Source organism: Zhongshania sp. (assembly GCF_029212375.1).
In the GTDB taxonomy this organism is placed as follows: domain Bacteria; phylum Pseudomonadota; class Gammaproteobacteria; order Pseudomonadales; family Spongiibacteraceae; genus Spongiibacter.
In genome coordinates, this window is sequence record NZ_JARGNU010000003.1 from 57,672 (window position 1) to 283,921 (window position 226,250).

At 50.6% G+C, this 226,250-nt stretch carries 236 protein-coding genes and 6 tRNA genes (2 of these 242 cut by a window edge); 174 read left to right on the forward strand and 68 right to left on the reverse strand.

The annotated features are described in order from the left end of the window. From P1U47_RS04320 to P1U47_RS04345, 6 genes are all read left to right on the forward strand, one after another. A protein-coding gene (locus tag P1U47_RS04320; protein WP_301027354.1) for a hypothetical protein crosses the window boundary here: on the forward strand, nt 1-1,890 show its 3' portion. 297 nt of this gene lie to the left of the window's left edge; 1,890 of the gene's 2,187 nt are visible here — the last part of the coding sequence; its start codon lies off the left edge, out of view; its stop codon occupies nt 1,888-1,890. Between the two features lie 58 nt (nt 1,891-1,948). Continuing rightward, on the forward strand, nt 1,949-2,602 hold the full coding sequence (locus P1U47_RS04325; protein ID WP_301027355.1) for a pseudouridine synthase: 654 nt from the start codon (nt 1,949-1,951) through the stop codon (nt 2,600-2,602). A gap of 69 nt (nt 2,603-2,671) precedes the next feature. Next, a complete protein-coding gene (locus P1U47_RS04330) occupies nt 2,672-2,986 on the forward strand; it encodes a DUF2288 family protein (protein ID WP_301027356.1) in 315 nt (104 codons plus the stop codon). Then, nucleotides 2,983-3,279, forward strand: coding sequence for a hypothetical protein (locus P1U47_RS04335; protein WP_301027357.1), 297 nt, complete (start codon nt 2,983-2,985; stop codon nt 3,277-3,279). Before P1U47_RS04330 ends, P1U47_RS04335 begins: the two co-directional genes overlap by 4 nt. A gap of 11 nt (nt 3,280-3,290) precedes the next feature. After that, complete coding sequence (locus tag P1U47_RS04340) at nt 3,291-5,390, forward strand: GNAT family N-acetyltransferase (protein WP_301027358.1); 2,100 nt, start codon at nt 3,291-3,293, stop codon at nt 5,388-5,390. A 2-nt stretch (nt 5,391-5,392) separates the two neighbouring features. After that, nucleotides 5,393-5,791, forward strand: a complete 399-nt coding sequence (locus P1U47_RS04345) for an HIT family protein (protein ID WP_301027359.1) — start codon at nt 5,393-5,395, stop codon at nt 5,789-5,791. A 29-nt stretch (nt 5,792-5,820) separates the two neighbouring features. Here the strand turns inward: P1U47_RS04345 and P1U47_RS04350 are convergent, their stop codons facing one another. Then, nucleotides 5,821-7,761 (reverse strand): cobalamin-dependent protein, encoded by a 1,941-nt coding sequence (locus tag P1U47_RS04350; RefSeq protein WP_301027360.1) that lies wholly within the window; start codon nt 7,759-7,761, stop codon nt 5,821-5,823. A gap of 205 nt (nt 7,762-7,966) precedes the next feature. Beyond that, the gene (locus P1U47_RS04355; RefSeq protein WP_301027361.1) at nt 7,967-9,235 is read right to left on the reverse strand and encodes a CinA family nicotinamide mononucleotide deamidase-related protein; all 1,269 of its coding nucleotides are present in this window, start codon (nt 9,233-9,235) and stop codon (nt 7,967-7,969) included. Nucleotides 9,236-9,376: 141 nt separating this feature from the next. On the opposite strand from P1U47_RS04355, the gene P1U47_RS04360 reads away from it, so the two are divergent. Beyond that, nucleotides 9,377-9,775, forward strand: coding sequence for a hypothetical protein (locus P1U47_RS04360; RefSeq protein ID WP_301027362.1), 399 nt, complete (start codon nt 9,377-9,379; stop codon nt 9,773-9,775). A gap of 19 nt (nt 9,776-9,794) precedes the next feature. Beyond that, nucleotides 9,795-10,004 (forward strand): type II citrate synthase, encoded by a 210-nt coding sequence (locus tag P1U47_RS04365; RefSeq protein ID WP_301027363.1) that lies wholly within the window; start codon nt 9,795-9,797, stop codon nt 10,002-10,004. 34 nt (nt 10,005-10,038) lie between these two features. Here P1U47_RS04365 and P1U47_RS04370 read toward each other — a convergent pair whose 3' ends face one another. After that, on the reverse strand, nt 10,039-10,272 hold the full coding sequence (locus P1U47_RS04370; protein ID WP_301027364.1) for a DUF2789 domain-containing protein: 234 nt from the start codon (nt 10,270-10,272) through the stop codon (nt 10,039-10,041). 224 nt (nt 10,273-10,496) lie between these two features. Here P1U47_RS04370 and P1U47_RS04375 point away from each other — a divergent pair, with 224 nt between their 5' ends. Further along, entirely contained in the window at nt 10,497-10,904 is a 408-nt protein-coding gene (locus tag P1U47_RS04375) for a hypothetical protein (RefSeq protein ID WP_301027366.1), read from the forward strand. Nucleotides 10,905-10,987: 83 nt separating this feature from the next. Here P1U47_RS04375 and gltA read toward each other — a convergent pair whose 3' ends face one another. Next, nucleotides 10,988-12,271, reverse strand: coding sequence for a citrate synthase (gltA, locus tag P1U47_RS04380; protein WP_301027367.1), 1,284 nt, complete (start codon nt 12,269-12,271; stop codon nt 10,988-10,990). 519 nt (nt 12,272-12,790) lie between these two features. Between gltA and sdhC the strand changes: the two genes are divergently transcribed. From sdhC to P1U47_RS04455, 15 genes are all read left to right on the forward strand, one after another. Next, a complete protein-coding gene (gene sdhC / locus P1U47_RS04385) occupies nt 12,791-13,165 on the forward strand; it encodes a succinate dehydrogenase, cytochrome b556 subunit (RefSeq protein ID WP_301027368.1) in 375 nt (124 codons plus the stop codon). Further along, nucleotides 13,159-13,527: a succinate dehydrogenase, hydrophobic membrane anchor protein gene (gene sdhD / locus P1U47_RS04390; protein ID WP_008249933.1), complete on the forward strand. Its 369-nt coding sequence runs from the start codon at nt 13,159-13,161 to the stop codon at nt 13,525-13,527. Before sdhC ends, sdhD begins: the two co-directional genes overlap by 7 nt. 3 nt (nt 13,528-13,530) lie before the next feature. Further along, complete coding sequence (gene sdhA / locus P1U47_RS04395) at nt 13,531-15,303, forward strand: succinate dehydrogenase flavoprotein subunit (protein ID WP_301027370.1); 1,773 nt, start codon at nt 13,531-13,533, stop codon at nt 15,301-15,303. Nucleotides 15,304-15,320: 17 nt separating this feature from the next. Next, nucleotides 15,321-16,037, forward strand: coding sequence for a succinate dehydrogenase iron-sulfur subunit (locus P1U47_RS04400; RefSeq protein ID WP_008249937.1), 717 nt, complete (start codon nt 15,321-15,323; stop codon nt 16,035-16,037). Between the two features lie 269 nt (nt 16,038-16,306). After that, nucleotides 16,307-19,141 (forward strand): 2-oxoglutarate dehydrogenase E1 component, encoded by a 2,835-nt coding sequence (locus tag P1U47_RS04405; RefSeq protein ID WP_301027371.1) that lies wholly within the window; start codon nt 16,307-16,309, stop codon nt 19,139-19,141. A gap of 57 nt (nt 19,142-19,198) precedes the next feature. Then, entirely contained in the window at nt 19,199-20,386 is a 1,188-nt protein-coding gene (gene odhB / locus P1U47_RS04410) for a 2-oxoglutarate dehydrogenase complex dihydrolipoyllysine-residue succinyltransferase (protein WP_301027372.1), read from the forward strand. 149 nt (nt 20,387-20,535) lie between these two features. Then, nucleotides 20,536-21,972, forward strand: a complete 1,437-nt coding sequence (gene lpdA, locus P1U47_RS04415; RefSeq protein ID WP_301027373.1) for a dihydrolipoyl dehydrogenase — start codon at nt 20,536-20,538, stop codon at nt 21,970-21,972. A 140-nt stretch (nt 21,973-22,112) separates the two neighbouring features. Continuing rightward, nucleotides 22,113-23,279, forward strand: coding sequence for an ADP-forming succinate--CoA ligase subunit beta (gene sucC, locus P1U47_RS04420; protein WP_301027374.1), 1,167 nt, complete (start codon nt 22,113-22,115; stop codon nt 23,277-23,279). Further along, complete coding sequence (gene sucD / locus P1U47_RS04425) at nt 23,279-24,151, forward strand: succinate--CoA ligase subunit alpha (RefSeq protein ID WP_301027375.1); 873 nt, start codon at nt 23,279-23,281, stop codon at nt 24,149-24,151. Before sucC ends, sucD begins: the two co-directional genes overlap by 1 nt. 151 nt (nt 24,152-24,302) lie before the next feature. Then, a complete protein-coding gene (locus P1U47_RS04430) occupies nt 24,303-24,902 on the forward strand; it encodes a TetR/AcrR family transcriptional regulator (protein WP_301027376.1) in 600 nt (199 codons plus the stop codon). 19 nt (nt 24,903-24,921) lie between these two features. Next, entirely contained in the window at nt 24,922-26,601 is a 1,680-nt protein-coding gene (locus tag P1U47_RS04435; protein WP_301027377.1) for an acyl-CoA dehydrogenase family protein, read from the forward strand. Nucleotides 26,602-26,702: 101 nt separating this feature from the next. After that, nucleotides 26,703-28,607, forward strand: a complete 1,905-nt coding sequence (htpG, locus tag P1U47_RS04440; protein WP_301027378.1) for a molecular chaperone HtpG — start codon at nt 26,703-26,705, stop codon at nt 28,605-28,607. An 89-nt stretch (nt 28,608-28,696) separates the two neighbouring features. Continuing rightward, nucleotides 28,697-29,713, forward strand: a complete 1,017-nt coding sequence (locus P1U47_RS04445) for an NAD(P)H-dependent glycerol-3-phosphate dehydrogenase (RefSeq protein ID WP_301027379.1) — start codon at nt 28,697-28,699, stop codon at nt 29,711-29,713. A gap of 57 nt (nt 29,714-29,770) precedes the next feature. Then, nucleotides 29,771-30,250 (forward strand): histidine phosphatase family protein, encoded by a 480-nt coding sequence (locus P1U47_RS04450; RefSeq protein WP_301027380.1) that lies wholly within the window; start codon nt 29,771-29,773, stop codon nt 30,248-30,250. A 48-nt stretch (nt 30,251-30,298) separates the two neighbouring features. Next, nucleotides 30,299-31,165, forward strand: a complete 867-nt coding sequence (locus P1U47_RS04455; RefSeq protein ID WP_301027381.1) for an alpha/beta hydrolase — start codon at nt 30,299-30,301, stop codon at nt 31,163-31,165. Between the two features lie 77 nt (nt 31,166-31,242). Here the strand turns inward: P1U47_RS04455 and folE are convergent, their stop codons facing one another. Further along, nucleotides 31,243-31,791: a GTP cyclohydrolase I FolE gene (gene folE, locus P1U47_RS04460; RefSeq protein ID WP_301027382.1), complete on the reverse strand. Its 549-nt coding sequence runs from the start codon at nt 31,789-31,791 to the stop codon at nt 31,243-31,245. Nucleotides 31,792-31,938: 147 nt separating this feature from the next. Between folE and prmB the strand changes: the two genes are divergently transcribed. The 5 genes from prmB (at nt 31,939) to P1U47_RS04485 (ending at nt 36,003) form a co-directional block, all read left to right on the forward strand. Next, complete coding sequence (gene prmB, locus P1U47_RS04465; RefSeq protein WP_301027383.1) at nt 31,939-32,856, forward strand: 50S ribosomal protein L3 N(5)-glutamine methyltransferase; 918 nt, start codon at nt 31,939-31,941, stop codon at nt 32,854-32,856. A 106-nt stretch (nt 32,857-32,962) separates the two neighbouring features. Further along, entirely contained in the window at nt 32,963-34,063 is a 1,101-nt protein-coding gene (aroC, locus tag P1U47_RS04470; protein WP_301027384.1) for a chorismate synthase, read from the forward strand. A gap of 7 nt (nt 34,064-34,070) precedes the next feature. Next, complete coding sequence (locus P1U47_RS04475; protein WP_301027385.1) at nt 34,071-35,237, forward strand: MFS transporter; 1,167 nt, start codon at nt 34,071-34,073, stop codon at nt 35,235-35,237. 63 nt (nt 35,238-35,300) lie between these two features. Beyond that, nucleotides 35,301-35,732: a hypothetical protein gene (locus P1U47_RS04480; RefSeq protein WP_301027386.1), complete on the forward strand. Its 432-nt coding sequence runs from the start codon at nt 35,301-35,303 to the stop codon at nt 35,730-35,732. Between the two features lie 46 nt (nt 35,733-35,778). Further along, a complete protein-coding gene (locus tag P1U47_RS04485) occupies nt 35,779-36,003 on the forward strand; it encodes a hypothetical protein (RefSeq protein WP_301027387.1) in 225 nt (74 codons plus the stop codon). A gap of 9 nt (nt 36,004-36,012) precedes the next feature. On the opposite strand, the gene P1U47_RS04490 is transcribed toward P1U47_RS04485, so the two are convergent. After that, nucleotides 36,013-36,531: an ACT domain-containing protein gene (locus P1U47_RS04490; protein ID WP_301027388.1), complete on the reverse strand. Its 519-nt coding sequence runs from the start codon at nt 36,529-36,531 to the stop codon at nt 36,013-36,015. 76 nt (nt 36,532-36,607) lie between these two features. Here P1U47_RS04490 and P1U47_RS04495 point away from each other — a divergent pair, with 76 nt between their 5' ends. The 4 genes from P1U47_RS04495 to tusA all read left to right on the forward strand — a co-directional run bounded on the left by P1U47_RS04495 (nt 36,608) and on the right by tusA (nt 38,323). After that, entirely contained in the window at nt 36,608-36,934 is a 327-nt protein-coding gene (locus tag P1U47_RS04495) for an MTH1187 family thiamine-binding protein (RefSeq protein ID WP_301027389.1), read from the forward strand. A 10-nt stretch (nt 36,935-36,944) separates the two neighbouring features. Next, complete coding sequence (locus P1U47_RS04500; protein WP_301027390.1) at nt 36,945-37,796, forward strand: methyltransferase; 852 nt, start codon at nt 36,945-36,947, stop codon at nt 37,794-37,796. After that, entirely contained in the window at nt 37,789-38,013 is a 225-nt protein-coding gene (locus P1U47_RS04505; protein WP_301027392.1) for a YheU family protein, read from the forward strand. Before P1U47_RS04500 ends, P1U47_RS04505 begins: the two co-directional genes overlap by 8 nt. Before the next feature lie 76 nt (nt 38,014-38,089). Continuing rightward, entirely contained in the window at nt 38,090-38,323 is a 234-nt protein-coding gene (gene tusA, locus P1U47_RS04510; RefSeq protein WP_301027393.1) for a sulfurtransferase TusA, read from the forward strand. Nucleotides 38,324-38,351: 28 nt separating this feature from the next. On the opposite strand, the gene P1U47_RS04515 is transcribed toward tusA, so the two are convergent. After that, nucleotides 38,352-39,032, reverse strand: a complete 681-nt coding sequence (locus tag P1U47_RS04515) for a hypothetical protein (RefSeq protein ID WP_301027394.1) — start codon at nt 39,030-39,032, stop codon at nt 38,352-38,354. 166 nt (nt 39,033-39,198) lie between these two features. Between P1U47_RS04515 and P1U47_RS04520 the strand changes: the two genes are divergently transcribed. From P1U47_RS04520 to P1U47_RS04530, 3 genes are read left to right on the forward strand one after another with little or no spacing between them, the layout of a single operon-like run. Then, nucleotides 39,199-39,693: a gamma-glutamylcyclotransferase family protein gene (locus P1U47_RS04520; protein WP_301027395.1), complete on the forward strand. Its 495-nt coding sequence runs from the start codon at nt 39,199-39,201 to the stop codon at nt 39,691-39,693. Further along, the gene (locus P1U47_RS04525; protein ID WP_301027396.1) at nt 39,686-40,285 is read left to right on the forward strand and encodes an elongation factor P hydroxylase; all 600 of its coding nucleotides are present in this window, start codon (nt 39,686-39,688) and stop codon (nt 40,283-40,285) included. The genes P1U47_RS04520 and P1U47_RS04525 overlap by 8 nt, the downstream gene beginning before the upstream one ends. Nucleotides 40,286-40,331: 46 nt before the next feature. After that, nucleotides 40,332-41,441, forward strand: coding sequence for a 4-phosphoerythronate dehydrogenase (locus tag P1U47_RS04530; RefSeq protein WP_301027617.1), 1,110 nt, complete (start codon nt 40,332-40,334; stop codon nt 41,439-41,441). On the opposite strand, the gene P1U47_RS04535 is transcribed toward P1U47_RS04530, so the two are convergent. After that, nucleotides 41,407-41,592, reverse strand: coding sequence for a PA1571 family protein (locus P1U47_RS04535; RefSeq protein WP_301027397.1), 186 nt, complete (start codon nt 41,590-41,592; stop codon nt 41,407-41,409). The two genes, P1U47_RS04530 and P1U47_RS04535, sit on opposite strands and share 35 nt — an antisense overlap. A 178-nt stretch (nt 41,593-41,770) precedes the next feature. On the opposite strand from P1U47_RS04535, the gene P1U47_RS04540 reads away from it, so the two are divergent. After that, nucleotides 41,771-42,904: an ATP-NAD kinase family protein gene (locus P1U47_RS04540; protein WP_301027398.1), complete on the forward strand. Its 1,134-nt coding sequence runs from the start codon at nt 41,771-41,773 to the stop codon at nt 42,902-42,904. Continuing rightward, a complete protein-coding gene (locus P1U47_RS04545) occupies nt 42,897-43,862 on the forward strand; it encodes a class I SAM-dependent methyltransferase (protein WP_301027403.1) in 966 nt (321 codons plus the stop codon). The genes P1U47_RS04540 and P1U47_RS04545 overlap by 8 nt, the downstream gene beginning before the upstream one ends. 23 nt (nt 43,863-43,885) lie before the next feature. On the opposite strand, the gene P1U47_RS04550 is transcribed toward P1U47_RS04545, so the two are convergent. Beyond that, nucleotides 43,886-45,118: a pyridoxal phosphate-dependent aminotransferase gene (locus P1U47_RS04550; RefSeq protein ID WP_301027404.1), complete on the reverse strand. Its 1,233-nt coding sequence runs from the start codon at nt 45,116-45,118 to the stop codon at nt 43,886-43,888. Nucleotides 45,119-45,316: 198 nt separating this feature from the next. Here P1U47_RS04550 and msrB point away from each other — a divergent pair, with 198 nt between their 5' ends. The 4 genes from msrB (at nt 45,317) to P1U47_RS04570 (ending at nt 46,462) form a co-directional block, all read left to right on the forward strand. After that, nucleotides 45,317-45,718, forward strand: coding sequence for a peptide-methionine (R)-S-oxide reductase MsrB (msrB, locus tag P1U47_RS04555; protein ID WP_301027405.1), 402 nt, complete (start codon nt 45,317-45,319; stop codon nt 45,716-45,718). A 156-nt stretch (nt 45,719-45,874) separates the two neighbouring features. Next, nucleotides 45,875-45,950, forward strand: a tRNA-Glu gene (locus P1U47_RS04560). A gap of 175 nt (nt 45,951-46,125) precedes the next feature. Next, nucleotides 46,126-46,201: transfer RNA gene (locus tag P1U47_RS04565), tRNA-Glu, on the forward strand. 185 nt (nt 46,202-46,386) lie between these two features. Further along, nucleotides 46,387-46,462, forward strand: a tRNA-Gly gene (locus P1U47_RS04570). A 126-nt stretch (nt 46,463-46,588) separates the two neighbouring features. Here the strand turns inward: P1U47_RS04570 and P1U47_RS04575 are convergent. Next, nucleotides 46,589-46,981, reverse strand: coding sequence for a PA2817 family protein (locus tag P1U47_RS04575; RefSeq protein WP_301027406.1), 393 nt, complete (start codon nt 46,979-46,981; stop codon nt 46,589-46,591). A 128-nt stretch (nt 46,982-47,109) separates the two neighbouring features. Here P1U47_RS04575 and P1U47_RS04580 point away from each other — a divergent pair, with 128 nt between their 5' ends. The 3 genes from P1U47_RS04580 (at nt 47,110) to queF (ending at nt 49,732) form a co-directional block, all read left to right on the forward strand. Continuing rightward, nucleotides 47,110-48,024, forward strand: coding sequence for an ABC transporter ATP-binding protein (locus P1U47_RS04580; RefSeq protein WP_301027407.1), 915 nt, complete (start codon nt 47,110-47,112; stop codon nt 48,022-48,024). 69 nt (nt 48,025-48,093) lie between these two features. Beyond that, nucleotides 48,094-48,867: an ABC transporter permease gene (locus tag P1U47_RS04585; RefSeq protein ID WP_301027408.1), complete on the forward strand. Its 774-nt coding sequence runs from the start codon at nt 48,094-48,096 to the stop codon at nt 48,865-48,867. A gap of 34 nt (nt 48,868-48,901) precedes the next feature. Then, on the forward strand, nt 48,902-49,732 hold the full coding sequence (queF, locus tag P1U47_RS04590) for an NADPH-dependent 7-cyano-7-deazaguanine reductase QueF (protein WP_301027409.1): 831 nt from the start codon (nt 48,902-48,904) through the stop codon (nt 49,730-49,732). Between the two features lie 10 nt (nt 49,733-49,742). Here the strand turns inward: queF and P1U47_RS04595 are convergent, their stop codons facing one another. After that, nucleotides 49,743-50,150, reverse strand: a complete 408-nt coding sequence (locus P1U47_RS04595) for a response regulator (RefSeq protein ID WP_301027410.1) — start codon at nt 50,148-50,150, stop codon at nt 49,743-49,745. Between the two features lie 195 nt (nt 50,151-50,345). Here P1U47_RS04595 and P1U47_RS04600 point away from each other — a divergent pair, with 195 nt between their 5' ends. From P1U47_RS04600 to P1U47_RS04615, 4 genes are all read left to right on the forward strand, one after another. Further along, nucleotides 50,346-50,672, forward strand: a complete 327-nt coding sequence (locus P1U47_RS04600; protein WP_301027412.1) for a hypothetical protein — start codon at nt 50,346-50,348, stop codon at nt 50,670-50,672. A gap of 104 nt (nt 50,673-50,776) precedes the next feature. Continuing rightward, nucleotides 50,777-50,923: a hypothetical protein gene (locus tag P1U47_RS04605; protein WP_301027413.1), complete on the forward strand. Its 147-nt coding sequence runs from the start codon at nt 50,777-50,779 to the stop codon at nt 50,921-50,923. A gap of 103 nt (nt 50,924-51,026) precedes the next feature. Next, a complete protein-coding gene (locus tag P1U47_RS04610; protein ID WP_301027618.1) occupies nt 51,027-51,623 on the forward strand; it encodes a dUTP diphosphatase in 597 nt (198 codons plus the stop codon). A gap of 11 nt (nt 51,624-51,634) precedes the next feature. After that, nucleotides 51,635-52,501, forward strand: a complete 867-nt coding sequence (locus P1U47_RS04615; RefSeq protein WP_301027414.1) for a hypothetical protein — start codon at nt 51,635-51,637, stop codon at nt 52,499-52,501. Here P1U47_RS04615 and P1U47_RS04620 read toward each other — a convergent pair. From P1U47_RS04620 to rne, 11 genes are all read right to left on the reverse strand, one after another. Further along, nucleotides 52,498-52,785, reverse strand: a complete 288-nt coding sequence (locus P1U47_RS04620; protein ID WP_301027415.1) for a 4a-hydroxytetrahydrobiopterin dehydratase — start codon at nt 52,783-52,785, stop codon at nt 52,498-52,500. The genes P1U47_RS04615 and P1U47_RS04620 overlap by 4 nt on opposite strands. Before the next feature lie 11 nt (nt 52,786-52,796). Further along, the gene (gene trmA / locus P1U47_RS04625; protein WP_301027416.1) at nt 52,797-53,891 is read right to left on the reverse strand and encodes a tRNA (uridine(54)-C5)-methyltransferase TrmA; all 1,095 of its coding nucleotides are present in this window, start codon (nt 53,889-53,891) and stop codon (nt 52,797-52,799) included. After that, a complete protein-coding gene (locus P1U47_RS04630; protein WP_301027417.1) occupies nt 53,888-54,895 on the reverse strand; it encodes a glycosyl transferase family protein in 1,008 nt (335 codons plus the stop codon). Before P1U47_RS04630 ends, trmA begins: the two co-directional genes overlap by 4 nt. A gap of 19 nt (nt 54,896-54,914) precedes the next feature. After that, nucleotides 54,915-55,250 (reverse strand): TusE/DsrC/DsvC family sulfur relay protein, encoded by a 336-nt coding sequence (locus P1U47_RS04635; RefSeq protein WP_301027418.1) that lies wholly within the window; start codon nt 55,248-55,250, stop codon nt 54,915-54,917. Further along, nucleotides 55,250-55,513 (reverse strand): sulfurtransferase complex subunit TusB, encoded by a 264-nt coding sequence (tusB, locus tag P1U47_RS04640; protein WP_301027419.1) that lies wholly within the window; start codon nt 55,511-55,513, stop codon nt 55,250-55,252. The genes P1U47_RS04635 and tusB overlap by 1 nt, the downstream gene beginning before the upstream one ends. Beyond that, nucleotides 55,514-55,867, reverse strand: a complete 354-nt coding sequence (locus P1U47_RS04645) for a DsrE family protein (protein WP_301027420.1) — start codon at nt 55,865-55,867, stop codon at nt 55,514-55,516. Continuing rightward, nucleotides 55,864-56,271 (reverse strand): sulfurtransferase complex subunit TusD, encoded by a 408-nt coding sequence (gene tusD / locus P1U47_RS04650; protein WP_301027421.1) that lies wholly within the window; start codon nt 56,269-56,271, stop codon nt 55,864-55,866. The genes P1U47_RS04645 and tusD overlap by 4 nt, the downstream gene beginning before the upstream one ends. 42 nt (nt 56,272-56,313) lie before the next feature. Beyond that, nucleotides 56,314-56,985 carry a Bax inhibitor-1/YccA family protein gene (locus P1U47_RS04655; RefSeq protein WP_301027422.1) on the reverse strand — a complete coding sequence of 224 codons (672 nt, stop codon included), beginning with the start codon at nt 56,983-56,985 and terminating at the stop codon, nt 56,314-56,316. A 98-nt stretch (nt 56,986-57,083) separates the two neighbouring features. Then, complete coding sequence (locus P1U47_RS04660; protein WP_301027423.1) at nt 57,084-58,310, reverse strand: EAL and HDOD domain-containing protein; 1,227 nt, start codon at nt 58,308-58,310, stop codon at nt 57,084-57,086. Between the two features lie 217 nt (nt 58,311-58,527). Beyond that, nucleotides 58,528-58,617 (reverse strand) — tRNA-Ser (locus tag P1U47_RS04665). Between the two features lie 170 nt (nt 58,618-58,787). Then, the gene (gene rne, locus P1U47_RS04670) at nt 58,788-61,697 is read right to left on the reverse strand and encodes a ribonuclease E (RefSeq protein ID WP_301027424.1); all 2,910 of its coding nucleotides are present in this window, start codon (nt 61,695-61,697) and stop codon (nt 58,788-58,790) included. A gap of 534 nt (nt 61,698-62,231) precedes the next feature. Here rne and rluC point away from each other — a divergent pair. Beyond that, nucleotides 62,232-63,191 (forward strand): 23S rRNA pseudouridine(955/2504/2580) synthase RluC, encoded by a 960-nt coding sequence (gene rluC / locus P1U47_RS04675; protein ID WP_301027425.1) that lies wholly within the window; start codon nt 62,232-62,234, stop codon nt 63,189-63,191. Next, on the forward strand, nt 63,185-63,835 hold the full coding sequence (locus P1U47_RS04680) for an HAD-IA family hydrolase (protein WP_301027426.1): 651 nt from the start codon (nt 63,185-63,187) through the stop codon (nt 63,833-63,835). Before rluC ends, P1U47_RS04680 begins: the two co-directional genes overlap by 7 nt. 15 nt (nt 63,836-63,850) lie before the next feature. On the opposite strand, the gene P1U47_RS04685 is transcribed toward P1U47_RS04680, so the two are convergent. Then, on the reverse strand, nt 63,851-64,462 hold the full coding sequence (locus tag P1U47_RS04685) for a nucleoside triphosphate pyrophosphatase (protein ID WP_301027427.1): 612 nt from the start codon (nt 64,460-64,462) through the stop codon (nt 63,851-63,853). Nucleotides 64,463-64,621: 159 nt separating this feature from the next. Here P1U47_RS04685 and P1U47_RS04690 point away from each other — a divergent pair, with 159 nt between their 5' ends. The 27 genes from P1U47_RS04690 to P1U47_RS04820 all read left to right on the forward strand — a co-directional run bounded on the left by P1U47_RS04690 (nt 64,622) and on the right by P1U47_RS04820 (nt 92,001). Then, complete coding sequence (locus P1U47_RS04690; protein WP_301027428.1) at nt 64,622-65,155, forward strand: YceD family protein; 534 nt, start codon at nt 64,622-64,624, stop codon at nt 65,153-65,155. A gap of 23 nt (nt 65,156-65,178) precedes the next feature. Further along, the gene (gene rpmF, locus P1U47_RS04695; RefSeq protein WP_008250024.1) at nt 65,179-65,358 is read left to right on the forward strand and encodes a 50S ribosomal protein L32; all 180 of its coding nucleotides are present in this window, start codon (nt 65,179-65,181) and stop codon (nt 65,356-65,358) included. A gap of 8 nt (nt 65,359-65,366) precedes the next feature. Then, a complete protein-coding gene (gene plsX / locus P1U47_RS04700) occupies nt 65,367-66,371 on the forward strand; it encodes a phosphate acyltransferase PlsX (protein ID WP_301027429.1) in 1,005 nt (334 codons plus the stop codon). Nucleotides 66,372-66,407: 36 nt separating this feature from the next. Then, a complete protein-coding gene (gene fabD / locus P1U47_RS04705; RefSeq protein ID WP_301027430.1) occupies nt 66,408-67,352 on the forward strand; it encodes an ACP S-malonyltransferase in 945 nt (314 codons plus the stop codon). A 29-nt stretch (nt 67,353-67,381) separates the two neighbouring features. Then, nucleotides 67,382-68,119, forward strand: coding sequence for a 3-oxoacyl-ACP reductase FabG (fabG, locus tag P1U47_RS04710; RefSeq protein ID WP_301027432.1), 738 nt, complete (start codon nt 67,382-67,384; stop codon nt 68,117-68,119). A 211-nt stretch (nt 68,120-68,330) separates the two neighbouring features. Next, nucleotides 68,331-68,567: an acyl carrier protein gene (acpP, locus tag P1U47_RS04715; RefSeq protein ID WP_008250062.1), complete on the forward strand. Its 237-nt coding sequence runs from the start codon at nt 68,331-68,333 to the stop codon at nt 68,565-68,567. A 133-nt stretch (nt 68,568-68,700) separates the two neighbouring features. Beyond that, nucleotides 68,701-69,945 carry a beta-ketoacyl-ACP synthase II gene (fabF, locus tag P1U47_RS04720; RefSeq protein WP_301027434.1) on the forward strand — a complete coding sequence of 415 codons (1,245 nt, stop codon included), beginning with the start codon at nt 68,701-68,703 and terminating at the stop codon, nt 69,943-69,945. An 11-nt stretch (nt 69,946-69,956) separates the two neighbouring features. Then, entirely contained in the window at nt 69,957-70,778 is an 822-nt protein-coding gene (gene pabC, locus P1U47_RS04725; RefSeq protein WP_301027435.1) for an aminodeoxychorismate lyase, read from the forward strand. Beyond that, nucleotides 70,771-71,826, forward strand: coding sequence for an endolytic transglycosylase MltG (mltG, locus tag P1U47_RS04730; protein ID WP_301027436.1), 1,056 nt, complete (start codon nt 70,771-70,773; stop codon nt 71,824-71,826). Before pabC ends, mltG begins: the two co-directional genes overlap by 8 nt. Next, nucleotides 71,827-72,483 carry a dTMP kinase gene (tmk, locus tag P1U47_RS04735; RefSeq protein ID WP_301027437.1) on the forward strand — a complete coding sequence of 219 codons (657 nt, stop codon included), beginning with the start codon at nt 71,827-71,829 and terminating at the stop codon, nt 72,481-72,483. It abuts the gene before it with no gap. Further along, on the forward strand, nt 72,476-73,465 hold the full coding sequence (locus tag P1U47_RS04740) for a DNA polymerase III subunit delta' (RefSeq protein WP_301027439.1): 990 nt from the start codon (nt 72,476-72,478) through the stop codon (nt 73,463-73,465). The genes tmk and P1U47_RS04740 overlap by 8 nt, the downstream gene beginning before the upstream one ends. A 66-nt stretch (nt 73,466-73,531) precedes the next feature. After that, complete coding sequence (locus tag P1U47_RS04745; protein WP_301027440.1) at nt 73,532-73,882, forward strand: PilZ domain-containing protein; 351 nt, start codon at nt 73,532-73,534, stop codon at nt 73,880-73,882. Between the two features lie 98 nt (nt 73,883-73,980). Continuing rightward, nucleotides 73,981-74,757, forward strand: a complete 777-nt coding sequence (locus P1U47_RS04750; protein WP_301027441.1) for a TatD family hydrolase — start codon at nt 73,981-73,983, stop codon at nt 74,755-74,757. A 99-nt stretch (nt 74,758-74,856) separates the two neighbouring features. Next, nucleotides 74,857-75,975, forward strand: a complete 1,119-nt coding sequence (gene gcvT, locus P1U47_RS04755; RefSeq protein WP_301027442.1) for a glycine cleavage system aminomethyltransferase GcvT — start codon at nt 74,857-74,859, stop codon at nt 75,973-75,975. Between the two features lie 11 nt (nt 75,976-75,986). Further along, nucleotides 75,987-77,048 carry a beta-N-acetylglucosaminidase domain-containing protein gene (locus P1U47_RS04760; protein ID WP_301027443.1) on the forward strand — a complete coding sequence of 354 codons (1,062 nt, stop codon included), beginning with the start codon at nt 75,987-75,989 and terminating at the stop codon, nt 77,046-77,048. A 120-nt stretch (nt 77,049-77,168) separates the two neighbouring features. Beyond that, on the forward strand, nt 77,169-79,316 hold the full coding sequence (fadB, locus tag P1U47_RS04765; RefSeq protein WP_301027444.1) for a fatty acid oxidation complex subunit alpha FadB: 2,148 nt from the start codon (nt 77,169-77,171) through the stop codon (nt 79,314-79,316). An 18-nt stretch (nt 79,317-79,334) separates the two neighbouring features. Further along, nucleotides 79,335-80,510: an acetyl-CoA C-acyltransferase FadA gene (fadA, locus tag P1U47_RS04770; RefSeq protein ID WP_301027445.1), complete on the forward strand. Its 1,176-nt coding sequence runs from the start codon at nt 79,335-79,337 to the stop codon at nt 80,508-80,510. A 175-nt stretch (nt 80,511-80,685) separates the two neighbouring features. Next, nucleotides 80,686-80,770, forward strand: a tRNA-Leu gene (locus tag P1U47_RS04775). Nucleotides 80,771-80,850: 80 nt separating this feature from the next. Next, nucleotides 80,851-82,179, forward strand: a complete 1,329-nt coding sequence (gene tig / locus P1U47_RS04780; protein WP_301027447.1) for a trigger factor — start codon at nt 80,851-80,853, stop codon at nt 82,177-82,179. Between the two features lie 120 nt (nt 82,180-82,299). Continuing rightward, nucleotides 82,300-82,932 carry an ATP-dependent Clp endopeptidase proteolytic subunit ClpP gene (gene clpP, locus P1U47_RS04785; protein WP_301027448.1) on the forward strand — a complete coding sequence of 211 codons (633 nt, stop codon included), beginning with the start codon at nt 82,300-82,302 and terminating at the stop codon, nt 82,930-82,932. Nucleotides 82,933-83,053: 121 nt separating this feature from the next. Next, entirely contained in the window at nt 83,054-84,328 is a 1,275-nt protein-coding gene (gene clpX / locus P1U47_RS04790; RefSeq protein ID WP_301027449.1) for an ATP-dependent Clp protease ATP-binding subunit ClpX, read from the forward strand. A gap of 180 nt (nt 84,329-84,508) precedes the next feature. Further along, on the forward strand, nt 84,509-86,935 hold the full coding sequence (lon, locus tag P1U47_RS04795; protein WP_301027450.1) for an endopeptidase La: 2,427 nt from the start codon (nt 84,509-84,511) through the stop codon (nt 86,933-86,935). 145 nt (nt 86,936-87,080) lie between these two features. Then, nucleotides 87,081-87,353: an HU family DNA-binding protein gene (locus P1U47_RS04800; RefSeq protein WP_008250078.1), complete on the forward strand. Its 273-nt coding sequence runs from the start codon at nt 87,081-87,083 to the stop codon at nt 87,351-87,353. 113 nt (nt 87,354-87,466) lie between these two features. Further along, complete coding sequence (locus P1U47_RS04805) at nt 87,467-89,344, forward strand: SurA N-terminal domain-containing protein (protein WP_301027451.1); 1,878 nt, start codon at nt 87,467-87,469, stop codon at nt 89,342-89,344. A gap of 57 nt (nt 89,345-89,401) precedes the next feature. After that, nucleotides 89,402-90,208 carry a 4'-phosphopantetheinyl transferase superfamily protein gene (locus tag P1U47_RS04810; RefSeq protein WP_301027452.1) on the forward strand — a complete coding sequence of 269 codons (807 nt, stop codon included), beginning with the start codon at nt 89,402-89,404 and terminating at the stop codon, nt 90,206-90,208. Nucleotides 90,209-90,229: 21 nt separating this feature from the next. Further along, entirely contained in the window at nt 90,230-91,405 is a 1,176-nt protein-coding gene (locus tag P1U47_RS04815; protein WP_301027453.1) for a phosphoglycerate dehydrogenase, read from the forward strand. 41 nt (nt 91,406-91,446) lie between these two features. Continuing rightward, on the forward strand, nt 91,447-92,001 hold the full coding sequence (locus P1U47_RS04820; protein ID WP_301027454.1) for a DUF1285 domain-containing protein: 555 nt from the start codon (nt 91,447-91,449) through the stop codon (nt 91,999-92,001). A gap of 208 nt (nt 92,002-92,209) precedes the next feature. Here the strand turns inward: P1U47_RS04820 and P1U47_RS04825 are convergent, their stop codons facing one another. Continuing rightward, nucleotides 92,210-93,229 carry a hypothetical protein gene (locus P1U47_RS04825; protein ID WP_301027455.1) on the reverse strand — a complete coding sequence of 340 codons (1,020 nt, stop codon included), beginning with the start codon at nt 93,227-93,229 and terminating at the stop codon, nt 92,210-92,212. A 64-nt stretch (nt 93,230-93,293) separates the two neighbouring features. On the opposite strand from P1U47_RS04825, the gene P1U47_RS04830 reads away from it, so the two are divergent. The 4 genes from P1U47_RS04830 to P1U47_RS04845 all read left to right on the forward strand — a co-directional run bounded on the left by P1U47_RS04830 (nt 93,294) and on the right by P1U47_RS04845 (nt 97,679). Then, a complete protein-coding gene (locus tag P1U47_RS04830; protein ID WP_301027456.1) occupies nt 93,294-93,944 on the forward strand; it encodes a TetR/AcrR family transcriptional regulator in 651 nt (216 codons plus the stop codon). 459 nt (nt 93,945-94,403) lie between these two features. After that, the gene (locus P1U47_RS04835; protein ID WP_301027457.1) at nt 94,404-95,597 is read left to right on the forward strand and encodes a sulfotransferase; all 1,194 of its coding nucleotides are present in this window, start codon (nt 94,404-94,406) and stop codon (nt 95,595-95,597) included. A 28-nt stretch (nt 95,598-95,625) separates the two neighbouring features. After that, the gene (locus tag P1U47_RS04840) at nt 95,626-96,822 is read left to right on the forward strand and encodes a DUF1214 domain-containing protein (RefSeq protein WP_301027458.1); all 1,197 of its coding nucleotides are present in this window, start codon (nt 95,626-95,628) and stop codon (nt 96,820-96,822) included. An 80-nt stretch (nt 96,823-96,902) separates the two neighbouring features. After that, nucleotides 96,903-97,679, forward strand: a complete 777-nt coding sequence (locus tag P1U47_RS04845) for an SDR family oxidoreductase (RefSeq protein WP_301027459.1) — start codon at nt 96,903-96,905, stop codon at nt 97,677-97,679. Between the two features lie 60 nt (nt 97,680-97,739). On the opposite strand, the gene P1U47_RS04850 is transcribed toward P1U47_RS04845, so the two are convergent. Beyond that, on the reverse strand, nt 97,740-99,395 hold the full coding sequence (locus tag P1U47_RS04850) for an electron transfer flavoprotein-ubiquinone oxidoreductase (protein WP_301027460.1): 1,656 nt from the start codon (nt 99,393-99,395) through the stop codon (nt 97,740-97,742). Between the two features lie 385 nt (nt 99,396-99,780). Between P1U47_RS04850 and P1U47_RS04855 the strand changes: the two genes are divergently transcribed. The 3 genes from P1U47_RS04855 to P1U47_RS04865 all read left to right on the forward strand — a co-directional run bounded on the left by P1U47_RS04855 (nt 99,781) and on the right by P1U47_RS04865 (nt 102,211). Further along, nucleotides 99,781-100,530, forward strand: a complete 750-nt coding sequence (locus P1U47_RS04855) for an electron transfer flavoprotein subunit beta/FixA family protein (RefSeq protein ID WP_301027461.1) — start codon at nt 99,781-99,783, stop codon at nt 100,528-100,530. Continuing rightward, the gene (locus tag P1U47_RS04860) at nt 100,530-101,459 is read left to right on the forward strand and encodes an FAD-binding protein (RefSeq protein WP_301027462.1); all 930 of its coding nucleotides are present in this window, start codon (nt 100,530-100,532) and stop codon (nt 101,457-101,459) included. The genes P1U47_RS04855 and P1U47_RS04860 overlap by 1 nt, the downstream gene beginning before the upstream one ends. A 182-nt stretch (nt 101,460-101,641) precedes the next feature. Further along, nucleotides 101,642-102,211, forward strand: a complete 570-nt coding sequence (locus P1U47_RS04865; protein WP_301027463.1) for a YceI family protein — start codon at nt 101,642-101,644, stop codon at nt 102,209-102,211. A 33-nt stretch (nt 102,212-102,244) separates the two neighbouring features. Here the strand turns inward: P1U47_RS04865 and P1U47_RS04870 are convergent, their stop codons facing one another. The 3 genes from P1U47_RS04870 to P1U47_RS04880 all read right to left on the reverse strand — a co-directional run bounded on the left by P1U47_RS04870 (nt 102,245) and on the right by P1U47_RS04880 (nt 105,684). Beyond that, nucleotides 102,245-103,411, reverse strand: coding sequence for a cation:proton antiporter (locus P1U47_RS04870; protein WP_301027464.1), 1,167 nt, complete (start codon nt 103,409-103,411; stop codon nt 102,245-102,247). A 157-nt stretch (nt 103,412-103,568) separates the two neighbouring features. Continuing rightward, entirely contained in the window at nt 103,569-104,048 is a 480-nt protein-coding gene (locus P1U47_RS04875) for a DUF934 domain-containing protein (protein WP_301027465.1), read from the reverse strand. Continuing rightward, nucleotides 104,041-105,684 carry a nitrite/sulfite reductase gene (locus tag P1U47_RS04880; protein ID WP_301027466.1) on the reverse strand — a complete coding sequence of 548 codons (1,644 nt, stop codon included), beginning with the start codon at nt 105,682-105,684 and terminating at the stop codon, nt 104,041-104,043. Before P1U47_RS04880 ends, P1U47_RS04875 begins: the two co-directional genes overlap by 8 nt. A 269-nt stretch (nt 105,685-105,953) precedes the next feature. Here P1U47_RS04880 and P1U47_RS04885 point away from each other — a divergent pair, with 269 nt between their 5' ends. Further along, nucleotides 105,954-106,085, forward strand: a complete 132-nt coding sequence (locus P1U47_RS04885; protein ID WP_301027467.1) for a hypothetical protein — start codon at nt 105,954-105,956, stop codon at nt 106,083-106,085. 501 nt (nt 106,086-106,586) lie between these two features. Here P1U47_RS04885 and P1U47_RS04890 read toward each other — a convergent pair. The 4 genes from P1U47_RS04890 to metH form a co-directional block, all read right to left on the reverse strand. Then, nucleotides 106,587-107,315 (reverse strand): SIMPL domain-containing protein, encoded by a 729-nt coding sequence (locus tag P1U47_RS04890; RefSeq protein WP_301027468.1) that lies wholly within the window; start codon nt 107,313-107,315, stop codon nt 106,587-106,589. Nucleotides 107,316-107,368: 53 nt separating this feature from the next. Further along, entirely contained in the window at nt 107,369-107,836 is a 468-nt protein-coding gene (locus P1U47_RS04895; RefSeq protein WP_301027469.1) for a hypothetical protein, read from the reverse strand. 311 nt (nt 107,837-108,147) lie between these two features. Next, nucleotides 108,148-108,378 carry a DUF2970 domain-containing protein gene (locus tag P1U47_RS04900; RefSeq protein ID WP_301027470.1) on the reverse strand — a complete coding sequence of 77 codons (231 nt, stop codon included), beginning with the start codon at nt 108,376-108,378 and terminating at the stop codon, nt 108,148-108,150. Between the two features lie 100 nt (nt 108,379-108,478). Beyond that, nucleotides 108,479-112,177 carry a methionine synthase gene (gene metH, locus P1U47_RS04905; RefSeq protein ID WP_301027471.1) on the reverse strand — a complete coding sequence of 1,233 codons (3,699 nt, stop codon included), beginning with the start codon at nt 112,175-112,177 and terminating at the stop codon, nt 108,479-108,481. 149 nt (nt 112,178-112,326) lie between these two features. Between metH and nfuA the strand changes: the two genes are divergently transcribed. The 4 genes from nfuA to P1U47_RS04925 all read left to right on the forward strand — a co-directional run bounded on the left by nfuA (nt 112,327) and on the right by P1U47_RS04925 (nt 114,707). After that, the gene (nfuA, locus tag P1U47_RS04910) at nt 112,327-112,929 is read left to right on the forward strand and encodes a Fe-S biogenesis protein NfuA (RefSeq protein ID WP_301027472.1); all 603 of its coding nucleotides are present in this window, start codon (nt 112,327-112,329) and stop codon (nt 112,927-112,929) included. Nucleotides 112,930-113,043: 114 nt separating this feature from the next. Continuing rightward, the gene (locus P1U47_RS04915; protein WP_366943115.1) at nt 113,044-113,460 is read left to right on the forward strand and encodes a thioesterase family protein; all 417 of its coding nucleotides are present in this window, start codon (nt 113,044-113,046) and stop codon (nt 113,458-113,460) included. A gap of 3 nt (nt 113,461-113,463) precedes the next feature. Beyond that, nucleotides 113,464-113,928: a YchJ family protein gene (locus P1U47_RS04920; RefSeq protein ID WP_301027473.1), complete on the forward strand. Its 465-nt coding sequence runs from the start codon at nt 113,464-113,466 to the stop codon at nt 113,926-113,928. A 35-nt stretch (nt 113,929-113,963) separates the two neighbouring features. Further along, complete coding sequence (locus tag P1U47_RS04925; RefSeq protein WP_301027474.1) at nt 113,964-114,707, forward strand: endonuclease/exonuclease/phosphatase family protein; 744 nt, start codon at nt 113,964-113,966, stop codon at nt 114,705-114,707. 191 nt (nt 114,708-114,898) lie between these two features. On the opposite strand, the gene P1U47_RS04930 is transcribed toward P1U47_RS04925, so the two are convergent. After that, a complete protein-coding gene (locus P1U47_RS04930; protein ID WP_301027475.1) occupies nt 114,899-115,978 on the reverse strand; it encodes a 3-deoxy-7-phosphoheptulonate synthase in 1,080 nt (359 codons plus the stop codon). A gap of 132 nt (nt 115,979-116,110) precedes the next feature. Here P1U47_RS04930 and P1U47_RS04935 point away from each other — a divergent pair, with 132 nt between their 5' ends. The 5 genes from P1U47_RS04935 (at nt 116,111) to P1U47_RS04955 (ending at nt 120,947) form a co-directional block, all read left to right on the forward strand. Further along, nucleotides 116,111-116,395, forward strand: coding sequence for a hypothetical protein (locus P1U47_RS04935; protein ID WP_301027476.1), 285 nt, complete (start codon nt 116,111-116,113; stop codon nt 116,393-116,395). Further along, nucleotides 116,395-117,726, forward strand: a complete 1,332-nt coding sequence (gene rlmD / locus P1U47_RS04940; protein WP_301027477.1) for a 23S rRNA (uracil(1939)-C(5))-methyltransferase RlmD — start codon at nt 116,395-116,397, stop codon at nt 117,724-117,726. Before P1U47_RS04935 ends, rlmD begins: the two co-directional genes overlap by 1 nt. A 728-nt stretch (nt 117,727-118,454) precedes the next feature. After that, nucleotides 118,455-118,742 carry a hypothetical protein gene (locus tag P1U47_RS04945; protein WP_301027478.1) on the forward strand — a complete coding sequence of 96 codons (288 nt, stop codon included), beginning with the start codon at nt 118,455-118,457 and terminating at the stop codon, nt 118,740-118,742. Between the two features lie 130 nt (nt 118,743-118,872). Continuing rightward, nucleotides 118,873-120,162 (forward strand): hypothetical protein, encoded by a 1,290-nt coding sequence (locus P1U47_RS04950; RefSeq protein ID WP_301027479.1) that lies wholly within the window; start codon nt 118,873-118,875, stop codon nt 120,160-120,162. Nucleotides 120,163-120,257: 95 nt separating this feature from the next. After that, nucleotides 120,258-120,947 carry a hypothetical protein gene (locus P1U47_RS04955; protein WP_301027480.1) on the forward strand — a complete coding sequence of 230 codons (690 nt, stop codon included), beginning with the start codon at nt 120,258-120,260 and terminating at the stop codon, nt 120,945-120,947. Between the two features lie 211 nt (nt 120,948-121,158). On the opposite strand, the gene P1U47_RS04960 is transcribed toward P1U47_RS04955, so the two are convergent. The 13 genes from P1U47_RS04960 to P1U47_RS05020 all read right to left on the reverse strand — a co-directional run bounded on the left by P1U47_RS04960 (nt 121,159) and on the right by P1U47_RS05020 (nt 133,595). Next, nucleotides 121,159-122,004, reverse strand: a complete 846-nt coding sequence (locus P1U47_RS04960) for a sulfite exporter TauE/SafE family protein (RefSeq protein ID WP_301027481.1) — start codon at nt 122,002-122,004, stop codon at nt 121,159-121,161. Further along, nucleotides 121,994-122,188 (reverse strand): cbb3-type cytochrome oxidase assembly protein CcoS, encoded by a 195-nt coding sequence (gene ccoS, locus P1U47_RS04965; RefSeq protein ID WP_301027482.1) that lies wholly within the window; start codon nt 122,186-122,188, stop codon nt 121,994-121,996. Before ccoS ends, P1U47_RS04960 begins: the two co-directional genes overlap by 11 nt. Beyond that, nucleotides 122,181-124,631 (reverse strand): heavy metal translocating P-type ATPase, encoded by a 2,451-nt coding sequence (locus P1U47_RS04970; protein WP_301027483.1) that lies wholly within the window; start codon nt 124,629-124,631, stop codon nt 122,181-122,183. Before P1U47_RS04970 ends, ccoS begins: the two co-directional genes overlap by 8 nt. Further along, entirely contained in the window at nt 124,628-125,248 is a 621-nt protein-coding gene (locus P1U47_RS04975; protein ID WP_301027484.1) for a FixH family protein, read from the reverse strand. Before P1U47_RS04975 ends, P1U47_RS04970 begins: the two co-directional genes overlap by 4 nt. Beyond that, complete coding sequence (gene ccoG, locus P1U47_RS04980; protein ID WP_301027485.1) at nt 125,193-126,650, reverse strand: cytochrome c oxidase accessory protein CcoG; 1,458 nt, start codon at nt 126,648-126,650, stop codon at nt 125,193-125,195. Before ccoG ends, P1U47_RS04975 begins: the two co-directional genes overlap by 56 nt. A gap of 60 nt (nt 126,651-126,710) precedes the next feature. Then, nucleotides 126,711-127,604, reverse strand: a complete 894-nt coding sequence (gene ccoP / locus P1U47_RS04985) for a cytochrome-c oxidase, cbb3-type subunit III (protein ID WP_301027486.1) — start codon at nt 127,602-127,604, stop codon at nt 126,711-126,713. Continuing rightward, a complete protein-coding gene (locus tag P1U47_RS04990; protein WP_301027487.1) occupies nt 127,597-127,788 on the reverse strand; it encodes a CcoQ/FixQ family Cbb3-type cytochrome c oxidase assembly chaperone in 192 nt (63 codons plus the stop codon). The genes ccoP and P1U47_RS04990 overlap by 8 nt, the downstream gene beginning before the upstream one ends. 16 nt (nt 127,789-127,804) lie before the next feature. Beyond that, nucleotides 127,805-128,413 (reverse strand): cytochrome-c oxidase, cbb3-type subunit II, encoded by a 609-nt coding sequence (gene ccoO, locus P1U47_RS04995; RefSeq protein ID WP_301027488.1) that lies wholly within the window; start codon nt 128,411-128,413, stop codon nt 127,805-127,807. Further along, complete coding sequence (gene ccoN, locus P1U47_RS05000; RefSeq protein WP_301027489.1) at nt 128,410-129,843, reverse strand: cytochrome-c oxidase, cbb3-type subunit I; 1,434 nt, start codon at nt 129,841-129,843, stop codon at nt 128,410-128,412. The genes ccoO and ccoN overlap by 4 nt, the downstream gene beginning before the upstream one ends. A 107-nt stretch (nt 129,844-129,950) precedes the next feature. Further along, nucleotides 129,951-130,562, reverse strand: coding sequence for a Yip1 family protein (locus P1U47_RS05005; RefSeq protein ID WP_301027490.1), 612 nt, complete (start codon nt 130,560-130,562; stop codon nt 129,951-129,953). A gap of 151 nt (nt 130,563-130,713) precedes the next feature. Continuing rightward, entirely contained in the window at nt 130,714-131,466 is a 753-nt protein-coding gene (gene fnr, locus P1U47_RS05010) for a fumarate/nitrate reduction transcriptional regulator Fnr (RefSeq protein WP_301027491.1), read from the reverse strand. A gap of 145 nt (nt 131,467-131,611) precedes the next feature. Continuing rightward, the gene (gene hemN, locus P1U47_RS05015; RefSeq protein WP_301027492.1) at nt 131,612-133,024 is read right to left on the reverse strand and encodes an oxygen-independent coproporphyrinogen III oxidase; all 1,413 of its coding nucleotides are present in this window, start codon (nt 133,022-133,024) and stop codon (nt 131,612-131,614) included. Between the two features lies 1 nt (nt 133,025). Beyond that, on the reverse strand, nt 133,026-133,595 hold the full coding sequence (locus P1U47_RS05020; RefSeq protein WP_301027493.1) for a hemerythrin domain-containing protein: 570 nt from the start codon (nt 133,593-133,595) through the stop codon (nt 133,026-133,028). Between the two features lie 185 nt (nt 133,596-133,780). Here P1U47_RS05020 and ppk2 point away from each other — a divergent pair, with 185 nt between their 5' ends. Then, nucleotides 133,781-134,533, forward strand: a complete 753-nt coding sequence (ppk2, locus tag P1U47_RS05025) for a polyphosphate kinase 2 (RefSeq protein ID WP_301027494.1) — start codon at nt 133,781-133,783, stop codon at nt 134,531-134,533. A 40-nt stretch (nt 134,534-134,573) separates the two neighbouring features. Here the strand turns inward: ppk2 and P1U47_RS05030 are convergent, their stop codons facing one another. From P1U47_RS05030 to gloB, 9 genes are all read right to left on the reverse strand, one after another. Further along, a complete protein-coding gene (locus P1U47_RS05030; RefSeq protein ID WP_301027495.1) occupies nt 134,574-135,713 on the reverse strand; it encodes a class I SAM-dependent methyltransferase in 1,140 nt (379 codons plus the stop codon). Continuing rightward, nucleotides 135,714-136,607: a tyrosine-protein phosphatase gene (locus P1U47_RS05035; protein WP_301027497.1), complete on the reverse strand. Its 894-nt coding sequence runs from the start codon at nt 136,605-136,607 to the stop codon at nt 135,714-135,716. 154 nt (nt 136,608-136,761) lie between these two features. Continuing rightward, nucleotides 136,762-137,814 (reverse strand): oligopeptide/dipeptide ABC transporter ATP-binding protein, encoded by a 1,053-nt coding sequence (locus P1U47_RS05040; protein ID WP_301027498.1) that lies wholly within the window; start codon nt 137,812-137,814, stop codon nt 136,762-136,764. Then, nucleotides 137,811-138,812 carry an ABC transporter ATP-binding protein gene (locus P1U47_RS05045; RefSeq protein WP_301027499.1) on the reverse strand — a complete coding sequence of 334 codons (1,002 nt, stop codon included), beginning with the start codon at nt 138,810-138,812 and terminating at the stop codon, nt 137,811-137,813. The genes P1U47_RS05040 and P1U47_RS05045 overlap by 4 nt, the downstream gene beginning before the upstream one ends. Continuing rightward, the gene (locus tag P1U47_RS05050) at nt 138,809-140,611 is read right to left on the reverse strand and encodes an extracellular solute-binding protein (protein ID WP_301027500.1); all 1,803 of its coding nucleotides are present in this window, start codon (nt 140,609-140,611) and stop codon (nt 138,809-138,811) included. Before P1U47_RS05050 ends, P1U47_RS05045 begins: the two co-directional genes overlap by 4 nt. Further along, nucleotides 140,604-141,656 carry an ABC transporter permease gene (locus P1U47_RS05055; protein ID WP_301027501.1) on the reverse strand — a complete coding sequence of 351 codons (1,053 nt, stop codon included), beginning with the start codon at nt 141,654-141,656 and terminating at the stop codon, nt 140,604-140,606. Before P1U47_RS05055 ends, P1U47_RS05050 begins: the two co-directional genes overlap by 8 nt. Beyond that, nucleotides 141,653-142,684, reverse strand: coding sequence for an ABC transporter permease subunit (locus P1U47_RS05060; protein WP_301027502.1), 1,032 nt, complete (start codon nt 142,682-142,684; stop codon nt 141,653-141,655). Before P1U47_RS05060 ends, P1U47_RS05055 begins: the two co-directional genes overlap by 4 nt. 53 nt (nt 142,685-142,737) lie before the next feature. Further along, nucleotides 142,738-144,477, reverse strand: a complete 1,740-nt coding sequence (locus P1U47_RS05065) for a LysM peptidoglycan-binding domain-containing protein (protein ID WP_301027503.1) — start codon at nt 144,475-144,477, stop codon at nt 142,738-142,740. A gap of 27 nt (nt 144,478-144,504) precedes the next feature. Next, on the reverse strand, nt 144,505-145,278 hold the full coding sequence (gloB, locus tag P1U47_RS05070; RefSeq protein ID WP_301027504.1) for a hydroxyacylglutathione hydrolase: 774 nt from the start codon (nt 145,276-145,278) through the stop codon (nt 144,505-144,507). Between the two features lie 88 nt (nt 145,279-145,366). On the opposite strand from gloB, the gene P1U47_RS05075 reads away from it, so the two are divergent. The 7 genes from P1U47_RS05075 (at nt 145,367) to gspG (ending at nt 151,455) form a co-directional block, all read left to right on the forward strand. Next, complete coding sequence (locus P1U47_RS05075; RefSeq protein ID WP_301027505.1) at nt 145,367-146,146, forward strand: class I SAM-dependent methyltransferase; 780 nt, start codon at nt 145,367-145,369, stop codon at nt 146,144-146,146. Next, nucleotides 146,139-146,591, forward strand: a complete 453-nt coding sequence (gene rnhA, locus P1U47_RS05080) for a ribonuclease HI (protein WP_301027506.1) — start codon at nt 146,139-146,141, stop codon at nt 146,589-146,591. Before P1U47_RS05075 ends, rnhA begins: the two co-directional genes overlap by 8 nt. Before the next feature lies 1 nt (nt 146,592). After that, nucleotides 146,593-147,324 (forward strand): DNA polymerase III subunit epsilon, encoded by a 732-nt coding sequence (gene dnaQ, locus P1U47_RS05085; protein WP_301027507.1) that lies wholly within the window; start codon nt 146,593-146,595, stop codon nt 147,322-147,324. A 149-nt stretch (nt 147,325-147,473) separates the two neighbouring features. Continuing rightward, nucleotides 147,474-149,177 (forward strand): hypothetical protein, encoded by a 1,704-nt coding sequence (locus tag P1U47_RS05090; protein ID WP_301027508.1) that lies wholly within the window; start codon nt 147,474-147,476, stop codon nt 149,175-149,177. Nucleotides 149,178-149,205: 28 nt separating this feature from the next. Continuing rightward, entirely contained in the window at nt 149,206-149,853 is a 648-nt protein-coding gene (locus P1U47_RS05095) for a cation/multidrug efflux pump (protein WP_301027509.1), read from the forward strand. 60 nt (nt 149,854-149,913) lie between these two features. Further along, nucleotides 149,914-150,942, forward strand: coding sequence for a protease SohB (sohB, locus tag P1U47_RS05100; RefSeq protein WP_301027510.1), 1,029 nt, complete (start codon nt 149,914-149,916; stop codon nt 150,940-150,942). A gap of 9 nt (nt 150,943-150,951) precedes the next feature. After that, entirely contained in the window at nt 150,952-151,455 is a 504-nt protein-coding gene (gene gspG, locus P1U47_RS05105; RefSeq protein ID WP_301027511.1) for a type II secretion system major pseudopilin GspG, read from the forward strand. Between the two features lie 89 nt (nt 151,456-151,544). Here the strand turns inward: gspG and P1U47_RS05110 are convergent, their stop codons facing one another. From P1U47_RS05110 to P1U47_RS05120, 3 genes are all read right to left on the reverse strand, one after another. Beyond that, nucleotides 151,545-152,030: an AP2/ERF family transcription factor gene (locus tag P1U47_RS05110; RefSeq protein WP_301027512.1), complete on the reverse strand. Its 486-nt coding sequence runs from the start codon at nt 152,028-152,030 to the stop codon at nt 151,545-151,547. Nucleotides 152,031-152,510: 480 nt separating this feature from the next. Then, nucleotides 152,511-153,722, reverse strand: a complete 1,212-nt coding sequence (locus tag P1U47_RS05115; RefSeq protein ID WP_301027513.1) for a patatin-like phospholipase family protein — start codon at nt 153,720-153,722, stop codon at nt 152,511-152,513. After that, the gene (locus tag P1U47_RS05120) at nt 153,722-154,540 is read right to left on the reverse strand and encodes a pyruvate, water dikinase regulatory protein (RefSeq protein ID WP_301027514.1); all 819 of its coding nucleotides are present in this window, start codon (nt 154,538-154,540) and stop codon (nt 153,722-153,724) included. Before P1U47_RS05120 ends, P1U47_RS05115 begins: the two co-directional genes overlap by 1 nt. A 129-nt stretch (nt 154,541-154,669) precedes the next feature. Here P1U47_RS05120 and ppsA point away from each other — a divergent pair, with 129 nt between their 5' ends. Beyond that, complete coding sequence (gene ppsA / locus P1U47_RS05125) at nt 154,670-157,042, forward strand: phosphoenolpyruvate synthase (RefSeq protein WP_301027515.1); 2,373 nt, start codon at nt 154,670-154,672, stop codon at nt 157,040-157,042. A gap of 99 nt (nt 157,043-157,141) precedes the next feature. Here ppsA and lpxD read toward each other — a convergent pair whose 3' ends face one another. Next, nucleotides 157,142-158,191, reverse strand: a complete 1,050-nt coding sequence (gene lpxD, locus P1U47_RS05130; protein ID WP_301027516.1) for a UDP-3-O-(3-hydroxymyristoyl)glucosamine N-acyltransferase — start codon at nt 158,189-158,191, stop codon at nt 157,142-157,144. Between the two features lie 429 nt (nt 158,192-158,620). On the opposite strand from lpxD, the gene P1U47_RS05135 reads away from it, so the two are divergent. The 3 genes from P1U47_RS05135 (at nt 158,621) to P1U47_RS05145 (ending at nt 160,500) form a co-directional block, all read left to right on the forward strand. Beyond that, nucleotides 158,621-159,001, forward strand: a complete 381-nt coding sequence (locus P1U47_RS05135; RefSeq protein WP_301027518.1) for an STAS/SEC14 domain-containing protein — start codon at nt 158,621-158,623, stop codon at nt 158,999-159,001. 240 nt (nt 159,002-159,241) lie between these two features. Then, on the forward strand, nt 159,242-160,195 hold the full coding sequence (locus P1U47_RS05140) for a DnaJ C-terminal domain-containing protein (protein WP_301027519.1): 954 nt from the start codon (nt 159,242-159,244) through the stop codon (nt 160,193-160,195). Then, nucleotides 160,195-160,500, forward strand: a complete 306-nt coding sequence (locus tag P1U47_RS05145) for a chaperone modulator CbpM (RefSeq protein ID WP_301027520.1) — start codon at nt 160,195-160,197, stop codon at nt 160,498-160,500. The genes P1U47_RS05140 and P1U47_RS05145 overlap by 1 nt, the downstream gene beginning before the upstream one ends. A gap of 39 nt (nt 160,501-160,539) precedes the next feature. On the opposite strand, the gene P1U47_RS05150 is transcribed toward P1U47_RS05145, so the two are convergent. The 4 genes from P1U47_RS05150 to P1U47_RS05165 form a co-directional block, all read right to left on the reverse strand. After that, nucleotides 160,540-161,448 carry a DUF808 domain-containing protein gene (locus tag P1U47_RS05150; RefSeq protein WP_301027521.1) on the reverse strand — a complete coding sequence of 303 codons (909 nt, stop codon included), beginning with the start codon at nt 161,446-161,448 and terminating at the stop codon, nt 160,540-160,542. A gap of 279 nt (nt 161,449-161,727) precedes the next feature. Beyond that, nucleotides 161,728-162,447, reverse strand: coding sequence for a hypothetical protein (locus tag P1U47_RS05155; RefSeq protein WP_301027522.1), 720 nt, complete (start codon nt 162,445-162,447; stop codon nt 161,728-161,730). Continuing rightward, nucleotides 162,447-163,559 (reverse strand): ATP/GTP-binding protein, encoded by a 1,113-nt coding sequence (locus tag P1U47_RS05160; RefSeq protein WP_301027523.1) that lies wholly within the window; start codon nt 163,557-163,559, stop codon nt 162,447-162,449. The genes P1U47_RS05155 and P1U47_RS05160 overlap by 1 nt, the downstream gene beginning before the upstream one ends. A gap of 368 nt (nt 163,560-163,927) precedes the next feature. Then, nucleotides 163,928-164,404 (reverse strand): S24 family peptidase, encoded by a 477-nt coding sequence (locus P1U47_RS05165; protein ID WP_301027524.1) that lies wholly within the window; start codon nt 164,402-164,404, stop codon nt 163,928-163,930. A 375-nt stretch (nt 164,405-164,779) separates the two neighbouring features. Between P1U47_RS05165 and P1U47_RS05170 the strand changes: the two genes are divergently transcribed. From P1U47_RS05170 to P1U47_RS05390, 45 genes are all read left to right on the forward strand, one after another. Continuing rightward, the gene (locus P1U47_RS05170; RefSeq protein WP_301027525.1) at nt 164,780-165,142 is read left to right on the forward strand and encodes a helix-turn-helix domain-containing protein; all 363 of its coding nucleotides are present in this window, start codon (nt 164,780-164,782) and stop codon (nt 165,140-165,142) included. A 2-nt stretch (nt 165,143-165,144) separates the two neighbouring features. Beyond that, nucleotides 165,145-165,585 (forward strand): hypothetical protein, encoded by a 441-nt coding sequence (locus P1U47_RS05175; protein WP_301027526.1) that lies wholly within the window; start codon nt 165,145-165,147, stop codon nt 165,583-165,585. Continuing rightward, the gene (locus tag P1U47_RS05180) at nt 165,582-167,711 is read left to right on the forward strand and encodes a transposase domain-containing protein (protein WP_301027527.1); all 2,130 of its coding nucleotides are present in this window, start codon (nt 165,582-165,584) and stop codon (nt 167,709-167,711) included. The genes P1U47_RS05175 and P1U47_RS05180 overlap by 4 nt, the downstream gene beginning before the upstream one ends. A 52-nt stretch (nt 167,712-167,763) precedes the next feature. Next, entirely contained in the window at nt 167,764-168,504 is a 741-nt protein-coding gene (locus P1U47_RS05185) for an ATP-binding protein (protein ID WP_301027528.1), read from the forward strand. Further along, nucleotides 168,501-169,148 carry a hypothetical protein gene (locus P1U47_RS05190; RefSeq protein ID WP_301027529.1) on the forward strand — a complete coding sequence of 216 codons (648 nt, stop codon included), beginning with the start codon at nt 168,501-168,503 and terminating at the stop codon, nt 169,146-169,148. Before P1U47_RS05185 ends, P1U47_RS05190 begins: the two co-directional genes overlap by 4 nt. Beyond that, nucleotides 169,145-169,492, forward strand: a complete 348-nt coding sequence (locus tag P1U47_RS05195) for a hypothetical protein (protein WP_301027530.1) — start codon at nt 169,145-169,147, stop codon at nt 169,490-169,492. The genes P1U47_RS05190 and P1U47_RS05195 overlap by 4 nt, the downstream gene beginning before the upstream one ends. Beyond that, nucleotides 169,489-169,818 carry a hypothetical protein gene (locus tag P1U47_RS05200; protein ID WP_301027532.1) on the forward strand — a complete coding sequence of 110 codons (330 nt, stop codon included), beginning with the start codon at nt 169,489-169,491 and terminating at the stop codon, nt 169,816-169,818. Before P1U47_RS05195 ends, P1U47_RS05200 begins: the two co-directional genes overlap by 4 nt. Beyond that, nucleotides 169,812-170,036 carry a hypothetical protein gene (locus tag P1U47_RS05205; RefSeq protein ID WP_301027533.1) on the forward strand — a complete coding sequence of 75 codons (225 nt, stop codon included), beginning with the start codon at nt 169,812-169,814 and terminating at the stop codon, nt 170,034-170,036. The genes P1U47_RS05200 and P1U47_RS05205 overlap by 7 nt, the downstream gene beginning before the upstream one ends. Then, nucleotides 170,033-170,272: a hypothetical protein gene (locus P1U47_RS05210; RefSeq protein WP_301027534.1), complete on the forward strand. Its 240-nt coding sequence runs from the start codon at nt 170,033-170,035 to the stop codon at nt 170,270-170,272. The genes P1U47_RS05205 and P1U47_RS05210 overlap by 4 nt, the downstream gene beginning before the upstream one ends. A gap of 1 nt (nt 170,273) precedes the next feature. Then, the gene (locus P1U47_RS05215) at nt 170,274-170,618 is read left to right on the forward strand and encodes a hypothetical protein (RefSeq protein WP_301027535.1); all 345 of its coding nucleotides are present in this window, start codon (nt 170,274-170,276) and stop codon (nt 170,616-170,618) included. A 267-nt stretch (nt 170,619-170,885) separates the two neighbouring features. Beyond that, nucleotides 170,886-171,503 (forward strand): DUF3164 family protein, encoded by a 618-nt coding sequence (locus tag P1U47_RS05220; RefSeq protein WP_301027536.1) that lies wholly within the window; start codon nt 170,886-170,888, stop codon nt 171,501-171,503. Then, entirely contained in the window at nt 171,500-171,769 is a 270-nt protein-coding gene (locus tag P1U47_RS05225) for a hypothetical protein (protein WP_301027537.1), read from the forward strand. The genes P1U47_RS05220 and P1U47_RS05225 overlap by 4 nt, the downstream gene beginning before the upstream one ends. Beyond that, nucleotides 171,759-172,193, forward strand: a complete 435-nt coding sequence (locus P1U47_RS05230) for a hypothetical protein (protein ID WP_301027538.1) — start codon at nt 171,759-171,761, stop codon at nt 172,191-172,193. Before P1U47_RS05225 ends, P1U47_RS05230 begins: the two co-directional genes overlap by 11 nt. After that, nucleotides 172,186-172,626 (forward strand): regulatory protein GemA, encoded by a 441-nt coding sequence (locus P1U47_RS05235; protein ID WP_301027539.1) that lies wholly within the window; start codon nt 172,186-172,188, stop codon nt 172,624-172,626. The genes P1U47_RS05230 and P1U47_RS05235 overlap by 8 nt, the downstream gene beginning before the upstream one ends. Continuing rightward, nucleotides 172,616-173,002: a Mor transcription activator family protein gene (locus P1U47_RS05240; RefSeq protein WP_301027541.1), complete on the forward strand. Its 387-nt coding sequence runs from the start codon at nt 172,616-172,618 to the stop codon at nt 173,000-173,002. Before P1U47_RS05235 ends, P1U47_RS05240 begins: the two co-directional genes overlap by 11 nt. Before the next feature lie 72 nt (nt 173,003-173,074). Next, nucleotides 173,075-173,602: a heavy metal-binding domain-containing protein gene (locus tag P1U47_RS05245; protein ID WP_301027542.1), complete on the forward strand. Its 528-nt coding sequence runs from the start codon at nt 173,075-173,077 to the stop codon at nt 173,600-173,602. Between the two features lie 505 nt (nt 173,603-174,107). Continuing rightward, on the forward strand, nt 174,108-174,410 hold the full coding sequence (locus tag P1U47_RS05250) for a putative holin (protein ID WP_301027543.1): 303 nt from the start codon (nt 174,108-174,110) through the stop codon (nt 174,408-174,410). Next, nucleotides 174,407-175,045 carry a transglycosylase SLT domain-containing protein gene (locus tag P1U47_RS05255; RefSeq protein ID WP_301027544.1) on the forward strand — a complete coding sequence of 213 codons (639 nt, stop codon included), beginning with the start codon at nt 174,407-174,409 and terminating at the stop codon, nt 175,043-175,045. The genes P1U47_RS05250 and P1U47_RS05255 overlap by 4 nt, the downstream gene beginning before the upstream one ends. Further along, nucleotides 175,039-175,425, forward strand: a complete 387-nt coding sequence (locus P1U47_RS05260) for a hypothetical protein (protein ID WP_301027545.1) — start codon at nt 175,039-175,041, stop codon at nt 175,423-175,425. The genes P1U47_RS05255 and P1U47_RS05260 overlap by 7 nt, the downstream gene beginning before the upstream one ends. After that, on the forward strand, nt 175,425-175,688 hold the full coding sequence (locus P1U47_RS05265) for a hypothetical protein (protein WP_301027546.1): 264 nt from the start codon (nt 175,425-175,427) through the stop codon (nt 175,686-175,688). Before P1U47_RS05260 ends, P1U47_RS05265 begins: the two co-directional genes overlap by 1 nt. Next, the gene (locus P1U47_RS05270) at nt 175,681-175,890 is read left to right on the forward strand and encodes a TraR/DksA C4-type zinc finger protein (RefSeq protein ID WP_301027547.1); all 210 of its coding nucleotides are present in this window, start codon (nt 175,681-175,683) and stop codon (nt 175,888-175,890) included. Before P1U47_RS05265 ends, P1U47_RS05270 begins: the two co-directional genes overlap by 8 nt. Nucleotides 175,891-175,892: 2 nt before the next feature. Continuing rightward, on the forward strand, nt 175,893-176,270 hold the full coding sequence (locus tag P1U47_RS05275; RefSeq protein ID WP_301027548.1) for a DUF2730 family protein: 378 nt from the start codon (nt 175,893-175,895) through the stop codon (nt 176,268-176,270). Further along, nucleotides 176,271-176,564, forward strand: a complete 294-nt coding sequence (locus P1U47_RS05280; protein WP_301027549.1) for an ArsR family transcriptional regulator — start codon at nt 176,271-176,273, stop codon at nt 176,562-176,564. Continuing rightward, complete coding sequence (locus P1U47_RS05285; protein WP_301027550.1) at nt 176,564-177,139, forward strand: DUF3486 family protein; 576 nt, start codon at nt 176,564-176,566, stop codon at nt 177,137-177,139. Before P1U47_RS05280 ends, P1U47_RS05285 begins: the two co-directional genes overlap by 1 nt. After that, complete coding sequence (locus P1U47_RS05290) at nt 177,136-178,725, forward strand: terminase family protein (RefSeq protein ID WP_301027551.1); 1,590 nt, start codon at nt 177,136-177,138, stop codon at nt 178,723-178,725. Before P1U47_RS05285 ends, P1U47_RS05290 begins: the two co-directional genes overlap by 4 nt. Nucleotides 178,726-178,738: 13 nt before the next feature. Next, on the forward strand, nt 178,739-180,325 hold the full coding sequence (locus P1U47_RS05295) for a DUF935 domain-containing protein (RefSeq protein WP_301027552.1): 1,587 nt from the start codon (nt 178,739-178,741) through the stop codon (nt 180,323-180,325). A gap of 230 nt (nt 180,326-180,555) precedes the next feature. After that, complete coding sequence (locus P1U47_RS05300; RefSeq protein ID WP_301027553.1) at nt 180,556-180,732, forward strand: hypothetical protein; 177 nt, start codon at nt 180,556-180,558, stop codon at nt 180,730-180,732. Then, nucleotides 180,716-180,988 (forward strand): hypothetical protein, encoded by a 273-nt coding sequence (locus tag P1U47_RS05305; RefSeq protein WP_301027554.1) that lies wholly within the window; start codon nt 180,716-180,718, stop codon nt 180,986-180,988. The genes P1U47_RS05300 and P1U47_RS05305 overlap by 17 nt, the downstream gene beginning before the upstream one ends. 923 nt (nt 180,989-181,911) lie before the next feature. Then, nucleotides 181,912-182,082, forward strand: a complete 171-nt coding sequence (locus tag P1U47_RS05310; protein WP_301027555.1) for a hypothetical protein — start codon at nt 181,912-181,914, stop codon at nt 182,080-182,082. A gap of 28 nt (nt 182,083-182,110) precedes the next feature. Continuing rightward, nucleotides 182,111-183,400, forward strand: a complete 1,290-nt coding sequence (locus P1U47_RS05315; RefSeq protein ID WP_301027556.1) for a phage minor head protein — start codon at nt 182,111-182,113, stop codon at nt 183,398-183,400. A 205-nt stretch (nt 183,401-183,605) separates the two neighbouring features. Beyond that, on the forward strand, nt 183,606-184,067 hold the full coding sequence (locus tag P1U47_RS05320) for a phage virion morphogenesis protein (RefSeq protein WP_301027557.1): 462 nt from the start codon (nt 183,606-183,608) through the stop codon (nt 184,065-184,067). Nucleotides 184,068-184,385: 318 nt separating this feature from the next. Beyond that, entirely contained in the window at nt 184,386-185,480 is a 1,095-nt protein-coding gene (locus P1U47_RS05325) for a phage protease (RefSeq protein ID WP_301027558.1), read from the forward strand. 40 nt (nt 185,481-185,520) lie between these two features. Further along, nucleotides 185,521-185,952, forward strand: a complete 432-nt coding sequence (locus P1U47_RS05330) for a hypothetical protein (RefSeq protein WP_301027559.1) — start codon at nt 185,521-185,523, stop codon at nt 185,950-185,952. A gap of 38 nt (nt 185,953-185,990) precedes the next feature. Continuing rightward, nucleotides 185,991-186,893: a Mu-like prophage major head subunit gpT family protein gene (locus P1U47_RS05335; RefSeq protein WP_301027560.1), complete on the forward strand. Its 903-nt coding sequence runs from the start codon at nt 185,991-185,993 to the stop codon at nt 186,891-186,893. Nucleotides 186,894-186,979: 86 nt separating this feature from the next. Beyond that, nucleotides 186,980-187,561: a hypothetical protein gene (locus P1U47_RS05340; protein ID WP_301027561.1), complete on the forward strand. Its 582-nt coding sequence runs from the start codon at nt 186,980-186,982 to the stop codon at nt 187,559-187,561. Beyond that, nucleotides 187,558-187,980, forward strand: coding sequence for a DUF1320 domain-containing protein (locus P1U47_RS05345; RefSeq protein ID WP_301027563.1), 423 nt, complete (start codon nt 187,558-187,560; stop codon nt 187,978-187,980). Before P1U47_RS05340 ends, P1U47_RS05345 begins: the two co-directional genes overlap by 4 nt. Before the next feature lies 1 nt (nt 187,981). Then, complete coding sequence (locus P1U47_RS05350; RefSeq protein ID WP_301027564.1) at nt 187,982-188,401, forward strand: Gp37 family protein; 420 nt, start codon at nt 187,982-187,984, stop codon at nt 188,399-188,401. Between the two features lie 2 nt (nt 188,402-188,403). Further along, complete coding sequence (locus tag P1U47_RS05355; protein WP_301027565.1) at nt 188,404-189,171, forward strand: hypothetical protein; 768 nt, start codon at nt 188,404-188,406, stop codon at nt 189,169-189,171. A gap of 297 nt (nt 189,172-189,468) precedes the next feature. Beyond that, nucleotides 189,469-193,347, forward strand: coding sequence for a tape measure protein (locus P1U47_RS05360; protein WP_301027566.1), 3,879 nt, complete (start codon nt 189,469-189,471; stop codon nt 193,345-193,347). After that, complete coding sequence (locus tag P1U47_RS05365) at nt 193,347-193,739, forward strand: hypothetical protein (RefSeq protein ID WP_301027567.1); 393 nt, start codon at nt 193,347-193,349, stop codon at nt 193,737-193,739. Before P1U47_RS05360 ends, P1U47_RS05365 begins: the two co-directional genes overlap by 1 nt. Continuing rightward, nucleotides 193,736-195,208, forward strand: coding sequence for a hypothetical protein (locus tag P1U47_RS05370; protein ID WP_301027568.1), 1,473 nt, complete (start codon nt 193,736-193,738; stop codon nt 195,206-195,208). Before P1U47_RS05365 ends, P1U47_RS05370 begins: the two co-directional genes overlap by 4 nt. Nucleotides 195,209-195,229: 21 nt before the next feature. After that, nucleotides 195,230-197,335: a hypothetical protein gene (locus P1U47_RS05375; protein WP_301027570.1), complete on the forward strand. Its 2,106-nt coding sequence runs from the start codon at nt 195,230-195,232 to the stop codon at nt 197,333-197,335. After that, on the forward strand, nt 197,335-199,218 hold the full coding sequence (locus P1U47_RS05380; RefSeq protein ID WP_301027571.1) for an SPRY domain-containing protein: 1,884 nt from the start codon (nt 197,335-197,337) through the stop codon (nt 199,216-199,218). The genes P1U47_RS05375 and P1U47_RS05380 overlap by 1 nt, the downstream gene beginning before the upstream one ends. Continuing rightward, entirely contained in the window at nt 199,215-201,143 is a 1,929-nt protein-coding gene (locus tag P1U47_RS05385) for a hypothetical protein (protein ID WP_301027572.1), read from the forward strand. Before P1U47_RS05380 ends, P1U47_RS05385 begins: the two co-directional genes overlap by 4 nt. An 8-nt stretch (nt 201,144-201,151) precedes the next feature. Next, nucleotides 201,152-201,385, forward strand: a complete 234-nt coding sequence (locus P1U47_RS05390) for a hypothetical protein (protein ID WP_301027573.1) — start codon at nt 201,152-201,154, stop codon at nt 201,383-201,385. On the opposite strand, the gene P1U47_RS05395 is transcribed toward P1U47_RS05390, so the two are convergent. Continuing rightward, nucleotides 201,382-201,549, reverse strand: a complete 168-nt coding sequence (locus P1U47_RS05395) for a carbon storage regulator (RefSeq protein WP_301027574.1) — start codon at nt 201,547-201,549, stop codon at nt 201,382-201,384. The two genes, P1U47_RS05390 and P1U47_RS05395, sit on opposite strands and share 4 nt — an antisense overlap. Before the next feature lie 154 nt (nt 201,550-201,703). On the opposite strand from P1U47_RS05395, the gene P1U47_RS17575 reads away from it, so the two are divergent. Together P1U47_RS17575 and P1U47_RS05400 are read left to right on the forward strand one after the other, a co-directional pair. After that, nucleotides 201,704-201,910, forward strand: a complete 207-nt coding sequence (locus tag P1U47_RS17575; RefSeq protein ID WP_366943118.1) for a Com family DNA-binding transcriptional regulator — start codon at nt 201,704-201,706, stop codon at nt 201,908-201,910. Continuing rightward, nucleotides 201,855-202,805, forward strand: coding sequence for a site-specific DNA-methyltransferase (locus P1U47_RS05400; protein WP_301027575.1), 951 nt, complete (start codon nt 201,855-201,857; stop codon nt 202,803-202,805). The genes P1U47_RS17575 and P1U47_RS05400 overlap by 56 nt, the downstream gene beginning before the upstream one ends. 199 nt (nt 202,806-203,004) lie before the next feature. Here P1U47_RS05400 and P1U47_RS05405 read toward each other — a convergent pair. Then, nucleotides 203,005-203,094 (reverse strand) — tRNA-Ser (locus P1U47_RS05405). 556 nt (nt 203,095-203,650) lie between these two features. Between P1U47_RS05405 and P1U47_RS05410 the strand changes: the two genes are divergently transcribed. The 10 genes from P1U47_RS05410 to bcp all read left to right on the forward strand — a co-directional run bounded on the left by P1U47_RS05410 (nt 203,651) and on the right by bcp (nt 210,540). After that, on the forward strand, nt 203,651-204,019 hold the full coding sequence (locus tag P1U47_RS05410) for a hypothetical protein (RefSeq protein WP_301027577.1): 369 nt from the start codon (nt 203,651-203,653) through the stop codon (nt 204,017-204,019). Nucleotides 204,020-204,275: 256 nt separating this feature from the next. Further along, nucleotides 204,276-204,926 (forward strand): MBL fold metallo-hydrolase, encoded by a 651-nt coding sequence (locus tag P1U47_RS05415; RefSeq protein ID WP_301027578.1) that lies wholly within the window; start codon nt 204,276-204,278, stop codon nt 204,924-204,926. A gap of 50 nt (nt 204,927-204,976) precedes the next feature. Beyond that, nucleotides 204,977-205,471 (forward strand): cyclic pyranopterin monophosphate synthase MoaC, encoded by a 495-nt coding sequence (moaC, locus tag P1U47_RS05420; RefSeq protein ID WP_301027579.1) that lies wholly within the window; start codon nt 204,977-204,979, stop codon nt 205,469-205,471. Beyond that, the gene (gene moaD / locus P1U47_RS05425) at nt 205,468-205,728 is read left to right on the forward strand and encodes a molybdopterin converting factor subunit 1 (protein ID WP_301027580.1); all 261 of its coding nucleotides are present in this window, start codon (nt 205,468-205,470) and stop codon (nt 205,726-205,728) included. Before moaC ends, moaD begins: the two co-directional genes overlap by 4 nt. Nucleotide 205,729: 1 nt before the next feature. After that, entirely contained in the window at nt 205,730-206,197 is a 468-nt protein-coding gene (moaE, locus tag P1U47_RS05430) for a molybdopterin synthase catalytic subunit MoaE (RefSeq protein WP_301027581.1), read from the forward strand. Nucleotides 206,198-206,333: 136 nt separating this feature from the next. Next, nucleotides 206,334-206,810, forward strand: coding sequence for a flavin reductase family protein (locus tag P1U47_RS05435; RefSeq protein WP_301027582.1), 477 nt, complete (start codon nt 206,334-206,336; stop codon nt 206,808-206,810). A gap of 22 nt (nt 206,811-206,832) precedes the next feature. Next, entirely contained in the window at nt 206,833-207,408 is a 576-nt protein-coding gene (locus P1U47_RS05440) for an NUDIX hydrolase (protein ID WP_301027583.1), read from the forward strand. 164 nt (nt 207,409-207,572) lie between these two features. After that, nucleotides 207,573-208,493 (forward strand): PhzF family phenazine biosynthesis isomerase, encoded by a 921-nt coding sequence (locus tag P1U47_RS05445; RefSeq protein ID WP_301027584.1) that lies wholly within the window; start codon nt 207,573-207,575, stop codon nt 208,491-208,493. Between the two features lie 72 nt (nt 208,494-208,565). Further along, the gene (gene rmuC, locus P1U47_RS05450; RefSeq protein WP_301027586.1) at nt 208,566-210,029 is read left to right on the forward strand and encodes a DNA recombination protein RmuC; all 1,464 of its coding nucleotides are present in this window, start codon (nt 208,566-208,568) and stop codon (nt 210,027-210,029) included. A gap of 34 nt (nt 210,030-210,063) precedes the next feature. Continuing rightward, a complete protein-coding gene (gene bcp / locus P1U47_RS05455; RefSeq protein ID WP_301027587.1) occupies nt 210,064-210,540 on the forward strand; it encodes a thioredoxin-dependent thiol peroxidase in 477 nt (158 codons plus the stop codon). Nucleotides 210,541-210,622: 82 nt separating this feature from the next. Here bcp and P1U47_RS05460 read toward each other — a convergent pair whose 3' ends face one another. After that, nucleotides 210,623-211,054: a YkvA family protein gene (locus tag P1U47_RS05460; protein WP_301027588.1), complete on the reverse strand. Its 432-nt coding sequence runs from the start codon at nt 211,052-211,054 to the stop codon at nt 210,623-210,625. A gap of 171 nt (nt 211,055-211,225) precedes the next feature. Between P1U47_RS05460 and P1U47_RS05465 the strand changes: the two genes are divergently transcribed. From P1U47_RS05465 to P1U47_RS05480, 4 genes are all read left to right on the forward strand, one after another. After that, entirely contained in the window at nt 211,226-211,996 is a 771-nt protein-coding gene (locus tag P1U47_RS05465) for an exodeoxyribonuclease III (protein ID WP_301027589.1), read from the forward strand. A 101-nt stretch (nt 211,997-212,097) separates the two neighbouring features. Further along, complete coding sequence (gene yajC, locus P1U47_RS05470) at nt 212,098-212,436, forward strand: preprotein translocase subunit YajC (RefSeq protein ID WP_301027591.1); 339 nt, start codon at nt 212,098-212,100, stop codon at nt 212,434-212,436. A gap of 50 nt (nt 212,437-212,486) precedes the next feature. Then, on the forward strand, nt 212,487-213,530 hold the full coding sequence (locus P1U47_RS05475) for a D-cysteine desulfhydrase family protein (RefSeq protein WP_301027592.1): 1,044 nt from the start codon (nt 212,487-212,489) through the stop codon (nt 213,528-213,530). A 47-nt stretch (nt 213,531-213,577) separates the two neighbouring features. Next, nucleotides 213,578-214,936 (forward strand): sodium:alanine symporter family protein, encoded by a 1,359-nt coding sequence (locus P1U47_RS05480; protein ID WP_301027621.1) that lies wholly within the window; start codon nt 213,578-213,580, stop codon nt 214,934-214,936. Between the two features lie 137 nt (nt 214,937-215,073). Here P1U47_RS05480 and alr read toward each other — a convergent pair whose 3' ends face one another. Further along, nucleotides 215,074-216,171, reverse strand: a complete 1,098-nt coding sequence (gene alr, locus P1U47_RS05485) for an alanine racemase (RefSeq protein ID WP_301027594.1) — start codon at nt 216,169-216,171, stop codon at nt 215,074-215,076. On the opposite strand from alr, the gene P1U47_RS05490 reads away from it, so the two are divergent. The 4 genes from P1U47_RS05490 to thrH all read left to right on the forward strand — a co-directional run bounded on the left by P1U47_RS05490 (nt 216,166) and on the right by thrH (nt 220,544). Next, a complete protein-coding gene (locus P1U47_RS05490; protein ID WP_301027595.1) occupies nt 216,166-217,704 on the forward strand; it encodes a trypsin-like serine protease in 1,539 nt (512 codons plus the stop codon). The two genes, alr and P1U47_RS05490, sit on opposite strands and share 6 nt — an antisense overlap. A gap of 61 nt (nt 217,705-217,765) precedes the next feature. Continuing rightward, nucleotides 217,766-218,680, forward strand: a complete 915-nt coding sequence (locus P1U47_RS05495; RefSeq protein WP_301027596.1) for a 5'-nucleotidase — start codon at nt 217,766-217,768, stop codon at nt 218,678-218,680. 83 nt (nt 218,681-218,763) lie between these two features. Then, a complete protein-coding gene (gene cysB / locus P1U47_RS05500) occupies nt 218,764-219,738 on the forward strand; it encodes an HTH-type transcriptional regulator CysB (protein WP_301027597.1) in 975 nt (324 codons plus the stop codon). Between the two features lie 188 nt (nt 219,739-219,926). Next, on the forward strand, nt 219,927-220,544 hold the full coding sequence (thrH, locus tag P1U47_RS05505) for a bifunctional phosphoserine phosphatase/homoserine phosphotransferase ThrH (protein WP_301027598.1): 618 nt from the start codon (nt 219,927-219,929) through the stop codon (nt 220,542-220,544). A 27-nt stretch (nt 220,545-220,571) separates the two neighbouring features. On the opposite strand, the gene pabB is transcribed toward thrH, so the two are convergent. After that, the gene (pabB, locus tag P1U47_RS05510; protein ID WP_301027599.1) at nt 220,572-221,912 is read right to left on the reverse strand and encodes an aminodeoxychorismate synthase component I; all 1,341 of its coding nucleotides are present in this window, start codon (nt 221,910-221,912) and stop codon (nt 220,572-220,574) included. A gap of 335 nt (nt 221,913-222,247) precedes the next feature. Between pabB and P1U47_RS05515 the strand changes: the two genes are divergently transcribed. Continuing rightward, on the forward strand, nt 222,248-223,981 hold the full coding sequence (locus P1U47_RS05515; RefSeq protein ID WP_301027601.1) for a carboxyl transferase domain-containing protein: 1,734 nt from the start codon (nt 222,248-222,250) through the stop codon (nt 223,979-223,981). Nucleotides 223,982-224,047: 66 nt separating this feature from the next. Continuing rightward, nucleotides 224,048-226,250, forward strand: partial view of a biotin/lipoyl-containing protein gene (locus tag P1U47_RS05520; protein ID WP_301027602.1) — the 5' portion only. 641 nt of this gene lie beyond the right edge of the window; 2,203 of the gene's 2,844 nt are visible here — the first part of the coding sequence; its start codon is at nt 224,048-224,050; its stop codon lies off the right edge, out of view.

Genomic DNA, 226,250 nt, shown 5'->3' on the forward strand with positions numbered 1-226,250 from the left:
GACCGGCCACTGCGTGAACCATTCCTACATTTCATGCTCAATGTTCGTTGGCCAAATGGCAGTTTAAGCCGTGCCTATACCCTGTTATTTGATCCGCCAACCGATGCTGTAGCCAAAAATACTGCGGGGGTGACATTACTCCAAAATATTGATCGCACCGCGCCGGCAAGTATTGTGAGTAAGCTTGGCAATGGTCCGCGCCGCACCGCGCCTGAGGCTGCAGAGTCGATTGTTAGTGATTCTGCTTTTTATACTACGGTGCGTGGCGACAGTTTGTGGAGCATAGCCCTGCGGCTTGCCAAAGTGAAAAGTGGATCGGCGGCTCTGTGGATGGATCGCTTATACGCGAACAACCCAAAGGCATTTATTCGCGGCAACCGCAATCTATTGAAAGAACGGATGACCCTAGACCTATTTGAAAGCCTGCCGCAGCCGCTGGATACCGATCCTGTTGCGGCAGCACCTGCCAAGCCAACTAAAAACACTAAGGTCGTTGCTACCGGCGCACTCGGTCGACCAAACGGCAGCCTAGGCCTTGATCCGGCTATTGTTAATCGTCGCGAAGATGAAGCAGAGCTTGCTGGAAGTAGTGGCGTTGCCGAAGGCGATGGCGTATTGAGTGAAAAGCAGTTTTTACAGCAAAACCTCGGAGAGGTAGAGGGTGAGGTTGCACGGGTTTCGGAAAATATTGCGCAGATGAGTCAACGACTCGTGGCGTTGCAGGCGCAGTTGGACAATTTAAATAGTCAGTATCAACAAATACGCAATGCCGAAGTGCCCTCTGCGGAGCTCGCAGTAGCCGACCCCGAGCCTGTTGCGGGCACGACTAACATTGAACTGGCCGCCAGTGATGTTGCAATTGACCCTAGTCTTAGTGAGGCTGATTTAACTCTTCCCGCCGAGGCGGCCTCTGAACAGGTTTCAGCAGCTGATTCTGGTACTGCTGCGGTCGGCAGTAATGCAAACCGGGTAAATAATGCGGTTGCACCATCTGGTACTAGTGGCGCTTGGCAGTGGTTGCTACCTTTGGTGGCGCTGGGTTTGGCGGTTTTGCTGTGGCTTCGCCGCTGGACGGTTAGTCGCGATCATGTGGCCAGCAGTGTCGATGTTGATTTAAGCGATGTAAATGCCGCTGTTGCGGCGCGAAAAGATACCTTTAACGATGTGTTTAGCTCTTTAGACTCGCAAGCGAGTGTTATACGTAAGCCGACGACGGATGGCCCTGCCGCACCACTGGGCAATAGTGGTAAAGATGATTTCGACGTTTTCGATACGGCTAGTGTAAAACCGGAAAAAACAGCGTTTGAGATGGCGCCACTGGCTTTGGACGATGAGCTTATTTCTGCCTTAAATAATCCCGCATTCGACGACAGTAAAGAAGACGAACTCGCCGAGGTGCAGACCGATGATTTATTTGCTGAGGTTGAGGCTAATACGGTGGATAACGCTGACGATATTGCCGAGATTGAACTGGACGACTCAATCTTCGCGGCGATCAATAGCGAGACAAGCACAGAATCAGAATTTGATGATTTTGAATTCTCGGAAATCGACGACGATTGGTTGTCCGGAAGTGGCGATGACACCGCTGCATCCGGTGTTGTGGCCAGTGACGATGCAAGGCATCGCGCCGCGGCGGCCATAGAACTCGGCGATTATTTCAGCGCTAAAGGTATTTTGGAAGCTGAAATAATGGTGAGTGACGACGTAGAATTTAAAATGCAACTACTGGATGTCTACGCTCATTGTGGTGATTGCGAGGAGTTTGATGCCCTAGCGCTACAGCTTGAGTTTTCAAACGGCGATGATGAAAAAATGCGTGAAATAGATATTTTGCGCAGCATCCTACTTAATAGCCAAGATGGAGCAGGGAAGCGTCGCGCTGAATAGTATGAATGGGTTGGTAAAACAGGCATACACGCTAATTGAGGATGCCGGAGACTATATCGTGATTGATAAAGGCCCCGGCGTAAATCTGCATCGCAATCAGTCTGCGCAAAGTTTGGTGGATATCCTTAATAATGACTTTCCTGGCCAAGCCATGCATTTGGTGCATCGCCTAGATGATGCGACGTCAGGTTTATTGCTTTTGGCAAAAAATCCTGCCGCAGCCGCGGAGTTGGGGGCGTTATTTGCCAATCGTGAGATTGCGAAATTCTACCTCGCCATTGCCGATGGCAAACCCAGTAAAAAGCAGGGCACGGTCATTGGCGATATTAAAAAAAGCCGCAGTGGCAGCTATCTTTTGAGCCGTACACGCAGCAACCCCTCGGCCACCCAGTTTTTTAGTTATAGCCTCGGCGCCGGGCGCCGCGCTTACCTGCTAAAACCGCACACCGGAAAAACCCATCAATTGCGGGTTGTGATGAAAAGTCTGGGGGTCGCCATATTAGGGGATCGGCGCTATGGTCCGTCAACACAAGACTGCGATCGAATGTACCTCCATGCCACAGCGTTGCGATTTACATTTCGCGGAGAAGTGCGTGAATACGTGTCACTTCCCCAGCGTGGTGAGCTATTTGTAGATCGCGATGGAGGCCTCGCAGCGGCTTTGTTAGACTGCGAGGCGCCGTGGGCACTTGAGTGGCCACGCTTAAATTAGTATCTACCGAACAGCGATTTACAGTGTTTTGCGCTGGGCGGTGTGTAGTCGGAAACGGATAATGAAGAAATGACTGATTTGCCCTCTGAATTAATGATTAAACTAAATCGCGAAACTGCCAAAATTGATTGGCAGGCCTTGCAGCGTTTTTATGCACAAGGTGCGGTGTTGGTGGTTGCACCAGAGCTTGATTTGGTCGCGTCCGCGGTGGCGGTCGCCGAAGATAATAGCCAATATATCGCCGAGCTACTGGCGAAGGGCCTGTTGCAAAAAGCCGACGAAAATCACGCGCAACAGTGGCTGGCAGAGCAAACCGAGGTTTGGGCGGTGGTCGTGGCGCCTTGGGTTTTGGTCCAGCGTGAGCGTAAGCCCTCGCCGCAATGAGTATTCGCACCGATTACCGCGAGGAACTGGCTTGTAAATTAACGCAGTTTTTTAGTGATCAGCAGCAGGGCTTAGACATACCCCCAGCGCAGCTCTACCGGCTTGAAGGGTATATTGAGGCGGGAATCCTCGTTGGATTTATTACTGAGCCAGAAATTAAGCAAAACCTTATCGATCATGCTAAGCAGTATTTAAATAGCGATGTGGCAGAATTTTACCGCCAAGATTACCGCTTGATTCTGCACCTGCGTATGGCAACTGCGCCGGTGTATCCCGGCAATAAATCTCCGTGAGTTTAGGTTTTATGAACGCACCTACGGTGAATGTACCCAGTTTGCTCATGCCGGAATTCTACACGCAATTACGCGCTCAAGGCCTGCATAGCGGCCACCGCTACCTACTGTTTATTTCCGGTGCTGAGGACTGGTGCAAGGACCAGTTGGCTGAGCTGCCAACGGCCCTAGATAATTGTCTGCTACTGGCCAAGCAGCCGCTGTACGGCGTTGAACCTCAGCAAACTAAAAGTCTTTTAGGCCGCGAATACTCCTCGTTGCTAATTAATGCCCATGAACACCAAGACATCAATGCGTGGCTGGCGGCGGCTGGTAGTTTACGCGCCGGTGGCGTGTTGGTGATGCTGTGCCCAACTTTAGATGTTTGGCCGCAGCAGTTTAGTGCTCGCGCGCACTACAGTGCCGTGACAGAATCAGCTTTTATGCAGCGAATATTACACGCTGCGCCCAGTCTGCCAGGGGTGTTCTGTTGGACGCAGGAGCATGGGCTGAGCGGCAACGTGCCGGTGGCTGGAGATGCTTGGCAGCAGCACTTGCCTACGCCAGATCAGCACGGCGTGATTGCGGCAATCCAGCAGGTGGCTTGTGGCCGAGCTAAGCGGCCGCTGCTTATTCGGTCTGATCGGGGCCGCGGTAAAACCAGTGCCCTCGGCTTGGCAGTGGCGCAATTATTCGGCGCGCAGCACTGCCGGCGGGTGTTAATAACCGCGCCAAGTCCGGAGGCGGTGGCAGGGGCATTTGAGCATTTAGCTGGGGCTGCGCCCAATGCGCAAATAACGCCAACACACTGTATTGTGGGCGATTGCATACTGCAGTTTTTGCCCCTCGACGCTGCACTAAAAAGTCGAGAGCATTGGGATTTATTATTGGTCGATGAGGCTGCCGCCCTGCCCGTGGCGAGTTTGCAGCAATTATTGCGTCGCTACTCGCGCCTCGTATTTTCAACCACGGTTCACGGTTATGAGGGCAGTGGTCGCGGTTTCGATATTCGATTTAAGGCCATTTTAGATCGCGAGCGACCGCAGTGGCGGCGTCAGGCAATGCGTGAGCCTATTCGCTGGGCGGCCGATGACCCTCTGGAACAAGCGTTAAATAGCTTATTTCTTCTAAATGCCGAACCCCTCGACAACGATGGTAGCGAGTTACTGCCACGTATTCGCGTGCTAGATCGCTCGGAGCTCAGTGACGAGGGTCTGCTTAGGCAGATTTTTGGTTTACTGGTGCAAGCTCATTATCAAACCACCCCACAAGACTTGCAGTATTTACTAGATGGCGACGCCGAACTGATTGTTGCGACGAGCGGGAGCCGAGTTGTTGGGGTTTGTCAGCTGCTGCCTGAAGGCGGTTTTAGTCTTGAACTGGCGATAGAGATTGTCGCAGGTCGGCGGCGGCCTCGCGGCCATTTAGTTGCCCAACGCTTAGCCCATTTAAATGAGGAATCACGTTATACCACCGCCTGCAGCTTGCGTGTAAACCGTATCGCGGTGGTGGCTGATATGCGCCGTAACGGACTTGGTAAAGCGATGCTGGCAGCGGCAGAAGCGCAAGGGCGCCGCAGGGGCGCGGCGTATTTGTCATCGAGTTTCGCAGCTGATCCTAGCGTTATTGATTTTTGGCTGAGCGAACAGTTTTTACCGGTGTGTTTAGGTAGCCGCCGTGATACCGCCAGTGGTTTGTATTCGCTGATTGTTATTAAGGGCTTGGAGGAGGAATTTGCGGCGGGCGCAGCTAATTTATGTGGCCAGCTACATCGTGATTTGGCGTTGACTTTAAATAGCGTGTACAGCGATATCAGCCCAGCGCTGTTACTAACTTTGCTTGCCGCGAGTAGGAGCGCGACATTGGCGCCACCGGCAGGTGCCCTGCGTGCAGTGCAACGTTACTGTGCGGGTGAATTGATGTTTGAACAGGCGGCGGCAGGCATGTCATGCTTATGTCTACACGGCGATTTAAGGTCGGTTGTCGGCGCTGAATTAGCGGTAGGGCGCGTTATTTTGGGGCAGGGCTGGGCGCTTCTTGCCGAGCAGTACGAACTCTCTGGCCGAAAAGAAATTGAGCAGTGTTTGCGTGATGTTTTTTTAAAAATTATAGCAATAGCGGGTGAGGATTAATTATGTCGACCATATTTACTAAAATTATCGAACGCGAATTACCGGGGCATTTCGTCTGGGAAGATGAAAATGCGGTGGCGATTATGACGATTGCGCCAATACAAGCTGGCCACATCCTCGTTATTCCCCGCGATGAAATAGATCACTGGGACGATCTGCCTGCGCCATTGGCAGCCCATCTGATGAGTGTGGCGCAAACTCTTGCTAAGGCGTTAAAGCAGGCCTTCGTCTGTGAGCGAGTAAGTATGATGATTGTCGGTTTAGAGGTTCCTCATACCCATTTACACTTAGTGCCTATCAATACCATGGAAGACGCGAATTTTGGCAATGCTAAAATGGCTGAAGGAGATGATTTAGCACAGGCTGCGCAAAAGGTTCGCGAGGCATTGGCATCACTTTAAATTCTACGATTTATTAGGAATATTTTTCTTTAGTTTTCTGAACCAAATTGGGTGATTGCTTGAGGTTTGACATTGGGGTGTATGATTCGTACAGGCTGAATCTCATTTTCAATATTAATGATTTCGCCGCGTAACCAGCCGCCACCGTCTGGGTCTTTTAAGATGACACCGACGCCGCCAGGACTTTTAATTTTTAAGGTTTGTCGGTTGGGTAAAAGATTTTCGGCGCAGGGTAGGCTTAGGCAGTCTAGAGCCGTTTTACTGCTTGCCGCATCGAAGTTGAAGTGGTACTCGGTCTCATTCGGTTCACCAACACGCGGGCTAAGCGCTTCATCAAGGTCTAATATGTTGGTGATGGCTGATTGCAGCTCGACGCAGTGTTCCGAGGATAGGTAAGTGAGGACTAAGCGTTTCAATATGGCATACAGTCGCTTGGGGTTTTGTAATATGGCGGAGTATAAACGCGCTCGATTTTCATATACGACCATGCGATCGCCTAAGTCGATATCACTTAATTCACTTTGGTATTCCGTGCACACTGCCCGCAGTAAACCGCGTAGTAGCGGCGCGGTAGTGATATTGCCTTGCAGCGCTAAATAGCGAATGGAAAACGGGAGTAGGTGGCCGTGGGCAAAGAGAATGTGCGCGGTGATAAGGAAATAGCCTTCTATTCCTTGGTCGCGGTTAAAGGTGTGGCAGGCGACCACGTATTCGCCTTTGGCTTTGCCGTAACCTGCTACGGGAATGGTTTCGATTTTATATTCATTGCGCTTTTCGTAAAACTCGGTGCCTGGCAGCAGAGTGTAGGCAAAAATATTTAAATTTGGGAAAGTGCGCAGTAATTGGTCTAGATTTGTTTCAAATTCGGGCAGATTGTCACCAGGTAAACCCCAAATAAGTTCGGCGGCGATCGGTACGCCGGCACTGGCCATTTGTTTGGCAATAGGCTCATATTTGTTGGCGTCCATATTTTTGCGATTGCTTAACTCCAGCGCCAGTGGCGTGAGTGTTTGCAGGGCAAGTTGGTAGTGGGGGAGTAAGCCATTGCGGTGTAATAGCAGTACAATTTCTTGAACCCTAGGGCTGTGCTTTTTAGACCACGAGGTGGCAAAGCTATTGGGTAAGCCGGTCTCAGCTTTGAGCTTGCAAATTAACTGGGCTTTTTCTAAGTCTTCCTTTAAGGCGCCAAAATTTGAATCGGCAAGCCAGATATCTTTAATTCCGGCATCGACGATTCGCCGCCAGTCACTGCGTATCCGCGTCATTGAGAATTGATACATCTTGGTGCCAATTGCGCCGGTACCCCACTCGCAAAAGGCGCATTTAAACGGGCAGCCGCGGCTGGTTTCGTAGGATATTGAGTCGTATAGCGGCTTGCCGTCGGAATCACTCAAGTCGATAGCATCTAGGGCCGATGGCAGTTCATCAAGTTGCGTGCGGCGCTGGCGCTCAGCCGTTTTGATGAGTTTGCCATTGCGTAAGAATGCGAGGCCTTTGACGCTTTCCCAGCTGCCATTTAACGGTGCGTCGAGGATTTCTTGAAAGCTTGATTCACCTTCACCCAAAATAATTAGATCGATTGGATCGTCAAAAAGGTAGTCTTCCGCCTGTTGAACATGGGGGCCGCCGGCAATACATAATACCTCTGGACAGGCTGATTTGATTGAGTGGATTAAACTTAAAAATTCGGCAGCGTTCCACGTGTACATGCTAAAGCCAACGACGGGCCGATGGCCTGCGTTTAATGCCGCGCGTATTTGAGTTAATGCCTTAGCTTGCGCGGTGTGTTGCCACTTGTTAATGGCCTCGCTGTCGCGAAAATGCAGCAATTCAAGGTGGTAGTGTTCGGTGTTGTTACCATAGCGGTGGTAATAGGCTTTTAGTCCGCCGGTGGTGGTCGGCGCCGCCCAAAATTGATCTGAGTCCATGCTGAATAAAAACACTGGGCAGGGTGGCGGCGCTTGAATCATTATTATTGGCTTCCGGTGGGCTAATTACTTGAAGACGGGGCTAAGCGCGCAGTATTTTGCGTGCATATTTATTAGAAGAGTAGCAGTGTTTAGGGTGAGCGCCCATTACTGAAATGTCATGTAAAAAGCAGGGTGGTTTTGGCGTAGCTGTCGTAGCAGTACAGGGTAAGTAAGACTGCTACAACAGGGCTACTAGTAGAGTATATTAGCGCTGGAAACGCTTCATGAGTTGCGGCAGTTCTGGTAAACCCAAAATCTGCCGCCTAACTAGATCGAGGCTCAGTGCGGCTACCCAGCTTTGGAACGCCGTGCGATCAAAGGGCAACTGAAGTTTGATTGCCTTAAGATTTTGTGCCGAACCCCAGGCAATCCAAACGGTGCCCACCGGCTTGTCGGCGCTGCCACCATCGGGGCCGGCAATGCCGGTAACGGCGATTGCTACGTCGGCGCCGGTTGCCTCGAGCGCACCGAGTGCCATTTGCCGAGCAACGTTTTCACTTACTGCGCCATCGCTGGCCAAGCTTTCCTCGGAGACCTGAAGTAGCTGCGCTTTGACGTGGTTAGAGTAGCTAACGATACCCCCCGGAAATACTTGGGAGGCGCCGGCTACGCTGGTCAGCTGGGAGGCAATTAGGCCGCCAGTGCAGGATTCTGCAGTGCACAGCTGCAAATTATTGGCTTTAAGCGCATTTATTGTTGCGGCGGGCAAGCTTATGGGCAATTCACCCAGTAAGTGGTCGGCTAAAAGCTCTGTAACCCTTGGGCTCCACTGCCGCAGTCTGGCGTCGGGATTGCTGCCGCGGGTGGTGAGTTTCACTTCGAGCACGGGCATAGAGGCGCGAAAGCCCAGCTCAATGTCGTCTGGCCAGTCGCGCAAATGACTGTTTACCATCTCTTGAATGCCTGATTCTCCAAGTCCAAAGACGCCAAGGCGCAGAGTTTGAATATGGTCTGAGGGAAACAGTTTATCTAGTGCGGGAATAATTTCTTTGCTAAGCATGGGCCGCAATTCGCTGGGTACCCCAGGGCTTGCGAAAATGAGGCAGTTTTTGTGCGTTAGCTTAATGCCGACGGCGCTACCGCGCTCGTTCGCGATAATGTCGCAGCCCTTGGGTAGCATCGCTTGTTTGTGGTTGGAGGCATTAAGGGGAAAGCCCCGCGCCGTGCACCATTGAGTGAGGTGAGCAAGGGCCTGTGGGTGCTCGCAAATTTCTGTGCCGCTCACGCGCGCAAGCGCGACTGCGGTCAGGTCGTCAACGGTTGGGCCGAGACCGCCATTAATGATCAATACGTCGGCGTCTTCACAGAGTTGGTCAATCTCTGTGCAAAGCAGTGCTAGTTCATCGCCAACGGTGATCTTTTTGCTGATTCGCCAACCGTAGTCTTTTATTTGCTCGGCAATCATGGCTGAGTTGGAGTCAATAATATCGCCAGCCATAAGTTCATTGCCGGTGAGCAGTAGGTGTAGCTTCATTCAGAATTATCCATTATTGGCGTTGTTGAGGGCTGTCGCTAAGTTGTATATTGAACGGGGCTGTCAGCGTAGTCATTCTTTACATAGTAATAGCTTTGCAGGCCAAGCTCTAATTTTTGTCAATTTTGTCGGAGTTTAGCAATGAAGTTGTCGTCTGGTGTTGTTTTGGCGGGTGTAATTGTGGTGGTGTTGGCGGTTTTTGAGTTGTGGCAGTATCTTGATGCTAAAGCGTATCGCGAAACCGTGAATGCTCAACTTATGCAGCTGTCGGCGCGAGTTGATAGTATTGATGAGACGGTGCAGCTTGCACGTAAAGAATTGGAGCAAATGGAGCAATCTTCGCTGGGCGGTTTGATTGAAAATGCCAATGATGCCTTAATTCAGGGGTGGTCGGCGATGATGGATACCGTTGAAAAAGAACTGCAACGAGCGAAGGAGAGTTTAGATAAGCCGGCGCCAAAAATGGACCCTAATAGCGCACCGTCCCAAGGGAAGCAGCCCAGCGCTGGGCCAGACAATGCTGGTGCCGGTGTATTATAAGTTTTGATTTGGAGTTTTTATGCCGGAAATTACACGTCCTGTTAAAGCAATAGAAGTGAACTATGTCTGTGACAAATGCAGCCATGGCATGATGAAACACTGCGGCGATATGGATGCGGCAACTGGTTTGGTGCCTCATCGGTGTATGATCTGTAGCCACGAGCAAAATTTTAAATGGGTGTCTTATCCCAAAATTCGCTATGTTGGTCTAGACGAACACAGTGATTAAAGCCTTGCTTCGTGGCAGGGTCTACGCCTTGGTGTTAGTAGCGCAATCGCGCGTCGAGTTCGTCCACTAACTCAGCCCACTCGGCATCTAAATCGATAGATTCTTTTAGCAACTTCGCCTGCGCGGGTTTCCAAAAACTGGCCTCATGAATTAATAACCCTCTGGGCAAGGGGCGGTGGCGTACAATGAATCGTTCAACTTCTTCGTCGCTGGCGGGTAAGCCGAGCTGCTGAAAAAGTGTATTCATTGTGTGTAATTCGGTTTCCATTGTGTCCTCCGTAGATGAATAGCCGTAGCTAGTGTCCAATATAGAAGACCCCGCGCCGCCTTGCCAGTTTTTGTGTAAATCACAGTGCTTGCTGGTGGTGGGTAGGCTAATAAAATGTGTTGTCTAGTGAATGTTTTCGCTGCTTTATCATCTAAGCTCGATTGAGGTTTTATTGTAGGCTGGCTGGATCTTTCTGTTGGTCGTTGAATATATGTGAGGGTTAAATGGGGAAGTTTGGGCTGATATTGGTTTTTGCAATTGCCTTAATAGCTTGTCAGCCTAAGGAGCCGCGGGCCAGTAAAGTAGTCGGGCCTTCGACCACTAAACTTGCGAACCTTGCTGAGTCTGTGGTTCCAGTGTCGGAGCCGGTGAGTGCGCCCAAGCAAGCTAAATTGGATTTGCGGCTGCCGCAAGACGTAGTCGTGATAACGGCAGAGGCATGGAGTGATGATAGTCGCGGTCGTTACGGGATTAAAGATTGGTTTAGCTCGGACGAGGGGCGAGAGGCGTCGCGATTAAAGTTTAAGTCGAAATTATTACTAAAAGAAAATGCGATGAAGGAAAAGACTATGAGCAGCTACGCTGATAGGGTTGCTGGTGCAGAGCTAGGTTTTGAATATAAAACGCGCTGAAATGGTTTTCGTTGCAGTTAAATTTTAACAATAAAAAAGGCCGCTATTGCGGCCTTTTTTATTGCTGAGCCTAGGCTCCGCGCTTAGCGTTTGTCGAGGCTAACAAAGTCACGTTGCACTGGGCCAGTATACAGCTGGCGTGGACGACCAATGCGGTAGCTACCGCTGATCATTTCATTCCAGTGTGCGATCCAGCCTGGGGTGCGGCCCAAGGCGAAGATAACGGTAAACATGCTAGTTGGAATGCCAATCGCTTTCAGGATAATACCTGAATAGAAATCGACGTTTGGATAGAGCTTGCGGTCGATAAAGTATTCATCTTCCAGCGCAATTTGTTCTAAGCGTTTGGCAATTTTTAGTAGCGGGTCGTTTTCTAAACCAAGTTCAGCCAACACTTCGTCTGCTGCTTGTTTCATCACTTTGGCGCGGGGGTCGAAGTTTTTGTAAACCCGATGGCCAAAACCCATTAAGCGGAATGGGTCGTCTTTGTCTTTTGCTTTAGCGACGAATTCGTCAATGCGCGATGCATCACCAATTTCGTTGAGCATCTCTAATACTGCTTCATTGGCGCCGCCGTGAGAGGGCCCCCACAGTGCTGCGATACCAGCAGAAATACAGGCGAAAGGATTGGCGCCAGTTGAACCGGCGAGGCGCACGGTGGAGGTAGAGGCGTTTTGCTCGTGGTCGGCGTGCAGCAGGAATATTTTATCCATTGCCTTGGCTAATACTGGGTTTACATTGCTTGGCTCACAGGGATTGCCGAACATCATGTGCAGGAAGTTTTCGGCATAGCTCAGGTGGTTCTGCGGGTACATGAAGGGCTGGCCGATGGTGTATTTGTAGGTCATGGCCGCCAAGGTTGGCATTTTTGCTATCAAGCGGATCGCAGAGATTTCGCGATGCTTTTCGTCAGTGATATCCAGCGAATCGTGGTAGAAAGCAGACAGGGCGCCAACGACGCCACACATAATGGCCATGGGGTGGGCGTCGCGACGGAAGCCTTTAAAGAAGGTGCTCATCTGGTCGTTGACCATGGTGTGCATGCGGACTTTATTGACAAATGCTTCTTTCTGATCGGCATTGGGAAGTTCGCCGTAAAGTAACAGGAAGCAGGTTTCAAGGTAGTCAGACTGTTCGGCGAGTTGCTCAATGGGGTAGCCGCCGTGAAGCAGAATGCCTTTATCACCGTCGATATAAGTGATTTTTGACTCGCAGGCTGCGGTAGAAACGAATCCTGGGTCATAGGTAAAGTAACCATTACCCGTCAGGGCGCTGACTTCGATGACGTCGGGGCCGATAGTGCCAGAGTGGACTTTTAGGTCCAGTGTTTTTCCATCGATACTCAGACTTGCTTTCTTATCGCTCATTGTGACGGGCTCCTGTAACTTTTAACTTAGCTTGTGGCGTTAACTCCCTGTGTCTAGCATTCTGCACGGTATTGCGGAAATGTAACACTGGAAGGTCCGCTTGCGCGGGAGTGACAAATATAGAGAGATGAAATGTTTTGTCAACGGTGAGAACATTTTAACGTGCAATTGCGATGGAGGGAATTCTAAATGTTATATCCGGTAGAGTTTTTCTAACAAGCGGGAATTATTGCGCTGAAATTACGCGCTTGAGGCGCGGCTTTTGTTTTTCTATGGCGCCATAATGGTGCGAAATGGTTGCTTAAGCCTTTGATATTGGAGTTTTTTGCAAGCAATTCTTGGTGTAGGTAGGGGTTTGTAATTACGCGGCCTTGGCCCTATAATGCCCGGCGTTTCTTGTCGGGTTTGCAAAGGCCCAACCAACAGAGGCACAGTCGGACGAATAAGTCCGCAGATTGATTGATCCACTCCCTTTAAACCGCTCGAGTTTCGGGCCAGAAATTAAAAGTGTGGCAAACCGTGAACGATAAACGACCTGTAAATCTGGATATCGGGACAATCGCGCTGCCGATTACCGCATATACCTCTATTTTGCACCGCGTAAGTGGTGTGTTTCTTGTAGCTGGCGTCGCCCTGCTATTTTGGTTGCTTGGTACCAGTCTTGATGGTCCAGAGGGCTTTGGGCAGGCTAAAGCGTGCTTGGCGTCATTCTGGGGTAAGTTGAGTCTATGGGCCGTGTTAATCGGTTTGAGCTATCACTCTGCTGCCGGTGTTAAGCACTTGGTAATGGACGCCGGTATCGGTGAGTCTATGGAAGGCGGTGAAACTGGCGCGAAATTAGTGCTGGCTGTCACAGCGGTGTTGGTTGTACTTGCGGGGTTGTGGATATGGTAAATTCAGTAACGAATTTGGGTCGCAACGGCTTAGCGGATTGGCTGGTGCAGCGTGTCAGTGGTGTTGTACTGCTGGCTTATATGTTAGTAGTTGGTTTTTACCTGCTTTGTAGTGGTTCAGATTTAAGCTACGAGCAGTGGAGCGGCTATTTCGATAGCACTTTTATGCGTGTGTTTAGTACCGCAGCAGTATTGTCCATTGTGTCTCATGCATGGATTGGTTTGTGGTCGGTATCGACTGACTATTTAACAGAGCGACTAATGGGTGGCCGAGCGACGGTTTTACGCTTGGCATTTCAGGCAGCTTCGGCTGTTGTGTTGTTCACCTACCTCGTTTGGGGCATCCAGATTCTTTGGAGTTAAGCAATGGCTAATATTCGTACAATTTCTTTTGATGGTGTGATTGTTGGTGGTGGCGGTGCGGGTATGCGCGCGGCACTGCAGTTGGCGCAGTCAGGCTATAAAACAGCAGTAATCTCTAAAGTATTCCCAACGCGTTCACACACGGTGTCTGCTCAGGGTGGTATTACCTGTGCAATTGCCAGCTCGGATCCACAGGATCAGTGGCAGTGGCATATGTATGACACCGTTAAGGGTTCTGATTACATTGGTGATCAAGAAGCCATTGAATATATGTGTCAAGTTGGTCCAGAAGCGGTTTACGAGCTGGATCACATGGGTATGCCTTTCTCGCGCACCGAAGAAGGCCGTATTTATCAGCGTCCTTTTGGTGGTCAGTCTAAGAATTTTGGTGAGGGCGGTCAGGCTGCTCGTACCTGTGCTGCTGCCGACCGTACCGGTCACGCGCTTCTGCACACTCTTTATCAGGGCAACCTGAAAAACAATACTGTGTTTTTCAACGAGTGGTACGCCACTGACTTGGTGAAAAACGAAGACGGCGAAGTCGTTGGCGTTATTGCGATTTGCATCGAAACTGGCGAAGTGGTTTACGTTAAGTCTAAGGCGACCGTATTTGCTACCGGTGGTGCTGGCCGTATTTACGCCTCTACTACCAATGCCCATATCAACACTGGCGACGGCGTTGGTATGGCTTTGCGCGCTGGCTTCCCAGTGCAAGATATTGAAATGTGGCAGTTCCACCCCACCGGTATTGCCGGCGCGGGTGTACTTGTTACTGAAGGCTGTCGTGGTGAGGGTGGTTACCTCGTCAATAAAGACGGCGAGCGTTTCATGGAGCGCTACGCGCCAAACGCCAAAGATTTGGCCGGTCGCGACGTTGTTGCCCGCTCTATGACCCTAGAAATTCTTGAGGGTCGCGGTTGCGGTCCCAATGGCGATCACGTTTACCTAAAGTTGGATCACCTTGGTGAAGAGGTTCTTGAGAGCCGCCTGCCAGGTATCTGTGAGCTGTCTCGTACCTTTGCTCACGCCGATCCGGTAAAAGAGCCAGTGCCAGTAGTTCCTACTTGTCACTATATGATGGGTGGTATTCCCACCAATGTTAACGGTCAAGCTTTGACGGTTGATGCAGATGGCAATGACACTGTTATTCCTGGTTTGTTTGCCTGTGGTGAAGTGGCCTGTGTATCAGTACACGGCGCTAACCGTTTGGGCGGTAACTCACTGCTGGATCTCGTGGTGTTTGGTCGCTCTGCGGGTTTATATATCGAGAAGAGTCTGCGTGAAGGCATCGAAATGCGCGATGCTTCCGAGGCCGATATTGAACGCGCAATGAGCCGTTTGAACAAAATCAACAACACTACCGGCGGCGAAAGTGTTTCGGCGCTGCGCACCGAGTTGCAAACCATTATGCAGAATCACTTCGGCGTATTCCGTCGCGGTGACTTTATGCAAGAAGGCATCAAAAAGCTGGCCGAGCTGCGGGTTCGTATTGATAACGCGCACTTGGAAGACAAGAGCAATGCCTACAATACTGCGCGTATTGAAGCCCTTGAATTACACAATTTGTTTGAAGTGGCAGAGGCTACGGCGATTGCTGCTGAAGCACGTACTGAGAGCCGCGGCGCTCACGCTCGTGAAGACTTCACTGATCGCGATGACGAAAACTGGTTGTGCCACTCTGTCTACTTCCCAGCCGACAAGCGGGTAGGTAAGCGGGCGGTTAACTTCACGCCGAAAACTCGTGAAGCGTTTGCACCAAAAATTCGTACGTACTGATTCAGGGGAAAACGAACATGTTGAAAGTCAGTCTCTATCGTTACAATCCTGAAGTTGATCAGGAACCGTACATGCAAGAAGTGGAACTGGATACCGGTGGCAAAGACCTCATGGTATTGGATGTTCTTGAACTGTTAAAAGGCAGCGATCCGTCGTTGGCTTACCGCCGTTCGTGCCGTGAAGGTGTGTGTGGTTCCGACGGTATGAATATCAACGGCAAAAACGGTTTGGCCTGCGTTACGCCAATTTCCGAAGCTCTGAAAAACGGCAAAGGTGGCAATAAGCTGGTTTTGCGTCCGCTGCCAGGCTTGCCAGTTATTCGCGACCTCGTTATCGACATGAGTCTTTTCTATAAACAGTATGAAAAGATTAAGCCTTTCTTGCTGAATGACACGCCAGCGCCAGCCATTGAGCGTCTGCAGTCACCGGAAGAGCGCGCTAAGCTGGACGGCTTGTACGAGTGCATTCTGTGCGCGTGCTGCTCAACTGCTTGCCCATCTTTTTGGTGGAATCCAGATCGCTTTATTGGCCCAAGCGGCTTGCTGCAGGCTTACCGCTTTTTGGCGGACAGCCGTGATACCGCAACAGAAGAGCGCTTGAGTGATCTAGATGATCCATTCAGTGTGTTCCGTTGCCATGGCATTCAGAACTGTGTGAACGTTTGTCCTAAGGGCTTGAACCCAACAAAGGCAATCGGTCATATTCGGAATATGTTGCTAAGCAGAGCAACCTAAGTATTCCCCCAGCTTCGGCTGGGCTATAACACTCTGCGGAAAGTTAGTCCTCGGGCGCTGTTTACGAGCAGCGCCAGAAAAAATACAACTCGGTGCTTACCGGCACTTTACGAGCTAAAAAGCGTATTAAGAGGGAAGGAACGTTCCCTGTGGTGCGAGTCGGTTCTGCGGCGTACACTGAATGCCGCGGGGCTACACAGGATGAGAAAGGCCTTATCGGGCAATTCATCATTCGGACTGCCACTTCCCTTGTTACTAGGTGGACAGGAATGCAGAAAAATTCAATGGAGCTACTGTGGAAAAGCTCCCATATATCAGGCGGAAATGCGACTTACGTAGAAGAGTTGTATGAGGCCTTCCTCACAGATCCAAACGCCGTTTCTGACGAATGGCGCAGCTATTTTCAACAATTACCCCGCGTTAGTGAAAACACAACTCACGATATTCCCCATTCGCCGATCCGCGAACATTTTGCACAGTTAGCAAAAGCACCAGTTCGCTACAACGGCGCAGTTAATAACGAAGTCAGCGATCACGAGCGCAAGCAAGTCCGAGTGATTCAACTGGTTAGCGCCTATCGTCAGCGCGGTCATCAGGAAGCCCAATTAGACCCATTAGGTCTGTGGCAGCGGTCCCGCGTGCCAGATCTTGAGTTGCAATACCACCAATTAAGCGAAGCCGATTTTGATACTGTGTTTCAAACCGGTAGTCTTTACATAGGTAAAGACCAAGCGACTTTGCGCGAAATATACGACGCCTTGCGCGCCACCTACTGCCGCTCGGTTGGCCCTGAATTCATGCATATTGTCGACACGCGCGAGCGCACGTGGATTCAGCAGCGCATGGAGAGTGTTCGCTCTCAGCCCCAGTATGGTTTGGAAACTCGCACCCATCTACTTGAGCGTTTAACCGCCGCAGAGGGCTTGGAAAAGTCGCTGGGTTCAAAATACCCAGGTACTAAGCGCTTTGGTTTGGAGGGCGGCGAAAGCCTGATTCCAATGATGGACGCGATGATTCAGCGCGCCGGCGCTTATGGCGCCAAAGAGATGGTTATTGGTATGGCCCACCGTGGCCGCCTTAACCTCTTAGTGAATATCTTGGGTAAAAACCCAGCAGAATTGTTTGATGAATTTGAAGGCAAGGTTAAATACCAAGGCTCTGCCGACGTTAAATACCACCAGGGTTTTTCGTCGAATGTGATGACCCCAGGTGGTGAGGTGCATTTGGCACTGGCCTTTAACCCGTCTCACTTGGAAATTGTTTCGCCAGTGGTAGAGGGTTCGGTGCGAGCGCGTCAAGACCGACGTAAAGATCCTATTGGCGACAAGGTAGTGCCAATTGTACTGCACGGTGATGCGGCTTTTGCCGGTCAGGGTGTGGTTATGGAAACCTTCCAGATGTCGCAAACCCGCGCCTATAAAACTGGCGGCACGGTGCACATTGTTATTAACAACCAAGTTGGTTTTACCACCAGCCTGCAAGAAGATGCGCGCTCTACGGAATACTGTACTGATGTTGCAAAAATGGTACAGGCGCCAATCTTCCACGTGAATGCCGATGATCCAGAAGCGGTGCTGTTTGTCAGCCAAATGGCTGCTGACTATCGCCAAGAGTTCAAGAAAGACGTTGTTGTCGATCTGATTTGCTATCGCCGTCGTGGTCATAACGAAGCGGATGAGCCATCCGGCACGCAGCCCTTGATGTACAGCAAAATTAACAAGCAGAAAACCACACGCGAACTTTACGTGAATAAATTGCTTGAAGAGGGCGCTATCGATCAGGCTCTTGCAGACAAAATGGCTGATGATTACCGTCAGGCGCTAGACAACGGTGAACACGTTGCTAAGAGTCTGGTGTTACAGCCTAACTCTGGACTGTTTGTTGATTGGACCCCTTATCTTGGTCACGCTTGGGATGTCGCCGGCGATACCACCATTGATAGCAAGGTTTTAAAAGAGGTTTCAGATGCAGTGAACGCGGTGCCTGAGGGTGTTGTGGTTCAGCGTCAAGTAGCAAAAATATACGAAGATCGCCGTAAAATGGCCGCGGGTGCAATGCCGATCAACTGGGGCTTTGCTGAAGTCGTAGCGTATGGTTCACTCTTAAAACAAGGGCATAAGGTTCGCTTGACGGGCCAAGACGTTGGTCGTGGCACCTTCTCTCACCGCCACGCGGTATTGCACAGCCAAAGTGATGGTCGTCGCTATGTTCCATTGCAGAACATGAGTGAAGATCAGCCAAGCTTTGATATTTTTGACTCCTTGCTGTCAGAAGAAGCGGTATTGGCCTTCGAGTATGGTTATTCCACTACGCAGCCAGATGCATTGGTTATTTGGGAGGCGCAGTTTGGTGACTTCGCCAACGGTGCTCAAGTTGTGGTTGACCAATTTATTAGTAGTGGCGAGTTGAAGTGGGGCCGCTTATGCGGTTTGACGATGCTCTTGCCACACGGTTATGAAGGTCAGGGCCCCGAGCATTCATCTGCGCGTTTGGAGCGTTTCCTGCAATTGTGTGCAGAGCACAATATTCAGGTGTGCATACCGTCAACCCCCGCGCAGGTTTTCCATATGCTGCGCCGCCAAGCAATTCGTCCGCTACGGCGGCCGCTGGTGGTTATGTCGCCGAAGAGTTTGTTGCGTCACAAAGAGGCGGTGTCGACCCTTGAAGAATTGACTACCGGTCATTTCCAAAACGTGATTGATGAAACCGATGACATCGATAAGTCTAAGGTTACGCGGATGATAGTGTGCAGCGGAAAGGTCTACTACGATCTGCGCGCCGCCCGCCGTGAACACGGTAAAGACTCGATTGCTATTGTGCGTTTAGAGCAGGTTTATCCCTTCCCGTACGATGATTTACGCAATGCGATTGCCCAGTATCCCAATCTGAAAAAAGTCGTTTGGTGTCAGGAAGAACCTCGCAACCAAGGTGCGTGGTATAACAGCCGGCACCGTATGGCGCGGGTTATTCGCAGCTTTAAGCCTGAGAAAAATCTGCTGTTGGGTTATGTAGGCCGTGAACCTTCAGCATCGCCAGCTGCGGGTTATATGGCGTTGCACTTGGCACAGCAAGAGAAATTTATCACGCAGGCCCTTAAGCTTTAAGGGCCGTAACCTTATACAGACTGTCTCGTACAGCGATATTAATTGACAGGAATAATGATGAGCATTGAAATAAAAGCGCCGACCTTTCCAGAATCCGTCGCCGATGGTTCTATCGCAACATGGCATAAGCAAGTTGGTGAAGCGGTAAAACGTGATGAGCCGCTGGTAGACATCGAAACAGACAAAGTGGTGCTTGAGGTTGTTGCACCCGCTGACGGCGTACTCAAAGAAATTTTAAAGCCTGAAGGCGAGACCGTGCTGAGTGATGAAGTGGTTGCGGTTTTTGAGGAGGGCGCTGCTGCAGCGCCTAGCGCAGCACCCGCGGCAGCTGCTGCCGAGCCGGCAGCAGCAAGCCAAGAGCTAAAAGTTAGCCCCGCTGCTCGCAAAATGCTCGAAGAAAAAGGCATAGATGCCAGCGCAGTTACTGGCACCGGCAAAGGCGGCGTAATTACCAAAGAAGATGTTGCCAACTTTAAACCTGCAGCGCCTGTCGCGGCGCCAGCGGTTAAGCCTGCTGCCGTTGTTGATGTGCCGGCTGGCGAGCGTGTTGAAAAACGCGTGCCGATGACCCGTTTACGCAAGCGTATTGCCGAGCGTTTGTTGGAAGCTACCCACACTACCGCCATGCTGACGACCTTTAACGAGGTTAATATGAAGCCGGTAATGGACTTGCGCAGTCAGTATAAAGACCTGTTTGAAAAGTCACATAACGGCACGCGTCTAGGTTTTATGGGCTTCTTTGTTAAAGCAGCCTGCGAAGCATTGAAGCGCTTCCCAGAAGTGAACGCGTCCATTGACGGCGATGACGTTGTTTACCACGGTTATCAAGACGTTGGTGTAGCCGTTTCTACCGAGAAAGGCTTGGTTGTTCCAGTGTTGCGCGACGCTGAAAATATGAGCATGGCCCGAATCGAAGAAAAGATTCGTGAATACGGTCTGCGTGCTAAAGACGGCAAACTCAGCATGGAAGACATGACTGGCGGTACCTTTACAATCACCAACGGTGGTGTGTTTGGTTCGCTATTGTCTACGCCCATTTTGAACCCGCCGCAAACCGCTATTTTGGGTATGCACAAAATCCAAGATCGGCCAATGGCGGTGAATGGCGAAGTCGTTATTTTACCGATGATGTACTTGGCGCTGTCCTACGATCATCGTTTGGTTGACGGTAAAGACGCGGTGAAATTCTTGGTGGCGATCAAAGATTTAATCGAAGACCCGGCTCGAATTTTGCTCGAAGTGTAAGGTTTAAGTAAAAGCGAATATACCGATGTCAGTGTAAATGCCATTTAGGCGGTTTGAATTGCTTGTATAGTTCATCCGCCTTGTAATTCTTGCCGGCCTTTAAGGTTTTTTACAAACCTTAAAGGCCGGCAAAAGAACGGGAAGTGACAATGTCAAAATTTGATGTGGTAGTGATTGGTTCTGGCCCAGCGGGTTATGTAGCGGCAATTCGTGCGGCGCAGCTGGGTATGAAAACAGCCTGTATAGAAAAGGCCCGCAATAAATCCGATAAGCTGGCCCTAGGTGGTACCTGCTTAAACGTTGGTTGTATCCCGTCTAAGGCGCTGTTGGATAGCAGCTATAAATACCATGAAGTAAAAGACAATTTTGCGGTGCACGGGATTACTACCGGCGACGTAAGCATGGATGTGCCAGCAATGATCAAGCGCAAAGATGCGGTTGTTGCCCAAATGATTGGCGGTATTGGTGGCTTGTTCCAGGCGAATGGCGTTACCGCAATTGAGGGTACTGGCAAGGTACTTGCTGGTAAAAAAGTTGAAGTGACTGCCGCCGATGGCAGTGTTTCGGTACTAGAAGCGGTCAATATAATTATTGCCACGGGTTCAGTGCCAGTGGCGATACCGCCAGCTCCAGTGGATCAAGATATTATTGTAGATTCAACCGGCGCTTTAGAATTTCAGAGCGTGCCAGGTAAGCTTGGCGTGATCGGTGCGGGTGTTATTGGTCTGGAGTTGGGCAGTGTTTGGTCGCGCTTAGGCAGCGAAGTAGTGGTTCTTGAAGCCTTAGATACTTTCTTGCCAGCAGTAGATGGTCAAATTGCCAAGGAAGCTGCCAAAGTCTTTAAAAAGCAGGGCTTGGATATTCGTTTGGGCGCACGGGTTACTGGCACTAAAACGAATAAAGGTAAAGTTGAGGTTAATTACACTTACAAAGACGAAGAAAAATCTGAAACCTTCGACAAGCTAATTGTTTGCGTAGGCCGCAAACCGTTAAGTACAGGCTTATTGGCGGCGGATTGTGGAGTAAACCTCGACGAGCGCGGCTTTATTTTTGTTAACGATTATTGTGAAACCGATGCGGCAGGTATTTACGCCGTGGGTGATATTGTCCGCGGTCCAATGCTTGCCCATAAAGGATCTGAGGAAGGCGTAATGGTTGTCGAGCGTATCGCTGGGCACAAAATTGCGATGAATTACGACTGTATTCCTTCAGTAATTTACACTCATCCCGAAATTGCAGGTGTTGGTAAGACTGAAGAGCAGCTTAAAGCAGACGGTATTCCCTATAAAGTGGGTACTTTCCCGTTTGCGGCCATTGGTCGCGCGGTGGCGGCGGATGATGCCACGGGCATGGTTAAAATGATTGCTCACGAAGAGACCGACCGTATTTTGGGCTGCCATATCATTGGTGCCAGCGCCGCAGATTTGGTGCAACAGATTGTAATCGCTATGGAATTTGGCTCATCTGCAGAAGATATTGGCCTGACCGTATTTGGTCATCCAACACTTTCTGAGGCCGTCCACGAGGCCGCGTTAGCGGTAAATGGACAGGCTATTCATATGCCAAATCGCAAGAAGCGTAAATAGATTTGCGGTAGTGCGCGAAATTCGGGAAAATACGCATCCCGAATTCGCGTTGTTATTGCAATGTGCAGAGGGAGCGGGCCAAGTCACTGACAGGATCTAACTCGCTTAACACTTCCACAGACCGAGATGGTAATTCCAACATGAACCTTCACGAGTACCAGGGCAAACAGTTGTTTGCTGAATACGGGCTACCTGTTTCTATAGGTTACGCCTGTGATACCCCGGAAGAAGCTGCAGCAGCGGCTGATAAAATTGGCGGTGATAAATGGGTTGTTAAAGCCCAGGTTCACGCCGGTGGCCGAGGCAAAGCTGGCGGCGTTAAGCTGGTTAGCAGCAAAGAAGAGATCGCGGCATTTGCTGAAAAGTGGCTGGGCAAAAACCTAGTAACCTATCAGACCGATGAGCATGGTCAGCCAGTGTCTAAAATCCTAGTTGAATCTTGCACTGATATCGATCAAGAATTGTACTTAGGTGCAGTAGTAGACCGTTCATCACGTCGTATCGTTTTCATGGCATCTACCGAAGGTGGTGTTGAAATCGAGAAAGTTGCTGAAGAGACTCCAGAAAAGATTCTTAAAGCAATTATCGATCCGATGACTGGTGCGCAGCCTTACCAAGGGCGTGAATTGGCTTTCCAGTTGGGTTTAAACCCAACTCAGGTTAAACAGTTTGTTAAGATCTTCTTGGGCTTGGCGCAATTATTCCAAGACAAAGATTTAGCCCTGATGGAAATCAACCCATTGGTTATCACCAGCGAAGGCAATCTGCACTGCTTGGATGCCAAGTTGGTTGTTGATGGCAACGCTATGTACCGTCACCCTGAGCTGAAGGCAATGCATGATCCTTCTCAGGAAGACGAGCGCGAAGCGCGTGCGGCAGAGTGGGATCTTAACTATGTTGCCCTTACTGGTAACATCGGTTGCATGGTAAACGGCGCTGGTCTGGCCATGGGTACCATGGATATCGTTTCTCTGCACGGCGGTTTCCCTGCTAACTTCCTTGACGTTGGTGGTGGTGCAACTAAAGAACGTGTTACTGAAGCTTTCAAAATTATCCTCGAAGACACCAATGTTAAAGCGGTATTGGTTAACATCTTTGGCGGTATCGTACGCTGCGACCTGATTGCCGAAGGTATTATTGGTGCAGTGAAAGAAGTGGGCGTTACCGTACCGGTTGTGGTTCGCTTAGAAGGTAACAATGCAGAGCTGGGTTCTAAACTGCTGTCTGATTCTGGCCTCGATATCATCGCGGCAACCAGTCTAACTGACGCGGCTGAGCAAGCTGTTAAAGCAGCAGGGGGCAAATAATGTCTATTCTTATCGACAAAAACACCAAGGTAATCTGTCAAGGTTTCACTGGCGGTCAGGGCACGTTCCACTCTGAGCAAGCAATTGCTTATGGCACGCAGATGGTTGGCGGTGTAACGCCAGGTAAAGGCGGCACTGAGCACCTTGGTCTGCCCGTGTTTAACACAGTTAAAGAAGCTGTTGACGCAACTGGCGCAGACGCATCAGTAATTTACGTACCTGCTGCTTTCTGTAAGGATTCTATCCTTGAAGCAGCTAATTCAGGCATCAAGCTGATTGTATGTATTACTGAGCACATCCCAGTAATGGATATGCTTGAGTGTAAAGTGAAGTGTGACGAAATGGGCGTTCGCCTGATCGGACCTAACTGCCCAGGTGTTATCACCCCAGGTCAGTGCAAGATCGGTATTATGCCTGGTCACATTCATTTGCCAGGTAAAGTCGGTATTGTTTCGCGTTCAGGTACCCTGACGTACGAAGCAGTTAAGCAGACTACTGACTATGGCTTTGGCCAGTCTACCTGTGTTGGTATCGGTGGTGATCCGATTCCTGGCTCTAACTTCATTGATATTCTCGCCTTATTCGAGAAAGATCCTGCGACCGAAGCGATTGTTATGATCGGTGAGATTGGCGGTTCTGCTGAAGAAGAAGCGGCTGCATATATTAAAGCTCACGTAACCAAGCCTGTTGTGTCTTACATTGCCGGTGTTACTGCACCTGCTGGTAAGCGCATGGGTCACGCTGGCGCCATTATTTCTGGTGGTAAAGGTACTGCAGACGAGAAGTTTGCGGCACTAGAAGATGCTGGTGTTAAAACTGTTCGCTCGCTTGCGGACATCGGCAAAGCACTGAAAGAAATTACCGGCTGGTAAGTTCGGCATGCTTTGTTAGAAAAGGCGGCTTCGGCCGCCTTTTTGCATTCTGGCAACTCACTTTGGGTGATGTCTTTTGTACGGAGAGATGCTTCTTGTTTAAAGGTGTGAATCATGGCTCACTTGTTTGCGTTGAAGGTAGGTAAACAGCATGGCATATCGTGAGACGGATTTAGTGAGGCAGCGCAAAGTGGCGCAAAAATCCGGTTTGCTGCACACCGCCGAAGCTTTGGTACGGGAGGGCGGCTTCGCTGCACTCACCATTCAAGCGGTAGCGGAAGGCGCGGGCATTGGTGTGGGCACGGTTTACCGCTATTTCAGCGGTAAGGATGAGCTGGCGACGGAGGTGTTTAAACGCGCGACAAGTCGCGAAGTCAGTGCCGTGCGCGAGGCGCTGAACGGCGGTGGCGGTCCCGCTGCGTGTTTGGCCACGGCCGTGGAAGTTTTTGCGGTGCGTGCGTTTGCGGCGCCTAAACTAGCCTGGGCGCTCATAGCTGAGCCGGTCGACCCAGCGGTAGATATAGCTAGATTACAGTATCGAAAAACCTATACCGCGCTGTTCGAAACAGTGGTTCAGAATGGAATAGTAAGTGGCGAGTTTGCTCCGCAGAGTGCGGCGCTTTCGGCCGCGGCCTTGGTTGGCGCAATGGCAGAAAGCTTACTAGGGCCTCTTGATAGCCCAGTCTGCGATGCGGATACGATTGCCGCGTTGCGATTATTTTGTCTGCGTGCCGTTGGAGCGCGATGTTGATTTTATAGAGGAATACATAATGCCAGTGATTAACTCAGGTGTAGATGCCGATACCCTAAACCTCCCAGATACCCATGAGGTATTTAATCAGCCGCTGGCCTTAGAAAATTACAATCTTTTCAGTAGCGATCTCGCTTTACAGCAAGCCCTTAAGGCGAATGGCAGTGTCGATGAGGGCGTGCTTACGGCCTACGGGGAGCGCTGCGGTCGCGCTGAGGTGATTAACTGGGGTTATGAAGCCAACGACAATAAGCCCCAGCTCGATACCCACGATCGTTTCGGCCATCGCGTGGATTCAGTCCGGTTTCATCCCGCCTATCATCAGTTAATGGATATGGCCTTAAGCGCTGGGATTCACTCTGGGCCATGGCGGGCAGAGGCTAAACACGCCCATGTTCAACGCGCCGCTCTTAGTTATATGCAATCGCAAATAGATGCCGGTCACGGCTGTCCCTTAACCATGACCTTTGCCTCAGTGCCGACCCTGCAATTAACACCGAGCCTTGCCGATGCGTGGCTGCCTAAAATTCTAGAAAACGCCTACCAGCCAGACAATATTCCCTATTTTGAAAAACGCGCCGTGACCATTGGCATGGGCATGACCGAAAAGCAGGGCGGCTCTGATGTTCAAGCTAATACCACCAACGCAACTCCGCTAAGTGGTCGTGGTGGCGGGGCGTTGTATGCCCTAAATGGCCATAAGTGGTTCTTGTCGGCGCCAATGTGCGACGCGTTTCTGATGTTGGCTAAAACCGAGGGGGGCTTAAGTTGCTTTTTGGTGCCGCGTTGGCGTGAAGACGGTCAGAAAAATGGCCTGTATTTGCAGCGGCTAAAGAACAAAATGGGCAATGTGTCGAACGCCTCATCAGAGGTCGAATTGCGGCAGGCGCATGGCTGGCTGGTTGGTGAGGAGGGACGGGGGGTTCCCGCTATTATAGAGATGGTCGCACTGACCCGCTTCGATTGCATGGTTGGCTCTAGCGCTGGTCAACGTCAGGCGGTGGTGCAGGCGGTCCATCACGCGCGCAATCGCCAAGCGTTTGGCGCGCGACTAATTGATCAGCCGCTAATGCAGAATGTATTGGCCGATTTGCAACTAGAAGTCGAGGGCTCCTTGGCGCTGACCATGCGCATGGCAAGGGCCTTAGATAATGCCGGTGATCCGGCCGAACAATTATTGATGCGCCTCGGCACTGCAGTTGGTAAGTTCTGGATCTGTAAACGCACGCCAGCTCACGCCTATGAGGCCATGGAGTGCTTGGGCGGCAATGGCGTGATAGAAAACTGCATCATGCCGCGGCTGTATCGCGAAGCACCGATCAATGCTATTTGGGAGGGTTCGGGCAATATTCAAGCCTTGGATGTATTGCGTGCCATTACTAAAACGCCGGCGGTGTTAGATCAGTGGTTTAAGGAGTTAGGCGGCTCGGCTGGCATGTTTGTGGAATTGGACGCCGCGGTAAGCCAATTGCGGGATGCCTTTAAAACTATGCGCGATCCCGCTTATCAAGCTCGGCAGTTGCTTGAACAGCTCGCCTTGACGATGCAGGCCTCGCTGCTAGCGCGCTATGCGCCCAATGCGGTTGCTGATGCTTTTGTGCGTTCACGCCTAAGCGGGCGTAACGCGATTTATGGCTGCCTGCCGGAGGGTGTCGATTTGTCGGCGATATTGAATCGAGTGCTGCCTGAGCAATATTAACGTCACGGAACTCTTGAAAACCGTCTAAAAGTCCCCATCTTTCAAATACTGTCCGTCTCAAGCGGCGGACATACTTAATTCAGTATTAAAAGGTGGAAATAATGTCAACAGCAGAAAAAGAAACGCTGGGTTTTCAAACCGAAGCTAAGCAAATGCTTCAGTTAATGATTCACTCAATGTATAGCAATAAAGAAATTTTTCTTCGCGAGCTGGTTTCTAATGCGTCCGATGCCGCAGACAAACTTCGTTACGAAGCGCTGGCCGATGGCGCGCTCTACGAAAATGATCCAGATTTACGCATCCGTATTACCCTCGATAAAGACGCCAATACCCTGACCCTCAGCGACAACGGTATTGGTATGTCTCGTGAGGAAGTGATTAATAATTTGGGTACCATCGCTCGCTCGGGCACCGCCGAATTTTTGAAAAATCTCAGTGGTGACGGAAAAAAAGATTCTCAGTTAATTGGTCAGTTCGGTGTTGGTTTCTATTCGGCCTTTATTGTTGCTGAGCGGGTTGAAGTATTTACTCGTCGCGCGGGCTTAACGGCGACAGATGCTGTGCATTGGGAGTCCACCGGCGAAGCCGATTTCTCAATTGAATCGTGTGAAAAAGCCGATCGCGGTACCACCGTAGTTCTACATTTACGCAAAGAAGACACTGAATTTACCGATGATTGGCGGGTGCGCTCAATTATCAAGAAATACTCCGATCACATCAGTATTCCAGTGCAAATGCTGGAAAACGTGCCGGCCGCCAAAGAAGGCGAAGAGCAGAAAGTAGCCGAATTTGAAGCAGTAAACAGTGCAACAGCCCTGTGGACGCGCTCGCGCAGCGAGGTTACTGACGAAGAGTATCAGGCCTTTTATAAGCATGTTAGTCACGACTTTAGTCCGGCCCTGCACTGGAGCCACAATAAAGTAGAAGGTAAGTTGGAATACACCAGCCTGCTGTATCTTCCTGGCCAAGCGCCGATGGATCTGTGGAATCGTGACGCGGCGCGGGGTTTGAAACTCTATGTGCAGCGCACGTTCATCATGGATGACGCTGATCAGTTTCTGCCGCTTTATTTGCGTTTTGTGAAAGGGGTCATCGACTCCAACGATTTGTCTTTGAATGTGTCCCGCGAAATTCTTCAGCAAGACCCCGCTGTCGACGCCATGAAGAGTGCGTTAACTAAGCGCGTATTGGATATGTTGAGCAAACTCGCTAAGAGTGATGTTGAGAAGTACCAGCAATTCTGGAAAACCTTTGGCCAGACCATGAAAGAAGGCCCGGCTGAAGATTTTAGCAACAAAGAAAAAATCGCCAAGCTGCTCCGTTTTGCTACTACCCACGACAACAAGGCCGAGCAAACCCATTCGCTGGAAGACTATATTGCGCGAATGAAAGAAGGCCAGACCAAAATTTATTACGTGGTTGGCGAGAGTCACAAAACCGCTTCTAGCAGCCCGCATCTTGAAGTATTCCGCAAAAAAGGTATCGAAGTCTTGTTGCTGTCTGAGCGTGTCGACGACTGGCTGATGAATCATCTTGCAGAGTTTGATGGCAAAGCGTTCTTGGATGTTGGACGCGGTGACTTGGATCTTGGCGCCCTTGAGAACGAAGAGGAGAAAAAGGCGCATGAGGAATTAGCTGAGTCGCATAAAGACTTGGTTGAACGCGTAAATGCGGTTTTGACTGACAAGGTTGAAACCGTGCGGGTGACTAGCCGTTTAACTGAATCGCCGGCGTGTTTGGTGGTTACCGAAGACGATATGGGTGCGCAAATGCGCAGAATGCTCGAGGCCGCTGGCCAAGCTCTGCCGCCAAGCAAGCCTGTCTTCGAATTAAACCCCGAACATCCCTTGGTGCTTAAGCTTGATAAAGAAGCTGATGAAGATCGCTTTGCTGATCTGGTGGGTATTCTCTTTGATCAAGCCCACTTAGCGGAGGGCGCGCAGCTAGACGATCCGGCGAGCTATGTGCACAAACTGAATAAATTACTTTTAGAGTTGAGTGCATAATTAATAAAAAGGCGGCGAAAGCCGCCTTTTTTGTTTCAGTCTCCAGCAGCAATGATAAACTCATAGCAAATAAAGAATGGGTGTGAACTATGGGTAATAAGTATAAGGTTGCCATCATTGGCGGCGGTAGTTTTGGTACCGCAATAGCAAATATCATGGCTGATAATGGTCATGATACTTGCCAGTGGATGAGAACTGCTGAGCGAGTGGATGAGGTAAATACCAAGCACAGCAATGAAGTTTATCTTCCTGGGATTCAATTAAATCCAGCCCTGCGCGCCAGCACGGATTTGCGGGAAACCGTAGCCGGCTGTAATGCAGTATTTTTCTCTATTCCCAGTAAGTCCAGTCGTGACGTTGCAAGGCAGCTTGCCGACTGTATTGCCCCTGGCACAATCTTGGTAAGTACGACCAAGGGCATCGAGTTTGAATCCAATAAGTTGATGAGCCAAGTGTTAAAAGAAGAATTACCCCAGGTGCGCCTTGGGGTAATGAGTGGTCCCAATCTTGCCAAAGAGTTGGCGGCCCGCATGATTACCGGCACCGTTATTGCCAGTGAAGACGAAGGTGTGACCACGACCATTCAAGAACTGTTGCAGTGCTCGTATTTTCGGGTGTATGCAGGTAGTGATATGTATGGTGTGGAATTAGCGGGGGCCCTGAAAAATGTTTACGCAATTACGGCTGGTATGGCGGCGGCACTGGGCTGTGGCCACAACACCATCAGTATGCTAATTACCCGCAGCTTGGCAGAGATGAGTCGCTATGCGGTGATTAAGGGTGCAGACCCGCTGACCTTTTTGGGTTTGGCTGGGGTAGGGGATTTATTTGTTACCTGTACTTCGCCGCTGAGTCGCAATTACCGCGTTGGCTATGAACTGGGCCAGGGCCGCGATCTTAATGAGGTGGTTGAAAGCCTCGGTCAGGTCGCCGAAGGGGTCAACACCCTCCGTTTGATGAAGGAGCAATCTGAGCTTCTCGATATCTATATGCCCTTGGTGCATGGTCTCTACGACATTATTTACAATGGTCGCAAGGTCAGCGAGGTCATCGGCACCATGATGTGCGCAGAACAAAATCGCGATGTTGAGTTTACCCTACAATAATTAGGTAAATAGATAATTAACAGAGGCGCGAAAATAGGTAAGGTTAAATAGGGATTTATGGAGATTTTGCTAGTTCGTCACGGCGCCGCGTCGTGGGATACCAAGACTGATATTGAGCGGACCCTAACTGAAGTAGGCGAGACTGAGGTGAATGCCGCCGCAGGGTGGCTGGCTACTACGGATTGGACGCCGGACGAAGTATGGGTGAGTCCCTATAAGCGCGCCGGCGAAACTGCGGCAATATTCAACCGCAGCTGGCAGTTGCGCTTACGCATTAAATCATCACTAAGCCCCGATACTCCGCTGTCTGAGCTGGAAACAATGCTAAGCACCTTTCGTGGTGAACGTTTGCTTCTAGTTGCCCACAATCCCTTGCTGAGTAATGCTATTAACCATTGGCATGGCGCTGAGGCTCAGAGCTATTGGGGAATGCAAACCGCCAGTATGGCCATGTTGACGGCGGAGGTTTTTTCGCAAGGGTGCGCCACTTTACAGTGGCTGCGTCACTACCCAAATTACAGTCACAATGGCTGCTAAGTAGATATGAGTGAATATTACTGCTGATTGAACTGCGGAGTTAATGGAATGCCTGAATCCCAAGAGCGCCGGTTTTTAGTCGACGGACTCAACATCTGTGCAAAGCAATGGCGCAGCACTGGCATTCCAGCGATTGCATTGCACGGTTGGCTAGATAATGCCGCCAGCTTTGACGCCTTGGCGAGTGCGCTACCCGAATTGCAGTTACTGGCCTTGGATATGCCGGGACACGGCTTAAGTGATCACAAGCCGGCATCTGGAAATTACGCCATATGGGATGATTTGCGCTTTGTTTTGGCGATTGCCGAGCAAATGGGGTGGCCGCAATTTTTGCTACTCGGTCATTCGCGCGGGGCAATAATGGCTAGCTTGCTGGCTGCAGCTGCACCTGAGCGAATATCCCATTTGATTTGTGTGGATGGACTACTCCCTGAACCCCAAGACCCTACTGATTTTACCGTTCAGCTCGGCCGTTATTTGAAAGATTTTGGCCAGGCAAGTCGCGGTGATAAAGGTCATGGGAGTTTTGCGGAAGCGGTAGCTGTTCGCCGTGCGGTAACGCCGATGTCTGACGTGGCTGCCCGTCTTATTGTTGCTCGTGGCAGTTATCGCGACGCTGCAGGCCGGGTGTTTTGGCGCAGTGATCGCCGGCTTAAGCTGGCTTCGCCAGTGAAGCTAAGTGTGGCGCAGTTGCAGGCAACGATGTCCGCCATTACGGCGCCCAGTTTATTAATTGTTGCTGATCAAGGCTTTGGTCGCTGGCAGTCTAAATTGCCATTAGGGTTAATGGCTAAGTTTGAAGTGCATACTATTGTTGGCGAGCACCACTGCCACATGGATGCGCAGGCGCTGGAAATGGCGGAGTGGATCCGATCGTTTTTGAGCCGCAATGGCGTGGAGGAGGATGAGGATTAAGGCTTTAGCGTGATGATCAGCCAGATACAAAAAAGCCCCTTAATTAAGGGGCTTTTTTGTATCTGGCTTGTTAATAATTAACTAGGGCGGTTAATCAGCGCCAAAAATTCAGTGCGAGTCGCGTTATTGTCTTTAAACACGCCAAGCATCGCGCTAGTGCGCATAATAGAGTTTTGCTTTTCCACGCCACGCATCATCATGCACATATGCCGAGCTTCAATAATGACACCAACCCCTTCAGAGCCGGTGACTTCCATTATTGTTTTGGCGATCTGGGTAGTAAGGCCTTCCTGGATCTGCAGGCGACGGGCATATAAATCCACAATACGCGCTACTTTCGAGAGACCAAGCACTTTGCCGCTGGGAATGTATGCTACGTGGCATTTGCCAATAAAGGGCAATAAATGGTGTTCACACAGTGAGTAAAGCTCAATGTCTGATACCACTACCATTTCATTGCAATCAGATTCGAAAAGCGCGCCATTAACAACGTCGTCTACGTTGCGGCGATAACCTTCGGTCAAAAATTCAAAGGCTTTGGCGGCGCGAGCGGGCGTGTCGATCAAGCCGTCTCTGCTGGGATCTTCGCCAATTTTTTTTATGATATCTGCAAACGCTTTTTCCACAGGACTTCCTTAGCGCGTTGTCGGGGGGCGAATAGTAACAAACGGGCCATCTGCTGCCAAACATTGTGATACAGCGCATTGCCCTAAGAGCAGGATTATTCCCGCGAGGCAGTGTAAAATTGTACTTTTATGTAACGGGCGGCCCCAGTGAGCAATAGTAGTGAGATCAGTAGCGAACTCCATACGCTTCGCGATTATTTGCGTTGGGGCATTAGTGAGTTTGGTCGGGCGGGGCTATTTTTTGGCCATGGTACTGATAATGCCCTAGATGAGGCGCGGGTACTGGTCTTGCACGGATTGAACTTGCCCCTTGATCTCGATCCGGCGCTACTTGATGCGCGCTTAACGATGTTTGAGCGAGAGCAGGTATTACAACTTATTAAGCGCCGAGTAGAGGAGCGCCTGCCTGCCGCTTATCTCACTCATGAAGCGTGGTTTGCTGGTTTGTCCTTTTATGTGGATGAGCGGGTGTTAGTGCCGCGCTCACCGATTGCCGAACTTATTGGTCAAGGCTTTGAACCGTGGCTCGGAGGCGAATATCCGCTGCGCATTCTTGATTTATGCACCGGCAGCGGTTGCATCGGGATAGCTTGCGCTTATCAGTTTGAAGACGCCAGCGTCGACTTAGTGGATATTTCCCTTGATGCCCTGAATGTTGCCGACATTAATATTGCGCGCCACGAGCTGGGTGATAGGGTGCGTGCGGTCCAGTCGGACGTTTTTGATCTGCTGAGTGGGGAAAAATACGATCTGATTGTGAGTAACCCTCCGTATGTCGATGCAGGGGATCTTGCGACGATGCCAGCGGAGTATCAGCGCGAGCCAGCCCTAGGCTTGGCCTCTGGCCCAGATGGTCTCGATATTACGCGCCGAATTCTGCGCGAGGCAGCTGACTATCTAAACGATAACGGAGTATTGATTGTTGAAGTGGGCAATAGCTGTATTGCCTTAGACGCGGCGTTTCCGCTGGTGCCCTTTATGTGGCTGGAGTTTGAACACGGTGGTCATGGGGTGTTTGTGATAACCCGCGAGCAATTACTTGAAAATGCGGCGAGTTTTGCGTGAGTTTCTGACCTTGTCTGCGCTTTATCGTATAATTCTTTATTAATGATCTTTGGCCCGCAACGAACCTTGCACAATTGGCCGCACATAAACAGTTTTGGGATAATCAATGTCAGGTAATAGCATCGGTAAATTATTCTCTGTCACCACCTTTGGTGAGAGTCACGGCTTGGCGCTGGGTGCCATAATTGATGGCTGCCCACCGGGGCTGGAACTGAGCGAAGCCGATTTGCAGCTTGACCTCGATCGTCGCAAGCCGGGCACCTCACGTTACACCACTCAGCGTCGTGAAGATGATGTGGTTAAAATTCTATCTGGGGTGTTTGAAGGTAAAACCACCGGCACCTCGATTGGCCTGTTAATTGAAAACACCGATCAGCGCTCAAAAGATTACGGCAAGATCAAAGACCGTTTCCGGCCCATGCACGCCGACTACACCTATCAGCAAAAATACGGCAGCCGTGATTACCGCGGTGGCGGTCGCTCATCGGCGCGTGAAACCGCAATGCGAGTGGCGGCTGGTGCGGTTGCCAAAAAATATTTAGCCAGCCATTGCGGTATAGAAGTGCGCGGTTATCTGTCGCAACTTGGTCCAATCGCAATTGATAGCGTGGATTGGAGGGTGGTTGAAACCAATCCCTTCTTTTGTCCAGATGCCGATAAAATTCCGCAGATGGAAGAGTATATGCAGAAGCTGCGTAAAGCTGGCGATTCGGTGGGCGCAAAACTCACCGTGGTGGCGAGTGGTATGCCGGTGGGTTTGGGCGAGCCAGTATTCGATAGGTTAGATGCCGATATCGCCCATGCGCTAATGGGCATAAACGCGGTGAAAGGGGTTGAGATTGGCGCTGGCTTTGACTGCGTGGATGCGCTGGGTAGTGAGCATCGCGACGAACTGACGCCGCAAGGTTTTACCTCGAATAATGCCGGCGGTATTTTAGGCGGTATTTCCAGTGGCCAAGATTTAGTGGCCCATTTAGCTTTAAAACCTACCTCTAGTATTTTGGTGCCCGGCAAAACGGTTGATATTGATGGCAACGCGGTTGAGGTAATTACTACCGGTCGCCACGATCCCTGCGTGGGAATTCGGGCAGTGCCGATTGCCGAAGCCATGGTGGCCATTGTGCTAATGGATCATTTGCTGCGCAATCGCGGCCAAAATGGTGGCGTACAGTCCAGCACCCCTGTGATTCCAGCATCCGCCACTTAAAACCAGTATGAGCGCAGCGCTGCCGTATTGGCGTTTGTCTGGTTTTTATTTCTTTTATTTTGCGCTGTTAGGCACATGGGTGCCTTACTGGTCGCTGTATCTGAAATCATTGGGTTTTAGCTCCGAAGAAATCGGCATTCTGTCGTCCCTCGTGATGGTCACCAAAATAGTGGCGCCCAGCTTATGGGGCTGGCTTGCCGATAATTTTGGCTACCGTAGTCGGATTATTCGGTTGGGTGCCTTTATGGCGACCTTGGCCTTTGTCGGTGTGTATGTGCGCTCTGATTTTTGGTGGCTGGCGGGAGTGATTGTTAGCTACAGTTTCTTCTGGAATGCTGTGCTTGCGCAATTTGATGTATTAACGCTATCGCATCTCAGTGGCCAGTATGGGCGTTATAGCCTGATACGGGTGTGGGGGTCTATTGGCTTTATCTGCGCGGTATTTGCGGTGGGCTGGTGGTTAGATCATCATCCCATTGTGCATTTATTGTATCTCATCACCTTATTGCTGAGCGGTATTTGGCTAGCGAGCTTACTGGTAAACGAGAAGCCCAATGGCCTGCGCCGAGACGCCCAACGGCAATCCTTAAAAGGTATTTTGCGAAAGCCGGCAGTGATCGCCTTTTTCGTGGTGAGTTTTTTCCTGCAATTGTCCCACGGCCCTTACTACACCTTTTTTAGTATATACCTTGAAGCGCAGAGCTATTCCAAAACTGCGATCGGGGGCTTGTGGTCGCTGGGCGTGATTGCCGAAGTGCTGCTGTTTTTGTTTATGCATCGGCTGCTGGCCCGCTACAGTTTGCGGGGTATTGTGCTGTGGAGCTTGGGGCTGTCTTGCCTGCGTTGGCTGCTAATTGCCTATTTTGTGCAGAATCCCGTAGTGTTGGTGTTTGCTCAATGTTTACATGCAGCCAGTTTTGGCAGCTACCATGCGGCGGGGATTGAGATAATTCGCCATTGGTTTACTGGGCATCACGGCCAGGGCATGGCCATGTACAGTGGTTTAAGCTTTGGTTTGGGCGGCGCCTGCGGTGCAGTATTGAGCGGCTGGACTTGGGATCTGAGTGCCCAGCTGTGTTTTACCGCCGCTGGGGTTGCGGCGGCAATTGCGTTTTTTGTGGCCTGGGTCTGGTTTGACTTAAAAACTGAAGCCGAGCCGGTTTCCAGTACATAATCTGCTGGCTCGGTGGGCTGTGCTTTTGTAGACTCGCAGTGGGTATTTTACACAGGTAGCAGTATGGCTCAGGAATCAGTTGTTTACGGTTGTATTACCGATATATTGTTTGCTGGAAATATCGCCGATGTTGCCGACCGACGCGATAATAACCAGCTGGTGACCGCTTTATTACCTGCCGCCGAAGATTGGCCCTTGCTATGTCGCGAGATGTTTTCGGCGCCGCGGCCAGCTTTTGCGTTTGGCGACTGCCAGACCGACGTGATTCACTTTGGCAGCTCTTATAAAGCCATAGAACACGAGTGGGATGAATGGTTGCGGCAGTTCGAAAATATGCTGCATAAAATGTACTGGGTTAGCGCCACTGTGCATTTGCAAACCGCTTACAATGGCAGTCACACCTTTGTTTGGCAGGCAGAAGACGATTTTCACGCGCCGGGCCAAGGCGCGGGTAAATTGCGCTGCGAGTGGGTGCGCGAAGATTTATTGGGTTAAGAAGGGTGCCGACACCCAGAATTTTTCATTTAGCAAAAGGTTTAGCGTGGATAACACTGTCATTCAAGATTATGTAAAGACCTTTAAGCGTTACCGCACCCCAGTGTTGGCGGTATTGGCAACGCTGATGCTGGTGTGTTCTGCGGTGTGGACCTTCGATGTGCCGTGGCAGGACATTGCCAGTTATTTTTTTCTCTGTGTTGCCGGCGTCAGCGTTGTCGCGCTGCTCTCGGCAGCGCTGGTTTTTGCCTTAAAGCGTTTGCGGGGCTAGCCCCGTAACTTAGCTTATAACAATATCAACATCGAGTTGCTCGGCAATAGCGTCGAGACTGTCTTCTAGTTCATCAAAGTTACAGCCGGCGGGCATTTCGGCGCACACATTGGCTTCGAATAAGGCGTCGCCACTCATGGCGGCGCTGGTGACATTCGAACTCATTTCAACCACATTAATCTGCTGCTGTTTAAGCGCGCGGCTTACTTCACGAACAATGCCTGGTCGGTCATTGCCCAGAATATGTAGTTTACATAACTTGCCGCTTCCGCCAGGCGCGGGAGCACTTGCGCCAGGCTGAATATGAATTGTTAAGCCTTCGATGTTTAGGCTAGACAAAGCCTTGCTGAGTTCGTCGAGTTCGGCCTGAGCAACGGCGACCCTAACAATGCCGGCAAATTGGCCGGCGAGCTGGGTCATGCGGCTTTCTAGCCAGTTACCGTGGTGGTCGGCAACAATGTCGGCAAGGCGTTCTACAAGACCAGGGCGATCTTGACCAAGAAAAGTAAAAACCAAAGAGCTGTTCACGGCGTACCCTTATTCGGTAATGATGGTAGTGGTAGAGTATAGTCTGGGCTGAAATAGAGTGTAAGGGAGTAGAGGCATGAAGGTGATTGTCGATTTTTGTTTAACGCCTTTAGAAGCAGAGACTTCACTGACACCGTATAGTGCCGAATGCCAAAAAATTATCGCCAGCTTGGGTTTGTCTCATCAATTGCATGCCTACGGCACCAATATTGAGGGTGAGTGGGAGGTGGTGATGGACGCGGTTAAACGCTGCCATATGCGAGTACATGAAATGGGCGCACCGCGAATATCCACCCAGCTTAAGATTGGCACGCGCAGTGATCGCGAACAAAGTATGGCTGATAAAGTCTCACATGTGCGGGACTATTTAGCGCAGTCTTTAAAGCGCAAGCAAACTCAATAAGGAACAGTTTATGAGAGTTAAAATATTGCCACGGGCTTTGCACAGCGCCTTACTGTTTGGTGTGCTTAGTTTGTTTTTAATCGATGGGGTAAGAGCAGATGTGCCGAGTGCTGCGCCGAATTGGTCGGGTGTTGTTGATGCCAGCCATCGCAGCGCCGAGAACAAATCCCGAGATAAATTTCGTCACCCCGTAGAGACCTTACTGTTTTTTGGAATTCAGCCCTGCGACACAGTGGTAGAACTTTGGCCGGGGGCTGGTGGTTGGTATAGCGAAGTGCTGGCGCCATTGGTGCGTGACTGTGGCAAACTGTATGCTGCGCAATTTGCTGCCGATAGCGACGTGTCTTTCTACAAGAATGCGCGGCTTGCCTACGAGCAGAAATTGGCGGCTAGCCCCGCCGTTTACGATAAAGTTGCAGTAACGACTTTGCAGGCCCCCGATTTTCTCGACATTGCGCCAGCGGCGAGTGCCGATAAGCTGCTAACTTTTCGCAATGTTCACAATTGGCTAAAAGCGGGTGTGGCCGATCAGGTGTTTGCGGCTGCATTTAAGGCCCTAAAGCCCGGCGGCATTTTCGGTGTGGTTGAACACCGCGCAGATGCCGATGCGACCATGGCAGAGATGGTGGAGAGCGGCTATGTGAGTGAGCAAACGGTGATTGCACTGGCCGAAGCGGCGGGTTTTTTACTGCTCGATAGTAGCGAGATAAATGCTAATGCCAAAGATGACCACCATCATCCCAAGGGCGTGTGGACCTTGCCGCCGAGCTTGCGGCTTGGTGATCGCGAGCGGGGAAAATATTTGGCGATTGGTGAAAGTGATCGAATGACGCTTAAATTTGGTAAACCTGTACATGAATGATACTGATTATGTTGAAATCCCGTGGCAAAAACTCAGTCCAGAGGCTTTGCAGGGCATGCTTGAAGAGTTAGTGAGTCGCGACGGCACTGACTACGGTGAGCAGGAATTGAGCACCGAGACTAAAATAAGCCAATTGCGCAATGCCTTAGCGCAAAAGCGCGCGGCCATCGCCTTTTGTCCCGACAGCGAAAGCTGGACGGTAATATCGAAAACCTAACGATGTTGAATACTTGCAATTGCGGCGGCGACATTGACAATAGACGGCCTTAATAGCCCTAAAATTGGATAGACGAATGACAATAGCGGTAGATCACACCTTGGATACCTGCGGTTTATACTGCCCAGAGCCAGTGATGATGTTACACAATAAAATTCGCGATATTGCCTCGGGTGACATTTTGGAAGTGATTGCCACTGATCCGGCTACCACCAGAGACATCCCTAAGTTTTGTCAGTTTCTTGGCCACAGCTTGCTGGGCCAAGAAGAGAGCGATAAGGTATACCGCTATTTTGTGCAAAAGGCCTGATTGGCTTTTTAACTGTGATTGTTTACCGCTACTGCAATAGCTGGGTTAATGCCCTTGTGGCGATCTCGCCCCCCGCCTTAATTTGATTTGCGATGTGGTACTGGAAAAAATAGCGGAACGTCGGATTTCTCTGCACCACAAATAAGCAGGGGTCACCAACCAAGATTGGAAAGTGGGTGGCTTGGCTCATGTCGGCAACCATCGCTAGCATGTCGCCGTTGGAATCTAGTCGCCAACTAATGACCGGTTGCAGTTCAAACTCCATGCTGTCGCCAAGCAGGGCGGCATGACTGCCTATTAAATCGGGAAACTCCTGAATAAAACTGCCTTCGCTGGGGGCGGGATAGTTACGCATGGCACTAAGTGCGGCAAGGTGATGTTCAGGTATTTCACTAAAGCGGCGCTCGCGGGCGGGGTCGTAGTAGCCCTGCGATTGCCCTGTATTAGCGTTGTCCAAGTCGATGCAGCGGGCGATGCCGGTTAGCCATGGCAGCAGTGCGACGTATTTACCGCTGGCTAACTGTGCCCAAGCGAGTATTTTTACCGCATAGAGTTTGTCGCGACTGAGTGCGTGATGAGCGTAAAGCAGGCATAGTCCCTCATACTCGGGGGATATGCGGAGAATTCTATTTTGCTCAGCCGCACGGGGGCGCTGGGGAAATGGAATAATCTTCGCCGTGGAAGATTTGCCGAGGTTACGTGGAGCCATAATACATTCCTCACGTAGCGGGCGGTACATTTCGCTGCCGAGCTGAGGCATGTGGCTTGGGGCTTAAATCCACCCATTGCTACCATGCTCATTCGCAAAGTCGGTGCGCGAAAGTCCCTTTCTGTTAAAATTACTCCCTGTTTCTGATTTTGCCAAGTGCTTGTTGATGAGTTTTTGTTATTTTTCTTATGGTTCTAATATGAATTCCGCGCGGATGGAAGCGAGAGGGTTGGCTTTCACCCGCGCGGAAAGCGCCCGTTTGTGCGGCTATCGGCTCGTGTTTAATAAGCGTTCACACTGCACGGTTGGTGTTGCTTATGCGAACGTAGTGCATAGCAGTCAGTGTGCGGTAGAAGGCGTGTTGTATACCTTAGCCGACCCCAGTGCCCTAAACATTATGGACCGCTTTGAGGGCACACCGGTACGCTACAGCCGCGAATGCTTGGCTGTGCAAACCGCTGTTGGCGTAAAGAATGCCTGGATTTACCTCGCGAATCCGGCCTATGTTGAGGCTGGTTTGTTACCCGAAAGTGGTTATCTAGCGCATTTATTGGCGGGTGCAGAATTTCTGTCGGCTGAGTATATGGCGATGTTGCGAGCGCAAGAGTGCCGTCCGTCTGCCCAAATTCAAGGTTTAAATGGTCTGCTCCACAATGCGTGAGGCGCGGACTGTTGCAAAATCCCTTGGTCAACTTGCTAGCAGCGAGTTGATTTGCGAGGTGTTTGCCCGTTGTTTTGCACAAAGCCACCGCAGTCTGTTGGTCGCGGGCGGAGACGAACCTTTTTATCAGCCCGCGATTGTGTCCGATGACTACCATCAAATTGTGTTTCGGGCAGATTACGCGGCCAGTGCCCTTCATGAGGCGGCTCATTGGTGTATAGCAGGCGAAGCCCGTCGTCAGCTGCCAGATTACGGTTATTGGTATGAACCTGATGGTCGCGACGCGGCACGCCAAAGCGTCTTTGAATCAGTAGAGATCTGCCCTCAAGCCCTAGAGTGTTTGTTTAGTTATGCAGCGGGCCGTCGTTTTCGGGTTAGCATTGATAATCTCGGCGGTGTGGAGATTGATCCATTTCCTTTTCAATTAGCGGTTTGGCAGCAGTGTCAGCGTTATCTTCGCAACGGCCTACCGCCGCGAGGCGAGCTGTTTCGGCAAGCACTGGCGCAGGAGTTTGGCACGAGCGTAGCCCTTGAGTCTATCAATATCCCCTTAAGTTATGTTGTAGATAAATGTTTAATATCAAATAGATAGGCTGTATATCTCGAATTAAAAATAGGATTAGAACGCATTGAAAATAGTGGTGGATGAAAATATTCCCGGTGCTAAGCAGTGTCTCGCTCAATTTGGTGAGGTAGTCCTGCGCAGTGGTCGGGAGATTTGCGCGGCAGATGTGCAGGACGCGGATGCCTTAATTGTACGCTCTGTCACCAAGGTCAATCCCGCTTTGTTGGCGGGCTCGAGTGTGCGGTTTGTTGGCTCAACCACAATTGGCAGTGATCATCTCGATATTGATTATTTGTGTGGGCAGGGAATTTATTTTTGCACCGCGCCGGGCTCCAATGCCGAGTCGGTGGTGGATTATGTGCTCAGTGTACTTTGCCGAGTTGATGGGTCGCTGGCGACTTTACTGACTGGTGGTAGTAGGGTCGGAATTGTCGGTTACGGTAATGTCGGCAAGCGCTTGGGGCAGCGTTTAACTGCTATTGGTATCGATTGGATTGCCTACGACCCATTGCTGAACCTCGCAGACTATCCCAATTTGCGTTCGCTAGCCGAGGTCATCAACAGTGCGGTGCTGAGTTTGCATGCGCCCTTGACCGTGGCAGGGCCTTTTCCAAGTTTTCATATGCTGAATGCAGTGCAACTGCAGAGCTTGCCGGAAAATGCCCTGCTGTTAAATGCTGGGCGCGGCGAGGTGGTGGCGACAGAGGAATTACACGCTCTGCTAGACAGTCGGCCGGATATTCGCTTGGCCTTGGATGTGTGGGAGGGCGAGCCCGACTTTCCCGCTGCCTTGGCTGAGCGCTGTACGATTGCAACCCCGCATATTGCTGGTTATAGCGTCGATGGTAAAAAAACCGGATTGCAGATGATCGCCGCCGAACTGGCGAACTTTTTGGATAAACCTTTAAAAGTAGAAGACGATAGTGCTGATACTGAGTCGCCGGCAATTCACTGCCCGGGGGGCGACGCGTTTAGTTTAATTCCCGCGGCGGTGCTGGCGGTGTACGACGTGGCCGGTGATAGTCAGCGTTTTAAGGCGATTATTGCAGATGCTGAGCGCGGAAAACGCTTTGATTTACTGCGTAAACACTACCCGCCGCGCCGCGAATTAGCTTACAGCAATCTTGTTGCAGTTGAGCCTGAAATGGCTAGTTTGCTGCGCGCTGTGCAAGGCGGCAAATGAACTCTGCAGAGGTGTCTTGCAAGGCTTGCAGGCTATTTTCAATCATGGCGTCGCTAATCGGTATCTCGCGACCATCTTGGTCGATGATGGCGCCGAGATAATTGTTTTGTTCAGTATTCCGCTGGAATTTTGCGCTGGTGTGTTGGCTCACCGTGTTCTCCATTGCGTGTTGGCTGGCATGGCCTTGTAGTCTGGTTTGGTTAATTTGGCCACGATTTACAGCGCATGTACCTAGGCAATTTACGTAATAGTCTGGGATTGGTTTGGGTTTGAACAAATTACAGCTTCTATTAGTGGGCAGGCCTAAGCCTTAGCCTGAAAGGAATATCATGTTTAAGTTGGGCTTAATCGTAAACCCCATCGCTGGCGCTGGCGGTCCACTTGGTCTGAAGGGCAGTGATGACTTACGCAGCAGCGATGGCCGGTCGCAGGCGAGGGTCCTGCGCTGTTTGGCGCATCTGGCCAAGGCCGCGAGTGGACGCTTAGCGGTTTATGGCTTTAACGGCGCGATGTCGGCGCACAACAGTGGCAATGACGTTAATGATGCCGAATTGGCAGGTTTTCCCTTTGTGTCGGTTGGTCGGCCGCTGAGCGACGAGCAAACCACGCCAGCAGATACCCAAGCCGCTGCGCAGGCATTGCTAAGCGCAGGGGTGGATTTACTGCTGTTTGTAGGCGGTGATGGCACCGCGCGGGACGTGTTTGCCGCTATTGGTGCAGCACTGCCCGCGTTGGGGGTTCCCGCTGGGGTGAAGATGCACTCTGGGGTCTATGCGGTTAGCCCCGAGAGTGCGGCAGATATTGTGTTGGCGCTATTGGATGGCGGCTTGGTCGATGTTGAGCTTGCCGAGGTGCGCGACATCGACGAGGTGGCTTTTCGAGAGGGAAAAGTGCGCTCCCAACACTTCGGTGAATTATTAGTGCCCCGCATTGGCGGCTTTTTACAGCACGTTAAGTCTGGGGGGCGTGAGGTTGAAGAGCTAGTGCTGGCCGATATTGCCGATGAACTCATCGCTGACATGGATGCCGAGACCCTCTACGTTGTTGGTCCAGGTAGTACGACCCAAGCGGTGATGATTCAGCTAGGCTTGGAAAATACCCTATTGGGTTTCGATCTGATCTGCGATCAGCAGTTAGTGGCGCGGGACCTGAGTGGCCAAGGTATTGCTGATGCTGTGGCGAGTCATAAGGGCCCTGTAAAGGTGTTGATAACGGCGATTGGCGGGCAGGGGCATATATTGGGGAGAGGTAATCAACAACTTGGCCCAGAGCTGATTCGCAGGATTGGCCGGGATAATTTTATTGTGATTGCAACTAAAACAAAAATTCGTGAGTTGGCGGGGCGGCCTCTGTTGGTCGACAGTAATGATTTGGTTTTGGATAAAGAGTGGGAAGGGTATATTCGAGTGGTAACAGGGTATCGGGATGCGATTATGTATCGAGTGAGTGCGTCTGGTGAGTGATTTTGCACGCTTTGCGGCGTTAAGTGATTTTGCCTCCTGGCCGGAAAAAATGGCGGGTAGCTCTGCTGCCCAGCGCCTTTTCCATGGTCGTGGCCAGTGCTTTGCTGGATTTGAATATTTTACGGTTGACTACTTCGCGCCGGTTTTGTGGCTGGTCTTATACCGCGCGCCGGAGCCTGAATTTTGGGCGCAGTTCTGCACGGAGCTAAAGCTCTGTTGTGAGGGAAGTAGTGGTGCGGCTATTGTTCAGAGCCGGTATCAAGATTCGCCTGCAACTTATTGTTTATGGGGAAGTATACCAATTAATTTTACTGCCAAAGAAGGGGCGGCAGAATACTTGCTTGATCTCGGCGCAAAGCAGAATATTGGCTATTTTATGGACATGCAGCCGGCGCGGCAGTGGTTGGCTGAGCGGGCCGAGGGCAAGCGAATTTTAAATTTATTTGCCTATACCTGCGCCTTCTCGGTGGCGGCAGAATTGGCCGGCGCAGCGCGCCTAGTGAACGTGGATATGAGTAAAGGCGCTCTGCAGGGTGGTCGTGAAAATCACCGCCGCAATGGCGCGCGGCTAACAACGAGTGGAGAGGCGGCGGAGCTTAAATTTTTGAGCCACGATATTCTCAAGTCCTGGGGGCGTTTGCGTAAATTAGGACCCTACGACGTGGTTGTTTGTGATCCGCCCTCGCTGCAGAGAGGTAGTTTTGATGCGGTTAAGGATTATCCTAAATTGGCGAGGCGCTTTAGTGAGCTAATGCCCTTAGGTGGGGACGTGTTGGCTTGTTTAAATGCGCCGTATTTAGACGAGCAGTTTCTGCGTGAGACCGTTGAACGCCACTGTACTGAGGCGGTGTTTGTTGAGCGCTTAGCGGGTCGGCGAGATTTTCCGGAGCAGAGTGCAGATCGGGCCCTGAAGGTTTTGCATTTTCAGATCAAGCCGCGCGAAGCTGACTTGATCTGAGTGGGCATAAGCCGGTAAATCGGCTATTTCAAGGCCTTGAGCTGCTTGCGGTAGCCAGCGAGGAAGTGGGCAAAGCGTTCAATGGCATCGGCCAAATCGAGCTTATTGGGCAGGAATACAATCCGCAAATGGTCGGGCTGTGGCCAATTAAAGCCAGAGCCCTGCACCAATAGAATACGCTCTTGGTTTAATAAGTCTAAAACCAGCTTCTCGTCGTCTAGAACGGGGTATACCTCGGGATCGAGTTTTGGGAACATGTAAATGGCCCCAGCCGGCTTGGTACAGCTCACACCAGGTATTTCATTGAGCATTTTGTGGGCTAAATCACGCTGCTCGAGCAGGCGGCCGCCGGGCAGGATAAGTTCATTGATGCTCTGATAGCCGCCAAGTGCCGTTTGGATGGCGTGCTGAGCGGGCACATTGGCGCATAGCCGCATCGACGACAATATATTTAGGCCTTCAATATAATCGCTAGCGCGGTCTTTGGCGCCAGACACAATTAGCCAGCCGCTGCGGAAACCAGCAAGACGATAGGCTTTTGACAGGCCGTTAAAGGTCAGGCACAAAATATCGGCCTTTAAGCTGCCAATCGGAATGTGCACGGCATCGTCATAAAGAATTTTGCTGTAAATTTCGTCGGCAAACACCACAAGATTGTGCTCTTCGGCAATCGCGACCAACTGCTCCAACATTTCACGGCTGTATACGGCGCCAGTGGGGTTGTTGGGGTTGATAATAACGATCGCCTTGGTATTGGCGGTGATCTTGCTGAGAATGTCGTCTATTGACGGCTGCCAGCCATTATCTTCTTCGCATAGGTAATGTACTGGCGTGGCGCCAGACAGAGACACCACGGCGGTCCAAAGCGGGTAGTCGGGGGCGGGTATGAGAACCTCGTCACCTTGGTTTAGTAAGGCCTGAGTGGCCATGCTAATTAATTCGCTGGCGCCATTGCCCAAATAGATGTCGCCAACTTCAACGCCAGGTATGCCGATTTTTTGGCACTCTTGCATAACCGCTTTGCGGGCGCTGTATAGGCCTTTGGAGTCGCTGTAGCCTTCGCTGTCGGGCAGCATGCGGATGACATCTTGAATGATCTCATCAGGGGCGTTAAAACCGAAGGGGGCGGGGTTGCCGATATTCAGCTTGAGTATGCGGTAGCCTTCTTCTTCAAGCTCATTGGCGCGCTGCAGCACTGGGCCACGAATATCGTAGCAAACATTGCTCAGTTTTTTCGACTTGTAATAGGGGCCCATGTTCTGCCTTCTTAATCCGTAGTAAGTTCAGAGTGTTAGTCTGTAGTGGCTTGGCTGACTGATCAGCTGTGCTGGTAGTGGGTAAATCGGGGTGCTAAATTTGTGTGAGCGGCATCGCTATTGTCTTAGTATGCCCTGCGCCAAGAATTACTTGGTGTGATTATACGGCGTTGATGGCCACAAGGTGGAGAGCTTTTCGTGGAAAAAATAGTGAAATCTGAGAGTGAATGGCGGGAACTTCTCTCTGAAGAGGAGTTTCAGGTGTGTCGCCAAAAGGGGACTGAGCGCGCGTTTACTGGTGAGTATAACGCTGAAAAGGCCGATGGCATTTACCGCTGCCGCTGCTGTGGGCAGCCCTTGTTTAGCTCGGAGACAAAATACGACTCCGGCTCGGGATGGCCGAGCTTTTATCAACCCAGCGAAGAAGAGGTTGTTGCTATAAATAGAGATGCAAGTCATGGCATGGTTAGGGAGGAGGTGGTATGTGCCCGCTGTGAGGCACATTTAGGCCATGTTTTTCCAGACGGCCCTGCGCCGACCGGTTTGCGCTATTGTATTAATTCGCTATCGCTTAAGCTCGACACCGATGGTGATGAGTAATTACTAGCCAGATTGTTTATTAAACAAACAGTATTGCCCTTTAATTTGATTTATTTCACTTTAATGGCAAAAGCGACTTGACGGCGGGCGCTAAGGTTTCTAGAATTCGCGCCACTTTCAGACAACAAGTGACTCGGAGTCTGGAAGGTTTGCGGCGTCCCCTTCGTCTAGTGGCCTAGGACACTGCCCTTTCACGGCAGTAACAGGGGTTCGAGTCCCCTAGGGGACGCCATTATTCAGTCGTGCTGATGCGTCGGCAGGGCGGAAAAGAGAAGCAGAAATGCTTCTCTTTTTTTTTTGCAAAAAATTTAATATTGGCATGAAAATATCCTTGACGGGCAGGGTTTGGCGCTCTAGAATGCGCGCTCTTTCAAGGACAGCAGCTTTGTTCTGAAAGAGCTCGCGGCGTCCCCTTCGTCTAGTGGCCTAGGACACTGCCCTTTCACGGCAGTAACAGGGGTTCGAGTCCCCTAGGGGACGCCAATTAATTTGCGTCACAGCACGTAAATTTGTCAGTAACTTGCTTAGGCAGTTTGTTGACACATTGATGAAAACGACTTAGTATGCGCACCGTTAATTGCTGGTGAACAAAAAAGTCAGTTTAATCAAGGCTGTACGGCATATGTGAAATTGATTTAGAATGGCTTCTAAATCTAATGTCGTGATTTGCGGGAATAGCTCAGTTGGTAGAGCGCAACCTTGCCAAGGTTGAGGTCGGGAGTTCGAGCCTCCTTTCCCGCTCCAAATTCTAAAAAAGCGAAGCGACTGCTTCGCTTTTTTTTTCGCCTGTACTTTATCCGAAAAATGTTTTTCTTGGTTAGTCGCGCCACCTCGCGCAAGTGTGGGGTGGCGCTATAGTTTTAATTCACGCTAGTGCATGCCAAATACTTGGGCGCGGAGATTCCGGTAGCAGGTGTCAGGTTTGCTGCTGCACTGTTCGTAGTATTGTTCTTCAACTTTTTGGTAGCGCTCCATTTCATCGTCGCCAAGATAATGCATGCAGTCGCCACCAAAAAACCACAGTAGGTCGCGGTGCACCTGTGGGGTGATGTCAGGGTAATGGCCAATGATGTGGGTTATGATACGCTGACCAAGCGCGACGTAAGCCTCATTGGTAGCGAATTCTTCTTTTAGTTGCGCAAGCATTGCTAATAGCTCGGCATTGCTCTCTTCGCTGTGTGCGGGGTGCTGTGGCAGTACCACTGCGCAGTGCGTGTGAAGCTCTGTGCACAGTTGTAGGTAGTATTCAATTCGTGTCGTCACGTATTCTCCATTGCGCATTTTTGCAGATTGTTTCTGAGCTGGGGCTAATTGGCTCTAGTGTATTCCATCGCGCTAGCGTGGCAAAATACGCGGCTTACAAAATGATGTAATCGATTTAGGTAATTATTATGGCGCTTGCCCTAGAAATTAAGGGATTACGCAAGGTTTATGGCAATGGTTTTGAGGCCCTGAAGGGCATCGATCTTGAGGTTAAGCAGGGTGATTTTTTCGCTTTGCTCGGTCCGAATGGTGCGGGTAAATCCACTACCATTGGTATTGTGTCGTCGCTAGTGAAGAAAACCGCTGGCGAGGTGCGAATTTTTGGCCATTCCCTCGACAGTGATATCGCGGCGGCCAAGCGTCAAATTGGCTTAGTGCCCCAAGAGTTCAACTTTTCTAATTTTGAGTCGGTTTGGGATATTGTAGTGAATCAGGCGGGCTATTATGGCCTGAGTCGTGGGGTTGCCGCTGAACGAGCTGAGAAATACCTGAAGAAGCTGGGTTTGTGGGACAAGCGCCACGGCGCCTCGCGCATGCTGTCGGGGGGGATGAAGCGCCGTTTGATGATTGCTCGGGCGCTTGTGCATGAACCGCGCCTATTGATTTTAGACGAGCCTACCGCTGGTGTGGATATCGAGCTGCGCCGCTCAATGTGGGCGTTTCTCACTGAAATTAATCGCAGCGGCACAACGATTATTCTCACCACTCACTACCTCGAAGAAGCAGAGAGCCTGTGCCGTAATATTGCGATTATCGACGCGGGCAATATCGTTGAAAACACCAGTATGAAAGCCTTGCTGCGCCAGTTGCAAAAAGAAGTGTTTATCCTCGATGTGCGGGACAGCTTGAGTGCTGATATTAGTATTCCAGGTTTTGACACCCGCTTTGTAGATGAACACACCTTGGAGTTGGTGCTTAAAAAGGGCACCTCTCTCAATGAGGTGTTTGCCGCGCTAAATAGTAGCGAGCTGGTGGTTAGCAGTATGCGCAACAAGGCTAATCGCCTCGAAGAATTGTTTGTGTCGCTACTGAACCCAAAATAAAGCGAATATTCGTGTAGTCAGGTGTTATTGCGAAATCCTGGTTCTTAGATTTAAAAGGTGGAATTGTTAATGACAGCAGCAGAGCAGTGGATTGCGTTTTACACCATTGTCCGCAAAGAGATTCGTCGCTTTATGCGGATCTGGATGCAAACCTTATTGCCGCCGGCGATTACCATGTCGCTGTATTTTGTTATTTTTGGCGCCTTGATCGGCTCGCGGATAGGGCAGATGGGTGGCTTTACTTATATGGAATTTGTGGTGCCGGGTTTAATTATGATGTCGGTAATCACCAACGCTTATTCCAATGTGGTGTCGTCTTTTTTTGGTGCTAAGTTTCAGCGCTTTGTGGAGGAGATATTGGTGTCGCCAATGTCGAATAACACGGTGTTGTGGGGATTTGTGATTGGCGGCGTAGCGCGTGGCTTATTGGTTGGCTTAATCGTAACCATGTTGTCGCTGTTTTTTACCACGCTACATATTCAGCACATCGGCATAACCATCGCGATCGTGTTGATGACCTCGATAATGTTCTCGCTGGCGGGGTTTATCAACGCGGTATTTGCCAATAATTTTGACGATGTTTCGATTGTGCCGGTGTTTGTACTAACGCCGCTGACCTATTTGGGTGGTGTCTTTTACTCAATCGACTTATTGCCGGAGTTTTGGGCTGGAGTGTCGCGCTTAAACCCCATGCTCTACATCGTTAATGCGTTTCGCTATGGGGTGCTAGGTACCTCAGACGTCAATGTGGTAACCGCCTTTATTATGGTCGGTGTGTTTACCTTGGCAGCCTATGCCTACTGTATGTATTTATTGCGCAGTGGAACCAGGCTGCGCCAGTGAATGCTTGGTTTGGAATGAGCGAGAGTTATCTAAAATGAGTGAGCACCACGGTCACGGTCCTTTAGGCGCGAAGGTTGATTATCCCGCTCAGTACGACGCGAGTTGTTTATACCCAATACCTCGCGCCGCAGGGCGCGCAGCTTTGGGTATTGCGGCAGATCTGCCTTTTGCTGGGGTCGATATTTGGAATGCCTATGAATTGTCGTGGCTAAATCTAAATGGTAAACCGATGGTGGCTTGTGCGGAGTTTCGGGTCCCCGCCGACTCGGAAAATATTATCGAATCGAAATCCTTTAAGCTCTATCTTAATTCCTTTAATCAAACTCGGTTGGGCGGTATTGCCGAGCTAAGGGCTGTGCTCACTAAGGATTTGAGCGCGGCGGCGGGAGCGCCAGTACAGGTCGATATAGCTTCCCCTGATGACTGGGGGCTGAGCTACGGTATTCAGAATCCTGCTGGCGAGTGTCTTGATAGCTTGGATATTAGTCCCGACAGCTACCAGCCAAATAGCATGTTATTGAAAGCGAGTGCGGGAGAGTCGGTAACAGAAGAGCTGTTTAGCCATTTATTGCGTTCGCGCTGCCCAGTGACCTCTCAGCCCGACTGGGCGAGTGTTGAAATTGCCTATAGCGGGCCGCGTATTGACCGCGAAGGCTTATTGGCTTACTTGATCTCTTTTCGCGAGCACGACGATTTTCACGAGCAGTGTGTTGAGCAAATTTTTAGTGATATTAATCGCTTTTGCCAACCCAATCGTTTGCGGGTTTACGCGCGGTATTTGCGGCGTGGCGGTTTGGATATCAACCCTTGGCGCAGTAATTTTGTTGGCGATACAGCTCAGAACAGCCGCGGTTCGCGGCAGTGATTGAGAAAGCTTAGACTGCGGCTTGCCACGTGGATAATGTCTGCGCCAATTTGGCGAGGCAGGCGTTAAAGTCGGTAGACTTACTGATGAAGGCGTCTGCGCCGAGCGCCTTGCATTCGCCTTGCTCTCGATACGTCACGGTGTGCATCACAATATAAATAGGGTCGTAACGCTTATTTTGGCGAATAATCTCAAGTGCTGCTTTGCCATTCATTCGCCGCATATTAATGTCCAGAAAAATAATATCGGGAAGTTCGTTGCTGCATTGAGCGTCGAGTTCAGCGAGCAGTAGCTCGCCATCTTCAATTTCTTTAAGTCGCGGTTTTTCACCTAACCGCGCGAGGCTTTCTTTAAATATAATTCTGTCAGCCATAGAATCATCGACAATCCAAAATGTCGGGCTTCTGCTCGCAGTCATCTTGCCATATATAATCCGGTGGTTTTAATAGTTGCTAGGGTAGGGCGCCAGTGCGTGTTGTTCTGTAAGTATTTGTTCGTATCAAGCTAGCGCTACTGCCGCCGATAATAGAATCAGTAAGTAAATTAACGGATATCCCGAACCCCTGCATAGCGGCATAATTGCTGCCATATACGAGATGTTTGGGAGTTTAATATGCTAATTGCAAGCTACTTGCTAGGCTGCGACGGAGATGGCGGCGTGCGCCATTTGGCCGTTGACAATGTTATACCCGAAGCAAATCAAACATTGGAGTACACTCTCTATCCTCGTGAAGCGCTAGGCGGTGCAGAAATCATCGATTTGGTTTTGCAGTTTGCCGATGCAGAAGAACCCCGCAATATTATCTGTCTGCCAGCGCTACCTTCGGTGGTGGTGAATCATATCCTTGCTGGCTTGCCGCTACAAATTGTTGATTTTGCCTACGGTAGAGTGGTGCGTTTGGCTAGTCAATTTCAGCCCTATCAGCAGCGTTGTGCTTAAATATGAGTTATTGGCGTAGAAGCAAGACCAGCGCTCTTGAAGCTAAATATTATTCTATGCATGGGCCTCAATCTACGATCAGCTTGTGCCCATCGACACAGCGGATGAGCTATGCAGCAAATTTTTCTGCAAAAATGCCGCAGACCATTGATGGCCGAATTCAATCAGATCAACGTCTATCTCCTGATGCCGATACCTTGAATTACTTTGTGAAATTGGCTGAGCGACTGTCTAAATCCCCCAAAGCGTAAATTTCCGCTGCGCTAGCTAGCAAGCTTGTTTATCATGGCCTCTTGAGTATTGATTTTAGAGGTCATTGTGTCTGAATTAAATCATCGCCACGCGTTTGTTACGATGCTGGATTTGCAAAATCGCATGAATGCCAAAGTTCACCCCGACTGGATGAGTCAGGGCTTTGCTTGGTATCGCGCTGCGTGGATAGAATGCGCCGAGCTGATGGACCACTACGGCTATAAGTGGTGGAAAAAGCAACAAGCCGATATTGAGCAAGTACAGCTGGAAGTGGTCGATATTTGGCATTTTGGTTTGAGTGCGATGTTTACGCCCGGCGCGGATATCGAGAAGCTGGCTGATGCTATTGTGAGCGAATTGGCAAGCTATCAGGCCTCGGGCAAGGGCGTATTAGCAGCGACGGAAGCACTGGCGGGCCACTGCCTGGCCGAGAAAGGCTTTTCGGTGAGCTTATTTTGGGATCTGATGGCGGCGTCGGAGCTTAGTTTCGACCAACTTTATAAACAGTATGTTGGCAAGAACGTGCTCAATTTTTTCCGCCAAGATCACGGTTATAAAGATGGCAGCTATATTAAAATTTGGCAGGGCAGCGAGGATAATGTCCATCTCGTCGAGATACTCGCTAGCGCCGATATGCGCTCACCCCAATTTGCCGATGACGTTTACAAGAGCCTTGTGGCTCGTTATCCGTCGGCCTAGGGGCGTTGCTAATGTCTTCGGATAAGATCTCTACCTCAGCTCTGGCTAAACTTGGTGAAATTCCTGTTCAGCAGCTGTTTTCGGTGCTGAAGGATTACGGTTGGATCCGTAAAACCGATGACGGCTGGGCGCTGACGGGCAAGGGCGAATTCGAAGGCGGTAGCTATATCACCAGCAAACGCTACGGGCGCTATATTGTGTGGCCAAACTCCTTATTAGAGCACCCCCTTTTTCAGGCGCTAGAAAGCAATAAATTGTTGTCTGCGTCGGCATTGGGGCGTATCGAAGGGTTTAGCGGGCGGGAAATTAATCGCATGCTGGTTGAAATCGCCTGGCTGCGCCCTAGCTCTCGTGGCTGGGAGTTAACGGAGCGAGGTATTGCTGAGGGCGGACAGCTTTTTGAAAATCAGCAAAGCAGTCTTAGCTACGTATTGTGGCCAGAAGATGTTCGTCATCGGCCGGCGTTAAAGCGAATTTTACAGCAGTGCCGAAATTCAGAACCTGAAGTTGATGATTTATTTGCGGCCAGTCAATCGCCAGGTCGCGAGTGGCGTAGTCTTGATGGTGTGGTCTATAAAAATCACGCCCACTGGGCTATAGCTCAGTGGCTGTATTTAGCTGGCCTGCGCTATGCTATCTACCGAAGTTTACCGGTGGCGGAGAATTTGGTTGGCGATTTTTATTTGCCTCAGTCTGGCGTTTATATTGAGTATTGGGGAGGCGATGATCACTCCGACGCCATCTCAGCGCGTATGCGGCGCGCTGAGTTGTGCAAGAAATTAGGTTTTGCTGTTCTTGATGTTCATCCAGATGATTTGCCTAATCTAGATGACTACCTCAGTCGGCACCTGCAAGCGCTTGGCGTGGATTTTTACTAGCGTTCCAGTTCTTGCTTAATCGCTTCAGCCAAGGCTAAGTCTTTGGCTGTTAAGCCTCCCGAGTCGTGGGTAGTGAGGGCGATGCTGACCGTTTTATAAACATTGCTCCACTCTGGATGGTGGTCTATTTTTTCGGCACGCATCGCAACGCGGGTCATAAATCCAAAAGCGCTGATAAAGTTTTCGAACTCCAACTCGGTGCACAGCTTACCTTCGCGCAACTCCCAGCCTTTCAAGTTTTTCAGCGCATCGCTAACTTCTTGCTCAGTTAATTTTACGGTCATCAGATTTCCTTTTAGCCTCGTTTTGTCAAAAATACGCCGCACTCCATATGGTGAGTGTACGGGAACTGGTCGAAAAGGGCGAAGTCCTTGACGTGGTGGGATTTTGTTAATATTTCCAAATCGCGGTGCAGGGTTTCTGGGTTGCAGGAGATGTAAATAATATTATTAAAGCCTGCAATAAACTCACGGCTGGCGGCGTCTAAGCCGGCTCTGGGCGGGTCTACTAATACTGTGCTTATGGCGTAGCTGTCGAGGTCGACGCCGTGTAGGCGACGGAAGCTGCGTTCCTTATTTAGCGCTGAGGTCAGTTCCTCGCTAGACATGCGCAGTACCAGCGCATTGCTGACCGTATTCATGGCAAAATTTTCGTGGGCGGCTTTCACCGAGGTTTTCGAGATTTCGGTGGCGAGTACGCGGCGGAAATGGCTGGCCAGTGGTATGGTGAAATTGCCGTTACCACAATACAGCTCTAGCAAATCGGTATCGGGATTCTGGCCACAGCGCGCCTTGGCCCAGCTCACCATTTTGGCATTTACTTTGCCGTTGGGCTGGGTAAATCCACCCTCATACTGGTGGTACGCGTAGTGCTTGCCGTCTACGGGTAATTGCTCTAGCACATAGTCTCGATTGAGTACGATTTTTTGTTTTTTACTGCGGCCAATAATTTGAATATTGAATTGCTCGGCAATGGCTTGGGCGGCTAGCTGCCACTCGTCGTCGAGCCGACGGTGGTATATCAAGGTGACCAGCATGTCGCCACTGAGGGTGCTCAAAAACTCAATTTGAAATAAGCGCTTATTTAACGCCGAGTGTTCGCCGAGCGCCAGCCGCAGTGGCGTCATTAATGTGCAAATGGTTTCTGAGGCGGTAGGGAAATGATCAATCCTGATCGGTACTTTAGGGTCGCTGGGATCGAACATCGCGTAGAAAAAGCTGCCATCTTCGTGCCAAATACGAAACTCGGCGCGCAGGCGATAGTGCTCTGGTGCTGAGGGGTAGATTTCGGGCGTTGGTAGTGAGAGATCAGCGAAGCTCGCAACAACGGTGTTCACTTTCTCAGCGAGAAGTTGCGGGTATTCTGCGGTATTTAGGGGTTTGAAACTCATAGGTTTTCCGTAGCTGTGGCGCTCAGTCGTTGGCGATTGCGCTGGTTCCAGATTGCGCTGGCCTGAGCGAGGCATTCTTCTTGATTAAGTTCGGGGCTTCGCAACTGTAGGGCAATCGCAATGGTACCTTGAATGGCGAGTCGGCCGTATTCACTTATGTGTTCGTCACGCCACGCGTTAAGTAACTCGGTGGTGGGTAGTTCGCTAAGCTTTTCTTGCCTGCCGTCGAGCATGCGCGGCCATTCGGCCTCGCTTAAGTGGCCGTTGTGGACGCTTTTGACGCGGCAGTCGGCTTCAGGTTTGCGTTCCGCTTCGCCTGCTTCACCTTTAAATACCACGGCGTGAGCTTGGCCCAATAGCGCGGCCGCCTGCTGATGATTGTCGGCATAAGCGGGGTGGAAAATACTCTGTATAGAATAGTCTGCTGCAAGGGGGTTGAGTAGCCGCGACAGCGTGTGTACCGGCGAGCGCAGGCCAAATTGAGCGCGTAGATCAATCATGCGCTGCAGTGGCGGTGAAAATTGCGCAAGTGGCAGGTATGCGAAATTACCTTGCTCTAGTTTACTACTGACATCTTGCCAGTCGCGGGCGGTGGCTTCGCCGAGTTCTGCCAGCACGTGCTCGCTGTAGATACGTTCGGCGGTGTGTCCGGCAGCACCGTGCATAAACACGCGTAAACCACTGTCTGCCAGCGCTAGGGCGGCAAGTAGATACCATGGCTGCTGCCGGCGCTTACCGGCGTAGCTCGCCCAGTCTAGGTCAACGGCAATACTTGGTGCCTGGAGGGTTTCACGCACCGCGCGAACAAAGCCGGCAAGCTCTTCAAAGCTTTCTTCCTTGACCCGCAGCAGCATAAGAAAGGCGCCGAGCTGCACGTCTTCTACTTCGCTGCGCATAATCATGCCCATCGCCGCATAGGCTTCGTCGGCGTTAAGTGAGCGCGACCCAGTTTTGCCCTTGCCAAGAATACGAACATATTGTGCGAAAGGGTGTTCGGCTATCATAGATACACTCGGAGTGGGTTTAAAGGCAGTTGTCAGGGCGGGGCAGGCCAGCAATTTTACTGAGCGACTTTGCTGGGCTATCGGGAAAGTGTTTCAGAAAATACAGACTGGTGCCCTTGTCCGCGCCAAGTTCTAATTTGGCGTATTTTATCAGGGGCCGCATCGCTGGGGACAGGCCAAACTGCTGGTAATAACGCTGCACCAGTTCAATTAGCTGCCAGTGGCTATCGCACAGGGTGATGCCGGAGCTGGTGGCGAGTTGTTCAGCGACAGCCGGCGACCAATCAGTGAGGTCTTTAAGGAAACCGTCGGGATCGGTGGCGATGCTCGCGCCATTAACCACTAGTGCATTCATTACCAGCTCAAACAGTGGCGGTGTTGCGCGCAGAGCTCGACAAATCCACTGTAATCTACCAGTGTTACGGCGCCGACGGGGTTAACGCCGCGGCGATCAATATCATCGCTGAGGGCGTAGATTGAAGCATCGCCACTCGTTATCTCAATATTGCTGGCTGCTAGCAATACCGCATCTTCGATTAAAATGACGGCATCGCCATCTGTCAAGCTGAATTGGCAGCGGCTTAAACTACTCGTGCTATTTAATATATGTAAGCTCACCTAAAAACTCTGAATGCGGTCAGCTGAGGACATTAAGCTGGAAAATTGCTCTGCTGACAGGGCTTTTGCCTGCGGGACCAGTGCCGCTGGCGGGAGATTATACGTGCTGCTGTCTTCGGCGAGATAATATATATCGTCAATGTCATAGAGTGGCAGGGCATTAATTACGCCGAGGTGCGGTTTTTTCTCGGTGTTCGCGCTATTTTGTTGCATCACTAATTGATAAATAGCCTCTTGCGCAAACACTAGGCTCACTTCTTGATCGAAGGCGGCGCTAGCTAGGGCCATGTCGAGAGCTTCCCGGGCAATGCTGTTGCCGTAGGCGGAACGTGTAAAGATATAGAGGAATTTCACTGGGTGTTACTGCCAAATCTTACTACGCGGTCTGCCTGTATGCAGGCGTCAACCCACTGACCAAGGCCGCCTATAGTAAAGCCGTCGGCCATGTTATGGCCGCCAAGTTCGTAGCGTTCGGCTTCTTTAGCATCAACGATGCCGCGACGCAGGGCGCTAGATACACATACCACCAAGTCTATGGCAAATTCTTGCTGTAGAGCCTGCCATTGCTTGGGCACGCTAATTTCGTCTTGGGGTGGGGTGATGAAACGACTGGCGCAGTGCACGCCGTCGTTAAAGAAAAACACGCGATAAACGCTATGACCACTGTCTAGCGCTGCTTTACAAAAACGCAGGGCACTTAAGCTGGCTTGGTCGGTACAGGGTTGGCCGCTGACGAGTAGAGCGAAACTGAGGCTCATTTGAGCCTCAGTAGATTGGTTTGCTGAGTAATACGGAGGTGATTAATCATCGCTGCCGAAAATGCCGAGCAAATGCAGCAGGTGAACAAACAAATTGTAAATATCGAGGTAAAGCGCAACGGTGGCACGAATATAGTTGGTTTCGCCGCCGTGGATGATTCTGCTGGTATCAAACAGGATCAGTCCAGACATGATAAATACCGCTGCTGCAGAGATTGCTAGCGATGCGGCGGGTACTTGAAAAAACATATTCGCGATGCTGGCCACGACCATCACCAACAGTCCGATCATTAAGAATCCGCCCAGAAAGGAGAAATCTTTGCGGGTAGTTAGCACGTAGGCAGAAAGGCCAAAGAACACCAATGCGGTGCCGCCGAGCGCCTGCATTACCAATTCTCCGCCATTAGGTAGGGCGAGGTACATTTTGAGCATTGGTCCTAGGGCTGCACCCAATAGACCGGTGAATATAAAAATGGCAACAATGCCTTTACTTGAATCTGCAGTTTTATGGACGACAAACAGCATGACAAAGCCGAGTATGGACAAAACTAGGCCAGTGCCATGGCCGATGTTGAGGGCCATTGCCAACCCAGCGCAGAGGGCGCTAGTGACAAGGGTCATGCCTAACAACATATAGGTATTGCGCAGCACCTTGTTGGTTTCGAGAACGGGCTGGGCGTGCGCGCCTGGCTGAAAGACCGATTTGTCTTGCATGGATGACTCCGTAGTGAAAAAGGTAGGTTCTAGCTAGGCTAATGATACGTTGGTGGGTATTGCGACTGCAAGCGCGATGGTGGCTTTGCAGAACCTAATTAGCTTAACCCAGATAGGCTTAATTGGTCGCTAACCTCAGCAAAGGCATGGGTTTGGATGTCGGCAAGGTCGGCAAGGGTGATTTCGTTTGGGAGTGCGGTAATTTCTGCCCAGTTGCCTTTGCTGATGGCAATAGCAAGTTGCAAGATTTGACCGTATTTGCCCTCATGATTCAGCAGGGCATCCGTCATGGTGGGTGATAGCTCGAGTTTTGTGCAGACCTCGGCGAGGGGAATGTCAATAAAAGCATCAAGTAGCGAGAACATGCCGGTGGTATAGGCGGTGTGCTGATCGACGCCATTTTGTTGAAGGGCGATCATTTGGCATAAATAGGCGCGAGATAATGCTTGCTCGAGCAGGGCGCGGGGTTTGTGATCTAGGCGACCTAGCGCCAGCATATTGGCCCAGCTTTTAATGCGGTTTACGCCGGCCATGGTGGTAGCGTGATGCACAGAAGTAATCTCGGCAACTTTGGCAACGCTAGCCGAGTTCATGAATTGCAGTATGCGGTAGCTTAGTTGGGGGTCGCTCTGAATAGCGTTGCTTATATCCTCCATGGTGTTGTCTTCATTATTTAACGTTTTTAGCAGTCGCATTACCGCAAATTGGCTGTCGTTATGACGCGTGCCAAAGAGCGGCGAGGGCTGGCTGAAGAAAAAACCTTGGAAGAGCTGGTAGCCCTCTGCCTTGCAGCGCTCAAATTCTTCAAGCGTCTCCACTTTCTCGGCCAACCAAATCAGGTTGTCACGCTGGTGTTGCGTGTAAAGCGATGCGCTGCTATGTCCCGGTAAAATATCGCTGATATCGACTTTCACGATGTCGACGTGCGGTAGCCATTTACTTTGCTCGACATCACCTGTGTAGTCGTCAAGTGCCACTTTAAAGCCTAGGGAGCGCAAATTTTTCACGGCTTCGATATTGGCAGGTGTTGGCGAAATATATTCAAGCACTTCGGCCACTAGTTTCTTGGTTTGAACCGCAGGCGGGGTATGCAGCCAAGACTCGGTGAGGTTTACGAAAGCGGGCAGGCCGTTTGTTATATTTTCAATGCCTAGGTCATGAAAGGCGCCGATGAGTACCTCACCAGTCGCCATATTGCCATTGTCAGTTTGCGACTCTAATGAGCCGACATCTACAGTGCGGCAGAGCAATTCGTAGGCGACGGTTTTTCCATTTTTATTCAGTATTGGTTGGCGGGCCATTAGTGGGGTGTTGTTGTCGCTCATTAATGATCCTTGTGCCGCTGTTTTACTGTTAGGAGCGGGCGTAAGCGATGTAGTTATCATTACCTACAAAGTATTAATCGTGCTGCTTTCAATAGAGCTTAGCTGTAATGAGGGACTTAGCGAGGATCAGGCTAAAATAATTAAGTTGTTACTTGGGGCTTAATGCGGGAAACGATGAGGTAGGAGCTTTAAGAGATATTGTTGCGAGGACTAAAAGTGGCGGAGGGGCAGGGATTTGAACCCTGGGTTGGGATAAACCAACGCCGGTTTTCAAGACCGGTGCAATCGACCACTCTGCCACCCCTCCGCAGCAGTTGCGAATTATACATAGCTTGTTAGACGAAACAAGCAGTATTAAGAAAAAGACTTATAAATCAGTTTGATGAGTTTGAAATTGGATGAAATTTAAACAATAAAAAGCCCAGCACTGGGCTGGGCTCAATATTTAAGACCACTTACTGCATTGCGATCTTAGTTTTAGGCTTGATTGCGAGGGTCATTTGCTGCGCGTGGCATGCTTGGCCGGTCGGGATTGGGCTGAGCAAGAATGCTCGAATCCAATGCCGGCGCCTCAAGTTGTGCAGTGATAATAGCTAGGTTTTGTACAGGCTTTGGCGCGATCCTTGGATCGTTACTGGCCCGCCCTACTGGGCGTGGTTTGACAACTGCGGGCGCTGCTTCCTTAGTGGTGGCCTTGTTGACTGGTTTTGGTGCCACCTTAATGTCGGCTTTTGCTTTAATAGGCGCTGGGCTGTCGGCAACGGGTTCGGCAGTGACATTAGTCGCGCTGTCTGCGGGGCTTTCAGTAGCTGCCGCTTCAGGCTTGGCTGCTTCGCTTGCGCTTGGTTCAGCAGAATCCTTCGTGGCTTGGCTGATTTTCACTGGCGCGGGGGCGCTTGGAATATTGCTAGCCGTTTCTGCTGGTGTTGCGCTGGCATCTGCGGTAACAGTTTCGGCTTGGCTCTCAACTTTTGCTTCTGTGCTAATGCTTGCCACTGGGCTGACTGCTGGCGCTTCAACGGCAGGGGTCGCTGGAGGTGTGCTTTCTATTTCACTGCTGGCGTGAGGTATCGCAGGAGCAGCTTCAGCAGGGGCTTCTTGGGCCGTAGGTGCATTGCTAGTACTTTCAGGTACAAAGCTAGAAACGGTCGTTGGCGTAATTGCAGTGAACTCGGCCTCTTCAGCGGTAGGCTTTTTGGCGGCCGGAGCGGCAGGTGCGGACTCGGCAGGCTTAGCTGTTGAGGTGTCGCTTGGCGCGGCGCTAGCGGCAGTGCCGCGCTCAGGGCTTATTGCGGCTGCCAAGGGCTCGTTGCTGTCTGCTATACCTGCGTCCTCATTTGGCGCTGGGGTGCGGCGACGCTCCTGCTGATTGCGGGGCTTGCGGTTGCCGGGTCGACGCTTTGGCCTAGCGTTTTCAGTTTCAGTACTTGGTGTCGCTTCAATGACTTCGGCGGGCAGCTCTTTTTTCGCGGGCTCGCTGTCGGTGCGATTGCTGCGATTATCTGTTACACGGTTGTCGTCGCGGCCTTGGCGCTGATCTGGGTTGCGGCGGTTGCGGCCACCGCGATTGTTGCGGTTGCCTTGGCGTGGATTGTTGCCGTTGCGATTGCCTTCGTTGCGACGCTTAGGCGCTGGCGTGGGCTCCGGTTCGGGCTCTGGCTCGGCAGATTTAAATAAACCGCTAAGGCTCTTGCCGAGTTTGCTGAAAAAGCCTTCGCCAGTAACAGCGGCTGCGGGGGCTTTGGCGGCAACTGGCTCGGCGGCAGCTGCAGGTGCTGGCGCTTTGGGTGCAAGGGTGCGAACTACTGCGGCAGCTGGTGCCGGAGTGGAGACCACTTCGTCAGAAATTTCTTTTTCGGCTTCAAGGTCGGCTACGATTTTGTAGCTAATTTCCTGCTCGTCGCCTAAATCGCTTTCGCGCAGACGAACAACCTCAAAGTGCGGTGTATCGAGTGCAGGGGTAGGGATGACCATTACCCGTACGCCGCTACGCTGCTCAATATCGTAAATGGCGGTGCGTTTTTCGTTTAGCAAATAAGAGGCGACATTTACTGGCACGATGGCGCGAATTTCAGCGCTTTTCTCTTTATTGGCTTCTTCTTCAACTAGGCGGAGAATCGATAGTGCCAGCGAGTTAGTGTCGCGGATAGTGCCTTGACCGCTGCAGCGTGGGCAAACTTTAGCGCTGGTTTCACCTAGGGATGGGCGCAGACGCTGGCGAGACATTTCGAGCAGGCCAAAGCGCGAGATGCGGCCAATTTGGATGCGGGCGCGATCAGGTTCCATGGCGTCGCGAACGCGATTTTCGACTTCGCGCTGATTTTTAGCCGCCATCATGTCGATAAAGTCGACCACAATTAGGCCGCCGATGTCACGCAGGCGCAGTTGGCGAGCAATCTCGTCAGCTGCTTCTAGGTTGGTTTGCAGGGCGGTTTCTTCGATGTCGCCGCCCTTGGTGGCGCGCGCCGAGTTAATGTCGATAGATACCAGTGCTTCTGTAGGGTCGATAACAATCGATCCGCCGGAGGGTAGTTGTACTTCGCGCTGGAATGCCGATTCGATCTGGCTTTCAATTTGATAGCGATTGAAAAGGGGAACTTGATCTTTGTATAGGCGAATTTTGCTCTTAAAGTGCGGCATCACCTGTTCAACGAAGTGCATGGCTTCGTTGTAAGATTCTTCAGAATCGATCAATACTTGGTCGATATCATCGCGAAGATAGTCGCGAATAGCGCGAATAATGACGTTGCTTTCCTGCAAAATCAGAATTGGTGCTTTGCGTTCTTCAGAGGCTTGTTTAATCGCTGACCAGAGGTGCAGTAAATAATCCAAGTCCCACTGCAGTTCTTCTGAGCTGCGGCCAACCCCAGCGGTGCGAACAATAACGCCCATGGCGTCAGGGATGTTGATTGCATTCAGCGCGTCGCGCAGTTCGGTGCGCTCGTCACCCTCGATGCGGCGTGAAATTCCGCCAGCTCGTGGGTTGTTGGGCATAAGCACCATATAGCGACCAGCAAGGCTGATAAAGGTAGTTAGGGCAGCGCCTTTATTGCCGCGCTCTTCCTTTTCTACCTGAACAATAACCTGAGTGCCTTCTTTAACAAGATCCTTAATTTTTGCGCGACCGCCACTGCCGTCGGCAGGGTTGCGGTAAAAATACTCTTTAGAGATTTCTTTGAGAGGAAGGAAGCCGTGACGCTCAGCGCCAAAGTCGACAAAAGCCGCTTCGAGGCTGGGTTCTACGCGGGTGATGGTGCCTTTATAGACGTTGGCTTTCTTTTGTACGCGGGTGCGGTTTTCAATATCCAGATCAAATAATCGCTGGCCATCAACTAGGGCAACGCGCAACTCTTCTGGCTGAGTCGCGTTAATAAGCATTCTTTTCATGAGCTAAAAATCCCAAAGGCCGGGATTTGTCGCGCCGCTCATGCGATTGAGCATCTTTAAGCGTTCTGATGTAGGCTGCATTAGCGGTGAGTGCTGCTGCTGATTTATTGCGGCGAGCACTTGTACATCAGTGGGGCCGGGTTGCCTGGCCGTTATAATCCAGTTCGCTTAGTCTGGCCATGGGCCGTCTGCGCTGGGCGTCTTTCATCTATTACTGTTGGGCGCTTAAGTGGTGCGCCAGTATTGGTAACGTTCTTTACGTCGCTTTCTCAGAGTTCTATCGCACTTGCGGTGCTAACAAATATCGGCAGTACTATTAATTAATGTACCGACACTACGGTAGAATGCCCGCCGGTACACTGCTATTCACTTATGTAAATAAGGCTATGCGAATGTGTCGCAATCTTTGCCTCAGTAGTTTGCCGGCGGTCTTCCCTCTCGTCACAGCCATGCTGTGGTGGGAACCGGACCCAGTTGCTACGGAGCGACTATATCAGTATTCAATAACTAACTCAATGAGTTACGGGAGTGTACGTGGAAGCAGAAAAAGTCATCAATCCAGTGGTGCGTTTGGTGGCGGTCGAAGCTGATTATGTCGGGCAGCGCATTGACAACTTCTTAATGAGAGAGTTAAAAGGCGTCCCTAAGTCTCGGATTTATAACCTTTTGCGCCGCGGCGAGGTCCGCGTGAATAAGTCTAGGGCAAAGCCCGACTACAAGCTGGTGGAGGGCGATATTGTTCGGGTGCCGCCAGTGCGTGTGGCGGTGCGTGACGAGGCGGCCGTGCCGGTGGGTTTGGATGCTGGATTGCGCTCAGCAATTCTTTATGAAGACGAGGGTTTGATTATCATTAATAAGCCCTCTGGCTTGGCAGTTCATGGTGGTAGCGGCATTTCTTTGGGTTTGATTGAGGCCTTGCGGCAAATGTACCCCGAGCAGCGCCATTTAGAGTTAGTGCATCGTTTGGATCGCGATACGTCTGGTTGCGTAATGGTAGCTAAGCGACGCAGCGTACTTAAACAATTGCACGAGCTGCTAAGGGCTCGCAAAGGCGTGGATAAGCGTTATTTAGCCTTGGTTGCCGGTAAGTGGCCTGCTCGCAAGCAGCAAGTGAATGCGCCACTGCAAAAAAATGTGCTGTCTTCTGGTGAGCGCATGGTGAGAGTGGAGCTGGAAGGTAAAAAGTCGGTGACGGAATTTACCTTGTTGCGCAGGGTTGCCGGTGCAAGCCTGATTGAGGCGCGGCCGGTTACGGGGCGTACTCATCAAATTCGGGTGCATTGCCAATACGCCGGTTACCCCATTCTGGGTGACGACAAATATGGCGACGATGCGGCCGACGCCCATTTTCGCAAGCTGGGCTTAAAACGCCTGTTTTTACATGCGCACTCATTGGTATTTACTTTGGATGGTCGTCGGATTTCCGTGACTGCGCCGCTGGCGCCTGAGCTGGAGAAGGTTTTGGAAGTGGCGGGGAGCGATTTGTCATGCTGATTATTTTTGACTGGGATGGCACCATCTTGGACTCCAGCAATAAAATTGTGGCCTGCATGCAGGCGGGGGCGCGGGAATTTGGTGTTGAAGAGCGCTCTGGCGAGGACATTCGCAATATTATTGGTTTAGAGTTGAGTGTTGCGATCGCGTCTTTGTATCCGGCGCTGAATGCGCGGGAGGTTGAGGAGCTGCGGACGGCTTATGTGCGCAGCTTTATATTGGCCGATCGTGAGCCATGTCAGATGTTTGTTGGTGTGGAGGAGGGGTTGCGCAGCTTGAAGGCGGCGGGGCACGATTTGTGTGTGGCTACCGGAAAGAGTCGGCGCGGATTGGATGGGGTGTTTGCGGGTCTTGAGATTAGCGCACTGTTCAGTGCCAGCCGCTGCGCCGATGAGACTGCTTCTAAGCCCCATCCACTGATGCTGGAACAGTTGTGCGCGGAGCGGAGCTGCGCGCCAGAATCGGCGCTAATGGTTGGCGATACTGAGTACGACTTGGAAATGGCGAGCCGCTTAGCGATGCCCAGTGTTGGTGTGTCGTATGGTGTGCACAGTGTGGAGCGATTGCAGCGCTGGCAGCCGGTGGCGGTGATTGATCAATTTGCGGCGCTTATGCCATTGGTTGAGGGCTTGGTCGCCGATTAATGCGGGTTTGTGATATTAGTTGCGCTGTAAAACCTCGTAACCTTCGCGCGCTAAAAAATCGATTAAACGTATTAAAGGTAGGCCGATTAAAGTATTGGGGTCGTCGCTGCGAACTTGGCGGAACAGGCTGATGCCAAGTCCTTCTATTTTAAAGCTGCCCGCGCAGTCGAGGGCGGATTCGCGTTGAATGTAATTACTGATGTCGCTGCTGCTGAGGTCTCGAAACTGGGTGGACACGGTTTCTATTGCAACGTGTTGCTGGCCGGTGCGGCTATTAAGGACACAAAGTCCGGTGTGAAAGAGTACTTCGCTGCCCGAGCATTGGCTTAATTGCTGTTGGGCGCGCTCGATTGTACCTGGTTTGCCGAGTATTTTGCCGTCGAGTTCAGCGCATTGGTCGCTGGCGATAATGATCGCATTTGGGTGTTTTGTGGCAATTGCCTGGGCCTTGGTAATGCTTAGGCGGCGGGCCAATTCGGTAGCGCCTTCGTTAGTTTGCGCTGATTCATCGATGTTGGGCGCTTCGCAGAGCAGCTTTAGGCCGATTTTTTCCAGTAGTGCGCGCCGGTATGCGGAGCTGGATGCGAGAATGAGTTGCTGGGTGTTGCTTGTACTTGCGTGGTTCATGTGCGGCTTCATTGCAGGGCGGTTGGCGGCTTATTTTAACTTTTGGTGGTCGGCGGTGCTAGCGAGAGTGCAAATCCCCTAGCTTGCGCCTTGATCTGGGCTTATTAGCTGTGTTTTTGCTTTGACAATAGGGGGTGAAGTCCCTATTATTGCGCGCCTATGCAAAGACAGCCCCTACCTAAGTTCGTTGATGCTCGGAAATTTGTTGCCGGTGGTATGGAAATTCATGCTACTAAACAAGTTGCTGAACTCAGTCGGTTCACTGCCGGACTCGCTAACACTAGCGGTTCAGTAGATGTCGACTTGCGCTTTTTTCGGAGTGAGCAGGGGTTTAAGTGCATAACAGGTACGGCGCTCAGCCGCGTTGAAGTTTTGTGTCAACGTTGCATGACCGCAATGCCGATATGCATTGAGGCTGAATTTAATTTAGCCATTGTGTGGACGGATGAGCAGGCCAAAGCGCTGCCAAAATCATTGGATCCATTGATTTTAGGTGAAGACGAAGATTTGGTTTTGGCTGATCTGCTGCAGGATGAGCTGATCATTAACACTCCTTTCGTCAGCTATCACGATGACACTGTTTGTCAGGTGTTTGTACCGGAGCAAGAAGTACTTCCGGTAGAAGTGGTAAGCGATGTTGAGGAAGGCGATACGCCGTTTGCGATATTGGGGCAATTAAAGCCCCGCGATTAATCTCTACGAGGAATTGGTAAGCCATGGCTGTTCAGAAAAGTAAAGTCACACGTTCACGTCGGGGTCAGCGTCGCTCGCATGACGCATTGACTGGTCCAACTCTGTCTGTTGATCAGACTAGCGGCGAGAAGCACCTTCGTCACAATATCACTGCGGATGGTTTTTTCCGTGGTCGTAAAGTTGTTGCTGGTAAAGACGACTAAGTATTTGCGTGGCATCGCTGCGATTAGCCGTTGATGCAATGAGCGGAGACCACGGTCTCCGCTCTTCTATTCCTGCCTCTGTAAATGCGCTGAACCTTAATTCAGCTCTTCATATTGTGTTAGTTGGCGATGAGCCTACTATCGAACTTTCGCTCGTCGGTAAAAAATACGACCCCCAGCGTTTGTCGATCCACCATGCCCCCGATGTGGTGACTATGGACGATAAGCCCAGTCGTGCACTTCGCAACAAAAAAAACTCTTCTATGTACTGCGCTTTAGAGCTGCTGCGCGATGGCAAGGTGGCTGCCGTTGTTAGCGCTGGTAATACTGGCGCGCTCGTTGCAATGAGCTGTGTAGTGCTTGAGCGTTTGCCTGGTATTAAGCGGCCAGCGATTTGCGCTCCTGTGCCGGCGCATGGCGGGCATACCTATTTACTTGATCTTGGTGCGAGTGTTGAGTGCGATGCCGCCCAGCTCTATCAATTTGCTGTGATGGGTTCAGCGTTGTGTCGCGTTTTGGATCGTCGCGAAGCGCCCCGAGTAGCGTTATTGAATATTGGCTCGGAACTCATAAAAGGAACGGTCGCCATTCGCGAGGCCGCCGATCTTATTGCCGCCGACAGCGGCTTGAATTATCAGGGCTTTGCAGAGGGTGGAGATATTTTTTCGGCAGATGTAGATGTTGTAGTCTGCGACGGATTTGCCGGTAATGTCGCTCTGAAGGTGTGTGAAGGTACGGCCAAATTTATTGCTAGCACGCTGCGAGCGCGCTTTAAAAAGACCTTGTACGGCATATTGATTGGTCTTTTATCGCGACCCATCATGGCGGCGTTTCAGCGCGATATAAACCCAGAGCGCTATAATGGCGCCGCCTTATTGGGTTTGCGCGGCGTAGTGATTAAAAGCCACGGCGGCTCAGGTGTCGAGAGTTTTGAGTCAGCAATAAAGCAGGCGGCACGAGCATTGAGCTTGGATCTTCAGTCCCAAATTGAACAACAATTAAAACCGAATTAAACCTCACTATAATCACTCTGATTAAGGATAGATAAAATGAATACGCAGCAGCTTGCCTTGGTTTTCCCCGGTCAGGGGTCGCAAAAAGTCGGTATGCTGGCCGAGTTGGGCGAGGCCTTCCCTATTATAAAAACTACCTTTGCCGAGGCCTCTTCGGCACTGGATTACGATATGTGGGCGCTGGTTCAAAATGGTGAGCAGGCCCAACTTAATCTTACTGAAACTACTCAGCCGGTATTGTTGACCGCCAGCGTTGCTGTGTGGCGTTTGTGGTGCGAGCAGGGCGGCTTGCAGCCTTCGTTAATGGCTGGTCATAGTCTTGGTGAGTTTTCGGCTTTGGTGTGTGCGGGTGCGCTAGATTTTGCAGACGCTGTGCGTTTGGTGCGCGCGCGCGGGCAGTTTATGCAAACTGCTGTGCCGGTAGGCGAGGGCGCGATGGCTGCGGTGCTGGGTCTAGACGATGCCCAAATTATTGAAATTTGTGGTCAAGCGTCCGCGACGGGTATTGTTGAGGCGGTGAATTTTAATTCTCCGGGCCAAGTGGTTATTGCTGGCCAGGTTGCTGGTGTTGATAAAGCTATTGAGTTACTCAAAGCGGCGGGCGCTAAGCGCGCGCTGCCACTGCCGGTAAGCGCGCCTTTCCATACATCTTTGATGCGACCTGCGGGTGAAAAGCTGGCTGAAGCCCTAGCGGCGCTGAGTTTAAAGTCGCCTACTATACCCGTGGTTCACAATGTTCATGGTTTGACTGAGGCTGATCCACAGGCGATTAAAACCTTGTTGGTTGAGCAGATTTACAGCGCGGTTAAGTGGGTGTCCTGTGTCGAGGCGATGACCGCCGCCGGTATCACCACTACCCTGGAAGCTGGTCCCGGTAAGGTTTTAAGCGGCTTAAATAAGCGTATTGATAAATCCTTGAACTGCTTAAACATTGAGACACCAGAAACCTTGGCAGCGGCCCTTGAGGCTGTTGCTCAATAAAGAATTTATAATATTTTAGGAGCGGGACTATGACAGCAAAAGTAGCATTGGTAACTGGGGCGAGCCGAGGTATTGGTCAAGCAATCGCCATTGCCATTGGTAAAATGGGTTATCAAATTGTGGGTACTGCAACTACCGAAGCTGGTGCGGCGGCGATTACCGCACATTTTCAGGCGAGCGGTGTCGATGGTGTCGGCATGGTAATGAATGTATCAAACACAGAGTCAGTTGATGCAACATTAAAAGCCATTACTGAGCAGTTTGGTGCGCCAGCAGTGTTGGTTAATAACGCCGGTATCACCAAAGATAATTTAATGCTGCGCATGAAAGACGATGAGTGGTATGACGTAATCGATACCAACCTTAACTCGCTTTACCGTTTGAGTAAGGCTTGTTTGCGCGGTATGACCAAGGCTCGCTGGGGGCGTATTATCAATATTAGCTCGGTGGTTGGCGCTATGGGTAATGCAGGGCAAACCAATTACGCGGCAGCCAAAGCCGGTATGGACGGTTTTACTCGCGCTCTAGCGCGGGAAATTGGCTCGCGGGGAATCACCGTAAATGGCGTTGCGCCTGGTTTTATCGACACCGATATGACCAAAAAGCTGGGTGACGAGCAGCGCGAGGCCCTAAAAACTCAAATACCATTGCAGCGTTTGGGTAGCCCTGAAGAGATCGCCGGCGTTGTCGCTTTCTTGGTAAGTGACGTTGCTGGCTATGTAACGGGTGAAACAATCCATGTAAATGGCGGCATGTATATGGCGTAAACATCTGTTCATGAAGGATTTTTCCCTTCTGGACGTGAATTTTTCATATTTTGCTATGCACAAGCGGCATCAGTCGCGGTAGAATGAGCGCCGAAGTGCTGGCGATATGAAACACAATTTCGGTGGTCATGCTTTTGGCTGGTGGCCAAGCTTATTGACCACCGAGAAGCAGGCCCAAAATTTTAATATCAATTAGGAGTCACCAACGACCATGAGTAGCATTGAAGAACGCGTCAAGAAGATTGTTGCAGAGCAACTGGGTGTTAAAGAAGAAGATGTGTCTGAGTCTGCATCATTCGTAGAAGACCTCGGCGCAGATTCGCTGGACACGGTTGAACTGGTAATGGCTCTGGAAGAGGAATTTGAAACTGAGATTCCTGATGAAGAAGCTGAAAAAATTACCACTGTTAGATTGGCCATTGATTACATCAAAGCTAATCTTCAGTAAGTAATATAGCGGCCTAGCCGTTTAAAAAGCCGTCTCTATGTAATGTAGAACGGCTTTTTTTATGCCTGTACGTGTGGCATCCGTATCTGAAATAGAACGTATAAAAACACGTACTTAGAGTCGGGAGAGTATTATGGGTAAGAGAAGAGTTGTCGTCACAGGAATGGGTGTAATCAGTCCATTGGGAAATTCGGTTGCTGAAACCTGGCGCAATATTCTAGCAGGGAAGAGTGGCATCACCGCAATAGATCGCTTTGATGTTAGCGAGTTTGCCACCCGCATTGGGGGTGCCATAAAAAATTTCGACATTAATGATTATATGTCTGCCAAGGAAGCCAAGCGCTTCGATCCGTTTATTCACTACGGTGTGGCAGCAGCAGAACAAGCCTTGCAAGATGCTGGTATTGAGGTCACCGAGAGTAATGCGCACCGCATTGGTACCGCAATTGGCTCGGGAATTGGTGGCATTGGTCTAATAGAAAATAGCCGACAAATTTTGAACGCGGGTGGGCCGCGCAAAATTTCGCCGTTTACCGTGCCTGGCGCCATCATTAATATGATCGCGGGGGTGTTGGCGATAAAGCATAATTTGCAGGGGCCGAGTATTGCGATCGCAACAGCTTGCTCTACTGGTACCCATAATATCGGTATGGCAGCGCGAATGATTGCCTACGGAGACGCCGACGCAATGCTAGCCGGTGGTTCTGAAATGGCGACCACGCCAGTGGGCTTGGGCGCCTTTGCCGCTGCGCGCGCCATGTCTACTCGCAATGATGAACCGGAGCGCGCCAGTCGCCCTTGGGATAAGAATCGCGACGGCTTTGTACTTGGTGATGGCGCGGGTATGTTGGTGCTGGAAGAGTATGAATTTGCCAAGCGTCGCGGCGCTCATATACACGCGGAGCTATTGGGTTTTGGCATGAGCTGCGATGCCTTTCACATGACCTCGCCACCGGCTGATGGTCACGGTGCGCGGGCGGCGATGCAAAGTGCTTTAGATGATGCGGGCGTAAATGCCGATCAAATTGACTATATCAATGCCCACGGCACGTCTACGCCGGCAGGTGATATTGCAGAAAGCCGTGCTATTGAATCGCTGCTAGGGTCTGCTGCGGCAAAAATTGCGGTGAGTTCGACTAAGTCGATGGTTGGTCATTTGCTGGGCGCCTCCGGCGCAGTTGAAGCAATATTTTCGATTCTCGCGCTGCGCGATCAGGTGGCGCCACCAACGATTAACCTTGATGAGGTAGATGATGGCTGTAATTTAAATTACGTGCCACACACTGCCCAGCAACGCAAAATTGAACGGGTTTTGTCCAACTCCTTTGGTTTTGGCGGCACCAATGGCAGTTTATTATTTGGTCAAGTCAGTCATTGATTGGCTCGCTGATGTCATTGAGTTTGGTTAATGGTCGCTTGGCTAGCAGCATTGATATTGATAGCCGCGGTTTAGCTTATGGCGACGGTCTGTTTGAAACAGTGCTACTTAGCCAGGGTCGAGCGCTTTGGCTAGATGAGCATCTACAGCGTTTATGCCATGGCGCTCGTCGTTTACAAATTCCCTGTGATCTCGCGGCTATCACGGCAGATTGCGCGCGCCTGTTAGTTGGTTTTAGCGCTGGGGATGCCATCTTAAAAATTGTTCTCTGTCGCGGTGTTGTTGCGCGGGGTTATAACCCGCTGCCTGCAGAGACGCAGCGTATAATTAGCTTATTGCCGGCACCAGCTTCGTCTCGACAGCACTGGCAGCAGGGCGTCGGGCTAGGTGTTTGCCAGACTAAGCTCGCGCGCCAGCCGCTGTTGGCCGGAATCAAACACCTCAATCGCTTGGAGCAGGTTTTGGCGGCTGGGGAAATGCAGCGTCGCGGCTATATTGATGGTTTGGTTTTCGATGAGGCGGGCAAGCTGATTGAGACTACCCGCAGCAATGTGTTTATTGCTACGGCGGGTCGCTTGCTTACTCCCGCCTTGGATGAATGCGGGGTCAGCGGCATCATGCGCCAGCAGATTATGGTCGCGGCCGAGAAGTTGGGCTTATTAGTAAAGGAAGCCAACATTGAAATATCCGCTTTGTACGGCGCGGATGAAGTGTTTATTTGCAATAGCGTTATCGGTATTTGGCCGGTAACTAAAATAGAATGTATGCATAAAGCTGCTGGGCCATTATGTCGACGATTGCAGCGGGAGTTTGAGTCTCATTTCTATGCTTAAAGTATTTAAGGCCTTATTGGCACTTATATTTCCTCTTATTCTGACGATACTCGCTGCAGTTTGGTATCTTAATTCGTATCTCAATAAGCCGTTGCCCTTGCTTGAAAGTACCGAAGTATTCGTCTTGCCAGTAGGTACTGGGTATTCAAGTATGGTCAATTTACTGGCCGAGCGCGGCTGGGTAGAAAATCCTCAGTTATTGAAAATATACGGTCGTATTAATCCTAGCGTGGCGGAAATTAAGGCCGGTGAATATCGTTTTGAAGAGGGCATGACTATTGCCGAAAGCTTGGCGATGATGCGCTTGGGCGATGTGGTTCGGCATCAGTTAACACTGCTAGAGGGCTGGACTCTAGTCCAATTGCTGCGCTATTTAGACGCCCAAGATTTGCTCGAGAAGCAAGAGCTTAGCTTAGACGCTGGGCTGTGGTTGCAGCTCGGTATTAGCGAGCCACTGGCAGAAGTGCCAGAGGGTTTATTTTTCCCCGATACCTACGATTATTATCGCGGCGATAAGGCGAGCTTGATTCTGATTCGGGCCTACCAGCGGATGCAGCGCGTGCTGCAAGAAGAGTGGGAGGCCAGAGCCGAAGATTTACCCTATGCTAATGCCTACGAGGCGCTGATTATGGCCTCGATTATCGAAAAGGAAACCGGTGTTGCCGAGGAGCGCGCCGAAATAGCGGGGGTGTTTGTTCGCCGTTTGCAAACTGGGATGCGCCTGCAAACCGACCCCACTGTTATTTATGGTTTGGGCGATAGCTACCAAGGCAATTTGCGGGGCTCGCATTTGCGCGATGATACCAACACTTACAATACCTATCGCCAAAATGGTCTGCCGCCAAGCCCAATTGCCTTAGCGGGGCGAGAGGCTATTCATGCCGCACTACATCCCGCGCCGGGTAAGTCTGTATTTTTTGTCGCGAAAGGGGACGGCACCCACTATTTTTCTCAGACCTTGAAAGAACATGAAGCCGCGGTGAAACGCTATCAAGTGCAAAAACGCCGAGCAGATTATCGTTCGGCGCCACCGCTTAAGGAGAAATAAATGACCTTGCCAACCAAAGGGCGATTTATCACCGTGGAAGGCACCGAGGGCGTTGGTAAATCGACTAATATTGATTTTATTCGCGAGCTTCTCGACGCTGCCAATATTCCGCACATTGTGAGTCGCGAGCCTGGCGGCACGCCACTGGCCGAGGAAATTCGCAATGTACTGGTGGTACCTCGCGAAGAAAAAATGTGCGAGCTGAGTGAATTGCTATTGGTGTTTGCGGCGCGCGCCCAGCACCTTGATCAACTTATTAAACCTGCGTTAGCGCGCGGGGAATGGGTGTTGTGCGACCGCTTTACTGACGCCACATTTGCCTATCAAGGTGGCGGTCGCGGCTTGTCGCCTGATTTAATTGCGAGCCTACAAACAATGGTGCAAGGCGACTTGCGGCCAGATTGTACCTTACTGCTCGATGCACCGGTGGATGTAGGTATGAGTCGGGCGGGCGCGCGCGGCGCGCTTGATCGTTTTGAGCGCGAAAAACTGGCTTTTTTTGAAAAGGTACGGGCCGCCTATCTGGCTCAAGTAGCGGCTGAGCCAGCGCGCTTCAGGGTTATTGATGCCAGCGCCGACCTCGCTTCGGTGCAAAGTGAAATAGCCGCGGCGCTAAAGGCGCAAATCGCCGCTTGCCACGTGGCTAAACATGTCTGAGCCATTACACGCCTATGCGTGGCAAATGTCTCAGTGGCAAGATTTGCAGCGCCTAATCAACGCCGAGCGTCTGCCTCACGCCCTTTTGCTAAGTGGCCCTAGCGCAATTGGCAAACTGCGTTTTGCCCAAGCACTCGTTGGCTATTTACTTTGTGAATCGCCGAGTGCGTTGGCGGCCTGTGGGCAGTGTCGAAGCTGTCATTTTCAAAGTGACGGCGCGCATCCAGATTGCCGCGAAATCTGCCCAGAGGAGGGCAAGCGCCAGATCGGTATTGATCAAGTGCGGAGCTTGCAGCAGTTTTCGGCCCAACACGCCCACCGTAGTGGTGGTAAAAAGCTCGTTCTGATTCATCCCGCAGAAGCCATGAATGTGCATACCGCCAATGCCCTTTTAAAGACCTTAGAAGAGCCTGCAAGCGGCACCTTGTTGATCTTGGTCAGTCACAGCAGTAGCCAGCTGTTGCCAACCATTCGCTCACGCTGCTTGCAATTGAGCTTTGGTGTTCCCACAACTGAACTCACCGAACCGTGGCTGCGGGACTATGTTGGTGATCTGGCGACTGCTCAGCGGCTATTGGCAGAGACGGGTGGCCGCCCCCTCGCCGCGCGCCAAGTTTTTGAAGAAGATGGCTTGGCGACACGCGAACGCTTTGATAAGGGGTTGATGGCTTTGGTTGATGGTCAGCGCAGCCCGCTGCAATTTGCCGAGGAGCTACTCGACGCAGATATATTGCAGGTTCTCGACTGGTGGGTAGCCCGCTTGTTATCGCTGTCGCGTTATCAATTGGCCGATCAGGTGCTTACGGTGAGTAGTTGGCAGCGCTTTAAGCCACTGCCAATGGTGGCTGTGATTGGCGGATTAGAACGGGCCTTAAAACTGCGAGGCAGTTTTAATCGGGGGGTGGCCTTAAACAAGCGTTTGATATTAGAGAGCTTGTTCTTAGAGTGGGCGCAATTGTGCCAAAATCGTGCGGTGCGTTAAACATATTGCTATGATGCCCTTGTTATTAGCCAACACGGTTATATTCCGCAGGGTGGGGTTACGTTTATGAGTGGTGCGCAGGGTGCACGCAACGGTATTTTGTCGCTAACTATTCGCGATAAGGCCGTACTGTATGCGGCGTATATGCCCTTTATTAAAGATGGCGGCCTTTTTGTGCCCACAACCAAACCCTATAAGGTGGGCGACGAAGTTTTTATGCTGCTGACCTTAATGGACGAGCCAGAAAAATTGCCGATTGCTGGAAAAGTGGTGTGGATTACCCCACGTGGTGCACAGAGTAACCGCGCGGCTGGTGTTGGTGTGCAATTTGTGGGCGGCGATGGTATTGCCAACAAAAAAATTGAATCCTATCTTGCTGGCATCTTAGAATCAGACAAACCTACCCACACCATGTGAAGCCGCGTGTCGGGCTGGCTTCTCTTAAGTGAGAAGTCTGAATCTCAAACAAAAACGTCAAATCAGAGCCTTAAACCGAAACCCCAAACGAGAAGCTCATGCTTGTAGACAGCCATTGTCATCTCGATCGTATTGATCTTAGCCCCTACCAAGGCAGCCTTGAAGCGGCGGTTACGGCCGCTACTGAGCGCGGTGTTGAGCGTATGCTGTGTATTGGGATTGACCTTAATAATGCGCCGGCCGTTGTCGCTATAGCTGAAAAATTTTCCAATATTTACGCCTCTGTTGGGGTTCACCCCCTCGATATCAGTGACAGCGTCTGCTCTAAACAAACCTTGCTGGCGTTGGCCGATCATCCCAAAGTTGTCGCGATTGGTGAGACGGGTTTAGATTATTACTACAGCGCCGAACGCAAAGAAGACCAGCAGCAAAGTTTTGCCCAGCATCTACAGGTGTCGGCAAGTTGTGGCAAACCGACAATCGTTCATACCCGCGAGGCTCGCGCCGACACCCTAAAGCTTATCGCTGAACACGGTTCGGCGGATGTGGGTGGGGTATTGCATTGCTTTACTGAATCGTGGGAAATGGCAGAAGCGGCACTGGATATGGGCTATTACATCTCATTTTCTGGGATCATCACCTTTAAAAATGCCGCTGAATTGCGGGAAGTGGTGCGCCGCGTACCAATGTCGCGCCTCCTCGTAGAAACTGATTCGCCTTATCTAGCACCGGTGCCATATCGCGGCAAAAAAAATGAGCCTAAATATGTGGTTGAAGTCGCTGAGTGCGTTGCCGAATTAAAGGGGCTGTCGTTCGACGACGTTGCCAAACAAACCACGGCGAATTTTGATCAGCTGTTTTCCTTGGGGCGCTAATCGCCTTTAATCCCATTTAATAAATTAAGTGCAACTAAATTGTGGGCTGAGTTAATTGCTGTTCAACATAAGCAGCCTCAAATTTCGTCGGAGATGTAAATGACCACAGAAGTATTGAAAACCACTGCTTTAAACGCATTGCACCGTGAACTCGGTGCCAAGATGGTGCCCTTTGCGGGCTACGATATGCCAGTGCAATACCCGCTGGGTGTAATGAAAGAACATTTGCATGTACGTGAGGCGGCAGGGCTGTTTGATGTGTCGCATATGGGCCAAATTCGTTTGCGCGGCGAAAATATTGCACAAGCACTAGAGGCGCTAATGCCGCAAGACGTGATGGGCTTGCCGGTTGACCGTCAGCGCTACGGCTTGTTAACGAACGAGCAGGGCGGTATTCGCGACGACTTAATGTTCGCCAATTGCGGCGACAGTTTCATGTTAGTGGTGAACGCTGCATGTAAAGACCAAGATTACCTGTGGTTGCGACAAAATTTGCCGGAATCCATCAGCATGGAAATGCTGAATGATCAAGGCTTGTTGGCACTGCAGGGGCCGGCGGCACGACAGGTGATGGCGCGCTTGGCGCCAGAGACCGAGACTATGGTGTTTATGGATACCCGATCTTGCCAAATAGCTGGAATGGATTGCTGGCTGAGCTGCTCCGGTTATACCGGCGAAGATGGCTTTGAAATCTCGGTGGCGGCTGCCGATACTGAGGCGCTAGCGCGCTTATTATTGGCTCAAGACGAAGTTGAGTTTATTGGCCTGGGCGCGCGCGACTCATTGCGTTTAGAGGCGGGCCTATGTCTATATGGCCACGATATGGACGAGACCATTTCGCCAATATCGGCCAATCTGCTGTGGGCAATTTCAAAAGTTCGCCGGCCAGGCGAGGCTCGCGCCGGTAATTACCCTGGCGCGGCTGTCATTGCGCAGCAGCTGGCAGAGGGTACTGATCAAAAACGGGTATTACTCGATGTAGAGGGCCGCGCGCCGGTGCGAGAGGGCGCGGAGATTGTCACCGCCGATGGCAGTGTCGTTGGTCGGGTGAGTAGCGGTGGCTTTGGGCCTAGTATTGCCCGTCCACTGGTGATGGCTTATGTGGCCAATACCGTGCTCTCTGCGGGCGATGCCCTTTTTGCCAGTGTGCGGGGTAAATTGTTACCCGTAGCACTTAGGCAGGCTCCCTTTGTAGCGCAGCGTTATTATCGCGGTTAGAGGTTGTTACGATGGCTTTTACGCTCGGTGTTATTGAAGGCTTTTATGGTCGGCAATGGAGCTGGGCCCAGCGCTTTGCCTTGCCGGCGCTGCTGCGGCAATGGTCTTACGGCAGTTATATTTATGCTCCCAAAGGCGATGTGAGTTTACGCAGTGGCTGGCAGCACAATTTTGATCCCAGTCACCGCCACAATTTGCTGACCTTGGCCGAGCGCTGTCGGCGTGCTGGTATCTTGTGGGGGGTAGGTTTGTCGCCAGCTGGCTTGCAGGCTAATTATAGCGCCACCGATAAGGCGTTGTTGCGCGCTAAAATAGCAGCTATTGCCGAGCTGAAACCCGATATATTATGGGTGTTATTTGATGATCTTCCCGCGGGGAATCAATATTTGGCAGCCAACCAATTGGCTGTGGTGGCGGATATCCGCGCGCAACTTCCCAGTATCAAAATTGCTGTCTGTCCCAGTTATTACAGCTTTGACCCAATCTTGGAAACGCTTTTTGGGGCTTGCCCACCGGATTATTTTACTGAATTAAACGATGGATTAGACCCGAACGTCGACATTTTATGGACGGGTAATCGAGTCATTAGCGAGTCTTACACTGAGACAGATATTGAGCGGGCGACGGTATTATTGGGCCGAAAGCCCTTGCTGTGGGACAACTACCCCGTAAACGATGGTCGAAAAACCAGTCGTTTTCTACACCTTGCGCCCTTTGCTGGTCGACCATGGCAGCTGGCACAACAATGTGCGGGTCATATGGTTAATCCGATGAACCAATATCATTTATCCACTTTGGTCTTGCCAACTCTGGCAGACGTCTATACTCGACAGGCTGATTATCAGCCTGAACACGCTTTTGAGTCGCTTTTAAAGACCTTGCCAAGCGGGCTTGCTACATTATTATTGCGCGATAAGGCGCAGTTCCAGTTTGTGGGACTCGATGGCATGAGTTTGGAGCTGAAACAAAGTCTGGTGGCGGAGTATGCAACGCACCAACACCCCATTTCTTGTGAAATAGTCGATTGGCTTAACGAAGTGTATTGTTTTGATCCGGCGTGTTTAACCGATTAATTCGTTGCGGTAGCTTGCCAAGGATTTCGTAATACGGTAGTTTTAGCACCCGATGTTTACATAGTAAACATGGAGTATATGGCAAATGCCGCCGCCACCAACTCAATTTGAGGAATAGTAATGATTTATAAAGGCAAGGCGTTAACTGCAAAATACCTGGAAGATGGCATTGCAGAGCTCTGTTTCGACCTCGAAGGCGATTCAGTAAATAAATTTAATCGTCTGACGTTACAAGAGTTGGGCGAAGCCACTTCTGCGCTCGCAGCAGAGGCAGGTTTAAAAGGAGTGTTAGTTACCAGCGGCAAGTCGGTGTTTATTGTTGGCGCTGACATTACCGAGTTTACCGAGTTATTTAAGTTGCCAGATGCTGACCTCCGCAGCTGGGCTGTACAGGCCAATGACGTGTTTAATGGCTTTGAAGATTTACCGGTGCCGACTGTTGTTGCGATTAATGGTGTGGCACTCGGTGGCGGTTTTGAAATGTGCTTGGCCTGCGACTTTCGCGTAATGTCGTCCGCTGCCATTGTCGGTCTTCCTGAAGTTAAGTTGGGTATCAATCCCGGTTTTGGTGGCACAGTGCGTCTGCCAAGACTGATTGGCTGTGATAATGCCATGATGTGGGTCGCTACTGGCAATCATCAGAAGCCGGATGCGGCATTAAAAGACGGTGGTGTTGATGCTGTCGTTGCGCCAGAGCAGGTGAAAGACGCAGCCCTTGATCTGCTTAAAAGTACGATTGCCGGCGATTTTGATTATAAAGCCCGCCGCGCAGAAAAAACCTCGCCAGTTAAGCTTAATGACATAGAGCGCATGATGTCGTTCACCACCGGTAAGGCGATGGTTGCCCAGCAGGCCGGCCGCCATATGCCAGCGCCGTTGACGGCTGCTAAGTCTATGGAGCGCAATGCTGGTCTGAGTCGCGCCGAAGCGATTGAAGTTGAGATCGATCACTTCATTAAGTTGGTGCGCACCCCGCAATCTGCTGCATTAGTTGGTTTGTTCCTAAGCGAGCAGGCGGTGAGCAAGGCCGCTCGCGGTTTTGCTAAAACCGGCGGCGATGTTAAGTACGCTGCGGTATTGGGTGCTGGGATTATGGGTGGCGGTATTGCTTATCAGTCTGCCTATAAGGGCACGCCGATATTGATGAAAGATATTGCCGAAGCGGGTATTGAACTGGGCATGAAAGAGGCTGGTAAATTACTGGCTAAGCGTGTGGCGCGGGGCCGAATGACCCCCGATAAAATGTCTGCTGTTTTGAACAGTATTCGTCCTTCGCTGACTTATGACGGATTTGATAAGCCAGACGTTATCGTTGAAGCTGTTGTTGAAAATGCCAAGGTTAAGCGAGCGGTGCTGGCAGAAACTGAAAAGCACATCCGCGAGGACGCAGTATTAGCATCTAATACTTCTACAATTTCCATTACATATCTCGCCGAAGCTCTTGAAAGGCCAGAGAATTTCTGTGGTATGCACTTCTTTAATCCAGTGCACGCTATGCCTTTAGTTGAGGTGATTCGCGGCGCTAAAACCAGCGATAGCACTGTGGCAAAAGTGGTGAAGTACGCCTTGCAGATGGGTAAAACGCCGATCGTTGTGAACGACTGTCCAGGCTTTTATGTGAACAGAGTGTTGTTTCCTTACTTTGCCGGTTTCGACATGTTGATTCGCGACGGCGCGGATTTCCGCAAGGTCGATAAAGTGATGGAAGGTTTTGGTATGCCAATGGGGCCGGCCTATTTGATGGACGTAGTTGGTATTGATACTGGTTATCACGCGGCTGAGGTAATGGCCGAAGGCTTTCCAGATCGCATGCGTCACGATTTCACTGGTATTTCGCAAATGATGTTTGAGGCCAAGCGCTACGGTCAGAAAAATGGCATTGGCTTTTACCGTTATGAAGAAGACAAGAAGGGTAAGCCTAAGAAGTGTGAAGATGACACCGCGTTGGCAATGGCCGCTAAAGCCAAGCAGGCCAGTGTTGAGTTGAGCGACGAGGATATTCAAGCGCGAATGATGATACCGATGTGTATTGAAACCGTGCGTTGCATAGACGAAGGCATTTTGCGTGATCCCGCCGATGCTGATATGGGCTTGGTGATGGGGATTGGTTTCCCTGTGTTCCGCGGTGGCGCGTTGCGCTATATCGATCAGATGGGCGCTAAAGCCTTCTGTGAAATGGCCGATCGCTACGCCGACCTCGGTGCGCTGTATCAGCCAACTGAGAGCCTGCGCAAAATGGCAGCCAACGGCGAAACTTTCTTTAAATAATCGGGCGGAGATACAACAATGACTTTTAAAGCAAATGATGTAGTAATTGTCGATTGCGCCCGTACTCCTATGGGACGCTCAAAAAACGGTGTTTTTAGAAATGTGCGGGCCGAGAATATGTCTGCGGCACTGATAGACGCATTACTGGCGCGTAACCCTGGTGTTGACCCTGCCAGCTTTGAAGATGTGATTTGGGGATGTGTAAACCAAACCAATGAGCAGGGCTGGAACATTGCGCGGATGATATCGGTGATGACCAAACTTCCCCATGAAGTGGCTGGCCAGACTGTAAGCCGTTTATGCGGTTCGTCAATGTCTGCTTTACACACTGCAGCCACCGCGATCATGAGCGGCTACGGCGATACCTTTATGGTTGGTGGTGTGGAGCATATGGGCCATTTGGCGATGAATCACGGTGTTGATCCAAATCCGCAGGCGAGTAAATACGTTGCCCGCGCCGCTGGGATGATGGGCATGACCGCTGAAGCGCTGGCCATGATGCATGGCATTGGCCGCGAACAGCAGGACGCCTTTGGTATGCGCTCGCATTTGCGCGCCGCTGATGCGCAGGCTAACGGCCGCTTCAACAGCGAAATTATTGCGCTGGAAGGGCACGCAGAAGATGGTCGTAGAATTTTGGTGAAGGCCGACACCACGATTCGACCAGAAACGACACTTGAAAGCTTGGCGCAGCTGCGGCCAGCATTTGATCCGCGCAATGGCACGGTAACCGCAGGCACTAGCTCGCAGATTGCCGATGGTGCCTCGGCCATGATTCTTATGTCTGGTCAGCGGGCTATGGATTTGGGTTTGACGCCCCGCGCCAAGGTGGTTGGTATGGCGGTGGCCGGTGTTGATCCGTCTATTATGGGCTATGGCCCAGTGCCCTCTACGCAAAAAGCCTTAAAGCGCTTGGGTATGAGCATGGACGATATTGACACTGTGGAGCTAAATGAGGCCTTTGCAGCTCAGGCCTTGCCCGTGCTCAAAGATCTTAACTTGCTCGATAAAATGGATGACAAGGTAAACCTCAATGGCGGCGCTATCGCCTTGGGTCACCCCTTTGGCTGCTCAGGTACGCGTATCGTGAGCACGTTGCTCAATGTTATGGAACAGCGTGATACCTCGGTCGGTTTGGCAACCATGTGTATCGGCATGGGGCAGGGTATTAGTACAATTATTGAGCGGGTATAAGCCCGGCTTAGTCGCATTCTTAGTGAATAATTAAGAATGCGACTAAAATTGTGCTGCAACGCCGCTTGATCGCGATCATAGGCTGTGGCACAATCTCGTTCCTCGCGGGACTGAGCTCCTGCGATTTTGTTTGTAAACCGAGATAATTCAATATCTTAAGTCGGTTTACGGGTGTGCGGATGTGGTGAAATTGGTATACACGCCAGATTTAGGTTCTGGTGTCGCAAGACGTGAGAGTTCGAGTCTCTCCATCCGCACCATTTCAAAGAATTCTTATGAATGGCCGCTTCGATGCCGAAGTGGCCATTTGTGCTTATCAGATCTGTTTTGAGGACCATCGATGCAAGTTTCCGTTGAAACGACTTCCGGCCTAGAGCGCCGCCTGATTGTAGGTGTTCCTGCCGCCCGTGTAGATGGCGCAGTTGATACCCGTCTCCAAAAAGCTGCCAAAACTGTAAAGCTTGATGGCTTTCGTCCTGGCAAAGTGCCAATGAGCGTAGTTCGTCAGCGTTTTGGTGAGTCAGTACGCATGGAAGTACTTGGTGAAGTGATGAATGAGTGCTTCTACGAAGCCATTCAGCAGCAAGAGCTAAAACCTGCGGGCCGCCCAGAAATTGAACCAAAAAGCTTAGAAGCCGGTAAAGATATCGAATTCGTAGCCACTTTTGAAGTTTTTCCTGAGATTGAAGCTAAAGATTACAGCGCTATTGAAGTGAAAAAGCCTTCTGCTGAAATCACTTCTGCTGATATCGACAAAATGATTGAAAACCTACGCACTCAGCGTGCTAGCTGGGACGTAGTAGAGCGTGCGGCAGCGGACGGTGACAAGGTTAATATTGATTACCTAGGCACTAAAGACGGCGTTGAGTTTGACGGCGGCAAGGCCGAGGGCTCAGATTTAGAGCTGGGCTCTGGTCGCATGATCCCTGGTTTTGAAGCTGGCGTGGTCGGAATGACTGCTGGTGAAGAAAAAGTTGTCGCTTTGTCTTTCCCTGATGATTACCACAGCGAAGATCTTAAAGGCGCTGCTGTTGAGTTCAAAATTACGCTTAACTCAGTTAGTGCTCAGCAGTTGCCCGAGTTGGATGAAGAATTATTCACAGCATTCGGTGTTAAAGAAGGCGGTTTAGACGCTTTTCGCACTGAAGTAGAAAAAAATATGGCTCGTGAGTTGAAAAATGCAATTAAGTCCCGCATTAAGAATCAAGTCATGGAAGGTGTTTTGAAAGTGCATGCAGATTTGCAAGTACCAAAAGCCTTGGTAAGTCAGGAAATTGACGCGCTGCGCGGTCAGCAAATGCAGCAGTTTGGCGCAATGGCTGAAAAGCTTAACGCTGCGGATATCCTCCCTGATGAACTGTTTCGTGACAATGCTGAGCGCCGCGTAAAGTTGGGCTTGGTATTGAATCAACTGATTAGCGCTGAAGGCATTAAAGCCGACTCTGATAAAGTGCGCGCTGCATTAGAAGAAATGTCTGCTAGCTTCGAAGACAAAGATGAGATTATCAGCTACTACATGAACAACCCTCAGCAGCTCCAGCAGATTGAAGGTATGGTCATTGAAGAGGAAGTTGTTGAGAAATTACTTGAAAAATCGAAGGTTAGCGAAGAAACTTTAAGCTACGAAGAAGTAATGTCGCCACCGGCGGAAGAGGCTGAAGCGTCTTAATTTGCAAGACTGCTCTGGTAATCTGCGATCAAGCGACTGAACCTTAGGTTCCGTCGCTTGTTTTTTTTCTGGTAGGTGATAAATCTGTCTACCCATTTACGATACGGAAGAGTGTTTACTATGTCTCGCAACTCGATTGACGGTATCAATAATAACTCAATTACTAGTTTAGGCTTGGTACCGATGGTCGTCGAACAGACGGCGCGGGGCGAGCGTTCCTACGATATTTACTCGCGCCTGCTTAAAGAGCGCGTAATTTTTTGTGTTGGCCAAGTTGAAGATCATATGGCTAACCTGATTGTGGCGCAGCTGCTGTTTCTTGAATCTGAAAACCCCGATAAAGATATCCACTTGTATATTAACTCGCCAGGCGGCTCGGTAACGGCAGGCTTGTCTATTTACGACACCATGAAGTTTATCAAGCCCAATGTAAGCACCATGTGTATTGGTCAAGCGGCCAGCATGGGCGCATTCTTGTTGAGCGGTGGTGAGAAGGGCAAGCGTTTTATACTGCCTAATGCGCGCACCATGATCCACCAGCCCAGCGGTGGCGCACAGGGTCAGGCCACAGATATTGATATTCAAGCGCGGGAAATTTTGATTATCCGTGAGCGTCTGAACCATCTTATGGCTGAACATACTGGCCAAACCTATGAAACCATTGCTAAAGATACTGAGCGCGATAACTTTATGAATGCTCAGCAATCTTGCGATTACGGCTTGGTAGATCAGGTTATGACCGACCGTAAATAGATTTATTCGAGAGGTGCCGGCAAGTTTGCCAGTGTGGGCAAACTTGCAAAAACGGCTAAAAGGCGTCATCTTTACCCTAAGGTGCATAAATCGCCACGCAAATAGAACAAGGTGGGTATGAATGAGTAGTAAAGACGGCACAGATGACAACGGCAAACTGCTGTACTGTTCTTTCTGTGGTAAAAGTCAGCACGAAGTCCGCAAATTAATTGCTGGGCCGTCTGTCTTTATCTGTGACGAATGTGTCGATTTATGTAATGACATTATTCGCGAAGAAGTTCAGGAAGCGGCTAGCGAAGCCGGTCGCGATAAGCTACCGACTCCCCAAGAGATAAATCACACCTTAGATCAGTATGTTATTGGTCAGGTGCGGGCTAAAAAAGTCCTTGCGGTAGCGGTGTATAACCACTACAAGCGCTTGCGCTACGGCGACAAGAATAAAGACGATATCGAATTAGGTAAAAGCAATATTTTGCTGATCGGCCCTACGGGTAGCGGTAAAACCTTGCTTGCCGAGACCTTGGCTCGTCTATTGGACGTGCCATTCACTATTGCAGATGCCACTACCTTAACTGAAGCCGGTTATGTGGGTGAAGACGTTGAGAACATCATTCAAAAGCTGCTTCAGAAATGCGATTACGATGTAGAGAAGGCCCAGATGGGTATTGTCTATATTGATGAAATCGATAAGATTTCGCGCAAGTCTGACAACCCGTCAATTACCCGCGATGTATCGGGTGAAGGCGTGCAGCAGGCCTTGCTGAAGCTAATTGAAGGCACGGTTGCCTCGGTGCCGCCACAAGGTGGTCGCAAGCATCCTCAGCAAGAATTTTTGCAGGTAGATACCTCGAATATTCTGTTTATCTGTGGCGGTGCGTTTGCCGGCCTAGATCGGGTTATTCGCGATCGCTCTGAGAAGGGCGGAATCGGTTTTGGCGCTGAAGTGAAGAGCAAGAGCGAAGCCCGCAATGTTGGCGAGATTCTGGCCGATGTTGAACCCGATGACTTGGTGCGCTACGGCTTGATTCCTGAGTTTGTTGGTCGTTTACCTGTTATTGCGACCCTAGAAGAGCTCGATGTTGATGCCTTGGTAAGTATTCTTACTGAACCTAAAAACGCCCTGACCAAACAGTATTCTAAATTGTTTGATATGGAGGGCGTTGAAGTCGATTTCCGCGAAGATGGGTTGCGCTCAGTTGCCGAAAAGGCAATGACTCGCAAAACCGGTGCTCGTGGTCTGCGCTCGATCTTAGAGTCAGTCTTGCTCGATACCATGTACGATTTGCCGTCGATGGAAAATGTCAGCAAAGTGGTTATCGATGGCTCGGTAATTAAGGGCGACTCAGCACCAATATTGGTTTATAGCGAGCAACGCAAGGTTGCTCCAGAAGAATAAGCCTCGCTCTAAATCCACTGCGAAAGCCTTTTTCGCAGTGGAACTCTTTTTTGTCATAATCTTTGCTAATCAAGTCTTGTTTTTAACGCGCTAAGTCCCCATCTTAAGGTTAAGCTGTCTGTATTGCAGGCGAAATATCCACTCACTGTGGATTGTTGAAATTACATGCGAGGCATTTAAATGGCCGAAAAGCGAGAAATACAGGAGCTGCCACTGCTTCCTTTACGCGATGTGGTGGTTTATCCCCACATGGTGATTCCCTTATTTGTAGGGCGCGACAAGTCAATTCGTGCGCTCGAGCTGGCTATGGCCAGCAACAAAGAGATTGTGTTGGCTGCCCAGCGCAACCCTGACCTCGATGAGCCGGGTACCGATGATCTTTACGATATCGGTACCGTGGCCAATATCTTGCAGCTGTTAAAGCTTCCCGATGGCACCGTAAAAGTGTTGGTCGAGGGCAGCTATCGCGCTGTGCTCAATGCCGTCACTGCTGAAGAAGATTATTTCAGCGCCGAAATTGATGTGCTGGAAGAGAGCAAAATTGGTGAAGAAGAAGCCGACGTCATGTTGCGCTCTGCGATCTCCCAGTTTGAAAAATACATTAATCTGAGCAAGAAAATTCCCGCCGAAGTGCTAACCTCGCTGTCTGGTATTGACGATCCAGGTCGGCTTGGCGATACCATTGCTGCCCACATGAATATGGCGCTGGAGCAGAAGCAAGCGGTGCTAGAGATGGTCGATGAACGCGAGCGTCTCGAGCATTTGATGGGGCTAATGGAATCAGAAATCGACTTGTTTCAAGTTGAAAAGCGGATCCGTGGCCGTGTTAAAAAACAAATGGAAAAGAGTCAGCGCGAGTACTACCTCAACGAACAGATGAAGGCTATTCAGCGTGAGCTGGGCGAATCTGAAGAGGGCGTAAACGAGCTTGAAGAGCTTGAAAGCCGCGTAGACAAAGCTGGCATGAGCAAAGAGGCGTTAGACAAGGCTAAGGCCGAGTTAGCCAAGCTTAAAATGATGTCACCGATGTCAGCGGAAGCCTCGGTAGTACGTGGTTATATCGATTGGCTGGTTAGTATTCCTTGGCAAAAGCGCTCTCGGGTAAAGCATGATTTGGCTCGGGCAGCAGAAATTCTCAATGAAGATCACTACGGTTTGGACGAGGTCAAAGACCGAATTCTTGAATACCTCGCCGTTCAGAAACGCGTGAAAAAAGTCAAAGGCCCAGTGTTGTGTTTGGTCGGTCCGCCAGGGGTGGGTAAAACTTCTTTGGGCGAGTCTATCGCCCGCGCCACCAACCGCAAGTTTGTGCGTATGGCCTTGGGTGGGGTGCGTGACGAGGCTGAAATTCGCGGTCACCGCCGTACTTATATCGGCTCTATGCCCGGTAAAGTTGTTCAGAAAATGTCTAAATCAGCAGTCCGCAACCCGCTGTTTTTGTTAGACGAGATCGATAAAATGGGTATGGATCATCGCGGTGATCCGGCATCGGCCTTGTTGGAAGTGCTAGACCCCGAGCAAAACCATGCCTTTAACGATCATTATCTAGAGGTCGACTACGACCTTTCAGATGTTATGTTTATCTGTACCTCGAACTCATTGAATATTCCGCCAGCATTGATGGATCGCATGGAGGTTATTCGGATTCCGGGTTACACCGAAGACGAAAAAATCAATATAGCGCGTCGCTACTTGATTCCTAAGCAGCTGAAGAATAACGGTCTCAAAGAAACCGAGGCTAGTATTGATGAAGACGCGCTGCAAGACATTGTTCGTTATTACACCCGCGAAGCCGGTGTGCGCGGGCTTGAACGGCAGGTTGCCAAAGTCTGTCGTAAAGTGGTTAAAAACCTCGCTCTGAATGGCGAGAGCGGCGCCATTGAAGTTGGATCTAGCAACTTAGAAGATTTTCTTGGTGTGCGTCGTTATAACTACGGTAAAGCCGAAGAAGAAAATAAAGTCGGTCAAGTAACTGGCTTGGCTTGGACGCAAGTTGGCGGTGAACTGCTCACCATTGAGGCGGTCTCAGTGGTCGGTAAAGGGCGCCATATAAAAACTGGCTCACTTGGCGATGTAATGCAGGAGTCTATCCAAGCAGCGACAACAGTGGTGAGAAGTCGTTCTAAACGGCTGGGTATACCGGCTCGTTACCACGATCGCCACGATATCCATATTCATATGCCTGAAGGTGCAACACCCAAGGATGGTCCTTCCGCTGGTGTTGGCATGTGTACCGCGTTGGTATCGGTCATAACCGGCATTCCGGTGCGCTCAGATGTGGCGATGACTGGTGAGATTACGTTACGTGGTCAGGTCCTCGCAATTGGTGGTTTAAAAGAAAAACTTCTCGCGGCGCACCGTGGCGGTATAAAAACCGTTATAATCCCGTCGGAAAACGAGAGGGATCTCAAAGAAATACCTGAAAACATCAAAGCTGACTTGGAAATTCGTCCAGTAAAATGGATTGATGAGGTGCTTAATATTGCGCTTGAACGAATTCCTAAAGAAATTTCTGAAGAGGCTTATTTGGCAGGTATTGACTACAACCACAAAAGTGTGGACGGTAATGACGATATCCTCGGTGAATCGCGCGCAAACGCGCACTAGCCGCAGAGATTCCTTGACCACATCCTGCGCAGTTGGTATAAATCTCACTCTTTGCGCAGGCGGCCGTCACTGTTCGTGTGCAGGCTTTTAATGCCAGCAGTGATTCGTAAAAAATTTTTTATAACAATTTAAAGGGGAAGAATAAGTGAATAAATCTGAGCTAATCGACGCAATTGCGGAATCTGCAGATCTGTCCAAAGCAGCGGCTGGTCGCGCGCTGGATGCAACGGTAGAAGCTATTACCAATGCATTGAAATCAGATGATTCTGTATCTCTTGTCGGTTTTGGTACATTCAGTGTAAAAGACCGTGCAGCTCGCACCGGCCGCAATCCACAGACTGGCGCGCCGATCGAGATTTCTGCTGCTAAAATCCCAAGCTTTAAAGCAGGTAAAGCGTTGAAAGACGCCTGTAACTAAGGGATATAGCCATTCCCGCGGTGTTGGGAAGTCGCTATAGGGGTTAAAACCTCTTACAGAAGGCGCATCGAGAGGTGCGCTTTTTTTTATGATTCAGAGTCGGATTCGCGTCAATGCTGCAAAATATTCGCAATAACATCCAGGGAGCCGCGGCCAAATTTATTATCGCGCTCATCATCGTGCCCTTTGCACTTTTTGGTATCGATAGTTTGTTTGGTGGTTCAGGGCAGGTACCCGCTGCCGTGGTTAATGGAGAGAAAATTTCCCAAGGCGAATTACAGCAGGCAATTGGGCTGCAAAAACGCCGCCTAATTGGCATGATGGGTGATCAAATTGATCCCGCCATGCTCGATGACGCGATTTTGCGTAAGCCAGCTTTGAATACCTTAATCAAACAGCAATTGCTCTTGCAGGCGGCAGATGATGTGGGCATTGAAATTTCGACAGCCCAGTTACACTCAACCATTGCAGGTATGCCGCAGTTTCAGGAAGACGGTCGATTCTCCCAAGCTCGCTACGAGCAAGTGCTGCGCTTGCAGGGCTATAGCAGCAGTTTTTTTAAAGAGTTGCTTAAATCCGATTTAACGATTCAACAGCTTTCAAATGCAGTGGCTGGCTCAGCGTTTGTTGCCGGCCCTGAATTGTCTAGAGCAATTGGTTTGCTGTATGAGGCGCGGGATTACCATTTTATTAAGGTTCCGCAGGCACCATATCGCGAGGCTATAAAGCTTAGCGATGAAGAAATAAGCGCGTACTACCAAGAGCACGCCAAGGAGTTTCTGAGCGAAGCAGCGGTTCGCTACTCTTATTTAGAGCTGGCCGAAGATGACTTTTTTGAACCAGTTTCAGAAGATCAAATACTTGCTGAATATCAGCGCCTCGTTGAGGCCAGCAGTGCGCAAATTGAACGTGAAGCCGCGCACATTCTTATTGAAATTAATGACGATACCAGCCGCGAAGACGCTCTGAAAAAATTACAAAGCATTCGTGACGCGATTGTCGCTGGCGCTGATTTTGGCGACCAAGCACGGGCGAATTCTGCCGATGCGGGCTCTGCCGCTGAAGGCGGAACCTTGGGCTATACCAGTGGTGACAGTTTTCCTGCGGAGTTTGAAGAGGCATTAGCAGCTTTGCAGGTCGGTGAGTTTTCTCCTGTAGTTGAAACTGAAGCCGGTTTACACTTAATTAAGCTGTTAGATGTTCGCCAGCCAGAAGTGGCAAGTCTTGATAGTGCTCGGGTAGAGATTACAGAGCGACTTCGTCGTCAGGAGGCGATGCCTCGTTTAATCGCCGCAGTAGAAGACTTAAAGGACCTCGTTTTTAATGCGGAAAGCCTTGCCATGCCAGCTAAGGAAATGGGTTTAACGGTTAAACAAAGCGAGTGGCAGAAAAAGTCGGACAGCAGTGGTTTGTTCGCTTTCGCCACGGTTAAAGCCGCCGCCTTTAATGCTGATCTGCGCAGTCAGGGCTTGAATAGCGAAGTCTTTGAGTTAACGCCGGAACACTTTGCGGTACTGCATGTCGAAGAGTACAAGAAGCCCGAGACGCTGCCTTTGGCGGATGTTCGGGATCAAATCGTAATGACACTTTCGCAAAGTAAAGCCGAAGTTGCTGCCCAAGCCAAGGCCGAAGAAATTCGTACAGAATTGCTTGCTGGCAAACGCGCTGAAACTATCGCGAAAGCCGAATCGTTAACTTGGAATGCGATTGCAGCAGGTAAACGCGGTGATTTGGCCGTCGATACCGCTATTCGCAAGCGGGCGTTTGCTATGCCTCGGCCAGGCGCTCAGCCGAGCGTTAGTGTGCTGAATTTGGCAAATGGTGATCGCGTTGTATTGCAATTGTTAGGCGTTAATTATGGCAGTCAAACCAATCTTGAGCTTGCACTGGCTACGGAAGCTGAGAAAAATGCTTATCGCAATCGATCTTCTCAGGATTTTTCGGCCTATTTTAACGGTTTGTGGAAAAGCGCCAAGATCAAAATTAATTGATGTAATGCCCTGCCTTTTTATAGGCAGGGCCGTTTCTAATATGGATATATAAAAATAATGACTTCCGCTTTGCACAAACGGGCGCTGAGTACAGGTTTTGTTGATGCTTGGTTTTGTTTTACCCGTGACCCGCGACTCACTTCCGCTCAGCAACAATACGAGGCCATACTCTCTTCTTCAGAATTGGCTCAATATCAGCAGCTTAAGCATGCTGATAACGGGTGGGACTATCTGGTTAGTCGCGCCTTATTACGCACAGTGCTTGCAGAATATTGTGAACTTGGTCCCGAAGAACTGGAATTTCAGGTAAATGATTTTGGTAAGCCAAAGCTAAGTAATTCGAGTTTAGCACCAGTAATTCAATTTAATACTGCGCATACCAGTGGTTTAACGGTATGCGTTGTTACCCGCGATCACGCTATCGGTGTCGATATTGAATGCCGAGCGGAGAACCCCGGTATTTTAAACGTGGCTGACGACTATTTTTCACCTTTAGAACTACAGGCCTTAAAAAGTCGCGAGGAAGGCGAACAGCTCGATTATTTTTATCGTTACTGGACTTTAAAAGAAGCTTATATAAAAGCGCGTGGTGAAGGTTTGTCGGTGCCCTTGCACGATTTTTCGGTGGTGTTAGGCGCTGATGGTGAGTTTGTGGAGTTCGTTGGACCGCAGGCGGAAAGCTGGGACTTTCGCATCCTTTGCCAAAATAGTGCCTATACCGCGGCCTTGAGTATGAATTCGCAAATCAGCGGCCTAAATTACTTTAATAGCGTACCGCTAGGTCCTCAGTCAGAGCATTCAGCCGCAGACGCATTTAATAATCTGTCAGTAGTAGACAGCGCTCGTCGGCGTAGACTCGGCTAAAACAACAATAAGGAGTAGATCTTGCACAAAATATTAACGCTGAACCAAATTTCACCAAAAGGTTTGAGTCGGCTACCAAGTAGTGATTATGAGCTGGCAGGGGAGTTCTCTGCCCCAGATGCCATTTTATTGCGCAGCCATAAGCTTCAAGCTGAAGAAATTGCGCCTAGCGTTAAAGCGATTGCAAGAGCGGGTGCCGGTACCAATAACATTCCCTTAGCGCTGTGTACTGAACGCGGAATTCCCGTTTTTAATAGCCCTGGCGCCAACGCCAATGCAGTTAAAGAGCTGGTTATTGCCGGTTTGGCTCTCGGCTCGCGGGGTATTTTGGAAGGCATTTCTTACGTAAACACCCTTGGTCATATGGCTGATGCTGGTGAAATGGCGAAGCTGTTAGAAAAAGAAAAAAAGCAGTTTAAAGGCAATGAATTAGCCGGTCGCACCCTTGGCGTTGTCGGCCTTGGCGCAATTGGTTCTATGATAGCCAATGCTGCACTGAGTTTGGGTATGGAAGTGATTGGCTACGATCCGGCGCTGTCAGTTGACGCGGCGTGGCGCTTGCCGAGCTCGGTTAAGAAAATGGATAATTTAAATAGCCTGTTTGCCCGTGCAGACTTTATTACCTTACATTTACCGGTTTTTGATTCAACGCGTGGCTTAGTTAACACTGATTTGCTCGCGTCCTGTAAACCAGGTTGCTGCCTGTTAAACTTTGCTCGCGAAGAAATTGTTGATATTAGTGCTGTCATCCGTGCGCTTGATAATGGTGGCTTGCGGAAATTTATCACTGATTTTCCCGTTCCTGCGTTAATCGGTCGCGCCGATGTTATTTTAATGCCGCATATCGGCGCCAGCACCGACGAAGCCGAAGAAAACTGCGCGATTATGGTTGCTGATCAACTTAATGATTTTCTAAGTAGCGGCAATATTAAAAACTCGGTGAATTTCCCCAATTTGCAATTAGATCCTAGTGGCAAATGCCGTCTCGCCATAGCCAATCATAATGTGCCTAAAATTCTGGGCAGTGTTTTGGGTTTGCTGGCCGATGCCGATATAAATGTGGTTGACATGCTAAACAAAAGTCGCGACGAAATTGCCTATAATTTAATTGATCTCGGCAGTGTAGTAGATAGTGATTTACTTGCAAAACTGCGCGCGTTGGATGGCGTTATTAATGTGCGTTTGATTCAGTGGTAACAGCGTACATTTAGGCAGGAGAAACTCATCAGGAGAGCAACATGGCGTCGCTAGACAGTATTCAAGCATTGCTTAAAGGTCAGCGCGGGCTTCCTCCTATTGAGCGTTGGCACCCTGAACTCAGTGGTGACATCGATATTATTATAAAAGCAGATGGTCGCTGGATTCACGAAGGTGGCGAAATAAAACGCCATGAGTTGGTTAAACTCTTTGCCTCGATACTGCGCAGAGAAGATGACGGCGACTACTACCTAGTTACTCCAGTAGAAAAATGGCGTGTTCAGGTAGAAGATCTGCCCTTATTGATTGTCGACTTTGAGCTTGCTGATAATGGACTAGTGGCTGGAGACACGCCTAAAATAATCGTAAAAACCAATGTGGATAGTTGGTTTGAATTATGCGCAAACCATCCGCTCTCAGTAGAAACTGCGCCAGACACGGGTGAGCCTAGCCCCTCGGTACTCACTTTTCATGGCTTAGCTGCAAGAGTGAACCGCGCGTGTTTTTATCGCTTGGTAGAGCTTGCTGAACCGGTTGGCGAGTTCTTGGTTTTACGAGCGGGCGGTCAAACGTTTGTATTGGGGCCAAGTCACTAAATATTTTTGATGCCCGCCGATGATAAGATTTTTTATCGGCGGGTTTTTGGCTTTCAGTTAGCGGTCCTCGCATTAACGCTTAGTGTTGAATAATGCGGACATTATAAATCCTAACGCGATCATTACTTATTCCCTCTCTCAATCTGGGCTCTGCTAAGGCTCATGCTTGCTGTCCTTGTTATTGATTTACATGTCGCTAGGCAAGGCTTTAGATAAACAGACTTGGCCGCAGAGGCGGGTAGGTCCACAATTCTCGAATACCGGCTTTGGCGGCAAGCACATCGGGTATACGGTTAAACAAGCTACTCGCCGAAGCCATATGTGAGGCTTCACGTACTACACGTACCTCCATGCTGGGCTTGCCCTGTACCTTCCAAATCATCTCCTCTTGCTCATCTTCGCGGAAATCGCGGTATTCAAAACAGGCGTTTACGGTAATACCTTGTTTGGTGGTGATTTCAACGTTCATGCGGGTGCCAACCACGGTTCCCGCCGCGAGGGTTTGTTGCAACCAATGGCTGTAGTGGTCTTGTGTCCAAACAATGGGTTCTAAATTCTCCTTAATGTCGCTAAGGTCAAGTCCAAGTGCATCTATGACGCACAAAGGAGGGATAATAGCGATGCCTGCAAGTCCGGTTTTTCCACCAACATCGTTGCTTAGGTATTCCTCCACACTCAAGCCAGCGCCGCAGAAACGCAGCAGGTGAACACCTTGGCGGGCAATATCGGTGAAGGAGGTGTGGGTCATTGAGGTGATCTCGGTATTAGGCCCTACCGACAAAATTCCAGCCCAAATACGGGTCATATCCCAGATTCCACCGCCGGTGAAGGTGACATTATTCTTAAGCGCTAGCGCTTGCAGCTTTTCGGCAATGGCGGGATTAAGGCGGCGAGGGTTGCAAGACTCTGCGCCGTGACACAGTATATTTGCGCCAGCAGACATCAATCGTTCATAAGATGGGTAGTTGACCTCCAAGCGGTCAGAAACCGCGACAAAGGCGATATCGGCCTTAAGGTGGCTATAGTCAGCCGTATCGCAGTCTTCCACCATTAAGCCAATCGCTTCTCGGCCCAGCAACAGACCGAGGTCTTGGCCAATTTTCTCGCCGGCCCGATTATAGGCGCCAACAATCTCCCAGCCTTTGTCTAAGGCGAAGCCCGCGAGCTGTTGGCCAACAAAGCCTAAACCATAGATGGCAATACGTGGCGAGATCTGTGAAGATTCCATATTATTATTCCTTTGTTATGAAGTGATCGTTTCGTTTTTTAACGTTTAGCTAAGAAAAATAAAAATGACTGACGAATTTCAACTAATAAGGCCCAACGAGGCGATGCGTCGCAAGCCGATGCAAGACCGCTCGAAAAAAGTCGTGGCCGCTATTGTCGATGCGGCCCATAAAATTCTGCTTGAGAATGGCAGAGAGGCGCTGTCGACGACGAGTTTGGAGGTGGTGTCGGGGGTGCCGAAATCGTCTATTTACCAATACTTTCCAAATCTTGATGCAATTGTGTTCGAGGTCTACCGCGTGGTGATGCGCGCCCAGCATCTCAAGGGCTATCGTGAGTTTCCCAGCGATCAAGTGCATACGGTCCAGTCGTTTATCCATTGGTTGCTGGATTGGTCTATTGAAATTCATCGTAAAGTTCTCGAAATTGATAAAAATCTCCTGCTCGGCCACAAGGGGTTTTGGGACGCTTGGCAGGAGCTTAATGATAATTTGGCGCCAGAGGGCTCGGCCGAAGAATTTATATACGACAAGCTAAAATCTTGCTCTGACTTTAAATCGGGTAAAAACGATTTGTTGCGAGTGCATGCCCTTGGGCGTGCTGCACAATTTATGGTTTATGCCCTGATTACCGATAATATCGAATTTATTGATGACCCCGAGTTTCGTTTAACCCTCGTAAAAATGTGCTGTGCTATTTTTTCTGAAGAAGAATAAATTTAATTATTTTTAAAATTTAAACTTCATTTATTCTAAATTAACCACTTTCAATTATGAAATCTACAGTACTGTTCTTAAGGCTGCTTGGTATTAGGCCTCTTTAACCTCGCAAAACCCCTGCAAAATATAACCTCGATTTTTAGCTCAATAAAAACCTATATTAATCAATGGGATAGTCTGTATTCCTTGTTCTTTGAAACCTGACCTGCATCTTCTTGTTACATGGGCTTTGGCGTTGCTATATTGAGTCTCGTGACAATAACAGCTTAGGTTTAAGCAAAAGCAATAGATACGTCGACCTGTCAGCTGATTACGTAAATTGATGTTAAGCGCTTTAAATTAAAAATAATCGCATCAATTATGAGTCTTGATTTTCAAGATTTTTTTGAATTTCAGTTAGTAATGTTTTTCCTGTCAATACGCTATAACGCTGTTTAATGAAATAAGGATAATGAAATGAATAGTCAAGTTGAAAGCATTGCGACGCCTGCTGGTCCGCAGGCAATTCCGTTTTATGTTGAAGATTTAATGGCTGCTGCACGGGCCGAAACAGGGCTTAGTGATTTTGGTGATTTAGGTTTTACTACCGGCCTAGGCGTTTTATGCGAGTCGCTTCGGACTGAAGCGAATTTGCATGAGGGGGGTGTGATTGGCCAAGGGCAAGAGCTGTTGCGCTTATTGATCAATCGTTTGCGCTATATCGACGATGTGAAAAAACATCCAGAAATTTTGCAAGAAAAAATCATCGCGCCAATCGTTGTTGCCGGTTTGCCGCGTACCGGCACCTCAAAATTGCAAAGAGTCATGTCCGGTGACCCTGGCGTGCAGCGTTTGGATGTGTGGCGCTTGTTAAACCCAGCGCCTTTCCCCGATGAAGAGGCGGGTAAGCCAGAAGGTCGGATTGCTTTTGCCAAAGTGGTTGAGGATACCTTTCGAACCCAGTTTCCAGGTTGGATGGCGCGCCACCCAATGGAAGCGGAAGAGCCTGATGAAGAATTATTTATTATGGAGATGTCTTTTGAATCGACGGTTTCCGCAATGCTCGCTCGTGCGCCAACATTCTTTGAATACTCAATGAACTGCGACCCGCGACCTACCTATAAAATTTTATTTGAAATGATGCAATATCTGCAGTGGCAAGATGGCGGCAGCAAGGGTCGGCCGTGGATTATGAAGTCGCCAGTGCATATTGGTTACATGGATATTCTTTTTGAATTTTTCCCCGATGCAACCGTTGTTCACTGTCATCGTGACCCGCTTAAAACCGTGCCGTCATTTGCCACCACCATTCAAGAATTGCGTAAAACCAGTACCGATCAAATAGACCCAGTAGAAGTGGGGCATGAGTGGTTTGACTACTGGGCGCGGCTTACCGATCGCTATCTTGCGGTGCGCGACAAGTTGCCCCTCGATCAAATTGTCGATGCAAAATTCGAAGAAATTTGCGACGACCCACTCGCCGTCATTAAACGAATTTATCAAAAAGCAGGCCGTGAATTAACGCCAGAGGCTATTGCAGGATGCACGGAATACGATAGCCGGCGCCCAGCAAATCACTGGGGTGAGTACAGCTACACCCTAGAGGAATATGGTTTGGATGCGCAGGAAATCAGAACACGTTTTGCCGAGTACCTAAAACTATTCCCTTAGTACTGACTGCTTACAGGAAGTATCGCTTATGAATAATGACACATTAGACGCTTGGCGAGATCTGGCGCCGATGTCGCTAGACACCCCAGAAATTTGGGATGCCTTTAGCGAGGCGGTTAATGGGCTGAAAAGCTTTGTTTGGGACGACCCCCGAATTGACAGTGAAATGGCGCGGGCAGAGGGCGTTCGTTACCTGACGCGTCTGCTTGCTGGTGCCATTCCAATGACCATGGAGGCGTGGAATCCAGATTATCCAAGTTTGTTTACCTTTTTGACATCGCGCATTCAGTATGGGCTTCCCGCTGCGGATGCCTGTTATCAATGGGCGGCGATCCACGGCGATCACGTCTATCGCATCAAAGGCCAGCGCGGCAGTGCCCATATGTTGGATGTGGAATCCCGAGTAGGGCATTTTGCGCATATCAGCGGCTGGCAGCTGTGTGACCGGCGCGGCGATTTTGAAACTGATGACGACGGCAATATTGAAATTGTGTTGAGCCGAGAAGAGCAGCCAGGCAATTGGGTGAAAATTCCCGAAGGGCTCGGCGATATTGTGTTTCGCCAATACTTCTACGACTGGGATAAGGAAGCGCCCGCACGCTTGCAGATAAGCCGCGATGGCGCGCGTTATCCGGCACCAGCGATCAGCCCAGAGGCAATGGTAATGCGTACGCAGCTGCTTATTGATTGGCTAAAAAACCTACCAGCCTTCTTTGCGCAGCAGTTAAACAGCTATTACGCCGTGCCGACCAATACCATGATTATTGATGAAGTATCGATTGGTTGGGCTGATTTGCGTTATGGCAAGGCAGTTTACGAATGTGCTGAGGATGAAGCGCTCATTATAGAAGTGGTGCCACCGCAGGCGACCTATTGGAGCATTCAGCTATACAGCCAGTACTGGGATGCACGGGACTGGAACCTGCGGCAAACCTCAATTAATGGTCATCAGGCTCAATTTAATAATGATGGCGTTTTTTGTGCAGTTATTTCCCACACAGATCCCGGTGTTGCCAATTGGCTTGATGCCGCCAAGCACGCCACGGGTTTGCTGTCGCTGCGTTACTTTAGGGCTGAAACCCTGCCTGTACCATCGATTCGGAGAGTTAAGTTGGCTGAGCTTGCGAATGCCCTAGCGCCTAATTGTCCAACCGTCTCCGCAGATGAACGCAGCGAGCTGCTGCGCAAGCGAGCAGAAGCTGTTGTGCGCCGAGGCTGCTTATAAATTGATATTTTGCTAGTGAAGTGTCACGGCGATGTCGTGGCGCATTTATTTTCAGAAAATAATGAATAAAGGAAAATACTATGTCTTACATCGAAAATATGTTTTCAAACCAAGGTAAGGTCGCGCTGGTCACTGGGTCCGGCAGTGGCATGGGCGTCGCGTTTGCGCACGCGCTGGCTAAGTCGGGTGCCAAGGTGATTTGTGCGGCGCGGCGCTTAGATAAGGTGCAGCAAGTTGCCGATGAAATTAATGCGGCGGGGGGTACAGCTGCAGCACTCGCCCTGGATATTGGCGACACTGAGAGCGTAACGAATGTGTTTAATTGTGCTGAAGAAGTATTCGGCACAGTCGACATTTTGGTCAATAACGCGGGCCAAATTCAGTTTAAACCCTTTCCTGATATTGATGATGAAGAGTGGATAAATCTGCTTAATGTGAACCTGACTGGCACGATGCGTATGGCGCGGGAATTCTCTAAGCGCTTAATTGCACTCGATAAGGCGGGGAGCATTATTAACGTAACCTCGGTCACCGGTATGCAAACCCTTAAAAACGTACCTTGCTATGGCAGTGTTAAAGCGGCTCTGAATCAATTAACCAAGCAGATAGCTGCGGATTTATTCGACACTAAAATTCGCTGCAATGCCATTGCGCCGGGCTATTTCATGACTGAAATGGTGGATTGGTATTTTGAAACTGAACAGGGCCAAGCCGAAGTCGCGCGGCTGCCATCTAAGCGTATTGGCGATGTTAAAGAGCTAGAAGGCGCGCTGTTACTGCTTAGCAGTCAGGCCTCAAGCTTTATTAACGGGGCAGTGTTGCCGGTTGATTATGGCCACAGTGTTTTATTGGCGTAATCGAATAATAAAGCGCATAAAAAAGGGCAGCCTGAGCTGCCCTTTTTACGTTTTACGTACTCACATATTTGGGTAGTTGGGGCCGCCGAGGCCTTCTGGTGTTACCCAAATAATATTTTGCGCCGGATCTTTAATGTCGCAGGTTTTGCAGTGCACGCAGTTCTGGCCATTGATCTGGAACTTAGGAGTGCCTTCTGCATCCTCAACAACTTCATATACGCCAGCAGGGCAGTAGCGCTGCGCTGGTTCTGCGTATTTTGGTAAATTGTCGCGGATTGGCAGCTCTGGATCTTTTAAGGTCAGGTGGCAGGGCTGATCTTCCTCGTGGTTGGTATTTGATAGAAATACCGAGGTCAGGCGGTCAAAGGTGATTTTGTTATCTGGCTTGGGGTAGGTAATTTTCTTGCATTCTGCCGCCGGCTTCATCTCGGCGTGATCGGGGTGATCGTCGCCCAGGGTCCAAGGCAATTTACCATTAAACAAATTAATGTCGACAAAGGCGTAAGCAGAGCCCAAGAAGTTGCCCCATTTGTGCTGGGCTGGGCCAAAGTTGCGCTGATCGTGCAGCTCTTTATAAACAGAAGACTTTTCAAATTCTGTGGTGTATTCACCCAGCTCTCGGCCAGTTGCTTCGTTTTCAGTGATGGCTTTATGAACTACTTCTGCGGCGATCATGCCAGATTTCATGGCGGTGTGACTGCCTTTGATCTTGGCAAAGTTAAGGGTGCCGGCGTCACAGCCAATCAATAAACCGCCTGGGAAGGTCATTTTAGGTAGTGACTGCAAGCCGCCTTTGGCAATGGCGCGGGCGCCGTAAGAAATACGCTCGCCGCCTTCCAGGTATTGCATAACGGTAGGGTGCTTTTTAAAGCGCTGAAATTCTTCAAAGGGCGACAAATAAGGGTTGTCATAGCAAAGGTCGGTAATCAGACCAATCGACACTTGATTGTCTTCAATATGATAGAGGAAGCTGCCACCAGCGGCGCCATTTTCAGCCAGGGGCCAGCCCGCGGCGTGCATAACCTTGCCTTCTTCGTGCTTGGCGGGGTCGATTTTCCACAGCTCTTTAATACCCAAGCCATAGTGCTGGGGATCTTTACCTGCGTTTAGGTCAAACTTCTCCATTAGGCGTTTGCCGAGGTGGCCACGGCAGCCTTCTGCAAATAGGGTGTATTTGGCGTGTAATTCCATGCCTGGCATATAGCTGTCTTTCTCGCTGCCGTCAGCCGCAATACCCATATCGCCGGTGACAACGCCTTTTACGCTGCCGTCTTCATGGAATAGTACATCTGACGCGGCGAAACCTGGGTAAATTTCAGCGCCCATGCCTTCGGCTTGTTCGGCCATCCAGCGGCACAAATTGCCTAGGCTAATAATATAATTGCCTTCGTTGTGCATGGTTTTGGGCACAGCAAAGCCCGGTACCTTGATCGCTTTTTCGGCACTGGTCATATAATAAATGTCGTCGCCAGTGACGGGGGTATTCAGTGGAGCGCCTTTTTCTTTCCAGTCGGGGAATAGCTCGTTCAGCGCTGTAGGTTCGAAAACCGCACCAGAGAGAATGTGGGCACCAACCTCAGAGCCTTTTTCAACAACACAGACACTGATGTCTTTGCCGGTGCTTTCGCTCAATTGACGGATTCTACAAGCTGCCGCTAATCCGGCGGGGCCAGCCCCAACGATCAGGACATCAAATTCCATTGATTCGCGTTCCACAGACGTTCTCCTATGTATGCTAAGTAGCATTGCCCTTTAATGGGGCGATTTGTGGCTAATTAAAACGACAAATTATAAAACCAAGGGCTTTAAAACGCTACTTTAAGCGTAGTTTAATTATAAATGTTTTATGTTAAATGGAATTCGCTGTGTTATAAAAATCTATTTAATTACAATGAGTTGCTAATTTCGGTAACTATTATAGTTAGCAGGCGTATAGACAGTATTTGTGTTGTGAATACCCTACTTTTATTGACCTTAGGGCGTATACGCGTCAATATAACCGCGCTTTTTACCGAGGCATTGTCTGCTTGGATCTGATTACAGATTCGCTGCGTAGGGACAATAGCCATTTCATTCCATTTACGCGAGTACTGGGGAATCCATGAAGGTTCTGGTTGCTGTCAAACGAGTAGTTGACTACAACGTAAAAGTGCGTCCGAAGTCGGACGGCACAGGCGTTGATCTGAATAATGTCAAAATGGCCATAAACCCATTTTGTGAAATTGCGATTGAAGAAGCTGTTCGCCTGAAAGAGAAAGGCGTAGTGACTGAGATTGTTGCTGTGTCTATCGGCGCAAAAGTCAGTCAGGAGCAGATTCGTACCGCTCTAGCACTGGGTGCTGATCGCGGTATTCTGGTAGAAACTGACGTAGAAGTTCAGCCCCTGGCAATTGCCAAGCTGCTGAAAGCCGTTTGCGACAAAGAACAGCCACAGATGGTTATTCTTGGCAAGCAGGCAATTGATGGCGATAACAATCAGACTGGCCAGATGCTGGCTGCCTTAACCGGCATGTCTCAGGGCACGTTTGCCTCTGAGGTTGTGGTTGACGGCGACAGCGTTACGGTAACTCGTGAAGTTGATAGCGGTTCACAGGTTGTTAAATTGTCACTGCCTGCGGTAATCACTACCGATTTGCGCTTAAACGAGCCTCGTTATGCTTCACTGCCTAACATTATGAAGGCCAAGAAAAAGCCAATGGATGTGATGACACCTGAAGAATTGGGTGTGGACGTCACTCCTCGCGTTACTACTTTGAAAGTAGAGCCGCCAGCAGAACGTCAAGCTGGTATTAAGGTTGCGGATGTCGCTGAACTTGTTGATAAGCTGAAAAACGAGGCGAAGGTAATCTGATGAGTATTTTAATTCTTGCAGAACACGATAACGCCTCTATTAAAGGCGCTACGCTAAATACAGTTGCCGCTGCTAAAGCAATTGGTGGCGACATTGTAGTACTGGTTGCGGGCGAAGCTTGTAGTGCAGCCGCAGAAGCTGCTGCAAAAATTGACGGCGTTAGCAAAGTGCTGGTTGCCGACAATGCTGCTTATGGCCACCAGTTGGCAGAAAACGTCAGCTTGCTGGTTGCCGAGCTTGGTAAAGACTTTAGCCACATTCTGGCACCTGCTTCAACCTCGGGTAAAAACACTCTGCCACGCGCAGCGGCTTTGCTCGATGTAGCGCAGATCTCCGAAATTATCTCTGTAGAAAGCGCCGATACCTTCAAGCGCCCAATCTACGCTGGTAACGTTATTGCCACAGTGCAATCGTCTGACGCCATTAAGGTGATCACCGTGCGTACTACTGCGTTTGACGCTGTTTCTGCCGAAGGCGGCAGTGCAACAGTTGAAGCCGTTGCCAGCGCGCACGATGCAGGTACGTCTAGCTATGTTCGCGAAGAAGTTGCGAAAAGTGACCGTCCTGAACTGACTGCCGCAAGCATTGTTGTCTCTGGTGGTCGCGGTATGCAAAATGGCGACAACTTTGCCATGCTGTACTCGCTAGCCGACAAGCTCGGCGCTGCTGTTGGTGCGTCACGCGCCGCAGTTGATGCCGGCTTTGTACCCAACGATATGCAGGTTGGTCAAACGGGTAAAATCGTTGCACCAGACCTGTACATCGCTATCGGTATTTCTGGTGCGATCCAGCATTTGGCTGGTATGAAAGACTCTAAAGTCATTGTTGCTATCAACAAAGACGAAGATGCACCTATCTTCCAAGTCGCAGACTATGGTCTGGTTGCCGACTTGTTTAATGCGGTACCTGAGCTTGATTCCAGCCTATAAACTGTAATTAGCTCGTAAAAAGCCCGGCTCTGCCGGGTTTTTTTTCGCCTGCTGATTCTCACGTCTGTTTCTTTAGGCAAGGAATCATTGCGGGTAATACTTGTCTGGTTTATTACAAAATGTAAAGCTGGCTTTAGATTGATACTGGTCAGGTGTTATTGGATCTCAATGAGGGAAGGAATATGAAGCAATTGGTGTGTGTATTAGCGCTGGCCTTACAAGTTGGCGCACTTAACGCGATGGACTTGCAGGCCGATAGTTCAAAGCTGAGCTTTGTTACAATTAAAAATGACGCCGTTGCCGAAGTAATGAGTTTCTCAGAGCTGTCTGGCAAAATTGATCCGGCCACCGGCGCTGCAGAGATTAACGTTGATTTAAAAAGTGTGGTGAGTGGCGTTGGTATTCGCGACAAGCGTTTGCGGGAACAACTCTTTGAAACCGATCGTTTTCCGGTCGCTAAGTACACCACCAACATCGATATGGCGCAGTTAAATAAACTGCAAGTTGGCGAGCAGTTGGCCACGAGTTTAACTGGCGACTTGAGCATGCACGGTGCTAGCGCAGCACTGAACTTTGATGTTGTTATTAGCAAACGCAGTGACGGCGCATTTCACGCCGCAACGGTAGCGCCAGCATTGATTAATGCTAAGTCTTACGAATTGCTTGCTGGTGTAGGCAAATTGCGCACAATGGCGGGTCTTGCGAGTATTGGCTTGATGTATCCGGTGACATTTTCGGTAGTCTTCAAGTAGCAGCACGTTAAAACGGCGTCTTACGTTGCGGCGCTAATCCCGCCGCAACTTGTCAGAAATACCAATCGGCGTAGGGTAGTTTAAAACCACGATATAAGACGACACCACAAAGCTGATAATGGCCGTAGCCTGAATTAGATGCGACGCCTCACGGCCGATTAAGGCCATCTCTGTAGCAACATAGGCAATGAGTAGCGAAAACTCGCTAATTTGGCCCATTCTAAAACCCAAATCCCAAGCCAGTTTTTTAGTTTCACTCATGCCGTGGATTAAGTAGCGGAAAATAACCGGTTTGAGCCCCAGCACCAGCGCGGCAAGAATAGATGCCGGTACAATAATTTCGCTCAGCAAGCCCAAGTCGAAACGCGCCCCCAGTGAAAAGAAAAACAGAATCAGGAAAAAATCCCGCAGCGGTTTAAGGCTTATCGCGATGTATTGGGATATCGGGCTGGTCGCAAGGCTAATACCACCAAGAAACGCGCCTATTTCAGCAGATAAGCCTAGGGCATGGGCGGCTTCCGTCATACCTAAGCACCAGCCGATGGCGAGCAGAAAAATATACTCGTGAAAGCGGTCAAAGCGGCTTAGCAGCGGCAGCAAAATAAAACGTACCGCTAAAAACGCAAAAGCAACCAAAGCGGGCAGGGCGATGAGGGCTTTAAAGAGGTTTGTGCCAGAAAACTCCCCAAGGCTCATGCTGAATAGAATCATTAGCACAAAGATCGCGATTAAATCCTGTAGCAGTAACAAACCGACCATCAGCTCACCAGTGCGGCGGTGGTGTAAGGCGGTAGTTGGCAGCAGTTTAATACCAATAATCGTGCTGGAAAACATCATGGCGGCGCCAACCACCAAGCATTCATTACTGTTAAAGCCAAAGCTGGCGGCGAGGGTGTAGCCTATTAAGGCAAAGGCCAAAGAGCTAATAAGGGCGACTACCGTGGCCTTTTTAAGTGTGCTCAGCAGCGCCTTGGGCTGCATGTCTAGGCCGAGTAAAAATAGCAAAAAGATAATGCCGAACTCGGCAATCTCGGCTAGCAGCTTTACGTCTGTTACCCAGCCAGTGCCGTGGGGGCCAATAATGGCGCCGAGGGCGATATAGGCAATGAGTAGCGGTTGACGAGTGAATAGGGCGATTGAGGCGAGAACGGCCGCGCCACTAAATATTAGGAAAAACGACGATGTTAAACTCGCTTCCACGGCTTAAACCTCTTGGCGGGGCGGGTGAAACTTCATAATCACATAAGCGCGCGTGGCTAAACAATAGGCGCGTAGATTATTGGGGTTTATAAAGTCGAGACGTATAAAGCAAAATGCCGCCAATGGAGGCGGCATTTTGCAGGCTAGCCCGCTGCGCTTAGCGGCGGCGAAAGATCGGCAGGCTTTGATCTATTGAGGGCTGGTAGGCATCGCTAAAATCATTAAAGCTGGCCAGTGCCTCGTCAAGTTCGTCGCTTTGCAGCGCAAAACTATTGAAGCCGCAGCGCTTAAGGAAATACAGCTGGTCCCGCATAAAGTCGCCAATCGCGCGCAACTCGCCGTTAAAACCGTGCTGTTCGCGCAATTCGCGACCATAGCTAAAACCGCGACCATCGGCAAACTTGGGGAAGTCTACCGCAATCAGCGCAAAGCTATTAATGTCGGCGCCCAAAAGTTTGGGGGACTGGTCGCTCGCTAAAAATACCGCGATACCACCAAGTGCCAGCAGTGCATCTTTATGTGCTTGCCACAGGCTTAAAGGCACGATGACGCCGCCGGTAGTAGGCAGGTTTTCGGTGTCGCGCCAAACCTGCCAGCTATCCTCAACAACATTGAGGTCTTTAATAATCTTAGGCATATGCACGCTCCTTAAATGGGTCCATACCTACGCGGCGGAAGGTGTCTAAAAAGCGCTCTTCTGGCTGGCGAAGTGATACGAAGGTTTCGAGCACTTTTTCAATCACATTAGGCACCTCATCTTGGGCAAAGGAGGGCCCAAGAATCTTGCCGATCGAGGCGTCTAAGCCCTGACTGCCGCCAAGGGATACCTGATAAAACTCCTGACCTTTTTTGTCCACACCCAGAATGCCGATATTGCCAATGTGGTGGTGACCACAGGCGTTCATGCAACCCGAGATATTTAGTTCTACTTCACCCAAATCATAAACGTAGTCTAAATCTTCAAAACGACGCTGAATAGCTTCGGCAATGGGGATAGACTTGGCATTAGCCAGCGAGCAGAAGTCACCGCCTGGGCAGCAAATAATGTCGTTTAAGGTGCCAACTACGGGGGCAGCGACCTCTAATTCAACTAGCTCTTTCCACAGCGCGAATAAATCTTGCTGGCGAACATCCGGCAGTACAATATTTTGCTGATGCGTGCTGCGAATTTCGCCAAAGCCGTAGCGCTCGCCTAAATCGGCAATCACTTCCAGTTGCTCTGCTGTCACATCGCCAGGGGCGACGCCGGTGGTTTTAAGCGCCAAGGTCACAATGCGATAGCCCGCGACTTTGTGAGCGTGGGTGTTGTGCTGCAACCAGCGCGCAAAGTCGGCATTTTCCAAGGCAAGGGCTTGCATGTCTTGCTGTGGCAGGGATTCGTAAGCTGGCGGCTGAAAGAAGGACTGAGCGCGACTGATTTCTTCATCGGTCAGGCTCAGGGCGCCATCTTTAATATGCGCCCATTCTTTCTCGACGTCGGCTTTAAACGCCTCTGCGCCCATGGCGCGCACCAAAATCTTGATACGGGCCTTAAATTTATTGTCGCGACGACCAAGCTGGTTATAGACCCGCAAAATCGCTTCAAGATAGGTCAGCAAGTGCTTTGGCTCTAAAGCCTCATTAATCACGCTGCCAATTACGGGGGTACGCCCCAAACCGCCGCCAACAATAACCTTAAATGCGGTGTTGCCGGCAGCGTCTTTAACAATTTGCAGGCCAATATCGTGAACCATAACCGCAGCGCGGTCAGACTCTGAGCCACACACCGCAATTTTGAATTTACGTGGCAAAAACGCAAACTCAGGGTGGAAGGTCGACCACTGGCGAATAATTTCGCAGTAGGCGCGAGCGTCTTCAACCTCGTCGGCGGCCACGCCAGAGAATTGGTCGGCAGTGACGTTACGAATACAGTTGCCGCTGGTTTGCACCGCGTGCATCTCTACTTCGGCAAGTTCTTCCAGAATATCGGGCACTTCTTCTAGCTTGGGCCAGTTCAGCTGCACATTCTGACGCGTACTGATGTGGGCATAACCCTTATCGTATTTGCGCGTAATGCTCGCTAATTTACGCAACTGCTCAGCATTGAGGGTGCCGTAGGGCACGGCGATGCGCAGCATGGGCGCAAGGCGCTGAATATAGAGGCCATTCTGCAAACGCAAAGGCAGAAACTGCTCATCGGTAATTTTACCTGCGAGATAGCGCTGGGTTTGGTCGCGAAACTGCGCGACACGCTGACTGACAAGCTGACGGTCAAAGTGGTCGTAAGCGTACATAGAAACCTTTGTCGTAAGTGTTTAGGCGGGTCAATACTGCTCGTTTGGGCATGTAATTAGCTTGAGCCGGTTTGTAGCGAGCTTAATGGTAAAGGCAAAGGAAGGCTTTCGCTAACGAATTTTCTGGGTAATGCTTATACGTAGGGTCGATAAGACACTTTATTGCTTGTAAATTAGCTCAACCACGGAGAGTTTTCTTGCTACAATGCCCGCTGAATTTTAACGCCGAATTTCGGTTTCCCAAATATACCCCCATTCAAGAGGCTACTATGTCTGATCATACGTCTGAGCAAACCGAAGAGCAACGCGGCGACAACTTCGCTGATGCCTGCGCCGCCATCGCCATTTTGGCCCTAGTTGTTGGTACTGCAGTGTACTGGTTGGCGGGCATGCCTTCTTAATCAGCCGCTGAGTGTGAGGGATGTGCAGATTTAAGCGCTGCCCTTAAACGTTAAAATCCTCGCTTTTTAGCGGGGATTTTTTGTTTTGGGGCACTAAATCTACGCTCGTATTATTTGAGCTATTTCAGCATTCGCCGCTTGGCCTCACTGTTTGTAAGGGTTTGGCCTTTATAGATAGCGGATTCACCGCAAAAAATTCCTCCAATTATCAGTTTTCGCGCGGCCATGCACCTGCAATCAGTAAGTGAACAGTAAACTGGGTAATCATGCCCGATGATTAGTGTTGATGCTTTCGATTGAAGAGGGCTAGCCGTTATTTTCATGTTTGGCACAAATTCGAGTGGTAGCTCGCATTTTTTCATTGGATTTTCTCGTATACCGAAGTTTGAATGCGAATTGCGAATAAGTGCGCAATCTTCCCTGAATACGTTGAGTTAAGCCGCCCGTGGCAGCCGGAACGGTTGCTGGCAAAGCTAGTCTCATAATCATGTAGTATTCATTTTATTTCAGAAAATAAACGACAAATACTTGTGCTCGCGCAACCATTTTGCCGGGTTCGAAGCTCTCGCTATCGGGCCGTTGTAAATCAGCCATCGCCATTATTCGTCCCGCTTTCCCTTCTATTCGTCTACTTGGATGAAGGCTGTAGCGCTCTTCACCTCTAGTTGGTATTTCTGAAATCGAAAATGGCTTGCCGAGTGTCATCCCTTGTACGGCAGCGATTTGCGTGGCGCGATTTTTTGCGTCGGCAAAAGCTTTTACTAATGCTTCATCAGCTAAAGCCTCGCCATTTGAAACCGATAGCGTTGTATGAATTGTTTTGCTGATATTTGCGGCAATTAATGCAGACATAATATCTTTGTATTTAGTAAAGTCATTTACCTGAATATCTACTTGCCTTGAGACTCTCGTGCCTATGGTAATACGCTCACCGCTTTCAAATTTAGTTACCGGAGTAATGTTTAAAGGGGTGGACGATATTGCATCGGGATTTATGCCTAGATTGATACAGGTATCAATTAAAATTCTTGATCTATTTTCTATATCATTTCGGCTGCTGGAAAGGTCCCCATCTGAGCTGTCTAGAAGAACGGAAAAATTAATCGTATCCGCGTCGACTTCAATTTCTGCGGAACCTTCTACATATACATGGGGTTTGTCTGGGAGCGGTGATGCGATGGAATATGCTGGTATAAATATAAAAATGAAGATACTTAATATTTTATTCATAAAAATCGTTCCCTCGGCTTATATAAATTTTGGTTGCGTAGTTAAGGGCTTATTTACCTTGCTTTGCCCGCCTCTAGAATTGGCAAGCCAGCTTCTGTAGGGATATATATTCGTTCACCTTTGCCATCCTGAAGGCCTTTTATCCAAATATACCTAAGATATTCGACATTGCCCTTTAATGACTCGCCGATAATACGATTTGACTCGGCGGCCGCTTTCGCCCGCTCGATATCTGCTAAGCCTTCCGCTTTGGCGCGTACTATTTGCGCCTTTCCTTCTGCTTCGGCTAAGGTAACTCTTGCATTTGCCTGCATCAAAGATGCAGTTTCTTTCGCCCGCGCTTCTTCGATTAATATTTGCTTCGACCACTCTGCTTCTTTAAGGGCAGCTCTTCCGTGCATCTCCATTCGATATAAATTGTATTTTGGCCATGCCCAAAAGGACATGCCAATTATTGCTATGGTGGCAAAAAATAAAAAAATAATTGAACCAAGTGCTAGCGCTTGTTTATTTTGATACATCAGAAACTCCGGTTGCAAAGTAAGAGTTTGTGCAAAGTTTTGGGTGAAAAAATATGCTTTTGGACGGTGCTATATTGAATAGTGAGAGAGAATCGGATGTTTCTGATTGCAAAAAATAATACAAATGATTGTAGATGTGGTTGGTGCCGTTGGAGTTGAATGTGGGCAATGATGACGCTGTTCGTAATCCCTGAACATGTTTTCACATCCTTATGCGGGAGGCCGTAATATTAGGGCCAAAAATATTTTTAAAGTAGTACTTTTAGAGTTGGGGTAGGGGTGCTAATTGACCTAAAGACGCTAAATGAACCTCAACCCGCCTGCTTCAATACCACCTGCACAACCGTCACCACGCCGACGATAAACAAGCCGACAAAAATAATAGCAGTAATGATGTAATTGCGTAAGCGGCCGTGTTTGAAGTCGCGCTCGCGGTTGCGGCTGCTTTGTACGCCAAAGGCACCAGAGAGTATGCTGCCGACTATTGTGAAGGTGCTTGGCTTACGTTCTTCCTTTTGTTCATCTTGCTTGTTTTCGCTCATGGTTTATGTCCTTTAAAGCCTATTCGCTCGCCGAAATTTTTGGGTCGCCGAGACGGGTTTTTATTCCGGCCTCGGCCCCGCCGCTAGCATCCCATATCCGCTATGGATCGTAATCCAAGTTAGGCGACAGCCAGCGTTCCATGGTTTTCATTTCCATGCCCTTGCGGGCGGCGATGTCTTCCACCTGGTCTTTGCCAATTTTGCCTACGGCAAAGTAGCGCGACTGGGGGTGGGAGTAGTAAAAGCCACTCACCGCCGCCGCGGGATGCATCGCAAGACTCTCGGTTAGGATAATGCCGGTTTCGCTGGTTGCGTTTAGCAAGCGGAACAGGGTTTCTTTCTCGGTATGGTCTGGGCAGGCGGGGTAGCCTGGCGCTGGCCGAATACCGCGATATTTCTCTTTAATTAATTCGTCGTTGCTGAGGTTTTCGTCACTCGCATAGGACCAGTATTCCTTGCGTACCCGCAAATGCAGGTGTTCGGCAAAGGATTCGGCCAAGCGGTCGGCCAGCGCTTTCACCATAATGGCGCTGTAGTCGTCGTTGGCGGCGATGAATTTCTCTGCCAGTTCATCTGCGCCTAGGCCAGTAGTCACTGCAAAGCCGCCGATATAATCGGTTTTACCGCTGTCTGTCGGGGCAATGTAGTCGGCCAAGCTCATGTGCGGCTTGTCGTCGGGCTTTTGCGCTTGCTGGCGCAGTTGGTGCAGGGTTTCAAGTGCTGCCGAGCCATCAGGGTTCATCACTGTGATGTCGTCGCTGCCACTGCGCTGGGCGGGCCAGAAGCCGATAATGCCATTGGCCTGCAACAGCTTTTCTTTAATGATGCGGTCGAGCATGCGCTGGCCGTCGTCAAACAGATTGCGGGCGGCTTCGCCAACAATTTCATCGTTGAGAATTTTGGGGTATTTGCCCGCCAAGCCCCACGAGATAAAGAAGGGCGTCCAGTCGATAGTTTCGCGCAGGGTTTCGAGGGGGTAGTCCGCAAAGGTGCGGGTGCCCAAGAAGCTGGGTGCTGGCGGCGTGTAATTGGCCCAGTCGGTCACAAAGCCGTTTTCGCAGGCCATTGGATACGTCAATAAGCGTTTTTTACCTTGGCTGCCAGCGCGGCGGGCGCGAACCCGCTCGTATTCGTCTTTGCGCTCGGCGACAAAGTCAGCCTTCATGTCTTCGCTGATCAGCTGGGTGGCAACCGCCACGCTGCGCGAGGCATCGGGCACATAGACCACGGCATCGTTCTGGTATTTTGGTTCGATCTTAACCGCAGTATGGGCCTTAGAGGTGGTCGCTCCACCGATCATCAGCGGAATGGTAAAGCCCTGACGCTGCATTTCGCTGGCAACGTGAACCATTTCATCTAGCGACGGTGTGATGAGCCCGCTAAGGCCGATGATATCGACTTTCTCGCGCTTGGCGGCTTCCAAAATTTTGTCGCAAGACACCATTACGCCAAGGTCGATAACCTCGAAGTTATTGCACTGCAGCACTACGCCTACAATGTTTTTACCAATATCGTGAACATCACCTTTCACAGTGGCCATAAGCACGCGGCCATTGGCTTTGGCGCCAACCGCTTTACTGGCTTCGATAAAGGGGTTGAGGTAGGCCACGGCCTGTTTCATTACCCGCGCCGATTTAACCACCTGGGGCAGGAACATTTTGCCGTCGCCGAATAAATCGCCAACCACGTTCATGCCGTCCATCAAGGCACCTTCGATCACGTCGATGGGCTTAACAGCGGCGGCGCGGGCTACTTCGGCGTCTTCTTCAATATAGGTCGAGATGCCTTTGACCAGGGCGTGTTCGATGCGTTTTTCAACTGGCCATTCGCGCCATGTTAGGTCTTCTTTGTTTTCGGCGGTGGAGCCGTCGCCACGGTATTTGTCGGCAATATTCAGCAGACGCTCGGTGCTGTCATCGCGGCGGTTGAGAATAACGTCTTCGACGTGATCCCTAAGTTCTTTCGGCAGGTCGTCGTAAATCGCCAATTGGCTGGCGTTTACAATGCCCATGCGCATGCCAGCTTTAATAGCGTGGTAAAGAAATACCGAGTGAATCGCCTCGCGCACGGGGTTATTGCCCCTGAATGAGAAGGAGACGTTAGAGACCCCGCCGGACACTATCGCGTAGGGCAGCTCTTTTTTGATGTAGGCAGTGGCTTCGATAAAGTCGACGGCGTAGTTATTGTGCTCGTCGATGCCGGTGGCCACGGCAAAGATGTTGGGGTCGAAAATAATGTCTTGCGGCGGAAAGCCGATCTCGTTGACCAGAATATCGTAGCTGCGTTTGCAAATTTCAGACTTGCGTTTAAAGGTGTCGGCTTGGCCGTCTTCATCAAAGGCCATCACCACCACGGCGGCGCCGTATTTCATGCAGGCGCGAGCGCGGTCGCGAAACTCGTCTTCGCCTTCTTTCATCGAAATGGAGTTAACGATGGGCTTGCCTTGAATACACTTCAGGCCCGCTTCAATTACTTCCCACTTAGAGGAGTCGACCATAATCGGCACCCGGCAGATATCCGGTTCCGAGGCGATTAAGTTTAAAAAGGTGACCATGGCATGTTTGGCGTCGAGCATGCCTTCATCCATGTTGATGTCGATCACCTGGGCGCCGTTTTCAACCTGCTGGCGGGCAACCGAGAGGGCAGCGTCGTAGTCGTTTTCTAAAATCAGGCGTTTAAATGCCGCTGAGCCGGTGACGTTGCAGCGCTCGCCCACGTTCACAAACAGCGAGTTGGCGTCGATATGAAAGGGCTCTAAGCCAGATAGGCGGCAAATAGGTTCGCGCACTGGGAGCGGGCGAGGTGCAATGCCGTCCATCGCTGCGCCAATGGCTTTGATGTGCGCTGGCGTGGTGCCGCAGCAGCCGCCGACTAAATTAAGAAAGCCGCGCTCGGCAAACTCTTTCAGCTCGCCGTGCATATCTTCTGGGGTTTCGTCGTATTCGCCAAATTCATTGGGCAGGCCAGCGTTGAAATGGCCGCTAAAATAGCAGTCTGACGCTTCGCAAAGTTCTTCTACAAAGGGGCGTATCTCGCTGAACCGGCGGCCACAGTTGGTGCCAATGATGAGCGGCTTGGCGTGGGCAATGGAGTTCCAGAACGCGGTTGGCGTTTGTCCAGATAAGGTGCGACCACTGGTGTCGGGGAAGGTCACCGAGATCATGATTGGCCGTTCGTCGCCGGTGTCTTCAAAGTATTGCAGCACTGCATAGACAGCCGCCTTGGCGTTGAGACTGTCGAAAATCGTCTCAATCATTAGAATGTCGGCGCCGCCGGTAATCAGACCGCGAGTAGCTGCGTAGTAATTCTCTACTAATTCATCAAAGTGAGTATTGCGCGCGCCGGGGTCGTTTACGTCTGGTGAAATAGACGCGGTGCGCGGGGTGGGCCCAATAACACCGGCAACAAAGCGGGGCTTGTCGGGGTTGAGCGCAGTTGCAGCATCTGCCACTTCACGGGCCAGTTCAGCGCCAGCACGGTTTAACTCTTCGGCAATTTCTTGTAGGTCGTAATCGCCCTGGGCGATGGCGGTGGAGTTAAAAGTGTTGGTCTCAATAACATCGGCGCCAGAGTCGAGGTAGGCCTGGTGGATTTCGCGAATAACGTCGGGGCGAGTTAGGGTGAGCAGGTCATTATTGCCCTTGAGATCGGTGTGGAAATCGGCAAAACGCGCACCGCGATAGTCAGCTTCTTCCAGCTTGTAGCTTTGAATCAAGCTGCCCATAGCGCCGTCAATCACCAGTATTCGGTTTTTGAGGGCGGTAGTAAGTTGGGCGGTGCGAGAGGTAGACTGACTCATGAATATCCTGATAATTTTAAACGTAATAAGCAAAAGCGCTGCACGGACTGTGGCCGGCATGGGCTTCGTGGTAAACTACGCAATTCTAACAGATACTCGGCCCAGCATAGAAATTGTTTGGCAAAACAGCGGTATATACAGAGGTAATTATGTCTACAGAGCAAACAGCCGTTAATTTGACGATTACAGAGTCTGCGCAGGACTATCTGGCCGAATTGCTAGCAAAGCAAGACGACGTCATTGGTGTGCGGGTGTTCATTACGCAGCCAGGTACGCCTAAGGCGGAAACCTGTATTGCCTATTGCCGCGACGGCGATCTAAACGACGCCGATATCATTCGGGACTACCCCAAGTTTAAGGCTTATTTTGATGGCCGCAGCGTGCCATTTTTAGACGAAGGTTTTATCGATTACGCCAGCGACCGCATGGGTGGCCAGTTAACCATTAAGGCGCCAAACGCCCGTCTGCCAAGGGTTAGCGAAGACAGCCCGCTGGAAGATCAGATTAACTACGTGCTTTACAACGAAGTGAATCCATCTTTGGCTGCCCACGGCGGCGAAGTATCACTGCTGGAGATTACTGAAGACAAACTGGCGGTACTCAAGTTTGGTGGCGGCTGTCAGGGTTGCGGCATGGTTGATGTTACCCTTAAAGAAGGCGTTGAAAAGACGTTGCTAGAGAAAGTGCCAGGCCTAGCCGGTGTTAAAGACAGCACCGATCACACTAATACCGATAATGCTTACTTTAAATAGTCATAAAGCCGGCTAGCTAGTTACTCGCTGTTAGGGTCGGATTTTAAGGGCTGGCTAGATATTAGTGCGAATCCCGACTCCGTTCAGTGGGTCGGGCATATCAAGGAAATCCCCATGCAACTTCAACACTCGCGTACCGATATTCAAGTGCGTTTTTCGGACTTGGATATTATCGGCCATGTCTCTAATAGTTATTACGCCCAGTATTTTGACTTGGCGCGGGTGACGTTTTTTCGGCAAATTGCTAAACAGCTCGGCCGCGAGAATCCCGCGCATGTGGTGGCGAGTGTCAAAATGGATATGTTGCGTGAGATTTGCTTTGACGACACCGTTGTTGTTGATACGTGGTGCTCGCATGTTGGCACCAAAAGCATGACCATTGAGCACCTAATTTATGCTAATGGTGAAAAAGCCACTACCTGCCAAACGGTATTAGTGGGTTTTGATCGCGAAACCCGCACGTCAAAGGCCTTGCCGACCGATTGGGAAGCCAGCGATGTTAGCGGTGTTATTCCGCCCCGCAAGGATTAAGTTTTGCACTGTTATTGCGGCAGTGGCCTCGGTTTTCTGGAATGCTGTGAGCCTTATATTAGCGGTGCGCGGCTAGCGCCGACCGCAGAGGCCTTGATGCGCTCACGCTACAGTGCGTTTAGCGCTGGCAATGCCGCGTATTTATTGGCAAGTCTTCATCCCAGCAAACGCGCGTCAGAAAGTCTCGAGAGTTTGAAACAGAGTTTTAGTGGCACGCAGTGGTGCAGTTTGCGGATTATATCTTCAAGGAATGGCGTTGTCGGGCAGGCCAGTGGCGAAGTTGAATTCGTTGCTTTTTATCGCAGTGGCGAAGAAATTAGTCAATTACATGAGCACTCGCGCTTTGTTTGCGAAAACAATCAGTGGCTATACTGCGATGGCGACATGTTGCCGGCGTTGAAATTAGGTCGCAATGATGACTGCTGGTGCGGCAGCGGCCTGAAACTAAAGAAGTGCCATCCTGACTAAGGGACTGTGTTCCTTTCCGACAGAGTAGCGTATTGATGACAGTAATAAGAGTTTTGTCTTATAACGTCCACAAGGGCTTTTGCTCGGCAAACCGGCAGTTTCTCTTAGACCAAATTCGCGAAAGTATTCGCAGTGTTGATGCAGAACTGGTGTTTCTTCAGGAAGTGGTTGGCGAAAATAGCCAACACGCGGCGGAGCTTGAAGACTGGGTTGATGAGAGTCAGTTTGAATACCTCGCCGATACTGTGTGGCCACACTTTGCCTATGGTAAGAATGCGGTTTACGACCACGGTCATCACGGCAATGCCATTCTTAGTAAATACCCCATTATTAGTAGCGAAAATGTCGATATCTCACTGTATCGCCGATCCCAGCGGGGTTTGTTGCTAAGTGTAATTGAACCGGGCATCTATGTAATTTGTGTACATATGGGCTTGTTGGGCTGGGAGCGCCACCAGCAATTTAATTTGCTCACTAAATTAATAAATGAAAAAGTACCCAAAGATGCGCCGCTGATTATCGCCGGTGATTTTAATGATTGGAGCGGCGCCCTGCATTTGCGGTTTAAACACAGCTTGAAGCTGCGCGAAGCCTCGCTGCAGGCCAATGGTAAACTCGCCAAAACCTTTCCGGCTAAGCGGCCAATATTGCGACTCGATCGTATTTATTTTCGGGGTTTTCAGGCGCTCTCTGCCAAGCGCTTAAGCGGTGAGCCGTGGCGCTCGCTGTCGGACCACTGCGGGCTATACGCCGAGCTCAAACTGCACTTGCCGGTGTAATAACAAAAGCAGACTGCTAACAGCGTTAAGCAAAAAAAAGCCCCGATAAATCGGGGCATAAAAACCTTGAGCATCAAGGTGTAGAAGCACCTGTCTTACGCTGCGATGCTTATCTTGGATCACCTAGATGACGTAAAAATGAAAAAAGCGCCCGAAGACGCTTTTTATACTGCTATGTGCGCTCGTTGCTATTAACGTGCGCGTTTTGGCAGTACGTCTTTCAAACGCTCGCGCATAGTGCGCAATGCGGTTTCAGTTTCGTCCCAGCCAATACAGCCATCGGTAACCGACACGCCGTAAGCAAGCTTGGACAGATCTTCGGGTATGCTTTGGTTGCCGGCGTTGATGTTGCTCTCAACCATCAAGCCAACAATCGAGGTATTGCCCTCAATCACTTGGTTAGCCACATTTTCGATAACCAGCGGCTGCAATTGCGGCTGCTTGCTCGAGTTCGCATGGCTGCAATCGACCATGATGTTGAGCGGAATACCGGCCTTGGTCAATTCTGCTTCGCATAATTTAATATGCACTGAATCGTAGTTGGGGCCTTGGCTGCCACCGCGAAGCACTATGTGGGTGTAAGCGTTGCCGGTGGTGTGAATAACCGCCACTTGGCCTTCGCCGTTAATGCCCAGAAAGCGGTGGGGTTTAACTGCTGAACCAATCGCGTTAACCGCAACGGTTAAGCCGCCGTCGGTGCCGTTTTTAAAGCCAACCGCAGAAGACAGGCCACTTGCCATTTCGCGGTGGGTTTGTGATTCGGTAGTGCGTGCGCCAATGGCAGACCAAGCAATGCAGTCTTGCAGGTATTGTGGCGAAATTGGGTCGAGGGCCTCGGTAGAGGTCGGTAGGCCCAGCTCGCTGATGTCGAGTAGTAATTTGCGACCAATGTGCAGACCTTCTTCAATTTTGAAGGTGTCGTTCAAATACGGGTCGTTGATTAAACCTTTCCAGCCCACAGTGGTGCGGGGCTTCTCAAAATACACGCGCATAATAATAACGAGGGTGTCGCTGACTTCATCGGCCAGCACTTTTAAGCGCTTGGCATAGTCCATCGCCGCGTCAACATCGTGAATAGAGCAGGGACCAACAACCACAAACATGCGGTGATCTTTACCGTCGAGAATATCTCTAACGGTATCGCGGCCCTGGGTCACGATCTCTTTGGCGCGATCGCTCATTGGCAGCGCGGCTTTTAAACGTGCTGGGGTAATCAGCACTTCCTGTGCGGTGACGTTTACATTTTCAATTTTTTTTTCGATGCTAGACATAAGCCTTCCGGTTAGGCGGATAGTATAAAATACGCTAAGCCGACCATTCTAACTGAAAATAGCGGCAATTGAATATCCACGGTGGCTTTGCCTAGGTAAAATACGGCCAAATTAAAGAGAATAGTGTGAGTGATGCGAAAATATAGCCATAGCTTGGCGTTGGGGCTGTTAAGTGCCGCGCTATTTACTTGCTCGCTGGCGCTACTGGCGGAAGAGGAGGCGGCGTTGCCAGTGGTGAAACTGTCACCACAAATTCGCAGCAGCGCTCCGCAAGGCGAAGCCTACGCCGACCTGGATTGTGAACAGTTATCTGGCGTAAAAGCAGAATCAGCAGGCCAACAGCGTGCTTTGGCGGCTCGAAAACAACAGTGTCTGGAGCAATACCGGCAGTTTATCCCCAATACAGGTTTGCGTTAATGAGTAAGCAGCGTCACCACATCAACACCTTTAAACCAGCTAAAAAGCCGAAGCCTGCCCTAGACACCGCCGTACTAAAATTGCATATCGACAGTTTGGCCGATGACGGCCGCGGCGTAGCCCGTCACGACAATAAAGTGGTTTTTGTTGGTGGGGCACTGCCTGAAGAAACCGTCGATGCCCAATACTTTCGCCGCCACAAGCGTTATGACGAAGCTAAGTTGCTTGCCGTATCTACTCCGGCCGAGCAGAGAGTTGACGCGATTTGCCCTGTTTACCAGCGCTGCGGCGGCTGCCAATTGCAGCATTTAAACTACCCCAGCCAAGTGAGCTTTAAGCAACAGCGTCTGCAGCGGGTATTGGCGGCAGCGTCTGCTAATACCGAGAGCGCTACCTTGCCTGCGGCAATCACCGGCTCAGAACTTGGCTATCGTCACCGCGCGCGCCTTAGCTACCACAATGGCGTTTTAGGGTTTAAAGCGCAGGCCAGCCATGACTTAGTTAAAATTGAGCACTGCCCCTTGTTGGCAGCGGAATTGAATGGGGTTTTAAGCCAAAGCACCGCAGCCATCGCCGAGTTTTTGGGCGACAAAGCGACGGCAGAGGTGGTGTTAAGCCTAAGTGACGATGGCCGCGTAGCCCTAAAAATAAAGAAAGAAGGCTTTGTCGATGCAAAGCGCAGCGCGGTTTTGGCAGAGCAGCTAGTCGCCCCAGCGTTTTTACACAGCATTGAAGGCAGCAAAGGCGCAGCTTGGCGGGGTGAAAACGCGCCCCTTATTTATCCGGTGAGCGAAACGCTGTCGCTGCCATTTCAGCCCAGCGATTTCACTCAAGTAAATATCGCGGTGAATCAACAAATGATTCAGCAGTGCATGGCATGGCTAAAGCCCGAGACAGGCGAGCTAATCAGCGACTATTTTTGCGGCCTGGGTAATTTCAGCTTGGCCTTGGCCAGTGCAGGAGCGCGCGTTATTGGCGTTGATGTTGGCGAGGCCATGTTGCGGCGCGCCAGCCAACAAGCGAAAACACTGGGTTTAGCGATTGAATACCGCAACGCCGATTTATTTGATGCTGAAAATATTGTTTTAGATGTCGCTAGCCACAAGGTGCTTCTCGACCCACCCCGCGCTGGCGCCAAGGCGCTGTGCGAAGTGTTGGCGCAAAGTAAAACCGTGCAAACCATTGTTTACGTCTCTTGCGACCCAGCGACATTGGCGCGAGATTTAGCAATATTGCAGGAGGGCGGTTTTGTAGTGGCAGATGCCGTAGTGGCAGATATGTTCCCGCAAACGTATCACTTGGAAAGTTTGGTGCATCTAATTCGCAATTAAGCAGCCCTAGGCAGGGGACTTATTCTCGGCGTGACTCTGCGATAATCTGGTTACCTGATTGCGCTTAAGCATCCGAATTGTCAGTAGCGGCTGCTCTGCACGCATCCCCGTTGCGGCAAACCTTTATTCTTAACACCAAGGTCGCTATTCGGGGAAAATGCCTGTGCCGTATTCTAGGCTTCATACCTTGCCATTTTGGCCCCTAGGCGCCATCACCCTGAGTTTCCTATGTCGTCACGCTGAACTCCCTACATCGTCATTCTGAACTCCCTACATCGTCATTCTGAACTCCATACATCGTCATTCTGAACTCCATACATCGTCATTCTGAACTTGATTCAGAATCCATATACCACCGCACTAATTCAATCTGCAAAAGCAGATGCCGGATCAAATCCGGCGTAACGCCATTGCCACACTGGCAGCAGTCGCTGTTTCCGCGCCATCGAGCAAATTGAACAAGAGAGTTCTTCCCATTAACACATTGGCGAATCACTTAACTCATTGAACTTTATAAAAAACGCGATATGATCAAGGGAAAGGAATGCTTGGCAGAAATAAAGGGAAGTAATCTTCATTTGACCGCCGCTCGCTAATAGCGAAGCCGTCACATCATTGAATTTCCTAGAATTTTTCAATTAATGTTAAAGCCCGCTCCTTGATAAGGGGGCCAAAGTGATATATGGCGCGAGTCGTCATAACAAAACTGTTAAGCAAATGGAGCGCATATGACAGAAGATTCATATTTAAAGCAATGGACAGAGCTAAAAGAAGGGAGCGGCATTGAAAATGCTTCATTTATTTCAATAAAGCTATTCATCACTGGAGCTTTTCTCTCGATCCTAGTTGCTTTGCTAATATTCTTCCAAGTCCATTCTGCTTTCGTTGCAATAGTATCTGTAGCTATCGGCTGGGTTATTGCAGAAAGAAATGCATTGTTGTCAAAAATTGCGTTATGGCCAAAACTAGAGAAGTATCTCAATTGGGAATTAATATATGAGCATGTTTCAAAATAATCTCTTAACAAGTTTGTCCAGTTGACGTTTTGGTCTTTGCTCCGTTTTGGGGTGGCCTCGCCACTTTACCCCAAAACTCCACTACAACCAAAACGCAACTGACAAAAGCGTTATAAGTCAGAGAGAACTCGTGGGTAAGAAGAGCCGTATCTCCGAAAATTACTCGATAGCGGAAATGCTTCAGCTGATCGAGGCCGCTGGAAGTATTGAAAGCCTATACCGTTCAATTCCGCTTCTGCAGCGTGTATTTCCGGGGTTCAAAGGGACAGCGGACAAACTGGCAGAATTGAAGGAACAGGCAAAAGACATGCTAGTGCCTGATCGGTTCAATGATCTGTTTTCTTCAGTTGGCTGGATCGCGTACGAGTCTATGAACCTTCAGACGATGAAGGATGCGATCACCATCTGTGAAGGCGGCGGCCTTGACGCCGCTGAAGTGTTTTTGGCCGAGTCCTATGATTCAGAGACCCTGAAATGGGGAATTCAATGGTTCAATGGGCATCCCGAATTTCGGAAGAGAATCCGTCTGGCTGAACTTGCTAGAGACGACTATCTGCAAGGGAGGTATCACGCATGTGTGCCGCTGATTCTCAGTTTGCTCGATGGGTTGGTCACGGACGTTTCGAAGCATGTCGGTTTTTTCGCTGAAAACGCTGATCTCACTGCATGGGATTGCATTGCAGCCCATGAATCTGGGCTTCAGTCGCTTGCATCGTTGATGACAAAGGGTCGGAAAAAGACAAATGAGCAATCGGTTTCCGTTCCTTATCGTCATGGCATTTTGCACGGTCGCGAACTCGCGTTTGATAACCGCATAGTTGCAGCAAAGTCGTGGGCTGCTCTTTTCGCAGCAAGGGATTGGGCGATAGTAATATCCAAAGGAAAGAAAGAGCCTAACCCACCCCGTGAACCGACATGGAGTGAGCTGTTTGCGTCGGTCCGTAAGAACCAAGAGTTCAAGCGGCAAATTGATGAGTGGAGCCCGCGGGCAGCTTCAGAGTTGGAGCATTTGCCCCACAGCGGTGCTCTAGAAGCATTGCCTGAAGAATCTCCAGAGCGCGCTGTTGCGGAGTTTATGGACAATTGGTCAAACGGACGGTTCGGGCCAATCGCAGATGCTCTTCTTTACTTCACTGATACGACAAAAGGGAAAAAGGCTGGCCTTGCTAGGCAAGACTTCGGTGAGCGACGGCCAAATTCATTTCGCATAACTGGCGTTGAGGACCAAGCCTCATCTGCTGCTCAAGTGCAAGTGTCAGCTGTATTTGATGGGGTTGCAGGCTCCATTGAAATTGAACTTGGCGTCAGAGCAATCTATCAAGGCGAAAACAACGACCCGCTGGTTCGCGGCGATCCGAACGGAAGCTGGCGAATCGTGCAGAACTCATTTAGCTCGGTGCTGTACCGTGCTGATTTATAACAAATCGCTGCAGCTGACGTCTGACCCGCCGCCTACTTTTGCTGTCGCAAAAGTAGGCGGCGCCTCAAACGCAGTGGAGCGCAGGCGTTGAACATATGGATCCAAAGAAGCTATTTATTGACGACCGTCTGAAGGGGATCTGCACTTATTGCGGAGGTGTGCCGAATTCACGTGACCACATCCCGTCAAAGGTTTTATTGGATGAACCGTATCCGGAAAATTTGCCAGTTGCTGAATCATGCGCCTCCTGCAACCAAGGATTCTCGGCTGCCGAAGAATATCTCGCCTGTCTTATTGAATGCGTGATACATGGTACGACAATTCCAAACGAAAATTTTAGGCCGAAGATATATGCCACTCTCAACGCTAGACCATCGCTTGCGAGTAGAGTTGAGAAAGGAAAACAAATAGATAGCAACGGAAATATAGTATGGCAGCCGGAAAACGAGTGCGTTGAAGAAGTTATTTTAAAACTTGCCCGTGGTCATATTGCTTATGAACTCGCCATTCAGCGTGTTGACGATCCAGAATTCATAGAGATTCTCCCGTTGCCTGCAGCAACAAGAGAGCAGCAAGATGATTTTTTATCGTTACCTGCCAGTCATCTGTATCCAGAGATTGGCAGTCGTGCATTTGTGAAAGTGCTTACCGGTAAACCTAGTGCTTTTGAGAATTGGTTTGTTGTTCAAAACGACAGGTATCAATATGCCGTAGGCCAATCCGAGGGGGACTGGGTGAAAATAGTAATAAATAACTATTTAGCTTGCCATGTCGTATGGAGCTAAGAGTGTATAGCAATCGCAAGCACACGGATCAAATTACCGCTGCACTACAATTTTCTCTGTGTTGCGGGCGTTATCCTCATAAAAAACTAATACTACTGATCTTATGTCTATGCTCAATTTCGGCTTTTCAAGTCAGCGCAGGAGAGATTATTTGACAGACTTGGTTAAAACCGAATGTGTCGAGCCGCTTAAGTAAATTAACGCCGTTATATTATTGGTGAATCGCGCTGTGGTTATGCTCGCTATTTGGCTGGTGAGCGCTTTTATGAATAAGCATTGTGTATAGCGGGTAGAGCGCTAAGACGGTCAGCAGACCGGCAAAGCCGTAGCGGGTGAGGGGCTTTTTTAATGCGCAGCGCAGGCCGCCACTCAAACTGCCGATGCTTAATACCGCTGGTGCGGTACCCAAGCCAAAACAGGCCATGAGTATTGCCGACTGTATCGCACTGCCGCTCAGTGCCGACCACGCGAGGGCACTGTATATAAGCCCGCAGGGTAAAAAGCCCCACAAACCGCCAATGGAGATGGCTTTGGCGGGCGAGTCTACGGGAATAAAGCGTTTGCTTACGGGTTGTAATTTCTGCCAAACGCGGCCGCCTAGTTTTTCTAACATCATTGCGATACGGCTCCAGCCGGCGACAGACAGCGCCATAATAATGAGCATGACACTGGCGAGTATCCGCAGTGCTTGGCTGATAGGCATGAGATGCGCCGCCGCTAATGAGTCTGCCGTTGCAACGGATCCGCCAAGGATGGCGCCGAGGAATGCATAGCTTGAAATGCGGCCGAGCTGAAATAGTAGGCTGTAGTAGATGCTTTGCAGGCTGTTGGATGATTTGCTTTTGGCAATTAATACGCTGCTATGGTGTTGTGAAAGGTGTTGTGGGTGGTGTTGTAGAACGTGTTCTGGAGCGCGTTGAACCGGCGCCGCGGTGCTTGAGGCGCCCAGCAAACCGGCGATACCGCCGCACATAGCTACACAGTGGGGGCTGCCAACTAAACCCAGTAAAAATGCTGCTGAGTAACTTAATGCCTCGGGGATTACTTCAGGCATCATTGTCTGAGTCTCGCTTGGGTTGTGGTGCTGAATTGCGCGGCTTGGTGTCTTCGTCAAACAAGATACGCTCGCCTTCGCGATCTAAATCTTCAAATTGCTCATTGCCCACCGACCACCAAAACAAAAATACGGCCAAGCCAAAAAAGACCAAAGCGATGGGTAATAGAATCATTAAACTAGCCACGATGTACCCCACTTGCTGCGAGCGAGTTAAGCGCTTGTGGCTTGGCCTCGGGCAATTGCAGACGGTCGTTATTGCGGGTGGTGCCGATTCGCAGGGCATTTAACACCACCGCTAAGGAGCTAAGTGACATACCCAGCGCCGCCAGCCACGGCGGCACCAAACCCATGGCCGCTAGGGGAAGGGCGAGTAGGTTATAGAGTAGCGCCCAACTGAGGTTTTGTATCAAAATACCGCGGCTTTGTTTGGCTTTGCTAAACAGGGTGGCGATACTTTGTAGGCTGTTATCCAGCAGCACCACATCCGCTTGGGTGCGGGTTAATTGGCTGGCGCTGCTCATGGCTACCGAGATATCGGCACCGGCAATAACAGGGGCGTCATTAATGCCGTCGCCCACCATCATGACCACGGCGCCTTCGGCTTGTAGCTTTTTAACATGAGCGAGTTTTTGCGCTGCACTGCGGCCAGCTTGAAAATCTTCAATGTTGAGCATGCCGGCAATTTGGGCCACTTGCCCAGAGTTGTCACCGCTGAGTATTTGGATTTGCATTCCGGCGTCTTGCAAACTTTGCACTAGCTCTGCGGCGTCGTGGCGAATTTCATCGGCGAGTTGAAAGTGCGCTAATAACTGGGTGTCGTCGGCGAGATAAACATTGAGATGGGGGCTATCATGCTTTGGGTTTACACCGCAAAACGCGGCACTGCCAATGCGGTAGTGGCGGCCATTGATACTGCCACGAATTCCCGATCCGCTGAGTACTTCGCCGTTTTCTAGGGTGAATTCAAGGTCTGCTTTGTGTTCGCAATGAAAGGCGTGGGCAATCGGATGTTGTGAAAGCTGCTCTAGGCTGGCGGCGATCCGGCGCGCCGTGGGTTCATTTATATCGCCAAATAAACGACAAGATAAAATATGTGGGCGTCCTTCTGTGAGGGTACCCGTTTTGTCAAAGATAATGTGACTGACATTGCGCAACTGTTCTAACACGCTGCCATTTGTTAAGAGTACGCCGTGTTTGCCCAATGTTTTAATCGCAGCGGTATAGCTGGCGGGGGTTGCCAGCGACAGGGCGCAGGGGCAGCTAACAACTAATACCGACAGCGCAATAATAAACGCTGAGTCGCCGTCGTGGTTGAACCAATAGGCAAAACTGACGCCGCTTATTAGCATTACCAATAGCACAAAATGGCTAGCTAAGCGGTCGGCCAGTTGCGCCACGGCGGGTTTGCTGGCTTGGGCTTGCTCAAGCAATTCAGCAATTTTAGCCCAGCCGGTATTGGCCGCGATGGCGCTCACTTCAATGTCAAGGTTGCCATCGATATTGCCGCTGCCCGCCATAACGACGTCGTTTGGCCCGCAGTTGGTGGGCAGAAATTCGCCGCTAAAGGCGCTGCTTTCCACGCTGCTTTGGCCGCGACGAATAATGCCATCTACCGGTATTACTTCGCCGGCATGAACATTGATAAGCTCGCCTACCGCAAGTGACTTCACCGATGTCCACTCAAAACTACTGCTGCCGAGGCGAGAAATTTTACGCGCTGATAATGGCAGCGAGCCGCCGCAATGCTGGTACTGGCTGACCCGCAGTTGCAAATAGCGGCTCAGGAGCAGAAAAAACGTGAACATACTAATAGTGTCGTAATAGACGTGTTCGCCCTGATTTACTGTCGCAATCACGCTGCCGATGTACGCCGCGCCTAAGGCAATGGCAACAGGTACGTCCATACCCAAATGCTTATGGCGTACAGATCGCCACGCGTTTTTGAAAAACGGTTGCGCGGCGTAGAGTAGCACCGGTGTGGTAATCAGCAGGCTAAATAGCCTGAGCAGGGTGCGGGTGCTGTCATCGATGCCTTGAAAGTCGCCAGCGTAAAGGCCGATGGCAACCATGCCAACTTGCATCATGCCGATGCCTGCGACACCTAAGCGCCGGAGCAGGCCGTCCATTTCCTCTTGCAATTGACTGTCGCGGTTAGTCGCCGACCAAGGTAGGGCTTGGTAGCCAAGGGTACTAAAAGCGGTGAAGAGTGCGCTGGGTTTAAGCTTTTCTGGATTCCACTTCAAGGTGGCAACGGCATTTTGCAGGTGCACGCTAATAGATTCGACGCCGTCAATGTTTTGTAGATGATGCTCAATTAACCACGCACAGGCGGCGCAGCGCAAACCACCAACACTAAAGCGGCTGACCCAATATTGGTCGTCGCGGCGGGAAAATTCTTCGATTAGGGCGAGATTGTCAAAGCGACGGTAATCGTCATTGCCCTCGTTGGGCGTTATGGCCGTGCCAGCGCGCAGCCGGTAATAATCGCTCAGTCCGGCAGTGAGAATACATTCTGCAACCGCTTGGCAGCCACCGCAGCACAGTTGTTGCTGCTCATCAGCAATGCGTAAAGTGAAGTTGGCGCCGGTGGGAATTGTTTCACCACAGTGGTAACACCTCGCGCTCATTTCGCCTCCGAGCGGCTGCTCTGGTCATCGCTTAGCTCGCCCAGAGTGAATTGCTGCGTGTGGTCAGTGTCAAAGTGTGACTTTAGTCGCCAACGACTGTCCTTGTTGTCGAAGGATTCCAATGCCAAATACCAACGCCCTGAAACATCTTGCGGGAGCTGTCCGCTGTAATGGTTCGCGCCATTATTAATGAGCACAGTTTTAAAATCGCGGTCTTCGCTGGTGGGGTGTTGCCAGCGTAAAAGCAGATGTTTGTAGCTGGGGAGGGTGGTACCGCGCAGCGTGATTTCAATATAGCCCTGTGCTAGTTTTCCTGTTGCGCTGAGTTGCATTAGGCGCGCGGCTTCATCTTGTTCGAGGTAACGGTTTATTGCTAAGCCATCTTTGTAGTAATCGTCGCGCACGAGGTTGTCGCCGTGGGTTATGGCGATGACTAAGGTTGAGATACTGGCGATAACAACGGTGCCAGGTAGGGCAATAAGGAACCAAGGCCAAAATTGCCGATACCACTTACTCGGCTCATTGCGTTCGTTTTGCATATAAAAATCCATCGCGTTGAGCTTATTCGGCAGGGGCAAAAAAGCGACTTTCATGGCTAACAATGTCGTCTTCGGCATCTAATCGTTGCGCCTGAAATTCAATGTTAAATGGGCCGCGCACTTGTTGCTGAGCTGCCAGTCGCAGGGTGATGGGAATATCAACTACCTCGCCACTCAGTATTTGAAACTCCACCGAACCGACGAGTTCAACGGTGTGCGGCGCGGATACAGATAGCTGATAGCGATGGTTGTTTTGAGTTTTATTCGCGACTTTTAGGGTGTATCGATTGTCGATATCACCTTGCTCGGTTTTGTAATACAGCGCCTGACGGTCGCGCAGCACACTGAGTTCGATAGTTTCGCGAGCCACTATGCGGTAGGCCAACAGGCCACACATTACTACAACCGCAACAATGTAGGCTATTAGGCGGGGACGCATGATTTTAGAAGGCTGGCCGTTTAAGGCGTTCTCGGTTGTGTAGCTAATTAAGTTCTTAGGGTAGTTCATTTTTTCCATAACGGAGTTACAGGCGTCGACGCACAGGGCGCAGCCGATACATTGGTATTGCAGGCCATTGCGAATATCAATGCCCGTAGGGCAGACTTGCACGCACAACTCGCAGTCGATGCAATCACCTAGGCCGACATCCGCAGACTTGTCCGTGCGTTTGCGAGAACCCCGCTGCTCACCGCGCTTAGGGTCATAGGAAATGATCAGGGTGTTCGGATCGAACATGGCAGATTGAAAACGCGCGTAGGGGCACATGTACAGACAAACTTGTTCGCGCAAATAGCCAGCATTGCCGTAGGTAGCTAGGGTGAAAAACGCAATCCAAAAGCCAGCCCAGGGGTTAACAGAAAAGGTGAAGAAGCTGTAGCTGAGATCTAAAATAGGGGTGAAGTAGCCAACAAAGGTAAAGCCGGTATAAAACGCCACCGTTAACCACATGCTGTGCTTAAGAACTTTCTTCGCAAATTTGTTTGCGCTCCACGGCGCAGCATCTAATTTGATACGCTGATTGCGACTGCCCTCAACTTTTTGCTCAATCCACATGAATATGCTGGTCCACACGGTTTGCGGGCAACTAAAGCCGCACCATACCCGCCCCGCGAAATTGGTTACCGCGAATAAAGTAAAGGCCGCGATGATAAGCACCCAAGCGAGCATACTCAGATCTTGCGGCCAAAATGTAAAACCCAATACATGAAATTGCCGAGCGGGAAGATCGAACAGCACCGACTGTCGGTCGCCCCACTGCAACCAAGGTAATAGAAAATAGCCAGCCAACAGCGGCCAGCCAGTTAAGGTTCTAATGCGTTGGAAAAAACCTTCGATCTTACGGGTGTATATTTTTTCTCGCTTTTGATAAAGATCGAGTTCCGATACTTCCGCAGGAACGAACTCTTCAACAGGAATTCGATCAGGGCTGTTGGCCTTGTCTGATGTGAGCCGTGCGGAAGCGGAATTTTCTGCATTCATACTAAGTTTGTCTCGGCAGTGCTGCATTCATGGCTGGTCGCGAATCGCGGTTTTTAACAATCAGGGTTTACTGTCATCTACAGATTTGCTCAGCTGATACACGTAGGCGGTTAACAGGTAGATTTTTTCTTCGCTGAGTTTGTCGTGGTGGCTCGGCATTTGTCCGCTACGCCCCTTGGCAATACTTTGTTTGATCCGGCCAGCATCGCCGCCATATAACCAAATATTGTCGCTCAGATTAGCGGCGCCCAGCATTTGATTGCCGCGGCCATCAGCGCCGTGGCACCCAGAACACAGCATCGTAAACTGTTGCGCGGCAGGGCTGTCGCTGTCCGCTTTGGCACCACCCAAATTCATAACGTACTCGGTCATTGACGTTAATCCGTCGTTGCCGAGCATAGCGCCCCAAGCGGGCATGCTGCCGCTGCGTCCTTGGGTAATGGAGGCCCGAATTTGCTCGGGCGCGCCGCCATACAGCCAGTCCTTGTCACTGAGGTTTGGAAACCCATAGCCGCCCTCGGCATTTACGCCGTGGCAGATTGCGCAGTTATTGGCGAATATTCGTTTGCCAAGCCGCATGGCTTTTTTGTCGTCGCCAAGGGCTGGGATGTCTTTGCTCATAAAGTCTTTATAAAGCGACTCGGTGGCGAGTTCGGCTTGTTGAACTTCGTTTTCCCATTTGCCAACCGAGGTCCAGTGCAGCAAACCAGGAAAATTACCTAAGCCTGGATACGCTATCAAATAGCCAATCGCAAATACGATGCTGGCCACAAACATTTTAAACCACCACGAGGGAAGGGGGTTGTCGTACTCTTCAATGCCGTCGTAATTGTGTCCCGTAGTTTGGTTTTCTTTGGTGCTGGTGATCTTCCGATTACTAAATAATAGCCACGTAATAAGGGCGATAGAGATAGTTGTTAGAACAATGATCCACATACTCCAGAAACTACTCATTGTGGTTCTCCACGTCTTTTGTGGCTGGTTTGCGCTTGCGCTCGATATCGTCGTCGGCAAAAGGCAATAGTGCAGCATCTTCAAAATAATTTTTGCGGCTTTTGCGGAATACGCTAATGCTTAAGCTTATAAAAGTGATAAATACCAGCAGTGTTGCAATTGCTCTTAGGTTGTCTTGGTCCATGGTTTCCGTCCTCCGCCTAGCGTTTGTATTTGAGCAGGGTGCCGAGCTGCTGCAAATAGGCCACCATGGCATCAATTTCTTTTTTACCTGCTACTTGCTCTGCGGCGCCAGCGATGTCTGCGTCGGTATAGGGCACGCCGACTTTGCGTAATGCAGCCATTTTCTTGCCGACCATGTCGCCTTCTATCTCGTTATTAAATAGCCAGGGGTAAGCGGGCATGATGGATTCCGGCACAACGGCGCGAGGGTCAAATAGGTGGGCGCGATGCCATTCGTCGCTATAGCGTTCGCCGACTCTGGCCAGATCTGGCCCAGTGCGTTTTGAGCCCCACAGGAAGGGGTGTTCATAGACACTTTCACCCGCCACAGAGTAGTGACCGTAGCGTTCTGTTTCAGAGCGCATAGGGCGGATCATTTGCGAGTGACAGACATGGCAACCTTCGCGAATATAAATATCACGGCCGGTTAGCTGCATTGCATTAAGGGGTTTTAATCCCTTGATAGGCTCGGTGGTTTCTTTAATAAATGCTAGAGGCACTAGCTCGACTAAAGCGCCAAAGCTAATAGCAATAATGATGAAAATTATCATTAAACCAATATTTTTCTCTACGAGATCGTGATTCATGCCGCCACCTCCGCTGGGCTATTAGCTACTGCAAGTGCTTCGCCATTACGAATGGTTTGCCACACATTCCATGCCATCACCAACATGCCGAACAGGAATATACTGCCGCCAATGAAGCGAACAATGTAACCAGGGTGGCTGGCCACCACCGATTCTGCAAAGCTATAGGTCAAGCTGCCGTCGCTGTTATAAGCGCGCCACATTAAACCTTGCACAATACCGTTAACCCACATGGAGGCGATGTACAGCACCGTGCCGATGGTCGATAGCCAAAAGTGAAAATTAATCGCCGGAATACTGTGCATTTTTTCTTTTTCGAACAATACCGGTATTAGGTGATAGATGGTGCCGATAGAGATCATTGCCACCCAGCCCAGCGCGCCTGAGTGCACGTGGCCAATAGTCCAGTCTGTGTAGTGCGAAAGTGAATTGACGGTTTTAATCGCCATCATTGGGCCTTCAAATGTCGACATGCCGTAGAAAGAGAGCGACACAACAAGGAAGCGCAGAATGGGGTCGGTACGCAATTTATGCCAAGCGCCAGATAAGGTCATCATGCCGTTGATCATGCCGCCCCAAGACGGCGCTAGCAGGATCAGTGACATCACCATGCCAAGGCTTTGTGCCCAGTCGGGTAGGGCGGTGTAATGCAAATGGTGGGGGCCAGCCCAAATGTAAACTGACACCAGCGCCCAAAAATGCACGATGGATAAACGGTAGGAATACACCGGCCGCCCAGCCTGCTTGGGTACAAAGTAGTACATCATGCCTAAGAAACCAGCGGTTAGGTAAAACCCAACAGCGTTGTGGCCATACCACCACTGCACCATGGCATCGACCGCGCCAGAGTAAATAGAATAAGACTTAGTTAAGCTAACCGGCACGGCCAAACTGTTAACAATATGCAGCACAGCCACGGTGATGATAAAAGCGCCGAAAAACCAGTTGGCTACATAAATGTGCGACATGCGGCGTTTCATGATGGTGCCAAAAAAGACAATGGCGTAGGCGACCCAGACGAGGGTGATAAGAATATCAATTGGCCATTCTAATTCAGCGTATTCTTTTGTGCTGGTGTAGCCCATTGGCAGCGTAATGGCCGCCAGTACAATAACCAGTTGCCAGCCCCAAAACACAAAGGGGATAAGTGGACCGCCAACTAGGCGAGCTTGGCAGGTGCGCTGCACAACATAGAAAGACGAACCCATTAGTGCACAGCCGCCAAAGGCAAATATTACGGCGTTAGTGTGCAGGGGGCGAAGTCGTCCAAAGCTGAGCCAAGGGGTGTCAAAATTTAGCACTGGCCATATCAGTTGGGCGGCAATAAGCACTCCCACGGACATGCCGACAATACCCCAGACGACTGCCATGACGGTGAACATTTTTACCGCGCGATAATCGTAGAGAGGTTGTGGGATTTGAGAGTCCATTTGGATTCCTTTGGATTTAAGGTTAAAAACTATTTGCGGTCTGTATCGCCGCATCTGATAGGGATGCCGCTCTTGCCGTGTGGCTTAGTTGGCGTTAGATTGCGGCCTTAGCCGTCTACAAAAACCGGTGCAAGGCCCATCTCCCAAAGAATGACAACACCGCCCATTAGCGCCATAAATATCACCATGCACACCCCGACAACGGCAGAGGCATAGAGAAAGCCGCGCTCGGCAGGAATATTCATCACAATGGGGATGCCCACATAAAGCAGGTAGACCGCCCAGCTTAGGCTGGCAATACCGACGAGCATGTCTAGCCAAAAAATTGGAAAGAAGCCTGAGAGTCCGGCAATAAAGAGCGGCGTGGCGGTATAGCTCGCCACAACCATGCCTTTGGTCATGGTCGACTCGCTGCCATAGGTTTCGGCCATCCAGTGAATGAAATAGCCGATAATCGCCAGCGCGCCGAGCATGGCTATGTAAAACGCAATAACAATCCGCAACGCACTGGCAGTGGTGAGTAATACCTGCTCGCCATCGCCGACGCTCCAGCCGATTACGGTGGTGCCGTAGTACCACGCTAGACAGGGGCCGATCGCGAGTAGCATGGCGTACAGCAATTTGCTGGACAGCGCTGAATTTGGTAGGCAAGCAACTGCATGCCACTGTTTATGGGGGGATAATAAAAATCCGAGGGGATTGCTGACAAAATTAGCCACGGTTTGCTCGCTTGCGCTCATCCAATGATAATTGGCAAGATAGCAAAACTATAATGACCGCCAGTTGATCTACGTCAAATAGAACGAAGCTTTTGAATTAATTGGCTTTATTGGGCCGAAATTGCGGCGGGAGAACCGCCGCAGAGTTGAACTAATGGCCGAGGGCGGCAATGTGCTTAAGGGCTTCGATATCGAGTACGGTGAGTTCTTTTTTATTAATTTCAATCAGCCCCTGCTTTGCAAAACGGCCGAATACACGGCTTACCGTTTCGATGGTCAGACCGAGAAAATTGCCGATGTCGGTACGCGACATGGGTAGCCGAAATTTTAATGGCGATAAATTGCGGCGCGCATTACGTGCAGAAATACTCACGATTAACGAGGCGAGTCGCTCCTCGGCCGTGTGTTTGCTCACGAGGGTGATATGTCGTTGATCTTCAACAATTTCTTGGCTTAGTAGCTTAAAGAAATGTTTTTGCATATTGGGGAGCTTGCCGCTCAAATCTTCAATATTGGCGAAGGGAATCTCGCAAATAGCGGATACTTCCATGGCCAACGCCGAGCTAGCGTAGCGATTGTGGCCAATACCGTCCATGCCGAGAATTTCGCCAGGCAAGTAAAATCCAGTAACTTGTTCCTCGCCGCTATCCGATACGCTATACGCTTTTACGGCACCAGATCGCACCGCAAATATCGATGTAAAGGTGTCGTTTTCGCGGTATAGGTGCTGACCTTTCTGTAGTGGGCGGCCGCGTTGCACAATCTCATCTAATTGCACTATTTCGTCTTGGGCTAAGGCCAGCGGCAAGCAAATGGCACTGAGTCGACAACTAGTGCAGTTGATGGCCGCATTGTGGGGACAGTTCTTGTTTGATGGCGCGTTCGGCTCGCTGACGGCTATCATGGTAGGCATTCCCTTATTGGCTGTTTAGTAACACGGGATAATACCTACTCTTACTCACTTTGTGTTCATAATTCAAGTTTTTAGCTTAACTAAAAATTATTCTTGTAGATTTTGGAAACGGTATAAAACTAATGTCAGCAATACCTTAAAGCGTTTTTGAGTAACTCTGCATTTTGCTGTTGAGATATTGATCAAACACCATACAGATATTCCGAAGCATCATGCGGCCCGCTTCGGTAACGGTAATACCCGCGGGTTCGATGACGAGTAAGCCATCACCTTGCATCTCCTCTAACTTCGGCCGCAGTTCGGCGAACTTTTCCCAAAATAGTGCATTGAATTTGGTCGCGAAAACGTCTGCACAAACGCCAAGGTTGCATGCTAACTCCATAATGACATAGGCGCGTATTTGATCTTCGGCAGATTTGATTAGCCCTTTGTCAACGGGAAGTTGGCCCGCGTCTAATCGCCAGTAATAATCAGCCAGATCCTTGCTGTTTTGAGCGTAACAATCGCCAATGGCGCTGATGGCAGATACGCCAATTCCAAGCACATCGGGCGCGAGAGCGGTCGAGTAGCCCTGAAAATTACGCTGTAAATGACCTTCTTTTTGGCTGCGGGCGAGCTCGTCCCCTGGCAGCACAAAATGATCCATGCCGATGTAGGTATAACCAGCGGCGAGCAAGCGCTCGGTGGCTAGGCTGAGCATGGCGAGCTTTTCGGCGCTGTTAGGTAAGCTGTGTCGCTCAATGGCTTTTTGCGCCGGAAACCGCGCAGGCATGTGGGCGTAGTGATATAACGCAATGCGGTCGGGTCGCAGCGAAATTACATCATCTAGGGTGCGATTTAAGGTTTCGCAGTTTTGTAGCGGCAAGCCGTAGATAAGATCGAAACTAATAGAGCTGAAGCGATAAGCTCTGGCGGCACCAACCAGCTCTATAACTTGTTCGGTGCGCTGCACCCTGTTTATGGCTTTTTGCACCTGCGGATTGGTGTCTTGTATGCCAAAGCTTAAGCGGTTAAAACCCAAGCCTCGCAGCAGTGCTAATCGATCTGGGTTCACCGTGCGCGGATCAATTTCTATCGAGTATTCGCGGTGTTGGCTGTCGTCTAACTGAAAGTGGCTTGCCAGTAAATGAATTAGCTCGGTAAGTTCTGCATCATCTAAATAGGTTGGTGTACCGCCGCCAAAGTGCAATTGTGTCACTTGTCGGTTAGCGCCAATACGCTTTGACAGCAGGCCAATCTCGATGGCGAGATGGTCGAGATATTCGCGGACGACTCCCGCCTTTTTGGTAACCACCTTATTGCAGCCGCAGTAGTAACACAGCCATCGACAGAATGGGATGTGCACGTACAGTGACAATGGCGCCGGATCGGTATTGGCAATATCAAGATACTGTTCGTAATTGGCGCTTGTAAATTGCTCACTAAAGAGCAATGCGGTGGGGTAGGAAGTGTATCGCGGCCCCTGGGTACTGTATTTGGTAATTATGCTGGGGTCTATTTCAAACCCTGTGCAAGGCGGCTGAACAGTGGCTTGCGTGAGACTCTCCATGTTAGTGTAATCCGCGACTTGTTAATATATGGTTTTGATTAAGTTGGTCTGAGCGGCAGATATAATCTATCTGTTTTAGATCGCCTTGGTTTACAGGATTTTCTCTGAGTATACCGTTAACAATCTGCCAGTCTTGTTCATTGAAACGTGCAGAAATCGCGTCAAAAATATTTCGCTCATCGTGAATATGGGCAATCTGTTTGCTGCAGTAGTGACGGCTAAGCTGCAATACTCTTAGCGATGGCCTAATATCTGCCTCCCGAAACTCGCTGTAAATCAGCGCTAACTGGGTACTGAGGGCTTCAAGACGAGGATGCTCATTTAGCAGCTTTTGTACCGCCGAACTATTTATATGGTCTTTCGTTAACAGTTGCTGAAACAATACATCTTCGGTTGGGTGGTGCCATACCTCAGGGTAAACTTGAATATAATCGAGTATGTCCAAAATGCGATCACAGTTGGCCGTGCCTTTGTTTAAGCCCGTTAATTGATTTATTTCCTTACTTAGCAAATACATCATTCGCAAAATACGCTGATGATCTTGCTCTAATTGTTCCAGTAAATATTGCATGGCCAGTGCTCTCTCTGTATTCGCAGATAAACGGTGGTGGTGTGTATCTAATATGAGTCGCGAATTTAGCAAGTTAGTGTTTGAATGGGTTTGATGTGAATCAAATGGCCGGTCGTTAGTTGGTCGCGCCTTGATAAGCTCGAAAAGTCAGTACTCTTCATTTTGCGCCGAGGATCGGACAAATCATGGAACATTACAAAGCTACATTGCGTGCCTTGCAAATAGAGTTAGTTAAATTACAACGCCATTTTATTGCCTGTAACAACCGTATACTGGTGATCGTAGAAGGCCGCGACGCTGCAGGTAAGGATGGGGTGATTAAGCGCATTGTTCAGCATTTAAGCCCACGAGAAACCCGCGTTGTTGCCTTAGGTAAGCCAACCGTGCGGGATGAGGCTACTTGGTATTTTCAACGCTATGTACCGCATTTGCCTGCATCTGGAGAGTTCGTGATTTTTAACCGCAGCTGGTATAACCGCGCTGGGGTTGAACGCGTTATGGGCTTTTGCGACGAAGAAGATTATCAGCGATTTTTTAGAATGGTCGCGCCCTTTGAGCATATGTTGCTCGATTCAGGTATTCAGTTGCGAAAATATTTTTTGGATATTGATAAAACCGAGCAAGAAGAGCGATTTCTCGCCCGCGAACAAGATCCGCTTTCGAATTGGAAAATAAGTCCTATTGATCGCGAGGCCCAGAGCAACTGGGATAATTACAGCCAAGCGCGCAATGAAATGTTGCGGCGCAGCCACAATGATATTGCGCCTTGGGTTGTTATTCGCGCGAATAACAAAAAGGCGGCGCGGATAAATTTACTTAAAGATCTGCTGTCCAGCCTAGATTACGACGATAAGGACGAGCAACTTTTGCAAGTAGATACGACTGTTATTCAACGTTACAAACCAGAAATGTTGGATACCGGATTTTTGGCCGATTAGTGTTGGGCCTAAGTTTTTAGGCCCTTTATGGCGTATTTACTTAGCTATTCGACGGGCTGGTTTTGCGCGCCACTAACACCACAAATTTGCTGTCTGAGTTAATGGTTTCGCAGTTGCCAAATAGCTTTTTCAACAGCACATGGTAGCCGAGGTGACGATTACCCACCACACAGAACACGCCATTATTGGCCAAGTGGTGAAAGCTATCGCGGAACATTTGACGGGCAATTTGATCGCCAACATGGTGATCTTGATGAAACGGCGGATTGCATAGGATTAAATCAAATGGGTCGCCGGTATAGCCGTAGAGGCAGTCGCTGGCGCTAAATTTTGCATTGGTCTCGCCGAGGTTGCCGCTAACATTTTGTTTGGCGCTGTCGATGGCGAGAAAGGAATCGTCAAAGAAATGGACTTGCGCCGTTGGCCATTGTCGCGCTGCGACTATGCCCAGTAAGCCATTGCCGCAGCCCAAGTCCGCCAAGTGTTGCGGCGGGTCAAGCGTATTTAAGCTGGCAATTACCATCCGGCTGCCTTGGTCGAGCTTGTCGCGTGAGAACACATTGGCGCGGTTTATGATTTGTAAATTAACTTCCGTTAAATCTAATGTTTTGCTGTCGGCCTTATTCGGCGCGGTGATAAAATCGCCTTCAAGGAATATTAGGCGGGCTTTTTTACGCGCGAGACTGGGCTTGGCTATAGCAATAGTACTGGCAAAAGCAGCCACAATATTCTGGTCTATATGACGCGCCATGGCCGCGCCAATAAACTGTGCGCCGGTGCTACACAGTGGCGCGAGTATTTGCAGTTGATAATTTAATAGTGAACGGCTTTTGGGTAGCCGATATAAGATTAAATCGAATTTACCGGTGGGCGCAATGGTGGCGGGAATAAATGTGGGTGCCGCTTTGTTGTTGCGCGCCGCGTTTTCGGTGGCGCAGAGTTGGCTAATCGCAGAGTCGGCCCACAAATGACATTCGTAAGCTGCCAGCGCTGTGCTCAGGCTACCAAAGCTGTCATTGACGATTAGTATGCGTGTCTCACTTGGCAGGTCTAGCTCGGCGAGATGCGCTAGCAGGTAGTCATCGGCAGCGTCCCAGGCTTGTAGCGTTTCTCTTGGGCGGAAAGGGCGGCGAAACAAGGTGAGTTCGCCAAAGGCCGATTTGAAAGTGCGTGTTTCCATTTAATTAGCCTGCTGGGGTTCGAGTAAAAGCTCACGCAGGCGCGCGCACTGGGCTTCCCCAAAGCCTAGGCCGGTTTCGAGGTAGGTGGCAAAATCGCCGTATTCTTCATCAATAGTCAGAAAGGCTTCGTTTAAAAAGCGGGGCTGCACTTTAAATAAAGTGCGCACCGCGTCTTGATTGATTTGATGCAGGGTGGTTTCACTAACGTGGTGAACAATACGTTCTATTCGCTTGGCGGTGTAGTGATTGGTGGCGAGGTAGTCTTGCATAATTAGCTCGCTGGGCACGCCCACAATCCGCATTAATAGCGCTGCCGCTAAGCCGGTGCGATCTTTACCCGCGGTGCAGTGAAATACTTGGGGAAAGCTACCGTCTTCTAGGAGTGAGTGCAGCCATTTTTTATACACTGGGGTAAAGCGCTCAATCATTTCCCGATTGGCTTCAATTAAAAATAGCGCCATGTCTTCGGCGTTAACGTCTTCTTCCACCAAGCGCGCGGTCACTTTTTCTATTTGCGCCGCTTCAACGGTAACGGGGTGCGGTGCGATGACAATTGCGCTGTTTGGCAGCAAACTATGAGGCGCGTCAAAGCGTTCTTCGTCAGAGCGGAAGTCAATAATTTTACGGAGCCTTAAACGCTCTAAAAAATGTTGATCCTGCTCAGACAACCCTGCCAATTTATCGGCGCGATACACCATTCCCCATTTGATCTGCATGCCATCTGCGGTGGTGTAGCCACCTAGCTCACGGAAATTATGCATATTGTCAAAAGTGAGTTTGCGCAGTGCTTCGCGCTCACCGAAGTGGCTCTCTACGGGGATCGGGCGGAGCGCAGCATCGATCGATTTGATATTGAGCGCGGGCAGCGATTTTATAATGTCGATGGGGTTCATAATAGGAACTTGCGACCTTTAAGCATTTTTAGGGATAAGCAGGGCTTAACGCAGCGGCGTCGCCGAATTTTGGCGGTGAAGTTTACCGCGAATAAGGGGGGAAATGGACCAAAACTGCCCGCCAAGACTAATTAAACGTCAAATAGCATCAACATTAAGCCGATTGCTTGGCGATAATTTCCGGCCAGAAGTGACAGGCCGTGAGGTGTTGGCTGGCGTCGCTCGCCTGTAATACTGGGGCTTCACGCTCGCAGCGTTCTTGCCGATGTGGGCAGCGGGTGTGAAAACGGCAACCAGGTGGTGGCGCAATCGGCGAGGGTAGGTCGCCGCTAATTTGCGCTTCAAGCGGCGATGCTTCGCCGAGGCGAGGTATCGACGCCAATAGGCCTTGGGTGTAAGGGTGTCTGGGGCTGCTGTAAATAGACTCGGCATCTGCAATCTCGACAATCTGCCCTAAGTACATTACGGCGATGCGGTCGCTCATATGGCGAACTACGGCTAAATCGTGGGAGATAAAAATAATACTGAGTTTGAGCTTTTGCTGAATGGCTAACAGCAGGTTCAAAATCTGCGCCTGCACGGACACATCGAGTGCCGATACGGCTTCGTCGCAAATCAGAATTTCTGGCTCTAGGGCGATGGCCCGCGCAATGCCGATACGCTGGCGCTGGCCGCCGGAAAATTCATGGGGGTATTTGCTGGCGGCAGACGGCGGCAGACCGACCATGGCGAGCAAATCTGCCACCCGCTGACGACGGCTATCGCGATTGCCGATCTTGTGTATAACGAGGGGCTCTTCAAGAATAACCTCCACGGTGTGGCGGCTGTTGAGGGATTCGAAGGGATCTTGAAAAATCATTTGCAGGGCGCGGCGGTATTGGCGCATTTCGCGATCAGACAGGCCGGCAATATCGGTGTTGGCATAAATAACCGAGCCTGCGGTGGGCTTGTGCAAATTAAGCAGCGCTTTGGCGAGGCTGCTTTTACCACAGCCAGATTCACCGACGAGGCCAAGGGTTTCACCCTGGTATAAGTCAAAACTGACGCCGTCGACTGCACGCAATTTGGCGCGCTGACGCTGGAATACGCCGCCACCTTGACTGAAGTGGAGCTGGAGATTCTCTACGGTGAGAACAGCTTTGTCTCCAGCCATATTCGTCGCTAAATCACTTGCTGACGCCCTTGCTGAAATCGTATTTGACGTCATGACGAAATCGATCTCCATAAATGGCAGGCAACACTGGCTTGCTCACTGCTTTCTAGTTGATCATTACTGGCTTCAGCAACAGGGTCGCTGCGTTTGCAAATGTCTTCTGCAAAGCGGCAGCGGTTGGCAAAGCGGCAACCCGCTGGCATATTTTCGATAGAGGGCACTTGGCCCTCTAAACTGAGCAGTGGCGATTTTGGCGGATGGCCCGCGCCAGGTAAGGCGGCAAGCAGGCTTTGGGTGTAGGGGTGGCGAGGCGTGCTAAATAGCGTAGCGGCGGGTCCGTATTCAACAATTTTTCCCGCGTACATCACCGCGATATGGTCGCTTAGCTGGGAGACCAGTGCGAGATCATGGGTGATAAACAGCATGGCCATGCCATTCTTTTCTTGCAGCTTTTTCAGTAGCCGTACAATTTGCGCTTGAATCGTGACGTCGAGCGCGGTGGTCGGTTCGTCGGCAATCAATAATTCTGGCTCGCAGGCCAAGGCCATGGCAATCATAACCCGTTGGCGCATGCCCCCCGATAATTGGTGTGGGTAGGCGTTTAGGCGCTCTGCTGGGGCGGGAATGCCCACCTCAGTTAGCAGTTCTAATACCCTAGCGCGCTGTACTGTACGCGACTGCTGGGGGAAGTGCAGTTTAAGTACTTCCATAATTTGGCGGCCAATTTGCTGCACGGGATTGAGCGCGCTCATGGGGTCTTGAAAGATTACCGCGATTTTATGGCCGCGAATTTGGCGCAATGCTTTTGGGTTTAGCTGGGCTAGATCGTCACCCTTAAACAGGATTTTACCGCCGCTGCGCAGCGCCTGGGGCTTGGGTAGCAAGTCGAGTATCGCCATGGCAGTAAGGCTTTTTCCGCAGCCCGATTCACCCACCAAGCCCATGGTTTGGCCGCTGGCGATGGCAAAGGAAATAGCGCTAACGAGTTCGCGCTGCACGCCATCGTCGCCGCGAATCGCGACCCGCAATTGCTCTACCGATAATAAGCTCATGGCGCGATTACCCAGGTTTTATCGATGATTAATTCTGGGGGCAACGCGTCGCCATGACTTTTGGCCTCAAGAATGTTGCGGCGTGCCTCTTGGTCTATCCAGAATAGGCCGCCGCTGCCACCGAGGGGGTCGAACAGGGAGTCGCTGGTGCGGGTGCCGTCGTGGGCGGGTAATTTTAGCCAGCGCCAATAGGCTTCGCGGGTATAGGGCACTTTAAAAGTGGGGATAAAAGAGCCTTGATCGTGAATCATTTGCTCTAGCTCGTGGGCAAGCTTAACGCGACCAGCTTTGTCGGTGCCCTTGCGGTAGGCCATGATTTTAGCATCCATCACCGGATCGTCGGTGTTGGTGACATTATTGGTCTGGGATTTATGGGCATTTTCTGAATGATAAAACTCCCAGTAGGTCGGCGATAAACCGCCGCCAGACCAGCCCATCCACGCCGCTTGATGTTTGTTTTCCATGATTTGTTTAAACGCGGAAGAGGGGTCGAGTAATTGCAGTTTGAACTCGATTCCGGCCTTGAGCGCTTCTTGGCTCAGAATGACTAAGCGGTCGTTGTGGCCGCTATTGTAATAGGTAATGCGAATGCTCAGGGGCTGGCCGTCTTTGGTGCGGATGCCGTCTTTATTGCGTTGCTGCCAGCCGGCTTTATCAAGGTATTCGCCAGCTTTTTTAAGGTCGAACTCACGGGCGCGAATTGTGGTATTGGTGTAGTCGCCGTAGCCGTCGTGGGCGCTTTGCAGGCGTTCGTAGTCGCCGTGTAATACGGTGTTGATTACCTTGTCCACGTTTAGCGCGTGGGCAATGGCGTAACGCACATTTATGTCGTTAAGGGGCGTGGCATCTTCGTTGAGGAATAGGCCGCTGATGGGTTGGGGAACATCATTGTAAAATTTAATTTTGCCAACATAGCCGTTCTCGTAAATATCGCCCTGGGCTTTTTTATGCCAGAAACGAGGCATGAGTAGGGGGAAATTATCCAGCTCACCCTTGCGAAAGTACTGATAGGCAATGTTGATGTCGCGAATGAGCTTTACCCGCAAATGATCGGGGTTGTAGCGGTATTTAAAATAGCGCTTGTCGTTAGCCCACCAATCTTTTTTGCGGGTGAACTCAATGTATTTACCCTTGCGAATCTCGCTGATGATATAAGGCCCAGTATTGGGTTCGACGCGCCAGTTGTAATCCTTTACCCAATTTTCGTCCAATACATGGAAGTGCTTTGCGACCGGCGATAGTCCGTACTCAAATAGCATTTCATCTTGGGGTTTGGCAACTGCGCCCTCGATGCCAATGGTGTAGTCATCGTACTTGGCGATGCCAGTAATCACCTCGTTGAAATGATTGTTATACCACGGCGCCAGTATAAATTTAGAACGCATAAACTCTAGGGCAAACAGGTAGTCGTCGGCGGTTACGGGTTTGCCGTCTGACCAGCGCGCATCGGGGTCGAGGCGAAAATAGATGGTGTGGCCGTCGTCGCCAAAGGCCCAGTGTGTTGCCAGCTCAGGTAGGGGCTGCAGGGTATTGGGGTGAATGCCTACCAGCCCTAAGTTGTTTGCCCGCATATAACCGGCAAAGCTGCCATTGGAATCTGGCCCAACCAGCCTGAGGGTTAAGGGGAAGGTGGTGACAAAGGTGCGATAGCGTCCGCCGCGCTTGGCGGCAGGATCGGCAAAGATTGGGTCGCTAAGATTGGTTTGCCAATTAAGCTCAGCAGGCAGTTCTTTAGGCAGTGCTAGCGCGAGGTTCGCGCTAAAAACCGTGAGTAATAGAAAGCTTAAAAATTTATTCATAATAGCTAAATTGCCTTGGATCATAGGCATCGCGAATGGCTTCGCCAATATAGGCGACTAACATCAAAATAAGGGTCATGGCGATAACCACTGAGCCAACCAGCCACAGCGATTCTAAGTTCTCGGTGCCCTGCTTGAGGAGTTCACCCCAGCTTGAAACCGGTGGCGGCAAGCCAAAGCCGAGGTAATCCAATGCAGTGAGGGAGGTAATGCCAGAGGCAACCGAGAAGGGTACAAAGGTCACCAAGGTCGACACGCTATTGGGTAAAATATGACGGAACACAATGCGGCTGCCCGAGGCGCCCATTGCTCTGGCGGCCATTACATAGTCTCTGGCGACTTCTTTGTAGGTCGCGGTACGCATATACCAGGTCATGCTGGTCCAACCGAAAAAGGCCATCATAAACAGCAGGCTCCAAAAGCCTGGGGTAATGATGGAGGCGACGATCATAATCACGTACAGGAAGGGGATGTTGGACCAAATCTCGATGATACGTTGAAAGATCAAATCGAAGGCGCCACCCCAAAAGCCCATCAAGCAGCCTATGGCCACGCCAATGGCGTAATTAAAAACCAATAGCAGCAGGGAGAACACAATGGCGGTGCGAAAGCCGTAGAGTAAGCGGGCGGCTACGTCGCGACCGCTGGTGTCAGTGCCAAGGTAATGGCCCTTAGTCAGTGACGGCGCGTGCGGGGGAAAATCTCCGGCAATCAGATCGGTTTCTAAGGGGCTAAAGGGAATGATCGGCATCAATACCCAGCCGTCGCCTTGTTCGGCAAGTTGGCTCTGCAGTTGCCGGTAATTTACCTCGTAGCTGTAATTCAAGCCAAAATCTTTACCGCTATTAACCGCACTGAAGGTAGGGAAAAACCACTGATTTTCATACACCACCACCAGTGCGCGATTGTTGGCAATGAGTTCGGCGCCAAAGCTGCACAGGGTTAAGGCTAGTAGTATCCACGTTGAGTAAAAACCGCGCCGCGATTGGCGAAAACGCTGCCAACGCTTTTTAGCAACTGGGTTGCGCAGGGCAAAAATACTCATGTGCTACTGCCTCCGCCAAAGCGAATACGGGGATCGACCAACGCTACGCAAATGTCAGAGAGAATATTGCCGAGTAGATACAAGAGCGACGAGATCACCAGAATACCCATTACAATGGGATAGTCCCGCTCAATAATGGCTTCGTAGCCTAACAAGCCAATACCGTCGATATTGAATATGGTTTCGATCAAAAAGGAGCCGCCCAACAGTAGTGAGATATTATTGCCAAAGGAGGTTGCTACCGGAATGAGGCTATTGCGCAGGGCGTGGCCGCTGACGCTGGCGCTGCGGCTCAGGCCTTTGGCGGCGGCGGTGCGCATATAATCGGCAGACAGATTATCCATCAAAGCGTTTTTCATCATCAGGGTAGTAACGGCAAAGCTGCCCGCCAAATACGCGATGAGGGGCAGGGCGGCGTGATGAAAAATATCGCCGGCCTTACCTAAGGTAGAAAGATCATCGTAGTTGTCACTGGCAAAGCCGCCAAGGGGAAACCAGTCCCAGTAACCGGCAAATAAAGAGATTAAGGCAATACCAATCACGTAACTCGGTAGGGCGTAGCCCAAAAACACCACGGCAGATGACCAGCTGTCTAAGGCGCTGCCGTGGTACATGCCCTTGGCGAGGCCCAGCGGTATACAAACCAGATAAGTGAGAATGAGGGTGGTTAGCCCGTAAAATATAGAGACGGGAAAGCGTTCTTTAATGATTTGCCATACTGGGTCTTGATAGCGGGTTGACGTGCCTAAATCAAATTGCACTACCTGTTTTAGCCAGCGCACATAGCTGCTGAGCATCGGCTGATCAAAACCGTAATAGTGTTTTAATTCTTCCAGTTGTTCATCAGACAGGGTGCCGCCGCCCTGACTGCGTTGCAATGAGCCGGTTTCACCGCCGAGCTGGGCTTGAATCATTAATTGTTCGATGGGGCCACCCGGTACTAAACGGGTGATGGCGAAAACCAATAGGGTGATGCCGATAAACGTGGGGATTATCAGCAAAAAGCGGCGAATAAAGTAGCCTGTCATAAATGCAGCAAAAACCTGAGTCGGGCAACGGGGCCTATACTATATCAAACCCATCAAAGGTCTGCGTGGGTAATGTCTACATACAAGGTCAGGGATTGGCCGGGACGTAAATACTGACTAGTTTTAATGGAATTCCACTCGGCAATATCGCGAATTCGTAAATTAAAACGGCTGGCAATTAACGACAGTGAATCGCCATTGCGCACTTTATAGCCCACTTTGCGAATAATGCCTTGGCTGCTGGTGTTGCTCGCCTTGCCCCAGATTACCAATTTTTGGCCGGGACGAATCGTGGCGCTACTGGCCAATTTATTCCAGCTGTTGATCTGCGCGGTGTTTACGCCGTATTTATCGGCAATGCCACTGATGGTGTCGCCACGGCTAACGGTGTGCTGAAGACGACTTGCTTCGCTGCTAGCTTGGCCGCGGTTTAGATCTTTTAATGGCGACAGGCCATTACCTGCATCGGGGATGAGGAGTACTTGGCCAACTTGCAAAATATCTTTATCAAGTTGGTTGCTCGCCCGTAAGGTTGCTACGTCGACATGGTGTTCGCGAGAGATACCAATGAGGTTGTCGCCGCGCTGAACCTTATAACGCTGCCAGCGTACACGATCTCGCGGCGAAACCTTCGCTAAGCGCTGTCGGAAGGTTTTAGATTTTTTAGTGGGAATTAGTAGCCGGTGTGGGCCGTCTGGCGCGGTTACCCAGCGGTTAAAGCCTGGGTTGAGACGATACAATTCATCAACACTAATCTCGGCCAGTTTTGCCGCTTGGGCTAGGTCAATTTGGCTGCCGGTATCCACCGCGACAAAGTGTTCGCTATTGGCTAATTTGGGTAGCGTTAAGTTATAACTGGCTGGATTACGGAAAATTTTAACCAGCGCCAGCATTTTAGGTACGTAGTTCTCGGTTTCCTTGGGCAGGTTTAAAGACCAAAAATCGGTCGGCAAGCCTTTCTTTTTGTTCTTGGTGATCGCTTTATTCACTGTGCCGGCGCCGGCATTATAGGCGGCTAGGGTTAGCAGCCAATCGCCGTCAAAGCGCTTATTTAAGTCGCTCAGGTAGTCGAGCGCAGCGTCGGTGGCGGTAATGACATCGCGGCGGCCGTCGTACCACCAATTTTGCTCAATGCCCAGGTGTTTTGCCGTGTTGGGTATAAACTGCCACAGGCCAGATGCTCGGCCGCGGGAGTATGCGAAGGGGTCATAGGCACTTTCTACAAAGGGCAGTAGCGCTAAATCTGCGGGCATATCCCGCGCTTCAAGGTTCTCGAGAATATAGTAAATATAGCGGGACGCGCGTTTACTGACATTGGCGAGGTAGTAGGCATGTTCTGCATACCATTCTTCTCTTTCTTCTACCGCTTCTTTGTCAGTTAAATTATTAAATCTTAGTTGGCCTGCAAGGCGAGTCCAGAGCTCTTCTGGGTTTGCTGCGCTTGGCTGCTTTTGCAGGCTTGCTATTGAATTGCTTGTTAAGGATTTGGCTTGCGGTTTTTTCGGTGTTTCGGCAGCTTTAGGACGTATCGACGCGTTTTTAGCACTTGTACTGCTGTAATATTTTGGCAATCCTTGCAGCGTGTAATTTGCGGTGTCACTTGTTTTTCTTCGGCGCTCTACGTCGCGCTGGTACTGGCACATACTTGCTGTTCGATGCTCAGGCTTTTCGCAGTAGCGCGTATCACTCGCGGTGCGAACGCTGCGGCGTTGGGGCGTTTGGGCGCAGGCCGTCACTAGAGACAGCAAAATCGCACCAAGAACGAGCTTATGTAGGTAATTTGTTATTGTCATAATGGTGCAATTATTCAGTAGTAGTATTCAAAAGTCATCCTTCCATTTCCGTAAGCTGGCGAAAATATCCTTTTCTTTCCAACATTTAAGTTCGGAGTGGGCGATAACACTGGCCTGTACTGTATTTTTCCCGGTTCTTAGGAATGGATTAGTGAGCAACTCTAGTGCCAGTTCCGACGGTACTGTCGGTAATCCATCAGCGCGGCGCTGTTTTGCCTGCTGAATACGCTGCTGTAATTGTTCATTTTCTGGCTCCACCGAGTTCGCAAAATGCAAGTTGCTCAGGGTGTATTCATGGGCGCAATACACTGCCGTATTAGCCGGTAGGGCGGAGATTAGTCTCAGTGATGTCAGCATTTGTTCCGCAGTACCCTCAAACAATCGACCACAACCACCTGCAAATAATGTGTCGCCGCAGAATAACAGGGGATTTGGGGTGTTGTCTGAGACGTAATACGCAATGTGGTCTAAGGTGTGGCCGGGGACGGCGATCACGTCAATGTTACAATCGAACAGGCTAATGGTTTGCCCATGGCTTAAGCGCTGGGTAATGTTAGGGCAGTGATTTTGGGGGCCGTATACCGGTGTTTGCGGGTAGCGCTCACAGAGTGACGCAATGCCGTCAACGTGGTCGTAATGGTGATGCGTGATTAGAATTGCGCTAAGCTTTAGCTGATGGTGCTCTAAATGCTTTAATACCGGCGCAGCATCGCCTGGATCGACAATAATTGCCTCTCCGTTGTGGGCGACACACCATATATAGTTGTCGCTAAAAGCGGGTATGGGTGATATTGATAGCATAATCATTATTGTTTGACGGACGCGCCAGCTTAAACATTCTGACCACGGCCTGCAAGCTTTGCTTGCGAATGTCTACAGGGGAAATCTTATGGCTAAATGGCGGACTCAGCATTCTCCCGAGGTATTGCTGCCGGCGCTTAGGGGCTGGTTTCAAAGCGAGGTTGGGCGCACCGTGCTGGCCGAGGAGCGAACATTAATTGCATCGGCAATTAGTGATACCAGCACGGCTAAATATAATTTACTTAATTTAAGTGTTATTCCCGAGCGCTGCCCCATCGACACAAATGTCTATCAACGCCAATTTTGTCTTGGCGGTATTGGCCACTATGGCTTAAGCCAAGTACTTGATGTGGTTTGCGATTTTGAGGAATTGCCGGTTGCCAATGAATCGCAAGACGTGGTTTTGTTGCATCACTTATTGGAGTTTGTGGGTGATCCGCACCGCGTGTTGCGCGAAGTTGAACGTGTAATTGTACCCCACGGCAAGGTGGTGGTTTGCGGGATAAACCCCTATTCGCCACTGGCGCTGCGCGGCTACCTCGGTCGCCTAAAACACAGTGCAATGTGGCAAAATCACAGCTTAAGTTTGCACCGCATAAACGATTGGCTATCGCTACTGGGATTTGAGGTAAATTTGGTCGAATATGCCTTTCACCGTTTGCCAGTAAACAGCCCGAGTTTTTTCCTGTCTCATAAACCTGCACCAAAAACCCTGCCAATGGGTGGTGTTTTTGTGCTTAGCGCGACAAAATACCGCGCGCCCATGACCCCGACTCTAGAAAAACCCGTGAGCCGCGCCAAAATTCTCCGTCATCCTGCGATGGTTGGAGCAACTCGAAACATTAAAGCACGAGCAGATTATGAGTGAAGCCCCAGAACACGTTGAAATTTTTACCGATGGCGCCTGCCGCGGCAATCCAGGTCCCGGCGGCTGGGGCGCGCTGCTGCGCTACCAAGGTAAAGAGCACAACCTCTTTGGTGGCGAAGCGCAAACCACGAATAATCGAATGGAGTTAATGGCGGCAATCGAGGCCTTGCGGGCCTTAAAACGCCCTTGTGACGTGGTGTTAACCACCGATTCCCAATATGTGCGTCAAGGAATAACCGAGTGGATGGTGAACTGGAAAAAGCGCGGCTGGAAAACCGCGGCCAAGCAACCGGTTAAGAATGCGGATTTATGGCAGCAGCTCGACGCCGCAGCCCAAATACACAAAGTCGATTGGCGCTGGGTAAAGGGCCACAGCGGTCATCGCGAAAATGATCTTGCCGATGCCCTCGCCAATCGCGGCATTGATGAATTAAAGGCCTATTAAAATGCGCCAAATTGTATTAGACACCGAAACAACGGGTCTGGACCCCAACCAAGGCCACCGGATTATTGAAATTGGCTGCGTGGAGCTAGTAGACCGCAAACTCACCGGCCGCCACTACCATCAGTACATTAATCCCGACCGCGAAGTGGACGCAGGCGCAATAGAAGTCCACGGCATTACCAACGACATGCTCAAGGACAAGCCGTTTTTCGCCCAAATCGCCGATGACTTTTTAGACTTTATTCGTGGCGCCGAGCTGGTTATTCACAACGCGCCCTTTGACGTTGGCTTTCTCGACGCCGAATTTAAGTTTTTGGCGCGCAAAGATCCCAAAATAAGTGAGATTTGTGGCGTTGTTGACACCTTGGTTATGGCGCGCCAAAAGCACCCAGGCCAACGCAATAGCTTAGATGCACTGTGCTCGCGCTACTACGTAGATAACTCCCAGCGCGATTTGCACGGCGCATTACTCGACGCCGAAATCTTAGCCGACGTTTATTTGCTAATGACCGGCGGCCAAACTGCTTTGTCGTTAGCTGGTGATGACGGCTCTCAGCAGAGTGAAGGTGGGGCGAGCGGTGAGCACCGTCGCCTAGTTAATGCCCAGCGGCGTCTGCGAGTCATTGCTGCCAATAGCGATGAACTTAGTTTGCATCAAAAGCAATTGGCCGAAATTGACAAAACGAGCGGTGGCAATTGTGTTTGGCAGCGACCTTTGAACACCGAAAATTGATGAGTTTACCTTGCCACGCTGTATGAACTTCTTTAAAAGTGCTGTGCTTCTCAGTCGTTTAGTGCTAAATAGTCTATAAATAACCGCTAGTTAAAAGACTAAGTCAAAGCAGAACTTGATGACAGCCCAGCGGGCTACAGGAAATATCAGTGGCACTTAAAGTAGAAATTAATACCAGCTCATACGCCGTTGTTGCCGACGAGCTCGGTAAAACCCTGCAGCAGGCCACAAATGTTTTTGAAACATTTTTGTCTGAGCGCCATGATTTAAATTTGTTGGTGCAGTGCGAGGTGGATTTACGCCAAATTGGCGGCACGTTGCGATTGCTGCAAATTCCCGGCGCAGCGCTGATCGCGGACGAAATGCGCTCACTGTGCTCAGCGATTTTAGCGAGTGTAACAGCAGTTCCGGAGGGCCAGCTCAACGCCCTTAGTACGGCCTTTTTTGTGCTGCCTCGATATTTAGAGTTTGTTCAATCTCGGCATTCCGATATTCCGCTCATGGCCTTGTCGCATGCCAATGAGTTGCGCGCTGCTCATGGCCAGCTTTTGCTGCCAGACAGTTATTTTGAGCCGTCAACACCACACTTGTTTAGCCGTGATGCCACTATTAGATTGCGCAGTAAACCGCTTAGTGGCGCTGAGCTAGAGAGTGCCTTAAAGCGTATTCGCCACCTGTACCAGACTGGCTTGTTGGGCTTGCTGCGCGACGCCCAAATTCCCTTGCAGCTCACCGTGATGTCGCGAGCTGTACGCAGACTCTGCAATAGCATTGAAGCTGGCCCCCAACAGCGCTTTTGGCTGATTGCCGACGCCGTTCTAGAGGCGTTTGTTAATAACGGCCTAGAGCTTAATGCCCACCGCAAAAAAGCACTTGCAGGCTTGGAAGGGCAGATGCGAGGCCGGATAAAAAACCGCTTAGGTCTCAATGAAATATTAGAGCAAGAGCTGAGCTACTTGCTCACCCTGAGCACGTATCGCGAAGGTATGACTGGCAAGATCATGAAGGTGGCGCAGATCTATCCGGCTGAGATTAGCGATGAGCAAGTCTGCTCGCTGCGCAAACTTATGCTGGGTTTGAGCTACGACACCGTATCGTCGGTGATTAATGAGTTGCGTGGTGAGTTGCGCCACGCCAAGGATGTGCTTGAATTAATCGCTCAGCATCAGCGCAGTGACGAAGATGAGATAAGGCCGCTTATTGCGGTATTAAAGCAAAGCGCCGACATTCTCCTTGTGCTAAATTTATCTGCCCTTGCTGGTAGTCTCAACGAGCATTGCGCCGTCCTCAACAACCTAATTGATCGCGATCTTAGTAAGGAGCGGGCGCAACTCGAAGATCTCGCCGAAACGCTGCTGTTTATTGATGGCAGCCTTGCACAAATCGACCGCAGAAAATTAAATTATGAAGACCTCGGCGATCTGACTATCGAGCGCCGCGACGCAATTAGCGCCGACAACCAGCTAAGTGAAGCGCGCAGCATTGTCATTGACGAGTCTAAGGCTGCTATCGGTATGGTTAAGCGCGCTATTTCAGCCTATATAGACTCAGATTTTGATCGCACCCATATTTCAAATTTACCGCAACTTCTCAACTCAGTTCGCGGCGCATTCTATATGATTGGTGTTGAAAAGCTCCCTGAGGTCACCAGCGGCGCCACCGACTTTATTAGTGGCTTTGTGGAGCGCACGCAAGTTAACCCTGCTAGCGATATACAATCATTAGAAACGCTCGCAGACGCCATGATTAGCATTGAGTACTATCTTAATGAGCTAGGTAGGCATCACACTGCTGATGCGCGTATTCTGCAGGTTGCCGAAGACAGCGTAGCCTTGCTGCGCGCGGCAAGCTGACAATAACCTTAATGAAGAAGTGTACTGGATGAGTCTCGATTATCTGTTTTTACTGATCTCCGCGCTGGGCCTGTTGCTGTGCTTACTGGCGGTATTGCGCCTGCGCAAACATCTGTTTAGCGGTTCGGTGGCAGTAGTTTTGGCCTTTGGCTTCACCACTGGCGCCATAGTGGTTAGTAAAGACGTGTTGAGCTATCGCCATCTTGCCGATGAACAAATGGTGGCGCGGGTGTTTGTGGGAGCCAGTAAAGAGGCTCAGGAGTATTTGGTAAGCGTCGACACCCTTGATGGCGAGGCGCTGCAGTCGTTCTTACTGAAGGGTGATCAATGGCAAATCGACAGCCGTATTATTCGTTGGCAAATGCCAGTTGCGCGCCTGGGATTAGACAATCTATACCGTTTAGAGCGCTTGCTTGGTCGATATTCAGATATTGAAAACGAGCGCAATGCCCCACGCACCGTGTATCTCATCAACCTTTCTAAGCCACTTGATGTGTGGCAGTGGTTGCGTAGCAACGACACGGTACAAAAGTGGGTTGACGCTAATTACGGCAACTCGGTGTTTGCACCGATGATTGATGGCGCGCAGTTTAGTGTGTATTTGAGCCATAACGGGCTCTTTATTCGCCCTGAAAATCCAATAGCCGTCAAAGCCTTACGCAACTGGCCCGCTTGACTTAGACTGCCGTGCCGTATGAATATGTGGCACTTTTTGAACCTCTCTGGGAGTAATTTTTTGGAATTTCTATTGGAATACGGCCTATTTTTGGCCAAATCCATCACTGTGGTCGCCGCTTTTGTGGTGATTGTCAGCGCGATTGCGGTCGCTAGCCAGCGCACCAAAAAAGAAGGCAGCGAAGGTCATATTGAAGTAGAGACCCTGAATCATCGTTACGAAGACTGGGAAGACCTCTTAAAATTTGAAATTCTCGACGAAGACAGCTTTAAGAAAGAGCGCAAGCTCAAGAAAAAGCAGATCAAAGCCGAAATCAAGAAAAACGCCGACCAACATCGTAAGCGCATCTATGTGTTGGATTTTGACGGCGATGTTAGCGCCTCAGAGGTTGAGTTTTTGCGCCATGAAATTTCTGCAATTCTCACCGTGGCCAGACCCGAAGACGAAATTTTACTGCGCCTAGAAAGCCCTGGTGGCATGGTGCACAGCTATGGCTTGGCATCGTCACAATTACAACGCATTCGCGCTCATGGCATTCCACTAACCATTGCCATTGACCGTGTTGCTGCCAGTGGCGGCTATATGATGGCCTGTATTGGCAACCGCATTATGGCGGCGCCTTTTGCCGTTATTGGCTCAATTGGGGTAGTGGCGCAATTGCCCAACTTTAATCGCCTGCTTAAAAAGCATGACGTCGACATTGAGCTGCATACTGCGGGTGCCCATAAACGCACCCTAACTATGGTGGGTGAGAACACCGACGAAGGCCGCAAGAAGTTTATTGAAGAGCTTGAAGACACGCATATTCTGTTCAAAGAATTTGTCAGTGAAAATCGTCCTCAGCTAGATATCGACAACATAGCCACTGGCGAAGTGTGGTACGGCTCGCGGGCGATGGACGTGAAACTGGTAGATGAAATTCGCACCAGTGACGACTATCTGCTCAGTCAGCGCGCCGACAGTGATATATTTGCGGTTAGTTACCGTCAGAAGCGCAGCCTGCCCGAAAGGCTAGGTTTTGCCGCCGAAAGTGCGATTAATCGCACTTTGACTGGTTTGCTGGCAAAGCTAAGCCAGAATCGGTTTTAAGGAAGTCGCTTGAGATCGAGTTTACAGGTAGCCCAGCGTTTATCTCGACTAGGTCTCGGCTGCGCCCAGCTGAACGTAAAAAAACAACGGGGCATCAAATTGTGGGAAATCGCGCTGGTGATCGCCATTGCCAGTGTGCTCGCCATTATTGTGATTGTCATTGTGACAAAGCGCATCGACACGGCCTTAAAAGAGCAGGTAGATAGCGATTTTAGACGTATTTCGATGGCTCTGCACCAGTACAAGCTCGACAATAATCGCTACCCAAGCAGTGCGCAGGGCTTAATGGCACTGTATATCGCACCGGAAATAGACCCGCTGGCGCTTAAGTGGAATGGTCCCTACATTAATCGGGAAACGCTAATTCACGACCCTTGGAATAATGCCTATTTGTACACCAGCTCGGATGCACCACCTGGCTTTTCTGTTTCAAGTCTTGGCGCCGATTCTAAAGTGGGCGGCAAAGGTTTGAATACTGATATCTCCATTCAGTATCAAAGTGATGAGCATTGAGGCTTAGTTTTGTGACGCTAGGTATTGAGCGGGAATTTGGCAAATTTGCTGCTTATAGCGTTACAAGCTAAATGCGTATTTGCTTGCAATCACGAGACAACCCCGCGCTGAGACGCCCAAAAAACACCCTCTAATTTGCTTACTCCAGCCTCACGGGTAGCTATCGCCATGCGTTTGGCTTTGCGCTCACCGTAAATGGCCACAGAAAATGTCGCCTTTTCACTGCTATTGGTACCCACCGGCCAATGCGCCTCCCAATACCAAATTTCTTTTACACTGCCATTCTTTAATTTATAGCGTTTGGCATAGCGGTAAACGCCAGGGATTCCCGAATTATTGTGGCGGCGCAGGGTGGAGCAGAACTGCTTGCGGGTCGTTGGCGGATGTTCGGCCACAACTTTATCGCGATGCAGTTTGGCCTCAGCCAGTGCCTTACGCTTGCCGCCATAGGTTTTATCAGGAAAATTCTTAACTAAGAGTTTGCCTTGTCTGCGAATGCTGACTCGCCAAGCATGAGTTCGGTGTATGTCATCGTCAATTCGCGAGATGCCATACATAGTTTTACTTTTGGCCATACTGCTACTCGTAAAATCCTTCTAAAGGCACCGCCTAGTCTTAGCTAAACATCAAAAAGGTGCCAAATTAATACGCATGCTGCACCATAATGGCTGATTTGAAGCTTGCGAAGCCCGATTGCTCGCCTGCAAATAGTGCGCATCTGCAACAATGCGGTCTAGCAAACCGGCAATGATACACTCGAAATGGTAGTGATCACAAAACCCGAGCGGCTTAAATATTGATAAGCAGCATAATAGAGGTGTTTTTCTTCAGAAAGCAATCGCGATTGAGTAAATGTAGTTGGAATCGATCAATTAACGTTCAATTTACAGGCACTTACAATTTTAGTCCGCAGCTTGCTAGCGTGTAGTAAAAGCAATTTTGTTGCCAATGCGCTCGCTTTCAATGGAAGTTTGCGGTGTATTGCAATGCCGTATTTGTAAACGCGCGCCGTCTCGTTTATGCAGTGATTGTGATTGCCGCGCTAAATCTAAGTTTTAGCCAGCTTGGGGTTTGCTGGGCTGGGGACGGTAGAGAAACTCGATAAGTTCAGATTTTTGCGCCATGCCATCGCGATAACCTAGGTCAATTAGCTTGCCGCAGTATTCTGGAGTAAATAGCAAATAACTTGAGATACTCACGCCACCACCGCCATTGCTACCCGAACCGCGCAAAAACATCCGCAGACTGCGGGGCAGCTCGTTAACGTGCTCGTCGGCAATGCGGTCGATGTCTTCGCTGGGACTAATAACAAGACAATCTATTGGCAGCAGTTCCTTGCCCATCATCGACAGATTTTCTTCTGGTATTAAGCGGATTAATTCATTAATGCGCTCTAGGCGTTCAATATCGGTTTCGATGCTGTCGATAAAAGCGCTGTTCAATAAATGACCAATAATTTGGCCAAAGCCAGGCGATTGGATTCGCTTAGGCAATTTCGGGTATTGCCGTTTATGGCCGTTAGCGGGAATAACCAAAACGCGATTAGCGCCTAAATGAATAACGGGGCTGATTGGGGTTAATTGCCGCAATGCACCGTCGCCATAGTAAAAACGACCTACTTTGGCTGGCGGGAAAATAGTCGGAATAGCGGTCGAGGCCATTAAGTGTTGCAGTTGAATAGGGGTGGCCACACCTTGGCGGCGCCAACGCTGCCAACCGGCATATTGCGGGCCGCCTTGAAAAAAGGTTTCAGAGACGCCTTCGGTATAATTCATGGCGGTAAGACAAAATGCGTCTAAATCGCGATTGAGAATATTGCGGCTGATGTTTTCGAATTTAACGTATTCACCGAGCAGTTTGCGCAAGGGGCTATTGTCGAGCAGGGCCACCGGCTTAACGATGGTTCCGCCGGAATTAAACAGCGAGTAGGCCAAGCGTATGGCATTGCGCAACACCCCAAAAAAGTCAGCGCGGTAAATTTTATCGGTAGATAGCTCACGCCACAGCAATTCCAGTTGTTTAATGGTACCGGTGTAATGATGGGCGCCCGCCGCGAGTGATGCCGCATTGATACCGCCGGCGGAGGTGCCCGCCAGAATTGGAAAGGGGTTGCCATGACGTTTGCCATGAATTTCTGCCAGTGCTTTTAGCACCCCCACTTGGTAGGCGGCCCGCGCACCGCCACCAGGTAACACCAGCGCGGTATTAGCTCGGTAATCGGCTTCTCGTTCGTCGCCTAATTGCTCGTTTGTTTGCGATGTAGACACTAGCGCTTATGCCCCCGTAAGCCGGTATCGAGCAATACTCGCGTGGCGATTTCTTCCACCGAGGCATGAGTTATATTTAAATACGGGATGCCAAACCGCTGAAACATGGCCTCGGTTTGGCGCAACTCGTCTTCGCACTGGCGCAGCGAGGCGTAGCGGCTATTAGGCCGGCGTTCGCTGCGAATTGCCGACAGGCGCTCGGCTTCAATAGTTAAACCAAAAAGCCGGCTGCGGTGTTCAAGCAGCGGCTTGGGTAGGCGGTCGCCTTCCATGTCTTCTTCGGTGATTGGGTAGTTGGCCACAAACACCCCAGATTGCATTGCCAAATACAAGCAGGTTGGGGTTTTGCCGCTGCGCGACACGCCAATGAGAATTACTTCGGCTTGGTCGTAGCGGTTTAGGCGGGCACCGTCATCGTTGTCTAGGGCGTAATTCACTGCATCAATACGCAGTTTGTACTCGGCGTCGCGGTCGGCACTTTGCGCGCGGCCCACAGTGCGCGAGGGCTTTTCGTCCAGGGCAATTTCCAGCTGTTTAACAAAGGTGCCTAGCACGTCAATAATAAAACCTTGGCTGGTGGCAATAATGGCGCAGAGCTCTTCGTTAACGAGTGTGTCGAATACGATTGGCTGGTTGCCGGTTTCTGCCGCAGCACGGTTGATTTTTTCTACCGCCGAGCGCGCTTTTTCTACGGTATCTACATAGGGAATAACAATGTGATTAAACTTTTGATTTTCAAATTGGGACAGAATACTGCTACCCAAGGTCTCGGCTGTAATGCCGGTACTGTCTGATATAAAGATGGCCGCACGAATCATGTAGTTTTTTTACCTAAGGCTCGGTGTTTTTCGACGGGAATTTCCAAGTTACATCACTTAGTATAGCCCCAGCTTTGTTTATGTACTTATTATCCGCTTAGCGGTTGTATTAAAAACGGGAGAAACAACGTGTCAGAATACGTAATCTGGTTCAACGATCTAGGAATGAACGATGTCGACCGTGTTGGCGGCAAAAATGCATCCCTAGGCGAAATGATCAGCCAGCTGTCACAGGCCGGTGTTTCGGTTCCCGGTGGCTTTGCTACCACTGCTGACGCGTTTCGCGACTTTCTCCAGCAGAGCGGCTTAAACGACCGCATTATTGCAGAACTCAAAGATCTCGACATCGAAGATGTAAAAAATCTCGCAGTGGTCGGTAAAACCATTCGCCAGTGGATAGTTGAAACACCTTTTCCAGAGGCGCTTAATACTGCCGTGGTTCAAGCCTATGAGCAACTGGTAGATGGCAACAATGCCATGTCTTTTGCGGTTCGCTCTTCAGCAACCGCCGAAGATTTACCGGATGCCTCCTTTGCCGGCCAGCAAGAAACCTTTCTTAACATCCGCGGCCTCGACAATATTATGATCGCGATCAAAGAGGTGTTTGCTTCTTTGTACAACGACCGCGCTATTGCTTACCGCGTGCACCAAGGCTTTGAACACGCCGACGTGGCGCTGTCTGCCGGTATACAGCGCATGGTGCGTTCCGAAACTGGCGCCGCGGGTGTTATGTTCTCGATGGACACCGAATCCGGCTTCGACGGCGTGGTATTTATCACCGCCTCTTACGGTTTGGGCGAAACGGTTGTGCAGGGCGCCGTAAACCCCGACGAGTTTTATGTGCACAAAGCGACCTTAGCCAAAGATCGCCCCGCCGTGTTGCGCCGCAACCTTGGCAGCAAAATGATCAAGATGGTTTACGGCAGCGACGCCAGCGCCGGTAAATCGGTTGATACCGTTGACGTGTCCAGCGCCGACCGTCAGCAGTTCTGTCTTACTGACGACGAAGTACTGGGCTTGGCCAAGCAGGCCATGATTATTGAGCAGCACTACCAGCGGCCAATGGATATTGAATGGGCCAAAGATGGCGACGACGGCAAGCTTTACATTGTGCAGGCTCGTCCTGAAACCGTAAAAAGCCGTGAATCCACCACTTTAATGGAGCGCTACCTGCTTAAAGAAAAGGGCGCCGTACTGTGCGAAGGTCGCTCAATTGGTCAGCGCATTGGTGCCGGTCCGGTTCGCATCATCAACGATATTAGCGAAATGGATCAGGTTCAGCAGGGTGACGTGCTGGTAACTGACATGACGGACCCCGATTGGGAGCCGGTGATGAAGCGCGCGTCGGCAATAGTTACCAACCGTGGCGGCCGTACTTGCCACGCGGCGATCATTGCGCGCGAAATGGGTATTCCTGCGGTAGTCGGCTGTGGCGATGCCACCGAATTACTGCCCGACGGCAAATTGGTAACCGTATCGTGCGCTGAAGGCGACACTGGTATGGTTTATGAGGGCATCCTCGACTTTGACATAAACCGCAATAAGCTCGACGCCATGCCGGATCTGCCGTTTAAAGTCATGATGAATGTCGGCAACCCCGACCGCGCTTTCGACTTCCAAGGCTACCCTAATGCCGGTGTTGGTTTGGCGCGCTTAGAATTCATTATTAACCGTATGATCGGTGTCCACCCCAAGGCGCTGATTAATTTCGACGACATTCCCCAAGATGTGCAAACCGCCGTAAAGCGCCGCATTGCGGGCTACGCCAGCCCAGTCGAGTTTTACGTAGAAAAGCTGGTTGAAGGTATTTCGACCATCGCCAGCGCCTTCTATCCCAAACGCGTTATTGTGCGGATGTCCGACTTTAAATCCAATGAATACGCGCATTTGATCGGTGGCAGTTTGTACGAGCCATCAGAAGAAAACCCCATGCTGGGTTTCCGTGGTGCCTCGCGCTACATCTCGGATTCCTTCCGTGAGTGTTTTGAATTGGAGTGCCGCGCACTGAAGAAGGTGCGCAACGACATGGATTTAACCAATGTCGAAATTATGGTGCCTTTCGTGCGTACCGTCGGCGAAGCCAAGCAGGTAATTGAACTGCTCGAAGCCAATGGCCTGAAGCGCGGCGAAAACGGCCTGCGCGTGGTAATGATGTGCGAACTGCCCGCCAACGCGTTGCTGGCGGAGCAATTCTTGGAGTACTTCGACGGCTTCTCAATTGGCTCCAACGACCTTACCCAGCTAACCCTAGGTTTGGATCGCGACTCCGGCCTTATCGCCCATCTGTTCGATGAGCGCAACGACGCGGTAAAAGCCTTGCTGAAAATGGCGATTGATGCCTGTAAAAAACATGGCAAATACATCGGCATTTGCGGCCAAGGCCCATCGGATCACCCCGACTTTGCTCAGTGGTTAATGGAGCAGGGCATCGATAGCGTGTCGCTGAACCCCGACTCGGTATTGGATACATGGTTGTTCTTAGCCGAGAAGCTGCGCACGTAAATAGCGACGCTTCCAGCTACTGTGTTCCCCGCAAAAGCGGGGATCTAAAATAAAAAAAGGCCGCAATCGCGGCCTTTTTTTTGCACTAAATTCAGCTAATTAATCTGCGGAATCCGCGGGTAATAAAGACTTTAGCTGCTTTTCTAACTGTCTGATCCGGCTCGACATTTCATCTAGCTGGGTGTAGCGCACGGAGTTGCGGCGCCATTTTTTAACATCTTGTTGCGGTGGCGCCGAGGCAAACACGCCGGCTTCGGTATTGCCCTTAGTGACAATGGTGCCGCCGTGGAAGTGGCTGTTATCGGCAATGCTGATGTGGCCATTAATAGCCACTGCGCCAGCAACTGTGCAGTTCTCTCCGAGGATCGCACTGCCCGCAATGCCCACACAGCCAGCAATGGCCGAGCGCTTGCCAATTTTGACGTTGTGGGCAATATGCACAAGGTTGTCGATAATCACGCCATCGCTAATAACAGTGTTGCCCAGCGCGCCGCGATCTATCGAGCAGTTAGAGCCAATTTCAACATTGTCGCCAACGATCACCGCGCCCAGCTGATGAATTTTTTGCCAGCCATCGCGGCTAGGCGCAAAGCCAAAACCGTCGGAGCCAATTACTGTACCGCTGTGAATAAGGCAGTTTTTGCCAAGGCTCACGCTGTGATAAATCACCACATTGGGGTGAATCAAGGTGTTGTCGCCAATGCTGGCGCGGTCGCCAACAGACACGCCGGAATACAGCTTGGCGCCACTGCCAATAGTGGCGTTTTCACCCACTACGCAATTGGGGCCAATTGCGGCGCTAGGGTCTACCTTGGCGCTCGCGGCAATAACCGCAGAGGGGTGAATACCTGTGGCGAGCTGCGACAAAGATTCAAAAAGTGCCGATACCTTGGCGTAGGCCAAATAAGTGTTGGCAACAATAAGTTTGTTGCCCGCGTATTTGTCGGCGAAATCGGCATTAAGAATAACCGCGCCAGTGGCTGAGTCGGCAAGATACTGCAAATACGACTCTTGATTGATAAACGATAAATCAGACGAGCCAGCAGCTTGTAAATCCGCTATGCCTGCGATCATGTGATTGGCATCGCCAACCAGCTGGGCATCAAGGTATTCGGCAAGCTCAGACAAGCTTCGTAGGGTGTTCGCCATGTGGTGATCTCCGTTGATACCCAGTTATATTGAGTTAGTCTAGGGGGTGTTAGAGCTGACGGCCGAAACCGTGGCTTAAATTACGTGTAATGTGGGTATCAAATGCTATGGGCAAACGCGTTTACCGACGTTTCGACAACCGTGCCGGTATTTTACGCATCACAGCGTGTTTGCACTAAGATATTTTGGTGAAAATTTGGCTCGGCGGCGGCAGCTGTGCGGGATTAATAGGCGGTTTGGCAAGGGAAGTAAGTAGGTGAGAGTAACAGCCTAGGGAATCTGCGAATCAACTAGGTTTAGGTAATTCGGTAGTTATCGGCAGCGAAGCTGGCTATATAGACTAAACTTCACAGTAATAACAGGAATTTACGCGGGATATAACGTGGGCATTTTGACCTAAGCTAACGACCACAATCAGGCGGCCTCGTAATGAATATAGAAAAACACGGCGTATCTATTGGCATAAATCGGGTTGGCAGTGATTTTTTCCTGTCGCTTAAAGCCCAAGGCAAACTCACTCACGATGACTATAAAACTATTACGCCGCTAATCGATTCGGCCTTGGCATCCGTTAGTAAACCCAAAGTGCGAATGCTGTTTGACGGTAGCGAGCTGCAGGGGTGGGAGCTTCGCGCGGCGTGGGACGATTTTAAGCTCGGCTTAAGGCACGGCAGTGAGTTCGAAAAAATCGCAATCTACGGCAATAAACGCTGGGAAGCGATGGCAGCAAAAATTGGCAATTGGTTTGTTGCGGGTGAGATAAAGTACTTTGATAACCACAATGAAGCGATTACGTGGTTGCAAGCGTAAATTTAGCGAGTTCGCCAATCGACGCGTCAAAGCGCAATATATTGATCTAGATCGTCTAAATTTAAAAATAAAGGCGTAGAGTGGACTCTACCGAACCGGTCAGCTAACGGCGGCGCAGTAAATTGTTGCCAAATGCTAAATAGGTATTGAGTGAGCGCGCTGCATTTGGCAACTCACTATTTAAGCCCCTTCTTTTGTTCCTCGCTGCATGGGCGGCACTTAGTGTGGAATTGACAAACAATGGAATTTAAAGACTATTACAAAGCCCTAGGTGTAGAGCCAAGTGCCGATAAAAAGGCAATTAAAACGGCCTACCGCAAGCTCGCACGTAAATACCATCCCGATGTAAGTGACCACAAAGACGCCGAGGAAAAGTTTAAAGAAGTCACCGAAGCCTACGAGGTTTTATACGACGATAAAAAGCGGGCGGAGTACGATGAGGTTCGTCAGTACGGCAGCAACGATGGCGGTTTTCGGCCACCGCCAGGCTGGCGTCCAGGGGCGGATCGGCAAGAGGGGTTCGCTGGCGGTAGCGATTTTTCAGATTTTTTCTCGTCTATGTTTGGCAATGCGGGGCAGGGTGATTTTGGAAGTCGCCGCCAGCAAACCCGCAAAGGCCGAGATATTGAAACCGATCTGCCGATCTTTCTCGAAGACACCCTCTCAGATGAATCAAAGGCTATCTCGTTTACTATTCCCCAGTATTCTGCCGATGGCCACGTGAGCGAAATTACCAAAACCCTCAATGTAAAAATTCCCGCTGGGGTAGAGGCGGGGGAGCGCATTCGCCTTAAAGGTCAAGGCGAAGCCGCTGGCCCAAATGGCATTGCCGGCGATTTGTATCTGCGTATCAGGCTAGTACCGCATCCGCTATTCGACGTTGAGGGGCATAATCTCATTATTACCGTGCCAGTGGCGCCTTGGGAGGCGGCACTGGGCTGTAAACTGGTGATGCCGACCTTAGAAGGCAAAATCACCATGTCGATACCGGCCAACAGCCAAACAGGTCAGCGTCTGCGAGTACGCGGCAAAGGGCTGGTTAAAAAGCTTGCTGCTGATAGTGCCCGCGGCGATTTATACGCAGTGTTAAAAGTGGTAATGCCAAAAACCACCAACGACGAAATCAATAAAATATGGCTAGAACTGGCGAATAAAGCTGCATTTAATGCCCGTGCAGAGTGGAGTGATAAATAATGAATGACACTAAACAGCATCAAATGCGATTTGACGAGCTATGCCGTGTTGCCGAACTCCCCGAACAGTATGTGGTAGAAATTGTTGAGCACGGAATAGTTGAGCCCTATGGCCAAACCCCAGAGCAATGGGTGTTCACCACGCATATGATTGTGCAAGCCAAAAAAGCCGTGCGGCTGCACCAAGACTTGAATATAGACTGGGCCGGTATTGCTTTGGCCATTCGTCTATTAGACGAGATCGAACAACTGCGCGATGAAAATAGTCTGCTAAAACAACGTTTAAATCGCTTTACCCACTGTTAATGTGGGCTTTCTTAACCGCGCAGGGAAGGCTCTAAAATTTTAATGACTTTGTTTGCGATGAAACAGCGTTGCCACCGCCACCACCAGCGCACCCGCAACCACGCCAATAAGGCCATTAAACAGGTTTTGGGCAATGCTATTTGCTAAGCCATTGCTGAAAATATGCAAGTGGCCAAGGGCGACTTCAAGTTGCGCGTAGTGATCAAAGCCGTGGATTAAAATACCGCCACCCACCAAAAACATTGCCAAAGTGCCAACCACGGTTAACGTTTTCATCAAGGCTGGCGCCAACCACAACAAAAAATTGCCGACCACAGTGGCTGCATTACTCTTGGCCTTAAGTAACAGTAGGCCAAGGTCATCAATTTTTACAATCAGCGCCACCAAACCATAAACGGCAAGGGTAATACCAACCGCAACAATCGCCAGCACCATCACCTGCTTGCTAAAAGCCTCTTCCTGAACCGTGCTAAGGGCGATCACAATAATCTCTAAACTCAAGATAAAATCAGTGCGAATGGCACCCTTAACCCGCTCTTTCTCTAAACTGACTAGATCTGCGTCATTATTTTTAATGAGCGCTTCGCTTTGAGAATGATCCTTAACCCCGCGATGCGCTATGCCATGCCAAACTTTTTCGGCACCCTCAAAGCACAAATACACACCGCCAAGCATCAATACCGGTGTAATCAGCCACGGCATAAACAAACTGGCCAGCAACACCACAGGCACAATAATCAGCTTATTGAGCAGCGAGCCTTTCGCCACCGCCCACACCACCGGCAGCTCTCGGTCTGCCCGAACATTGCCAACCTGTTCCGCGTTTACCGCTAAATCGTCTCCCAACACCCCAGCCGTCTTTTTAACCGCTACCTTAGACATTAAGGAAATATCGTCTAATAAAGTCGCAATATCGTCAAAAAGCGCTAACAGAGAACCTGCCGCCATCAAAAACACCTTTCGTTAAAGTAGAGTAGTTTGCAAAACCCTGCTGAGCATACTACAGAAACAGAGCTAAAAATGGCTCAAATCCTCGCGTAAGGGAAGGGCAATGAAAAACTTTGTATGGACGTCATAAATAAAATGCGTAGGAGTGCAACGCGATATGTGTCGTTTAGGTAGTTGTCGATGACTCGTAAAGTGTGTGAAGTAGCAATGAGTTGTTAAGGGGCGAGAATGACTTGGCTGGACGATTGTTGTATGACTTATTTGGATGAGGCGAAGGGGTTACTCCAAAACACTTAATCCAAAGTAGTCTGCTAAAAAAAGAGGAAAAGCACTGAGTACCGCAACTTGGTCAATAGGTAAATAGTGATCAAGTTGAGCTTGGGCTATTAGTCGCTGGTTATCAATCGGCTGTAGATTGCCCTCTCCACTGATTAGCACGTTGGCCTTCTTTAAATTGGCTTCAATAAGTAGTTGCCAGATCGGTTTATTAATATGCTTTGCGTCCTGAAAAATTTGGCGACCTCGGTTGGCAGAAAGGCGCTTGTATATTCGTCCTTTGCATTCCGCAAGGCTGACTGTAAGGGCAAGGTATTCGACTGGGTCGTTAATATCCCGTATTGCTTCAATCATTGGGTAGCTTATGAATAGTTTACCGCTATCGGTCTCGTTATCAAAGCGGGCTAGCATCTCCAACAGCTTGGCGCCGTTAAATTTCTCGTCCTGAGGTTCGAAGTCAAAGAAAAGATAAATTTGACCGATTTGGTCACGTCTAAGAACTGCCAGTCTTTCATCTTGGTTTGCACTTGGATTTAATTCTTTAACAAGTTCAAAAAGATCTAAATCTTCATCGGCGTTAATTTGCGCGTACAAGTCGTAGATATCATTCTGAAAACTGGCCAGCAGGCGACTTTCCTCGCCCTTAAAAAAAGCTTTTTCCAAACTTTTAAAATAAAGTTTTTCGGCTTTTTCGCCTTCGAAAATAAATAGCGTCCGCTCCATTAACTGGATAATCCTTTATAAATTTTTTCTAGATTGTGAGCTTTGCGCAGCTCCTTTCCTGTTAATGCAGTAATTGGCGAAATTACTTTGTCTAGTACAAAGTAACAGTCAGGTCGCAGTAAATCGTTGCTCATAATGCCTGTGTTATGGGTTGTCATAATGGTTTGACAGCGTGTATTGGTAACCCGTTCGACAATTTTTGCGGCTAGTGCATGATGGTAAAAGGCATCAAACTCGTCAATATAGGCGAAGGTTATTTCCTTTTTTGCAAGGCGTAGCCACCAGAAGTAAAAAATTCCGAGTGACAGAGTCCCCGTGGATGCCGCCAAGCCAAACTCAAGTGATGTTTTTCCGTAATCGAAATAAATGCCTTCTTCTCCGTTACTGTTGGTCTTAACTTTAAGGGAACACTTGACTCCAGCGTCATTAAGAAACTGTTCAAAGTCATTAACGGAATTATTGTCAATAATACTTTGTGAGAGTCGTTTTACACCAATATTCTTGCCGATATAATCGCCCGTTTTGGTAGAGTCTAGCGAGCGAAAAAACACCATGCCCTCAATAAAACTAAGCAACTTGGAAAATAGTTGGTTAGTAGGGGTTTCATCTAAAATGGTGTTGCTACGGACGTACTTGAGTAATGATATTTCAGAGGTACCAACATCGCTTTTCAGATGTTCTGCACCTTGCAAGTGAATGCTAGCCTGGTTAGATTGGCGGCGGTCTACATGGAGTATCCGTTCCTCGTTGATGAACAGACTTTCGTATACCATGCCTTCACGTGATTTTTTTCCGTAGTTATATCGAATTTCCGAACCATCAATACGATACTCAAAAGCGAACTCCGCAATCGTCACATTCATCCCGCCATTTAGGTAGTTGATGTCGAGTGAACTGAGGTAGTTGGGTGAATCTGTCAAGTGGAGTACAGGGTCCACCATCGCCAGTCCTAAATTAGACTTACCACCACCATTAGGACCATAAATCATGGCGTGCTGTATGATTCCGTTATTGACAGCATTCGTGTTGAATTCGTATTGCTGGCTTGATAGGTCAAAGACTAGCCAGTCCGTGAAGTTCCGAAAATTTTTAACGGAAAATTTGTGTAGCATCTGGTGTTCCCCAGCAGTTGACAGACTTAGCATAGCAGCTTTGATTGTTACCGTAAAAAAACTACGGCAAACTCTTGGTCTTTTTAGTGTTTAATCGAAAGTAGAATAATGGAATAGGTACGTTTGATAGGGGCCTAAAAGTAACCCTCTGTATGGGGCCATTAAGAACGCGACAAGACGGGATTATGTGGGAATGAGCGGGGACTGATGGGAAAGCCACGGTGCATAAGGGGTGCAGAGCAATCGCGTGGCGCTGAGCAGAAAATTCTTATGGCGCGACAAAATTCGATAAACAGCGAAATTCTGAATTTCACGCCACATGGTTCACGACATCGATATTATACCGTTAATGTATGTTTAACGGCGGTTTACATAGTGTGGCCGAGCCAGACAACCTTACCGATGATTTGAAGGTCTTTCTGCCCAGGAAGCACTGGAATCGGGCTATACATGGTGTTGTCGCTGATGACGAGTATAGCGCCACCTTGCCCGCGTTGTAGACGCTTGGCGAACAAATGGCCATCTAAGCGAATCACATAAATACCCTCGCGTACAAAGTTATTCTGGCTGATATCGACCAAAAGCGTTGAATCCTCGGGGATTGTTGGTGCCATTGAGTCGCCCCGACACGCCACCACGCGCAAGTTCTTAGCCGATAAGCCCTCCATAGCAAGCCATTTGCGTTTAAACGCGAGTTCTTCAATGCCGTCGCCATCTGTTGCTGTGGCGCCGTCGCCAGCCGATACGTGGACATCTACGAGCTTTTGCACATAGGCATAATCGTCGCTTGTGGCTACATATGGTCCGGTAGTCTCAGATGCGCCATGATCAGGCTTTACGAGCATTTCACCTGCGCCATTTAAAAGCCAGTTTGCGTTCACTCCAATGTTAACTAAGCCAGCTATAACTTGGCTCCCAGGGCTGCGGCCTCCTTTTTCGTACTCTTGCCATGAGCGCAGTTTGCTGCCGCATAAGGTGGATATGTCGGATTGCGTGTATCCGAGAGCCTCGCGAGCAGCCTTCATTCTGCTGCCTATTGCAATTTGGTCGTGCATAACTTTCGTCCCGCTAAGGTATGCGTGAGCGCATAACCCATTCTATAAAGAATAAAAATCGTAACCTGTTGTTTTAAATAAGTTTTTATTCTGCGCGCAGCTTTGTGCGCAAAAAGCCAAGGTATGCGCGCAATTCGGCGTTGACATGGCGCACTATCCGGCGTAATGTCTATTCCCATGAAGAACCTAGACAGCAAAACAAAAGCCTTACTTCGCGACCCCGTCAAACGCCGGATCTGGGTGAAATACCAGTGCCAGTTGCGCCACGTAACGATGTCTGAAATAGCCACAGAAGCCGGGGTGACCAGAGCATGTTTTTACTCGGTCTTTAACAAGACTTATCCACGAATGGAGAAAGTACTTGCGGACTTTCTGGGGCTAGAGCCGGCCCAGCTCTTCCCTGAACGGTATGACGAAGACGGCCTCCCGATCTATCGGATGGGTCGCCCTAAAAAGTCTATTGCCAATGGTGTACATGATAACACCCGCAGCGGGTACAGCAATGTCCATAACGGTCAGGTGGTTTAGACATGAGTCGCCGCGTTAAAGACACCCAAACCCTCGACTTGTTTGAAGTACCTCGGCCCGCTGCGCAATTCCCTGCCAGCATGGATTACGGCGTACTTGTGGCTCACATGGTGAGTGACGTACTACGGAATGCTGACTGTGATCGTCATGAGATAGCAGCACGAATGAGTCGCCTGACAGGCAAAGACGTTAGCAAGTACATGCTAGATGCATGGTCATCTGAAAGCAGAGATGCTTACAACATTCCCTTTTATCTAGTCCCAGTATTTGAAACTGCTTGTAGTTCGCATCAGTTAACGAATTGGCTGGCGGGGATTCGTGGCGGACGGTTATTGATTGGGCGTGAGGCTCTCAATGCGGAGCTTGGGAGGCTTGAACACGCCAAAGCGCAGGCCGTTCAGAAAATTCGCGACCTGAAAAAGATGATGGGGGAGTCTGAATGACTGATCGGAGGTTCTCTGTTAGAGAAATTGTTGATGCAACAGGGCTTAATCAATCGACAATTAGCCGCCGCGTTAACAAAGAGCTGTGGCCCTATACAACAGAGACAGTGGTAGGTGGAACTCGTCGTCTGTATTCATTATCAGACCTCCCCAAAGACATCCAGCAACCGCTGATCCTAGCGGAGGCCCGCCAGTCTGCTGAGCAGGAACAAGAGCTTGCTGACACTGCATGGAAGGTTTATGAGCGCGCTGGCGCGAATGCCAAAGCCGAGGCGAAGCGTCGTTTAGAGGCTTTGTTATTCCGCGAGAAGCTCACCTTTAGCGGGCTTGGCAAATCTGCCGCTACCGATAAGGCGGCTGATGAATTTGGTGCTAACCGCGCCACCATCTACAAGTGGGTGGAGCTAGTAAAAGGTATAGAGCGCAGCAACTGGCTTGCGCATTTGCTTCCCCAGTATGAAGGCAAGCCCAAGCGCAGCGCAGAATGCACGCCTGAAGCGTGGGACTTTTTTAAAGCCGATTATCTTCGTAATGAACAGCCATCAATCGCCAGTTGTTACGAGCGTCTTAAGCGTGCAGCAAGAGCAAACGGTTGGGCTATACCCGCAATTCGGACATTTAATCGCTGGTGTACCGAGCGCATACCGCTCTCGGTGCGCATCTTGCGCAGGGAAGGCGAGCATGCCTTGTCGGCACGCTTCCCCTCAGTTGAACGCACCGTACGCAATATGCATGCGCTGGAATGGATAAACGGCGACGGCTACCAGCATAATGTCTTTGTTAAATGGCCTGACGGCACAATAGACCGTCCTAAAACGTGGTTTTGGCAGGACGTACATGCCCGTAAAATTCTGTCTTATCGGGTCGACCTCACTGAAAACACCGACTCGATACGCTTAAGCTTTGGCGACCTCGTAGAGCAGTTCGGAATTCCCTCGCACGCCACCATCGATAACACCCGCGCCGCCGCCAACAAATGGATGACAGGCGGTGTTGCTAACCGCTATCGCTTTAAAGTTAAAGAAGACGATCCGTTGGGGATCTTCCCGCTGCTGGGTGTTCAGGTGCACTGGACTAGCGTAGACAAAGCCGGTACCCAAGCGAAAGGTCGCGGTCAGGCTAAGCCTATAGAGCGCGCATTTGGTGTGGGTGGGCTAGGTGACTACGTTGATCAACACCCTGACTTTGCTGGTGCCTATACAGGGAAGAATGTTAACGCCAAGCCAGAAAATTACGCGTCTAAAGCGATTCCGCTCGAAGATTTTGTGCGGGTTCTAAACGAAGAAATTCTTCACTGGAATGCTCGCGAAGGCCGTCGGACTGAAATGGCTGGCGGCACATTAAGCTTTGATCAGGTGTTTAACGAATCGTATGCCGTAGCACCAATCCGCAAGGCAACTGAAGCCCAGCGCCGGTTGTGGCTACTTACCGCAGAGTCGATCCGCGTAGACAAAACCGGCTGCTTTACCTTAGAAGCCGGTGCACGAACGGGCCAAGGTCGTGACGGCCGCAACCGCTACTTTGCACAAGAACTGCTGGAATACGGCGATCGCGGCATCAAGATTGTGGTGCGCTTTGACCCAGATCACCTACACGAGAGCGTGTATGTCTACACGTTGGATGGTCGCTTTATTACCACCGCAGACTGCCTAGAAGCCAAGGGCTTTGGCGACAGCGACGGCAGCCGCATTTACAGCCGCGAACGCAAAAAATTCATTAAAGCCACCAAGGCCGCAGCGGATGCAGAAATGCGAATGGATTTGGCTGGTGTGTCTCAACGCCTCCCTCGCCCAGAATTGCCCGCGCCTGTTGCAAGCAAAGTAGTACGTCCGGCGCGTGCCTCCATTGAAATGCCCGACACCAAATCGCCTGACGAATATTGGACGAAGCAAGCCGAGTCCTCTATGGCCGACGTTGAAGCCCTATTTGAACCCCAAGCACCGCAGCCAGAAAGCACCGCATATCAGCGCTGGTTAAGAGTGAGCGAAGCAATGGAGCAAGGCGAAACACTTTCGCAGATCGACGCCAAATGGTGGACGAAAAACGAAGCAAACCCTGAATTTACAAACCGAAAACTAATGGAGGACTGGGACAAAGAACTAGAACGGACAGCCAGCAGCAACTGACTGTCCGGTAGATCGTCGACTACATGACTAATCAACAACAAGGAAATAATACATGACAATCACCGAAATCGACAACATTAGCGGCATGGCACCGCTGACCAACATGGCACTGACCAAGGCCGCAGTGGAGCGCGCACAAAACCGCGCCGAGTCACTGCCTGGCATGGTAGTGATGTTCGGCCCCAGCGGATTTGGCAAAAGCTACAGCGCCACGTTTGTTGCCAATACCTTGCGTGCTCACTACGTAGAGTGCCGCAGCTCTTGGACTAAGAAAGCACTGCTCGAAGCCATACTGCTCGACATGGGCATAACGGCTGCGTCGACGATTTACAAAATGACGGATCAAATATCCGAAGAGTTAGCGCAAAGCCAGCGGCCGCTGATTATTGATGAAGTGGATCATATCGTTGATAAGAAAGCGGTTGAAATTATTCGCGATATTTATGAAGGCAGCAAAGCGCCCATGCTGCTCATTGGCGAAGAAAAGCTTCCCGCTAAGCTTAAGCGTTGGGAGCGTTTTGACGGACGGATATTAGATTGGGTACCGGCGCAGCCAGCCGGCGACAAAGACACCGCCAGCCTTTGCCGTGTGTACGCTCGCGGCATAGAAATTAAACCAGACCTGCAAAGGGAAATTACCAAACTGGCTCGCGGCAGTGTGCGCCGGATCTGCGTGAACCTCGACAAAGTACGCGTTGCCGCCGAGCAAGAAGGCTGGGACAGCGTAGACAAAAAACGCTGGGGTAGTCGCGGTTTTTACACAGGCCAAGCACCTGCGAGGAAGCTGGTATGACAGTAGCTACTAAGCAGCCCGCAAAGGGCATGGGCCGTAAGCCAGTCAACATTGGTCAATACGGCACTCAAGACGCAATCTGGCGAGCCATACGTGAATTGCTCACCTTCACTCAGGCTCAGCTGGTTTCCTATGTAAACAACAAGGTCGAGGTTAATGACCATACCGTTAACAGCTATTTAGAACGCCTTTTAAACGCTGGTTATTTAAGTGTTGAAAAGCTTCCAAAGCATCGCGGGGTTTGCGTTGAGTCGACCTATACCTTAATTAAAAACACTGGCAATGAAACCCCGCGCCTGCGCAAAGATGGTAGCAAAGTCACCCAAGGTTTAGGCCGAGAGTGTATGTGGCGCAGCATGAAAACCCTTGGTGAATTCGACTGGCTCGAACTCGTCTCGGTGATTAATGCCGACGGTTACTTAGTGTCTGAAGCCAGCGCCAAAGAGTACTGCAAAATCTTGGCTCAAGCGAAGTACTTGGTGGTTGTACGCCAAGGCCGTGGATCAATTCGCTCACGCTATCGCTTGTTGCCATCCAAATGGACTGGGCCTAAGCCTCCACAAATCCAGCGCACTAAAAGCCTTTTTGATGCCAACTTAAACAAAGTTGTTTGGCAGCGCGGCCCGCAAGGCGGTGACGCATGAACGCCCACCTGATTAGTGACCCAGCATGGATCTTGGCCCTGCGCGAACAAGTGGCAGCAAAAGGCCAGCGCGCCGTTGCCAAAGAAATTGGCTACAGCCCTGCGGTGGTTAGCCAAGTGCTTAACGATAAATACGGCGGCGATGTCGCCCAAGTTGAAAAGCGCGTTCGCGGCGCCTACATGGGCGAGACCGTGTTTTGCCCCGTACTGGGCGAGATCCCCTCTAACCAGTGCCTAGACCACCAGCGCAAACCCTTTGCGCCGATCAACCCGATGCGAGTGCGGCTGTTTAGAGCCTGCCGCGCCGGATGCGAAAACAGCAAATTGGAAGGGAGACGGTCATGAGCATGTATCACCCCAATTACCTTAGTCATTACGGCGAGCGCTTTATCCGCTTAGGTTTGTCTGCGCACGGTGTGACGTTTGAGCAATACCTCGCCGCGCCTAGTCGGTATGAAATCAAGTACGAGAATGAGTTTCGCCCATTACTACCAGCGCAGCGCGCAGTGCAGGCACGGCTCGATGCGATCGGCTTTGCGGTTGAGCGAGTTGAAGCTGAAGTGGATGAGCTGCCGCATCGTAACGGTGTGGCGATTGAGCCGCTGCGGCATCACTGCCGCCCTAAGCGCTCACGCAAAAGCGATTTCACTCGGAGGGTGCGGGCATGTTAGCCGATAAATACAGCCACTGGCTGCGCTGCGTAAAAGCAAACCAAGTGCCGCTACTTGATTACACCTGCCCTGACTGCAAACAAGAATTACAAGCACTGCGTCCGCCCGAAGGCGAAGAGCCGTGGGACTCGGTAATTGAGTGCCCACATTGCCAAGGCTTGCATTTTCGGGTCGCGCACAGCCAGGGAGCTGTTGAATCTTGGAGCCTACAAGCATGAGCAATACTGCAAATGACTATCTCGAAGGCGTCTGTTTTGAAGTGATTCGCGTCATGGCAGATAAAGACAGCCCAATGGGCAGCGCGGCGCTCTCTGTCGCGCTGGGCATACGACACGACGCAGTGCAGGCGGCTGTTTGTAAGCTCATTATCCGCGACAAACTGATCATGGTTGGCCGTTGCGACAACGATCGGCCAGTGTACCTCCTGCGCGTTCCAGAGACGGAGATCGTTTGACATGAATAACATCAGCCCCGATCGCGTGTTGCAAGTGTTGAGTCGCCATATTGGCGCCGAAAACGGTGTGACGGTAACCAAGCTAGCGCAAGAAGTTACCGACTCACTGCTGGTGTCTGCCGGTGATGAGCGCGCTGTCAGGGCTGCTGTTGTAGAGCTACGTAAAGCGGGCCTGCACGTTTGTGCTCACCCAGGTTCTGGGTACTACATGGCCCGCGACGAGGCCGAGCTGGTGCGCTGCTGCAGTTATTTATTTGACCGAGCCATGTGCTCACTAGAACAAGTTGCCGCCATGCGGCGTGAATCGCTGCCGGATCTGCGTGGGCAGCTGAGGTTGCCGACATGAAAGTTACTTATGACAAATATGGCCGAATGAATTACCACCCTGAGTATCACCACAAGCATGGCCAACCTTGGACTACTACAGATCAGAAATATTTGATCGAGTACTACGAAAAGCTCGGACCGGAACAAGTGAGTTTTGCTTTAGGTAGAACCATACACACCGTAATGCAAAGAGCCGCAGAGTTGCGAAAAGCGGGTTTGATGCCAATGCCTAAAACTCAAAGTTACCACCGCCGAATGCGGCCTACATTTAACGCTGGAGAAAACCATGAACACTGACACCATACCCGAAGGCTATGCCCGTAACTCAGCTGGCCACTTAGTACCGACTGAGCAGATCCGCGAGCATGACAAATTGCGCGACGATGTGGCCCGCAGTTTGGCAATGGAAGCCGAAGAGCTACACGACCGAATCAAGGCGTTTAAAGAAAAGGCCTTAGCAGACATTGCCGATATGGTCGCCATTGCTGCCGACAAATACCAAGTTAAGATTGGCGGCAAAAAAGGCAACGTTAGCCTGTGTACCTACGACGGTCAGTACAAAGTGACCCGTACTTATGCTGAACGCATTGCCTTTACCGAGGAACTGGAAGCGGCCCGCGAGTTAATCAATGACTGCATAGTGCGCTGGAGCGAAGGCGCCAATGCCAACATCAAAGTGCTAGTAGATCGCGCCTTTCGCACTAACGGCCAAGGGCAGATTAAAACCGCAGCGGTGCTTGAGTTGTTGCGCCTAGATATTCAAGACGACGGCTGGAAGCGCGGCATGGAGGCGCTAAAGGATTCTATTCAGTCGGTTGGTGCCACTGCTTATGTACGGATTTACAAGCGCGTTGGCACTAGCGATCAGTACCGGCCGTTAGCATTGGATATTGCAGCGCTATGAGTGCGGGCGAACACAATATCGCCATATCGATGCGACTGTATCAAATCATTCAGTCGCTATATGTGCGGATTAATAAAGCGGGTATCAAGGTTGAAAAGCTAACCGCCACTGAGCATTTAGTAACCGTTCAGCTGCGTTATAGCGACCAGTTGCAGCGGGTGTTCCCAGATGCCGCCCTGCGAACGCGCAACGATAAATATTTTAACGAGTACTACTACGACACCGACTGTCGATTAGTGTGGGAGGCAAGCAGCAATGAGCATTAGCAAAGCGCAATGGGCCGAGCTTGAAGAGCGATTAAAGGGATATTACGTGCACGTTAAATTCACGTTAAGCGGCCATGAAATAGCAGTTCATAAAGAACGCTTAAAAGAGAATAAGTTTGTCTTGGTCGTGTACATTGACGGCTCGTGGAAAGGCTTGTGGATGACCGGCAACAAAGATCCTGTGTACGATCCTATCGTTAAGCAGGTCTGGCGAAAACGTAGCAGAGCATTGTATTCACCTGCAAAAAAGGCTCGAATAAAAAAGAGCCTCGGTGTGCGACGGACAAAAGAGATGTTCCCCGATCTCGATAAAGCCATTGTGATGTGGATGCCTGATTTCTCAACCGCTGCCAGCCTAGTTCGCCAATTCAAAAAGATCGACGGCCTAGCATTAGTGGCCGATCCGGTGAAAGCCAATGGTTAACAAACCCACGCGCGACCGTCGCGGCATTGAGCTGGCCAAAATCCACATGGGCGCGAATAGGCTCGGTCTGGATACCAAAGACAAAGACCCAGACAGCCCTTACCGATCTATGCTGTGGGCCGTTGGTCGTGTGCGTAGCGCTGCACAACTGGATGCCAGCGGCCGCGCTGCGGTGTTGGATCACATGCAGCGTCTTGGTTTTGAATCGCCAACGTACCGCCCTAAACCGTCTAAAGCTAGCGCTGCGCAAATAGCCAAAGTGCGCGCCCAACTACATGAAGCTGGATGTGACGAGGCCTACGGTGACGCACTCGCTAAACGCATGTGCAAAGTAGAGAAGTTGGTGTGGTGCAAGCCAGATCAGCTCAGAAGCATCGTTGCCGCGCTGTACTACCATAAGAAGCGCAACAATCGGAGGCCGAGTGAAGCTTGATCCCGAGCAGCTGCCCAGCAGCTTACATGACGTGATTGATGCAATTGGCATCGATGCGGCTTTACGCTTGGTAGAACACCTCGGCGGCACGCGCTTATACGTGCCGGAACGCATGACACCAGACCACCCGATTGTTGCCTTACTAGGGCACAAACACGCCTACGCTCTCGCTGAACATTTTGGTGGTGACCAGATAATTTTACCGCGCTGTGTGGCGGCGATCAGGGCTATGCGAGACGCGGCTATTCGGCAGCAACGTCACGGCGGCGCAAGCACTAAAGCGCTAGCAATAAAACATGGTTTAACAGAACGGCAGATATACGCCATACTTGCGGCAGGTGAACCAGAAGTGTCGCTGCAGCAGAGTTTGATATAAGACATGGGGCATTCGTTGTTAAGCAATGCTACGGAATGTTGTTGCAAGCGTCAGATAGTTTCAGGAGGAAAAATGACCAAAGTCTGCCCTAAGTGTGATTACAAACGCACAGAGTATGAAACCGCACCTGAGTGGCAGTGCCCAAACTGTCAGGGTGTGTATGAGAAACTCGAAAAGGCCATTAAGGCCGGTGTCGATGTAAAGCAGCGGTTCGTCAATTCGCCAGCTAGTGCTGAGCAGCTGCAGATGCGTAAGCAGCATCTGGTTGTAACCACCACGCCAACCGTGCCAGGGCGCGAAATTGAGCAGGTCATTGATATTGTCGCCACCCACAGCACCTATGCCTTCAGCTCCCTAAATGAAATGTTCGGCAGTATCGGCAGAGCCTTTGTCGGGTCTGGCAAAAGCTATGGCACTGAGGGGCACCTGGCTAAGTGCCGCGCAGAAGCCCTTGAATCATTGCGGCACAGCGCTGCCACAATTGGTGCCGATGCGGTGGTGGGTACCGAGATTCAAATTGCAGAATTCAGTGGCGCCACAGACAACGGTGTGATTGTTGTTTCGGCAATAGGTACAGCTGTCACGTTATTGCCTCGTTAACCCGTGGTTGTAATAGCTCCCTGCGTCCCAACGGAATTGGAAACTGAGAAAATGGCAACCGAAGCTAACAATGTCGAGAGAAATAGCAACCTCCAGATTCGTAATGAAGCTGTTGTTTTGCCAAAGATGTCAGAAGGAGAGAGTAGCGCTAGGGAAAAATTGACGCTTGCAATACGACTATTTGGCGAAGATGCAATGCAACTAATGATGGCGTGGAGGGGTTTGGGAGAGCCACCCAGGCTATCAAAGCAGGAGTGTCGAAACATTGCCTGCAATTACCCGTTTTCTGCAGATGAAATTGAGTGCGTTTTTCCTCCGGCATAACACCCCTGAAAGGCACGTTGCCTAGCGAGAGATAGGGCGCTTTACGGCTCACTCAATCCCCGCTACTATGCAAATCATTCCAAGAAAAACCCCTCTCCGCTGAAGCCCTTCACCTGATCCACTCCCACCTAACACCTTAATCTCAAGTCTACATCGTATATTCAACGACTGGAGACTTGAGGTGTTTAATCATGTAACCGACAAACTGCGCATCTGGCCGTGGCTGCTTTTGGCTTTGGTTTTTACGGGCATTGTTGCCTTTGTGGCGCCATATCAGTTGGGCGTATTGGCGTGGTCATTGAGTAAGCTGTCGCTAGGTGCGTATTTGGGCTATTGGATAGACCGCAGTATTTTTCATTACTGTCGGCCCCATGCGTTCCTTGAACACCGCTCTGCTGTGCAGCCTGATGCCTTTGCCGCGAGTATGATTCGTCGCGCACTAATTATTGCTGCCTCCATTCTCGCCTTAGGGCTGGGCGTATGAGCTGGGCGCGGATCTTTAATGCCGCACTGGTGGTGCTTGTTTTAGCGGGCTTGCTTGCGTGTTTGTCAGCGTATGCTGAGGTGCCTGCCCGCGCAGATCATTACCGGCGCGACCTTACCCGCATTGCTCAGCAAGAGATGGGGCTTACTGCCCCTGTCGCATTATTTGCGGCGCAAATCCATCAAGAAAGTTCTTGGCGTTCTGATGCTAAAAGTCCGTATGCCGAAGGCCTTACCCAGTTTACCCCCGCCACCGCCAAATGGATTTCTGAAATTTATCCCGATCTCGGCAATGCCACCCCGTACTCTCCCGGCTGGGCAATGCGGGCGATGGTGCGTTATGACCTGCATATATTGGCCCGTGTGAAACCCTGGCACGCGCGTGATATTCCTGACTGTGACAAGTGGGCCTTTACCTTGAGCGGCTACAACGGTGGCCCAGGGTGGATAACGCGCGACCGGCGGCACGCTGAGAACGCCGGTCATTGTCCCGACGCTTGGTTTGGTTCGGTGGAGAAGTACTCCGCTCGTTCAGCGCCCGCCTTTAAAGAAAACCGTCACTACGTTAATCGTATTTTGAATGAACTGACTGAGCGCTATCTCTCCGCTGGCTGGCAGGGAGCGCCCTTGTGTTAAGAGTGTTTGGTGGTTGGCTGTTTAAGCTATTGGGTAATGGCACGGCATTGGCCGTGTTGCTGGCTTTGGGTGGTGTGATCTATCACGGATGGCGTACTGGCAACCTGCAAAGCTTAGTGGCAGATCGAGACGAGCGCTTGAATGAGGCAACCGCAGAGTTGGAGCGATGGCGAAGCTTGGCGCTGGCCTACCGTGTGCGCGGCGATAAGTTAGCTGCACTGCAGCGGTCTGCTAATGACGCAGTACGCCAGCTGCAGCTTGATCTTGATGAGCGCAATAAAACCTTTCAGGCCACCGCCCTGCAAATACGTCAAGCACCACCAGAAGATGACGGCCCTGTTGCCGCGGTGCTGCGCCAAACGCTAGAGAGCTTGCCGTAATGCTCAAGCTAACACTGCTCTGCATTTTGATCTTATTGATCTTAGCCGGTTGCGCCGCGCAACAACCCGATGTGTTGCCGGTGCCGATTTATTGCCAAGTACCCGCTGGATTATTGGTGCAATCGGTCATGCCGGCAACGCCAACCGGTAACTATACCCAGCGCGACGTGGCTGATTACATAAACCAACTTTATTACTACGCGGTAAGTGGCTGGGATCGCGTACAGGCAGTTGATACATGGGTAGCGCAGCACTGTGAATGAAAGCGACTTTGAGAGAGCTGCACAGTTCGCCGATCGCGAACGCGAGAATGCCTTGGCTAAGCATAGACAAAAAATGGCCAGCCAAATTGAAGGTGGCGACACCTGCGAGGACTGCGGTGGGCCGATACCGCCAGAGCGCCAAGCTGCGGTGAAAACCGTGTTTTGTGTTGAGTGCCAACAAATTAACGAAAGGCTGCGATAGCAATGAATTTAAGTGATGTGAATTGGGATGCAACGCGCTTTGGATTTGATCTGGCGCAAACGATCTTTATGGCCGGCGTGGCCATTTATGTTTGGTGGACGAATCGATCAAGAGCCACCAAAAAATCGATTGAAGAAGTGGATGCACATATCGAGAAAGTAGCCAGTGCGTTTGATAAGCGGGTCAATGTTATAGAGCGTCGAGTTCACAGCGTTGAAAAAGACCTATCGCACCTGCCCAGCCACGACGAACTTGCTGCACTGCATGAAAAGGTCAACGGTGTTGCCAACACAATGAACCAAGTGCAGGGCGAGTTAAGCGGTATAAACCGCACCCTAAATTTGATTAATGAATTCCTGATTAACAAAAAGGAGCGGTAAATGAGTTACGCCGAATTAGTAGCGACAGACGTTCGCTTACGAGTGCTCCAAGCGCTGGAGTGTGACCCAGATTACTCGCATAACGAAGACGTTGTGAGAATGGCACTGGGTGCGGCCGGCCACAACATAAGTCGTGATTTACTGCGCACGGAACTCTACTGGCTACAAGAACAAGGCGCAGTGAAACTAGAAGATCACGACGGCTTGATTGTGGTCACGCTTACATCGCGGGGCGAAGATATTGCCCTTGGTCGTGCCCGAGTGCCTGGCATTAAACGTCCAGGGCCACGCTAATGTCGCGCAATCGTTCTAGCTCAATAGAGCAGCTGCCCGCAGACATTCTTGAAAAGCTGCAAGCGTTGCTACGTGATCCGCGAGTAAACCAGCTAGATGCCACTCGCCGTATCAATGTCATATTGGCAGAGCAAGGGCACGCCGAGCGCGTAAGTAAATCGTCGGTTAACCGCTATGCCGTGCGGATGAACGAAGTGGGCGAACGTATGCGGCAGTCTCGGCAAGTGTCCGAGATGTGGATAGCGCGCTTAGGCACCGAGCCAGAAGGCAAGATGGGTCGCTTGCTGAATGAGATGTTGCGCACCCTTGCGTTTGAATTGACCGAAAAGGTGATGTCCAGCGATCTTAACGAAGACACCTTGCCGGGCGTAATTGACCAGATCAAGAATCTATCGCTTACCTCTATGCGGCTTGAGAAAAGCCTAAGCGAAAACATTAAAACCGAGAAGGAAATTCGCAAGGCCTTTGCCGAAGAAGTGGCGGCTGAAACCGAATCTGTTGCCAAAGAAGCTGGCTTAAGTGCTGAGGCAGTGCAGACCATCAAGAATAAGATTCTGGGGATTGCCGATAAATGAACGACGTAGGCATTGGCAAAGTCCTTGGCGGCGGCACCGTCAACGACCCAAACTGGTATAAGGACTTCGACCCAAACGAAGTCCTTTTGCAATATCAGCGCGACTGGGTTGCCGATGACTCACAGCTCAAGCTTGCTGAGAAGTCACGCCGTACTGGATTGACATGGGCCGAAGCGGCCGACGGAACATTGTGCGCTGGCGCATCGCGTGCTGCCGGTGGTTGCAATCATTTCTATGTTGGTTCGAATAAAGAGATGGCCCGCGAGTTTATCGACGCCGTGGCGATGTGGGCCAAGCTGTTTGATCAAGCGGCTGGTGAGATTGAAGAAGAGATCCTGATCGACGAAGACAAAGACATTCTTACCTTTGTCGTTAACTTTGCCAGTGGCTTTAAGGTGCAAGCACTTAGCTCGCGGCCGTCAAACCTGCGTGGTATGCAAGGTAATGTCACTATCGATGAGGCTGCGTTTCACGAGCAGCTCGCTGAAGTACTCAAGGCCGCGCTGGCACTCACAATGTGGGGTAGTAAAGTCCGTTTAATCAGTACTCATAATGGTGTTGAAAACCTCTTTAACGAAATCATCAACGATAGCCGCGCTGGTAAAAAAGACTACAGCGTTCACCGTATAACCTTAGATGATGCTTGTCAGCAGGGTTTGTATAAACGAATTTGTCAGATCACTAAAAAAGAATGGTCGGCAGAAAACGAAGCGGCGTGGGTTGCCGGTCTGATTAAAAACACGGCCACGAGCGAAGACGCCCAAGAAGAATATTACTGCGTGCCCAAGTCTGGCGGCGGTGCGTATCTATCACGGGCATTGATTGAGTCGCGGATGGCACCTGCGCCCATCTTCCGCTATGAAGGCACTGCCGAGTTTAATGCTCGACCTGAAAAAATTCGCTATGCCGAGATTCAGGATTGGTGTGTAAGCAAGCTGCTCCCCATTCTCAATACGCTCCACCCGAACACCCCGCATTGCTTTGGTGAAGACTTTGCACGTACTGGCGACTTTACTGTGTTTGCGCCAATGGCAATTACTCAAGAGCTAAAGCGTGTAGTGCCATTCTTAGTTGAATTGCGCAATGTACCGTTTAAGCAGCAAGAGCAAATCATGAAGTACATCATCGATCGCCTGCCAAAGTTTCAGGCGGGTGCTTTTGATGCGCGTGGTAATGGCCAGTATCTCGCAGAAACGGCTGTAGACGAATACGGTGCCGGCATCATTGACGCCGTTATGCTCAGCCAGTCTTGGTACCTCGACAATATGCCTAAGCTCAAGGCTGCATTTGAAGATGACGAGATACTTATTCCCAAAGATCGCGACGTGCTCGATGACCTTCGGGCCCTGCAAGTCATTAAGGGCATACCCAAACTACCTGATGCCAAAACCGGCGATGACAAGAAGCGTCACGGCGATGCCGCAATCGCGATAGCAATGGCGTACTTCGCCAGCTTAATGGATGTGGTGGCGATTGATTTTACATCTGTACCCAGAGCCGCAAACAACTGGCATGGCTCAGCCAAACAAGACGATGACGACGACATCGACTTCGATCCTGGTCTGAACATTACGGGTGCGTGGTAACAAGGAATCTCACATGGCCAAAAAGAAAAAGCAAAAAATTGATACAAAATCGCCAGCGCTTACCGAGGAGCAAACTGCCGGTACCGCACTCAGTGCACAGTTGCATCGCGAATTTGCCGAACACCCAACCAAGGGGTTAACACCAGCGCGCCTGTACCAGATCCTTGAGGGTGCGGAAAAAGGCGATCTTAAAGCGCAGTCTGAACTCTTTGAAGATATGGAAGAGAAAGACCCACAGATCGGCAGTGACCTCGCCAAGCGTCGGCAACTGGCCGCAGAGTTAGAGTGGCAGATTGTGCCGCCAGACAATGCAAGTCGCGCCGAAAAGAAAGCAGCTGAGCAAGCCGCCGAAGTCTTTGATGGGCTGGAGGTTGAAGACCTAATCATTGATATGGGCGCAGCCCTTGGACATGGCTGGGCAAACCTGGAGCAAACGTGGGCGCGTGATGGCGCTATGCGATTTATCGAACAGCCTGAGCTTCGGCCCCACGGTTGGTTTCGTTTGCACTCAGAAAATCAGAACAGCATTACCCTGCGGGACAACAGTCAGAACGGTGCCGAGCTGTGGCCACTAGGCTGGGTGCAACACCGCCATAAAGCCAAGCCTGGTTACATTGCGCGATCGGGCCTGTGTCGTATGTTGGCGTGGCCATACCTGTTCCAAAACTACGCACTGGGTGACCTAGCCCAACTACTTGAGATTTACGGCATACCCGCTCGTGTGGGCACATACCCTCGCAACGCATCAGACAAAGAGAAGCTGACCTTACTCCGAGCTGTGACAAGCCTTGGCAGCAATGCTGCTGGCATCATTCCCCAAGGCATGGAAATCGATTTTAAAGAAGCCGCCGACGGCAAGTCGGATATGTTCAAGGTGATGATGGATTGGTGTCAGCAGGCTAAGGCGAAAGTGGTGCTGGGCGGTACACTCACCTCCGGTACAGGCGAAGGCACGAATACCAACGCGCTGGGTAATGTGCATGAACGTGCTCTAGACAGTTTAATCCGTTCCGATATTCGTCAATACGCCAGCACAATCAAGCGTGACATGCTGTGGCCAATGGCCGCAATGAACTTTGGCATAGCAGACTTGCGCCGTGCTCCGCAGTTCAAACTGGATATGGGTGAGACCGAAGACTTTGCCGTGCTGTCGGAATCCTTGCCTAAGTTTGTTGAGATGGGTGCGCGTATACCTATGTGGTGGTTTCACGAGAAGTCCGGGATTCCAGAAGCCGGTGAGAATGATGAAGTGCTTACCCTTGCCCCGACAGTGCCGACACCAACAACACCAACAACACCGTCGGAACTACCGCCACAAGACGCCGCCTTACGCATTGCCCTTGCTGCACTTAAAGGGCCTTCAAACAGCCCTCAATCGGCGTTAGATGATGTGTTAAACGCGATTAATCCGGCGACTCAACAAGGCCAAGCAGAATCCCTACTCAAGCCGATTATGGATCGCATACAAGCGGGTGATAATTACGATGCTATCCAAGATGACCTGAGCGACCTTTATCCTGATTTAGATGTAAGCGGCATAGAAGACATGCTGACGCGGCTATTTTTTGTGGTGGAAACCTGGGGGCGATTGAACGCATGAAGAATCAAATTAACGAAAAATTCAAACGGTGCAGAACGGTTGGGCAGCTAGTCACTGAGCTTCAAAAGTTACCTAAAAGCGCCAAGCTCGGCGAGCCGATGATACCTGTTTTATATAACTCAAGTGAGGCGGCGAAGAACGCCGGATTAAAGCCTTGCGTGGGTATAGAAGAGTATTAGCCGTTAAATTTATGGGCATATGCCACCCTTGACGGCATGGAGAGAATTGTAATGACTACAACTGTAACGGTAAGCGCCCATTGTGACAGCAGCACAACAAAGGTACGCGTAATTGAGGGCGATCGTGACTCTGATGAAAAGACAGAATCATATTTGGAAGACGGGCAAGAACAGAGCTTCTATGTTTACGACACTAAGTTTTTAAGTGTTGATGAAATACCAAAGTAATGCGGAAACGGGTGCTGCAATGGATATGAGTGTCTGGATTTTAATTGCCGTTGTATTTGTTGCCGGTTTTGGTTGGGGGCGCTGGTATGAAGAATGGAGCGCTAAACGGGAAATCTCAAAGCGTGACGAACATAAGCTTACAGTGTCGATGCCCATGAAAGGTGATGACGCCCAGGCGGTGATGTCATTGCTTAAAAACCTTATTGATCAGGTTGCGGCAGAACGTTTGATTAAGAGCAATGAGGCTGCGGAGTAATATAGCGTGGAAATTAAAGTTGATCGGTTAAGTAAAGATCAGCTGCGTGTGATGTGGATAGCAGTTAATGCTAAAGCGCAGCAAATATAGCCCCTAGCTTAACCTTTGGCTTAGCAGCGCACGTAGTGCGTCTGAGCGACCAACGGGAGCAACTATAGCCCGTTGTTACACGTAACTTTGGATGATTTATGGTAGCTGTATTATTTGCACACGAGCAGAGTAATTATAAAAACTTTGATGAGTGTGATGTATGGGACATTAAGCGCAACGCGCTGAACTATTGCGGCAACGATAGCGTGATTGCTCACCCGCCCTGCCGTGCGTGGAGCCAGCTTAGACATTTTGCGAAGCCTAGGCCAGGCGAAAAAGATTTGGCTATATGGGCTATAAAAACAGTTAGGCGTTGTGGTGGTGTGTTGGAACACCCGAATAAATCCAGCCTGTGGCCGGTCGCAAAATTGCCAGAGCCGGGGCAAGTTGACGAATTTGGCGGATGGACGTTAGTTGTTAGCCAGCACTGGTGGGGGCATTTAGCTGAAAAAATGACGCGACTTTATATAGTGGGCTGCAAGCAAAATGATGTGCCAGCAATACCAATTCGCCTTGGCGAAGCAACGCACGTACAGACGTACAGTCACAAGTGCCGGCGGCGGCCACAAATGCCACACAAACTTAGGGAGCATACGCCACCGGCTTTTGCTAAATGGCTTGTTGATCTAGCCGCGAAGTGCAGTAGTGATGGTGACGTGTAACGCCGCCATTCGCGAGCCTTAGGTCTCGCGCAATGCAAGTGTTATCGCAAGCAAGAAAAGAATTCCCGGATAGTAAATGATCAAAATATACGGCATCTCTATTAATCTGCACAAATATGTCTCAGGAGAGCAAGTGCGCGGAACGACAGAACTCGAAGAGGATTGTATGAAATGAGTGTAATTATTTTAGGATGCTGCGGCATTGGTAAAACTGCATTTATTGTTAAAGACGATAACGACGACAATAGGGTTTTTGATAGCGTTGGCGAAGCAGATGCTTGGAGCTGGGATAATGCCGACGAGCTTGGCGACTGTTTTAGAATTGTAGATTTAGACGATTGAAGCAGTTTGACACTATGACTAACACCAAATGCCTGAATCAGTAGACCTAGGCTACGCCTTCACCCTCGCCCCCGCCAAAGCCGTGGAGTACTTCCGCAGCAAGGGCCATCGCATCTCGTGGAACTGGTATGACACCTATCAAGAGGCAAACGCCAAAGCATTCACCGTGGCCAAGGTGGCGCGGCTAGATGTGCTGAAGGATATTCGCGGTGCGGTCGACGGCGCCATTGCCAACGGCACTACCTTTGCCGATTTCAAAAAAGACCTTGAACCCACCCTGCGCAATAAGGGCTGGTGGGGTAAGCAGATCGTGGTCGATTCAAAAGGTGTGGCCGAGCAGGTGCAGCTAGGCAGTGTGCGTCGGCTAAAAACCATTTACGGCACTAACCTGCAAACCGCTTACATGGGCGGCCGCTGGAAAGGCATGGTAGAAAATGCCAGCGAGCGGCCGTACTGGCAGTACATTGCTATTGATGATGGGGCTACCCGCGCCAAGCACCGCGCAATGCATAAGCGGGTTTTTCGTTGGGACGATCCAATCTGGCAAAGTATGTATCCGCCCAATGATTGGGGTTGCCGTTGCCGAGTGCGGGCGCTTACCGCCAAGCAGGTTGAAGCAATGGGCCTCACTGTAGAAATATCCGACGGTAAGCTGCGCGAATCAATGGAGCTGGTTAGCAAACGCACCGGCGAAGTGCAGCCGGTCACTGGCTTTGATCTGGGCGGTGGCGATACATTTAAGCCAGGCGCGGGCTGGAGCTATAACCCAGGCGCAGCCCATTGGCAGCCAGATTTAGATAACTACCCCTACGCCACCGCCAAGCAATACGCTGAAGGTGTACTTACCGGCCCGCCGTTTAAACAATTTTATGGCAGGTTGGATGGCTTAGTAGCAGAGGCGCGCAGGGCATCGCCAGAAGCGACCGACGCGGCATTGCGTGTACAGCTGCGTCCTAAGTTGGGTGGCGCTGAGTTTCCGGTCGCGGTGCTTAAAGACGATTACACCGCTGCGATTGGAGCCACTCGGCAAACCGTGTGGCTGAGTGACGACACCCTGAGCAAGCAGCTCATTAATCGCAAAGACGCCTTGGGCCTTACAGCTTACTTGCAGGTGCAGCCGACCTTGCAGAATGCGATTTTGGTGGTTGAGGACAAGGCCAAACATTTGATGTTTTATCGCAAAGGCGATCGCTACTACGCGGCTGTGGTTAAGGCCACGGGCGGCGGCAAGTTGTATTTGCAAAGCTTTAGGAATAGTAGCGCCAAAGAAGTGGCTGCAGCCGGTGGTCGTGGCAAAGTGGTACTGGATAAACGGTAAAGTCTGGGGTGCTAAGTGGTAAATCTGGTGTGGTAAGTGGTAAAAGTTGGGGCTGCGCCTGGTAGCCCCTGTGTTCTGCGCCCGGACTCGCCACCCCGGAACGGAACCTGATCCAGCCAGGCACTGGATACGCGTTGAGCGTATTGCTCTAAGCGCAGCTTTCGCAGCGAGATTTTGCCGCAGAACCTTAAGGTGAGTATAGATTATGAGTACCGATTTTTCCATTACCGTCGCTGGAGACGATATTCAATCTGCGTTGAATGAATTGCTCAAGCAGATTGGTGACACACGGCCAGCGATGCGGGCCATATCTGAAGTGCTGTTAGACAGCATTGAAGACGCCTTCGATAAAGAAGCCGACCCAGAAACCGGCAGCGTGTGGGAGGCGCTATCTCAGGTCACTATTGATCAGCGCAAGCGTGACGGAAAATGGCCTGGTAAAATGCTGCAGTATTCTGCCGGCGGTTTAGCGTCTAGCTTTAGTGCAAACTACGGCGACGAGTTTGCGGCCGCATCCAGTAATAAGCCCTATGCGGCTATCCACCATTTTGGTGGTATGGCGGGTAAAAATCGCAAGGTGAAAATTCCCGCCCGACCCTACGCAAGTCTGTCGCCGTCACACCGCGAGGAAGTGCTCGATATACTGCAGCGCCATTTGGGCCTCTGAGAGCGGCCTCAGTGAATTGTCACTGGCCAAAGTGGGGTTTTGGGCCTGAAATCCTTCATAACACCCCAACCCTAAACTCTAACCCTGTTTAAAAGGTGTTTAAATTTGCTTGTACGCGCTTTTGAAGGGTGGCTGGCGGCAACGGTAGCGATGCGGGGGCTAATTTGGCACACAACGCGATTGTGGCCGCAACTTGAAATTGCCAGTTTGGCAGCTTTGGGCTACTCTGAGCGCGCTTTTGTAAATTCCCCCGCGCCCCTCCTTACTGCTGAAGTGCTTCACCTTATTTGCTGCCCCTTGTCCTGAGACGATGGCGGCATGAAACGAATTGCTGCTCTTAAATCCAACGCTGTTTGTGTTGCCGTTTGTGCCCTGCGGGTTCAAGCCGGTATTCCAATGCAGCGTCTTATCCCAGCCGGTACATTTGATGCACCTCGCGGCGATATGTCTGGCAAGGGGCCTTGGCTGCTTACCGAAGACAGTGCGCGCAAAGTCATTGCCCTTGCAGCTACCCGTAGCACCGACATCGTTATTGACTACGAACACCAAACCCTGCTTGCCGAAGAAAATGGTAAGCCTGCACCAGCATCAGGCTGGGTAGATGCCAAATCATTAGAGTGGCGCGAAGACGGTTTATACGGCCGCGTAGATTGGAATGCCGCTGCCGCTAAAGCGATTGGCGATGACGAGTACCGCTATCTCTCCCCTGTATTTCCCTATAACGCCAAGACGGGTGAAGTTCTCGACCTGTTGCACTTGGCGCTAACCAATGCCCCGGCCATAGATGATGCCATTGCTGTACTGGCAGCTGCTCGCATGGCCGGCGATTCTGACGAAACCGAAGAGGAAGACGCAGTGAAACGCGATCAATTAATTAAAAACCTAGGCTTGGCCGCAGATGCTACCGACGCCGATATTGAAACTGCACTGGCTGCGCTGAAATCGGGTGCTACCGAGTTGGCTGCTTTAAAGGAAGGCTTGGACTTAGGCGAAAACAGCAATGCAGTAGAAGCCGTTGCCGCACTTAAAGGCAAGGCTGCTACCGCCACCCAGCCAGACATGGGCCAGTTTGTGCCCAAGGCCGTTTTTGATGAAACCCAGACTCAATTGGCCGCATTAAAAGCCGGTGGCGACACCGCTGAAATGGATAGTCTTATTAAGGAGGGCTTGGACGACGGCCGCATTGCTGGCAAGGCCACTGCCGAGTGGTTGCGCGGCCAAGGCCTTGCCGTGTTGAAAGCCCATTTAAAAGACAGCCCTTCTATTGCCGCGCTTAAGTCTAGCCAGACCCAAGGCAAAAAACCTGAAGGCGATGAGCAGCAAGGCGAACTAAGCAAAGAAGAGCTGGCGGTTTGCAAAAACATGGGGATTAGCCCCGACGATTTCAAAAAATCCAAAGCTGCTAGCGCTTAAGCGTTAGTAAAAATCTGATTAACACAGGAGGCACGTCACCGTGACTGCAGCTACTAAAAATCGCAACACCCCGTCGCGCGCGGGCCTTGCTCGCGGCTACCTCATTGCCGCATCTGTACATGCGTTTGCTGGTGCCATCGCGGTATTAAACGCCAGCGGCTTTGCCGAACCGGCTACCACCGCCACCGGCAAAATTGCCCTAGGCCGTTTTGCCAGTGAACTGGACAACACCAACGGCGCAAACGGCGCAGCGACTATTGAAGTTGAGCGCGGCTGCTTTCGGTTTGCGAACAGCGCCGCCGCAGACGAGATTGCCCTCACGGACGTGGGCCAGCTTTGCTATTTGGTGGACGACCAAACGGTGGCGCTCACGGATGGCACGAGCACACGGAGCGTGGCCGGGATCATTGACCATGTAGATGACAACGGGGTGTGGGTGATGATTGATCCTACCTCTGGCGCGGCGTTGTAAGGGCCGCTTAATTTTTTCCCCGAGAGGATTTTTTAATCATGGATTTAACTCCTAGCAACCTTCAAATTTTGTTTACTGGCTACAACACAGCGTTTCAAACGGGCTTTAGCAGCTTAGAAAATGACGCGATGATCTACGAGCACTACTGCATGGTGGTGCCGTCCAATACCAGCAAAGAGGTCTACCCCTTCTTGAAGGAGTTGCCCAGCATGCGTGAATGGATTGGTGATCGTGTGATTCATGGATTGGAATCTGGCGACTTCTCAATTAAAAACCGCAAGTTTGAAATGACCATTGCCGTGCCAAGGGACAGTATCGAAGACGATTCGTATGGCCTTTACGAACCTTTTTACCGCGACATGGGCATGAGCACACGCAAGCACCCTGTGCAGCTTTCGGTAGAAGTGTTGGAAAGTAACCCGATTTGCTACGACGGTCAGCCTTTATTTGATACAGACCATTTAGTACTGGATGCCGATGGCGAAGAAACGTCCGCTTCTAACGACATGGGCGGAGCTGGCCCTGCGTGGTATGTGATGGACTTGAGCCGCGCAATTAAGCCGTTGATCTTCCAACGCCGGCGCGACTATGACTTCCGTGCGATCAACAATCTTAACGACGCCGACGTATTCAAGACGGACAAGTTTATGTTTGGCGTGGATGCGCGTGCGAATGTAGGCGCAGGCCTGTGGCAGCTGATTGTACGCAGCAAGCAAACCTTCAACGCGGCCAACTACGAAGCCGCCCGTAACCGCCTGCAAGGCTTGCGCGGCGATTACGATCGCCCGATGGGCTTAACGCATACTCACACCATGATTCCGAACAGCCTTGAAGGTTCTGCACGCAAAGTGATTGTGAACACGCTTGCGACCGGTGGTGAAACCAACGAATGGGCTGGCAGCTCAACGTTGATTAAAAACCCTTGGTTGTCGGCGGCTTAATACCAATAAGACCGCACCTACCCAGGTGAGCTTGGCCCCCATCCGCCCCTGCACGGGTGGGGGCATTTTTAACAAAGGAGTATCACGTGGCACGAGCAAAAGCGACACCACAGAAAGCACCCGCTAAGGCAACCGTTGCAAGCACAGATGACAAAGTTAGTACTGCGACCTTTGTTGACGCGAATAACTCTGCAGATCCTAGGCAAGATGCTACGGATCAGCCTGGACAGGTTGAAACGATTTCCGCCACTGAAAATTCAGCGACCGCAAATCCAGAGGATGGTAAAGCAGAGGGAGTTGCTTCGGCGGAGATTGTTAGCGCCGATGATAAAGCTAGTACTGCGACCTCTGGTGATGCGATTAACTCTGCAGATCCTAAGCAAGATGTTATGGATCAGTCTAGTCAGAGTGAAGCCAACTCAGTCATCGAAAACTCGACTGCCATTAAACCCGATGACGGCAAACCGGAAGACGAGGCTTTAGTTGAGATTGTGATGATTCGCACTAAGCGCGGCGTTCAACAATTTCGCCGAGCTGGTTTTACGTTTACTCGCGAGGCTAGACCAATCGATATATCAGCATTGAGTCTTGATCAGGTCAAGGCCTTGGCTGAGGAGCCTCGCTTAGAGGTAGTGGAAGCGTCCTTCGATATAGAGCCTGCTCAATGAGCTACTGCACCCGCCAAGATTTGATTGATCGCTTTTCGGAACGAGAAATACTCGAACTGGAAAGCAATGATGACGGCGGGACAGATGCAGAGAAAGTCGCGCTTGCCATTGTTGACGCTAGCGGTGAAATCGATGGCTATCTGGCGGGCGCTGGATACGCGACACCGCTAAGCACTGTGCCTCCAATCATAACTGGGTATGCATGTGACATTGCTCGGTACCGGCTTTATGACAATGACGCCACTGAGCAGGTAACTAAACGCTATGAACTCGGCATTAAGTTTATGCGGGCGGTAGCAAAAGGCGAAGTGCGATTGACCGCTAATGGCCTGCCGTTGCAAGAATCTAACAATGCAGATTTGGTAGGCGAGGCAAGCTTTGAAGGTGGCCGCCAAGTATTTAATGGAGGCGGTTTTTAAGATGGCTGACTTCTTTGTCGTTCGCGACAGCTTAAAAGCCAAAATTGAAGCCGATGTGCCAGAGATTAGGCGCGTCTATTTTGCTGAAGACCTGGATGGCGTGAAAGAGTCCAGTCAGAACACACCCGCTGTTCATGTGCTGTATCAAGGCTATTCGCCGGCGCAGGCTGAACGGCTACGGGTAGACATCACTATCGATCAAGTCTGGGCAGTTGTACTTGTGCTACGCCATGCACGCGGCAAATACGAAGGCGGCGAAATACTAGACAAGTTAATTCAGGCGCTACACGGGTATCAACCCAGTGGTGCCGTTATGAAGTTAGAGCTGGCAAGCAGCACGTTTGCACCCAGTTACCGTCCAGGGGTGGCTTATTACCCACTGGCATTTTCAACCAGAGTTATTAACCGAAAAGGAGCCTAGCAATGGCGACGAAAAACTACTCATATTTGGGCAAAGGCCCAATCTATGCCGGCGTTGTTGGTGGAGCGCTTTTGCCCGTTGGTAACTGTTCCGCGCTGCAGTTTGCAGTGAGTGAGAGCAAGATCAATCAGCCTGACTATACCAACCCAGGCGGCGGCTCGGCTAACTCGGTATCGCGTGTAGACGACGTAACCGGATCGATGACGCTGCTAGATCTTAGCCCTAAAAACCTCTCGCTAGCGTATCGCGGCACCACTCGCGAGGTGACCGGCGGCGTTAACGTCACGGGTGAAGAGCATACCGCTTACCCGAGTGCGTTGCTTGCGTTTACGGACACGCCAGACATCAGTGACACCGGCGATATTGTTGTGACGCTAGACCCTTCTGGTTCTCCAACAGTACTGGTCGAGAATACAGATTACGAAGTAACCCGCGCGGGCGTCGTGTTCTTGGAAGGATCCACGAATATCACTGATGCAGTAGACGGCCACGACGTAGAGGTCGATTACCCGAAGGCTGACAGCGTTGTGATGGAAGCCCTTGTCTCGTCTGGCTTGGAATACCGTCTTGTGTTTGACGGTCTCAACGAAGCGCAGTCAGGTAAAGCGGTAACTATCTCAGCTCACCGTATCAAGTTTTCACCGACCGCTGGCAGCAGCTTTATCGGTGATGAGTTTGCGGAGCTTCCTCTCGAATTTACGGTGTTGTCCGACAGCGGTATTGCTGGTGCGGATATTTCTAAATTCTTCAAGGTGGCAATGGAGCAGTAATCGCACGGCGGCTTATGCCCGCCGTAGTTTTCCCCTAATAGATTTTGAGGACTTAAGACCATGACCGGACAAGACAAAGCAAAAACCGTGAAAGTGAAGCTTAACCAGGCACACACTCATCGCGGCAAAGATTACAAAAAAGACGAGGTTATCGACGTGCTCCCGCACTCTGCTAGTTACATTGAAAAGCACAAGATAGGTAGTCGCGTTTAATCTTTAGCACTTTTTTAAGGGGCGGCCCGACCGCCCTTTATTCATTCCGCATTAATCAATTCTATCCAGTCAGGAGTCTGCGCCGTGGAGCGTAACCTTGAGTTATCAGTCAAGTTAAAAACTGCCGTTGCCGGCCTTGCCGAAATTCAAAAATTGATTGGCGAGATTGATGGCGTAGGTGGCGCTACCGAAGAGGCTGCTGATCGCAGTCGAGCTTTGTCTGATGAAATTAAAAAGCTGGAAGACTCTCAGAAGCTAGTTGATAGCTTTAGAAATATTCGCTTAGAAGTGAATAAGACTGGCGACGAGTTAAGTGATGCTCAAGCCGAAGCGCAACGTCTCGGTAAAGAATTTGGCAGCGCATCAGCGCCGACAAAGAAACTAAAAACTGATTTTGAGAATGCCCGAAAAACTGTCCAACGACTAAAAGAAACTCAGATCGAGCAAACTCTTGCTCTGCAGAAAAGCCGCAAGGAGCTTGAGGGCGCAGGTCTATCGAGTCAAAAACTTAACGCCGCGCAGGCGGAAGTTCGCGAGTCAATGCAGCGCACAACAGATGAGATTGGAGACCTCACCCAGGAGCTTAAGCAAGCTCGCGACGCTTCGGCCAAGGATTTTAAAGATCCCACTGATAAGCTGGAGCGAGGGGCTAGGTCGGCTGGGAACTCACTTGAGACACTGACTTCTAGGATAAAACGCACTGCCACGGTAGCGATCGGCAGCGTTGCTGCGTTCTTCGGTATTCGTGAAGCTGTGCGCGGCATTACTGGAATCGTCGAGGTTGGCGGCGACTTCGAGATACTGCAGGCCCGTCTAGAGGCGCTTACTGGATCTGCCGAAGCAGGAGAAGAAGCCTTCGCATGGATTAAAGACTTTACTAAAAACACGCCTTTCCAGCTAAACGAAGTGACTGACGCATTTATCCGAGCCAAGGCGTTCGGATTGGATCCTATGAATGGCACATTGCAGGCCGTTGCTGACCAAGCCGCCAAGACCGGTGGTGGTATTGAAACCCTCAATGGGATTGTCAGCGCACTTGGTCAGGCTTATAGCAAGGGCAAACTTCAAACCGAAGAGATGCTCCAGCTCATTGAGCGCGGTGTTCCCGCCTGGGATCTATTAGCTAAAGCAACTGGGCGTAGTGCTGCTGAGCTGCAAAAAATGGCGACTGCTGGCGAGCTGGGCCGGAAAGAGATCCAGTTGCTAATTGATGCCCTCGGGGAGTCCGGCGCTGGTGCAGCCGAAAAGCAAATGGGCAAGCTACAGGGGCTGGTTTCAAATCTTAAAGACACCTTTGTCGGCTTTTTAAACGACATTAACGATAAAGGGCTGCTTGAATATATTAAAGATGAAATTAAAGGTATTGCAGCTGCCTTTAATGAGATGAAAGAAAGCGGTGAGCTGGACGCATTGGCAAAACGGATTTCCGATTCGATTATCAAACTGATCGAAACCGTAAAGGGCGTTGGGTCGTTTCTATATGAGTACCGGAATGCAATCGTAGCGGTAACAAAAGCGTGGGTGGCTTATAAAGCGATTAAGATTGGTTCCGACCTTATCTCTTTAGGCCAAAAGGTACGCTTGGCAACTCTTGATCTGGTGTCTTTTGAGAAGCAAACCGGCAAAAGTGCTGGGCGGCTCGGTAAGTTTGGCACGCTATTAAGGGCTGTTCCTGGGCCGGTTAAAATAGTGGCTTTAGGGGCTGCGTTTCTTGGCCTAGATGATATTTTGGTCGGTAGTGGTAAGGCGATTGGCGAGTGGGCGGCGAAGATGGCAGGGGCAGACGATATCGTTGCCGAGGCTCAGCGCCGCGTTAGGGCGAATGCCTCTGCTCGGCTGTATGCCCTAGAGGACGAAATTGCGGCTTTAGACCGCTATCGTGACGTTAGGCAGATTACTGCTGAGCAAGGGGCTAAGCTGTCTGAAGAGGAACGCTCAGCGTATGCCAAGCAGCTGCAGGGCCAAAAGGATTTACTTGCTGCAGAGTATAGCCGCGCACTTAATCAAGAGCTGCTAGGCGAGAACACCAAAAAGGCCCAAGCAGAAATATCTGCAGCACTTAAAGCTACCCGCGCGAGCATGACGGCGCTGACCGAGTCGGCGGATATTGCTGATCGGGCGATTAGTTCGGGTGTATCTGCATCTGCTCAAGTGCTCATTGATAAGTTCAGAGAATTGACTGCTGGCGGAGCGGAAGTCGCCGAAGCCCTTGATACTGTTTTTGAGAATTTTAAAACGGATTCTGTAGGGAATGTCCGCGCATTTGTTGAAGCGGTCGGAGAAATTGCGACAGAGTCATTAGAGGTTGCGGCGGCGCTAGACAAAAATATTGCCAAAAAGCTCGACGACATGACCGGTCAGGAGCTGCAGCGTTTTGCTATTACGCTAGAGTCCGCTTTCGACGGCGGTGCAGAAGGTGCAAAGAGATTTGCTGACCTTGCGGATCGCGTAGCTGATTCAGCACTTAAAAATATAGGCACGTCACTCCAAGAAATACGTACTGGTATTTCTGAAATGGAAGCTGACGCGCTCGTGAGTTTTGCGACGTTTACCGGGTCTGGTGTTCGATCGGCTGAAGAAGTTAAAGCCGCGATAGAGTCCCTGCAAGGCGAACTTAAAAACCCGGAGGCTGTGGACGAGTTCCGCCGGCTACTGTCAGCCTGGGCGGAATCAAGCGGCGAGAATATCGACGAGGTAAGTGCTGCACTTAAAGCATTGGCCGAAGACGTTAAAGGCACTGCTGAACAAATCGCCGCAGACCTTTCTAAGGCTATTCAGTCCGCCGGCAACGAAGAAGCAATAAACGAAATTCGCGCTCGTATAGGCACGTTATATAGCGAAGGGAAAATCGGCGTTGAGGAATACACCCGCGCTCTTGCCGAGGCTAGCGATCGTCAGCGTGAGTTAAGCGAGGCCGGAAGTGAAGCTGGCAAGAACGTCGCCGACGGCATGGACGAGGCCACTGAGTCAGTTAAAGAGTTTGGTGAGGAAGCCAGTCGCGCCGAGCAAATAATCGGTGATACCGCATCCAGAGCGCGAGGAATCGCCGAGGGCATTTCATCTTTTTACAATACCGTCACAGCGAACCTTATCTCACTCAGTCAACAAGCGCACGACGCCTTTATCAACGCGACAGGTGGAGAAGCTGCGCAGAGAGGGCTTGATGAATATCGGACGAAGCTAGAAGCCGTAGAGGGACAGATTCGCAGCATGACAGCGGCGGTCAGCCTAGACCGCAGCGGCATTCTCAACTGGTTTAAGGACACCTCAATCGCAGCGTCGCAAGTAGAGGCTGACTTCTATCGTCAAAAGCTCGCACTAGAGGATCTGGTCACAAGCTTGAGCAATGGTGGTCTCGCCGGCCGCTATATGTCTGACTCCATTGATTCGTTAGGTCGTCGTTTTGACCTGCTGGACGATCAAGACTTGTCGCGGCTGCAGGGTGCAATCCAGCGAGTGCAAGCCGAAGTTTCGAGCCTAAATGATTCCCTACAAGACACCATCAGCAGCTTACGCCAAGAGCTTGCAGGTCTGCAGGGCGATAATGAACAGCTTGAGCAATTGCGTTACGCAGAACAGCGGGCGGAGCTTGAGGCCCAGTTGCAAAAAGCTCGCTCGCTTGGTGACAGGGAGGCCACTGCAGCTGCACAGGAAGCCCTCAATCTCTCTCAGCAGGCTTATAACATCCGGCTTGCGCAAGCTAAAGAACGTACTGCAGACGAGAAAGCCCGCGTTACTGAACAAGCCGCTGAAACTGAACGACAACGTCAGCTAGTAGAAGCTCAGCAGCGAGAAACCACGGCACAAAACTTCTCGAGTGAAGACCGCCAAAACACCGTCACTCAACTTCCGTCGCGCACGATAATTTTGCAGGCGCCAGACGGCCGCCAAGCCTCCGTGACAACAGATAACGAAGACGATCTTATCTCTGTGCTTGAGAGCTTAGGCCGGAGGGTCAGCTAATGCCGATATCCATTACCGACGGTACCACGACCATCGACCTGCCTAGCGACCTGCAGTGGTCAGACGAGTTTGAGTGGTCGAGCGTCGAGCAAGAAAAGGAATACAGTCTCACCGGCGCGCTGCTTGTGCAGCAAGGCATTAAGCAAAAAGGTCGGCCAATCACACTGAAAAGCGGTGGCGGCGCTTGGGTGCTGCGCTCTGTCGTTAAAGCGCTGCAGGCTTACTACAACACCCCTGATCAAGTTTTTACGCTAACGCTTTGGGACGAGACTTTTGTCGTCCAATTTGAGCGCCCAGACGGATTAAAAGCCGAGGAAGTACTCCGCCAGGCCGATCCGGGCCCCACACACTTTTACACCATCGAATTAAAATTATTTGAGGTAGCAGAATGACTATTACGAGCGATCAGATTGTACTCGCCGAGTCACAAGTCATGGCCGACACCGAGGACGGTGGCGGTCGTATGTCTGGGAGCGTGGTCGAGGAAGGGGCAATCAACAATACGATGCCGGATATATCGCGGCTTGATCGAGTGTACGGCCGTGTGAATTTACGAAAGTTATTTCTATCAGTGCGATCGGCGAATCAAGACACTTTACTTGGTGCTCATTCAATTTTATTACGTCAGCCGCTAGACCCTCGCGTTGCTGTTTCGTTGTTTCAAACGGGGAGTCATACGGATCGCCGCGCAGATGCTCGGGATCGCCTAGAGAGCTATCTCGTCAAATCGTCAGAAGCCAATTTTTGGCTTTGGGGTGATCAGCTGGAAAGCCAGCGGGGGATCGCTGCACTGCAGCGTGTAGATGCAAAGCCGCCCGAGCCAGGCGAAGTGTATTGCTTAGTGACTCCCGAAGGGTATGAGCAATACATCCGGTTCACCGATGTTACCGTTGCCACAGAAATATTCACGACCTATGTCGGAACCAGCCTTTATGATTTTCCATTGCAAACGCTACGCATAAATATTGCCAGCGAACTTGAGGAAGACTTTGTCGGGTCCGAGCCATTACCAACCGGCCGTGAAAAATCTAAATCCAAAGTGCTTACGTCTCAGGTTGCGGATGCCGCTAGATATTTTGGCGCAGCTAAGGTGTCTGTGAGCGCAGAGCCTGGCGACCTAACTGCACAGGTCAATTCTGTTTATACAAACTTGGTGCCTAGCGCCCAGAGCGAAACTCCGCTTACCGATCGCGCCGCTGGGCCGGGTCGCTTGCCTGTTGTGCCCATCTCAGATTCTACGCTTACCGTTAATGCCGACGATGTAAATCAAGATCTCGATGGCTACGCTGTTTACTACACCGGTCGAGGCATCGTGCCTGGCTCCTTGGTTATTGGCGGGGGAAATGGCGATTATGTCGATAACGGCGGGGCCATTAAGCATTCAGCTGGATCAAACCGTTTAGATCTATCGGAAATTGATTACCAAAACGGCATCGTGCGTATCAAATGGACGTCGAGTAGTTATAAAAACAATCCGATCACACTCACCTTTTTGCCTGGCGCATCGTATTCGCAGCAAGCCTACAGCTTTGGTGTGCCTATTTTATTGCAAAACAGATCGCTCAGTTACGTTCAGCAACTCCGGCCAATACCCGCGCCTAGCACAACAATTATCGAGTACATGGCGCTCGGCCGCTGGAACACAATTCGCGATCGTGGCGACGGAATACTCGAGGGCGATGGCGTCGGGCAAATCAACTATGCGAGCGGAACGCTCGAAGTAACGCTATCGGCATTGCCGGACGTTGGCCCTGAAATCATTTATTCATGGGGCGATCCGCGCTCGTTTGACATCCAAGACGGGGCAACAACAGAGCCGAATATTGTGGTGAATATAAGCGTAACCGAGCTTGTCAGCTAACAACGGTTAAAGGGGAAATTTATGGCAACAGGATCAGTGGGGTCGGTGGGTGGATCCATCTCGCGCAAGCCGTTCGCGGTGGGTAGCGTAGCAATAGAGTGGAGTGTCGGTGCAACAACGTACACCTTAAGTGACGACGGTGCGGGGCACTTAACCGGCGACGGTGCGGGGGTTATTAATTACGCGTTTGGTACGGTGCAGTTTAAGCCAAACCCAGCGCCAAGGCCGATTGATGGAGATTATGAGTTTTCGTACAACCGCTGGAATGGCGCCGGCACAAAGCTATCTGACAGTGTAACGGCGACCCAAGCAGAGATTACGCGGACACTCTCAGGTGCACCTCTTTCTGTCGGCTCAGTCGTCGTAAAGGCGACAATGGTTCGGCAGCGAGAAGCCCTTGATTTTAACAGCAACGGCGCCGGCGGGAGTGCTTCAGAACGTCGAGAATATAAAATCGACGTGTATGCCAGCGATAATGGCGACGGCGAACTGTTGCGCGATGGCGAAGTGGTGGGAACGATCAACTACACCACGGGAGAAGTTGTCTTTGATCTTCGTAAAAACTACACCTATGAGGTTTTGGAAGAAACCGAAGGGCCAGTGCTGTATCAAGAGTGGGAGGTGGACGGCGGCGCTTCCGAGTTAGAAGTTTATGACAATACCATCGATATAGCTTTGTTTTACACAATCACCTCCGATCCTACGACAGCAGTTACTAAGTACATCCCCATTGAGGCGGTAACGGTTGACCTAATACCCGCCAACGGCAGGCCGATCATTCCCGGCTCACTACTTTTTACGTGGGCGGGCAAAACCTACCGAGACCGCCAAGGCGCTATTATTACGGACTGGTCCAGCACGACCGACGCAGGGGTCAGTGTGGGGTCGATAGATTACTCGACTGGGATTGTCTCATTGGAGGACTGGGCCGATGGTGCAGATCTTACCGCTGCCCCAGTTTTGCTTGGGTGCTTAACATGGCGGGGCGAGCGAACAACAAATTTCTCAAAGTTTAGAGCTGCCGGCGCGCCGCTCCGGCAGGGCTCAATGATTGTTAATGCGGTTACCGAGGCGGGGGAAGAAATCGTCGTTACCGCGGCGCTAGACGGATCTTTGACTCACGCCAAAATCACCTCGGGCAATGTAGACACAGAAAACGGCATAGTCTCGATCGAGTGGGCGGAGCCCGTATTTCCTACCTCGATCAAATATTCAGCTGTGGCCTATAAATTCTTACCGCTCGACCCGACACTTTTGGGCCTAAATCCGACTAGGCTGCCGAGCGACGGTCGTGTGCCAATTTTCTTACCTGGCGATGTTGGCGTTTTCAGCCACACCATTGAAACCGCCGTGGCCAGCCCTGTCGCCGGCGAGGATTTAACTTTTACCCGCGACCATCAGGCCGAGGTCTGGGTGAAAGGCGCCAACGGCTTAGCGCTAAAGCCAACTGCTTACGTGCTTGATCGCGAGGCTGGCATTTTAACTTGGGCAGATCCTTTGGTGTTAGAAACCGATGATGAGGAGCCGCAGGCACTAACGACACCGCTCACGGTATTTGATCGTGTTGAGGACATGGTTTTAATCACTGACGTCCAAGTCTCAGGGCTAATTGGCTTTAATGCGCCGTTATCACAAGACTACCCAGCCGATGAAGCCGTTCTATCGTCTGCAGTTCTCCACGGTGACCTGCGCGCGCGGGTCTACAACTTGTTTCACCAAGCCAGCTGGACAAGCGTGTGGAGCGATAGCCGGATCGGGTCAGACACCACCGCAAAATATAACGACGTAGCCTTTCCGCTTGAAATCAACAACCAAGGCTCGATCAAAGAACGCTGGCGGATAAGCTTCACTAGCTCCACGACCTTTCAGATCGTCGGCGAGACAGTTGGTGTTATCGGTACCGGCGACACCTCAACCGATTGCGCCATTGCAAACCCCGCCACTGGCGCGCCGTATTTTACTATTCGGCAGGCTGGCTGGGGATCGGGCTGGGCCAGCGGTAACCAAGTGCGATTTAACACCGACGGTGCGCAGTCTCCTTTTTGGCTAGCGCGGACGGTTTTGTCCGGCCCCGCTACAGCAGAAGAAGATAGCTTTGCGACTCAAAACAGAGGGGATGCTGACTGATGGCAGGTTTTGGATGGCACCCAGCAAACGCAGGTCCTGGTATTGATGTTGCTGCCGGCGCGTTAACTGCCTCCCGCGCTACCGATGGCGGTGGTGGGACCTACGCGGCACTGCGCGGAAATGCAGGTAGAACCCGAGGTAAGCGATACTTCGAGGTTGATGCAAGCAGTGTTGGCTGCGCAGTAGGGTTTGTAAGCGTTACTGCAGACCTCGACGATCAGCTCGGCGGGGGATCGACTGCGTCGCAGTGGGGGTTTTTGCTTTCAAATGGGTATTTGTATTATCGCGACGAAATCGAGAGTGCGTCTTTCAATACCGGAACAGGCGCAGTTTCAGCCAGTATAATCGGCGTATTACTTGATTTCGACGCGCACTCAGTCACGTTCTACAGCGATGGTGAGCTTTTGTTTTCGAGGTCGGTTGTGTTCACTGAAGGGATGACGATTTATCCTGCTGCGCACTTGGACGTGGGAGCTGCAGATGTTGAGCTGGTTACGGTCGAGCCGTTTAATTATGCGCCGGATCTTACGTTTGTCGATTGGGATAAATCGGATAAAGCGATCGGCAGTAGAGTGTCAGGAACACTAGAAGTGGAGGGCAGCCCAGCGTCACGACTTGTAAAAGCCTTTACCTACGACCGAATACCTTTTTCAATCAACAATAAGCCGATCAAAGAAAGCAAGCCGCTGGGGCAGTCACTTAGCGACACGTTCACAGGCGAGTATGAAATTCAGCTGCGTGACGGGTACAACGGCGAAGTTATTGTTTTTGCTTTTGACAATTACGGCGAGGCGTTCGATGCCGACGTAAGTGTTGGCATTGGCGATCGCATTCACCCAACAACCCCTAGCGGGTACGTATACGAATGTACTGGCGGCGGAACCCTGCCAAGCACGGAGCCTGACCCTTGGCCGACAGATACAGAGGCCAGTCATCTTATCGGTACTGCATCGTTTGATGTAAAACCATTTTATCGCCCGGAAGCGCACGGGCCTATTGTGCCTGAGTTCGTAGAAGTCGATGGCGATGCCGACGCATTTGGTTTTGTTGCAAGTGCTTACAATCATGGTTTAGCTATAAATGTCGACGGCACTGTTACAGGGTGGGGCAGCAACACTTACGGCAGGGCCACCCCGCCGGTAGGCTTAGACGGCGTTTTGCAAGTCGAGGCAAGTAACGAATGCAGTTACGCACTAAAAACTGATGGCACAGTGGTCGCTTGGGGGAATAGCTACGGTGGCCAGCTTAATGTGCCTTCAGGGCTTAATAATGCAATTCAAATTTCGGCAGGATACAACTGGTGCTTAGCGGTAAAGGCTGACGGTACGGTCGTGGCTTGGGGGAATAATGATTCTGGACAAGTGAGTGGCGTTGCGTCGTTAAGCAATGTTAAGCAAGCCGCAGCCGGCCGCACTTGGGGTATTGCGCTCATGCATGACGGCACAACAGCTCACTGGGGGTATGATTATGCCGGTTTAGCTACAGGCATCGCCAGTATGGGTAGCGACATAATACAAGTTGCCGCAGCGCGAGCAGATTACCACTGCCTCGCCCTCCGTGCCGATGGCACCGTTACGTCGGCGGGTATAAATAACTATGGACAAAGAAATATACCGGGGGGCTTGTCTAATGTCGTACAAGTGTCAGCTGGTAACGGCTATAGCTATGCACTTATAAGTGGTGGTGGGCTGTCTGGATGGGGCCGTAATAACCAAGGGCAAATTAGCACGCCTGGAGGTCTTCCGCCGCTCGTGCATATATCAAGTGCTTATTTGACAAGTGTTGGTGTTGACGCTGGCGGAAACGCGTTTTTCTGGGGGTTAAGTGTAGGGTCCGTGCCTGCTGGTTTAAATTTACTATTACCAAATTTACCGCAAGCATGACATACATTGTCCCCAGCGCGACCGGCCACGTTTTAGCTTTTGATGGCGAGGGCTACGTACCGCCCACAGGGGAGGCTGTCGGGTTTATATTTGGCGATCCGGGCGAGCCGCCAGCGTTTGAATACCCGATACCACCGTCGCTACTTTCCACTGCCAGCCACGGCATACTTTTAGCGTCAGTATTGGTTGCGACGGACAGCGCAGAGAGTTACTCACTAACGCCTGCTAAACGGTCAGTGCGGAGGCAAATACAAGCTGATAGCTCTAAGCCGTTTGGTACTCGAGCAGAAAATCAATGGACTAAAACTAGCCCAACCGACGACCCTGCCGAGTGGGTAAGACACGGGTGGGATCATGCCGCCAACATCGATGCTGGGCTGGTCGATGCTGTCCAAAGCTGGAACAAAGTGCCCACAAAGGACGATAACGCACCCCCGCAAAGCTGGGATATGTCGATCCGTCGAACAGACGAGCAAGTGCCTCAGCCGTGGATACGCCCACCATTTAAAGACGTTCTGGACATTCAGGGTCATATCGATAGTGTTAAATATTGGGAGAGGCCGCCGCCGGTCGAGGAATCGACATACTACAACCCCGGATCAAGCGACTTCAATTTGCGTCGCAAGCCCTACATCGTGCCGAGCGCAGCACTAATTGATATAAATTTCTTACCGCCAGACGGTGAAGTTACCGAGACCAACGATACGCCCCCGACTCGCGCGCTGTTTTCAGGCCGCGACCTACAGGGCTGGGAAACCAACACACCAACCGATTCCCGCTTCCGCCATCCGTGGGATCGCAAACCGCGCGTCGGAACCGAGCTGGTGTGGGACTACGACCAAGAGCCGCCACTACCCGATAAAGATCCTGCCGACATACCCGAAATAAAAGAGAGCTATCTTTATATGAATGCTAGCAGCTTAAAGAAAATGCCCGAAGGGATTCCGCTTGAATTTGCCGATCTGCAAATCTCGCTCGATATTGATTCGTTCAGCTGGGCAATGTCGGCAACGATCTTAAATCAGGCAAGCATGAATCAAATAAAGCCAGGGCCGAGCGGGCCGGTTGAAGTTGAGGCCAAGGTTAACAATAAAGCGTGGCGGTTCATGATCGAGCGTTACACCGTCACAAGTAAGCATCCGAAGACGGCATACAAAGTCAGCGGATCGAGCCTCACGCAACTGCTGGCCGCACCGTACAGCGCGAAACAATCAGCGCAGATCACAACCCCGACAAACGCGCTCCAAGTCATTCAAGACATACTCGAAAACACCGGCTTTGAGATCGACTGGGATGTTAGCCTTGCCGACTACACTATCCCCGCCGGCGCGTGGGGCTACGAAAGCAAAACCCCGATCGAAGTTATCGACGAACTAGTCAAAGCCGCCGGCGGAGTACTGGTACCCGCGACAGCATTGTCGAAACTCTATGCAGCCCAGCGCTACCGAGAAGCACCGCCCTGGTACTGGCCAGCGATAGACTCAAGCAGCTTAGACTTTCAGATCGCCGACTCAACGATATCGAGTTTGTCGAGTGAATGGCAACCTACAACCGAATATCGCGGCGTGTACGTCTCCGGTATAACGCAAGGTGTCGCGGTCGACGTTAAGAAAAATGGATCAGATGGGTTACCGAGGGCGCCTGACGTCTACGACGCGCTGAACCTAACAACGCAGCAATGCCGAGGGCGCGGGATATCGATTCTAGGCCAGTCCGGAGCGCAAGAAATTGTCACGATCGAGCTACCCCTACCAACCTCCGGCGCCCCAGGTCTTGTCGTGCCGGGGAAATGGGGTGAGATCCAAGAAACTAACGACTCCGAAAACAACTGGCGGGCACTCGTGCTATCCACCACAGTCAGCGTAAGCCGTCCAGGCGCGAGCAGAGCAATGCAAACAATTCGCTTAGAGCGGCATCACTATTAAGGGGTCTTATGACAACGGTTAACGCATTCCTTCGCTTTCGCCAGCTGCTGCCACAGCGCACCAGATACACCGCGACGATCACGGCAATTAATGCAGATGGCACAAGTAACGGCACCACCCGCGACGGCGGCAAAGTAAAAGTGCTGGGTGACTCGGTAAGCATTGGCTTAAAAGCGTGGATCGCAGACGGCCGCATCGTCGGCGAAGCGCCGTCGCTTACTGAGTATGTGGAGCTTGTTTAAGGCTGAGGATCGTCGTTGTGTTCAGGCTTATTGTAGCCAGCAGTAATGTCTTGATCCGACTTGATGGTAAGCGTGACCTCGTTACCTTCGCTGCCCAAAAGCGTGATGACGGTATCGTCGCCGATACAGATCTTTTTGCCGGGACGTAGAGTGAGTATGAGCATAGTTTTTAAATAGCTATGAGTAAGAGGAAAGAGACAGCGAGTGGCAAGGTGCGCTAACACCAAACCACCCGCCCACAGTAGATGTCACTGTGAGCCGAGGCTGCCCCGCTCGACGTCGAGCAAAAGCAGCGTACCAGAATTTGTGGAGGTTCGCGTGCAAGAAATACGATGTAGCCGGTGTAACCGGTTACTTGTAAGAGCAGTATTTATTCGCATTGAGGCTAAGTGCCCTCGATGTAAGTTCTTTAACAATCTGAGTGCCCCGAGCACCTTGAGCGCCCCGAGCGCCATCAAAGGTGCTCGTCATGATCAAATTACACAATCGGGATTGTCTGGCCGTACTGGCAGAGATGGAGACTAATAGCGTCGATCTGGTAGCGACAGATCCCCCATATTATCGAGTCAAAGCTGACGCTTGGGATAATCAGTGGACAAGCCAGGACGAGTTTTTAGCCTGGCTTGAATCGGTAGTGATTGAATGCGTCAGAGTGTTAAAGCCCACAGGCAGCCTCTATATGTTTATGGGGCCGAAAATGGCAGCCAGTGTTGAACGAATGATTGCAAAACATATGGTCGTCGAAAATCACATCGTTTGGATCAAGCCATCAGGCATGCATAAGCGGCAATGCCGAGCGAGCCTTCGCCGTTATTTCCCAGCTACTGAGCGCATTATATTTGCGACCCAGCGGGAGTACTCCGAAGCCAAAGCGCAGCATGCCGCAATTGCTGAGGCTTGTGAGCCGGTGATTAGTTACTTAAGGGATGTGCTCGCGGGGAGCGGTTTAAGTCAGTCAGATGTAGATCGGGCGATTGGTGTCCAAATGGCGGGACACTGGTTTGGCCGGTCTCAGTGGCGGCTTCCCACTGAGGGTCAATATAAGCAGCTTCAACAGTTGTTTAATGGCCGGTTAACGCGATCTTATTCAGATGTTAAAACCCAGTGCGATGCCCTAGTAAATGATGCAACCAAACCGGCAAAACGCCACTTCGACCTAGACGGCCGCGAGTGGTTTACTGATGCGTGGGTGTGCCAGCCGGTGCAATATTATCCAGGCAAACACCCCTGCGAAAAGCCCCTTTCTATGATGAAGCATATAGTCACCGCGAGCACCGTACCCGGCTCTGTGGTTCTCGATCCTTTTATGGGGGGTGGTACGACAGGGGTTGCATCGATCAGGAACGGCAGAAGCTTCATTGGATGCGAGATGGAGAAGGCTAATTTCGATGCTGCAAAAGCGAGAATGGCGGCTGTTTAGGTAGTTGTGTTGGATTTGGCGCGCTGTCGCGATTTTTTCGGCGCGCTACACCCTCAGAGGCAATTTAGTAGTACGCACAAACAATAGAGTCTGCCGAGTTTATTGCTAAGGCCGTAAGAGATTTAAATTATTTTTTGACGTTTCGTTGAAATCGATATGCAAAAAAGCCCTGTATAAACAGGGCTTTAGAGTTAAATAATGGCGGTGAGGGAGGGATTCGAACCCTCGAACAGTTTGACCCGTTACACGCTTTCCAGGCGTGCTCCTTCAGCCACTCGGACACCTCACCAAAATCGTTTTCCGTGCATTTTTAGATGGTTTTATGAGCGTCAGGACCGCACGCCTGCGTGCTCGTTATCGTCCTGCGGACGCTTTCTCCGGCAAAGCCTCCGAAACAGCCACTCGGACACCTCACCAAAATCGTTTTTCGTGCATTTTTAGATGGTTTTACGAGCGTCAGGACCGCACGCCTGCGTGCTCGTTATCGTCCTACGGACGCTTTCTCCGGCAAAGCCTCCGAAACAGCCATTCGGACACCTCACCAAAATCGTTTCTCTAGTTAAGTGCAGAGAAAATCTCGCAAGCGCTTTTTTAGAGCGGGTTTTGAGGGCGGCTACTCTAACGAAGTTTGCCATGAATGGCAATTGCGATTTTACTTGCTGCGGCGATGTTTTGTTTTGGTGCAGTCATTGGTATGTGCACCAAAACATTGCTCTTTGTTTGGTGTGAATGACTCCCTTCCTTATGTTTACTGTATTTTGTGAACTGGAACGCTTATTGCTGGCACCAGTTTACAGTGCCCGCTTTTGGATGCGGGCCGGTATTTGACAGGGCAAAGGGCTTCTATGGTGTATTCTCCGGAAATGGTGGCGCTGCTACAGCAATTGCGTTCTCGTATTTTCGCTGAGTTTGGGACGCGAATACGATTGGCTGACCCAGAGCTGCTTTCTGCTGTGGGCGACATGGGCAAAAAAAGCAGAGATCCGTTTACCCGTAAAACCGTGGTTGAGATCATGAAAATGGCGGGTATTCCGTTTCAAATTGAGCCGTCGAGCAGCGCGGCGCCCGCGGTGGTCCGCAATACTCAGTCAGTGGAAATAATGTACCGAGGTACTAAGATTCTTCGCGACAAAGTGAGCGACACCATCAGGACTGATAATTCCGCCGAGCGTCATACTCGGCAAATGTACCGTGGCCAGGTGGTGCATAAATAGCGTGCTTGTGCCTGCAAGCTGCGTGTTTATTTTTGAGATTAGCAAGAAGTAGGTCACCCTTTAATTCCCGTCCTTATTCCTTCTGTACTTAAATTACTGATCTTTCGACTCCAAGATTCGGTATTTTCTTGGCGTCTAAGTGATCGCTGTGTGTGCGTTATTGCTTATTTCTATAGCTGCAATTATTGCCTAAGCCTATTAACTTGGCGGCTTACTGCTTATCATTGCGGTTTTACTGAATAAATTCTGGCGACATATGACGATAAAGTGCTCAATCGTGCCGGTGACGGCGTATCAGCAAAATTGCTCGGTAATGGTCTGTGAAGAAACGGGTAAAGCCGCTATTTTTGATCCCGGCGGTGATATTGAAAATATTGAAGCTGCGATTGCGAATCTGGGTGGCACCCTGGCGGTTATTTATTTAACGCACGGTCATATGGACCACTGCGCCGCGGCCGATGTGCTGCGCAAGAAGTACGGTGTAGAAATTATTGGTCCTCAAAAGGAAGATGCGTTCTGGATCGATAAGCTGCCAGAATGGTGCAAAATGACCGGTTTTCCTCATGCAGATCCGTTTACGCCAGACCGCTGGCTGAACGACGAAGACCGCGTGGCGTTTGGCAATCAGGAATTGCAGGTAAAATTCTGTCCGGGCCATACCCCTGGCCATGTAATTTTCTTTCACGAGCAGGCGCGTTTGGCTATTGTGGGCGATGTTTTATTTCAAGGCTCTATTGGCCGCACGGATTTTCCCCGTGGCGATTACGATACCTTGCTTGCTTCTATCCAAAACAAGCTTTGGCCACTGGGTGATGACGTTACCTTTATTCCAGGCCATGGACCGACCTCCACCTTTGGCCACGAGCGAAAAACCAACCCCTTTGTGGCGGACGGCAAATTTGCTTAAGTGTCGGCATTCAACGCCGGCAAAACATTAATTTGTACAGTGATAAAAATATGAGCGGTGAACTGACCCATTTCGATCCTCAGGGTAATGCGCAAATGGTCGACGTGACCGATAAAGCCGTAACCCAGCGCGAAGCGAGAGCGGCGGGTACGGTGACAATGGCGCCAGAAACCCTCGCCTTGATCGCCAGCGGCGGCCATAAAAAGGGGGATGTACTGGCGGTTGCCCGAATTGCCGGTATTCAGGGCGCCAAAAAGTGCGCCGACCTTATTCCCCTGTGCCACCCCTTAATGTTGTCTTCGGTTAAGGTGGAGTTTGCGCTGGATCATGACCGTAACGCCGTCGACATTATGGCGATCTGTAAGCTCGCAGGGCAGACTGGCGTGGAAATGGAAGCCCTGACGGCGGTGTCGGTGGCAGCGCTGACTATTTACGATATGTGCAAAGCGGTAGACAAGGCCATGGTGGTATCTGATATACGTCTGTTGGCAAAATCTGGCGGCCGCTCAGGTGATTGGCAGTTTGATACGGGTGCAGCGACGTGATTAGCGTTTTATTCTTTGCAAAATACCGCGAGCAATTGGGCACGGCAAAAATCTGTATTGAGAGCAGTGAACTCGCGGCTGAAAATTTAACAGTAGCTGAATTAAAAGCGCATTTGTCTCAGCGCGGCGACCTTTGGGCGACGGTATTAAATGCCGAGAATACCCTGTGCGCCGTTAACCAAGACATTGCCGATAGTGCGTGTTTTATCCGCGAGGGCGATGAAGTCGCTTTTTATCCGCCAGTGACCGGAGGCTAGTATGCATAGTCTGGTGCGGGTTAGTGCGGATGATTTTGACGTTGGCGCCGAGTGCGATGCGCTGCGAGCGCTTTCGCGGCGCAGCGGCGCGATAGCGCAGTTTGTGGGTGTTATGCGCGACAGCAACCAAGGTGACGATGTTTTAACAATGGAGTTGGAGCATTACCCAGGCATGACCGAGCGCCGGATTAGCGAGATTATTGAGCGCGCCGCGGCACGTTGGCCGATACTTGCCGCCACGGTGATTCATCGAGTAGGGCTGCTGCACCCCCAAGATCAAATCGTGTTTGTGGGCGTGAGCGCAGGGCACCGTCACGATGCTTTTCAAGCCTGTGAATTCATTATGGACTTTTTAAAAACCGAGGCGCCGTTTTGGAAAAAAGAGCGCACCCCAAGTGGCGAGCGCTGGGTAGACGCCCGCGATACTGATCAACAGGCGTTAGCGCGCTGGCAAACTGAAAAAGCTTGATTTTACTGGGCATAGCTTGCCTCGGCAGCCAATCATATTCGCTGTATATCAATAATGGCTGTGTATAATGCAGGCATAAATAAACTGGTAGAGCCGGACTCGGCCACCATAATAATGAACATCGACAGGAAGTATTATGAGCCTTGATCCCCGTGAATTCCGAAATGCCCTGGGCCAGTTTCCAACCGGTGTATGTGTAATTAGCGCGAACCCCGAGGGTTACAAACCCTTTGGTATGACCGTAAACTCCTTTGCCTCGGTGTCGCTGGATCCGGCCTTGGTGTTGTGGAGTTTGCGCAATGACTCTGAATGTTTAGATGCCTTTAATAAAGCCAAGACCTTTACTGTTAATGTATTGGCAAGCGATCAATTGGCGCTATCTAATTTATACGCCCAGCAAAATGACCACAATTTAGTCGCAAGTCACTATCGCATTGGCAAGAGCGGCGCGCCGGTGCTGCGCGGCTGCGTAACCACTTTTGAATGTGAAATGTGGGCGCGCTATGAAGGTGGTGATCATATTATTGTGGTGGGTAAGGTAATCGAAATGGAAACCAAACTAGGCGCAAAACCATTGGTGTTTCACGCTGGGCAATATCGCGAATTACGTTGATAAACGAGGAGTTTGGCGGGCAATGAAATACTGTAGTGATTGCGGGGCTAAGCTAGTAGAGCAGATTCCTGCAAATGATGATCGTCTTCGTTACGTCTGTCCGCAGTGTGACGTTATTCATTACCAAAACCCTAAGGTTGTGGTGGGTTGCCTGCCCGTAGCCGGCGACAAAGTGCTGTTGTGTCGGCGCGCTATTGCCCCGCGTATGGGCTTTTGGACTATTCCTGCCGGCTTTATGGAAAACGGAGAGACCATGTTGGCCGGTGCCCTGCGCGAAACCCGCGAAGAGGCGGCAGCCGAAGTGAGTGATGAGGTCTTGTATCGCCTTTTTGATATTCCCCATATCAACCAAGTTTATGTGTTTTACCGAGCCAAATTAAACGGCGGCTTTGGTATTGGCCCAGAGAGCCTAGAATCGGGCTTATTCAGCGAAGCTGATATTCCGTGGTCTGAATTGGCTTTTCCTATTGTGACCGATGTATTGACCGAGTTTTTTGCCGACCGCAAAACTGGTGAGTACCCCGTGCGGGTTAGTACACCCAGTCCGTTGTGGGCTAAACACGTTGGTTGGAATCCCAAAACCGACAAGCCCCTTTAACGGGAATTCTCCTGCCCAGCTATAGGCATATTCCTAAATTCCGGCTATGGTGATATTAAACCGTTGGTACTCCACAACACTGTTTACGCTTGTGGGAAGGCCGTTTAAGCAAATTGTGCGCTAAAAGTACGCACCATAATAATGCCATGCAAAGGAACCGCACTATGGACTACGCTTTTCATACTGTTGATGTGTTTACCCCGACACCGTTTAATGGCGCTCAAATTACTGTTTTTCCGCAGGCCGAGGGTTTAAACGATAGGCAAATGCAAATGATGGCGCGGGAAATTAACCATCCCGAAACAGTGTTTGTTTTTCCGGGCCACGACAATATAAGCGCCGAGTTAAAGGTGTTTTCACCCCATTGCGAGCGCGCAGTAGGCAGCCATAGTGTGGTGGCGGCTGCGCGGGCGCTGGTGCACAGCGAGGCACTGCCGGTGGTGAGCCAAGACTGCACCGTGCATTTTTCCCAAGGCAGTAAAATTTTTAATGTGGTGTTGTCGCAAACCGAAGGGCGTTTGCTTACGCAACTGTCTATGACCGTTAACTCGCAAATCGACCGCTATGTTCCCGACACCAAAGAGCTGCAAAGCACCTTGGGTTTGGGCCCCGATGACATTGAAACCCTCAAGGCCAAAACCCTATTTGTAAGCTGCGACTCTTCCTATTTAATTGTGCCCCTGCGATCTTTAAATGCAGTATATCGCGCGCGTTTTAATTTAGAGGCGTGGTCGCGCAGCAGTGCGTCTTCGGTGCCGGTTAATGAAGTGTTGGTGTATTGCCGTGAAACAGAATCGCTGCAGACCGACTTTCATCTGCGTATACTGGGCGCGCATATTGCGCAGGACGAAAGCCCGCCAGTGGGCGCCGCCATTCCAGCCTTTGTGGCGAGCCTGTGCGAGACCCGTGGTTTGGCCGACGGCACCCATGCGCTCTGGCTAGAGCGCGGCCATAAAGCTGAGCGCCAAAGTATTTTGAAAGTGGAGTTTGTAAAAAAGGCGACGTCTGCGATGGTCGTCAGGGTAGGCGGCGATGCAGTGTTAATAGCCAGTGGCAACATGCACGCCCCTGAACACTTATCATAAGCCTTGTCTGCTAGGCCCGTGCACATAAGAACGTGCGGCCTTGGTATTTTACAAGGCCGGAATCATCATTAAATGGATCAGCAGCTTTTACTCACCTTTTCAGGTATTGCGGTATTTTCGCTTTTTGTGGGCCTACTCTGCGGCGGTTATTTTCAACGCCGCCTAAATAGTGTGCAACTCGATAATTTACAGCGCGAAATTCAAGGCCTGCAACAGACCATAGACCAGCAAAGCATCTTGCTTGCGAATACCCAAACTAACCTACAAGATTGCCGCGAACAGCTAAGCGTAAGCCAACGCGACGGCGCTGTTCATGCCGACCGCGCTACGCAGCAAGCCGAGGCGCTGGCCAGTTGCCGCGCCGCACTGACCGAGAGCGAAGCAAATAACAGCGAATTAAAATCTGAACTCGCCCGCCAGCAGAGCGCTTATCAGCATTTAAAAACCGCTACCGCTGAGCAAATTGCCTTGCTTAGCGACGCCAAAAAGCAATTGAGCGATCAATTTGAGCAGCTGGCTAACCGCATTTTCGACGAAAAAAGCCAGCGTTTCCAAAGCCACAGTCGCGAGGCGCTTGAACTGCAATTAAAGCCTTTTCGCGACCAGCTCAGCGAATTCCGCGGCCGCGTAGACCATATATACAGCGATGAAAATCGCGAGCGCGGCGAGCTTAAAGAGCAGCTTAAAAATCTGCAGGAAATGAATCGTAATATCAGTAAAGAAGCCCAAAACCTCACTCGCGCGCTAAAGGGCGACAACAAGGCGCAGGGCAACTGGGGCGAAGTGATATTAGAGCGGGTGCTTGAAGAGTCTGGGCTGCGCAAAGGGCACGAGTATTTAACCCAGCAAAGCTTTACCGACGATTCCGGCAAACGCCGTCAGCCCGATGTAATTGTGCGCCTGCCAGACGACAAAGATATTGTAATCGACGCCAAAGTCTCGCTAATCGCCTATGAGCGCTACTGTAGCAGCGAAGATGAAGCCGAGCGGCAGGCTTTTTTGCGAGAGCACGCACTGTCGGTTAAGGCCCATATTAACGGCTTAAGCACCAAGGGTTACGAACATATTGAAGGCCTGCGCACCCTCGATTTTGTGTTTATTTTTATACCAGTAGAAGCGGCATTTATGGCCGCCTTTGAGCATGATCCAGAACTATTTCGCAGCGCGTACGAGAAGAATATTATTGTTGTTGGCCCAACCACCTTGCTGGCCACCTTGCGCACAGTGCAGAGCATTTGGCGCTATGAGCGGCAAAATCAAAACGCCGAGAAAATCGCCAAGGAAGCGGGAGCCTTACACGATCAGTTTGCCTTGGTGGTGCAGTCTCTTGAAGACATCGGCAAGCATTTAGATCGCGGCCGCGATGCCTTTGATAAAACCATGAGCCGGATGACGGTTGGCCGCGGCAATTTAGTTGGCCGTGTAAGTCGCCTTGAGGCGCTCGGCGCCAAGGTGAAAAAATCACTGCCGGTGGCGCTGACCGACCGCGCTGATGTGGATTTCAGCATTGATACTGACGAACACGACCCCGAATAAGCAAATCACAATTAACGAGTAATGGAGAATTAACGTGGCTCTACCAAAAGTTGGCAATCTTGCTCCTGCTTTTACCCTAAATGATCAAGACGGCAATCCGGTTAGCCTAAAAGATTTTAAGGGCAAGAAAGGCGTGGTCTTGTATTTTTACCCGCGGGCATCGACCCCTGGCTGTACTTTGCAAGCCTGCGGTTTGCGGGACGTGCATGGCGAGCTGGATAAGCTGGGTTACCAAGTGCTAGGTGTAAGCTTTGATCCGGTAGCCAAAATCAAGAAATTTCACGACAAGCAAGAGCTTAACTTTCCACTGCTTTCCGACGAAGATCATGCGATTATCGATAAATACGGCTGCTGGCAGCTCAAGAAATTTATGGGTAAGGAAAACATGGGTACCGTGAGAACCACTTTTATTATTGGGCAAGATGGCCGCTTACTAAAGATTATGGATAAATTTAAAACCAAATCTCACCACGAAACCCTTATGGAGGTATTGGCCGAGTTGTCACAGTAAGTCTTACTAAGCACAAGGACTGGTCGTTTGCTGAAGCAGCTATGCGACCAGCCTGTCGCCAAAAACGTCAGATTTTTCCCTCTTATTCTAAAATATCATCCGCGCTTGCGTCGGCTCGGGATTCCGTTTTGATCTGTTTTTGCAGGCGATAACTTTCTAGGTCTTTCGCGACCATGTCCAAGCACAGCTTGAGCACCACGGCGTCGTCTAAAAAGCCGGCGATGGGCACAAAGTCGGGCAGGGCGTCCATGGGCATTAAAATATACAGCAGTGCGGTGGTGATAGAACCCAGCGACCACCACGGTACTTCCCGATACTCGCCTTTTACATAATCCTGCACCAAGTTAAACAAGGTGCCAACTTGGCTTAGGTAGGGCGCAAGTGAGTCACTGTTCATCACTTTGTTGATAATGCGCTGGCGATTACTGAGCGTTTTTTGCAGGGTGGCGTCGTCGAGCTTGGCGGCACCTTCATCGAGCACGTGCTTGGCGCGGTTTTTAGAAAAAAACAGCATGGCGTATTACCTTGATGAAGTGTGTAGCCGATTCTACGTGTTAGGCCCGAGCGGGTAAATCGTCGGCGCTGACCTGTGACAGCTAATTGCCGGTGAAGAAAAAATTAAACGTCGCGCTGGTGTTTTTGATAAGCTGGCCGCCGATTATTTTTGAGTAGAGGAGTTTCTCTGGTGCGTATCATTACCGCGAATACCAACGGCATTCGCTCGGCCGGCCGCAAAGGCTTTTTTGAGTGGCTGGCCAAGCAAGATGCCGACGTTGTCTGCATTCAGGAAACCAAAGCCCAGCGCGATCAACTAGAAGACCCGCTTTACCATCCTGAAGGCTATACCACGATTTACTGCGATGCGATCAAAAAGGGCTATAGCGGCACCGCAATGTACTGTAAAAAGCCCCCCAATGCGGTAACCACCGAATTAGGATGGGATCCCCTCGACAGCGAGGGCCGCTATATACGTGCCGATTACGACAATATCAGCGTAATTTCAATGTATTTGCCCTCTGGCTCAAGCGGCGACGAGGCGCAGGCCCGCAAAGACATTTTCCTCGATAAGATCTACCCCCACTTTTTAGAGCTTAAAGCCAGCGGTCGCGAGCTGGTGATCTGCGCAGACTGGAATATTTGTCACAAAGAAATCGACTTAAAGAACTGGAAGGGCAATCAGAAAAACTCTGGTTTTCTGCCCCATGAGCGCGCATGGCTGGACAAAGTCTACGGCGAGGGCGGCTTTGTAGATGCCTTTAGAGAGATCAATCAAGAAGCGGTGTATACGTGGTGGTCTAATCGTGGCCAGGCCTACGCCAACAACGTGGGGTGGCGTCTGGACTACCATGTGGTAACGCCGGGCTTGGTGCCCACCATTCGCGCCGCCGATGTTTATACCGACGAGCGATTTTCGGATCACGCGCCGTTTACAATGGACTACGATTACTCGCTTTGAACCATGGCCTTGTGTACTATGGCAGGCGTATTTTTCTGTGCCGCCGGTTAATGGCCAGCGGCATTTATTTTAAGTATTAGTTTGATTGAGAAGGACGTGTAATGAGTTTTTTCATCTCCCAAGCCCATGCCCAAGCTGCTGGCGCAGGCGCTAGCCCTCCAGGTGGCGAATTATTCCAGATTGGCTTCTTGGTATTAATGTTTGGCCTGTTTTACTTCATTGCGATTCGTCCTCAGCGCAAGCGTCAAAAAGAGCATGCTGCTATGGTTGCCGCACTGGCCAAGGGCGACGAAGTCGTGACTACCAGTGGTATTCTGGGCAAAGTCACTAAAATTGACGAAAGCTATGTGGTATTGAGCGTTACCGATAATGTAGAGCTTAAATTCCAGCGCTCTTCAATTCACGCAGTACTGCCTAAAGGCACGCTTAAAGCAATTTAAACATTGCCTGCGCTCCGTGGTCGCGGAGCGCATATTTTACAGGTAACACTATGCCTGATGAATCGTTAAACCACGCTACCACCCTAAATCTAGTCAGTGCTATTCAGCCGCCACGGCTGCATTTAGCTCAATTACCCACACCTTTACAACTCCTTAGCCGTGTCAGTGAACGCTTTAATGGCCCGCGAATTTGGGTTAAACGCGACGACCTAAGTGGCAGCGTGCTGTCGGGTAATAAAGTTCGTAAATTAGAATTCAATCTCGCCCAAGCACTCGCCGAGGGCTGCGACACCGTTATTACCTGCGGCGGTTTACAGTCTAATCACTGTCGCGCCACTGCGCTGCTATGCGCGCAACTCGGTCTTAAATGCCACCTGCTGCTGCGGGGCAGTGCGCCCGCCAGTGCCGATGGCAATTTATTGCTAAACCAATTGGCCGGCGCGCGCATTTCGTATTATCCGGCCAGCCAGTATCAGCGCGAGCTTGATGTCTTGCTGCTTGAAACCAAACAAAGTTATGCCAGCCAAGGCTGCAAGGCGTTTATTATTCCTACTGGGGCCTCAGATGCTATCGGGGTGTGGGGATATGTGCAGGCCTGCGCTGAATTGACGCAAGACTTTGAGCGTTGCGGCATCAATCCTCAGCATATTATTTGCGCCACTGGCTCAGGCGGGACCCAAGCCGGTCTTACCGCTGGTGTGCATGCTTATGGCATTAACGCCCAAGTATGGGGGGTAAATGTCTGTGATGACGAGGCGTGGTTTGTCAATAAAGTAAATAGCGATCTCCGCGATTGGGATACGCGGTATCAAACTGGCATAAAGCTTGAATCCCTATCGGTTAAGGTCATTGATGGTTATGTTGGCCCCGGTTACGCCCAAGCTGATACTGAGATTTTTCGCTGCATCGCCGACGTGGCGGCTACCGAGGGCTTGGTTTTAGATCCGGTCTATACCGGCAAGGCCTTTTTCGGCATGTTAGATCAATTACAGCAAGGTCGCTTTGGCAGCAGTGGTGATATCGTATTCATCCACACGGGTGGGGTTTACGGTTTGTTTCCCCAGCGCAGCCATTTTGACTTTTTAAATAGTTAAGGCTTATTCGCAATTGATAACAATATTAAGGAATTGAAATGGAGCAGATAAGCGCAATAGTCGGTGCAGTAAACGGCGTGGTATGGGGGCCATTAATGCTGGTGCTCATTCTGGGTACCGGCGCTTATCTAATGGTGGGGCTGCGCGGGCTGCCAGTGCGGCAACTTGGTCCGGCGTTTAAATTAATGTTGGCTGGTCGTAAAGGTGGTGCGGGTGAGGGTGAAATTAGTCCTTTTCAAGCGCTAATGACCTCGCTGTCGGCGACTATCGGTACCGGCAACATTGCCGGCGTTGCCACCGCAATTGCCCTAGGTGGGCCTGGCGCGCTGTTTTGGATGTGGTGTACCGCCCTTGTGGGGATGGCCACCAAATATGCTGAAGCGGTGTGCGCGGTGCATTTTCGCGAGCACGATGGCGCCGGTAATTTTAGCGGCGGGCCAATGTATTATATTAAAAATGGCCTGGGCAAAAATTGGCAGTGGCTGGGTGTTTGCTTCGCTTTGTTTGGGGCCATCGCTGGCTTTGGTATTGGCAATACGGTGCAAGCAAATTCTGTTGCCGACGCCATGCAAGACGCGTTTAACGTGCCCATTTGGCTAAGTGCAGTGGTGATGTTTGTTGGCGTTGGCTTAGTAATTTTGGGTGGCGTTAAACGCATTGCCAGCGTAGCCGGCTATTTAGTGCCGTTCATGGCAATTTCCTATCTGTGTGTTGGCATTGTTATTTTGCTGATGAATATATCGGCACTGCCGAGTGTGTTGAGTTTAATTTTACACTCTGCGTTTAGCGGCACCGCGGCGGTCGGTGGCTTTGCTGGTGCAGGCATTGTGGCGGCAATTCGTTTTGGCGTAGCTCGGGGTATTTTTTCGAACGAAGCTGGCCTAGGTAGTGCACCGATTGCCCACGCGGCGGCAAAAACCAATAACTCTGTGCGCCAAGGCATGATTGCCATGCTGGGCACCTTCATCGACACCATTTTAGTATGTTCAGTGACCGGCTTTGTTATTTTACTGTCTGGGGAATGGCAAACCGGCGCAACCGGCGCGGCCTTATCCACAAGTGCATTTGAAGCCCTTATACCTGGTGGTCACTATATTGTTGCAGTGGGTTTGGCGGTATTTGCCTTTACGACTATGCTCGGTTGGTCCTACTACGGCGAGCGCTGCGTGGTGTACTTTTTTGGTGAGCGCGGCGTAATGCCATTTCGCGTTGCTTGGGTATTGGCTATTCCCCTTGGCGCAATGGCAAACCTCAGCTTTATTTGGCTGCTTGCCGACACCCTAAATGCACTTATGGCGATTCCCAATTTAATTGCCTTGTTACTGCTGAGCCCAGTGGTGTTTAAACTCACTAAAGAGCGCTTGCCGGGCATACTTGCCGGAGATGAGCGGGTAAGCGGACACTGATTGGCAGACAAGAGCCTTTGCAATAATTATAGGCCACTTTATTTTGGACTTGATTTAGATTTTGATGCCACCGCAGCAGTTCGTTTTTATGTCACTAGATACTGGCTCAATTCTAGTGTGGCGACCTATTACCCAGCTTAGAAATATACCCGCTCAACGCGGTCGGTAATGCGGGTAAACAATTCATAGCTAATGGTGCCGCAGTGGCTGCCTACTTCGGCGGCGGGCAGCCCCTCGCCCCACAGGGTTACTTCGTCGCCAACGGCGGTTTGGGGAAGCTGGCTAACGTCTATTGTCATTAAATCCATAGAAACCCTGCCTGCTACCTTGGCGCGCAGACCATTAACCAGCACGGGTGTGCCGTCGGGCGCGTGGCGGGGGTAGCCGTCGGCGTAGCCCGCTGCAACAGTTGCAATACGTGCATTGGATTTGGCTCGCCAGCGCCGGTTGTAGCCCACGCCATCACTTGCATCGACACCCCGCACCGCCAAGACCTTGGCTTTAAATGTCATCACTGGCTTTAGGGCATTGGCGGCAGAAAGCCGCTGAGTAGGGTCGTCGCCGTAGAGCATAATGCCGGGCCTTACCCAGTCGTAATGGCAGTTGGGGTGGGCGATGATTGCCGCCGAATTAGCCATACTGAGCGGGTAATGGCGCGCAGTGCTTAAACTGGCGCTTAGTTCGCTGAGACGTAAACTTTGCTGCGCAGTTAAGCTGGGGTCGGTGTCTTCTGCGTCGCTAAAATGGCTCATGTGATGAATGTCGGCGATATGGCTTTGGCAGCTTAATAGCTGGTGAGCTTGGGTAAACTCCGTAGCCGACATGCCGAGGCGGTTCATGCCAATATTCATTTTAAGCCAAACCGTAATAGGTTGGGGGAGGGCGCTGGCGGCAAGTAGTTTTGCCGATTCCAGATCGTGAATAATAAGGTCAAGTTGCTGGGCAGAACATGTTTGTAATACCGCGGCATCAACCGCGGTGCCGAGCTGTACAATACGAGCCTGGATATGCTTTTGAGTGAGCTTGGCGCGCAATTGCTGCGCTTCACTTAAACGTGCTACCGCAAAGCCATCGACCTGCTGGTGCAGGCATTCGGCAACCCAGCTCGCGCCGTGGCCATAGCCATTGGCTTTGACCATGGCTAGAATGGCAGCCTTTGGCGCTAGCCGCCTAACAATATTGGCATTGTGGCGTAGCGCCTCACTACTGAGTTCAACCCATGTTGTTTTATGCATAACGACCAGCTCAAATCTTTGCTGAATTCTAGCGGTCTTGGGGCGCTGTTAATAGCGCGCTGGGGTTTTATATGCGCTTTTTTATTGCTCCCAGTATTGGCGCAGGCTGATTGCGAACGCAGTGTTTACCCTAACGGCGCGGCGCCAGGATTATTGGCCGAGCCTGCGGCGGTAAGTGTGTTGCTTAGTATTGTCCACAGTAATGAGGCGCCCTGTGCCATGGTGGCTCAAGACTTAGCGCAGCTGTATTTTTGGGGGGACGCTAAACTGAGCGCTGATTTAGCCAAAGCCTACCACTTTGCGCTGCTCAGTCAGCAACATGGCCGCTGGCCGCATGCGCTACGCCTACTGCGCAGCGTATTTGTGCTGTTAGCAATGGACCGCAGCTTTAGCCCCAACGAAGCCGTGCGCCAGTTTCAGCGCGAAATTAATAGCGGTGAAGCGCTGCGACGAGATAAAGCCCTTGCGGTCCTTAATCAAGTGGCCGATTTACGTCCGCGAATGTTCGCAACAAAAAATGCAATTTATGGGAATGCTAGGTTAAGAGAGCCACTGCCGGTGGCTAAGAGCGCGGTTGTATTAGTTAGCGGTCAGGATCGCCTGCGTTTATTAATTGCCGATGCTAACGGCGCGCCGCAATTGGCCTGGACTCAAGGTGCTGGCGATCCGCTGGTGTCTTTGCGCGAAACCGGCTCGGGGCCGTTATTTTTTCAGCGCAGGCCAACAGCCCGTGCTTCCGGTGCGCAAGACAGTCGCCAACAATTGTGGCGATTACCGCCATCATCACCAACTACAGGCATCTTAATCAGTCGTTTTCGTCAACGCGATGGCAGTTTTCACGAGTCGCGTTGTACTGCGAGCCAATTAAACTCGCACTGGCTTTTGTCGGCGGCACATTGTTTGTATGCCGCCGACGGCTCCAAGTTTTTGCTCAGCTTACATTATATTGCCACGCCGCCGCTTTCGTCTGCTGCAGATGAGGTGGCAATACCGGTAAGTGAAGCGTGGCAGCATAAAGACCACCGCGCCGAAGATCAGCAAGCTGGCAATGTGGGTCGCTACAGCGGTTCAGATATTGCTTTGTATAGGCTAAAAAGGCCAGCCGGCACTGAGTTGAATACACCTGTTTTGTTGGCGGCGCCAACGCTATTGCAAGGCGACAGCTGGGTGGAGAGCTTTGCTTATCCAAGTGATAAGACCCGCAATAGTTTGTGGGCTTCGCGGTGCAGCGCCACGTTGTGGCAGCGCGGAGAATTGAGTTTAAGTGATGTTTACGCCCTGAATTGTTATAGCTATCCGGGCCAGAGTGGCGCTGCGCTACTACAAAAAAATGTTGAAAAACCAGGCGCACCGCCGCAAATAGTTGGGGTGTTGTCATCGCGAATCTCAAATGACGAAATAAATCAGCCAGTGTTCGCGGCCTTAAATAGCCGCTTGATCGCAGACATACACCACCTTATTGCTTCGCAAAACAGCGAAGTTACCGAGTTTGAGGCGGTGGCCGTAGGTCTTTCCCTCGCCGTGTCGCCGTAGGCACTGTTGCCTTGGGGTATGCATATTGTATAGTGAGGCGGTTGCCCTTAGAAATACGGTTATGTCCAAAGGTCTAGAGAATAAGCTTGTTGTTGCGATTTCATCCAGAGCACTATTTGATCTGGATGAGAGCCATCGCGTGTATGAAGCCGAAGGTTTGGCGGCTTATCAAAAATACCAAATAGAGCACGAAGACGAGATTCTGGCCCACGGTGAAGCCTTCGGTATTGTAGAGCGCTTGCTGCAACTCAATGATTATTTAGACGACGCCAAGGTCGAGGTTATTCTGTTGTCGCGCAATTCGGCGGATACCGGATTGCGGGTGTTTAACTCGATTAAGCATTACGGTTTGAATATCAGCCGAGCCGCGTTTAGTGGCGGCGAGAGCCCTTACCGCTATGTGTCGGCATTTGGCTGCCACCTGTTTTTGTCTACCAATGCCGAAGATGTACGCCGCGCACTGGATAGCGGCGTTGCGGCGGCGACCTTGCTGCCAAGATCAAAAAAGGCGGCTCAGCAAAGTAAGCGTGAATTGCGCTTTGCCTTTGACGGTGATGCGGTGATTTTTTCTGATGAAGCCGAGCAGGTATTCAAGCGCGACGGCTTAGATGCCTTTACCGCTAGCGAAGTTGCCGCAGCCAATACGCCCTTGAGCGGTGGCCCATTTAAGGCCTTTTTGGCTGCGCTGAACACCTTGCAGTCAGAGTTTCCAGACAACGCGCCGCCAATACGCATCGCACTGGTTACCGCCCGCTCGGCCCCAGCGCATGAGCGCGTAATAAGAACCCTGCGCGAGTGGAATATTCGTATTGATGAATCGCTGTTTTTGGGTGGTTTGGAAAAAGGCGAATTCTTGGCTGCTTACGGCGCCGATGTGTTTTTTGACGATCAACCAGCGCACTGCGAATCGGCCAAGGAGCATGTCTCAACGGGTCATGTTCCCCATGGCATTGCCAATATTGTCGAGAAATCATAGCAACGGTATAACAATAAAATTAAATACAATAATCAAACAGACTGTCTATTTTTGGCTCACCTAGTTTTACAGGAGTTGTCGGTATGAAGTTGCAGCAGTTGCGCTATATTTGGGAAGTTGCTCACCATGAGATGAACGTGTCGGCAACCGCGCAAAGTTTGTTTACTTCGCAGCCGGGCATTAGCAAACAAATTCGAATGTTAGAAGATGAGTTGGGTGTTGAAATCTTTGCCCGTAACGGCAAGCACCTAACCCGCATCACCCCCGCTGGTGAAGCTATATTAAAAACTACCGGCGAAATTCTCTATAAAACCGAAAGTATTAAACATATTGCCCAGGAGTTTAAAAACCCGCAAAAAGGCAGTTTGTCGATCGCCACTACCCACACCCAAGCACGCTACGCGCTACCTAAAGTTATTAAAACCTTTATTGAGCGCTACCCCGATGTATCGCTACATATGCATCAGGGCACGCCGATGCAAATCTCGGAGCTTGCCGCCAATTTTGGGGTAGACTTTGCCATTGCAACCGAAGCCCTAGAGCTGTTCAGCGATCTCATCATGATGCCGTGCTATCGCTGGAACCGTACCATTTTAGTGCCCAAAGACCATCCGCTGGCCGCCATACAGAGCCTGTCGATAGAGGATGTGGCCCAACACCCTATTGTTACCTACGTATTTGGCTTCACTGGTCGCTCTAAGTTAGATGAAGCATTCTTGAACAAAGGCCTAGAACCCCGCGTGGTATTCACCGCCACCGACGCCGATGTAATCAAAACCTATGTCCGCCTCGGCCTCGGTATCGGCATCGTGGCCGAAATGGCCTACGACCCAATAGCAGACGCAGACCTTGTGGCGCTGGATGCCAGCCATCTATTTGAGCCCAGCGTAACCAAAGTTGGCTTCCGTCGCGGCACGTATATGCGTAAATTCATGTACGATTTTGTCGAGTTATTTGCCCCGCATCTCACGCCAGAACTCATTGACAAGGCTTATCAGTGCCACACTAAGCAAGAGCTGGATGAGTTGTTTGCAGATATTGAATTGCCGATGTACTGAAGGCGTGTCAGAAGTCTGGTGTCTGAGGTCGGATGACAACTCAACGGCAGCTGCTTCGATTGTGGTCTTGCGTCAGACACCCGACGTCCGACTTGCCGCTCAGCATTGCTTTATTCACCCCGAGCCGTTAAATTGACGCGGTTTTTTCTGCGCCTCGCGCATTTTATAATTTACTTAGGAGTAGTGTTGTGGAAATCGCCTGTCTTGACCTGGAAGGGGTGTTGATTCCTGAAATCTGGATTGATTTCGCTGAGCGCACCGGTATTGAGGCCTTGAAGGCAACCACGCGGGACGTTCCCGACTACGATGTGCTGATGCAGCAGCGTTTGCGTCTGCTCGAAGAAAATGGCTTGGGCCTGCCCGATATTCAGGCAGTAATCGCCGATATGGAGCCTATGGAAGGTGCGCGGGAATTTTTAGACTGGCTTCGCGAGCGTTTTCAGGTAGTGATTCTATCCGATACCTTTTATGAATTTGCCGCGCCATTAATGAAGCAATTGGGCTGGCCAACCTTGTTGTGCCATAAGCTGGAAACCGACAGCTTGGGCAAGGTAGTGGATTACAAAATTCGTCAGGTGAACCCCAAGCGCCAAGCAGTACTGGCCTTAAAAACCCTGTACTACCGCATTATTGCCGCGGGTGATTCATACAACGACACCACCATGTTGGCCGAAGCCGACGCCGGTATTTTGTTTAAAGCCCCAGCCAATGTAATTAATGAGTTTCCGCAGTTCCCTGCAGTACACGATTACGAAGCGCTGAAATTAGAGTTTATTAAGGCTTCATCGCGTAACTTAAGCCTGTAAGGCTTAGCTCGCCGACATTAGTCTGTCTTAAAGATTAGCAAGCGTCTCCAGCAGCTTGCTAATCTTGGTTTCCGTTTCAATAAACTCCTCTTCTAGCTGCGAATCAGCCACAATCCCGCCGCCTGCCCAAGCACTTATTTGTTGCTCATGACAGACAAAGCTACGAATAGCGATATTGCTGTCCATTTTGCCCTCTGCGCCAAGGTAAAAAATACTGCCGCAATACACCGAGCGCCGATGGGGTTCGATCTCCCTAATAATTTCCATTGCCCGCTGTTTGGGGGCGCCGGTTATTGAACCACCGGGAAAACAGGCCAGCAGCGCGCCAAACTCGCTCTGATTGTCGCGTAAATAGCCAGACACCGTGCTAACCAAGTGATGCACCGTGCGAAAGCTCTGCAGCTCACACAATGATTCAGTCACTACTGTGTCGGGCTGGCAGCTCTTACTAAAATCATTGCGGAGTAAATCCACAATCATAATATTCTCAGCTCGGTTTTTGGCACTGCTTAGCAGCGCAGCAGCGAGCGCCTGATCTTCGCTGGGGTCGTCGCTGCGTGCGGCGGTACCTTTAATAGGTTGGGTTTGTAATTGGCGCGCAGTAGCGGAAAGTAAGCGCTCGGGAGACAAACACAAAATTTGACTGGGGCCGAGATCCATAAACGCCGAAAATGGCGCGGCGGCTACCTCGCGTAATTGTAAGTAGGCCGTCCAAGGCTCGCCCGAGTAGCTCGCGCTAAACTTGCGGGTTAAATTTATTTGGTAGCAATCGCCAGCGTCGATATAAGCTTTTACTTTACTAAAGGCCTCGGCGTAATCGTCTCGGCCCAACGTGCTTGTGAACGGGCTGGTGAGCTTAAAATTGTGCTTGCTGGGGCCTACATGGCGTTGACTTAGTAAGGATTGCAGTTGCTTGATTTTGTCAGCGGGCACTGACGCTTGAGCGACCAGCTCGCAACGTTGGCGCTGGTGGTCAACTATCACCACCCACGGGTAGATACCAATGTGAAGTAGGGGTAAATCACTGCGTATGGCGCTGAGCCCCGCTTGTACTTGCTCGCCAAAATCATAGCTGAGATAACCAAGGGCGCCGCCGGTAAAGGGGAGGTCGCTGGCGCTGGCATAGGTATTACTTATATTTGAAAGTTCGTTTTCAATGTTAAGTGATTGCTTGTTAATATCGCTGCAACTACTTGTTAATAAAGATATAGTTCTTACTGGTTCGGCGGCAATTATATCCCAGCGGCCACGATCGCCATGGGCCGCCGCGCTGTCGAGGTACACCGCCAGAGGCAGTTTTTTTAGAGCCGAATGCACCCAGCTGGAGTCTAGGGTGTAGGGCAGGGCGATGCGGCGAAGGCTGGCCATGAAGTGTTGCTCGGAAGTGAACCAAAACTGCGGATAACGGCCAATTTTACGTGCTATGAGCCTGAAAAATCTAGCGTTTTATCATCTTGCAGGAAGCCCTCAATGGGCTGGTTCAGATTGACAGAGCGGCCTGTTCCCAGTAATGTTAGCCGCCGCTTTGAGAAACACCAAACCGTCAATGCACCATACAGAACGGTTAGTTCTCATTTTATCCGCACCTCAATATGTCTGCTGGCGTAAGCCCCCCAGTTTCTTGTAATAAGAAACGTATAAAAGGGCACATGCTGGCGGTGCATACGCGGGTTACCTATTAAATGCAGCTGGAACTGACAGGCATGACAAAAATAGCAAAACTCACTCCCTCACTAGAAAACCCCTTCGAGCAGAAAACTGAGCTTGAATTCACCGTCCCTGGTCAAATTGACTACGACCCAGGTCTTTACGAGGCAGCGTTGCAAGCAGGTTATGACCTTCAGCAGCGTCCCCGTAAAATGGCTGGCGTTAAAGGCGTTCAAAAACAACACGAAAAGAAGCGCATGTCGATCTGGGAACGGATCGAAGTGCTGGCCGATGCCGGCACTGAGCCGAAAATTCTTTACCAAAACTGGGGTAAAAATTTAGATGGCGCCTCGCTTGTAACTGCGATACTGAAAGTAAATGGCCGCGACATTGCGATTTATGGCCACGACTTTACCGTGCGCGCGGGCTCAATGGATGCCACCAATGGCACCAAGCTGGCCAATCTATTCCGTTTGGCGGGCAAGCTAGGTATTCCGCTAGTCGGTATGAACGATTCTGCCGGTGCGTATATTCCCGCCGGTGTGGGTGGTTTAGACGGCTACGCCGAGGCTTTTACGGCACTGCGCAAAATCAACGGCGTTGTGCCGTCTATTATGTGTATGTTTGGCTACAACGCTGGCGGCGGTTCTTATCTGCCGCGTCAGGGCTCTTTTGTTATACAGCCTAACGACACATTCTTTGGGTTGACTGGACCCGGTGTTGTTAAAACCGTATTGGGTGAAGACGTAACCGCCGATGAACTCGGTGGGCCAAGTGTTCACTCTAAATCTGGTGTAACCGATTTTGTGGTGCCCGACGAAGTTGCCGCGCTGCGCAAGGTAAAAGAGCTTTTAAACTACCTGCCTAGTAATAGCAGTGAGGCACCGGCATTTCAGCCAACGTCTGACCCAATTACCCGCAAAACTTGGGATATCGACCTGCTGCTGAAAAAAGCCTTCAATAGCCCCACTGGCTTTAATACGCCCTTTGATATCAGCATTATCATTCAGCAAATGTGCGACCACGGCGATTTCTTTGAAATTCAGCCAGAGCGCGCCCGCAACACCGTCTGCGCGCTAGGCCGGATGGGCGGCAATGTAGTCGGCTTTGTGGCTAATAACTCGGCAGTGGCCTCTGGTCAAATTGATATTGACGCGGCTTACAAAAACGCTCGGTTTATCCGCTTCTGCAATGTTTACAATATTCCCGTAATCTTCATGGAAGACACCACCGGCTTCCTACCAGGTAAAGAGCAAGAAGCGGGCGGTATCGTGCAAGCGGGTCGCGCTATGCTCGACGCCATTATTGATCTGCGCACCCCGCGCTTTTTGATGATTGTGCGCAACGCCTTTGGCGGTGCATACGCAGCCTTTAACAACTACCCAACTGGCGCTGATTTTGTTTGTGCGCTGCCCACCACGCGTTTAGCGGTAATGGGACCAGCCGGTGTTGAGTACGTTTACAAAGATGAAGTTCGCAAAATTCGCGGCTCCATCAAAAGCAAAATTGCTGAAGCAACCGCGCAAAACATTAAAGCGGGTATGCCAGAAGCAGAAGCAGCAAGCACCGCCAAGGAAGCGATTGGCGCATGGCAAAAGCAGGAAGAGCTGCTGCTGACCCAGCGTTATGAACGTGAATTGATGAATCCAAATGAAGCGCTAAGCCTGGGATCAATATCTCAGATCGTCATGCCCTCAGAACTGCGCAAAGTACTGGGCGAGCAACTGGAACTGCACTTAAAGGCTTACAAGCCTGAGCCAATGACTGGCGTGCAGCGGGAGTTCCATTAATCCCCCGTTGTTATCAACGGTTCCTAAATTCGATAAACAAGGCGATTCGCTAAAGAGGTATTCAACGTGCAAGCAAGCAACAATTATTATTTGAGCAATCCGATGGTCCATAAAGACCGCCAACTGTCTAAATCTCGGTCAGAATGGGTGAGAGCTTTCGCCTGTAACGACATGAAACCATTGATTATTTGCCGTGGCCCAATCCGTAAGGAAGCCATGGACGTGTTTGAAGAGATGGGCATTAGCACCTACGGTATTTTGCTGTCTGAAAAAGACTCCATCACCTATACCAATGCCTTGGCGCCTGAGCTGCGCACCCTGACAGATCCAGATCGCGTACATCGCGTACCCGATTACACCGGTGCCACTAAAGAAGAGCGCCAAAAGCGCATTCAACAGATTATTCGCATTGCCCACGACAATGGCTATAACGCCATTTTTGCAGGCTACGGCTTTATGTCGGAAGACGCGGAAATGGTTGAATCGATGGAGAACGCGGGACTCAATTTTATTGGCCCCTGTTCCTTTACTCAAAAATCGGCCGGTATGAAAGACCAAGCCAAGCGCACCGCGCTTGAGACTGGGGTATCGGTTACTCCCGGTGTTAACAACGCCACCAGCTTGGCGCTGTTTGCCAAATACGGCAAAGATGGCCTAGTTAAATGTGCGAAAGACCACAAGCTCGATGTAGACTTTGCCGCATGTAAAGACGAAGAAGAGCAGGCGCTAGCGCTATTGGCCGCGTCTTACAGTGCGGGTATCGATATTGTTAATGCCGCCGAAATTGGCGCCGCCTTGCAAGTTGAAGCCAAGCGCATGCTGGCTGAGAAGCCCAATAACCGCTTCCGCTTAAAAGCGATTGCCGGTGGTGGTGGTAAGGGCCAGCGCATTTTGCAGTCTGCCAATTCTTATGAAGGCGCGACCATCGAAGAGAAGGTCGAAAAGGCCGCGGCTAATGTGCCTTCGCTGGTGTTGGAATGTCTGATTGAGTTAAAAACCAACGGTGTGGGCGACAATAAAAACGTCCTAATCGAAATGAACATCGACACCACTCGCCACCAAGAAATTCAGGTGGTGGGCAATGGTGAGTGGTGCATGACCATGGGCGGTCGCGACTGCTCACTGCAAATGCACGAACAGAAATTACTTGAAGTATCGGTAACCGAAGAAGAGTTGCAGGCCGCTATTGAAGTGGCAGCGGCGGCGGGTAAAACCGAAGAAGCTGAGCAGCTTAAAAAGGACTTGGTGATTCTCCAGCATATGGAGCGCGAAGGGGCGGTATTCGGCGAAGCAGTTAAGCTGGATTCACTCGGCACTTTTGAGTGTATCGTCGACGGCGAAGCTCACTACTTCATGGAAATGAATACGCGTATTCAGGTAGAACACCGCGTTACCGAGCTTTGCTACAAGCTTAAGTTCACCAACCCTGACGACTCTGGCGATTACTTTATTGCCGAAAGCTTGGTCGAGGTAATGGTATTACTGGCGCGCCACGGCAAAAACCTGCCTAAGCCGACCCGTATTTTGCGTGAGAAAACCTCGGTTGAAGCGCGTATGAACGCCACCAACCAGGCGCTTCAGCCCCACGCTGGCGGTGTAATCGAAAACTGGTCTAACGCTATTCCCGGTGAAATTCGCGACGACCAGGGTATTTCGACCCACAACCCCGATACCGATGTGTTCATGAAGTACCACCTTGCTGGTGCCTACGATTCAAACATCGCGTTGTTGCTCACCACCGGTGAAACGCGTTTAAGCAGCTACCAGCGTTTGGCCGAGATTCTGCGTCGCACTGAACTGCGTGGCAAGGATCTGTCGACCAACCTAGAATTCCACTACGGTCTGGTGCACTGGTTTATTGGTAACGGCATTAATGCGCGGCCGTCGACCAATTTCATTGTTCCGTATTTGACCGCAGTAGGTTTGTTGAAAGAGCAGGCGAATCAAATTGATTTAGAGGTTGCCTTTAACGAAATCCGCCAGAAGTATGTTGCGGCGGCTGGCGAAAATGGCAAAGCTTGGGCAGAAGCCCTAGATGCGAAAAAGCTGTTGTTAATACGCCCCTTGGAGCGTTTGTTCGCCGAGCCGCACTATATGTCTGGCTGGCTGAGCATGAACAAAGACAGCCTGCGTATTGTTGACGGAGAAATTGTGTGGAAGGCCAATCCAATTGAAATGTTGGACAAGCTCTACCACTACCTAAACATGGATTTCGAGAAGGGCAAGCCGGCTCGCTACATGATTTGGGATCACGATCACGATATCTTAT

What these genes read in the sequence shown, in the direction of transcription:
- P1U47_RS04330 (WP_301027356.1), top strand. Translation starts at nt 2,672, where the DNA reads ATGACTGATTTGCCCTCTGAATTAATGATTAAACTAAATCGCGAAACT.
- P1U47_RS04335 (WP_301027357.1), top strand. Translation starts at nt 2,983, where the DNA reads ATGAGTATTCGCACCGATTACCGCGAGGAACTGGCTTGTAAATTAACG.
- P1U47_RS04340 (WP_301027358.1), top strand. Translation starts at nt 3,291, where the DNA reads ATGAACGCACCTACGGTGAATGTACCCAGTTTGCTCATGCCGGAATTC.
- P1U47_RS04345 (WP_301027359.1), top strand. Translation starts at nt 5,393, where the DNA reads ATGTCGACCATATTTACTAAAATTATCGAACGCGAATTACCGGGGCAT.
- P1U47_RS04350 (WP_301027360.1), bottom strand. Translation starts at nt 7,761, where the DNA reads ATGATTCAAGCGCCGCCACCCTGCCCAGTGTTTTTATTCAGCATGGAC.
- P1U47_RS04355 (WP_301027361.1), bottom strand. Translation starts at nt 9,235, where the DNA reads ATGAAGCTACACCTACTGCTCACCGGCAATGAACTTATGGCTGGCGAT.
- P1U47_RS04360 (WP_301027362.1), top strand. Translation starts at nt 9,377, where the DNA reads ATGAAGTTGTCGTCTGGTGTTGTTTTGGCGGGTGTAATTGTGGTGGTG.
- P1U47_RS04365 (WP_301027363.1), top strand. Translation starts at nt 9,795, where the DNA reads ATGCCGGAAATTACACGTCCTGTTAAAGCAATAGAAGTGAACTATGTC.
- P1U47_RS04370 (WP_301027364.1), bottom strand. Translation starts at nt 10,272, where the DNA reads ATGGAAACCGAATTACACACAATGAATACACTTTTTCAGCAGCTCGGC.
- P1U47_RS04375 (WP_301027366.1), top strand. Translation starts at nt 10,497, where the DNA reads ATGGGGAAGTTTGGGCTGATATTGGTTTTTGCAATTGCCTTAATAGCT.
- gltA (WP_301027367.1), bottom strand. Translation starts at nt 12,271, where the DNA reads ATGAGCGATAAGAAAGCAAGTCTGAGTATCGATGGAAAAACACTGGAC.
- sdhD (WP_008249933.1), top strand. Translation starts at nt 13,159, where the DNA reads ATGGTAAATTCAGTAACGAATTTGGGTCGCAACGGCTTAGCGGATTGG.
- sdhA (WP_301027370.1), top strand. Translation starts at nt 13,531, where the DNA reads ATGGCTAATATTCGTACAATTTCTTTTGATGGTGTGATTGTTGGTGGT.
- P1U47_RS04400 (WP_008249937.1), top strand. Translation starts at nt 15,321, where the DNA reads ATGTTGAAAGTCAGTCTCTATCGTTACAATCCTGAAGTTGATCAGGAA.
- P1U47_RS04405 (WP_301027371.1), top strand. Translation starts at nt 16,307, where the DNA reads ATGCAGAAAAATTCAATGGAGCTACTGTGGAAAAGCTCCCATATATCA.
- odhB (WP_301027372.1), top strand. Translation starts at nt 19,199, where the DNA reads ATGAGCATTGAAATAAAAGCGCCGACCTTTCCAGAATCCGTCGCCGAT.
- lpdA (WP_301027373.1), top strand. Translation starts at nt 20,536, where the DNA reads ATGTCAAAATTTGATGTGGTAGTGATTGGTTCTGGCCCAGCGGGTTAT.
- sucC (WP_301027374.1), top strand. Translation starts at nt 22,113, where the DNA reads ATGAACCTTCACGAGTACCAGGGCAAACAGTTGTTTGCTGAATACGGG.
- sucD (WP_301027375.1), top strand. Translation starts at nt 23,279, where the DNA reads ATGTCTATTCTTATCGACAAAAACACCAAGGTAATCTGTCAAGGTTTC.
- P1U47_RS04430 (WP_301027376.1), top strand. Translation starts at nt 24,303, where the DNA reads ATGGCATATCGTGAGACGGATTTAGTGAGGCAGCGCAAAGTGGCGCAA.
- P1U47_RS04435 (WP_301027377.1), top strand. Translation starts at nt 24,922, where the DNA reads ATGCCAGTGATTAACTCAGGTGTAGATGCCGATACCCTAAACCTCCCA.
- htpG (WP_301027378.1), top strand. Translation starts at nt 26,703, where the DNA reads ATGTCAACAGCAGAAAAAGAAACGCTGGGTTTTCAAACCGAAGCTAAG.
- P1U47_RS04445 (WP_301027379.1), top strand. Translation starts at nt 28,697, where the DNA reads ATGGGTAATAAGTATAAGGTTGCCATCATTGGCGGCGGTAGTTTTGGT.
- P1U47_RS04450 (WP_301027380.1), top strand. Translation starts at nt 29,771, where the DNA reads ATGGAGATTTTGCTAGTTCGTCACGGCGCCGCGTCGTGGGATACCAAG.
- P1U47_RS04455 (WP_301027381.1), top strand. Translation starts at nt 30,299, where the DNA reads ATGCCTGAATCCCAAGAGCGCCGGTTTTTAGTCGACGGACTCAACATC.
- aroC (WP_301027384.1), top strand. Translation starts at nt 32,963, where the DNA reads ATGTCAGGTAATAGCATCGGTAAATTATTCTCTGTCACCACCTTTGGT.
- P1U47_RS04475 (WP_301027385.1), top strand. Translation starts at nt 34,071, where the DNA reads ATGAGCGCAGCGCTGCCGTATTGGCGTTTGTCTGGTTTTTATTTCTTT.
- P1U47_RS04480 (WP_301027386.1), top strand. Translation starts at nt 35,301, where the DNA reads ATGGCTCAGGAATCAGTTGTTTACGGTTGTATTACCGATATATTGTTT.
- P1U47_RS04495 (WP_301027389.1), top strand. Translation starts at nt 36,608, where the DNA reads ATGAAGGTGATTGTCGATTTTTGTTTAACGCCTTTAGAAGCAGAGACT.
- P1U47_RS04500 (WP_301027390.1), top strand. Translation starts at nt 36,945, where the DNA reads ATGAGAGTTAAAATATTGCCACGGGCTTTGCACAGCGCCTTACTGTTT.
- P1U47_RS04505 (WP_301027392.1), top strand. Translation starts at nt 37,789, where the DNA reads ATGAATGATACTGATTATGTTGAAATCCCGTGGCAAAAACTCAGTCCA.
- tusA (WP_301027393.1), top strand. Translation starts at nt 38,090, where the DNA reads ATGACAATAGCGGTAGATCACACCTTGGATACCTGCGGTTTATACTGC.
- P1U47_RS04515 (WP_301027394.1), bottom strand. Translation starts at nt 39,032, where the DNA reads ATGGCTCCACGTAACCTCGGCAAATCTTCCACGGCGAAGATTATTCCA.
- P1U47_RS04520 (WP_301027395.1), top strand. Translation starts at nt 39,199, where the DNA reads ATGAGTTTTTGTTATTTTTCTTATGGTTCTAATATGAATTCCGCGCGG.
- P1U47_RS04525 (WP_301027396.1), top strand. Translation starts at nt 39,686, where the DNA reads ATGCGTGAGGCGCGGACTGTTGCAAAATCCCTTGGTCAACTTGCTAGC.
- P1U47_RS04540 (WP_301027398.1), top strand. Translation starts at nt 41,771, where the DNA reads ATGTTTAAGTTGGGCTTAATCGTAAACCCCATCGCTGGCGCTGGCGGT.
- P1U47_RS04550 (WP_301027404.1), bottom strand. Translation starts at nt 45,118, where the DNA reads ATGGGCCCCTATTACAAGTCGAAAAAACTGAGCAATGTTTGCTACGAT.
- P1U47_RS04580 (WP_301027407.1), top strand. Translation starts at nt 47,110, where the DNA reads ATGGCGCTTGCCCTAGAAATTAAGGGATTACGCAAGGTTTATGGCAAT.
- P1U47_RS04585 (WP_301027408.1), top strand. Translation starts at nt 48,094, where the DNA reads ATGACAGCAGCAGAGCAGTGGATTGCGTTTTACACCATTGTCCGCAAA.
- queF (WP_301027409.1), top strand. Translation starts at nt 48,902, where the DNA reads ATGAGTGAGCACCACGGTCACGGTCCTTTAGGCGCGAAGGTTGATTAT.
- P1U47_RS04595 (WP_301027410.1), bottom strand. Translation starts at nt 50,150, where the DNA reads ATGACTGCGAGCAGAAGCCCGACATTTTGGATTGTCGATGATTCTATG.
- P1U47_RS04600 (WP_301027412.1), top strand. Translation starts at nt 50,346, where the DNA reads ATGCTAATTGCAAGCTACTTGCTAGGCTGCGACGGAGATGGCGGCGTG.
- P1U47_RS04605 (WP_301027413.1), top strand. Translation starts at nt 50,777, where the DNA reads ATGAGCTATGCAGCAAATTTTTCTGCAAAAATGCCGCAGACCATTGAT.
- P1U47_RS04610 (WP_301027618.1), top strand. Translation starts at nt 51,027, where the DNA reads ATGCTGGATTTGCAAAATCGCATGAATGCCAAAGTTCACCCCGACTGG.
- P1U47_RS04615 (WP_301027414.1), top strand. Translation starts at nt 51,635, where the DNA reads ATGTCTTCGGATAAGATCTCTACCTCAGCTCTGGCTAAACTTGGTGAA.
- P1U47_RS04620 (WP_301027415.1), bottom strand. Translation starts at nt 52,785, where the DNA reads ATGACCGTAAAATTAACTGAGCAAGAAGTTAGCGATGCGCTGAAAAAC.
- trmA (WP_301027416.1), bottom strand. Translation starts at nt 53,891, where the DNA reads ATGAGTTTCAAACCCCTAAATACCGCAGAATACCCGCAACTTCTCGCT.
- P1U47_RS04630 (WP_301027417.1), bottom strand. Translation starts at nt 54,895, where the DNA reads ATGATAGCCGAACACCCTTTCGCACAATATGTTCGTATTCTTGGCAAG.
- P1U47_RS04635 (WP_301027418.1), bottom strand. Translation starts at nt 55,250, where the DNA reads ATGAATGCACTAGTGGTTAATGGCGCGAGCATCGCCACCGATCCCGAC.
- tusD (WP_301027421.1), bottom strand. Translation starts at nt 56,271, where the DNA reads ATGAGCCTCAGTTTCGCTCTACTCGTCAGCGGCCAACCCTGTACCGAC.
- P1U47_RS04655 (WP_301027422.1), bottom strand. Translation starts at nt 56,985, where the DNA reads ATGCAAGACAAATCGGTCTTTCAGCCAGGCGCGCACGCCCAGCCCGTT.
- P1U47_RS04660 (WP_301027423.1), bottom strand. Translation starts at nt 58,310, where the DNA reads ATGAGCGACAACAACACCCCACTAATGGCCCGCCAACCAATACTGAAT.
- rne (WP_301027424.1), bottom strand. Translation starts at nt 61,697, where the DNA reads ATGAAAAGAATGCTTATTAACGCGACTCAGCCAGAAGAGTTGCGCGTT.
- P1U47_RS04680 (WP_301027426.1), top strand. Translation starts at nt 63,185, where the DNA reads ATGCTGATTATTTTTGACTGGGATGGCACCATCTTGGACTCCAGCAAT.
- P1U47_RS04685 (WP_301027427.1), bottom strand. Translation starts at nt 64,462, where the DNA reads ATGAACCACGCAAGTACAAGCAACACCCAGCAACTCATTCTCGCATCC.
- P1U47_RS04690 (WP_301027428.1), top strand. Translation starts at nt 64,622, where the DNA reads ATGCAAAGACAGCCCCTACCTAAGTTCGTTGATGCTCGGAAATTTGTT.
- rpmF (WP_008250024.1), top strand. Translation starts at nt 65,179, where the DNA reads ATGGCTGTTCAGAAAAGTAAAGTCACACGTTCACGTCGGGGTCAGCGT.
- fabD (WP_301027430.1), top strand. Translation starts at nt 66,408, where the DNA reads ATGAATACGCAGCAGCTTGCCTTGGTTTTCCCCGGTCAGGGGTCGCAA.
- fabG (WP_301027432.1), top strand. Translation starts at nt 67,382, where the DNA reads ATGACAGCAAAAGTAGCATTGGTAACTGGGGCGAGCCGAGGTATTGGT.
- acpP (WP_008250062.1), top strand. Translation starts at nt 68,331, where the DNA reads ATGAGTAGCATTGAAGAACGCGTCAAGAAGATTGTTGCAGAGCAACTG.
- fabF (WP_301027434.1), top strand. Translation starts at nt 68,701, where the DNA reads ATGGGTAAGAGAAGAGTTGTCGTCACAGGAATGGGTGTAATCAGTCCA.
- pabC (WP_301027435.1), top strand. Translation starts at nt 69,957, where the DNA reads ATGTCATTGAGTTTGGTTAATGGTCGCTTGGCTAGCAGCATTGATATT.
- mltG (WP_301027436.1), top strand. Translation starts at nt 70,771, where the DNA reads ATGCTTAAAGTATTTAAGGCCTTATTGGCACTTATATTTCCTCTTATT.
- tmk (WP_301027437.1), top strand. Translation starts at nt 71,827, where the DNA reads ATGACCTTGCCAACCAAAGGGCGATTTATCACCGTGGAAGGCACCGAG.
- P1U47_RS04740 (WP_301027439.1), top strand. Translation starts at nt 72,476, where the DNA reads ATGTCTGAGCCATTACACGCCTATGCGTGGCAAATGTCTCAGTGGCAA.
- P1U47_RS04745 (WP_301027440.1), top strand. Translation starts at nt 73,532, where the DNA reads ATGAGTGGTGCGCAGGGTGCACGCAACGGTATTTTGTCGCTAACTATT.
- P1U47_RS04750 (WP_301027441.1), top strand. Translation starts at nt 73,981, where the DNA reads ATGCTTGTAGACAGCCATTGTCATCTCGATCGTATTGATCTTAGCCCC.
- gcvT (WP_301027442.1), top strand. Translation starts at nt 74,857, where the DNA reads ATGACCACAGAAGTATTGAAAACCACTGCTTTAAACGCATTGCACCGT.
- P1U47_RS04760 (WP_301027443.1), top strand. Translation starts at nt 75,987, where the DNA reads ATGGCTTTTACGCTCGGTGTTATTGAAGGCTTTTATGGTCGGCAATGG.
- fadB (WP_301027444.1), top strand. Translation starts at nt 77,169, where the DNA reads ATGATTTATAAAGGCAAGGCGTTAACTGCAAAATACCTGGAAGATGGC.
- fadA (WP_301027445.1), top strand. Translation starts at nt 79,335, where the DNA reads ATGACTTTTAAAGCAAATGATGTAGTAATTGTCGATTGCGCCCGTACT.
- tig (WP_301027447.1), top strand. Translation starts at nt 80,851, where the DNA reads ATGCAAGTTTCCGTTGAAACGACTTCCGGCCTAGAGCGCCGCCTGATT.
- clpP (WP_301027448.1), top strand. Translation starts at nt 82,300, where the DNA reads ATGTCTCGCAACTCGATTGACGGTATCAATAATAACTCAATTACTAGT.
- clpX (WP_301027449.1), top strand. Translation starts at nt 83,054, where the DNA reads ATGAGTAGTAAAGACGGCACAGATGACAACGGCAAACTGCTGTACTGT.
- lon (WP_301027450.1), top strand. Translation starts at nt 84,509, where the DNA reads ATGGCCGAAAAGCGAGAAATACAGGAGCTGCCACTGCTTCCTTTACGC.
- P1U47_RS04805 (WP_301027451.1), top strand. Translation starts at nt 87,467, where the DNA reads ATGCTGCAAAATATTCGCAATAACATCCAGGGAGCCGCGGCCAAATTT.
- P1U47_RS04810 (WP_301027452.1), top strand. Translation starts at nt 89,402, where the DNA reads ATGACTTCCGCTTTGCACAAACGGGCGCTGAGTACAGGTTTTGTTGAT.
- P1U47_RS04820 (WP_301027454.1), top strand. Translation starts at nt 91,447, where the DNA reads ATGGCGTCGCTAGACAGTATTCAAGCATTGCTTAAAGGTCAGCGCGGG.
- P1U47_RS04825 (WP_301027455.1), bottom strand. Translation starts at nt 93,229, where the DNA reads ATGGAATCTTCACAGATCTCGCCACGTATTGCCATCTATGGTTTAGGC.
- P1U47_RS04830 (WP_301027456.1), top strand. Translation starts at nt 93,294, where the DNA reads ATGACTGACGAATTTCAACTAATAAGGCCCAACGAGGCGATGCGTCGC.
- P1U47_RS04835 (WP_301027457.1), top strand. Translation starts at nt 94,404, where the DNA reads ATGAATAGTCAAGTTGAAAGCATTGCGACGCCTGCTGGTCCGCAGGCA.
- P1U47_RS04840 (WP_301027458.1), top strand. Translation starts at nt 95,626, where the DNA reads ATGAATAATGACACATTAGACGCTTGGCGAGATCTGGCGCCGATGTCG.
- P1U47_RS04845 (WP_301027459.1), top strand. Translation starts at nt 96,903, where the DNA reads ATGTCTTACATCGAAAATATGTTTTCAAACCAAGGTAAGGTCGCGCTG.
- P1U47_RS04855 (WP_301027461.1), top strand. Translation starts at nt 99,781, where the DNA reads ATGAAGGTTCTGGTTGCTGTCAAACGAGTAGTTGACTACAACGTAAAA.
- P1U47_RS04860 (WP_301027462.1), top strand. Translation starts at nt 100,530, where the DNA reads ATGAGTATTTTAATTCTTGCAGAACACGATAACGCCTCTATTAAAGGC.
- P1U47_RS04865 (WP_301027463.1), top strand. Translation starts at nt 101,642, where the DNA reads ATGAAGCAATTGGTGTGTGTATTAGCGCTGGCCTTACAAGTTGGCGCA.
- P1U47_RS04875 (WP_301027465.1), bottom strand. Translation starts at nt 104,048, where the DNA reads ATGCCTAAGATTATTAAAGACCTCAATGTTGTTGAGGATAGCTGGCAG.
- P1U47_RS04880 (WP_301027466.1), bottom strand. Translation starts at nt 105,684, where the DNA reads ATGTACGCTTACGACCACTTTGACCGTCAGCTTGTCAGTCAGCGTGTC.
- P1U47_RS04885 (WP_301027467.1), top strand. Translation starts at nt 105,954, where the DNA reads ATGTCTGATCATACGTCTGAGCAAACCGAAGAGCAACGCGGCGACAAC.
- P1U47_RS04890 (WP_301027468.1), bottom strand. Translation starts at nt 107,315, where the DNA reads ATGAATAAAATATTAAGTATCTTCATTTTTATATTTATACCAGCATAT.
- P1U47_RS04895 (WP_301027469.1), bottom strand. Translation starts at nt 107,836, where the DNA reads ATGTATCAAAATAAACAAGCGCTAGCACTTGGTTCAATTATTTTTTTA.
- P1U47_RS04900 (WP_301027470.1), bottom strand. Translation starts at nt 108,378, where the DNA reads ATGAGCGAAAACAAGCAAGATGAACAAAAGGAAGAACGTAAGCCAAGC.
- metH (WP_301027471.1), bottom strand. Translation starts at nt 112,177, where the DNA reads ATGAGTCAGTCTACCTCTCGCACCGCCCAACTTACTACCGCCCTCAAA.
- nfuA (WP_301027472.1), top strand. Translation starts at nt 112,327, where the DNA reads ATGTCTACAGAGCAAACAGCCGTTAATTTGACGATTACAGAGTCTGCG.
- P1U47_RS04915 (WP_366943115.1), top strand. Translation starts at nt 113,044, where the DNA reads ATGCAACTTCAACACTCGCGTACCGATATTCAAGTGCGTTTTTCGGAC.
- P1U47_RS04925 (WP_301027474.1), top strand. Translation starts at nt 113,964, where the DNA reads ATGACAGTAATAAGAGTTTTGTCTTATAACGTCCACAAGGGCTTTTGC.
- P1U47_RS04930 (WP_301027475.1), bottom strand. Translation starts at nt 115,978, where the DNA reads ATGTCTAGCATCGAAAAAAAAATTGAAAATGTAAACGTCACCGCACAG.
- P1U47_RS04935 (WP_301027476.1), top strand. Translation starts at nt 116,111, where the DNA reads ATGCGAAAATATAGCCATAGCTTGGCGTTGGGGCTGTTAAGTGCCGCG.
- rlmD (WP_301027477.1), top strand. Translation starts at nt 116,395, where the DNA reads ATGAGTAAGCAGCGTCACCACATCAACACCTTTAAACCAGCTAAAAAG.
- P1U47_RS04945 (WP_301027478.1), top strand. Translation starts at nt 118,455, where the DNA reads ATGACAGAAGATTCATATTTAAAGCAATGGACAGAGCTAAAAGAAGGG.
- P1U47_RS04955 (WP_301027480.1), top strand. Translation starts at nt 120,258, where the DNA reads ATGGATCCAAAGAAGCTATTTATTGACGACCGTCTGAAGGGGATCTGC.
- P1U47_RS04960 (WP_301027481.1), bottom strand. Translation starts at nt 122,004, where the DNA reads ATGATGCCTGAAGTAATCCCCGAGGCATTAAGTTACTCAGCAGCATTT.
- P1U47_RS04970 (WP_301027483.1), bottom strand. Translation starts at nt 124,631, where the DNA reads ATGAGCGCGAGGTGTTACCACTGTGGTGAAACAATTCCCACCGGCGCC.
- P1U47_RS04975 (WP_301027484.1), bottom strand. Translation starts at nt 125,248, where the DNA reads ATGCCGAAGACGACATTGTTAGCCATGAAAGTCGCTTTTTTGCCCCTG.
- ccoG (WP_301027485.1), bottom strand. Translation starts at nt 126,650, where the DNA reads ATGAATGCAGAAAATTCCGCTTCCGCACGGCTCACATCAGACAAGGCC.
- ccoP (WP_301027486.1), bottom strand. Translation starts at nt 127,604, where the DNA reads ATGAGTAGTTTCTGGAGTATGTGGATCATTGTTCTAACAACTATCTCT.
- P1U47_RS04990 (WP_301027487.1), bottom strand. Translation starts at nt 127,788, where the DNA reads ATGGACCAAGACAACCTAAGAGCAATTGCAACACTGCTGGTATTTATC.
- ccoO (WP_301027488.1), bottom strand. Translation starts at nt 128,413, where the DNA reads ATGAATCACGATCTCGTAGAGAAAAATATTGGTTTAATGATAATTTTC.
- ccoN (WP_301027489.1), bottom strand. Translation starts at nt 129,843, where the DNA reads ATGGACTCTCAAATCCCACAACCTCTCTACGATTATCGCGCGGTAAAA.
- fnr (WP_301027491.1), bottom strand. Translation starts at nt 131,466, where the DNA reads ATGATAGCCGTCAGCGAGCCGAACGCGCCATCAAACAAGAACTGTCCC.
- hemN (WP_301027492.1), bottom strand. Translation starts at nt 133,024, where the DNA reads ATGGAGAGTCTCACGCAAGCCACTGTTCAGCCGCCTTGCACAGGGTTT.
- P1U47_RS05020 (WP_301027493.1), bottom strand. Translation starts at nt 133,595, where the DNA reads ATGCAATATTTACTGGAACAATTAGAGCAAGATCATCAGCGTATTTTG.
- ppk2 (WP_301027494.1), top strand. Translation starts at nt 133,781, where the DNA reads ATGGAACATTACAAAGCTACATTGCGTGCCTTGCAAATAGAGTTAGTT.
- P1U47_RS05030 (WP_301027495.1), bottom strand. Translation starts at nt 135,713, where the DNA reads ATGGAAACACGCACTTTCAAATCGGCCTTTGGCGAACTCACCTTGTTT.
- P1U47_RS05035 (WP_301027497.1), bottom strand. Translation starts at nt 136,607, where the DNA reads ATGAACCCCATCGACATTATAAAATCGCTGCCCGCGCTCAATATCAAA.
- P1U47_RS05040 (WP_301027498.1), bottom strand. Translation starts at nt 137,814, where the DNA reads ATGACGTCAAATACGATTTCAGCAAGGGCGTCAGCAAGTGATTTAGCG.
- P1U47_RS05045 (WP_301027499.1), bottom strand. Translation starts at nt 138,812, where the DNA reads ATGAGCTTATTATCGGTAGAGCAATTGCGGGTCGCGATTCGCGGCGAC.
- P1U47_RS05050 (WP_301027500.1), bottom strand. Translation starts at nt 140,611, where the DNA reads ATGAATAAATTTTTAAGCTTTCTATTACTCACGGTTTTTAGCGCGAAC.
- P1U47_RS05055 (WP_301027501.1), bottom strand. Translation starts at nt 141,656, where the DNA reads ATGAGTATTTTTGCCCTGCGCAACCCAGTTGCTAAAAAGCGTTGGCAG.
- P1U47_RS05060 (WP_301027502.1), bottom strand. Translation starts at nt 142,684, where the DNA reads ATGACAGGCTACTTTATTCGCCGCTTTTTGCTGATAATCCCCACGTTT.
- P1U47_RS05065 (WP_301027503.1), bottom strand. Translation starts at nt 144,477, where the DNA reads ATGACAATAACAAATTACCTACATAAGCTCGTTCTTGGTGCGATTTTG.
- gloB (WP_301027504.1), bottom strand. Translation starts at nt 145,278, where the DNA reads ATGCTATCAATATCACCCATACCCGCTTTTAGCGACAACTATATATGG.
- P1U47_RS05075 (WP_301027505.1), top strand. Translation starts at nt 145,367, where the DNA reads ATGGCTAAATGGCGGACTCAGCATTCTCCCGAGGTATTGCTGCCGGCG.
- rnhA (WP_301027506.1), top strand. Translation starts at nt 146,139, where the DNA reads ATGAGTGAAGCCCCAGAACACGTTGAAATTTTTACCGATGGCGCCTGC.
- dnaQ (WP_301027507.1), top strand. Translation starts at nt 146,593, where the DNA reads ATGCGCCAAATTGTATTAGACACCGAAACAACGGGTCTGGACCCCAAC.
- P1U47_RS05095 (WP_301027509.1), top strand. Translation starts at nt 149,206, where the DNA reads ATGAGTCTCGATTATCTGTTTTTACTGATCTCCGCGCTGGGCCTGTTG.
- P1U47_RS05110 (WP_301027512.1), bottom strand. Translation starts at nt 152,030, where the DNA reads ATGGCCAAAAGTAAAACTATGTATGGCATCTCGCGAATTGACGATGAC.
- P1U47_RS05120 (WP_301027514.1), bottom strand. Translation starts at nt 154,540, where the DNA reads ATGATTCGTGCGGCCATCTTTATATCAGACAGTACCGGCATTACAGCC.
- lpxD (WP_301027516.1), bottom strand. Translation starts at nt 158,191, where the DNA reads ATGGCGAACACCCTACGAAGCTTGTCTGAGCTTGCCGAATACCTTGAT.
- P1U47_RS05135 (WP_301027518.1), top strand. Translation starts at nt 158,621, where the DNA reads ATGAATATAGAAAAACACGGCGTATCTATTGGCATAAATCGGGTTGGC.
- P1U47_RS05140 (WP_301027519.1), top strand. Translation starts at nt 159,242, where the DNA reads ATGGAATTTAAAGACTATTACAAAGCCCTAGGTGTAGAGCCAAGTGCC.
- P1U47_RS05145 (WP_301027520.1), top strand. Translation starts at nt 160,195, where the DNA reads ATGAATGACACTAAACAGCATCAAATGCGATTTGACGAGCTATGCCGT.
- P1U47_RS05150 (WP_301027521.1), bottom strand. Translation starts at nt 161,448, where the DNA reads ATGGCGGCAGGTTCTCTGTTAGCGCTTTTTGACGATATTGCGACTTTA.
- P1U47_RS05155 (WP_301027522.1), bottom strand. Translation starts at nt 162,447, where the DNA reads ATGGAGCGGACGCTATTTATTTTCGAAGGCGAAAAAGCCGAAAAACTT.
- P1U47_RS05160 (WP_301027523.1), bottom strand. Translation starts at nt 163,559, where the DNA reads ATGCTACACAAATTTTCCGTTAAAAATTTTCGGAACTTCACGGACTGG.
- P1U47_RS05165 (WP_301027524.1), bottom strand. Translation starts at nt 164,404, where the DNA reads ATGCTCGTAAAGCCTGATCATGGCGCATCTGAGACTACCGGACCATAT.
- P1U47_RS05170 (WP_301027525.1), top strand. Translation starts at nt 164,780, where the DNA reads ATGTCTATTCCCATGAAGAACCTAGACAGCAAAACAAAAGCCTTACTT.
- P1U47_RS05175 (WP_301027526.1), top strand. Translation starts at nt 165,145, where the DNA reads ATGAGTCGCCGCGTTAAAGACACCCAAACCCTCGACTTGTTTGAAGTA.
- P1U47_RS05180 (WP_301027527.1), top strand. Translation starts at nt 165,582, where the DNA reads ATGACTGATCGGAGGTTCTCTGTTAGAGAAATTGTTGATGCAACAGGG.
- P1U47_RS05185 (WP_301027528.1), top strand. Translation starts at nt 167,764, where the DNA reads ATGACAATCACCGAAATCGACAACATTAGCGGCATGGCACCGCTGACC.
- P1U47_RS05190 (WP_301027529.1), top strand. Translation starts at nt 168,501, where the DNA reads ATGACAGTAGCTACTAAGCAGCCCGCAAAGGGCATGGGCCGTAAGCCA.
- P1U47_RS05195 (WP_301027530.1), top strand. Translation starts at nt 169,145, where the DNA reads ATGAACGCCCACCTGATTAGTGACCCAGCATGGATCTTGGCCCTGCGC.
- P1U47_RS05200 (WP_301027532.1), top strand. Translation starts at nt 169,489, where the DNA reads ATGAGCATGTATCACCCCAATTACCTTAGTCATTACGGCGAGCGCTTT.
- P1U47_RS05205 (WP_301027533.1), top strand. Translation starts at nt 169,812, where the DNA reads ATGTTAGCCGATAAATACAGCCACTGGCTGCGCTGCGTAAAAGCAAAC.
- P1U47_RS05210 (WP_301027534.1), top strand. Translation starts at nt 170,033, where the DNA reads ATGAGCAATACTGCAAATGACTATCTCGAAGGCGTCTGTTTTGAAGTG.
- P1U47_RS05215 (WP_301027535.1), top strand. Translation starts at nt 170,274, where the DNA reads ATGAATAACATCAGCCCCGATCGCGTGTTGCAAGTGTTGAGTCGCCAT.
- P1U47_RS05220 (WP_301027536.1), top strand. Translation starts at nt 170,886, where the DNA reads ATGAACACTGACACCATACCCGAAGGCTATGCCCGTAACTCAGCTGGC.
- P1U47_RS05225 (WP_301027537.1), top strand. Translation starts at nt 171,500, where the DNA reads ATGAGTGCGGGCGAACACAATATCGCCATATCGATGCGACTGTATCAA.
- P1U47_RS05230 (WP_301027538.1), top strand. Translation starts at nt 171,759, where the DNA reads ATGAGCATTAGCAAAGCGCAATGGGCCGAGCTTGAAGAGCGATTAAAG.
- P1U47_RS05235 (WP_301027539.1), top strand. Translation starts at nt 172,186, where the DNA reads ATGGTTAACAAACCCACGCGCGACCGTCGCGGCATTGAGCTGGCCAAA.
- P1U47_RS05245 (WP_301027542.1), top strand. Translation starts at nt 173,075, where the DNA reads ATGACCAAAGTCTGCCCTAAGTGTGATTACAAACGCACAGAGTATGAA.
- P1U47_RS05255 (WP_301027544.1), top strand. Translation starts at nt 174,407, where the DNA reads ATGAGCTGGGCGCGGATCTTTAATGCCGCACTGGTGGTGCTTGTTTTA.
- P1U47_RS05265 (WP_301027546.1), top strand. Translation starts at nt 175,425, where the DNA reads ATGCTCAAGCTAACACTGCTCTGCATTTTGATCTTATTGATCTTAGCC.
- P1U47_RS05275 (WP_301027548.1), top strand. Translation starts at nt 175,893, where the DNA reads ATGAATTTAAGTGATGTGAATTGGGATGCAACGCGCTTTGGATTTGAT.
- P1U47_RS05280 (WP_301027549.1), top strand. Translation starts at nt 176,271, where the DNA reads ATGAGTTACGCCGAATTAGTAGCGACAGACGTTCGCTTACGAGTGCTC.
- P1U47_RS05285 (WP_301027550.1), top strand. Translation starts at nt 176,564, where the DNA reads ATGTCGCGCAATCGTTCTAGCTCAATAGAGCAGCTGCCCGCAGACATT.
- P1U47_RS05290 (WP_301027551.1), top strand. Translation starts at nt 177,136, where the DNA reads ATGAACGACGTAGGCATTGGCAAAGTCCTTGGCGGCGGCACCGTCAAC.
- P1U47_RS05295 (WP_301027552.1), top strand. Translation starts at nt 178,739, where the DNA reads ATGGCCAAAAAGAAAAAGCAAAAAATTGATACAAAATCGCCAGCGCTT.
- P1U47_RS05300 (WP_301027553.1), top strand. Translation starts at nt 180,556, where the DNA reads ATGACTACAACTGTAACGGTAAGCGCCCATTGTGACAGCAGCACAACA.
- P1U47_RS05305 (WP_301027554.1), top strand. Translation starts at nt 180,716, where the DNA reads ATGAAATACCAAAGTAATGCGGAAACGGGTGCTGCAATGGATATGAGT.
- P1U47_RS05310 (WP_301027555.1), top strand. Translation starts at nt 181,912, where the DNA reads ATGAGTGTAATTATTTTAGGATGCTGCGGCATTGGTAAAACTGCATTT.
- P1U47_RS05315 (WP_301027556.1), top strand. Translation starts at nt 182,111, where the DNA reads ATGCCTGAATCAGTAGACCTAGGCTACGCCTTCACCCTCGCCCCCGCC.
- P1U47_RS05320 (WP_301027557.1), top strand. Translation starts at nt 183,606, where the DNA reads ATGAGTACCGATTTTTCCATTACCGTCGCTGGAGACGATATTCAATCT.
- P1U47_RS05325 (WP_301027558.1), top strand. Translation starts at nt 184,386, where the DNA reads ATGAAACGAATTGCTGCTCTTAAATCCAACGCTGTTTGTGTTGCCGTT.
- P1U47_RS05335 (WP_301027560.1), top strand. Translation starts at nt 185,991, where the DNA reads ATGGATTTAACTCCTAGCAACCTTCAAATTTTGTTTACTGGCTACAAC.
- P1U47_RS05345 (WP_301027563.1), top strand. Translation starts at nt 187,558, where the DNA reads ATGAGCTACTGCACCCGCCAAGATTTGATTGATCGCTTTTCGGAACGA.
- P1U47_RS05350 (WP_301027564.1), top strand. Translation starts at nt 187,982, where the DNA reads ATGGCTGACTTCTTTGTCGTTCGCGACAGCTTAAAAGCCAAAATTGAA.
- P1U47_RS05355 (WP_301027565.1), top strand. Translation starts at nt 188,404, where the DNA reads ATGGCGACGAAAAACTACTCATATTTGGGCAAAGGCCCAATCTATGCC.
- P1U47_RS05365 (WP_301027567.1), top strand. Translation starts at nt 193,347, where the DNA reads ATGCCGATATCCATTACCGACGGTACCACGACCATCGACCTGCCTAGC.
- P1U47_RS05370 (WP_301027568.1), top strand. Translation starts at nt 193,736, where the DNA reads ATGACTATTACGAGCGATCAGATTGTACTCGCCGAGTCACAAGTCATG.
- P1U47_RS05375 (WP_301027570.1), top strand. Translation starts at nt 195,230, where the DNA reads ATGGCAACAGGATCAGTGGGGTCGGTGGGTGGATCCATCTCGCGCAAG.
- P1U47_RS05380 (WP_301027571.1), top strand. Translation starts at nt 197,335, where the DNA reads ATGGCAGGTTTTGGATGGCACCCAGCAAACGCAGGTCCTGGTATTGAT.
- P1U47_RS05385 (WP_301027572.1), top strand. Translation starts at nt 199,215, where the DNA reads ATGACATACATTGTCCCCAGCGCGACCGGCCACGTTTTAGCTTTTGAT.
- P1U47_RS05390 (WP_301027573.1), top strand. Translation starts at nt 201,152, where the DNA reads ATGACAACGGTTAACGCATTCCTTCGCTTTCGCCAGCTGCTGCCACAG.
- P1U47_RS05395 (WP_301027574.1), bottom strand. Translation starts at nt 201,549, where the DNA reads ATGCTCATACTCACTCTACGTCCCGGCAAAAAGATCTGTATCGGCGAC.
- P1U47_RS05400 (WP_301027575.1), top strand. Translation starts at nt 201,855, where the DNA reads ATGATCAAATTACACAATCGGGATTGTCTGGCCGTACTGGCAGAGATG.
- P1U47_RS05410 (WP_301027577.1), top strand. Translation starts at nt 203,651, where the DNA reads ATGGTGTATTCTCCGGAAATGGTGGCGCTGCTACAGCAATTGCGTTCT.
- P1U47_RS05415 (WP_301027578.1), top strand. Translation starts at nt 204,276, where the DNA reads ATGACGATAAAGTGCTCAATCGTGCCGGTGACGGCGTATCAGCAAAAT.
- moaC (WP_301027579.1), top strand. Translation starts at nt 204,977, where the DNA reads ATGAGCGGTGAACTGACCCATTTCGATCCTCAGGGTAATGCGCAAATG.
- moaE (WP_301027581.1), top strand. Translation starts at nt 205,730, where the DNA reads ATGCATAGTCTGGTGCGGGTTAGTGCGGATGATTTTGACGTTGGCGCC.
- P1U47_RS05435 (WP_301027582.1), top strand. Translation starts at nt 206,334, where the DNA reads ATGAGCCTTGATCCCCGTGAATTCCGAAATGCCCTGGGCCAGTTTCCA.
- P1U47_RS05440 (WP_301027583.1), top strand. Translation starts at nt 206,833, where the DNA reads ATGAAATACTGTAGTGATTGCGGGGCTAAGCTAGTAGAGCAGATTCCT.
- P1U47_RS05445 (WP_301027584.1), top strand. Translation starts at nt 207,573, where the DNA reads ATGGACTACGCTTTTCATACTGTTGATGTGTTTACCCCGACACCGTTT.
- rmuC (WP_301027586.1), top strand. Translation starts at nt 208,566, where the DNA reads ATGGATCAGCAGCTTTTACTCACCTTTTCAGGTATTGCGGTATTTTCG.
- P1U47_RS05460 (WP_301027588.1), bottom strand. Translation starts at nt 211,054, where the DNA reads ATGCTGTTTTTTTCTAAAAACCGCGCCAAGCACGTGCTCGATGAAGGT.
- yajC (WP_301027591.1), top strand. Translation starts at nt 212,098, where the DNA reads ATGAGTTTTTTCATCTCCCAAGCCCATGCCCAAGCTGCTGGCGCAGGC.
- P1U47_RS05475 (WP_301027592.1), top strand. Translation starts at nt 212,487, where the DNA reads ATGCCTGATGAATCGTTAAACCACGCTACCACCCTAAATCTAGTCAGT.
- P1U47_RS05490 (WP_301027595.1), top strand. Translation starts at nt 216,166, where the DNA reads ATGCATAACGACCAGCTCAAATCTTTGCTGAATTCTAGCGGTCTTGGG.
- alr (WP_301027594.1), bottom strand. Translation starts at nt 216,171, where the DNA reads ATGCATAAAACAACATGGGTTGAACTCAGTAGTGAGGCGCTACGCCAC.
- P1U47_RS05495 (WP_301027596.1), top strand. Translation starts at nt 217,766, where the DNA reads ATGTCCAAAGGTCTAGAGAATAAGCTTGTTGTTGCGATTTCATCCAGA.
- cysB (WP_301027597.1), top strand. Translation starts at nt 218,764, where the DNA reads ATGAAGTTGCAGCAGTTGCGCTATATTTGGGAAGTTGCTCACCATGAG.
- pabB (WP_301027599.1), bottom strand. Translation starts at nt 221,912, where the DNA reads ATGGCCAGCCTTCGCCGCATCGCCCTGCCCTACACCCTAGACTCCAGC.
- P1U47_RS05515 (WP_301027601.1), top strand. Translation starts at nt 222,248, where the DNA reads ATGACAAAAATAGCAAAACTCACTCCCTCACTAGAAAACCCCTTCGAG.